Genomic DNA, 230,686 nt, shown 5'->3' with positions numbered 1-230,686 from the left:
TTTGCCGAGGATCGACTCGTAGACCTCGCGGAGCTCGGCGAGGGTGAACTCGTCGGCGAGGAGCCCGTGCGCGATGCGGCTGTAACCGACCTTGTTGCGCAGGCGCCACAGCGCGTACGCGACGATGTCGTTGTGGTCGAATGCGAGGCGTGGGAGCGCGTTGGCGTCAAACCAGGCCACGTTTTCGGGGGCGGCGGCGGCCGCGACCTCTTCATGGCGCAACAGTGCCCAGTACACGATCGACACAACGCGCGTTGTCGATCGGTCGACGGCGCCGAAGGCGTACAGCTGCTCGAGGTAGCTCGGCATGAGGCCGGTCGTTTCGGCAAGCGTGCGCGATGCTGCCTCGTCGAGGCCCTCGGCGATGTCGAGCCAGCCGCCCGGCAGCGCCCATCGTCCCTCGTAGGGCTCACGCAGGCGCCGTACGAGCGGGATCACGACGTCTGCCGATGGCGCGTGCGCCCTGTCGCCGGCCAGGCGGCCCCCCGCCTGCCGGCCCGCTCGGCCCACACGGTCCTCGCGCGAGCCGACGGCGTCGCTGTCGCCCCGTCGAAGCGTGAAGATGACCGTCGACACGGCGACCCGCGTCGCGTCGCCGCCGCGCTCGCGCGAGTCGTGCTCGCGCGGCGATGCGGATGCCGCCGTCGGCTTCGGCGCCGCGCCCGGGGTTCGTGTCATGGTGACCCTAACGTCGTTCGCGGCAGCTTAAAGTCATACCGACCAAAAGGCAAGCGTCGCGGCCGCCATCACGCCGGTACCAGCGATACCGTGGAGCAATGCGCATCGCCACCTGGAACGTGAACTCCGTCCGGGCCCGCACGGGCCGCATCGTCGACTGGCTCGAGCGCGCCGACATCGACGTGCTCGCCATGCAAGAGACGAAGTGCAAGGTCGACCAGTTCCCCGTCGGGGCCTTCGAGGAGGCGGGCTACGAGGTTGAGGTGCACGGCACCAACCAGTGGAACGGCGTCGCCTTCGCCAGCCGCCTCCCCATGAGCGAGCCCCGTGTCGGTTTCGCCAACATGCCCGGATACGCCAACACGCCCCCCGAGTCGGGCGAGCTGCCGCTTGAAGCGCGTGCGCTGGGGGTGACGGTCGAAGACGTGCGCCTGTGGTCGCTGTACGTGCCGAACGGCCGGGAGCTCGGGCATCCCCACTACGCCTACAAGCTCGCGTGGTTGCGCGCACTCCTCGACGACACCGTCGCGTGGCTCGGGGAGCACCCCGACGAACCGCTCGCGCTCATGGGCGACTTCAACATCGCCCCGCTCGACACGGATGTGTGGGACATGGCCGCGTTCGACGGGCTGACGCACGTCTCACCGCCGGAACGCGACGCGTTTCAGGCGTTGCTCGATGGCGGCCTCGTCGATGTCGTCCGCGACCGCGGCGAGGAGGGATTCACGTACTGGGACTACAAGGCCGGCCGCTTTCAGCGCAACCACGGCATGCGCATCGACTTCATCCTCGGCTCGGCGGCGTTCGACGAGCTCGTCGTCGACGCGTCGATCGAGCGCGACGAGCGCGGCGGCGATGCCCCGAGCGACCACGTGCCGGTGGTCGTGGAGCTCGACATCGAGACCTCGATGGACGACGACCGCCCGATGATCTTCTAGCCGCCATCGAGACCGCCGCGACGCCACTCACGACAAATCCCGAAGTTCGACGCGACCGGCCTCGTTATGCTGTTCCGCTATGGCGGCCGATCCCCTGTGGTCGCAGCGGGAGAAGAAGTGACAGGCAACGCGACAACTCGATTCAGCAACGTCGCACTCTTGTCGGTTGCCAGCGAGCTGCCGAGCAGAGTGACGACGTCCGATGACATCGAAGACCATCTCGCGGCAGCCCTCAAACGGCTGAAGCTGCGCAGCGGGCTGCTGCGGCGGGTGGCGGGCGTGCTCGAGCGCCGCAACTGGGCGACGGGCGAGTCGGCCGACGACGCGACCGTCGTCGCGGGCCGGCGCGCACTCGCCCACGCGGGTGTCGATGCGGGCGACGTCGGCCTGCTCATCAACACCTCGGTCACCCGGAAGCACCTCGAGCCGTCCGTCGCGGTGCGACTGCATCACGGTCTCGGCCTGCCGACCTCCGCCATCAACTTCGACATCGCCAACGCCTGCCTCGGCTTCGTCAACGGCATCAGTCTCGCGGCGGGCATGATCGAGTCGGGCCAGATCCGCTATGCCGTGATCGTCAACGGCGAAGACGCCGACGACATCCAGGTCAACACGGTGGCCCGGCTTCAGCGCGAGGGCATCGACCGTGAAGGCTTCATGAGCGAGTTCGCCTCGCTCACCCTCGGCTCCGGCTCGGCCGTCGCCGTGCTGGGGCGGGCCGACGAGCATCCGGCCGGGCATCGTGTGCTCGGCGGCGTCACCCGCGCGGCGACCCAGTTCCACGACCTGTGCGTCGGCAGTGTCGATGGCATGTTCACCGACGCGAAGGCCCTCCTCAAGGGCGGCCTCGACCTCGTCGTTTCGGCGTGGAAGGAGGCGGGCACCGAGTGGGACTGGAAGTCGATGGACCGCTACATCACCCACCAGGTGTCGACGGTGCACACGAACGCGATCGTCAAGGCCGTGAAGCTCGACCGCAGCCGGGTGCCAACGACCTTCCCCCACCTCGGGAACGTGGGGCCGGCGTCGATTCCCATCACCCTCGCGGAAGAGCAGTCGTCGCTGCGCAAGGGCGACCGCGTGCTGCTCATGGGCGTCGGCTCCGGCCTGAACACCGCGATGATGGAGCTTGCTTGGTGAACGAACCCGCTTCGCTGCCGCCGACAGGCCTCCCGGGCCTCGATTCGCGATACAGCCGGATGCTGACGGTTCCGCCAGCGGCGAGCGGCGGTGGCGGGGCGGCCGGGCCGAGTGCTGGCGACGAGACAACGTGGCACTACCTCGACACGGGCGACGCGCTCGCCGAGCTCGGCGCGCCCGTCGTCGGCACCGTCCTCGCGGTGCACGGCAACCCGACCTGGTCGTACCTGTGGCGTTCGCTCGTGAGCGCGTCGGTCGCGGCGGCCGAGGCCGGCCGGCCGGCCTGGCGGGTCGTCGCCGTCGACCAGCTCGAGATGGGGTTCTCCCAGCGCAGCGGCGAGCATCGCACGCTCGCGCGGCGCGTCGCCGACCTCGGCGCGTTCACCGACGCGCTCGGGCTCGGGCGCGGCGACGACGAGGGCGGCGCCGGCGGCCGCGCGCCGGTCGTCACGATCGGCCACGATTGGGGCGGCGTCATCTCGCTCGGTTGGGCGATCGATCATCCGCACCTACTGGCCGGTGTCGCGCTCCTCAACACGGCCGTGCACCAACCGGCGGGCACGCCGATTCCCGCGCCGCTGCGCCTTGCCCGCGCGCGCGGCGTGCTCGAGGCCTCTGCCGTCGCCACGACGGCCTTCCTCGACACGACGCTCACGCTCGCGTCGCCGCCGCTTGCACGGTCGGTCAAGGCCGCCTATCGGGCGCCGTATCGCACGGCGAACCGGCGGCGCGGCATCGGCGGATTCGTGCGCGACATCCCCGTGGACGCGGCCCACCCGAGCGTCCCCGCACTCACCCGAATCGCGGCCGGCGTCGCAGACCTCGCGGTTCCCGGGCTCATGCTCTGGGGGCCGAACGACCCCATCTTCAGTGATCGGTACCTCGACGATCTCACCGACCGACTTCCGCGCGCCGACGTCCACCGGTTCGAGGGGGCGAGCCACCTCATCGCCGAGGAGCGGCCCTACGCGGAGGCCGTGCTCGCGTGGCTCGAGGAACGTGTCGCTTCGCCGCCGGCATCCCTCGTGACGCCGTCCTCCCCGGCACCTCGTGGAGCGGCCGAAGACCACGCCGATGCCTTCAGACCGATCTGGCACGGCATCGAGGCGCGCGCCGACGATGACGACATCGCCGTCATCGACATGGCAGGCCGGTCCGCGGGCGCCCGCGGCGCCGCGCACGAGCACGAACCCCGTCGCGTCACGTGGCGGCAGCTCGCCACGCGCGTGAACGATCTCGCCGCCGGCCTGCACCGGCTCGGCGTACGCCGCGGCGACCGCGTCTCGGTGCTGGTGCAGCCCGGGCCGACCCTCACGGCCGTCCTCTACGCGTGCCTTCGGATCGGCGCGGTCGTCGTCGTGGCCGACGCCGGCCTCGGCGTCAGCGGTCTCACCCGCGCGGTCAGGGGCGCGTGGCCCGACGTGATCATCGGCGGACGACCCGGCCTCGCCGCCGCGCGCGCGCTCGGCTGGCCCGGCATCCGCATCGCCGCCGAGCACCTGCCGCGGTACGCCGCCTCGGCGCTCGGCGTCTCGCACAGCCTGCGCCAGGTGGCCACGCTGGGTGCGGCGGCGGGCGCCGCCGTCCCCGCCCCGCCCGGCCCGGAGCACGACGCCGCGATCCTGTTCACGTCGGGGTCGACGGGCCCGGCCAAGGGCGTCGTCTATACCCACCGTCAGCTCGCCGCACTGCGCGACGGGCTCGCCGCCCACTTCGACGTCACGCCTGCGACCGGTCTCGTGACGGGCTTCGCCCCGTTCGCGCTCCTCGGACCGGCCCTCGGAACGCGTTCGGTCACGCCCGACATGGACGTCTCGTCGCCCCGCACGCTCACGGCGCGCGCGGTCGCAGCGGCACTCCGGGCATCCGGTGCCCGCATCGTGTTCCTCTCTCCGGCGGCCATGCGGAACGTCGTCGAAACGGCCCGCGAGCTGACTCCGGACGACCGGCGCGCGCTCGAGCGAGTGCGCACCTTCCTCTCGACCGGCGCGCCAATCGGGGCGAGCCTGCTCGCGCGGGCCGCCGAGCTCATGCCGAACGCGACGCCGCACACGCCCTACGGGATGACCGAGTGCCTGCTCGTCACCGACGTGACGCTCGATGGCATCCTGTCGGCCGCCGACGCTCCCGACGAGGGCGTGTGCGTCGGCACGCCGATCGGCGAGGCCCGCGTGCTCGTGAGCGCGCTCGACGGCGACGGCCGCGCGACGGGCGCCCCGAGCGACGTCCCCGGAGTGCTCGGCGAGCTCGTCGTCTCGGCGCCGCACCTCAAGTCGCACTACGACCGCCTGTGGATCACCGACCGCGAGGCGGTGCGCGGCACGGGCACCATCGAGCCGACCGAGCCCGCGATGCCTGCGTCGCGGGCCGAGCGCTGGCACCGCACGGGCGACATCGGCCACCTCGACGAGCAGGGCCGCGTGTGGGTCGAGGGGCGCGTGCAGCACGTCATCGTGACGGCCGACGGGCCAGTCGCGCCGGTCGGGCCCGAGCAGGCGGTCGAATCGGCCGAGGGCGTTCGCCGCGCCGCCGTCGTCGGCGTCGGCCCGCAGGGCCTTCGCCAGGCGGTCGCCGTCGTCGAGACCGAGTCTCGAGCGCAGCGCCCGCAGCTCGCCGACGCCGAACTTGCCGCCCGCATCCGGGCGAAGGCGCCGCTCCCACTCGCGGCCGTGTTCGTGGTGCCGAGCCTGCCGACCGACATCCGCCACAACTCCAAGATCGATCGCACACGCCTCGCGGCCTGGGCCGATGCAACGCTCGCCGGCCGGTCGCCGGAGGCGCCATGACCGTGCTCGTCACGGGAGCATCCGGCTACCTCGGACGTGCCGTCGCGGCGGAGTTGCTCGCCGCCGGACACGACGTGCGCACGCTGCAGCGGCGCCCCTCAGGGGCAGCGGGAGCGGTCGACACCCTCGGTTCGGTGACCGACCGGGCCACGGTCGAGCGCGCGGTCGGCGGGGCGGATGCCGTTGTGCACCTCGCGGCCAAGGTCTCGCTCGCGGGCGAGGCGGCCGAGTTCCGCGCCATCAACGTCGACGGCACTCGCACGCTGCTCGATGCCGCCGAGCGAGCCGGGGTGACGCGCTTCGTGCAGGTGTCGTCGCCGTCGGTCGCGCACGCCGGCGCGGCACTCGCGGGGGTCGGCGCCGAGCCCGCGTCGCCTGAGCACGCGCGCGGCGAGTACGCGCGCACAAAGGCGGAGGCCGAGCTGCTGGCGCTCGCCCGTGACGGTGTCAGCGGCATGCGCGTGGTCGCCGTGCGCCCGCACCTCGTGTGGGGTCCCGGCGACACGCAGCTCGTCGAGCGCATCGTCGAGCGGGCGCGCCGCGGCACGTTACCGCTCCTGAACGGGGGCACGGCGCTCATCGACACGACCTACGTCGACAACGCCGCAACCGGGATCGTGGCGGCGCTCCACCGCGCCGACATGGCCCACGGCAACGCGTACGTGCTCACCAATGGCGAGCCGCGACCGGTCGGCGACCTGCTCGGCGGAATTTGCCGCGCCGCGGGCGTTCCGGCCCCCAGGGTCAGCGTTCCCGCGGCCCTCGGGCGCATCGCCGGAGCGGCGGTCGAGTGGGTCTGGACCGTGCGGCCGGGCGTCGATGAGCCGCCGATGACGCGATTCCTGGCTGAGCAGCTCTCGACCGCGCACTGGTTCGACCAACGCTCGACGCGCCGCGACCTCGACTGGGCGCCGACCGTCTCGATCGACGAAGGGCTCCGCCGGCTGGCGAAGCACTACGGCACGGGCTCAGACTGAATGGGTCGCGCAGGGCTCGCGGGCCTCTGAGGCCTCATCTTCATCGCACGCCCACGAGCCGCAGAAGCCGGCCTACGTGCCGCAGAAGGTCGTATACGGCCCGAAGTCGGCCGGCGCGGGCTCGGCGTACCGCGCCAGGCCGGGCCGCACGTCGAACGGCTGCCGCACCGCCGCGAGCAGGCGCTCGAGCGGCCCGAGGTCGGCCTCGTCGCTCGCCGCGGCGAGCGCCTCTTCGACCAGGTGGTTCCGCGGGATGTAGGCCGGGTTCACCGCGTCCATCGCCTCCCGGTCGGGTCCGAGAGCGCGCCAGCGCTCGGCCCACCGCTCGAACGCCTCCGGCTCGGGGAAGAGCGAGCGCGCCGGCGTGCCGCGTCCCGAAGCGGCGTGCGCGCCGAGGCCCCGAAAGAACTGCGTGTAGTCGGCGCGCGCGGCCGTCATGAGGTCGAGCACGCCGGTGATCACCGGCCGCGCGTCGTCGAGCGCGACGTGGGCGAGACCGAGCTTGGCGCGCATCCCCCGCTCGTACGTCTCTGCGTACTGCGGCCCGAAGCGCTCGAGGGCCGCCGTCGCGAGCTCGACGGCGCGGATTTGCCGCGCCTCGGCGTCGGCGCGCCGCTCGCTTTCGGCGCCCTCGTCGTCGGCGGCCTCGTCGCCTCGCTCCCTCGCGTCGGCGCGAGCGTCGGCGTCGGCGGCCGCGGCGATCGCCTCGTCGCGGGTGAGCGGCAGGATCGGCAGCAGCGCCTCGGCGAAGCGCGCCAGGTTCCACTGCACGATCGACGGCTGCTGCCGGTAGGCGTACCGCCCGTTCTGGTCGATCGAGCTGAACCAGAGGCCCGGATCGAAGGCGTCGAGGAAGGCGCACGGCCCGAAGTCGATCGTCTCGCCCGACACGGTCGTGTTGTCGGTGCTCATGACGCCGTGCACGAACCCCACATGCATCCACGCCGCCACGAGCTCGGCCTGCGCGGTGACGACGTGCTCGTAGAACGCGAGGTACGGATGCTCCGCTTCCGCCGCCTCGGGCGCGTGACGCTCGATGGCGTGGTCCGCGAGGCGCCGCAGCACCTCCAGGTTGCCGGAAGCGCTCGCGTACTGGAACGTGCCGACGCGCAGGTGGCTGCTCGCGACGCGCACGAGGAGCGCCCCCGGTTCGAGCCCCTCGCGCCGCACGAGCCGGCCCGTGCCGATGACCGCGAGCGCGCGGGTTCCCGGGATGCCGAGCGCGTGGAACGCCTCGCCCATGATGAACTCGCGAAGCATCGGCCCGACGGCGGCGAGCCCGTCGGCGCCGCGCGAGAACGGCGTTGCGCCCGACCCCTTCAGGTGGATGTCGCGCAAGCGTCCCGCGCGGTCAGTGACTTCGCCGAGGAGGAGCGCGCGACCGTCGCCGAGGCGGGGCGTGTACATGCCCCACTGGTGGCCGGAATAACCCTGCGCGACGGGCGTGACGCCCTCCGGGAGGCGGTTGCCGGTGAGGAACGCGAGCCCCTCTTCACTGCTCAGCGCTTCGGCGTCGACGCCGAGCTCGTCGGCCAGCGTGTCGCTGAAGGCGAGCAGGCGTGGATGCTCGACCTCGGCGGCACGCCACGGCACGGCGAGCTCCGGGACATCGGTCGCGAAGCGGTGCTGCAGCGCGATCGGGGAGTTGCTCACGGGGGCACTCGAGGGTGCTCCCGCGGTGGGGGTGTTGACATCCATGCCGTCACGCTACGCCTCGCGCCTCCGTACTCCCGCAGACGTTTACCCGCCTGCGCCGGCGTCCGTTCTCGGGCACGTCGCGGTGAGCGCGGCATCGATCGTCTCCCACGCGGGTCCGAGCCTGGGGTCGCCGCCGTAGTCGACCGGCGACGCCGTCCACGAGAGCGTCACCTGGCGCATCCCGTCGGGGCTCGACATCGAGAGGATGCGATAGCCGAGGCCCGAGCCGAGGTGGCCGTACGTCATGCCGGGTTCGCCGATCTGCGGGAACTGGCTGACCGCCGGCCCCGCGTCGCCTGGCGTCGCGGAGGGCGTCGGATCCTCGCCGGCGCTGTCGCCGCCCCCAACCTGAGCGCCTTCACCGTCGGGTCCGACAGCATCGAGAGCCGCGTCCCCGGCGTCGGCGTCGTCGTCGTTCGTCGGGCCCGGCGGCGTCGCGAAGACCGGATCACCGGGAGGGCACGGGTCGGCGTGGCCCTGCACGCCGATGCCGTACCCGGCCTGGTTGAGCTCGAGCGCCGTGCGGAGTTCGTCGGCGTGCACGTACGCGCCCTGCATGAGCCCCCGGTAGAACGAGTTCACATCGCCCACGGTCGAGACGATGCCGCCCGCGCCCGACCAGAGCGAGGCCGACTGCGTCGAGACGTCGATGTACACGCCCTCGAGCTCGAAATAGCCGTGGGCGCCGCCCTCCGGCAGCGTCGCGTCGCCCGGCAGCGAGGTCGCCTCGAGACCGCCGCCCTCGGCGATGCGCTCCTGGATCACTCGCTCGATCGGGTCACCCGTGATCTGCTCGATGAGCAGCGAGAGCACGAGGTAGTTCGTGTTGGAGTAGTTGAAGGCGCCGCCCGGCCGGCTCGGCCACGGCTCGGCCGCCACGCGGCCGATGAGCTCGTCGAGGTCGTAATCGCCGCCCAGGGTCGACGGCAGCTCGGCGAAGTCAGTCAGCGGGAACGTGCCGATGTAGTCGGGCACGCCCGCCGTGTGCTGCGCGAGCATGCGAGGCGTCACGATCGTGGTCGGGTCGAGGATCGGGGCGCCATCCGCGTCAAACGCGACATCCGACCCCTCGACGGCACCAGGCGGCACCTCATCGGGAACCGAAGCGTCCGGGTCTGGAGCCGGCGCCGTCCAATCGGGACCGGTGGGCACGGGCGAGGGCTCGAGCGTGAGGTCCGGGCCGGATGCTCCGGTCGCGTCGGGGACCGCGGCGTCGCCCTGACCGCCGGCCCCGTCGTCGACTTCGCCAAGCTCGACGACCTCGCGGCCGAGTGTCAGGTCGGGCAGGTACTCGGCGATCGGCTCGTCGAGGTCGAGTCGCCCCTCGGCGACGAGTTGCAGCAGAATCACGCCAATCATCGACTTCGTGACGCTCGCGATGCGAACCGCGGCGAGCGGGTCCGGCCGCTCGTTGCCCGTCACGCTGATGACGCCGAGGGCGTGACGCCACACCTCGTCGCCGTCGCGCACCTCCACGAGCACGGCCGGCGCGCCGGCAGCGAGCATGGCATCCATTCCCGCCTCGATGGCGGCCGTGTCGAACGTCGCCTCCTCGGTCGGGACGGGCGGCGGGTCCTCCAGCGGCGCCGGCCGGGAACTGCACGCGGCGAGGACGGCGACGAGGCAGCACACCATGAGCGCGCCCGCAAGACGGTGCGCGAGTTCGCCGAGCCGGAATAGGCTCGGGGCTTCGAGAGTTCTGCTCTGGGGGCGCACAGCGCGACCATTGTGCACGAGCCAAGCTGCGACGCGACCGAGACAGGGCGGGTGCTGGCCGGCATCGGCCGCAGCACCCGCCACCGGAGCCAGCAGGAAGGACCGCCGTGACGACGCCCCGCAACGCCACCACCCATCCGATCGCCCCCGCGCTCGCCGAACGCTGGAGCCCGAGGGGCTTCGACCAGCGCCATGAGCTGTCGGCCGACGGGCTGCGCAGCGTCCTCGAGGCGGCCCGCTGGTCGCCATCGTCGGGTAACTCACAGCCATGGGCGTTTGCCGCCGGGCGCCGCGGCAGCGAGACGTACGACGCGATCGCGTCAACGCTCACGGGGTTCAATCGGGTGTGGGCGCCGCGGGCCTCGGCCCTCGTCGCGTTCATCGCCCGCACCGAGCGCGACGGCACGACCTACCGGTGGGCCGAGTACGACCTCGGCCAGTCGGCAGCGCACGCGACCGTGCAGGTCGAGCACCTCGGGCTCGTCGCTCACCAGATGGGCGGCTTCGACGCCGATGCGCTGCAAGCCTCGCTCGAGCTGGGCGACGAGCTGGTGCCGATGGCGGTCATGGCGATCGGCGCCCACGATGCGTCGGACGACGTGCCCGAGGCGATCCGCGAGCGCGACGCCCGCGCCCGGTCGCGGCGCGACCTCGACGACCTGCTCGTACGGCCGCTCGACTGAGCCGCCACCTCGCCGCCTGGCCGGCGACAGCCCACCGCAGCACCACAGGATTCCCAACCATTCCCGATCCGAAAGGACACGCATGACAACGAGCCAGCTCCAATGGGCTGAACCCACCGAGATCCGCAACCCGACCTCGGCACCGATCGCGCCGCTGCTGGCGGCCCGCTGGAGCCCGAAGGGCTTCGACCCGACGCACGTGCTGAGCGACGAGCAGCTGACGAGCATCGTCGAGGCTGCCCGCTGGGCGCCGTCGATGCAGAACTCGCAGCCCTGGCGTTTCATCGTCGGCCGTCGCGGTACCGAGACCTTCGCGAAGATCGAAAACGGGCTCATGGCGTTCAATCAGGGCTGGACCTCGCGCGCCTCCGCCCTCGTCGTGTTCTGCAGGACGCCGGTCTCGGCCGATGGCAAAACGTTGCCGTACGCCGACTACGACCTCGGCCAGGCCGCCGCGCACTTCACGGTTCAGGCCGCCAAGCTTGGCCTGAGCCTGCGCCAGATGGGCGGGGCCAACTTGGCCGCGATCGCCGAGAGCTTCGCCCTGCCCGAGTCGATCGCACCGAAGTCGGTTGCGGCCCTCGGCGTGTACAGCGACGACGCGGGGAGCATCGACGAGAAGACGCGTCAGGCGGATGCCGCCGAGCGCACGCGTCTGCCGCTCGACGAGCTCTTCGCGGTGCCGGCCGAATAACCGACGCCACCCCCGCCCCCGAGGGGCGGGGGTGCGCCGCGGTCTTATTCGACCGCGGCCTCGTGCGGCGTCGCCGACTGCACGACGAGCCCGTCACCGTCGGACGCGACCCTGGCGCGCACGGCGTCGCCGTCGCGGATCGCGCCGGCCAAGAGGCCGCGCGCGAGCCGATCGTCGACCTCCCGCTGCATGAGCCGCCGCAGGGGCCGCGCGCCGTAGATCGGGTCGTAGCCGCGCTCGGCCAGCCAGGCACGGGCGTCGGCATCGACGTCGAGGGTGAGCCGCCGCTCGGCGAGACGCCGCTCGAGGCGGTCGACGTAGAGGCCGACGATCCGCGCGAGCTCATCCTCCGTGAGGGCGGAGAAGACCACGATGTCGTCGAGCCGGTTGACGAATTCCGGCTTGAACGACTGCCGCACGAGCGCCATGACGCGCTCCTCCTTCTCGGCGTCGCCGAGCATCGGATCGACGAGATACTGCGAGCCGAGGTTCGACGTGAGGATCATGATCACGTTGCGGAAGTCGACCGTACGCCCTTGGCCGTCGGTGAGCCGGCCGTCGTCGAGCACCTGCAGCAGCAGGTCGAATACCTCGGGGTGCGCCTTCTCGACCTCGTCGAACAGCACGACCGAGTACGGCCGTCGACGCACCGCCTCCGTGAGCTGGCCGCCCTGCTCGAAGCCGACGTACCCCGGGGGCGCGCCGACGAGCCGCGCGACGGAGTGCTTCTCGCCGTACTCGGACATGTCGATGCGCACGATGGCCTTCTCGTCGTCGAACAGCAGCTCGGCGAGCGCCTTCGCGAGCTCGGTCTTGCCGACACCGGTCGGGCCGAGGAACAGGAAGGATCCCGTCGGCCGGGCCGGGTCACCGATGCCCGCCCGCGAGCGGCGGATCGCGTCGGCGACCGCGCGCACCGCCCGCTCCTGCCCGATCATGCGCGTGCCGAGCTCGCGCTCGAGGTGGAGCAGTTTCTCTTTCTCGCCCTGCAGGAGGCGGCCGACGGGAATGCCGGTCCACGCGGCGACGACGTTCGCGATGTCTTCGTCGGTCACGTGGTCGTTCACGAGCTTCGGCGACTGATCTTCGGACGCTTCCGCCTCGGCGAGCTGCTTCTGGATGCCGGGCAGTTCGCCGTACAGCAGCCTCGAGGCAAGCTCGAGATCGCCCTCCCGCTGGGCGACGTCGGCACGGCCGCGCAGCTCATCGAGCCGCTCCTTGAGCTCACCGATCCGGTTCAGCCCCTTGCGCTCTTCGTCCCAGCGCTCCGTGAGCGCGTCGAGCTCGGTCTGCTTGCCCTCGAGTTCGACGCGAAGCGCTGCGAGCCGCTGCTGCGACGCCTCGTCGCTCTCCTTCTTGAGGGCGAGCTCCTCGAGTCGCAGGCGGTCGACCTGCCGCTGCAGCGTGTCGATCTCGACGGGCGCCGAGTCGATCTCCATGCGCAAGCGGCTGGCCGCTTCATCGATGAGGTCGATCGCCTTGTCCGGCAGCTTTCGGCCCGTGATGTAGCGGTTCGACAGTTGCGCAGCCGCGACGAGCGCGCCGTCGGCGATCGCCACGTGGTGGTGGGCCTCATACCGCTCCTTGAGGCCACGAAGGATCGCGACGGTGTCCTCGACGCTCGGCTCGCCCACGAAGACCTGCTGGAAGCGTCGCTCGAGCGCAGCATCCTTCTCGATGTACTCCCGATACTCGTCGAGCGTCGTCGCGCCGATGAGCCGCAATTCGCCGCGGGCGAGGAGCGGTTTGAGCATGTTCGCAGCGCTCACGCTCGACTCGCCGCCACCGGCTCCCATGAGAATGTGGAGCTCGTCGATGAACGTGATGACGCGCCCCTCGGCCTCATTGACCTCGGCCAGGACGGCCTTGAGCCGCTCTTCGAAGTCACCGCGGTATTTCGCACCGGCGATGAGGGCCGAGATGTCGAGTGCGACGAGCTCTTTGTCTTTCAGCGACTCGGCGACGTCGCCGGCGACGATGCGCCGCGCGAGCCCCTCGACGACGCTGGTCTTGCCGACGCCGGGTTCGCCGATCAGCACGGGGTTGTTCTTGGTACGCCGCGTGAGCACCTGGCTCACCCGGCGGATCTCGGCGTCGCGCCCGATCACGGGATCGAGTTTTCCGGCGCGCGCGAGGTCGGTGTAGTTCACACCGAACTGTTCGAGTGCGCTCTTGGCGTCCTCATTCGGAGCCTGAGCGCCTTGCATGTTTGCCATCTGGCGCCTCCCTTACAGGTTGAAGTCAGTGCACTCAACACACTTGAGTGCAGGTGACTCAAGTCTAAGGCAGTGGACGCTGCGATGACAGCCCTCAGCACCACTCTCGGCGGATACCGAGGCGGCCGGGAGCGCTACGCCGAGAGGCCCAGCATCGACCCGAGCGAGCCGGGCACGACCTCCCGCGGCAGGTGCCCAGCAGCCACGAGCACCGCCAGGCCGTGCACGAGACTCCACAGGGCGGCGGCGAGCTCTTCGACGCGCGCGTCGTCGGCGTCGGGCACGAGCTCGCCGACCGCCTCGCGGAGGAACGCCTCCGTCGCCTCGATGAACGGACCGGTCACGGGGTTCGGCTCTCGCGGATCGCAGATCTCCGGGTCGAAGATGACATCGAACAATCCGGGGCGATCGATGGCGAAGTCGACGTAGGCGAGGCCGACCGCCGCGACGCGTCCGCGCGCACCCGTCGCCCCATCGCGCGCGGCGGTCATGGCGGCGAGCAGGTCGCGCAGGCCACGCGCGGCGACCGACTTCAAGAGGCCCTGACGATCACCGAAGTGGTGATAGGGGGCGTTGTGACTCACACCGGCCCTGCGCGCGACCTCGCGCAGGCTCACCCCGGAGGTACCCCGCTCGGCCAGTACCTCGAGCGCGGCCTGCTCGAGGACGGGCGCGAGGCGGCCGTGATGGTATGGCGCATCCGATCTTGACACAGTCAATATCGTACGCCTATGTTGACAATGTCCAATTCTTGGGCACTGTCAAGATGGCACGCACCGGGCGCTCGAGCATCCGGTCGTCCCTCATCGAAAGGAAGCCATGAGCGAAACACTCGTCATCGACGGCCACCCGAATGCCACGAGCTTCTGCGCCGCCATTGCGCAGTCGTACCTGCGCGGTGATCCGGCGGCCAGGCTGCTGCCGCTGCGCGACCTCGAGTTCGACGTGCACATGCGGCACGGCTACACCAAGCGCATGCCGATCGAGCCCGACCTCGCCGACGCCCGCGAGGCCATCCGGCGGGCCGAGCACCTCGTCGTCGTAACACCCGTGTGGTGGCGGTCGACGCCCGCGCTGCTCAAGGGGTTCCTCGACCGAGCACTGCTGCCGCAGGAGGAGTACCGGTACACCGATCGCGGCCTGCCGGAGGGCCTGCTCAGCGGCCGCAGCGCCCGCGTCTTCATGACCTCCGACACGCCGCTCGCGCTCCAGCGCCTCATGCCCGACACGCGGTTGAACTCGCTCACGAAGGGAACGCTCGCGTTCTGCGGTCTCTCGCCCGTGCGCGCCACCCGGTTCGCCCCGGTCAAGGGCGCCTCGGCCGAGCGGCGGGCGCAGTGGCTCGAGCGGGTCGAGCGCATCGCCCGCGAGGAATCAGCGTCGGTCAGGGGCGGCCAGCGCTCGGGAACCCCTGAGGGGTCGGCAGAGCCGACCCGATCGAGCACGGCGGGCGCGACCGCCAGCTGAGCCCGTCACGTCGGCGCCACCCTCGGCCCTCACCTCACGCCAGCCCCAAACCGAGCCCGAGGGAGGCGTCGAGTGCCCTCAGCACGCCCCGGTCGGTGTTCGGCGGGGCGAGGTATGACGCCGCGCGCACCACGTCCGGGTGGGCGCCGGCCATCGCGACCGAGAATCGAGCCTCGGCGAGCATCTCGAGGTCGTTCCGGAAATCACCGAACGCCATCGTCTGGTCTCTCGTGATACCGAGCTCATCGCGCAGTTGCCGGAGTGCCGCGCCCTTGTTCGTGCCGGCCACCATGATGTCGACCCAGTGGCGACTCGACAGCACGACCTGCGCGCCGCCGAGGCGCTGCATCGCCGGAAGGACGTTGGGCTCGGCATCGTGCAGCTCGAACACGGCCACCTTCACGATCTCGTCGTGCGCGAGGGGGCCATCGTGCGCGAGGAGATCAGGAACGCGCGCGAGCTCGAGGTAGTACGGCATGGCCGCCTCGAGGAACCGGTCGTCGGTGCGCTCGACGTACGCCGACCGCTTTCCGCACAGCACGACGCCGCAGTCCGCGTGCGCCTCCCCCACCTCGCGGGCGAGGCGCACGGCCTCCGCAGCCGTGCCGGGCTCGATCGTGCGGCTCGCAAGTTCGCGTCCGTCACGCACGACGTAGCTGCCGTTCTCCGCCAGGAACACCATGCCATCGCTCACCCGGTCGAAGTGGTCGCGCAGTGCCGCGTACTGCCGGCCGCTCGCCGGGGCGAACGCGATCCCCCGCGCGCGCAGCGCCTCGAGCACCTCCCACAGGCCGTCGGGGAGCTCGCCGTCGCCGTCGAGCAGCGTGCCGTCCATGTCGACGGCCACGAGCCGCACGTCGGTTGTCTGCTCGGGGCTGGGAAGGTGCACTCGGGCGGCGGAATGCTCACTCGTCGCGGTGCCCGCCGGTTCGGATCGCGTCATGGGTCGCCTTTCGTCGGGGACCCCACCCTCCCATGGCAGGGCGACCAGTTCACCGCGACCGACTCCGTGGCCGTGCCTTCGGGGCGCAGGATTGCGCACGCACCTCGATCCGCGTCCGCCGCGCCCCGATTCCGAACCCCGAAGGAACGCGTTCGGCTGGGCGCCGCCGAGTTCCGGTATCTTTCCGTCGATGTCCCGACGACGCCTCCAGCGCCCCCTGCGCAGCCACGCCGGCGACCTCGACGAGCTCGTCGCGCTCGCCTCGTCCGCCAGCGTGACCACGGCCGCCGGTGTCGATCCCGACCGCGTGAGGACGAACGCGGGCACGACGCTCGGCTCGGCGCTAGCCGGGCTTCAGCGGCGGCTGGTCGACGCTCCCCCGCGGCCCGCGGTCGTGCGCGTCTGGTGGGCCGGGCTGAGCGACGACGCGCGCGGCGTGCTCATCGGCCACGCGGCGCTCACGGTGGGGAATCTCGACGGCATCCCCTGGCCCGCGCGCGTCGACGCCAACCACCGCACGCTCGCCGCGCACATCGCCCGTCGCGAGGGGGCGCGTCGGGGCGGTCTCCGTCGGTTGTCGCATCGCCGCGAGACCCGAGCCGAGCTGCTCGCGCAGCGACTCGACGCTCTCTCGAGCGGCCCCGGTCTCGTCTCCCGAGCGGGGCGGCTGCGGTTTTTGCTCGCCTTCGATCCCGAGCGCAACGCCATCGTCGAGTACGTCGGCCACGGGATCGCCGAGACCGACGACCCGTTCGCTTCACCCATCGCCCCAGGGGTCGAGGCCGTCGCCGTGTTCGTCCCCGGCAACGACGCCGACCTGTTGCAGTTCGAGGCGAAGGCTCACACGATGAGCGAACTCGTGCACGCCGGGGCTCCGGGCACGACCGGACTCATCGTTTGGCAGGGCAGCACGTTTCCGCGAGGCCCGCTCGGGCTCGGCTCGGCCGCCGCGGCCAGGCTCGGGCGCAGATTCGGCGCATTCGTCAACGCTGTTCCGCGTGCCCCCGGCGTGCGGTTCGTGGCATTCGGCTTCAGCTTCGGCGGCAGCGTGGTGGGAACTGCGATGCGGCTCGGGATGCGCGTCGACGCGGTCATGCACGTCGCCAGCGCGGGGCTCGGACCGGGTGTGCGGTCGCTGGCCGACTATCCGGCAGCCGGGCGCGTGCCGCACGCGTCACTGCTCGCTCCCGGCGATGTCGACGTGGCGCCGTACCTGGGCATCGACCTGCCGCGCGGCCCGCACGGACTGGGGCACGGTGCCGATCCGACCACGGCGCCCGGGGTGGTCCGACTCGAGACGGGCTTCGAACGGCACGTGCCGCGCGGCGGCGATCGCACGGCGGGGCGGGCCGCCGGCATCCTCCGCGGCCACGTCACGCTGCTCGAGCACTGGGGTACGACGGCGAAGCACGCCATGCGCGTGGTGCTCATCGGCGGCGAGGCCGAGCTCGCGGCGCCGCGCACACGACTCGAGCGCGTGTGCGAGCGGCTCGGGCTGCCGTGGTCGCCGCTCCAGCGCCCCGGTTACGTGCCCAGGTTCACGACGTTTCAGGGCGGCCCCGATGGGCACGGCCCCGCGGAGCGCGACGCCCGGGCGCAGGCGAACGGCTGAGGGGGCGACGATGCACGCACGGTCAACGACATCGCGGGCGGTCGAGCTCGCCTACGGCGCCGATATCGGGTTCGCGCGCGACCTGCCCGCGGCCCGCGCCGCCCTCCTCGACTGGCGGGCGCATCGTGGCGCCGGCCTTCGCGTCCGCACGAGCGGCCCGGCCGCCGTCGGGCGACGGGTCGAGCTCTCGTTGGGGCCTGCACGGCTCGGCCTCGGCGGCGTCGATGTGGTGACCAACCTCACCGACGAGCCCGGCCGAACATCTATGACCTATGAGACGCTGCCGGGTCATGCGGAGCGAGGCACGCAGACGTTCACGCTGAGCGTCCGCGGCGACCGGCTGTTCCTTCTCGTCACCTCGCGCTCCGTCACGGAGAGCCGTCTGCTTCGAGCGGCGGGCGGCCTGAGCCGGCTCGCGCAGCAGTGCATGGCCATGCGCTACGTGGCCGCGCTGCGACGCGCTCTCGAACAACGAGATCACGCACGGCGCCGGTAGCCGCCGTGCGGCCTGCGCACGCTCACGACGCGACCTCGGCGCCGCCGGTCAGCGCGAATTCCTCGACATCGGCACCGGCGATCGTCAGCGTGAGCCCCCCGCCGCTCGCTCGCAGCCGCACCGTGGCTTCCGGCCCGGGCTCGCGGTCGAGTCGGGAGGCGGCCCACGCGATGGCGCGCGCGAGGTGCTCGGCCGGCACGGTCGCGTCGCCCGCGTCGTCGAGCACAACGACACGGAGCCCGCGCTCGCGTGCCCGCCGCACGGCGCCGCGCAGGGGCTCGACGTCGAGCGCGCGAGCGCGGATCCGGTCGCGCAGCACGGCCTCGGTCGCGAGCCACCGGCGCCGCCGCGCGTCGTCGGCCTCCGCGCTCGTCTCGACCCTCGCCTCGGCGTCGGCCGTGGCGGCACCGATCACCTCGCCGTCATCCGCCCCACCGGCCGCGGCATCCACCCCGTCGGCCGCGATCTCGCGCAGCACCGGCAGCGCTGAGGCCTCGAAGCGCCGCAGGATGCGATCACGCTCGTCGCTCGCGGCGGCCAGCCCGGCGCGCCGGACGGCGCCGGCGTCGCGCGCCCGCTCGATCGCCAACGTGCGATTGATCGTTCGCTTGAGCGCGAACGCCGCGACCGTACCCACCAGCACGACCGCGACGTTGCGATCGAACAGTCCCGGCAGGGCAGCGAGCGAGGTGTCACGCAGTGCCATGACCGCCCCGGCGACAACCACCATCGCCACCATTCCGATCCAGGCGAACGCGATGCGCCCGCGCAGCCCGAGCCCAAGCAGCAGCAGGGTGTTCGCCCCGAAATGCCAGGCGAAGTAGCCGGCGTCCTGCGGGATGATCGTGCCCATCAGCGCCGCCACGACCGTCGTCAGCGCCACCACGGCGACGCTGAACGGGAGCGGCAGCGGAGTCGACCCCGGCAGCACCGCGAGCCCGGCCGCGACCGCGTAGAGCGCGAGCGCGGCGATGCACGGCCAGGTCGCCGCGAGCCCGGGCTCGCTCGACGTGGCGAGCACGACGTTGGAGGACACCTGCAGCACGGCGAACACGAGCAGGGGTTCGCGCTGGATGCGGCGCGCCAGCCACCGCCGCAGATTCGCCTCACGCGCGGCCTGGTCGCCTGACGCCGGCGCGGGCGACGGCGCGGGCGCTGAACGTTCGGACTCGCCGCGAGGGGCACCGGCCGCGCTCGCGCGCTCGACATCCGTCGCGGCGGCCGCCTCCTCGCCTGGTGACGGGCCGATCCAGAAGTCGAGGTCCAGCGGCGACACGCGGCGGCGCAAGCGCCACGGGCGCTCGGCGTACTGCTCGGCTCCCGCCTCCGGGGCCACCGCCTGCTCGCGCCGCCACGAGAGCGCGACGCGTGTGCCCTGCCCGATGACCGACACGACCTGTGCGCGCCCGCCGATGGCGCGCATCCGCCCCCGAATGCTCCCGGCGATCCCGAGCCGCTGCGGGTCGACCCTCGAGGTATCGAAACCGACTCCGTCGTCGAGCACGGTGACGACCAGGCCGTCGGGCGAGGCGGCGACATGAACGGCCCTGGTCGTCGACGCGTCGCCGCGATCCGCGTGCCGGAACGAGTTCCGAAGCGCTTCGAGCATGGCCGACGTCAGCGCCTCGGCGACGTCGCCGGGTATCTCTCGGCCCGCCCCTTCGGCCCCCGCCTCGTCGCGAGGACCGGCAATGCCGTCGCCGCCGTCGCCGCCGCCGTCGCCGCCGAGTTCATAGCCGAACTGCACTTCGGGGTCGAGGTCGCGCACGAGCCCCTGCGCGGTCCACACGAACTCGGTCGGCGTCAGCCCGCGCTCGTCGTCAGCGCGCTGCCGTTCGAGGGCCGCCAGCGCGCCGACGGCACTGCGCCTCGCCGCGTCCCGCTCCGCTGGTCTCGTGGCCCGTCCGGCGAGCAGCAGCGTCGCGAGCACACGGTCGTGGATGAGGGCATCCATGCGCTCGACCACGTCGCGTCGTGCCCGCCTCGACGCTTCCGCGGCAGCTTCCTCGCGCGCCTCGGCGAGCGCGCCGTCGGCCGAGCGCCCGGCTCGAAGCAGCGAAAGTGCCATGACGAGGAAGATCGAACAGAAGGCGACCGTCTGGGCACCGTTCTGCAGCCCGAGCGCGACGCTGTGCTCGTCGCCGCCGTACCAACGGGCGACCCCGGCGACGACGCCGAAAGCGAGCAGCGAGATGATGCCGATCGCCGGCCGGAACGCGAGACCGGCCGCCGCGACCCCCACGGCGACGACGTTCGAGAACCACGGAGCATCCCACACCTCGAGGGCGGCCACTTGCCCGGGGATGCGCAGGGTGGCGACGGCGAAATACGCGACGGCGACCGCGCCCGCGACCACGCGAATGCGGCGCGGCGCGCCGTCGATGGCCGCCAGCACGCACGCGAGTCCGGTCGCGAGTGAGGTGCCGAGCGCGAGCACGTTCCACCACACGGCGGCCACGTCCCACTGGTGCGTGATCGTCGCCAACAGCATCGCCGGAAAGAGCACACTCGAGGCGCCGATCGCGATCGCCATGACGCGCAGGATGCGGGCGGTGGTCGCGCCCCCGCCCTCCAGTCCGCCGCTGGCGCCCGACGCCTCGACCACGTCGCGGCTAATCGCCCGAGGCGCCCGCCGTGTCGGGCAGCGGCAGGAAGCCGTCTTCGAGGGCACGCTTGTAGAGGTCGACCTTGGTGTGGGCCGGCCGGTGGGCGCGCGCGTACTTCGCGCGGATTCGCCGCACGTAGTCGTCGACGGTGCCGACCGAGATGGCGAGGTTCGATGCGACGGTCTGCGCCTTGACGCCCGATGCGAAGAGCGCGAGCACGCGCTGTTCCTGCTGGCTGAGCCCGGCATCGCGCAGCGACGGGTCGGCGTCGAGCGCGGCGGCCCAGTCCGGCGACACGACGGGGTCGTCGTTGGCGGCGCGGCGAATCGCGTCTTGCAGCACCCCCACCGGCTCCGACTTCCGGATCACCCCGGCGATGTCAGTCCTGGCGGCGGCTCGGACGAGGTAGGGGTTCTCGCCCGAGGTGAAGGCCAGGACGCGCAGCCCGGCCGCGCGCAGGCGCTCGACGTTCGCGACCGGCGACGAGCCGTCGGCAAGACGCAGGTCGAGCACGACGAGATCGAGGTCGTCGAAGACCGAGAGCAGTTCATCGACCGTGCCGGCCGCACCCACGAAATCGGCCTCGGACATGTCGTCGAGGCAGGCTCGCACGGCGACGGCGACGATCTCGTGGTCGTCGACGAGGCCGACCCTGAACGGCGTGCCGTCGGCCCGGCGCGCGCCTCCGCGCCGAGCTTCTGCGGCCTCGACCGGCTCGTGCTCGTGGTGTTCGGTCTGCGACATGACCCGCCCCTTCGCCAAGCGGGCCCGCGCACCGGTGCCACGCCTGAGTGCAGTCTAGTTCGGAGCCCCGACGCTCATTCGCCGAGGAGACGCCCAACGGCCGCGACCGGGATCGGGAGCCAGTCGGGCCGATGACTCGCCTCGTAGATCGCCTCGTACACCGCCTTGTCGAGTTCGTAGGCGGCGAGGATGCGGGCGTCGATTCCCGCACCCGCGTCGCCGCCCCCTCGGCTGGCGTACCCGAGGAGGAACGCCTCACGCGCACGCTGCGCCCAGTCGCCGACGACATCGTGTCCGGCGGCGAGCGAGAGCGCGCCGGCCACGTAGTCGAAGCTGCGAAGCATGCCGGCGACATCGCGGGCCGGCAGGTCGAGGGCATTGCGCTCGGCGAGGGGTCGCAGGGGCTCGCCCTCGAAGTCGAGCAGCACCCAGCCGCGCTCGGGGACCGCGAGCACTTGACCCAGGTGGTAATCGCCGTGGATGCGCTGGAGGTTCGGCCAGGGTGCGTCGGCCGCGCGTTCATAGGCCCGCTCGACCGCGACCCGTTGCTCGCGCAGCGCCGGCACGAGCTCGAGCGCCCGCCGGAGCCTCGCGCGCATCTCGCCGATCGCGCGCTCGACCTCGGCCGGTGTTGCGGCCGCTTCCGGCAGGTGCGTGCGCAGCACCTCGTGCGTCTCGGCGGTCGCCTCGCCGAGCGAGTACGCGGGGGCCGTGAAGTCGTCGCCCGATTCGGCGGCTCGCCTGGCGACCCGCCAGGCATCTTCGACGCCGGCGAAGAACTCCTGCGCGAACGCGAGGTGGCCCCGCGCGCGGCCCCCCGGTTGGGACGGGTCGGGCCATTCGCCGGCGACGTGGCCCAGGGCGGGCGGCACGCGGAGGCTGCCTGCCGCGGCGAGCGCCGACTGCAGTGTCACATCCGGGTTCTCGCCGTTGTGCAGCGTGCGGAAGACCTTGACGATGAGCGGCGCCGCCTCGGCGTCGCTCTCCCGCTCGCGCATCTGGAGCACGATCGATGAGTTCGACTGCTCCCCCTGCAGCGCCCGCGACGCGCGCACTCGGCCTGCCCGCGACCCCGGCATGGGCAGGCCGACCGCGAGCCCGTCGGCCGAACCGCCCGGCCCCCGCGCCGTCTGCTCGCCCTCGATGAGCGCAAGGAGGGCGCGGGCGAACGCCGTGTCGTGCACGCCGTCGATGACGGCCGCGCGCCCCGACCCGGTGTCGTAGGTGCCGAGGTAGCCACGAGCGTCGAATGAGCTGTCGACGTTCCGGATGACGAGCGGAACTTGATAGACGGATCCCGCGCCGACGCCTTCGCCGCCGCCCGTCGCCGAGCCGGCACGCGTCGACGTGTCCCGCAGCATCGCGACGGTGATGAACCGCACATCGGGGTCGCGCTCGGGGTCGCCGAGCGAATAGCTGCCGAGCAGTTCGAACGACGGCGCACGCCGCCCGGCGCCCGTGCTGTCATCCCCGGGGCTTCCCGCGTGCTCCCCCACATACCAGCGCTGCTGCGGCACCCAGTCGCTGACGAGCGACATGAGGTCGGTCATAGCATCCTCCCAAGCCGGCGACCGCCCCGGCCGCCGTGCGCGTCACCCTACCCGCAGTGGTACGCCGCGGTGCCGTTTCGCGCAGCACGACGGCCCGCCGGGGCGTTCAGGCCCGCGCCCGGCCGCGCGGCCGGGAGCTCGCAGCCCGGTCGGCCACGACGCTTCGCGTCACCACGAACTTCCGCGTGCGCGAAAGCTGCTCGGTCGGCCCGACGATGCGGCGCAGGGCCGTGCGGTGGGGCAGATGCGCATTGAAGACCGTCACCAGGCTCCCGCCGGGCTTCAGGATGCGTGCGGCCGCCGCGAAGAGCGGCTCGGCCGCCGTGTCGTCGAGCTCGGTGCCCTCGTGGAATGGGGGATTCAACAGGACGAGGTCGGTCGACGCGGCTTCGATGCTCGAGGCGGCGTCGTCTCGCATGACCGTCACCCGAGCATCCAGCCCCACTCGCTCCAGCGTTGCGCGGGCGGATGCGCATGCCGCCCACGACCGGTCGGTGGCGATCACCCGCATCCGGGGTCGCGCTCGGGCGAGCGCGACCGCCAGCAGGCCGGTCCCGCAGCCGAGGTCGACGCCGATGCCCACGTGGTCGTCGCCGAGTCCCGACATCTGGAGCGCGTGCTCGAGCACGTCGAGGAGGGCGCGCGTGCCGATGTCGAGCGACCCGCCGGCGAACGTCCCGCCGTGCGCGGCGACCTCGAGGCCGAGTTCGTCGATGCGGCTCCACCGCGGAAACGGCTCGATGACGTGGTCGCGCCGCGGCGCCGCGGCGTGCAGCGCGCGCGACTTTTGGCGGCCGAGACTCGCGCGCACCTCGGCGAACCCCATCGCGAGCACCTCGTTGAGCCCGCGTGACATGTGCTTCACGCGCCCGCCCAAGACGACACGCACGCGCTCGTCGGCGTGGCTCGCCGCGAGCGCGGTGAGTGCCTCGAGTTCCGCGTGGTACTTGGGAAGCCGGCCGACGATGAGCGTCGCGCCCTGCACGAGCGCCGGCTCAAGGCCGAACCGCCGCACCGCGACGCGCGGCTGCGTCGTGTCGGCCGCGCGGGCGGCCGCGAGCTCGTCCATACGGCGCTCCGCGTCGACACCGTCGGTGAAGACCCGCACCTCGTGCAGACGGAAGCGATCGGCCGCCGCGAACGAGAGGTGGCCGGTGCGGTCGCCGATCACGACGAGCCGGGTGCGCGGGGGGCGGCCAGGTCCATCGGCGCCGGCCGCGACCAGCTCAGCCTGTCGTGCACGCGCGTCAGCGGCCTCGTCGAGCGCGATGAGATCGACCGGATCCAGGGTGAACGCATCACGCTGCGCGGTCGACCACGCCGCTTCCGGGGGCCGCGACGAGCTCATGACCGGGCTTCGTGTTCCGGGAGCGGATCTGGGCCGAGCCGGTACTCGCGGCCTTTCGCTCTCGCGATGAGGATCTCGACGAACTCCTGCGTCGGCGTCTGCACCCACGGGCGCAACGGCAGCTGCGAGGCCTGTTCGATCTCGTCGGCAGTCTCGAGCAGACGGGCGCGCCCGTGCGCGATCACGCTCCAGGCGGTCTCCTCATCGATGCTGTCGACCTGAAACGCGACGTCGCTCGCGATGATGGTGCCGGCGAGCTTCGTGCCTGGCGCCGTGCGGAAGAGGATGCGGCGCCCCACCAGCCGGTAGTTGACGGGGAAGATCTCGATGAGGCCCGACACGTGGAATGCGAGGCGCCCGAAGCTCTTGCCGCTCAGGCGAGCCAGGCAGTCGGCGTCGGTGAAATCGGTGAAGGATGCGGGCGCGGCCATGCTCAATTCTCTCACCCGCGGGTGCGCTGCCGGGTAACCGCCATGTCACGACTGCGGCTCATCGCTGTGTCGGCCCGCCCCACATGAAGGGGCCGGGGGCGGGCCCCTGGGGCCGGTCCTTCTGAGGTGGCTCGCCCGGCGGTTGCCATCCTTGCAGCGGCTGGGATGTGGTCGAGACGCCGTTCGGGCGGTCAGGCGGCGGTGCCTGCCACGATGAGTGCATGCTCGCGGGAGGGGCACCGCGGTCGGTCGGCGGCGGCGTCATGCCCAGCCCGGCCTGTTGCACGCGGCGCGAGACCGGTGTCTGCGCCTGCCAGCCCGGCTGCGCCCCCGGCCCACCCGCGCCGTAGCCGAAGCCGACTGGCGGCGGCTGCATGGCCCGTTCCGGGAAGGCGGTCGCCGGGCGGGCGGGCGCGGTTCCGGGTGGCAGGTGCGCCGGCCACCCGGGCGCCCCGCCGTCCCCCGGGGCCCGGCCGTACCCGGGTGCCCCACCGTATGCAGGCGCCCCGTGCCCCGGGGGCCCACCGTATCCAGGCGCCCCGCCGTATGCAGGCGCCCCGTGCCCCGGGGCCCCGCCGTATCCGGGCGCCCCGCCGTATGCAGGCGCCCCGTGCCCCGGGGCCCCGCCGTATCCGGGCGCCCCGCCGTATGCAGGCGCCCCGCCGTATGCAGGCGCCCCGAACCCGGCACTCCAGGCCGGTTGGAGCGCCGGCTGGGGCCGGCGCCGCCGCGCAACCAGGGCAATGAGGATCGCGATCGCACCGGCGATGACGATGACGCCGACGACGCCCCATCCGACGCCCGCTCCGGTCTGGAAGAAGCCGGGCGGGTCGACGGTCGGGTACGCGACCGGCGTCGACGAGCCGCGCGGGATGTCGGCGGTGACGAAGCCCCAGTCGATGGGCTCGGCGTCGCCCCGCACCTCGCCCCAGCTCGGGTACGCGTCGGCATCCCCGCGCAGCAACGGGTTCTCATCCGGGTAGGCCGTCGGGTCGACCGCCACCAGATTATGCGGCGAGACGAGCCCGAATCCCTCGAGATCGGTTCGCGTGAGCTCGTCCCACTCGTTCGAGGTGTTGCGGATCACCGACTGGATGAGCTGGTTGCCCGTCGCCTCCGGCCATCTCGACCAGCCGAGGGCCATCGCGCCGCTCACCCAGGCCGTTGCCGGTGAGGTACCGACCGCGAGCCGGTAGTCGTCCCACGAGCCACCGTTCCAGTCGATCGAGCGGATGTCGACGCCGGGAGCCACGACGGTGAGCCGGTCGCTGATGACCTCCATGCCGTCGGACTGGCCGTCGATGTCGACGTTCTCGATCGCGATGACGCCGTTCGCGCCGCTGATCACGTCGAGGTCGTCGCCGTCCTCGTTCTGCACCGCGATGTTGACGACAACACCCGCCTCATGCGCGACGCGAACGGCGTCGACGATCTCGTCGAGGTTCGGCCACCCGATCGACATCGAGAAGATCTGCGCCCCCTGGTCGACGGCATCGCGCGCGGCGTCCGCAAGGCTCGGCCGGCAGTCGTGGTCACCCGCGTAGATGACCGCGTAGTGCAGGACCCTGGCGTCCGGGGCGAGTCCCTTGGCCCCCTGCAGGCCGTCGACGCCGGCGCCGCTGCCCGCGATCACCGATGCCATCGACGTCGCGTGCCCGGCGTCCTCACCGGTCGAGCGCCCATCGAAGCCGTTGTCGCAGATCTCGCTCGTGCGCAGTTCGAGGTTCGCGTCGGCGAGGTCGGGCACCGCGTCGTTGATGGGCGAGTCGAAGAGCGCGACCGTCACGCCCTCGCCGGTGACGCCATCACCGTGCAGGTCGTCGATGCCGAAGTCGTCGAAGTACCACGTGCCTTCGCGCGCCGTTGACCCGTCCGCGCGCGGTACCGCGTGCGCGACCCCGTACGAGGCGGATGCGCCGCTCGCGTCGGTGTCGGTGTCGGCGACGGCGCTCGCGCTCGCCCCGGAGGCACCGGGCGCCGCGATGCCCATGATGACCGCGCAGAGAGCGGCGCTGAGGGCGAGCAACCCGCTCCGCAGTGTCATGATGCACATCCTTCCGAGTTCGAGCATCCACGTCTCGCGTGAACGACGGACTGCGCACGCGCCGGCCTGCCGCGCACGGCAGGCTAGCGACCGGGACCGCCCCACGGGTTCGGGCCCGGACCGCCGGCGGGTGGACGCTGGGGCACGCCCCACTGCGGCGGCGGGGTCGGCTGCGCCGGCGCGCCCCACTGCGCCGGCGCGCCCCACTGCGCCGGCGCGCCCCACTGCGGCGGCGGGGCCTGCGGTGGCGGGGCCGACTGCTGCGGCATCGCGCCCCCGGCTCCCCCGTACGCGACGGGCCGCGACTGCGGTGGTCCGCCGTCAGGCGCGGGTGTCCAGGCGGAGACCTGGCCGGTGTGGGCGGATCGCTGCGGCTGCGGGGCTGCCCCGTAGGCCGGTGCCCGCGGCACCGTGGGAGGCCCGTAGGCGGGCCTCGTCGCGGGAACCGGCGGGCCATATGGAAGCGCCGGGGTGCCGGGCGCAGGGCCCGGCGCGGGCGCCATGCCGGCGGATGCGGGGACGTTCGGCCCGGCAGGCGCGCCCCAGCCGAATCCGCCACCGAGCACGCCGGGGCCGAAACCGCCTGCGCCTGCGCCCGCGAACGGTGGCCCCGCGGCGGCGGTCGGCGGGCCGAAGGGCGCGAGCGGCCCGGCAACGCGCGTGCCGCGCCGGCCGCGTCGCAGCAGCACGAGCGCGGCCGCCGCTGACCCGAGCGCGACGAGGCCGAGCCCGCCGCCGACAATGCCCTTGCCCGGCTCGCTCGTGATCCACATGGTCGGCTGCTTCGTGGGCACGGCCGTGGGAATCGAGGTGCCTGGCCCGACCCCGGCGTCGGTGAACTCCCACTCGGTCGGGGCGGTCTCGCCCATCAGATCGCTCCAGAGGGGCTCGGCGTTGGGGTCATCGCGCAGCAGCGGATTCTCATCGGGATACTGCGTGGGGTCGACGATCGCGAGGTTCTGCGGCGAGACGAGCCCGAAGCCCTCCTGGTCGGTCCGGGCCAGTTCTTCCCAGCCGTTCGAGGTGTTGCGAATGAGCGATTGGATGAGCTGGCTGTTCGTCGCCTCCGGCCACTTCGCCCACGCGAGCGCAAGCACGCCGCTCACCCACGCGGTAGCCGGCGAGGTCCCGACTGACAGCCGGTAGCCCTCCCAGTCGCCGTCCTCACCGCGATCTGGCGAGCGGATGCCGGCGCCGGGCGCGACCACCGCGAGATCAGAGCTGATGACTTCGCGGCCATCGGAGTTGCCCTCGGGGTCGATGTTCTCGACCGTGACGACGCCGTTGATGTCGCTTTCGGGGTCGAGCGCGTCGAGCGATTCGTTGGCGACCGCGATGTCGACGATCGCGCCGCCCTCGTGCGCGATACGCGCGGCCTCGACGAGATCGTCGTGGTCGGGCCAACCGAACGACATCGAGAAGATCTTCGCCCCGTGCTCGATGCCGTCGCGGACGGCGTCGGCGAGCGTTGCGTCACAGCCCGTGCTGCTCGGGCTCATGAGCAGGCCGTAATGCAGCACCGTCGCTCCGGGGGCAACCCCCGGCACCCCCCGCTCCCCGTCCGCGCCCGCGTCGGTGCCGACGATGACCGACGTCATGGCGGTGCCGTGGCTCGCCTCGTCCTCGGTGGAGACGCCGTCGTAGCCGTTCGCGCAGATTCCCGAGGTCATGAGCTCGAGGTTGGCGTCGCGGAGGTCCGGGGCGTCCGGGTTGATGGGCGAGTCGATGACCGCGACCTTGACGCCCTCGCCCGTGACACCCTCCTCGTGCAGCCCGCCGATGCCGAAGTGATCGAAATACCACGTGCCGTCCTGCGCCGGTGTGGTCAGCGGGGGCGGCACCGGCTCGAGCTCATCGGCCGCCATCGCCGGCAGCACGGGACCGGCGACGAGTGCGGTGGCGGCGGCGAGTGCCGCGGATGCGCGCAGCGCTCGCGCGCGCGTGTTCGGCCTGGCCGTGGCGCTGGTTCGGGGGTGCATGGACGTCCTTCGATGCGGTGCGAGAGTTCCAGCGTCGCACCGGGATGCCGGCCGTGCGTCACCCCCGAGACGCGACCCCGTTCATCCGAACGGACGAACCGAGAGCGAATGGACCGATGCGGACGGCGGAAGGTCGACGGCGACGCGCACCGTCGCCGCGACCGAGTCGGGCTCGAGGTAGCGCTCGTGCTCATGCTCGCCGCCCTCGGCGGCGCGCAGCTCGCGCTGCATGTCGGTGCCGACGCGGCCGGGATGAATCGAGGTGACGCGAACGCCGTTCGGCGCCTCCTCCGCGCGGAGGGAGTCGGTGACCGCTCGCAGCGCGAACTTCGACGCGGCGTACACGCTCGAGCGAGGGCCGGCGTTGTGGCCGGCACCGCTGTTGATCGCGACGACGAGCCCACGCCGCGCCCGCAGGGCGGGCAGCAGCCGCGCCGTCAGGTCGGCGACGGCGACGACGTTGAGCTCGAGGATGCGGCGGAACTCGGCGCGGTCGCTCGCCGCGACAGGGGCGATGGGGCCGATGACGCCCGCGGAGTGCACGAGCACGTCGATGCCGTCGGCGCCCGCCCCGTCCGCCAGGCCTGCAACGGCCGCGGCGACGTGCGCTTCGTCGGCGAGGTCGACGGCGAACGGCGCTGCGTCGCCGAGCTCGGTGACGAGCGCGCCGACCGTCTCGGGGTCGCGGCCGCCGACGATGACGCGGTGCGTGCGCGCGAGGTCGATCGCGATGGCCCGCCCGATGCCCCGCGTCGCGCCGGTCACGAGCGCGACCGGCCGTTCGACGGCCGCAGTCGCACGCGAGGTCTCGACTCGGCCCGGCATTCCGTCGCTCATTCGCTGCCCTTCGTCGTGCCACAATCGATGAGGGATGGCCAGGTGGTACGGGGCCACACTAATCGGTCGACGTCCAGCGGGAGGGCGCACGCCCATGTCACGACGTGAGCAGCGCGTGGGCGGCGCGCGAGCATCCACCGCCATGTCGACGGTCGCGGCGATCTGCGCGGCCGTCGCCCTGCTCGCCGGCTGTTCGGCCGCTCCGCTCGCCGACGCGCCCGCCGCAACGCCGGCCGAACTCGTCGAGCAGGTCGCGGCGGCCGGCGGCGACGCCGACCCGGTGGGCCTCGCCGAGGCGGCTGCCGACGTACTCGACGGCATCGCGATCGCGCCGCGCACGGAATGGGACGGCCGCTTCGATCGCGTCGGGTCGTTCGGTGACGGCTGGGGTGATCCCGATGGCAACGGCTGCGACGCTCGCAATGACGCGCTGCAGCAGGCGCTCGCCCACGCGGAGTTGCTCGCCGACGGGTGCCGCGTCGCCTCCGGCGTGTTGGACGACCCCTACACGGGCGAGACGATCGCATTCGAACGGGGCCCGCGAACGAGCGAGCACGTGCAGATCGACCACGTCGTGGCGCTCTACAACGCCTGGCGAACGGGCGCGCAAGACCTGGCGTACGAAGAGCGCGTCGCGTTCGCCAATGACCCGCTCAACCTTCAGCCGACGGCGGGCTGGGCGAACGACGACAAGCAGGCGTCGGATGCGTCGCAGTGGCTCCCGCCCGACGAGGACTACCACTGCACGTACGTTTCCCGGCAGATCGCCGTCAAGGCCACATACGGCCTGTGGGTCACGCAGTCCGAGCACGACGCGATGCACGGCGTGCTCGCGGCCTGCCGCGAGGCCGTTCCCTGAGCCAAGGGGCGACGGGCGGGGCCCGTGAGCCGGCCGACGACTACTCGTCGCGGTCGTCGGCGATCGGCAGCACCGGACGATAGAGCACGACGCCCGTGCGGCGCTCTGCCCGCCGGCCGTGCATGAGCGATACGACGTCGCCCTCGGCCCCGGCGGCGAAGACTCGGCCGCCGCGCCGCGCGAGCCGCTCGTTGGCGAGTTCACTCTCGAGGGCGCGCACTCGCCGCTGCAAGTCGTCATTCTCGCGCTGCAGGGCCAGGATGCGGCTGATGCCCTCGAGGGAGACGCCCTGCTGCGACAGCTCGGCGACCTCGCGGAGCTGGCCCACGTCGCGAAGGGAGTAGCGCCGCACGCGCCCGGCTGTCCGCTTGGGCGACACGAGGCCGATCCGGTCGTACTGCCGCAGCGTCTGCGGGTGGAGGCCCGAGAGCTCGGCGGCCATCGCGATCGCGAAGATCGGCGCGTCTTCGTCCAGCGGCATGCGCTCTGCCATCCGTCACCCTCCCATCGCTCGCGGCCACGTTCCTCGTACCGGGTGCGCAGCATCCAGCCCATGCGCGGCATCCGGCGCCGCCGACCACCAGCGAACCACGCCTGCCACGATCGTTCTACTCCTGCGTCGCGCGGCGCATGAGGTCGTCGCGCGGCGATTCCGCCGGCGACGCCGCGACGAAGGCATCGAGCGCTTCCTCCATGCCCTTCGTGAGGTGCGTGGGAACCGCGATCGTGAGGGTCACGAGCAGGTCGCCCGTCCCGCGCTTGGTGGTGACACCGCGGCCCTTCACGCGCAGCTTCTTGCCGCTTTGCGAACCCGCGGGCACGCGCACCTTCACGGGATCGCCGCCGAAGGTGGGGACCTCGACCGTGGCGCCCTTCGCCGCCTCGGCGAAGGTGACGGGCACGTCGATCGTCAGGTTGTCGCCGTCGCGACCGAAGACGGGGTGCGACCGCACGGACACCTGCAGCAGCAGGTCGCCTGGCGGGCCACCATTCGGGCTGGGCGCACCCTTCCCCTTGAGCCTGATCTTCTGGCCGTCCTCGACGCCGGCGGGGATGCGCACCGTAATCGTGCGCCCCTCGCCCGTCTGCAGCGTGACGGTGTCGCCGCGGATGGCGGTCGCGAACGAGAGCGTCGTCGAGGCCGTCTGGTCGCGTCCCTTCCGCGGGCCGCCCGTGCCGGGCGTCCCGAACCCGGCCGGTCGACCGGCCGTCCCGAAGGACCCGGGGCCGAAGCCGCCGTGACCGCCGCCGAACATCGACCCGAGCAGGTCTTCCAGGTCTTCGTTCGAGTACTGCTGGCTCGCACCGCCGCGGTTGAACATCCCGCCGAAGGCGTCCTCGAACCCGGCACCGCCACCCGACGAGGTGAACCGGGCACCGCCGCCCATCGCCCGCACCTGGTCGTACTCGGCGCGATCCTTCGGGTCCGAGAGCACCGAGTACGCCTCGGAAACGTCTTTGAACTTGCGCTCCGCCTCGGGGTCTCCGGGGTTCTGGTCGGGGTGGTAGTCACGGGCCAGCTTGCGGTAGGCCCGCTTGAGCTCTTGCTCCGAAGCGTCCTTGCTGACGCCGAGCACCGCGTAGAAATCCTTCTCGAACCAGTCTTGGCTCGCCATGTCGTTCCTTTCTCGACACGTGAGGGGCCCGCCTTGGCGGGCCCCTCACGCCGATGCTCCGGATGCTCGAGGTGCGCTCGCGCCCCCGCGCGGTCTCGCAGGGTTCCCGAGCCTGGCCGCTCGTTCACCCGGCGGCCGCGGAGACGCGACCGCCGTGGCTCAGCTCGCGGCGACGAACACCGCGACCTTCGCGACACGGACGATGCGGTCGCCGACGCGATAGCCGCGCTCCACCACATCGGCGATGGTGTCCGCCTCAGCCTCGGGACTCGGCAGTTGGGCGATCGCCTCGTGGACGGTCGGGTCGAACCGCTCGCCCTTGTCGCCGTACGCGACGAGGCCGAGCTTCTCGACCGACGCCCGCAGTTTGCTCGCGATGACGGCGACGGCGCCCTCCTCGGGAAGGTCGCCGTGCTGTTCCGCCCGGTCGAGGTCGTCGAGGACGGGCAGCAGCGCTCGCAGCACCTCGCCCGTCGTCGCCTCACGGGCCGCGATCTTCTCCTGCTCCGTGCGGCGGCGGTAGTTGGCGTACTCGGCCGTCACCCGCTGCAGGTCGGCGAGGGTCGCGTCGGCGCGAGCCGCGTCGGCGGATTGCCCCGTGTCGGGCTCGCCCCGCGACTCGTCGTCGACGGCGCTCGCCGTCCCGGCCTCCTCCACGGCGCGCGCGTCGGCGATGAGCCGTTCCAGCTCGTCGTCGATCACCTGCGAGTCCGCATCTGCCGCGTCTTCCGAGCCAGCCGCCGACTCCGCGGCCGCCGCGGCGTCTGCACCGGTATCCGGAGCCTCGCCCGAAGCATCCGGCGCACCGGACTCGGCGCCCGCTTCACCGGCGGGGGCAGGCTGCGGCTGCTCGGCCGCGGGCCCGCCGCGCACCTGGCCCGTCTCCGGGTCGATCCGCCGCTTGTCGTTCACGATCGGCTCACTGCGCTCGCCACCCGTGTCGTGGTCGCGTCGCTCGTTACGGTTCTCGTCACTCACGGCTATCGCGCGTCCTTGTTGTCGTCCTCGTCATCGACGACCTCGGCGTCGACGATGTCGTCGTCGCCCGCCGCTTCGGTCGTCCCGGCGTCTGACGGCGCATCGCCCGTCGGCGCCTGGGCCGCCTGCTCCTGCTCGTAGATCGCCTGGCCCAGCTTCGACTGGCTCACATTGAGCTTGTCGAGGGCCGACTTCACGGCCTCGTCGTCGTCACCCGCGAGGGCCGTCTTGAGGGCGTCGACGTCGGCCTGCACCTCGTTCTTCACGTCGGCGGGCAGCTTCTCGTCGTTCTCCGAGATGACCTTCTCGACCTGGTACGCCGTCGTCTCGGCGACGTTGCGGGTCTCGGCGGCCTCGCGGCGCTTCTTGTCCTCGGCCGCGTGCTCCTCAGCCTCGCGAACCATGCGCTCGATGTCCTCCTTGGGCAGGGCCGAGCCGCCCTCGAGACGGATGTTCTTCTCGGCACCGGTGCCCTTGTCCTTCGCCGTGACGTTCACGATGCCGTTCGCGTCGATGTCGAAGGTGACCTCGATCTGCGGCACGCCGCGGGGCGCTGGCGCGATGCCCATCAGCTCGAAGGTGCCGAGGTTCTTGTTGTCGCGGGTGAACTCGCGCTCACCCTGGAACACCTGGATCTGCACGGAGGGCTGGTTGTCGTCCGCGGTCGTGAAGACCTCCGAGCGCTTCGTCGGAATGGCGGTGTTGCGCTCGATGAGCTTCGTCATGATGCCGCCCTTGGTCTCGATGCCGAGCGAGAGGGGCGTGACGTCGATGAGCAGCACGTCCTTGCGGTCGCCGCGAAGCACGCCGGCCTGCAGCGCGGCGCCGACGGCGACGACCTCGTCCGGGTTGACGGTCTTGTTGGGCTCCTGACCGCCAGTGAGCCGCTTCACGAGCTCTGAGACGGCCGGCATGCGAGTCGAACCACCGACGAGCACGACGTGCGCGATCTGGGCGACGTTGACGCCGGCCTCGCGGATGACGTCTTCGAACGGCTTACGCGTGCGCTCGAGGAGGTCCTTGGTGAGGTCTTCGAACTTCGCGCGCGAGAGCGACGTGTCAAGGTTGGCCGGCCCGCTCTCGGTGAGCGAGAGGTAGGGCAGCTGGATTGTCGCGTTCATGGAGCTCGAGAGCTCCTTCTTCGCCTGCTCGGCCGCCTCCTTGAGGCGCTGCAGGGCGATCTTGTCGCTCGACACATCGACGCCCGACTGCTTCTTGAACTCCTCGATCAGGAAGTTGACGATGCGCTGGTCCCAGTCATCACCGCCGAGTCGGTTGTCGCCCGCTGTCGAGCGCACCTGAATGGTCGAGAACTCGTCGTCCTTGCCCACCTCGAGGAGTGACACGTCGAACGTGCCGCCACCGAGGTCGAAGACGAGGATCAACTCGTCTTCCTTGCCCTTGTCGAGGCCGTAGGCGAGCGCCGCCGCCGTGGGCTCGTTGATGATGCGGAGCACGTTCAGGCCGGCGATCTCGCCCGCTTCCTTGGTGGCCTGACGCTCGGCGTCGTTGAAGTAGGCGGGGACCGTGATCACAGCGTCGGTGACCTTGTCGCCGAGGTACTCTTCGGCGTCACGCTTGAGCTTGCCGAGAATGCGGGCCGAGATCTCCTGGGGCGTGTAGGTCTTGTCCTCGATCTTCGTGGACCAGTCGGTCCCCATGTGGCGCTTCACCGACGAGATCGTGCGATCGACGTTCGTGACGGCCTGGCGCTTCGCGGTCTCGCCGACGAGCACGTCGCCGTCCTTCGTGAATGCGACGACCGACGGGGTCGTACGGAGACCCTCGGCGTTGGCGATGACCTTGGGCTCCCCGCCCTCGAGCACCGCAACGACCGAGTTCGTGGTTCCGAGGTCGATTCCGACAGCTCGTGACATGTGTGACTCCTTCAGTAGTGGCGTGCGTGGTGACGGTTCGCGGTGAGACGCTCGCCGTGCTGCGCGGCATCAAGACTTGAGCCGCGATGACGCAACTTCATCACATTGCGCCACGCAGACGCAAGTTTGCGCGCTGTGAGTTGAGTGTAAGTGGCTCAACTTCTGTGGACGCCGCTTACGACTGCCGCGTCGGGCCACCCGCATCCGGGCCGGTCGCGCCGGTCTCGTCGGCGCCGAGCCCCTCGGCGCGAGACGCCGAGCTCTCCCCATCGAGGGTGATCTGCGCGACGGCCACCCGCTCGCCCTCGATGACGACCTGCGTCGGATGCGAACGGACCGGGAGGAAGACGAGCAGGCCGACAAGGAGCACGATCCCGATCGCCACGATCGTCACCTTGGGGTCGCCGGTCGCGGCGAGCAGCACCCCGATCAGCGCGGGGGTGAGGAAGCTCGCGGCGCGCCCCGTGAGGCGGTAGAGGCCGAACAGCTCACCCTCGTGCCCGACGGGCGTTGACCGCATGAGGTACGACCTGCTGGCCGACTGCACCGGGCCGACGAACAGGCAGAGGAAGAGACCGAACGTCCAGAACACGACCTGGGCGGTGGGCAAGAAGAAGAGCAGCGACGCGACGGCCACGAGCGAGACGAGCGAGACGATCACGACGACCTTGGGGCTGAACCGGTCGTCGAACCATCCGGCCGCGACGGTGCCGAGCCCCGCGACGAGGTTCGCCGCGACCGCGAAGTAGATGACCTCGCTCGACGAGAACCCGTAGACCTGCGCGGCCATGATCGCGCCGAACCCGAAGACCGCCGCGAGGCCATCGCGGAAGATCGCGCTCGAGAGCAGGAACAGCAGCAGCTTCGGTTCGGTACGCCCGATCCGCGCGATGGTGCGCCACAGCACCGCGTAGGTCTTCCACCACGGGATAGCGGCTCGCGCCGGCTTCTTCGCCGTCTCGGGAACACGGAGGAAGATCGGGATGCTGAACAGCGCCAGCCAGATCGCGGCGACGAGGATGGCGAGGCGGATGTTGAGACCGTCGCCCTCCGCCCCGGTCGGCACGTTCAGCATGCCCGCGGCGCCCTCGACGCCGAAGTCCTGGATGAAGAGCAGGAGCAGGAGGACCAGCAGCACGATGCTCGCGAGGTAGCCAGAGCCCCACCCGATGCCCGAGGTGCGACCGACCGTCTTCTTCGTCGAGACCTGCGCGAGCATGGCGTCGTAGCTCACGCCCGAGAACTCGGAGAAGACGACGCCGACGGCGAGGAGCGCGGCCCCGAACAGGAGGAACGACTGATCGGGGAGGACGAAGTACATCGTGAGCATCGTCGCGATCGTGAGCACGGTGAAGACGAGCAGCCACCGCTTCCGCGTGCCCGAACCGTCGCTCCGCGCCCCGAGCGCGGGCGAGATGATCGCGACGATCACGGCGGCGATCGCATCCAGATTGGCGATGAGCATCGTCGTGTTCGCCTGCCCCGCGAGATACAGCGGGTTCTGCGGGTCGGCCCGTCCGAGCTCGACCAGGTCGGGGTCGATGAAGAGGTCGCTCGCCAAATACGTGGCGAAGACGAAGGTCACGACGATGGCCTGCCATGCCGAATTGCCGATATCCCACATGACCCAGGCCCGCGTGCGGCGGCGGAGCTCCTTCCGGGTCAGCGTCGCGGATCCGTCGACGGTCGTGAGCAGTCCACGGTCGCTGGTGCTGGTGCCGGACGTTCCGGAGGCTGTCGAGCTCATGCGCCGCATACTAGGGACGCGCGGTGACGCGCCGGTGTCGTACGTGCGGCGCCCGCGGGCGGCGCGCGCATCCGCCTTCTCCGCGCCCCAGCAGATACCTGACTGGCGAAACCTGGGGCGTCACTGAAATGTACGCCCGAACATCCCTTTGATCTGGGATTCTATGAGTCCTGCACGCCGTGCATATCGCACATTGCTATGTTCGCCAAGCCCCGAATTTCGGGCGCGCCTGTCGGAGGATCGAGAGGGAGCCAGCGAGTCATGGACACCGAGATCACACGCCCACGCCGTTCCGCCCCGATCAGCCTCCGCGAACTCGCCGACCGCCTCGGCGCTCGGCTCGATTCTCCCGCGACCGAACCCGTTTCACCCGCTCGCGACACGGAGACCGCAGACTCGTCGCCGCGGGTCGCCGTCACGGGGGTCGCAGGCGGCACCGACCGGGTGCTGCCCGGCGACGTCTTCGTCGCCATCCCCGGTGCGCGCACGCACGGCGCGAGCTTCGCCCGCGAGGCCGTCGAGGCCGGCGCCGTCGCGATCATCACCGACGCGGCCGGCGCCGAGCACGCACGCGACGCGGGCGTTCCCGTGCTGGTGGTCGAGCATCCGCGCTCCGCGCTGGCCGACGCATCCGGCATCGTGCACTCAACCCGAGCGATCGACACCGTACTGTTCGCCGTGACGGGCACCAACGGCAAGACCACCACGACCTACATGGTGCGCGACGTCATCAAGGCACTGGGGCTGCGCGCCGGCCTCGCGGGCACCGTCGAGCGCATCGTGGGCAACAAGCACATCGACACGAGCGACTCGGGCCGGCTCACCACCCCCGAGGCGGACGTGCTGCACGGGCTTGCGGCCCGCATGCACGAAGACCACGTCGCCGCCGCGGCCATCGAGGTCTCGTCGCACGGCATCGACGGCGGACGCATCGACGGTCTGCCCTTCGACGTGTCGATCTTCACGAACTTCTCGCAGGACCATCTTGACGAGTACGGCACCATGGAGCGCTATTTCGCGGCCAAGATGGCGCTCTTCACGCCCGAGCACACGCGCCGAGCAGTCATCGTCATCGATGACGAATGGGGGAAGCGCGCTGCGCGCGAGGCACAGGTTCCCGTCACGACCGTGGCGATGGACGCCGAGGCCGGGGCCGACTGGACGGTCGAGGTGAACGACACGACCCTGGCGCACACCGAGTTCCGCATGCGACACCGCAGTGGCGATGTCGTCGACACCACGGTCGGGATGCCCGGGTGGTTCACGGCGCTCGACGCGGCGCTCGCGATCGCGGCCGTGCTCGACTCGCGACTCGGCATCACCGCCGACGATCTGCGGGCGGCACTCGGGGAGCGCGGCGGCGTGCACCCGTCGGTCCCCGGCCGCATCGAGCTCGCCTCCGGCGACGCGCCCGTTCGCGTCTACGTCGACTACGGGCACACAGAAGCGTCGTTCCGAACCGTGCTGCAGTCGCTCCGCGAGTTCACGGACGGCAGGCTCTTCATGGTCTTCGGCGCCGACGGCGACCGCGACCGTACGAAACGCCCCGCCATGGCCCGAGCAGCGAGCGAGGTCACCGATGTCGTCGTGGTGACCGACTACAACCCGCGCACCGAGGATCCGACCGAGATTCGCCGCACCCTGGTCGACACCATCCGGCGGGAGTTCCCCGAGCGCGAGGTCTACGAGGTCGCGGCGCCCGCGGAGGGTATCCGCAAGGCGATTTCGCTCGCGCGCGCCGGTGACATCGTCTTCGTGGGCGGCCACGGGCATCGCCGCGACGTCGAGGTGGGCGGCAAGCTGGTGCCGTTCTCGGCGATGGATGCCGTGCGCGACGCCCTGCGCGCGGAGGGCTGGCTCACTTCGGCGTAGCGCACGGCCGCGCACCAGCATCCTCTGCTGGCACGCGGCCCCGTGCGCGCCGCGCGGCTACTCGCCCTCGGCGCCCTCTGGCACCGAGGCGGTCGCGATGCGGATCTCGCCCGGCGCACCGGGGAGTTCGGCCGATTCGACGACCTCGCCGCTCGTGTAGTCGACCTTGTGCACCTGGTTCGTCGCCGGGTCGGTGACGTAGAGGAAGCCGCGGTCTTCCTGGATGGCGGGGTGCGACGTCTGCCACTCCTCCGGGACCGTCCACGCGTCCGTGACCTGGATCTCGCTCGTCACCTCGGCCGTCGTCGGATCGATCACGCGAAGCGCGCCGTCGGCGCCGAGCACGAGGGCTTCGCCGTTGACGCCGCGGGCCATGCCCTGCCACGTGTAGTCGGCACCGATGTCGACGAGCTGCATCGTCTCGGACTCGGCGTCGACGAGGGCGACCTGCTGGAGGCCGAGGCCCTGGTCGGGGTCGCTCTTGTAGTCGGCCAGCACGACACTCGAGCCCGCGGCGGGGAAGGCGTTGCCGATGCGGCCGAACTCGTCGGGCGAATCCACCTTGTGGAAGTGGTCGCCGTGCAGCATCAGCATGCCGTCTTCGCAGCCGACGACGATCGTTCCGTCTTCGAGGGCGGCCTCGCCGTGGACGTTCGGGCACTGGTCGCTTTCGGCGACGACGTTGCCCTCGGCGTCGAGCAGCTGAGCACCGTTGCGCTCGTCCTCGTTGCCGGTGGTCACGAAGAGTGAGCCGTCCTCGAGGGCGACGGCGACACCGTGATGCGCCTCGGGGGTGGTGTAGGTCGACTCGGGAGCGACCGAGCCTGCTTCGACCGCGTCCGCCCAGCCCGTCACGGGCAGGATCGTGACCTCGCCGGTGCCGTCGTCGAACAGCGCCGTGAGGCCGTCGTGGGAGACGACGTGACCCGGAGCGTCCGCGGGCACGAGCACGTCGCTGAGGACCGGGTCGGTCACGTAGGAGTGCGTGTGGTCACCGTGCGGCTCGGTCCAGGTGCCGGCGTCGAGGGCGGCCCAGCCACCGGTCGTCGACACGAGGATGTGCCGGCCGTCACCCGCCGGGTTCAGGCGGTTGAAGCCGTCGAGTTCCACGTCGCCCACGGTCTCGAGCGAGCCCGCGTCGAGCACCACGATGCCACCGTCGTAGGTGATGGCGATGCGCGGCTGGGGGCCGCCCGTCTCGCTGATCTCGCTGCTGCCCTGATCGTGATCGTCGTGATCGTGGTCGTGGTCGTCATGGTCATCGGCCGCGGGGGCGTCGCCGGTGGCGCACCCGGTGAGGGCGAGCGCGGCGAGCGCCGCGACCGCGACACCACCGCGCGCGCGGCGCGTGAAGGAAGAAAGCGTCGTCATAGGAGTGCCCCTTCGGGGGGCCACCTTTCCAGCTCGTGATCGGTTGAACGGCGGCGCCCCGGATCGGACGCGCCGCCGAGCAACGGTATCGATAGTGAGAATCACTGTCAATTATCTGGGCAGGCGTGGCCCCGCTGCGGAATACTCAGCCCGGCGCGCGCTCCGAGGGGCCCGAATGCCCGGCACCGCCCCTCCTCAAGCGCCGCCGGTCATTTCGATCCCTCCAGACGGCGAGGCGACGGCGACGCGGCGACTAGCGCCCGCCGCGGAACCCTCGCAGCCGCAGCGAGTTCAGCACCACGAACACGGAGCTGAACGCCATCGCGGCACCGGCCAGCATGGGGTTGAGCATGCCGAGCGCGGCGAGCGGGATCGCGGCCACGTTGTAGCCGAACGCCCAGGAGAGATTGCCGATGATCGTGCGGTAGGTCGATTTCGCGAGCCGGATCGCGTCGACGGCCCCGTTCAGGTCGCCGCCGATGAGCGTGATGTCGCTCGCCTCGATCGCCGCATCGGTGCCCTCGCCCATCGCGAGGCCGAGGTCGGCCGCGGCGAGCGCGGGCGCATCGTTCACGCCATCACCGACCATCGCGACCGTTCGCCTTTCGGCGCGCAGCCGATCGACCGTCGCGACCTTGTCCTCCGGCATGACGCCGGAGAACACCGTGTCGATGCCGACCTCATCGGCCACCCGCCGCGCAACCTGCTCGCGGTCACCCGTGAGCAGGATGGGCTCGATGCCCTGCGCCCGGAATCGGCGAATCGCGGATGCGCTCGTCGCCTTGACCGTGTCGGCGACGGTCACGACCGCCGCCGCCCGCCCGTCGAGCCACACCATGACCGGCGTGCCCCCGTCAGCCACGAGCGCTGCCGCAGCATCTCCGAGGCCGACCGCCTCGTCGAGACGGCCCGCGCGCACCCGCACGCCGTCGACCACCGCCGATACCCCGAAGCCCGGCTCGTTGCGGAAGCCCTCGATATCCGGGGCGCCGGCCTCGGCGACTTCTGCCTCGGCGTAGGCCGCGATCGCCTTCGCAATCGGATGCTCGCTCGCCCCCTCGGCCGCACCGAGCAGGCGCAGCACGCCGTCGCGCGACGCGACCCGAGCATCCGTTGCATCGCCGTCCGCGTGACGCGCGATGTCGATCGCACGGAAGCCCTCGACGAGCTCGAAACCGCTGACCGACATCTTGCCGGTCGTGACCGTCCCCGTCTTGTCGAGCACGACGGTGTCGATCTTGCGCGTCGCCTCGAGGGCCTCCGGTCCGTGGATCAGCACGCCGAGCTGGGCGCCGCGCCCCGTGCCCGCGAGGATCGCGGTCGGGGTGGCGAGCCCGAGCGCGCACGGGCAGGCGATGATGAGGACGGCGACGGCCGCCGTGAACGCCATCTCGAGCCCGGGCCCGAAGATCGCCCATGCGGCGAACGTGAGCGCGGCGAGCAGGAGGACGATCGGCACGAACACGCCCGAGATGCGGTCCGCGAGACGCTGCACCCCGGCCTTGCCCGACTGGGCGTCCTCGACCATCCTCGCCATCTGGGCGAGGCGGGTCTCGGCACCGACGCGGGTCGCGCGCACGACGAGTCGCCCAGACGCATTGACGGTCGCCCCGGTCACGGTGTCGCCGGCACTCACATCGACGGGAACGGACTCGCCGGTCAGCATGGAGGTGTCGACCGAGCTGGCGCCCTCGACGACGTCGCCGTCGGTCGCGATGCGTTCGCCGGGCCGCACCAGGAAGCGGTCGCCGACGCGCAGCTCGCCGACGGGGCGCCGCTCGGTCGAGCCGTCGTCGCGCAATACTTCGGCGTCCGGCGCGCCGAGCTCCATAAGGGTGCGAAGGGCCGCCCCCGCCTCGCGCTTCGCTCGACCCTCGATGTATCGGCCGAGCAGCAGGAACATCGTGACGCCGGCGGCGACCTCGAAGTAGATGTTGTTCGCTCCGGTGCCGGGCTCGAGGGTCCACTCGAACCCGTGATGCATGCCGATCATCCCCGCGCCGCCGAAGATGAGCGCGTACAGCGACCAGAGGGTGGCCGCGGTGATGCCGATCGAAACGAGCGTGTCCATCGACGCGGCGAAGTGGCGCGCGTTCTTGAGCGTTGCGCGATGGAACGGCCACGCACCCCAGGTCACGACGGGAAGGGCGAGCACGAGGGACACCCACTGCCAGCCGGGGAACTGGAGCGGCGGGATCATCGCGAGCACGATGATCGGCACCGTGAGCACAGCGCTCGCCGCGAAGCGGCGCAGCAGCTTCTTGACCGCGTCCGGGGTGTCGTCGCCGTGGTCGTGCATGCCGGCGTGATCGTGCGTTCCGGGCTGCTCGTGCATGCCCGCGTGGTCATGCGCTGCCGCGCCGTGCCCGGCGTGCCCGCCGCCGCCGTCGTGCCCATCGCCGCTGCCGTGCCCGGCGATGTCTCCGGTCACCTCGGTCGACTCTGGCGCGGCCGACGCCGACCGAGCCTGCCGGTCGAGTCGCTCACGCGCTCCGTAGCCGATGGCATCGACGTCGGCGATGAGCTTCGCCACGAGACCGCCGGCGTCCCCGGCCGACTCGCTCGCGCGCGCCGGGTCGACCACGCGCACCTTGGCGCGCTCGACGGCGAAGTTCACGCTCGCCTCGACGCCGTCGGTCCTGTTCAGCTTCTTCTCGATGCGGTTGGCGCAGCTCGCGCACGTCATGCCCTCGAGGTCGAGCGTGATGACATCGCCGGCGGCGAGACCCGCCTCGCCGTGCCCGCTCCCGCCCGTCTTCACGGTCATGATCGCCCCTCCGAGCCGGCGAGCTCGTAGCCCGCTTCGTCGACCGCTGCACGGACCGTCTCGGGATCGAGCGCTCGCTCGCTCGTGACCGTGGCGGTGCCGCGCTCGGCGCTGACGTCGACGTGCTCGACGCCGTCGATCCCTTGAAGCTCCCCGGCCACGGCGCGCTCGCAGTGCGCGCAGCTCATACCGGCGATCACGTACTCGGTCGTCATGCTCACGGTGTCCTCCTTGCGTCGCATCCGTCTCGTTCCCTCGCCCCAACCATACCCCTGCGGGGTATATTCCGGATGCGACGATCGTCCGCCTGCGACGCTCCGGTCACGTTCCGGCCCCACGTGCACGGTCGACCGCGACCGCGCCCTAGCTCTTGACGAGTCGCTCGATCGCCACGGCCGCCTCGCGGACCTTCTCGTTCACCTCCGTGGCGTCGCCCGACGTCGCGGCGGCCTCGGCGGCGCCGACGACACAGTGGCTCAAGTGATCTTCGAGCAGCAGCATGGCCACTCGGTCGAGCGCCGACTTCACGGCGCTGACCTGCGTCAGCACGTCGATGCAATACGTGTCTTCGTCGATCAGGCGCTGGATGCCCCGCACCTGCCCCTCGATGCGTCGAAGGCGGTTCTGCAGGGCCTGCGCGTCGCCGGCGTAGCCGTGGTGCCCGGTCGCCTCGTGAGCCGAGCAGTGCTCCCCGCCGGCGGCGAGAGTATCGACATCGGACGGGGGCGTGATCGCGGCGTCAACCATGCCTTCATGGTACCCCGGGAGGGTACCCGCGCCCAGGGACTCCGGACGGTCGCGGGCGCACGGATTCCGCCCGTGCCGACTGCGGGCGTACCCTGGCGGCATGGACGGCTTCGCGGCGGTCGACTTCGAGTTCGCGCGGCAGGTGCTGCAACGCGGCATCGCGGCCCTGTTCCTCATCGCCTTCGTCTCGACGCTGAACCAGTTCCGGCCACTGCTCGGCGAGCGCGGCCTCATGCCCGCCCCAGAGCTGCTCGAGTGGGCGCGCGGCTCGAAGTCGCGTGGGCGGCTGCTCAAACCGACGATCTTCCGCTGGATCAGGTACACCGACCGCCGGCTCGCGGCGCTCTGCTGGTGCGGCATCGCCGTCGCGGCCCTGCTGTTCGTCGGCGTGCCGCAGCTCGGCCCGCCGTGGCTGCCCATGGTGTGCTTCCTCGCGCTTTGGTTCGGCTACATGTCGGTCACGAGCGTCGGGCAGACCTTCTACGGCTTCGGGTGGGAGATGCTCTTGCTCGAGGCCGGCTTCCTCGCCGCCTTCCTCGGGTCGAACTCGCAGCCGCCGCCGACCATCGTGATCGTGCTGTTCTGGTGGCTCGTGTTCCGCCTCGAGTTCGGCGCCGGGCTCATCAAGCTGCGCGGCGGGCGCGAGTGGCGCGACCTCACCGCGATGACCTATCACCACGAGACGCAGCCCATGCCCGGCCCGCTCAGCCGCCAGGCGCACTTGCTCCCCCGGCGGTTTCACCAGCTCGAAGTCCTCGGCAATCACTTCGCGCAGCTCATCGTTCCGCCGCTGCTCTTCGCACCCATCCTGTCGCTCTGGGTGCCGGGACCGGAGCCGGTCGTCGTCGGCGCGGTCGCGGCCGTCATCGTGATCGCGACCCAGTTGTGGCTCGTCGCGACCGGAAACTTCGCGTGGCTGAACTGGGCGACGATCGTGCTCGCGTTCTCAGCGGTCGGCGTTCCCGGTGAAGACACCGGCGCGCCGCGTGCGGCAACCGAGGCGCCGTGGCTCATCGACGGCCTGTCACTCCCCTGGCTCGTCATCACGACGACCGTCGGGGCGGTCTACGTCGCGCTCAGCTGGCCCGCGCTGCGCAATCTCTTCGCGCGCCGACAGCTCATGAACGCCGGCTTCAACCGGTTGCAGCTCGCAAACGCCTACGGCGCCTTCGGCACGGTCACGAAAACCCGCGACGAGATCGTGGTCGAGGGCACGCTCGACGACGATCCCGACACCGCGACGTGGCACGAGTACGCGTTCAAGGGCAAGCCCGGCGACGTACGGCGCGTGCCGCGCCAGTTCGCGCCCTACCACCTGCGCCTCGACTGGCTCATGTGGTTCCTGGCGCTCGGCACGCCGCTCGAAGAGTGGTTCGTGCCGTTCCTCCAGCGGCTGCTAGAGGGCGATCGCGCAACGCTCCGGCTGCTGCGCCGCGATCCGTTCGGCGGCCAGCGCCCGGCCTACGTGCGCGCGCTCAGCTATCGCTACCGATTCGCGACCCGGCAGGAGCACCGCGAGCGCGGCGTCATCTGGGTGCGCGACCGCCGTCGAGTGCTGGTGCCGCCGAGCCGGCTCGGCGCCGAGTAATCACGGCCGGCACGATCTCGGCAGCCGCGTCCCGCCCCGGCCTCACACCCACACGGGCTCGAGGAACCCGAGCTCGACGAGGTCGCGCACCTGCGGCGCGAGCTGCTCGCCGAGCCCGACCGCGTCGACGCCAAGCAGTTCTGCCAGGGCGGCGACGATCTGCCCGCCCGCGAGGTCGCCATCGCACACCGAGACGAAGCCCGCCAGCTCCGTCGAGCACGGATAGGTACGCCGGTAGCCCCCGCCCTGCCGCAGCAGAATGGCCGACGGATGCTCGTCCCCGGGCCGCGAGTGTCGTTCCTCGCTGATGTCTCCCGCGACGACGAGGGTCTCGTCCCACAGTGCCGCGTCATCGGCGAGACCCCGCAGCCACGTGACCCGGTCGAGCGTGCGGCGCACCCTCTCCCCCAGCGGCTGCTCGAGCTGGTGCGTGAGCCCTTCGAAACGGCGCAGCGGGGCGGCGCCGGCGGCATCCGCGTCATCCGCGCGCCGACGCAACACGAGCATCCCCATGCCGACCTCGTCGACGCTGCGGCCCGCGAAATCGGCGAGGTAGGCCACGAACGCCTCGCGCCACGAGACCAATTCGGCGTTCTCGGCCGCGTCGCGCAGCCACATGTCGGCGTACTCGATCGGTGTGGCGCGCTCGCGCTGAACGACCCAGAGGTCGACGTCGGCCGCCGGCCAGCGCTCAAGACGCGTGTGCCAGGTTTCGTCACCCTCGTGCACCTCCCAGTTGCCGAGCATGACGGCGACGCCGCCGGGCGCGAGCACGTCGCCGATGCCGCGCACGAGCCCCTCGATGATCGCGTCACCGGGCCTCCCGCCGTCGCGGTACGTGTACTGGTCACTCGCGCCTTCGCCGGCCGTCCGCGGGGTGATGACGAATGGCGGGTTCGACACCACGAGGTCGAACCGCTCGCCGGCGACGGGCGCGAGGAGGTTGCCGAGGCGCAGGCTCACGCGCTCGTCGAGCCGCGCCGGGTCGATGCCGAGCGCGGGCGCGGCGAGCAGCAGGTTGACGCGGGCGAACGCGAGGGCGCGCGCCGAGATGTCGGTCGCGACGACGAATTTCGCGTGCGCGAGCAGATGGAGCGCCTGCACACCCATGCCGACGCCGAGGTCGAGGGCCCGGTCAATTTCGTCGCGGGGCGTCAGTTGCGCGAGGTTCGTGGTCGCCGGCCCGATGCCGACGACGTGGTCGCGGCGGAGCGGCTGCCGGACGCCCGCGCCCGACTGCGCGCCGAGCTGCACGCCACCGAGGTCCGAGCAGATCCAGGTGTCGAGGCCGCCGTCGGTCGCGTAGGGGCGCACGTCGACGAGGGCGACGAGGTGCGTCGCCGCGTCCTCATCCCCGCCCGCAGCAACGTCGGCCTCGGCGGCGAATCGCGCGGCGACGAGGTCGCCGGCCGCCGGTACGAGGCTGCGCTCGACGGGCTCGGCGAGCAGGAACAGCCGCACCAGGGCCGCGAGCGCCGGCTCACTCGCCGCTCCCTCCGCCGCGCGCAACGAGGCCGGCACGAGCAGATCGCGATGGAGTGCCGCCGACGCGTCCGCGCCGAGGAAGCGCTCGACGCCGTCGACCGTGTACTCGGCCGCGGCCAGTGCGTCGCGGATGCGCGCGAGGCGATCGAGGTCGCTCGAGTCGGGCGCATCGGCCGGGTCATCGAAGGCGGGGGCGGATGCTGGCGCTGCGTTGTTCGCGGAGATCACGCCTGACATTCTCCCGGTCGGCTCGAGGCGGGGCGAACCGCCGCGGCCGACGACCGGATCGGCGATTTGGACCGTCAGTGCGCCTGCGCCCCGAGGTTCACCTTCGCCCACTCGCCGAGCTGGCCGAGGATCGGCAGCAGCCCCTCGCCGGACGTCGTCAGCGCGTACGACACCGTGACGGGAGGCCCTGGATCGACGGTGCGTTCGACGAGACCCGCCTGGGCGAGTTCGGTGAGGCGGTCGGACAGCACGGTATCGCTGATCCCGGAGACCGCGCGGCGGAGGGCGACGAACGTGGCCGGGCCGCCACCGAGCGAGGACACGATCATGGCGTTCCAGCGCTTTCCGAGCACGCTGAAGGCCAGCGTGACGGCTGCGTCACACACGTGGATCGTCGGCTCGGCGTCAGCCATGCCTCCATCGTACCTCTGCTACATTTATGTAAGTTACTACGTAAATCTTAGCGACTATGAAAACGAAAGGCATCCCATGTCCCTGTTCCGCCTGGACGCCAGCATCCTTCCCGCCACGTCCGCCAGCCGCTCGCTCGCCGATCTCGTCGAAGCCGAATGGACGGCATCCCACCCGAACTCGACCGTGACCAGGCGCGACCTCGCGGCCGACCCGGTGCCCGCCACGGCGTGGTCGGACGCCGTCACCGGCGGAACCGTCGCGCCCGAGGAGCGCACAGAACGACAGCGTGAGGCGCGCGCACTGGCGTCGACCCTGGCCGACGAGCTGCTCGCCGCCGACGCGCTGCTGTTCGCCGTGCCGCTGTACAACTACGGCGTCTCGCAGCACTTCAAGACCTGGTTCGACGTGGCCTACACGGATCCGCGGATCGACCCGACCGGCACGGCCCTGAGGGGAAAGCCCGCCACACTCGTGACCGTGCTCGGCGGCAACTACGACCCCGGCACGCCCAAGGAGGGATGGGACCACTCCACGCCATGGCTGCGGCGCGTCCTCGAGGACGTCTGGGGACTCGACCTACGCGTCGTGCAGCGTCCGTTCACGCTGGTCGGGGTCAATCCCGCGATGGATGCGTTCGCCGATGCTGCGAAGGAACTCAAGGAGAATGCCGAGGCCGACGCCCGCACGTACGGTCAGGAGCTGGCGGCTGCCCGCGGCGCAGGGGTTGCCTGAGTCGATCGGTCGGGGATGAGTCGACGGGCTCAGGCGGCGACGGGCTCGCGCTCGTCGCGCGCCCCCTCCGGCACCGGCGCCCGCAGAGCCGCCAGCTCCCGCAGCATGCGGACGCGATCGGCCGGGTCGTAGATGGTGCCCGCCAGCATGATCTCGTCCGCGCCGGTCTCGGCCGCGAGCGCTTCGAGCCCCGACAGCACGACCTCGGCCGTGCCCGCGTACTGGATGCCGGGCGACGCCTCGAACACCTCGCGGTCGACCACGCGCTCGCGATACACGGCCGCGTCCTCGGGCGACATCACCTTCGTGACCCGGCCGAGGCGGATCTGGTGCATCATCACCTTCGCGGGCAGCGACAGCCGCTGGGCGGCCTCGCGCGACTCGGCGGTCACGGCCGACGCCGACATCATGAGGTACGGCTCCGCGAGCAGCGGGGAGGGCTCGAAGTGCTTCCGATAGTGATCGGCGGCGGCACGCGGGTCGCTCGCCATGCCGAAGTGATTCGCGAACGCGTACGGCAGGCCGAGCTTCCCGGCGAGCTCCGCGCCGTACCGACTCGACCCGAGCATCCACACACGCGGATGCGTTTCGGACTCGGGCGCCACTCGCAGGCGCTTCAGGGTGTCGGGGTCGTGGAACTCACGCACGTCACCGAAGAATCCGAGCAGCTCGATCACGTCGCTCGGGAAGTCGTCGACCGCCTGACGCGACTGGTCGCGCCGAAGCGCCGCGGCAGTGAACGGATCGGTGCCCGGAGCCCGGCCCACGCCGAGGTCGACCCGGTCGGGGTAGAGGCCGTCGAGCAGCGCGAACTGCTCGGCGACGACGTACGGCACGTGATTCGGCAGCATGACGCCACCTGATCCGATGCGGATGCTCGTGGTCGCCGCCCCGATCGCCCCCAGCAACACGGGTGGTGACGTCGACGCGATGCTCTCGCCGTTGTGGTGCTCCGCGACCCAGAACCGGCGGTAGCCGAGACCGTCTGCCACTCGGGCAAGCTCGAGCGTGGCGGCAAGGGCCGAATGCACGTCATCGTTCGCGTTCAGGATCGCAAGGTCGAGGACAGAGAAGGGCACCGGCGTCATGACCGAGCGAACGCCCCGCACGGCCGCACTATTCCGGCTGACTCGACGACGCGTGCCGTCATCCGATTCGCGCACTGCAGTGTCACCTCTCGAACGATCGCTCGGGAGGGGGTACCGGATTAGCATGGTTACTGCCGCGCCCCCGCGGAGATCGACGCGCACAGGTGCTGCTGCCTGGCGCCCCCGGTCGCATGTTTCGCGGCGGCCGACAGGAGACGACCCCCAGAACTCGCCCGCGTGGAGGCCCGCCGAATGAACCGCATCTTCAAGGTGACCGGTGCGCTAATCGTGGCCGTGCTCGCACTGTCGGGCTGCGCCACCGCGCCGACGGCGGAAGCGTCCTCGGGCGGGTACGCGCCGTACATGCCGCCGGGCGAAGCCGGATCGCTCGCCCTGCGCGACGACTTCGAGTCGTCACCGCAGGAAACGCACGATTTCTGGTCGGATCCCGACCTCTTCGCCGACGCCGAGGGCATCCAATACACGAGTCCCGACAACGGCATCTCGGGCGGAACGGGCGACCCCGCGACGGGCGCGTACGTCGCGCCGACCGTGCCCTCGCCCGTTGCCGAAAGCCCGAACGGGTACGGCGATGTGCCGACCGGCACCCTCTTCGACCGGAACGGGCTCGCGGGCTCGACCCTCGGCCGGCTGTATATCCAGCTCGACGGCGAGCGAATGGGCGTGTGCTCGGCCTCGGTCGTTTCGAGCAAGAGCCGCAGCATCGTCGTCACGGCCGCGCACTGCCTCGTCGACTTCGACAACAACAACGCGATCGCGCAGAGCGTGCTATTCGTTCCCGCCGACCGCAACAACGCGCAGGAGCAGCCGTACGGCCAGTGGGCCGCGGTGCAGTACTACATCCCGCAGTACTTCATCGACAACGCGCAGGTCAGCCCGAGCGGCTCGGTCACCGGCTCGGGGTGGACGATGGACCACGCGTTCCTGGTGATGGAGGAAAAGGGCGGCCAGCGCGTGCAGGACGTCACCGGCGGCATGGGCATCGCCTTCGGCGTGCCGGTGCAGAACATCGTGCAGGTCGGCTACCCGACCGCCGAGCCGTACGACGGCACCGACGAGTACTTCTGCGCGTCGACCAGCTGGGAGCAGGGCTGGGCCGCCGGATACGAGCACGCGTGCGACATGACGCCCGGGTCGTCTGGTGGCGCGTGGATGGCTTACTACGACAATCAGATCGGAGCCGGGTACGTCGCCGCCGTCAACTCGACGGGGAACGCGACGCATTCGGAGGGATCGATCCTCGGTCAGGGCGCCTTCGACCTCTACCAGCAGGCGGATGCGGACGCGGCATGATCCACGAATCCGCACGCGGACCCGGTGCGGGCTCCCGCGCCCCACGAGCATCCCGGGAAGGGACCACGACGATGAACCGTGCCCGCCGTCTGCGCACGGTCCTCTCGACAGCGGTTGCCGCGCTCGCCGTGACGGGTCTCGCGGCCTGCGCCAGTGCAACCCCGTACGCGGTGGCCAACCACGACGAGAAGGTGTCGTTCCACGCCGACGCCGTACAGGGGCTGCTCACGCAAGACGCGTTCGTGACCTTGAGCGAGTCGGAGAACTTCTCGGCCGTCGGGTACATGCACATCAACGTCTCGACGGGCGACGAACTGCACATGCAGCAGGAGACCTCGGTCGTCGGCCAGTCGTTCTGGTCGCAAGAGTCGACCGATCGTGACGGCGAGACCATCGACCGCGTGCACATCGCCGGCAGCGACCTCACCTACTACCTCTTCGGCGACGCGTACCTGCCCGTCTCGGGCACCCCGTGGGTGGCATTTCCGGAGGGTGACATCGCCAAGGGCGACCCTGTCGGCGTGTGCAACTATCCCGCGGTGACGTTCCTGTGCGCGATCGCGATCTCCTGGGAGTCATCGTCGGAGGAGCACGGCGCCAACCTGCCCAAGATGGTCGAGGCCAACGAGGACGGCTCGATCCACCTGGCGACCGCGATCACGCTGCAGTCGATCGTCGATTCGGGCCTGGTGACCATGACCGACGACCTGAGCTCGTCGACGAGCGAGGAGACGTTCCAGGCGTTCCTGCCGCTGCACGTCTGGTTCGACCCGGACGGGCTCGTCACGAAGGCCGAAATCAACGGCACGTTCGGCGACGACCCGGCCTACGAGATCCAATACGGCTTCGAGATGAAGGGCGAGCCGAACCCCGACGACCGGCCGCAGGACCCATCGACGCTCGACCAGAGCTTCATCTCGTCGATCACGAGTGCATCCGAGATCCAGGCCTTCTGGGATGAGATCCGCGCGATTCGCGGGGGCGGGTAGGGCCGGTATGGATGCACGCAGCGTTCACGTTCGCACGTCGGCAGGAAGCACGGAGAGCACGCCATGAGTTCAGGTTTCGGCAGCACGGGCGGCGGCTTCGGCACGCCAGGTGGACCAGGTGGTCCAGGTTCGCCAGGCCAGCCGGCGCGACCCGGCGGGCAGGGCGCGCCCGGCGGCAGCTTCGGCGCCCCCGGCGGCCAGGGCGCGCCTGGCTTCGGCCGCCCCGGAGGCCCGGGCAGCGGACCGGGCCCTCAGGGCAGCGGCTTCGGCCGTCCTGGTGGCGCAGGCGCCCCCGGGGGGCCGGGCGGCAGCTTCGGCGGCCCCGGCGGACCGGGCGCCCCCGGCTTCGGCGCCCCCGGCGGACCGGGCGGCGGCTTCGGCGGCCAGGGCGGCAGCTTCGGCGGACCCAGTGCCCCCGGCTTCGGTCGCCCCGGCGGGACCGGGGCCCCTGGCCCCGGCTTCGGCGGCCCGGCCGGCGGCGGCCCGCGCCCCGGCGGCCCGATGGGCGGCCCCGCCCCGATGGGCGCACCGGGTGGGCCGGGCGGACAGGGCCGCCCAGCCCGCAGGCCGGGCAACGCGCTCAAGGTCGGCCTCTTCGCGGGGTTGCCGCTGGCGCTCGTGGTCGGCGGCCTCGTCGGATGGCTGATCGGCATCGCGGGAGCCCCTGGCGACCTCAATCCGGGCGCCGTGCAGAGTGAGGTGACCGAGGTGCTGCGAAACGACTTCGGCCTCAGCGAACTCGAAGAGGTCTCGTGCCCGGACAAGATCGAGAACACCCAGGGCCAGTCGTTCCAGTGCACCTTCGACTACGGCGGTCAGTCGCAGTCGGTCACCGTCACGATCAGCTCGGGCGACGGCCAGCTCGTGGTGGGCGCGCCTGCCGCCTAGCAGGCCCGGCTACGTGGCGCAGGCCCGGCTAAGCGGCGCATCGGCGCCGGAGGACCCACAGGCGCGGGCCCTCGCGCGGCGGCGGCCCTTCTCACGACCCTGCGAGGGGTAAAGCCGACAAGCGGGCCCCCACAGTTGCCTGCCTGGCACCCTCGTCCCTCGAGACGGCACGCCTGCGCCCCTGCACGTCGCTCAGATCGTCGGGCCGGGTGCCAAATCAAGTGCGGCTCATCGCCACCCCGGGAAAATCTGACGGTGCGTCGCGCGTTCCGTGCACTCAGACTGCCACGGTGTCGACGGTGTCACCGCCACCGGGACCCGCCACCGGCAGCCGCCACGTTCAGGCACCGCGGACGCGCGTTTCGCTGCCCGGGGTCACGCGACGATGGGCTCGCCACCGATCTCGCCCCGACGGATGAACGCCTTCAGCGCGTCGTAGCGAGCGGTCTCGGCCGCACCGTGCGGCCGGGCGAGACCGAGGACCGTGACGGGCAAATCGTCGCTAATCCCGAGCGTGCGCACCTCCGCCCCCGCGTACGTCTGCGCCGTGGCGGGCCGCTGGAACTCGACGGCGTAGCCGAGGCCGTACGCGACGAGACAGCGCACGGTCTCGAAGTTGCTCGACGTATGCGCCACGCGCGGCTCGAAGCCGAGGCGGTCGAAAAGCCCGCGCGTGTTCTGCCTCGTCGGGGGCACATCCAGCAGGATCAGCGGATCGTCCTGGAGTTCGTGGAGCGACACGGATTGGCGGTCGGCGAGCGGGTGCGTCGATGACACGATGACATGCGGCCGAAGCTGCAGCACCGGGTCGAAGGCGAGCGAGCTCGGCACGTCGACGCTGTAGAGGAACGCGACGTCCACGCGCGCCTGCATGAGCTGGTCATAGAGCACGTCGGCCGTGGCGGCGGCGATCTCGACCTCGACCTCGGGATGGATGCGCTGAAAGCGACCCACGATCGCCGGAACCACGAATGGCGTCAGCGTCGTGAAGCATCCGACCACGAAGCGGCCCGAGACGGAGCTGATCTCGCGTGACGCTTCGGTCGCCAGCGCGTCCACGCTGCCGAGCACGTCGCGCGCTCGCTGCAGCAGCCGGCTCCCGGCGCGGGTCAGCGTGACGCCGCGGCCCTTCCTGCGCACGAGCAGTTGCACGCGCAGGTGCCGCTCGAGGTCGTCGATCGCCAGGGTCAGGGCCGAGGGCGTGACGCGGCACCGCACGGATGCTGCGGTGAGCGAGCCCTCGCTCGCGACCGCTTCGAAGTACTCGAGCTGGCGAAGTGTGAACGGCGCGTTTCCCATTGTGAGTTCAGCTTAGGTGGGATGTTGACAACTCGCGCTTTACTGGGGAGCCGGGAGTGGCCAGACTGGTCATGTCACACCTGGAGACAGGCCATTCAAGGAGGAAACGTGCCAAAGAACCTCGAAGAGGCGATCGCCAACGCCGGCGACGCTCAGAAGCTGCTTCGCGACTCGCCCACTCCGCCCGCGGTTGTTCCGCGCGTGGTGCCCGAGTTCACGAACTGGCGCGACGAGCAGCGCGCATGGCGCACCAGCGCCGTGCTGTACGACCAGTCGCACCACATGGCCGACCTCAACATCAAGGGCCCCGACGCCCTGAAGCTCATCAGCGACACGGGCATCAACAGCGTCGAGAAGTTCCCCGTCGACATGGCCAAGCAGTACGTGGCCGTGAACCACGACGGCTACGTCATCGGCGACAACATCCTCTTCCACCTGGAGGAGGACGAGTACCAGGCCGTCGGCATCCCGCCGTCGATCAACTGGCTCCACTTCCACGCCGAGACCGGCGGCTACGACGTCGAGGTCTGGCGCGACGACAACTCGCTCTACCGCAAGGGCGACCCGCGCGTCTACCGCTACCAGGTGCAGGGCCCCGGCGCCCTCGACATCATCGAGGACGCGACCGGCCAGCCCGCGCCGAAGCTCAAGTTCTTCCACATGACGCGCTTCACCATCGGTGGCAAAGAGGTTCGCGCCCTTCGCCACGGCATGGCGGGCGAGCCCGGCTTCGAGCTGTGGGGTCCGTGGGAAGACAACGAGGCCGTGCACGGAGCGCTGCTCGAGTCGGGCGCCAAGTTCGGCATGAAGCAGGTCGGTGGCCGCGCTTACCACACCAACGCGCTCGAGTCGGGCTGGCTCCCCCGCCCGCTGCCCGCGATCTACACCGGCGAGAAGCTCACGGCGTACCGCGAGTGGCTCGACGACAAGGCCTACGAGACGAACGCTCCCCTCGGTGGCAGCTTCGAGTCGGAGAACATCGAGGACTACTACGTCACGCCGTTCGACCTCGACTACGGCCGCATCATCAAGTTCGACCACGACTTCATCGGGCGTGAGGCGCTCGAGAAGATGGGCGAGGACGGCACGTCGACGAAGCACCGCAAGGTCACCCTCGTGTGGAACCAGGAGGACGCGGGCAACGCCGTCGCCTCGTCGCTCTTCACCGAGGCCGGTCAGGGCGCGAAGTTCTTCAACCTGCCCATGTCGCTCTACGACACGTTCCACGTGGACCGCGTCGAGCTCGACGGGAAGCTCGTCGGCCGCTCGACCTGGACCGGCTACTCGGCCAACGAGCGCACCATCCTTTCGCTCGCGGTCGTCGACGCCGACCTCAAGGACGGCGACGTCGTCGAGGTCGTCTGGGGCGAGTCGAAGCCCACGAAGAAGGCTCAGGTCGAGGCCCACAAGCAGGTCAAGATCCGCGCAACGGTGCAGCCCGCGCCGCTGACGGAAGAGGCCCGCACCTCATACCGCGCCGACTAGGTTCGGTCACTCCCACGCACAGCGGGGGGCATCGCTCACGCGATGCCCCCCGCTGTGCTGTTGGGCGAGGCCGTTGGGCGACGTGACGGTGGGCGACGTGACGATGGGCGAGGCCGTTGGGCGGCGTAACGGTGGTCCGCGTGGACTCGTCGATCACCCGGCGGGTGCGCGCCGCCGCCCCTCAGGGTGCGAAATTCGCTGCCCGCTGCCCGACGAGGCTGCCGGCCCCGGTTCCTGCACCCCGAAGGACCGCTTCGAGGGGCAACCGGTCGACCGGCACGTGCTGGCGCTGGTTCGTCCGCGCCGGGGGATGCGACGCGGGGAGCCGCTCGGGCCGTTCTGCAAGGAGCGACGGCACGAGGTCGACGAGCTGAAGAGCCAGCAGCACCTGGGTCGGGCGGTCGCCGACACTGCGTCCGAGGAGCTCGCCCGCCTGGCCGACGCGGTAGGCGATCGTGTTGGGGGCGAGGTGCAGTGCCTTTGCGACGGCGATCCGGCTGTTGCCGCCGGACAGGTAAAGCCGTACCGTCTCGCGGATCTCGGCGATCCGGGTCTCGGCGCCCGCGAGCGCTCTGAGCTCGCGCCGCACGAACCTCCAAGCGGCGTCCGGATCGGCGAGCAGCATCGTGAGATGAGCGACATCGTCGGCGATCACGACGTCGTATGGCGTCGGCCAATGCCTCAGCGTCGCCGTCTGCTCGGCCGCGTGGTAACTCTCCCGGAAGCCGTCGACGCCGCGACCGGCGCTCCCGACTGCGAGGCGAACTCCGGGCGGACGCTCGAGGTGCTCGAGCGATCCGGCATCCGGCCACGGCGCCGCCGCGTCGAAGTTCCACCAGAAGTGGGTCAGCCCTTGGCTCTCGTGCACGAACACGCCGACCGCGTCGAGGAGGCCCGCGGCCCTCGCCCCAAAGTCTGCGAGTTCGCGTTCGATGTACTCGCTGTGTCCGGTCTCGTCCAGCCATGCGACACCGCACAGGTGCAGGCCGCCCCAGAGGACGGGCAGCGTCGCGTCGCACGCCTCTGGCGGTTCGTGGCCGGCGATGACGCGCTCGACGATCTCGCGCTGCTCCCCCGAGCGACGCCGCCGCCACGCACGCTGCTCCTCCTCGTAGGACGCGGCAACGAGGCGCACGAACACGTTCGCGAAGTCGAAGGCGGCCTCGTTGATCGCGGCGAGGACGTCGATGAGCTCCTCGGGGGACACTTCGGCGCGCACGCTCTCCGTCAGCGTCTCCTTCGCGACCGAGTGCACCGTCCACACGCGGTTCATGAGCACCTCGAGCGCGATGCCGTGCCGCACGTCCGCGCGCACGATGCTGCGGAGTTCGTCCGGCAACCCGTCCGACAGGTACGACGAGCCTCCGCCGCGCATCGACATGAGCAGCATGAGAAAAGCCCGCTCCGTTGCCCGCTTCGAGCGCCCCGTCTGCGATGTCGGGAAGCCGCGGCGACGCTCCCGCTCGTCAACCGCCGCGTTGATCTCTGCGCTCGTCTCGACGACCCACGCGACCGGTTGCATGCCCAGCACCTCGATCGCTTCCACGAGCAGCCTCGGACTGCTCGCACTCACCGCCATCAGCTCTTGGAGCGACCACGGCTCTCCCGTTGGTCGAAGCTTGTCAAGCCACTTCATCCGCAGCGCATCCCATCTCGCGGGCACCTCGTCGTGCCGCGATGACGCAAGTCTACCGAGCGTCCGCGCAGCCGCGACGAGTCGCGCAGGACCCTGTCGTCGGCACCAGCGCGTCCAGCAACTCATGGCGTCGGCGCCGTGACGCCCCAGGGGCGAAGAGTGATGGGCTCACCTTCGCCGGCCAATCGGCGGCTTGGAAGACGAGGGAGAACACCCACGATGACGCTAACTCGCACCATCCCGGTTCTGGACCCTCGCACCGGCGAGACCGAGTTCACGATCACGGCCGCGAGCGCGGACGAGGTGCGAGCAACGTGCGCTTCCCTGCGTCAAGAGCAGCACGCGTGGCAGGCACGCGGCATCGAGGGCCGGATCGACGTCATGCGCCGCTGGCGTGAGGAAGTCCTCCGCAGGGCGGAGGCGCTCGGCGAGCGAGACGCCGCAGATACCGGCGGCGTCTCGACGTCGTGGTCGCAGGGATTCATCACGCTCGCCAACATCGACGGCTGGATCGACGATGCGGCTGCGGTGCTGGAGCGGGCGAGCGTGCAGCGGCCATCGGTCACGATGCCTCACGTGGAGGTGCGCTCGCAGCTCGTGCCGTACCCGCTCGTCGGAGTCATCTCGCCGTGGAATGCACCCATGATGCTCGGCCTGCTCGACGCGATCCCGGCGCTGTTCGCCGGCAGTGCGGTCATCTGGAAGCCGTCGGAGGTGACACCGCGGTTTCTCGAGCCGCTCTTCGAATCGGTGCGTGCGGTGCCGGAGCTCGCGAGCGTGTTTCGGTTCGTGCTCGGAGACGGCGAAACAGGAGCCGCCGTGACCGGCAGCGTCGACATGGTCTGCTTCACCGGCAGCGTGCCCACGGGACGCAAGGTTGCTGTCGCCTGCGCGGAGCGGCTGATCCCCGCCTATCTCGAGCTCGGGGGCAAGGACCCGGCGATCGTGACCTCGACGGCCGACCTCGAGCGGGCGACGACCTCCGTGCTGCGGGGAGCCGTGTACGCGACGGGTCAGGTCTGCTACTCGGTCGAACGCGTCTATGTCCACCGCTCGATCCACGACGCGTTCGTCGACCTGCTGCGCGAGAAGGCCGAGCGCGTCGAGTTCAACGCCCGCGACCCGAAGCAGGGCCACCTCGGCCCGTTCATCTTCGCTCCGCAGGCGGAGATCGTGCGCTCGCACCTCGACGATGCGGTCGCGAAGGGGGCGAAGATCGTGACCGGTGGCGAGATCGAACGGATCGACGGAGGCCAGTACCTCCGCCCCACGATCCTCACCGACGTCGATCACGATATGCGGATCATGCGTGACGAGACCTTCGGACCGACGATCCCCGTCATGGCGTTCGACACGGTCGACGAGGCCGTTCGCCTGGCGAACGATACGACCTTCGGCCTCACGGCCTCGGTCCTCGCCGGCGATGAGACGGAGGCACTGTCGATCGCGGAACGCATCAACGCCGGCTCGGTGTTCATCCAGGACACGTTCCTGACCTTCGGCAAATCGCGCACGATCGGGACGAACTCCTTCGGGCACTCGGGCGTCGGCGGTTCGCGTACGGGCCCCGAGTCGATGCTCCGTTTCGTCCGCCGCAAGGCCCTGATGACCAACCACGGCGACGTCGCCGACATCCAGAACGACCGATACGGAGTACGACAATGACGCAGACCTGGCGGCTACCCGCGGATGACCGACTCGAGATCATGGAGCTCTACGCCCGCTATGCCTGGGGCATCGACCTCGCCGACGAAGATCTCGCCCTCTCGACCTTCACGGAGTCGGCCTGGTTCGATCACCTGTGGCAGGGTCGCGTGCAGGGTCACGAGGCCATCCGAGAGAACCTGCAGTCGCTCTGGAACGACCGGCAGCACTGGTGGTACGGCCGCCAGCACCTGATGGATCACTTCATCATGGAGCCGCACGACGTCACCGGTGACGTCGACGTGCGGTGCTTCTTTCAGATCCTGCAGTTCAACACCGACTACCGCACGAACTTCGTGTTCGGCATCGGCACGCGACGCGACCACGTCACGAAACGCGAGGGGCGTTGGAAGTTCGAGTCGCTGACCGTCAACGCATGGACGGGGGTCGACCAGGTTCCGTGGCAGGGCGAGCTGCACCTGACCTCGCGTCCCAACTACACGATGCCGCCGGCAAGCGACGTTCACAAGCAGTAGCCGAAATACGGGCGACCCCCGACCAATCACGACGAGGTGACTCACATGACCGACCAGGCGACGCAGACCACACGACGGGAATCCGAGAATCACGGCCCCTACCGCCAGCCCGACTTCCACCCGCTCCCAAGCTTCTACGGCAAGAAGCTGCCGACCGTACGGCTCGAGGCCGAGGTCTACGACTGCGAGCTCGAAGGGGTCGTACCGCCCCAGCTCAACGGCACGTATTACCGGCTCGGCCCCGACACGCTTTACCCGATCCTCGGCGACGACGACAACATCATCAACGGCGACGGCTACGTCATGAAATTCCGCATTGAGGATGGTCACGTCGACTTCGCGTCGAAGTACGTGCAGACGAGCAGGTACCTCGAGCAGCGCAAGGCGCGCAGGCGCTTGTACAACGAGTACCGCAATCCGTTCACCGACGAGCCGGACGCCCCGAAGATCCCTGATCGAGACAACACCGCGAACACGTATGCGATGTGGGTCAACAATCGGCTCTTCGCCCTTCGTGAAGACTCGCACCCGCACGAGCTCGACCCGGAAACGCTCGAAACGCTCGACGTGTTCGACTTCGACGGCAAGCTCAAAAGCACGGCGCTCTCGGCGCACACGAAGGTCGACCCCGTGACCGGCGAGTGGTGGTGCTTCGGACTCTTCGCCGAGCGTCGTTTCGAGGGCGAAGTGGCACTCGTCGTCGCCGACAGCGACCTGAACCTCGTTCGTGAGGAGCTCTTCGAGGCCCCCTACCCGGGCCTGATGCACGACTTCGCCGTCACGCGGGAGCATGTCATCTTCGATATCCAGCCGCTCACGGTCGATCTCGATCGGGCGAAGGCCGGCGGCGACTTCTACGCCTACGACCCCGAGCTGCCCTCGATGTGGGGCATCATGCCGCGGTCGGGCACCGTCGCGGACATCCGCTGGTTCCGCGCACCGAACGTCGTCGTCGGGCACATCATGAACGCCTTCACCGACGGCGATCGAGTCATCGTCGACGCGCCGGTCTCACCCGGCAACGCCTTCCCGTTCTTCACCGACGTGAACGGCCAGCCGACCGACGTCGACGAGAGCTTCGCCAAGATCACCCGTCTCACCTTCGATCTGTCGAGTGACGTCGACGAGCCGATCGTCGAGCGGATCGAGGACGCCGTGGGCGAGATGCCGCGCATCGACGATCGATTCGGGATGGGCGCCTATCGCTACGGCTACTACAAGAGCGCCGAGGGCATCTCGCGCATCGATTGGCAGACGCGCGAGCTGACGACCTTCCCGATGACGCCGCCGTCGCTCGCCCATGAGCCGGTTTTCGTGCCGCGCTCGGCGGACGCGCCCGAGGGCGACGGGTTCGTGCTCGTCGTCGTGAGCCACCTGCACACCAACCGCGGCGAACTCATGATCCTCGATGCCAACGATCTCGCAGCCGGCCCGATCGCCCGCGCCAAGATCCCGTACTCGCCCCCGTTCACCTTCCACGGGAGTTTCGCGCACAACGTGGACCACGCCGCACGGTGACGTCGCGAAGGGGCGGGGTATCGGGCCGAGCCCGCATCCCGCCCCTTCGTTTCGACGAGGAGAGCCCTCGGACAGCGCGCGGCGGCCCGGGCGGCGGCGCAGTGGTTCAGCGGAACCGCTGCGGCCAGATGCCCTGCTTCCCCGGAGACAGGATGCCGCCCGGGTCGATCGCGTCCTTCAGCTCGCCGAGGAACCGGCGCATCGCGTGATCGTTGAAGTCGTAGGTGTCCTGCATCATGTCCATGTACCTGACGTTTCCGCGGTACGGCGTGTAGCCGGCATCGGCGAGCGCCGGGTACGCCCGTCGTGCAAGCCGGTATGCGGCTTCGACGCGCGCCGGGTCGGCGCGGTCGAACATCACGACGGCGAGGTACATGAGCGACCGCTTCATGACATAGATGCTCGCCCAGAGATCGAACCCCTCGCCCTCCACGATCGGACGCAGGATGCCGGCGATCGTCGTCGCGTCGGCGCCGGTTGCGGGTGCGATGGGCGACACCTCGAGGTGTCCGCCATCTTCGCCCCACCACGTCGTCGTATCGAGCATCTCCAGGCTCGGAGTGCCGGTCATGATCCGTTCGCGATGGTTCTCGAGCGTGTCACCCCCGGCTTCGTCGCCCGGCACGAATTTCACGCTGACGCGCGCATCCGGGATCGCCCCGACCACGACCTGCTCGACGCGGGCGAACTTCGCCTCCACCACCGCACGGGGGCCGTACATGGCCGCCGTGCAGTTCCACCATCCCGACCCGACCTCGCGCATCATGTCGCGGTAGATGTCCTCGGGAATCGGCCCCGGCCCGTCGTACCAGTCCCGACGAGGTTTGCGCATCGACGCCGCGCCCAGGGCCGAGGTGATGTTCGCGATGTTGTCGATGGACCCCTCGGTCGTCAGCACCCGCATCGCGTCGACGAGCGGCTCCAGATCGTCGTGCCGTGCGACCCTGATCGTCACGGGCGCGTACACCTCCGGCCGCGGCAGCAGCGGCCGGCCCATCGCAGTGACGACGCCGAAGTTCGATTGCATGAACAGCGGCGCGACGTTCGGGCCGAAACCGCGCGGGTGGGCGTGGGCCGAGGTGCTGCGCGTCGACGCCCACATACCGGTGCGGAGCAACTCCCCGTCGGGCAGCACGACCTCCATCCCGTACACGTGCGCGGCGTGGTCACCGTACGGCGTATAGCCGAACCCGTGGTCGATCGTGTTCCCGACCACGCTTCCCCACCCAAGACTCGGCGACGACGGCCACCATGCCCCGCCCCGTTCGCGGCATGCCTCGGCCAGGTCGAAGAACCGCACGCCCGGCTCGACGACCGCGTAGCCGAGCTCATCATTGAGCTCACGGATGCGGTTCAACCGCCGAAGACTGAGCGTGACCGACCCTCCGACGACGGGTGCGCCCCCTCCATAGCCGTTGTTCCGTCCCTGGCTGGTGGTCCACAGCGGAACGCCGTGCGCGTTCGCCGACCGCACGACGGTCTGCACGCCCTCGACCGTCGAGGGCAGCACGACCGCCGATGGCACGTGGTCGCGGTCGTACGGGTCGTACGGGTCGCCGAACTCGGCGGCGTCGTCGCCCGTGAGGACGGCGTCCGCTCCGAGTGCGCGCCTCAGCTCCGCGAGCATGGCGCCGAAGGCCTCCGGTGAGACGCCGTCCGGCAGTGACAGCGGGTCCTGATCCGATCGTGACGACACGGGTCAGATGCCGAACACGTCTTGCGCGATCGTCTGATAGAACGCACGCAGTTCGTCGGCGGAGTACGGCAAGGCGTCCATCTCGCCGACCTCTTCCGGAACGTACTGATACGGGTAGTCCATGGCGTACATGACGCGATCGGCCCCGACGACCCGTCGGGCGAACGAGATCGCCGGCTCCCACGGCATGCCACTCGTCGTCAGCCAGATGTTGGTCCGGAAGTACTCGCTCACGGGCTGCCGGAGCGCCTTCGTCGCCTCGTAGCGCCCGGCCGCGACCTGCTTGCCGTGCATGTGATCGATACGGTGCAGGAAGTACGGCAGGCCTTCACCGAGGTGGCCGACCACGAGGCGCAGGTTCGGGATGCGATCGAAGAGCCCGCTCGTGATCATGCGCAGCAGATGCAGGCCCGTCTCTGCGGCGAATCCCCACACGGCGCCGTCGAGGCCGGCCTCGTAGTAGGGGCCGATCGCATTGTCCGGCAGCGTCTGCGGGTGCAGGTACACGGGCACGTCGAGTTCCGCCGCCGTGCGCAGGATCGGCTCGTACTTGGGGTTGTCGAGGTAGGTGCCCTTGATGTGCGAGTTCGCGATCAAACCTCGAAGGCCGAGCTCCGTGACCCCCCGCTGGAGTTCAGCGACGGCCGAGTCGACCCGCTCGAAGCCGACGGCGGCAAGGCCCGTGTAGCGGGCCGGATGGTCCGAGACTGCGGCTGCGATGCGATCGTTGGCGAGCGTCGCGAGTTCCTCCGCGAACCCCGGATCGAGCACCTGCGTTCCCGGCGCCGTCAGCGCGATGATCTGGTGGTCGATCCCCGCCGCGTCCATATCGGCGATTCGCCGTTCACCGAGGTCGGCGAGGCGCTGCACGACGCGCTGAGGCTGCGGGTGCTCCGAGGTCAGGAAATAGCCCATGAGCGAACGGAAGCCGATCTCGACGTCCTCTTCGCGGAACATCCGCAGGTATTCGTCGATCATCTCCTGAGGGGCGTAGGCCTCCTCCGTCGCGATCCGGCGGTACGGCCGGTCTTCCCAGCCCGGTGCGCCGCCGTGGTCGAGTGCGCTCATGCCTGTTCCTCCTTGTTGTGCGCCATTTCCGTGATGGCCCGCCAGTGATCGATGCCGGGCAACTGCGCCGCGGCGTCGTCGAACGCGACGATCGCGTGCTCCTCAGTGCAGTGCTCGATCGAGTAATGACCGTGCGTGCGCCCGAGCCCCGACTGTTTGACGCCCCCGAAGGGGGTGAGGGGCACGGAGGCGCCGAGGCGATGGGCGTTGATGAACGTGCTGCCCGCCTCGATTCGTCGCGCAACCCGCTCAGCGTGCTCGAGGTCGTCCGACCACACGCTCGAGGCCAGCCCGAACTCGGTGCCATTGGCCTCCGCGATCGCGTCTGCGTCGTCGTCGAACGGGAGGATGGGCATGATCGGTGCAAACTGCTCTTCCAGCACGAGCTCGTGATCGCGGGGGATGCCCGTCACGATCGTCGGCCTGATGTACTGGCCTGCGTCGAGGTCGACCGTCTCGGACAGCACGCCGAGTTCCTCGACGTTCGCGCCGGCCGCTCGTGCGCTCGCGAGCAGCCGTTTGGCGTTCCGGTACCCGTCGGCCGTCGCGAGCGGACCGATGTGCGCGCCTGCATCGACCGGGTCGCCCACGACGAGGTAGGAGAGCGCAGAACGCATGGCGGCGACGACCTCGTCGTACCGGCTTCGGTGCACGTAGAGGCGTTTGATGTTGAAACAGATCTGGCCCGTCATCGCGAACGAGCCCGCAACGAGCTCCGTGATGAGCGCCGGCGTGACCGACGCGGACTCGAGCACGATCGCCGGATCGTTGCCGCCCAGTTCCAGTGCCACCTTTTTGACCGTGCCGGCTGCCGCGCGCGCGACGCTCCGGCCGACCTCGGTCGACCCCGTGAACATGATCGCCCGAATGCGCGGATGCTCGGCGAGACGCTGGCCGACGACCCCTCCACGCCCGGGCACCACGTTGAGCACGCCGGGCGGCAGTCGGTCGGCGAGGATGCGGAGCATCGCGGTCAGCGCGAGCGGCGCCTCGACCGGCGGCTTCACGACCACCGTGCAACCGGTCGCCAGCGACGGTGCGACACCGTTGAACGTCAGGAACGCGGGAGTGTTCCACGGCCCGATCACGGCGACGGGACCGACGGGAACTCGCCGGACGATGACGCGCACGGCGCCGCCGGTGCCGGGTTTGCCGGTCTGGTCTTCATTGGCGTCGGCCTCCTCGACGAGTGCGACGAACGTGCGCAGGAGCGCGAGCGATCCGGAGATGTCGGCGAATGCCTCGTGCCGCACCTTGCCCACCTCGAGGCTGATGGTTGCGGCCAGTTCCCCAAGCTCGCGTTCGACCGCATGGCACGCGTCGAGAAGCAGCCGTCCTCGTTCGGCCGGCGTTCGGTCACGCCACCCCGGGAAGGCCGCTTCCGCCGCCTCCACGGCGGCGTCGACGTGCTCTCCCTCGGCGAGTTGGACCGTACCGATGATTGCGCCGGTCGCGGGGTTGCGGACGTGCCGGAACGATCCGACCTCCGTCGTCTCTCCGTTGATGTACGGTTTCGCCTCGCGCCATTTGGGGCGCACCATCGCGCTCATCGATTCGTTCACGACACCAAGCATGCAGGCGAACAGGGACCACGTCACTGGGGGCCGCGTCGAGACTCCGGTGCCGTGGCGGTCGTCGACGCCAGTGACCTCGTCCGCTGCACGCTTCAAGATGCTGATCATCACCCGGGGAGCCGCAGAGCACGCCCCGCTTTCGGAAGGGATGCCGCGTGGACGTGAAAGCTGCCATCGCGACCGGGCAAAGCCAGGGCGTGGAGATCGCGACGATCGACCTCGAGGAGCCGCGCGAGGACGAAGTGCTCGTCCGTATCGTCGCAACCGGGGTGTGCCACACCGATCTCTCGGCCGCCGACGGCCGCCTGCCCGTTCCGACCCCGGTCGTGCTCGGCCACGAGGGCGCAGGGGTGGTCGTCGAGGTTGGCAACGCCGTCGAGACCGTCTCGCCCGGCGACCATGTCGTGCTGTCGCCGGGGTACTGCGGCGCATGCCGGCAGTGCCTGCGTGGCCGCACGACCTACTGCGAGCGAGGCGGCACCCTCGTGTTCGGCGGCACGCGGCTCGACGGCTCGACGAAGGCGACGCTCGCCGGCGCACCCGTCCGGGCAGGGTTCTTCGGTCAGTCGTCATTCGCCGAGTACGCCCTCGTCTCGGCGACGAGCGTGCTGCGGGTCGACCCTGCGCTCAATCTCGCCCATCTGGCGGCGCTGCCGTGCGGGGCGAGCACCGGCGCCGGCGCGGTGCTCAACACGCTGCGACCGTCCCCGGACGCGACGCTTGCGGTGATCGGCGTGGGAACCGTCGGCATGGCGGCGATCATGGCTGCGCGGATGACCGGCGTGCGCACGGTGATCGCCGTCGACCGGCACGTCGAGCGACTCGAACTCGCCACGTCACTCGGCGCCACGCACGCGGTGGAGTCGCGGACCGGGGTCGACCTGACGGGCGCGCTCCTGGACCTGGCCCCTCGCGGGATCACGCACGCGTTCGACACAACGGGCGTGCCCGCCCTCATCTCGGCCGCTGCGAACGCACTCGATACGGGCGGCGTCTGCGGGTTCGTCGCCGGCACCGGGGCGACGCTGGCGCTCGAACTCGGGCCGATGCTCGCGAAGGGCGCCAGGTTGCAGGGAATCATGGGCGGCGACGCAACGGCGACGCTGTTCCTCGAAACCCTCGTCTCGGCCTATGAGCGCGGCGTGCTGCCCGTCGACCGGCTGGTGACCGAGTATCCGCTCCACCGCATCGACCGCGCCTTTGCAGACATGCGGTCGGGCGCGACGATCAAGCCGGTCGTCGTCATGGACGCGCGCTGACGCCTGCCGGTCGTGGTGGCCAGATCCCCTGCTTCCCGGACGCGAGCACGCCGTTCGGGTCGAGCGCACCCTTCACCCGCTCGACGAGCCGTCGGTAGGCGTGGTCGTTCCAGTCGTACTGCTCGGCGATCGAGTCCATGCCACGCACGTGACCCCGGTAGAGCGGAAAGCCCTCGTCGCCGAGCCGCCGGATCAAGCGGTCGTAGAGGTCGTACGCGGCCTGCACCTGTGCCGTATTCGCGCGGTCGAAGATGATGACGCCGAGGTAGATGAACGACCGCGGATAGAACGTGATGCTGGGCCAGAAGTCGAACCCGGCGGCCTCCATCTCTTCGCGCAGGATCGCGCCGCACCGCACAACCTCGGCACCGCTGTACCGGCCGACCGCCGCGACCTCGAGATGCCCGCCGTCGGGGCCCCACCACTCGATCGCTTTGAGGAGCGACTGGCTCGGTCGTCCCGCCTGCACCCGGTCGGGGTGCAGCGGCAACGTGTGCTCGTTGACGTCGTCACCCGACACGGGGGTCGCCGAGAACTCCCCGCCCGGCAGCGCGTTCGTCAAGTGGCGCTCGATTCGCCCGAGCTGCGACCGCACGATCTCATCGGGGCCGAAGAGCGCGGCGCGCATGTTCCACCAGCCCGACCCGAACTCGCGCATCGTTCGCATGTACGCCTCGTCGGTGATCGGCCCGTCGAACCAGTGGGCGCGGGGCCCGCGCATCGCCGCAGTGCCGAGCACGCCGCCGATGACGGGGATGTTCCGGATGGTGCCCTCGTACTGCAGCGCACGCGTCGCGTCGACGAGCCCGCCGAGACCGTCCTTCTCGAACACTTTGTAGCGCAGCGGGGCGTAGGTTTCGGGCTTCGGGATGAGCCGGACCCCGACCTTGGTCACGATGCCGAGGTTCGACTGCCGGAACAGGCCGGCGATGTCGGGCCCGAAACCGCGGGGGTGCACGTGGGCCGCCCGGCTTCGCGACGACGCCCACATGCCCGTCCGCACGAGCTCACCGTCCGGCAGCACGACCTCCATGCCGTGCAGCGTGGTGGCGTGATCGCCGAACTCGGTATACCCGACCCCGTGGTCGACGCTGTTGCCGATCACGCTGCCCCAACCGAGGTCGGGCGTCGACGCCCACCACTCGCCGCCGCGTCGGTCGAGCTCGTCGAGCAGGTCGTAGAACGAGACACCGGGCTCGACCACCGCATAGCCGAGCTCTTCGTCGATCTCCAGGATGCGATCGAGACGTCGCAGGTTGACGACGATCGAGCCGCGGACGCGCGGCGCCCCTCCCCCGTAGCCGTTGTTCTTTCCCTGGCTGTTGACCCACAGGGGCACCCCGGAACGGTTCGCGACACGGACGATCGCCTGCACCTCATCGACGTCGGCGGGTTGCACGACCGCCGATGGCCAATGCGCGTCCCAGTCGGGCACGTCGTACGGGTCGCGGAACTCCGTTGCGAGCGCATCGTCGCGATGCACGTTCGCCTCGCCGACAATGCCCGCGAGGTCGCTCAGCACCACGTCGAGCATCGCACCGTCGGCGCCGGCCCATGGTCCCGTGGCTCGTCCACGGTCTTCCACGTCGTTGGTCATTCGCTTCCCTTCTGCGTCGTCGTCGCGTTCGTCGGCCCGCCGCCGAGCTGCAGCACGCTCGACATCGGCACGCTCAGCTCAAGCGTCTCGCCGAGGTACTTCTCCGGCACCTGCATCCGGGAAGCGTCCCGGATGCTGGCGATCATCCGCGTCCCTGGCGCGATTTCGACGCCGAGCCGGTACGCGTCGCCGAGATAGCTCGACGTCACGACGGTTCCGCGCATCCGCAGGCGGTCCTCTCCATGAGTGGCGTCGGCCAGCTCGACCTCGTCGCCGCGGAAGGCGATGCTCCGACCCGGCACGAACTCGTTCATCCCCGCGGGAATCGACACGGTGCCGCCCGTGGCAATCGCGAGCCGGCCCTCACCCGGTGAGACGTCGCCGATGTCGTGGATGTTGTCGAACCCGACGAATCCGGCGACCCACGTCGTCGCGGGCCGCGCGAAGATCTCGTGCGGCGCGCCCGCCTGCTGCACCCGACCCCGGTCCATGACGACCACATTGTCCGAGATCGCGAGTGCTTCCTCCTGATCGTGGGTGACGTACACACTGCTGTACCCGTACTCGTCGTGCAGGCGCCGGATCTCTTCCCGCATCGACAGCCGCAGCTTCGCGTCCAGATTCGACAGCGGTTCGTCGAAGAGCAGGAGACCGGATGCCGACACGAGACCCCGGGCGAGCGCGACGCGCTGCTGCTGCCCGCCGGAGAGCTCATGCGGGTACCGGTCGCCGTACCCGTCGAGCCCGACCGCGGCCAGGCCGTCGAGCGCTCGGCGCCGCGCCTCGGACGGCCGAACGTGTCGCAGTCGAAGCGGGTACGTGACGTTCCCGAGCACCGTGCGATTCGGCCAGAGCGCATAGCTCTGGAACACCATGCCGAGCTTGCGCTTGTTCGGCGGCGCGAATGTCCCTGCGCGCACATCGACGAACGTCTCGTCGCCGTATCGGATGGTGCCCTCGTCGGGCACCTCGAGTCCGGCGAGACACCGCAGCGTCGTCGTCTTGCCGCATCCCGAGGGCCCGAGCAGGGTCGTGAACTTCCCTTCGCCGAGCGACAGGGTCAGGTCGTCGACCGCGAGCGCGTCGCGCGTGTACCGTTTCGACAGGCCTTCGATCTCAAGGGATTTCATCGGTGCTGCTCCTGGTGTCCGCTGCGGGTCACGCGGTGTAGATCGTCTCGAACCACTCCACGAGACCCGGCCGCTGCTCATCGATCACGGCAGCCGGCACGATCTCGGTGAGATTCGCCTCTTGGAGCGACGTCCACGGCATCTCGGCGACGTAGTCCGCGCTCGCCGACTCGTTGAGCGGGGTGAACCCCCGGGACGCCGCCGCCTCCTGGGCGCCGAACGTGTTGAGGAACTCGAGGTAGAGCTTGCCCGCATTCGGGTTCGGGGCCTGGTCCATCAGCAGGTGCTTGTGCGTCACGACGTAGTTGCCGTCGTCCATGAGCCGGAACTCGACCGGTGCCCCCTGGTCGGCCGCGGTGATGATGGCCGAGACCGGCGCCGCGAACATGTACGGGAACTCCCCCTGCATGAGCCCGGCAACGGCATCGCCATACGTGCCCTTCACGACCGCGTTGCCAGCGATCGCCTCGACGTCGTCCTCAGCCAGCGATTCGTTCAGCATGAGGTAGACGGGTGCATCCTGTGACGGTCCCGGCAGCGTCGGGTCGCCGGTGCCGACGAGGCCCGCGTACTCCGGATCCGCGAAATCCGCCCAGGCCGTCGGAGTCACGCCGGACTGCTCGGCGCGGGGCAGGAAGACGCCGAGGCCGAAGAATCCCACGAACGGGGAGGTCGCATAGCCGTCCGGATCCACGAGCTCGTCAGCGCTGCCCTCGAGCGACTCCGGCACCGCGATGCTCTGCACCTCGTAGGGCTCGGCGAACTCGGTGTACAGGTGCCCGTTCGGGTTGTGCAAGACGTCGGTCGTGTGCTGACCCGACTCGCGTTCGGTCTGCAGCTGCGCGATCAGCGGTGCGCCGATCAACGAGGTCACGGTGATCGAGATCTCCGGGAACGTCGCCTCGAACGCGTCGAAGACCGGCTGCATGTCATCCGGGAGGCCCGAGATGACGTTGAGCTCGGTCTCGCCGTTCTCGACGGCCGCCGCGTACAACTCGTTCATATGGGCGGCGGCCTCGGGCGAGATCTGGGCGCTTTCGGCGTCGATGACACCGTTGCCGTCGCCGCCCGTCGCGGGAGCGTCTGCCGACGCGCATCCCGTCATGACGAGCAGGAACGCCGTCGCCGCGGCGACGCCGCCGACAACTGGTCTGCGAAGGATTGACCTGTTCATTCGTTCTCCTAGGTGTTCGTCGCGACGTTGCGATCGGGGGTTGACTCGGCTGCGCGGACAGTGGCGGGCACAGGGGGATCCTGGCGAGCACGCAGGGTGGCAAGGGTCTCGGTCTGGGTGGCGGCGGGGCCGCGGCCGCTCGTGCCCGCGGGCGGGACCGGGCGCGATGGCCCGCGCTTGTCACCGCCTGACCGCAGCATCCGTTTGATCACGTCGATGACGGCGGCGATCACGAGGATCTCGACCGTGAAGATCACGAACTTCGCGGCCGCGACGGTGAAGTTGCCGGCTTGATAGTCGTCGTAGACCGAGATCGCGAGCATGGGCTGGTTGCGCTGTCCCAGCAGCATCGGGATGGCCAACGAGCCCGACATGACGACGAAGCAGAGCAGCCAGCCGTTGAGCGCACTCGGCAGGAGGAGCCGGAAGACGACGGCGAACAGCGTCCGTGGGCGGGAGGCGCCGGAGACGCGCGCGGCATCTTCGAGCTCGCTCGGGATTTGCGCCACGGCGCCGGAGATCGATCGGCTCGCGAGCGGCACGGCGGCGATGAAGAGGGCGATCATGAGGAGCAGGCCCGAGCCGTACAGGCCGCTCACCGGGCTGAGCAGCACGATCGTGATGATGCCGAGTGCGAGCAGCAGGCCGGGGACGATCATGGGCAGCAGCGGGCTCACGTCGAGGAATGCCGTGAGCGCGCCCCGACGGAGGCGCGCTGCCCACAGGATGATGGCGGCGGCGACGATCGCGACGGCGGCCGCGCAACCGGCGAGAAGTGCCGTGACGAGAAAGGTGCGCACGGTACCCCGGTCGGTCGCCAGCCGCACGAGGGTGTCGACGGTGAATCCCGTCGTCGCACCGAAATACGGTGACATCGCGACGAGCACGAGTTGCAGCAACGGCAGGCCGAGCGCCACGACCGCGTAGAGCACGGTGGCCACGGCGACCGGCAGCCGCCACGGGCCGAGCGACCACACGCTGTGGCGCGCTCCCTTGCCCGAGACCGTCGTGAACGAGCGGCGGCCCCGCACGCGGCGCTCGAGCCACACCAGCACGAGCAGGATGCCGAGCAGGATGATCGACACGGCGCTTGCGTGGCCGTACGCGGGACGAGCCGCGTCGTTCAGGTAGCGAAACACCTCGGTCGGCAGCACGTAGATGTCGGCCGGCACTCCCAGGACGACGGGCACGTCGAACGCCTCGAGTGACACGACCGTCGACACGATCAGCACCGCGGCGATCGTCGGCGCCAACAGCGGCAGCTGCGTGCCGAAGAAGGTTCTCACGGCGCTCGCACCCGAGACCCGCGATGCCTCTTCAAGCGCACGATCCAGCGTCGAGAACGGGCCGACGAGGATCAAGTACATGAACGCGGTGTTGCGCAGGGTCGACACGAGGAGCAGGCCGGCCCACGATTCGACGTCGAAGGGCCCGGTTCCCCACTGGTAGCCGTCTTCGAACCCCGTGGTGATGCCGCGAAGCCAGACATTGATCAACCCGACCGACTCGTTCCCGAGCATCGACCAGGCCAGAGCGTAGAACAGCGGCGGCACGGCCACCATGACGGCCATCGTTCCCGTGACGAGCCACTTCAGACGGGCGTTGGTGCGGGTGACCATCGTCGCGAAGAAGATGGCGAGGGCGATGCCGGCGCCGACGCTGACGACCGTCACGATGACGGTGTTCCACAGCGTCGACCAGGTGCGCGGCGAGTTCATGACGTCGACGAACGGTTCGGTCGACCACGTTCCGTCCGAGAAGGGGCTTGTGCGGAACGCGCCGATCAGGACGGCGATGACGGGTGCCGCGAACAGCAGCAGGATCGCGATCGCGATCGCGATCTGGATGTTGCGCTCCGGCTGCAGCGACCATTGCCTGCGTGCCGCACGGGTGAACGCCGTCACGGGCGGGCTCCCTGACCGCGTGTGGTGGTGGCCTTCATCGGCGCGCCTTCGATCGGATTCCCCCGTCGTCGCGTGTCACGACGCCGGGGTTCGCTCGGCGACGAACGCGTCGACGAGGGGCATGAGTCGGTCGTGCGGCGTGCCAACGGCGTACACCGTCGAGAGATGGTTGTGCGAGGGCAGAGCGACGAGCGGCGGGAACGTGCCGCGCCGCGCGTACCACGACGCCACGAGGGCCGCAGCGCTGTGCTGAAACTGCTCGTCATCCCATTCGGCGACCGCGAGGAGCAATGGCACGTCCGTTTCGACGACAGTGTCGAGTGATCCTCTCGTTTCCCACGCGGAGCGGTCGTCGCCCCAGTACGCGCGATGCATCGGCAGGTCCTTCGCGGCTCCGACGTCGTACATGCACGAGACGAGCACGGCCCCGGCGACGCGAGGCGCCCTCCCCTCGGCCTGCAGGCGGAGGTTGTCGGCCACGTGCATGGCCCCCGCCGATTGTCCGAGGAGCACGATGCGCTCGGGGTCGGCGCCGATCCTCGACGCGTTGGCGCGGGCCCATTCGACGGCAGCGCCGACGTCGGCTCCCCCGTCCGGCCAGCTCGCCTCGGGTGCGAGCCGGTAGTTCATCGCGACGCCGATCATTCCGTGTTTCGCCGCCCACGCGCCGATGTTCGGGCCGAAGGGGCTGCCGTCACCGCTCTTGTCGCCCGCGACGAAGCCCCCGCCGTGCACGAAGAGCAGCACGGGGCTCCCCGTCGGGTCACCCGTTCGGATGCCACCGGAGACGCCCGTGGCGGCGCCCGCGCCGTCCGCGCTCCGATAGACGTCGAGACGGTGGCGTGGGTGCGGGCCGTAGGCGACATCCCGAGTCACCTCGACGCCGGTGAGGTACTGGGCGTCGAGACCCGACGCGCACAGCTGCTTCGTCCCCTCGATCAGCTCCGGCGCGAGGGCAGTGCCGAGCGCCTCGATCGCGGCCCGCCACGACCCTGCGTCGTGCTCCCGCCCAGATCGCGAACCGCGACGGTGTGATTCCTGTGTCGCCTGTCCATCCATGCGCCTCTCCCGTCACCGTTGACCCGTGCAACCACGGTATGGAGAGGAGGGGAAGCGGCGACATGCCCTCGGCGACAGCCGTTCAGCCCGTTCTTGCCGCCAGAGCCAACCGTGCGGCAGCACGGTCGCGTCAGTGCGTCAGTACCCGGGGGCGGCCGGAACTCCCAGCCACTGCTCGTACGTCGTGACCCCGGCGTCGTGCATGGCTGTCGCGACCTCCACGCCCACGTAGCGGTAGTGCCAGGGTTCCCACTCGAAGCCGGTGACGGACGTCATGCCCTCGGGATACCGCTCGATGAAGCCGAACGTGTGGGCGTTCGCCGCAACCCACTGTCCGCCGAGCGTGGACGCCCAGCACTGCTCGAGCACGCAGCCCTCGTCCGATGAGAGGTCGACGGCGAGGCCGGTTTGGTGCTCGCTGTAGCCGGGGCGCGCCGACGTCAGGTCGGCGCCGGATTGACCGAGCGTCGACACGAAGTCCTCGTGGAGCGACTGCTGCGTCGCGTAGCTCCGGTATCCGCTCGTGGCGTCGAGGGTGATGCCGGATGCTCTGGCCGCCTCGAACATGTCGCGCATCGCGTTGGCCGCGGGCTCGCGGAGCGAGTGCCCGTTCGCGCTCGGCACGCCGAGGGTCGCCAGGTCGACGAGGTCGCCCGGCACGTGGTCGACGGGGCTCAGCGGGTTCTGCTTGTTCACGAGCACGTACTCGCTCGCCGGGTCGGTCGTCGACCCCGGCACGGACGACGTGCCCCGGGCATCCAGCATCGAACAGCCGAGCCAGCTGTTCTCACCGGCACCGATGTTGATTCCGGCGACGCACACCTGCACGGGCGCCTGGCGCGTGCTCGGCAGGAACGCGGCGTCGATGCCCTTGCCGGCGACACCGTAGGGGCGCAGCTCGGGCGCCGGCGCGTCGGCGGCGAACGAGTGCGTCAACTCACGGTCCTGGAACACGGCAAGGATGATGGGAGCGCCCAGATCGGACCGGTCGAACGCGTGACCGGAGAGCGTGAACAGGCCGTCGGTTCGCAGCCCGAGCGAGATGCGGCCCTCCGGGTCGTCGCCAGAGTCGTCGCCGGGCGTCGCGAACGCTGCAGCCGGGGCGAGCAGGCCGAGCGTGACGGCGGCGGCGATCACCGACAGCAGCACCGTCCGCGCCCAGCGAGCGCGGTGGCGCAGCGCGGCGTCGAGCCATGTGCGCGGGAACGTGTGCATGCAGATCCTTCACCTCGGAACCCCGCGTCCGCCACGGGGCACCTGCCCGAGCTTACCGAGTCGACGCGGGAGGGGTGAGGAGGATTGTCCGTCGCCCCGCCCGGGGCCCGATACCGTTGGCCGGATGAGCGCGCGCACGTGGACCCCCGACAGCGACGACCTCGTCGTGCAGGGCGACAATCTCCCGGTGCTCCGGGCGCTCCCGAGCGACGCGTTCCAGCTCATCTACCTCGATCCGCCCTTCAACACCGGTCGAACCCAGGTGCGTGCGACGGTCACGAACGCCGCCTCCGCGACGAGTTCGCGCGTCGGTTTCAGGGGCCTCACCTACGCAACCGTCAGAGAGCGCGTGCTGAGCTACAACGACACGTTCGACGACTACTGGTCGTTCCTCGAGCCCCGCCTCGCCGAGGCATGGCGGGTGCTGCACCCCACCGGCACGCTCTACCTGCACCTCGACTACCGGGAAGTGCACTACGCCAAGGTCTTGCTCGACGCCCTGTTCGGTCGCCACTGCTTCCTTAACGAGCTCATCTGGGCCTACGACTACGGCGGGCGAACGAAGAAGAAGTGGCCGCCGAAGCACGACAACATCCTCGTGTACGTGAAAGATCCTTCGTCGTACCTCTTCGATGCCGAGGCCGTCGACCGCGAGCCGTACATGGCTCCCGGGCTCGTCACACCCGAAAAGGTCGCCCGCGGCAAGCTGCCGACCGATGTGTGGTGGCACACGATCGTCTCGCCGACGGGCAAGGAGAAGACGGGCTATGCGACCCAGAAGCCCGAGGGAGTGCTCCGTCGCATCGTGCAGGCGAGCAGCGCCGAGGGCGACTGGGTGCTCGACGCGTTCGCCGGTTCGGGGACGACGGGCGCCGCCGCGGCCCGGCTAGGACGGCGTTTCATGCTCATCGATGAGAACCCCGAGGCGGTCGGGATCATGCGTGGGCGACTGGGAATGGATGCCGCCCTCGCCGACTGGCATCCGGGCGCGGCGTACCGGCGGGACGAGCCGTACCGGCAGGGCGCGGCGTACCGGCAGGGCGCCTAGGGCGTGTCTCCTAACCGCGTGTGATCGCGCGCCCGGGGGGGGCATGGCAGGGTGGTGCCATGACCTCGTCGGTGACTGTCACGCCTCGTACCCATTGGGTCAACGGGTGGTTCTTGCGGCTGTTCGCTCGCCCTGTTGTTCGCTTGGACGGTATCGACCATGAGGCGAGGTGGAGTCGACCGTTCCAAGTTGAGGTCACTGTGGGCTCACACGAAGTTGGCGTCGGTGCGCGCTATCGCGGCACAGCCAGTGTTCTAGGAGTTGCAGGGTCGCGCATCGAGGTCCCTGAGGGGCGGCACATTGAGGTCGAGGCGAGGAATGGTTTCTTCAACCATCAGCCCTTCGTGGTGCACGCACCGGAATCGACGCCTGATCCAGCCGCTGGAGCCATTGGATGATGGCGCGGAGGACGGCTCCGGCGCTCGAGGTCAGGCCGAGCTTGTCGTAGCGGGTGGCCAGGCCGCGCCATTGCTTCACGTCGCTGTCGCCGCGTTCGATGACATTTCGACCGCGGTAGGCACTTCGTCGGCTCATCCGCCCACCATCACACTCCGAACCCCCACGAACCTAGGAGACACGCCCTAGCCGACCAGCGTCGACCGGCGGGCGGGCGCCCGCCGCTACGCATCGTGGTGGATGGCCGTGTTCGCTCCAAGCCGCTGCGTCGCCTTCTTCGAGTTGTCGCCCTTGATGCGCTTGCGATCCGTGCCGCGAATGTGCTTGAGCTTGCGGTCGTAGGTTCGCGGGTTGCGCACCTCGCTCGCCGTCTCGTGCTCGTAGACGTGCCGCTTGTCGGTGTTGCGGTAACGCCGGTAGGTCCACGTGTAGAAGCCGATGCCCGCGAGCGGCCCGAGCGCCAGAATCGCGAGGATGCCGCCGCCCTCGCTGTCGCTGTTCGATGCCTCGAGGAGGCCGCTTCCGCCCAGCGCCGCATGCGCGTCGATGAGAAGTTCGATCACCACAGGAACCCTCCGATCGCGGCGCCGATGACGACCGCGACGCTCGCCGCCGTGATGACGCCGCCGATGAGGGTCGAGATGCCGATGAGCCTGCCCTGCCGCACGGGAACGCTGCCCATCGTCTCGCCGGTTCGCCCGTTGACCGCCACGTAGTGCAGCAGGCCGGGGCCGTCCTTGCGCTCCTGGTAGTAGCTGTACAGCCACACGGGCACGTAGAGCGCGAGCCAGCGCGTGCCATGCACCGCGATCGACTCCCGCTCCCACCGCACGCCGCGGTTGTACTGGCGCGTCGACTCGTTCGCGCGGGCGCGGGCGATCGACAGGGTCTGCTCGTCGGCGGCGCGCATGAGCTGTCGCACATCCATGTCGCGCCGTTCCGAGGTGTAGCCCCGCAGGTAGTTCGCGTTGTAGGTGACCGCGTGCTTGACGTCGAATGGAAGGATCGCGTTGATGATGTTGTTCGTGTTGCGCGAGGTGTCCTGGTCGGCGCGCTGCTGCGACGACTCGAGCTGAATGTCGTCGACGAGGATGTCGAACGCCCGTCCCAGCTGATACAGGTCGGCGTCGTACACCGTCTTGCTTGACTGGTTGTTCCCGGACCCCGTCGACACGGTCCGGGTGCGGATCAGCACCTCGCCCTGGCCCTCGAGCTCGACCGACGCGTTCGCGTCGACCGTGAGGTAGGGGAGGTAGACGCCGACGACCTCGCTCGCGGCGAACTCCTTCACGAACGTGGGATGCGCGAAGAACTTGCGGGCCTTGACGAACTCCTCGATGCGCTTGATCGCCTCGTCTCGGGTGATCGAGAACGGCAGCACACCGTCCGGTACGGCGCCGTTCGGCAATTGCTGGTTGATCGACAGCGTGTTGCGGCACCAGTGGCATCGCGACTGCAGGGCCTCGGCGGTGTTGACCACGACCTCGGCGCCGCAGGCTCCGCACTTGAGCGTCACGACGGCTTCGCTCGACTCGGGCGTGTTGGAGGCGCCCGATCCGAGCAGCGTGCCGCGCAGCTGGTCGATCGGCGAATCGAAGCCGAACTTCGCCTCGAGCGAGGTCTCGTTCCACTCGTTGCGGCAGAACGTGCACATGAGCATGCTGCTGTCGATGCGGTGCACGACGTCCGTCGAACCGCACTTCGGGCATCGCTCGAGCCCGTCGCTTCGGCCCGACGAGGTGTCGACGACCCGGCGCTTCGGCCCCCCGGTCAAGACCGATTCGAGGTCGGGATGCGGACCGTTGGCGTCCCCCGGCGTCGGCGCGGCCCCGGCCTGCTGGTCCGGCGCCTGCTGGACCGGCGCCTGCTGCGCTGGGGCGGCTGGTCCTGCGGTCGAGCCGTGCGGGTTTACGAGCCCGCCGGGCGCCGCGGGCGGCGCGTAGTCGGGCGGAAGTCCCTGGCTCGTGACGCCGTCGATCATGCCCTGCGCGGTCTGCGGGGCGCTCTCGTACGGGTGCGGCAGCCTGCCGGGTGCCGGCTGGGCCGGCGGCGCTGCCTGGTCGGGGTGGGCAGGCGGCGCCGCCTGCTGCCCCGGCGCGACCGGGTGACCGGCCCAGCCGACGCCTCCCGGAGCATCCGGGCCAACTGGCCGCTGCCCGCCGACGGGGTTGTGGCCTCCCGGCGGGCTGGGTGGGTGTTGGCCGGTCATGTGACGCCTGTCCTTCGGAATTGCGGTGACTAGTCGAGCCCGAGCGCGCGACGCTTGGCGGCGTCGTAGTCGTCCTGCGAGATCAGCCCCTGATCGAGCATCTGCTTGAACTTCGCGAGCTGACTCACGCTGTCGTCGACGGTCGCGGGTGCGCCCGAGGTCTGCTGGGGCTGGCCCTGCTGGGGCTGGCCCTGCGGAGCCGACGCCTGTTGCTGCGGCTGCTGCCCCTGCTGGAACGGATTCTGATAGGGGGCCGGCTGGTTCGGGTTCTGCTGGAAGTTCATGGCGCCGCCCGCGGCGTTCATGCCCATGCCCATCATGGCGATGCCCTGCCCACCCGAGTTCTGCCCTGCCGACTCGAAGCCGCGCGCGACGGATTGCTGCAGGAACGACGCCCCGCGATTTCCCGAGAGCGCATCCGCCTTCTTCACGTCGGACAGCAGCTTGCGCGTGTCTTCGTCGTACTCGATCGCCTGGATGGCGACCTGCGAGATCACGAGCCCGCGCCCGCTCGCCCACTGATACGCCTGCTCGACGGCATGCGAGAGCGACTGCGCGAAGCCGAGCGAGTCGCCCTGGATGCGGGCCATGCGGTTGCCCTTGCTCGGGTCATTCGTGTAAATCGAGAAGGCGGGCGCGAGCGACGAGACGACCTCGTTGAACAGCTGGGTCGCCGCGTCGTTGTCGAAGTCGCCGAAGTCGAACACGCGGGCGTCGGTGCCGAGATAGGCGTACGGAACGAACTGCTTGGCGAAGAGGACCGGGTCGATGATGCGCAGGCTGTACGTGCCTCGAGTGATCGCACCGACCTGGGCGCCGAGATAGGCGTCGTCCCAGTAGATCTCCGATTGCGTGCCGAAGCGGTTGTTCGGGATCTCTTTGAGGTTGACGTAGAAGGCGAGCTGCTGGGTTGCGGGCTGGCCGCCGAACTTGAAGCGCTCCCACGACGACATCACCGTCGGCGAGATGAAACCGCCGCCCGTGAAGACCGACTGCGACTGCTGGTGGTTCGACGCGTACTCGTACCCTCCGGGCTCGGCGATGAGACCCGTGAGCTCGCCGTCCTGGAAGGTCAGCAGCGCATAGCCCTCCGGCACGACGATCTTGCTGCCGTTCGTGATGACGTGCTCGGAGCCCTTCGTATTCGCACCGCGCCCGGCATCCGTGCCCTTCGCGACGGCCGGGAACAGGGCGGCCGTTGGGGCGAGCCCCGTCGGCGGGACGAGGAAGTCGACCCACTGGTCGGCGAACATGCCGCCGATCGCGCCTTGAAATGCCTTGATGAAGCCCATGCTGCTCCTTGATTGTGATCGGCGCGTCGGTGCCGAGCGCCGTCAGGTCGAACATCCGTAGCTTGATGGCGCGCCGGTCGACGCATCCTGGCGCCGCGGGGGTACGGCTTCAAGCACTGTATCGAGGTCAGGCGAGGCCACGCCATGAAATCGTCCGCCAGGACGACGGCATGACAACCGACGGAGGCATCGGCGTCGCCGTGAGCCCGGGGGATTCCACACCGTCGTTCAGGCAGACTGTCATTGAGACGGTTCCGACCACGATGACGAGGAGGAACGCATGCGCCCGGACCGGGAGTACGGCCACGTTCGCCCGCCGCACGCCGAAGAACTGCAGGAGTACGCGCGCCGCCGCGGCGTCGACCTCGGGCGCGAGGAGGCCGCCGAGCTCGTTCCGGTGCTCGCCGGCATGATGCGGGAGTTCGACACCCTTGACGAGCTGCCCGAGCCGGCCGCCCCGCCGGTGTCGTTCCCGCGGCGGGACCCCGGACGCGCGCCGACCGCGGAGGAAGACCCGTACAACGCGTTCATTCGCCTGTGCCGGGTCGAGGGCGCCGAGGACGGGCCGCTCGCGGGTCTCACGGCGGCCGTGAAGGATTCGATCGCGGTCGCCGGGGTACCGATGACCAACGCGTCGCGCATGCAGCCGACGCTCGTGCCGACGGAGGACGCCGTCGCCGTCGAGCGCATTCTTGCCGCCGGCGCCACGATCGTCGGCAAGACCAACCTCGAAGACATGGCGATGGGCGGCGGCGAGGGTAGCGTCTACGGCCCCGCCCTCAATCCGAAGAACCCCGCGTACTCGACCGGCGGCTCCTCGACCGGATCGGCGGCCGCCGTCGCGTCGGGCGCGGTCGACTTCGCGCTCGGCGCCGACGAAGCGGGCAGCATCCGCATCCCGTCGTCGTGGTCGGGCATCGTCGGCATGAAGGCCACGCACGGCCTCGTTCCCTCGTACGGGCTCACGTATTTCGACCACACCCTCGACCACATCGGCCCGATGACGCGCGACGTGGCGACCAACGCCCGCGTGCTGCAGGCCCTGGTGGGCCCCGACTGGCGCGACCCGCAGTGGCGGCGCTCCGTCCCGGTCGTCGACGACTACGAGGCGGGCATCGGACGCGGGGTCGAGGGCCTGCGCTTCGCCGTGGTCGACGAGGCCGTCGAGTGGAGCTCCGACGATGTCCGCGAGTGCTTCGAGCGCGCCTGCGACGCGCTTCGCGACGCCGGCGCCACGATCGAGCACGTGTCGGTGCCCCTGTGGCAATCGGCGTGGCCGATCGAGAACGGGCTGCTGACCTTCAGCATGCGGGCCATGATCGACTCTGCGGGCGCCGGCTACTTTCATCGCGGCCGAATCGACCCGCAGGCGCTCTCGACCTACTCGGCTCAATACCGCACGTCGCCGCGCCTCGTCCCGGTGCTGACGCAGCTCAACCTCCTCGCCGCCGAGCACCTGCGCGATCACTACCACGGCGCGCACTACGCGAAGGCGCAGAACTTGCGAATCGAGCTCACGCGCCAGCTCGACGAGGCGACGGCCGACGGTCGGGTGCTGCTGACGCCGACGACGACGACGGTCGCGACGGAGCTGTCGACCGAGCGGCACTCGTTCGTCGAGGTCATCTCGCGCATCGGCGGCACGTCGGTGCTCAACACCTGCCCGACCGACCTTTCGGGGCATCCCTCCCTCAGCGTGCCCTCCGGCACGGGCGCGAACGACCTCCCGGTCGGCCTCCAGCTCATCGGCGGCGACTCCTCCGAGGCGACGCTCTACGCGGCGGGAGCCGTCATCGAGGCCGCCGGGACCGACTCCACGATCGACGAGACCCGCGCCTGAGACGACGAAACGCCCCGCGCGTGCGGGGCGTTTCGTGACTGTCTCAACCAGTGCGCGCCCGGAGGGATTCGAACCCCCAACCTTCTGATCCGTAGTCAGATGCTCTATCCGTTGAGCTACGGGCGCACGGCTGTATCACCTTCCGGCGAACGACCGACGGCTAGCTTACACACACGTGCCGCGGGCGGCCAAATCTGCGCGATCCGTCACCCGCGACGCGGCCCGAAGCGTTGCGTCACAGCTCTCCTGAGCGATACTCAGCCCGCTACGGTGGGAACGTGACGACCGTGCCCCCTCCCCCGCCCAGTGACGCTTGGGACGGGCACGAGCGAGGCACGCGAGCCTTCCGCGACGTGCGCCTGGCGCTGCTGTTCGCGGGCATCGTCACCTTCGCGCAGCTGTATGCTCCGCAGGCCGTGCTGCCGCAGATCTCGGCCGAGTTCGAGGTCGAGGCGTCGCATGCGTCGCTCATGGTCTCGCTCGGCACGCTCGGCGTCGCCCTCTCGGCGATTCCGTGGTCGCTCGTCGCCGACCGCTTCGGGCGGGTTCGCGTCATGATCTGGTCGGTCACGAGCGCAACACTGCTGGGTTTCATCACCGCGGCCATGCCCTACTTCGAAGTGGCGCTCGCACTGCGCCTACTCGAGGGCATCGCCCTCGGCGGCGTACCGGCGGTCGCGCTGGCCTACCTGAACGAAGAGATCGCGACGCGTGTCGCACCGCTCGTGGCCGGCACCTACGTGGCAGGCAACACGATCGGCGGACTGTCGGGGCGCCTCATCTCAGCCCCGCTCGGCGACGTGCTGGGCTGGCGCATCGGCCTGCTCGGCGTTTCGATCCTCGCCGTCGCCGCGACCATCGCCTTCATCGCCGTCGTGCCGCAACCGAGGGGCTTCACCCCGCCGCGGCGGGGTGAGATCGCGTTCGCCCGGCAGGTCACGACCACGCTCGGGCACGTCGCCTCGCATCTGCGCACGCCGTCGCTCATCGGCGTCTACGCGCAGCCGATGCTGCTCATGGGCGGATTCGTCGCCATGTACAACTTCCTCGGCTTCCGACTGCTCGCCGACCCGTACCGACTCCCGACGTGGCTGGTCGGGCTGGCGTTCCTCGCCTACCTCGCGGGCTCCGCGACGTCACCCATCGCCGGCTCGCTCGCCGCGCGCTTCCCGCGCAAGTACGTGCTCCTCGGCTGCACCCTCGTCATGCTCGCCGGCACCGCGCTCACGCTCGCGGCGCCCGTCTGGCTCATCCTTGCCGGCCTCATCGTCATGACCGGCGGGTTCTTCGCCGCGCACTCGGTCGCATCCGGCATCGCGGGCAGCATCCCGCACCGGGGGCGCGCCCAGTCGAGCGCCATCTACAACTTCAACTACTACCTCGGCTCGAGCGTGTTCGGGTTCCTCGGTGGCGTGCTCTACGTCGCGTTCGGCTGGATCGGAACGGTCGCGATGGTCGCGGCGCTCATCGTGCTCGCGCTGCTCTTCGCGCTCGTGCTCATCCCCGCGGCGACACCGGCCGCGCCGCCCGCGGCGGCTCGCCCTATCGCATCGCCGTCCGGCGTCTCAGCCACGAAGGGGCCGGCGGCCGCTCCATAGTCGTCGTACGCCGGTGACACCCCGCAGCCGTGGGGCCGTACGCCGCCGTCTGCGCCGAGACGCGAAAACGCCCCAGAGCATCCGGATGCCGGTGGCATCGTCGGGTGCGCAGGGGCGTCTTCACGTGGTGCGGACGCGGCCGGTTCTCGCGACTACTGCACGTCGATCGAGTCCTCCGCGACGAGCTCGCGGAACTTGGCGCCGTGCCAGATCAGCGGCTCGTTCTCGCCGACGCCCATGCGGGTGACCTCGAGCAGCGCCATCCAGTGGTCGCCGGCCTCGGACACCGAGTGGATCTTCGTCTCCAGCCACAGGGCGGCACCCTCGATGAAGACGGCACCACTGTGGTCGACGTCGACCGCGACGTCGGCGAAGCGCGCGGCGCGGTCCTTGCCCGCGAGCTTGCGGGTGAGGTCGCCCTGGCCCTTGCCAAAGATCGACACGCCGATCGAAGCGGCGTCCTTGATCTCGTCCCAGGTCTCCGATGACTTCTGCACCGCCACGGCCACGAGGCAGGGCTCGAGCGACACGCCGACCATGAACGACGACGCCACAAGGGCGTGCTTGTCACCGTCCTTGTCGATGGCGAGCACCGATACACCCGACGGGAACTGGGCGAACGTCTTGCGGACGAGCATCGTGTCGTCCTGGAATTCGACCACCTTGGGCTGGCTCATACGGTTCTTCCTTTCGAGGGCTCATCTCCGGGCCCACTGTCTGACCGGCTTCAGCCTCGACCACGTCGCGGTCGTCGAGGCGGGAACGCGGCGCCTGGTTGGGGCCCGCCGGTGGCACTTTATCGGCAATGTGCGAACCAGCACACGGCCGACTGACACGTGCGGGTGACGGATGGGATCGTTCGCAACCGCCGCGGCGCACGAGTGTGGGCCGGCACATGGCGCGCCTCACTCGCCCACCCGGTGCCGCGGAGCCGGTGCGCGGCGCCCCGGCGCCTACTCGGGGCGCTGCAGCGAGTCGGGCGCCGGGAACGGCAGCGAGATGCGGGCGGGGTTGGCGCCGACGGCCGACGCCGCCCCGAACTCGTCGGCCACCACGACGAGTTCGTCGTCACGGAGCTCGCCGATGCGCACGGGCCGCTCATTTCCGCAGGGCTGCCGGAGCATGTATCGGTCGGCGAGGTAGCCGAGACCGCGCTCGTCGAGTGATCGCTCGGCGTCGAACCAGTCGACCGGCCCCTCGATATCGATGCGCCCGAGCGCATCCACGGTGCCAAAGCCGTCGCCGACCGGAACGATCCATCCGAGTCGCTCACCGTCGGGCCTGCGGTGCTCGATCCAGTGCTCGGGAATCATGTGCCGAGGGTACTGCGAAGGGACGACGCCCGGAGTCGGTCGACCCCCGAAGCATGCACGTTTCTCCCGAGACCCCCGTCGACGCGCACGGACGCGGGGATGCCGAACCGCGCGCGGACCCCCGGGCTGTAGAGCACCGAATCGGGCGGGCGCTCGGTGACGCCCGGCAGCCCGGCCGCGGCGACCAGCTCATCTTCGAGGCGCAAGAGCCTGGCAGGGTGCAGCCGCCAGGGCGCGTGGTCGGTTGGCAGGCGGAGCGTTCGCCCGAGCCATCGCTGGTGCAGGGCCCATCGCGCCGTCAGAAACGTCGACAGCGGGTCATTGGCCAGTGTCGACGGGTCGACGCGCGCGTCGATCCTCGTGCCAGCCCCGTGCCGCCCGCGGCGCGAGCGGTAGCGGATCGTGCCTGCCTCGACCCGCTGGCCGGTCGCGGCCCACACGTACCGCATCCCGGGCAGGCAACGCGCGGCGAGCACGGCCGGCAGGCTCGGGGCATCCAGCGACCGGAACACGACGGCGCGCCGTCCCTCCACATCCACGCTGTAGAGCCGCACGTTGATCTCGACGAAGGTGCCGAAGGGCCCGAACCCGATACCGGGCCACACTCGAGCATCCCGCAGGCGAAAGGCAATGAGCCCGACCCACGTCGACCCGTCGAAGACGTCCGGCTCGGTGCCGGCCGGAAGCAGGGCCGCGGTCGCCCGCGGCTCGATGCGCCAGTGGAGGAACAGCGCGTCGTACCAGCCTTGAGTCGCGATCGTGGGGCCGACGAGGCCCGGGCCGTGCGCGTTGATCGGCTCGGGATGCATGGGCAGAGGGTAGCTCGCAGGTTTCGCGGCGGAACAGGTGCGACCTGGGCGGCCCCTGCGTGCGGGATGCGGGGGCGGGGTGACCGGGACGCTCCGGAGTCGCCACCGCGTCAGACGCGTCGAAGGGCGCCACCGACCACTCGGATCGGTGACGCCCTTCATGCGCCTCGGTTAGGCCGCGCGTCGGCGGCGGATCACGAGCGCGATCGCACCGGCCGCGAGCAGGCCGATCGCCGTCAGGACGATCGCGGCGAAGCTGTCGCCACCCGTGCTCGCGAGACCTTCACGCTCGTCGAACGCGTTCGTGAGCGTGATCGTGACCTTCGCCCCGGGCTCGCCGGTCACCACCACGACGGCTCGCTCACCGTCGGCGGCCAGTGTTACGGCCTCGTCGTTGGTCGACCATTCGACGCCGCTCCACTCGATGGTGTCGGCAGTGTCGACTCGGCCCTCGACGAACTCGATCTCGGTGCCGAGCGGCAACCCGTCGATGACGAGGGGCTCACCGGCGGTCACTTCGACGTCCCGTTCCTGCGTCTCGCCGAACAGGTCGGTCCACGTGACCGTCACGGGGAACGTCGTGCCGTCCTCGACGTGCGCGGCACCGTCACCGGTGAGCGCCTTGTCGAGCAGGATCGTGCCGAGCTTCGCCGTTGCCGTGTTCGTGACGCGAACCTCGGCGACCGTGGCTGCGCCGATCGTCAGCACGGCGCTGCCGTCGTCGTGGACCGCCAATGCGTCATCGCCGGCCCATTCCGCTGGCTCCCACACGAACCGGTCGCTGTCGGCCGGCGCGACCTCGGTCAGCGTGACCTCGGTTCCGTATGGCAGCGTCCCGTCGAACTCGACGAACGTGCCATCAACGGGCAGCACCAGTTCGGTCGACTGCTCGACCCCGGCCTGGTCGATCCAGGACGCGACGACGGTGAACGTCTCGGGCACGTCCGGAGCGTCGAGCGCGACCCCGACGACCTCCTTCGATAGCCCGAAGGTGCCCGGAGCCCATGTCGCCTCATTGATGACCGTCACGAATGTCATCTCATCGTGCTGATCCGAGACGATGACCGTCGCGCTCCCGTCGCCCGTGTCGGTGACGCCCTCGCCGGAGATCGTGATCGAACCCCACACGACGGTGTCGAATGCCGGGCGCTCACCCTCGGTGATCGTGACGACCGTGCCGGCAGGCAGGTCTTCTCCGAGCTCCGTCGGCGTGACGGAGTTGATCGTGAGGTCGCGCGACTGCGTCACGCCGTCGGCGTCGACCCAGGTGGCCGTTACAGGGAACTCGGTGTCGTCGGCGACCTCTCCGGCCGCCGCACCCGCGACGCCCTTGATGAGACTGATGCCGGCGGTCGAGGTCGCCGCGTGATTGCCGAGGGTGACGGTGGCGTCCGCAGCACGGCCGATCGTGACGACAGCGCTCTCGCCGTCCTGCGTCACGCCCGTGCCGGACCAGACCGGCGCAGCCCAGGCGATGCTCGAGCCGTCGACGAGCGGCGTCTCGGTGAGCGTCACCTCGGTGCCGACCAGCAGCGATTCGCCGAACGGCACGGGCGTGCCGTCGGTCGGGACCGTCAGGACCTTCTCCTGGGCCGTTCCCTCAGCGTCGGTCCAGGTCGCCGTCACGGTGACGTCGGCGGGAACGGCCGGGTTCCCGGCCTGCTCGCCCTCGACCTGCTTCACGAGCGTGAAGGTGCCAACCGAACGCTCCACCGTGTTGGTCACGGTGAAGATGCCGGGCTCGGACGCGTGGTCGGCCAGCACCTCGATGCGCTCGGGGGACACGACGGCCGGTGACCACGTGAAGAGGTCATCGTCCGCGGGCAGCGTCTCGGTCACCGTCACGATCGCTCCGATCGGTAGGTCGGTGAGCGTGTACGGCTCCCCCGCCTTCACCGTGAACGCGCGGTCGGGCTGGGCCGGGAAGCTCGCGCCGAGGGGTGAAACGTCGATGCGTGCCGTCATCGCGAACTCCGTGTCGGGGCCGACGAGGGCGGCGGCACCCCCCTGGATGACCTTCTCGACCTGAACGGAGCCGAGCAGCGCCGAGTTCTCGAGCGAGACGGCGACATTCGACTTGGGGTCGAGGGCGACGATCGCGGTCGTGCCGTCGGCGCTCGGCGTCACACCCGGGCTCGCGGCGAATGCCGGCGCTCCCCAGGTCACGCCCGGAACGCTCGGGAGGTTCGGCTCGGACAGCTCAACCGTCCAGCCGGTGCCACGCGAGTTCAGGCCGCTCACGGCGTCACCGTTCAGGGGCACCTGCAGGTCGTACTCGAGTTGCACGGAGCCGTTCGGGTCGATCTCCTTGACGTGCACGGTGAACGTCGCATCGTCGGGCACGAAGCCGGCGCCCGCCGTGTCAGCGAGGCCCTTCTCGATCGCGAACGAGCCGCGGGCGACCCCCTGACCGGTACCGCTACCGCGGTTGCTCTGGGTCACCGAGTGCTCGTATGTCTTGCCCTCGACCGTGGCGCTGTTGCCGTACGCCGTCCCGGGCGCATCCATACCGCCGCTCGTCGTGCAGGTCGTGTACGAGATGACGTACTGGTACTCCTTGCTGAAGCCCGCCTGCTCGCCACCGCCGGGCACCGGCAGCGTCGGTCGCGGAATGCTGATGGTGATCGTCTCGCCGTCGAGCGACGCGGTCACGCCGTCGGAGAGGTCGACGGTCGCAAGGCCGCCGTTCTGGATCTGGTCGCGGGCCTGCACTCGCAGCCCGAGCCGGTCGACGACATCGCCGCTGTCGCCAGCCTCGCAGACCTGGTGCGCGCCCGAGAGGGTGTCGGTCACCGTAAGGTCACCGGCGAGCTCGTCGAGGCGCTCGCCGGGAACCGTGATGTTCCAGTTCATCGTCGTCTGCGGCAGGTGCTCGACACCGTCGAGCGTCACGGCGGCCGTGTTGATGCCGCCGGTCTTCTGGTCGGTGCGTCCCGGCGCCTTGGGCGTGCTCGTCGCGATCTCGCCGTCGACGTTCACGGAGTTGCCGAACTCGGTGCCGCCCTCGGGGAGGCCGTCGATGGTCCCGCACGTGCGGTACTGGATGAGGTACTGGTAGTTGGACGGCTTGAACGCGAACGACGGGTCGACCACGTCGACGCGCGCGGCGAAGGCGTCCGTCGACGCCGACGTCTCCGTGATGCTGAGCTTGCCGGTGATCTCGGTCTGCTTGGCGTTGCTGGGGCCGTAACGCTCGTGGACGCGGATGCCGTCGATGGTGTCGGCGCATACCGCGTGGGCGCCCGTGAGCGCCTCGCTGAGGTCGAAGCCGTTCTTGCCGGCGAGGTGATCACCCGCGACCGTCACCGTCCACCGGATCACACCGTTGCGGTCGGCGCCGCCGAGCACGCTGCCCGACTTCGCCACATCGGCCGAGATGTTCCAGTCCTGCGTGACGCCGATGACGCCCGAGGTCTCGGGGAAGATGTCAACCGTCGCCTCGTTGGTGTACTCGGTGCCCTTCGGATCGATCTGCTCGTCTGGGGTGCAGGTCGTATAGGTAATGCGGTACGTCACGTTGGGATCGAAGCCGCCCTCGGGCGCCGTGAGCGCGAGGCCGAAGTCGTACTTCGGGTCGGGCAGTCCCGACGTGGTGAGCGTGGAGATCTGGGTGACGTCGACAACCGCGTCGCCGCGCACGGTCTCGACGCGGAGGCTCACGGGGTCGCACAGGCGGTGGTTGTCGCTGAGGTCATCGAAGACGTTGACGACCCCGTGCCCGGCGAGTGCCGCGCCGGGGAGATTGATGGTCCACGTCATCGACCACTTGTTCCCGTTGAGCACGCCCGACTTGTTCCACTCGTGCGGAACGACGACGCCGTCGTCGATCCCGCCGCCGCCAGGCAGCTCGACGGGCGTCTCCGTGCCGTTGAGGTCGAAGATCACCGACGTCGCGTCCGTTGCCTCCTCGGCGACGACCTCGAACTCGAACGTGCCCCCGACCTCCAGCGGGTAGGTCGCGACGTGCTCGGTGAGCGTGCAGTTCGCGATGCCGGCCCCCGGATCGGTGAGGCAGGTCGCCCACGTGACGACGTCGCCGTCAAGGGTGGGGCCGTCGAGGTTGAACGGCACGGCCTGTTCGAAGCCGAGTTCTGGCGGCAGACCGATCGTGAAGACGTCGCCCGGCTGCGGATCTGCGGCGGTCGCGTCCCACGCACCGGAGACGGTCAGCGTGTCACCGACGGTGGCTTGACCGCCATCGGACGTCGCGAGCGTCACGTCACTGATGACGATGCCGGGGTTGGGCGCCGCCTCGGCGGCGCTGGGGAAGGCGGTCACACCGGTGACCGCGACGCCCAGGGCCCCGACGATCGCCAGCAGGCCTTTCACGAGGCGGCCGTGATGAGACGGTGGTCTCACCGCTTGTGTGCGTGCTCTCGACACAGTTCTCCCTTGGCGGACGCACCGTGGACGCACCACGTGTTCATCCTGATAGTCGGTCCGGCAGCGTCGGGTCGACGAAGCCAGAAGGTGGGGGTGGCGCTCCGCGTCCGGGCACACGAGCAGCGGGCACACGAGCTCACGCCGCCGCGGAGGGCGCGCGAGAACCGGCGCGGAGCATCCCTGCAGGCAGGTGCTCTCCGGCGCGATGCGGGTGTGCGGACGGGAACCGCCAGGTCGGGCCGTCTCGGCGCAACCGGGAGTGACTATGCCAGCTCGGCACGCACCGCGGCGGGCGCCGAGACATGATTCACCCCTCAGCTCACCCACCGATGGCGACTGCGGAACAGCGGAGCGAGCCCAGCTGTAGGGCCGGACTCGCACCGTGACGGCATACGATCGCGAACCTGAATCTGCGTCATTTCTGCTTCACGCCCGGACGATTGCCGACCGAGTAGCATGACGGGACCTCACCCCCCTCACCCCCACGCTTCCCACACCTCACCCGGGGAGCTTTGCCTTCACCCTCCGCCACCGCGCCGGTGTCTTCGCCCCGTGAGGCCGAATCGACACCCGCTCGTCTGCAGGAAAGAGGTTGCATGTCATCGACGGATGCTCAGAACGCCGACGACCCCGAGGCACGGACCGTCATCGATTCACCGTCAGCCCGCCACGTATCCGGCATCGGCAGCGGCCGGGCGGTCGCCCAAGGCGACCGCGCGACGTGGGCCCGCGGCCATCGGGCATGCGTCGACGATCTCGTTCGACGCCGAGATTGGAGGGGACTGCGCTCGTATGTCGCGGAGAACTGGATCGCGATCTGGTTCTCGTATCCGCTCGGTGAACTCCCCCACGTCTTGGAGGACGTGCCCCACCGGGCGCTGCTGGATTCGACGGGTGGTGCGGCGCTGCTCGTGCTCGCGCTTCAGCGAGAAGCAGCCGGCATGACCGCAATGCGCAAGCTCCCTCCTCTGGTCCGAGCGGCTGCCAACGCCGTCGGAAACCGGTCCGTGGGCAGCGTCAGAACGTCGTTCCGGCGATTTCGCCCGCTCCTCGCGGTGTTGGGGAAGCTGCAGCGCGAGAACTCGCGCGTTCAGGCCTCGAACTACCCCATACTGCTCCTCCAGGCGGGACTGTCGGCGGTCTACGCCGGCGAGTTCCGCACGGCGGATCTCTGGCTCGCGCAGGCGGGACAGTTCGCGTCGCCCGATCAGGCGCCGTTCCACCGCCGAGACGTGGCCGCGACCCGAGCACTGCTGAATGCCGCCTTCGGCAGACCCGCCGTCGCCGAAGCGCAGCTTGGTCTCGCGCGCCAGGAGCCACGGACCGATAGCTGGGTCGAGCAGGGCGTCGACGCTGTCATCGAAGTCACCTCCGTCGCGCTCCAAATGCAACGCCATGATTGGACACCGCCGGAGGATCTGCTCGCGCTGCCGTGGTGGAACCTCCAGCCGCACTGGCCCGCAGCCGTGTGGGTGGTGTCGGTGGGCCTGCTCGCTCGCGGAGAGAACGAGCGCCTCGATCGGCTGCTGTCGCAGCTCGAGCTGTCGGGCCTCGAATCCCCGGAGCAGTCCGGCCTCTTCGACAGCATCTTCCCCACCGTCCGGACACTTCTGTCCGCCGCCGAGGGTCGTACTGCGTCGCCCGAGATCCGTGATCGGCTCGCATCGCACGATGATCCGCTCGCCAGGCTCGCCCAATCGGCCGACGCGGTCGTCAGGAACCGGCGTGACGAAGCGCTCGCGCTGGCGAGTCCCTCCGAGCGAGCGATCGATGACACGTTGACGCTCGGCGTCAAAGAGAGCATCCAGGCATCAGCGCTTGTCGAGGCCAAGCGCATGGGTGAGGCGATCGACCTGTTGGACGAAACGCTCGCGCGCCGAGAGGCAGCGCGTGCGCTTGCTCCCCTCTTCGTGCCCCGCAACGTCGCCGAGACCATCGCCGCCGAACCGCGGCTCGCTCACCACGCCGACCGCGTGATCGCCATCGGCGCGCGGGAACCGGTCGTCGATCTCACCGCGCGCGAGCGCGAGCTGTTCCGCCTGCTGCTCGGCGACAAGAACCTGCGCCAGATCGCCGCCGAGCTGGGGCGCACCGAAAACACGCTGAAAACGCATCGGCGCCACCTGTACCGCAAGCTGGGAGTGAGTAGCCGCGACGAGCTGCGGTCACGCGCGCTGCGAGGATCTGAGCTCTGGAGTGGCGACGGCGAGTGATGCGCGCGGCACTCGGTGCGTCACCCGGCCCGTCCCTCACCCGAGCGCGCCGCGTCCGCATGCCGCCGGTAGGTCGCAACGGTGGTCCAGACGAGACGCTCGGAGTCGCTGTCGAGGAGATCGGCGATGTGGGCGCCCACGGCGATCACAGGCCGTACAGGCGGACACTTAGCTCAACCCTGTCGGAAACACCGGCGGATCGACCGGACCGCGCCTCCACATCGAGGTTCGAAGACTAGCAATCGGTGAGGCGACCGACTCGATGGCTTGGCGGACCTGACGCGGAGTCGGGTTTTGACCGCACTGTCGGTAGCCGGTGCGAGCATCCGCGTATGCCGCCACTGCCACGCTCACCCGCACCCTCGACGATGAGAGCGCCGTCGAGCCGGTCGATGGACAACCAGTCGTCATTCTGGTGCAAACGCTTCCCCTGTGCCATTGAAGGCAGACAATCCTCATTGCACCGCCGAAAGCTTGACCGTTGATGGACGGGCGAAGCCACGCCGCTCGGCTCGACGACTAGTTCTGGCGCGTCAGAGCCGCGCGCGGCGGAATGAACGAGGAGCAGGAGTCGTTGGATCTGAAGTTCGACGGCGCGCGATGGAGCCTCGAGCTGGCGTGGTGATCGGCACCGACGATGCGCGGAGCTACCGGTAGCGTCATAAGCATGGCGCACGAAGAGGACGGCGAACGCGCAGACGACCCCGATGGTGCGGACGACAGTGGCGAGCCAGAGCAACCGAGTTCTGACGACTGGTACGCCGCCCAAGGCCTGACTGCGAACCTCTGGGCGTCACTGAACCAGCCCACCTTGGACGCGATCAGCGCGTTCTACAAGGACTCCATGGCACCGTTAGACGAGAGCCTCTTCACCGACTACTGGCAAAACATCGCACCGTCGTTCATGGGCGACTTCATGAAGCAAGTCTGGTCGACCCTTCCCGCATTCAAGACGACTCCGACTTGGCTTGCGGACGCGATTCCCTCTGTTGCGTTCCCTGGAGTTGCTCAAGAGGCGATGGCCGCCCAGGTGGGTCTCTTCCAGTCTCAGGCTGAGAACGTGCTGTGGAACTTTGATACTGCAGCGGCATTTGGTACCTCAACGAGCGCACTGACAGAAACCGCGCGAGCCATTGCCGGCACGCTGAGCAGCTTGTGGCAGGTAACGCCACCTCCTCTGAGCTTCCACCGAGGCTTGCTTCCACCGACGCTCTCGGCAGAGCGAGCAGAGCTCAACCCGAGCGAAGTCATGTCCCTCGTCGTCGAGGAAGGTCTGCCGATCTGGAGCGCACCGCGCGCGCCAATCGTGCTCGCACTCGTGCAGGCACGAGACAGCAAGGCCCGTCGTGAGGTGATCGGCCGTCGCGCTCCAGACATTCTTTCTGATTGTCACGATCTACTTGCGGGTCTCCCGAAGTCGAAGTGGACACCTCTCGCAGGATTCGCTGTCCGAGCCATCGAAGCAGCGCAGCATGGGCATTACGAGTCGGGCCAGGCGCTTCTCGCTTCTGTGCTGGAGAGCGTCATGGTGAAGGTCATTGGCAACAATCGGGGGAAGACAGTCAACAAGGCGCGCTACGCGGCGCAGCGCCATCGCTACTTCGACGACCTAGGCGTGCAGACCGTCTACATCTGGTTACCGGTGTGGCATGCCTACGACTACTTCGACTACACCGCCGAAAAGCCTGCTGCTCCGAGAGTCTTCCTGCGCCATGCGTCAGCTCACGCGGTGCGCGCGAGCCAATACACGAAGAGGAACGCGGCCTGGGCAGCTCTCATCGTGAGCAACTTCCTGGCGGCGCTCACGCTGGAACAGGTGCAAGCTGCCGAGATCATCGAGGCCGCCCAAGGGAAGTCGGAATAGAGCCCATCGATACGACCATTCGGTGACGGGTCAGAGTGCGCAGGAACTTCCTGCTACGAAATCGACTGCCCCTATCGCTGTGGATCACGCATCCCGCGCCCACTTCGACCCTGTCGCACAGACACGGCCTTCACGGGGCCGGTCGCGGCAGTCATGGACGCCACACGCCGCGAGAAGGCGGGAAACACGAAAAAACTCCCGACAAGCTTTCGCTTGCCGGGAGTTCTATCTTGACTCACTGGGCGGAGACGGAGGGATTTGAACCCTCGGTCCCCACAAAGGGGACTCCACCTTAGCAGGGTGGTGCACTCGGCCGGACTATGCGACGTCTCCAAGCGCGACCCATCCTAACCACAAAACCCGTCGCCCTCGAATCGGTGCACGCGCACGGCGAACGCCACGCAAAACGGCGCTAGTTGACGTTCGAGCAGGTCTCTTGCGCGGCCGTCTGTCCCTGCAGGGTCGGAACGGGTGTTGGGATGGGCGTCGAGCCGCCCGTCGCGGCCGAGTCGTCGTTTCCGTCGACCGCCGAGTCGTCGGCAACCCCAGGGTCTTCGACGCCGTCAGTGCCATCGGCGCCATCGACACCGTCTGCCCCGTCTGCTCCGCCGGTCTCGTCCGGCCCGACCTCGTTGGGTGTCTCGACCGCGATCGGCTGATCGTTGAGAATCAGCTCCCACATGTGCGACGCATCGGGCTCGAGCGGCTCAACCTTGCCCGCCTGCCACGACTCGGCAACCGGCAGCTGCGCGAAGACGATTTCTGCGGGATCGATCTTGCCCAGTGCGCTGGCGAATCCGATGAGCGTGTCGATGTCGAGCGACGACGAGAGCGTCATGTTATTGGTCACCGCCGTGGCGAGACCGTACAGTTTGCCGGGGTTCGTCAGCGTGTTGGCGCTCTGCACTTCGCGGATCAGCGCCGAGAGGAACACCTGCTGGCTGCTGATGCGGGCGAGATCCGAGCCGTCGCCCACCCCGTGGCGCGACCGCAGGAATTTCAGCGCGTTCTCACCCTGCAGCGAGTGCATGCCGGGCTCGAGGTAGAGGCCGACGTAGTCGTCGGAGATCTCATTGGCGACGCACACCTCGACGCCGCCGACGGCGTTCGACATCTCGATGACGCCGCGGAACTGCACCATTGCCGCGTACTGCACGTCAACGCCCGACATGGCCTCCGCGGCGGCGACGACGCACGCCATGCCACCTTCACTCAGGATGCTGTTGAACGCGACGTCGTACTTCTCCTCGATCCAATCACCGTTGTCGTTCGTGCACCCAGGCGTATCGACGACGGTGTCGCGAGGAATACTGATGGCTGTCACGGACGACTGGTCCTCCGACATATGAATCAGGATGTTCACGTCGTTCAGCACACCGGATGCCTCTTCCGTGCCTTCGCCGAACTCCTCACCCTGCCCGATGCGCGAGTCACTGCCGATCAGGAGGACGTTCGCGCCGCCCTCGATCTGCGCGAGCGCGGGCGGGGGCGTCTCATCGATGGTCGGCCGATCACCGAGCGCCGACCAGAGCCGGACGAACGCGACGCTTCCGACGACGACCATGGCGAGCACGAGCACCGACGCGACGATGCCGACACCCTTCCCGATCGTCCGGGCGGGCGAGGTGACGGGCAGCTTGCCGTGCCGCGCGATCGATCGATTGCCGTAACGCAGGCTCGGTCGGTCGCGGTCGCGGTCGCTCTCGCGCGCCGAAACCGCGCCGGCCGCGGCCTGCGCATGGCGGCGCTCGGCGCGCGAGGAGAAATGCGCGCCGCCCTCGGCATCACCGCGTCGTTGAGGACCGCGATGCCCGGGGCTCTGCCCGTCGAAGCTCACGTGCGTCGATCCTCCTTCTGGATGCGCGGATGCCAGGCGTGCTGGGGGGCTGACTGGATGCGCGGAGGGCGTGGGATTCGAACCCACGAGGCATTGCTACCCACTGGTTTTCAAGACCAGCTCCATCGGCCGCTCGGACAGCCCTCCGAAAACCGAACGCAACGATTTCATATCGTTCCTGTGTGCTCGGTGATGAATATCGTAACTGACGGATTCGCCCGGGAGCGCACGCACGACGGACGTGCATCCGATCACGGGCGCGTCACTCGAGTGCGGCGAGCGCCCGCCCGAGACCGTCATTGTGGAAACTGCCGGCCAGCGTGGTGCCGGCGTCGATGACGTCTTGCGGCGAGCCGCCCATGACGATCGCCGTGCCGAACTCCCCAGCCCAACGCAGCATCTCGATGTCGTTGCGGCCGTCGCCGGCCACGACGACGCGGTCGCGCGGGATCTCGTGGGCGGCCCGCACGCGCTCGAGCGCCGTGCCCTTGTTGACGCCGTTGGGGGCGATGTCGAGCCAGTTGGTCCAGCCGACCGAATAGCTCACATGATGCAGGCCGATCGCCTCGACCGCCGACGCGAACTCCTCCGTCGTCTGGTCGGGGGCGACGACCACGAGTCGCTGCACCGGCTGTTCGAGCAACTCCTCGAATGACACCTCGCGGCCAGAGGCCTCGAACGAGCCGTCGGGAAATCGCCCGTTGTAGCGAAAGACGCCCTCGGCGCTCTCGACGGCGTACATGGCCCCGCGCAGACCATCGCGCAAGCGCAGCAGCACGTCATGGGGATCGAAGGTCTCGACCCACCGGCGCGAGTAGCCGTCGTCGGCCGCGGGGTCGCGTTCGAGCACGGTCGCCCCATTGGCGCTGACGACGAATCGCGAGTCGAGCCCGAGCCGCCGGTGGATCGGCAGGGTGTCGGCCGCCGAGCGCCCGGTGGCGAGCATGATCTCGTGCCCCTCGCCGCGCAACCGCTCGACCTGTTCGTGCGTGGCGTGGGGAATCGTGCCGTCGTGATCGAGGATCGTGCCATCGATGTCGAGGGCGATGAGCAGGCGATCGGCCAGACTCATGCCGTGACCTCGGCGACCTCGAGTCCCCCGAGGTAGGGGCGCAGCGACGCTGGGATGACGACCGACCCGTCGGCGCGCTGGTGCGTCTCGAGAATGGCCACGAGCCAGCGGGTCGTCGCGAGCGTGCCGTTCAGGGTGGCGACGGGCGCGGTCTTGCCCGACTCGCCGCGGAACCGTGTCTGCAGGCGGCGTGCCTGGAAGGTCGTGCAGTTCGACGTGCTCGTGAGCTCGCGATAGGCGCCCTGCGTCGGCACCCACGCCTCGATGTCGAACTTCCGTGCCGCGCTCGAGCCGAGATCGCCGGCCGCCGTGTCGATGACCCGGTAGTGGAGCCCGAGTTCCTGGAGCATCTCCTCCTGCCAGCCCAGCAGCCGCTCGTGTTCGGCCTCGGCTTCAGCCGGGTCGCAGTACGAGAACATCTCCAGCTTGTTGAACTGGTGCACGCGGATGATGCCGCGCGTGTCTTTGCCGTATGAACCGGCCTCCGACCGGTAACAGGTCGACCATCCCGCGTACCGGACGGGACCGTCCGCCACGTCGATGATCTCGTCGGCGTGGTAGCCGGCGAGCGCCACCTCGCTCGTTCCGGTGAGGTAGAGGTCTTGGCCGGGCACGAAGTACACCTCGTCGGCGTGCTCGCCGAGGAATCCAGTGCCGGCCATAATCTCGGGCTTCACGAGCGTCGGTGTCGTGAGCATCGTGAAGCCGTTGGCGAGCGCCTTGTCGAGCGCCATCGTCATGAGGGCGAGCTCGAGGCGGGCGCCGATGCCGCGCAGGTAGTAGAACCGAGCGCCCGACACCTTCGTGCCCCGCTTCACGTCGATCGCCCGCAGCCCCTCGCCGATCTCGAGGTGGTCGCGCACGTCGAAGTCGAACGCCGGCTTCTCGCCGACGACCTTGAGCGTGGCGAAGTTCTCCTCCCCGCCTTCGGGAATGCCCTCGATGATGAGGTTCTGAATGCGCCCAAGGGCTTCCGCGGATGCGTGGTCGGCGTCTTTCGCAGCTTGCTCAGCAGTCTTGACGCGGCCAGCCAGCTCCTTCACCTCGGCCAGGATCGCGGGCTTGTCCTCCTTCGACGCGGCGGCGACACGCTTCGACGCGGCGTTCTGCTCGGCACGAAGCGACTCGTAGTCGCTGATCGCGGCGCGGCGCCGCGCGTCGGCCTCGATCGCGGCCTCGACGAGCGCGGGATCGTTGCCGCGTGCGGCCTGCGATCGCCGCACCTGGTCGGGATTGTCTCGGAGCACTTGGGGGTCGATCACACGTGAATGGTAACGGCCCGTCGCAACGGGGCTGCTGCGTGCTCCCCTGGAGGGACGGACGGCAGCAGGGCCGCAGCAGGGGCCGCCCGTCGTGCGGCGCGCTCGCATGCGCGTCAACGTACTCTTGAGGGGTGCCGAATGACCCGCAGCCCACTGGCAACGCCCCCCGAGCAGCGATCATCGCGCATCCGGGCAAAGTCGATATGGACGCCCTCCACTCGGCGGTGCGAGCCGCGGAACGTCGCTACGGGTGGCACGAGTCAGCCTGGTACGAGACGACGCCGGAACGACTGGGTGATGCCCTGGCCCGAGAGGCACTCGGCTTCCACCCCGCCGGCGGTGACGGCCCGCACGACGACGACGACACGGACGGCGAACCGCCCCGCGCCGAGAATGCTGCCGCCGAGAGCGAGGCCGCCGTCGACGACGTCACGCACCCGCCAAAGCCCGACCTGGTGATCGCGGCGGGGGGTGACGGCACGGTTCGCGCGGTCGCTGCGACGCTGCAGAACACCGGCATACCGCTCGGGATCGTGCCGGCGGGCACGGGCAACCTCCTCGCGCGGAACCTCGGCATCGATGTGAACAACGTCGCGGCCGCAGTCGAGACCGCGTTCGCCGGCAATGACGCGCGTATCGACACGGGCCTGGCGACCGCTGAGCGCCCCGACGGCACGCGCGAGGACTTCGTCTTCACGGTGCTCGGCGGGGTCGGTATCGACGCCGGCATGATCGCCAACACGCCCTCCGGTCTGAAGAGGAAGGTTGGCTGGCTCGCCTACCTGACCGGCATCGTGCGCTCGATCAGGGCGGGCGCGCATTTCACGGCACGCGTGCGCGTCGGTGTCGACCATTCGCACCCGGTCCGTGCGCAGAGCATCATGGTCGGCAACTGCGGGCTCATGCCCGGTGGCATGATGCTGCTGCCCGACGCGTCGACCGATGACGGGCTGCTCGACATGTGCGTCCTGCGTCCGAGGGGGTTGCTCGGCTGGGTCAAGGTCTGGGCTCGCATTTCGTGGCAGACACTCGTCGCTCGCAGCCATCAGCAGAGCGGCCGAACGGTCTTCGGCCGCTCCCGGGACATCCGCGCCCTGCGGTACGAGCAGGGCGCCGAGGTCGTCTTCCGGCTCACGTCGGGCCCGCAAGAGTTCGAGATCGATGGCGAGGCCGTCGGCGAGATCGTCGCGGCGCGCCTGCAGGTCCAGCCACTCGCCCTCACGGTCCGCACGCCGACGGGCAAGGCGAGTCGCCAGCGGCTGCTCCTCGACGAGGTCGTCGCGCGGTCTGACCTGCAACGGCGACGGATGCGGAGGCGGATGGCCCGGGCCAGATCCCGCCTGAGCACGGCTGCGCGGGCGACGAACGAGGCAGTCACCGAGGGCGCCGACGCGGTCGGTACCGCCGTCGCGGAGGGCGCGTCGACGGTCGGCACCGCGGTCGCCGAGGGCGCGTCGACGGTCGGCACCGCGGTCGCCGAGGGCGCGTCGACGGTCGGCACCGCGGTCGCCGAGGGCGCGTCGACGGTCGGCACCGCGGTCGCCGAGGGCGCGTCGACGGTCAGTACCGCCGCGGGCGACGCCGCCGAGGCCGCTCGCGACGCCATCACGGAACCGGCAGAGTCGGCGGGGCTTGCCGCCGTCGGCGATCCCCGGAAGGAACCCGCTCAGAAGTAGCCGTTGTCGTTGACGGGCGGATAGATGTTGTCAGGGATCGCCTGGATGACGTCCCAGTGCTCGACGATTTTGCCGCGCTCGTCGACGCGGAAGACGTCCATGATCGCCCGGCCCGTCTCGCCCGGGACGCGGCGCGAGTGGACGTGCAGGCACACGATGTCGTGTTCTGCGATGACGCGCTTCACCTCATTGCGGCCGTCGGGAAAATTGTCGCGCAGGAACGTGACGAAGCGCCGAAAGCCCTCCGGACCATCCGTCACCCACGGATTGTGCTGCATGTAGGTCTCGCCGAGGTACGAGACGGCCCCCTCGACGTCGCGCGCGTTGTAGCGCTCGTAGAAGGCGAGCACGATCTCCTTCGATTTCTCAGTTGTGATGGTCATGCGTGTTCCTTTCGTCATTGCGATGACACGGCTCGTGCCGGTGCGGTGGTCAGGAGCGCCGGCCCCGGCTGCTCGATTCGCTCCACGCTGAGCAACTGCACGATGTTGAGCAGTTCAACCTGCATGAGGTTCGGCCTGCATGAAGGCCGGGGCGCGCGCAACGCCGCGCGGCGCGCTCACGGAGCACCGCGCGGCGTCGCGGACGCCTAGGCGGCGCTGCGCTCCGCGGCGCCGGTCGGGCCCGCCAACGCGTCTTCGACGGCGATCGGCCCGGTGGCGGGGGCAGTGGCCGTCGCCGTGGCGGCGACCGGTACGACGGCGAACTTCTCGGTCACGACGAACACCTCGCGGTACTTCCCGATCGCGAGCTGCGACTGCGAGATGATCGCGCTCGACGCGTTGAAGAGGATCGTCGTGACGGGAAACAGCACCCACTGCACCACCATGAACAGCGTGCGGATGGGGGCGACGCGCTCGGGGCGTGCCGGCAACAGGGTCATCGACACCCAGATCGAGATGATCAGCAGCAACATTGCAAACTGCTGCACCGTGCCGACGATGAAGGGAAGCCCCACGACGAAGGCGGGCAGGTTCCTATCGAACCCGTTGACCACGAGTGGCACCCACGGGCCGCACATGATGATGAGGGCGACACAACTGAGCGTGACGTGGCTCTCGAGCAGCTGCACAAGCTTGAAGAGGCCTTCACCGAGGCGAACTCGACGTCGCCGGCTCAACACGCGCACGGCCACGAACGGCACATCCGACGCCCCGTACGCCCACCGCCGCAACTGGCTGAGCTGGGCTTTCATGGTGCGCCAGAACGTCTCGGCGAGCACGACGTCCTGGTAGATCGGCACGGGAACGCTCACGACCCGGTAGTCACCATCGAAGTGGAACCAGCTGCGCCAGTATTGGTGCCCGTCCTCGACGATCGTTCGGGTGCTCCAGAAGTCCATCTCGACCAGGGCATCCATCGGCTGCGCGTGCGAGGCGAAGTTGCGAAGGGCGCGCGGGCGAAGCGACGAGACGATGTTCCAGATCGAGTTTCCGCTGGCGATGACGCGGCTCGGTGCGGGGGCGTCCCAGATGTTGTTGGTGAAGATCGAGATGGGCTGGAACGACAGGCGCTTGCGGTCGGAGCGCAGCACATACTCGTAGGTGACCAGGTCGAAATAGGCGGGATGCGGACGGTTGTCGCAGTCGAGTGAAGTCACGATAACGCGGTCGTAGCCGATGCCCTGCAGGTCAAGCCAGTCGCGCAGCCGCCGTGCCGCGTACGTGATGTTGGCGCCCTTGCCCGGCACCTCGCCGGGCTGGTCCGCCGGATGCTGCACGAGCTGAAACGACGCGAAGCGGTGACCGTACATACGCTCGAGGCGCTCGGCCGTGCGCTGCATCTCGACGCCGCCGCGCGCCTCGTAGGCGAAGACCACGATGAGCCGGTCGTTGTCGAACGTCGTGTCGATGAGCGACTGCATGGTCGGCGCGATCAGGTCGAACGACTCGTTGTATGCGGGCACGATGACCGCGTTGTAGAGGCCGCCGACGTTGGGGTAAGCATCGGGCGCCCCGGATATAAGGCGAAGGTTGTCGAGGTGCTCGCCGATGCGGTGGGCCTCGACCGACTCCCCGGTCGCCAGCCCGCCGCCACGCTGCGCGCGCTCGAGCTCGGCGAGACGCTGGTGCCACGGCACGCGCATGGTGGCGCGCATGTTGGCCGAGCCCCGGATTGCGTGCACCCCCAGGCGAACACCCTTCACGAACATGTAGCCGACGACGACCAGCACGAAGACACCGGCCCATACGGGGGCAACGACGGAAAGCGTGCCCAACACGACAAAGCCCCCGAGACTGAGGGCCGCGGGGACGATCTCGAAGAAACGGTAAGGGCGAGTACGCGCTCCGAGAGGAATCTCGTTGTCCATATGTCACCGGCTTCCGAATCATCGTTACCGGCGCACCTGCTGCCGCCGGCCGGTCGTCACGGGTCGCGGGAGCGACGCGCGCCAACCCCCTTGCGCCGCGGGGCGTAGCCTCGCGGCGCTCCTGCGTGGCCACTCCAGATGGCGTACTGGTCAGCCTTGTCGGATGCTACGCATCCCTTCCGACACGAGCCTTGGAGGTCGATGAATGTTCGTGAATCTCATCCTTCGGGTTGACGACGTGGATTATTCGCGATCCACGAGGCCGCGGAACCAGGCGTCGGCCTCGGCGTAGTGCGCGTCGGTGTAGGCGCTCGAGACATCGACGGGGGCACCGTCGGCGCGTGGATAGGAGCCGAGGAAGATCACGTGCGGGCTGAACCGGCGAAGGCCGCGGAGGGCGTCGGCGACGCGCGCGTCGTCGACGTGTCCGTCGAGGTCCATGACGAAGCGGTAGGAGCCCGGCCGCTCCGGGATGGGGCGCGACGCGATCATCGAGAGGTTGACGCCGCGCGTCGCGAACTGCTCGAGCATGTCCATCAGTGCACCCGGCCGTTCGTCCGGCAGCTCGACGATGAGGCTCGTCTTGTCGGCCCCCGTGCGCGGTGGCACGGTGCGCCGCATGCCGACCAGCGCGAAGCGCGTGCGCGCCGTCGAGTTGTCTTCGAGCCCGTCGGCGATCACCTCGACGTCGACGTAGTCGCGGATCGTCGGCGGCGTGATCGCGGCGTCGGCCGGTGCGCGTTCGTCACCGTCATCGGGGAACAGCGCAGCGGCGCTCGCGATGTTGGAGGCAGCGGGCAGGTGCGTGTGGCCGGGCACGTTGGCGCCCAGCCAGCGGCGGCACTGGCCATAGGCGACGGGGTGCGCGGCGATCGTGCGCACGTCGACCAGCATCGTGCCCGGGCGCACGGCGAGCGAGAAGCGGATCGGGACGACGAACTCCCCCTCGATGCGGAGCCCCGGGATGGCGGCAAGCGCATCCTGTGATGCCGTCACGCCGCCCTCGATGCTGTTCTCGATGGCGATCATGGCCGCTCGGCTGCGGCCGGCCGTCACGTCGGCAAGTGCTTCGCCGACGTTGTTGACCGGCTTCCAGTGGTGCCCGCGCGCCTGCGGGGCGACGCGGAGCGCCGCCTCGGTGAAGGTGCCGGCGGGACCGAGGTAGGAAATGGTCTCGGCGGCTGGATCGCCGCTGCGTTCGTCGTGCGTCGCGGGCATTGGCTTAGTTTAGGGCGCAGATGGAAGACTGAGCGCATGCACGAGCGCGCCGGAACCGTTGCCACGCCCGAAGACCTCATCGACGTCGACGCCCTCCTGCGGGCCTATACGGAACTGGCGCCCGACCCGAGCGATCCGGCGCAGGCCGTCGCCTTCGGCACGTCGGGACACCGGGGATCAAGCCTCAAGACCTCGTTCAACGAGGCGCACATCCTCGCCATCACACAGGCCATCTGTGAGTATCGCGCCGAGCAGGGCATCACCGGCCCGCTGTTCATCGGTCGCGACACGCACGCGCTCAGTGCGCCGGCTGAGCAGACGGCGCTCTCGGTGCTCGTCGCCAACGGCGTGCGCGTGCGTGCCGATCTCGACGACGCGTGGGTGCCGACGCCGGCGCTGTCGCATGCGATCATCGGCTACAACGCCGCCGGCCACGACGACGTCGCCGACGGGATCGTGATCACGCCGAGCCACAACCCGCCGCAGGATGGCGGCTTCAAGTACAACCCGCCGCACGGCGGGCCGGCCGACACCGACGCGACGAGCTGGATCGCGGACCGCGCCAATGCGCTCATCGCTTCCGGGCTCGACGGCGTCCGCCGTGTCGACGCGGCCGCCGGTGCCGTCGAGCGGCACGACTTCATGGGCGACTACGTGCGCGACCTGCGGAACATCATCGACGTGGATGCGATCAGGCGGGCGGGCGTGCGCATTGGGGCCGATCCGCTCGGCGGCTCGGCGGTCCGTTACTGGCAGGCGATCGCCAACGAGTACGGGTTCGACCTCACCGTCGTGAACCCCGAGGTCGACGCGCGCTGGCCCTTCATGACCCTCGACTGGGACGGCAAGATCCGGATGGATCCGTCGTCACCCTCGGCGATGGCCTCGGTGCTCGCGCGCAAGGACGAGTACGACGTGCTGACGGGCAATGACGCCGACGCCGATCGGCACGGCATCGTCACGCCCGACGGCGGCCTCATGAATCCCAATCACTATCTCGCCGTCGCGATCGACTACCTCGCCTCGAACCGCCCCGGCTGGTCGGCCGATGCGGGCCTCGGGAAGACGCTGGTGTCGAGCTCGATGATCGACCGCGTCGTCGAGTCGCTCGGGCGGAACCTGGTCGAGGTGCCCGTCGGCTTCAAGTGGTTCGTTCCGGGGCTTTCCGACGGCACGATGCTGTTCGGCGGCGAGGAATCGGCCGGAGCGTCGTTCCTGCGCCTCGACGGCACCGCGTGGACAACGGACAAGGACGGCATCCTGCTCGCCCTGCTGGCGGCCGAGATCATCGCCGTCACGGGCAAGACGCCGTCGCAGCGCTACCGCGAACTCACGGAGCAGTTCGGCGAGCCCGCGTACCAGCGCATCGACGCGCCCGCCACGCCCGAGCAGAAGGCCGTGCTCAAGAAGCTCGACGGCGAGGCGATCGCGGCCACCGAGCTCGCGGGCGAACCGATCGTCGCCAAGCTCTCGCACGCGCCCGGCAACGGCGCCGCGATCGGGGGCGTCAAAGTCGCCACCGAGTCGGCGTGGTTCGCCGCGCGACCGAGCGGCACGGAAGACGTCTACAAGATCTACGCGGAGTCGTTCAAGGGGCCGGGTCACCTGGCCGAGGTCCAGGCCGAAGCGAAGTCGATCGTCGACGCCGCCCTCGCGGGCGCTTAGCCCCGTCGGGCACGCGAGGGCTCCCCTCGTGACGCCTCTTTCGTCGGTTCCTCGGCAAGCAGGATCCCCGCTGCCTCGGGGAGCGCGATCGTCGACGCCTACAGCGCCACGTCGGGCAGCGCGATCGTCGGCTGAGGGCTCGAGCTCGGGTTGCCGACGAGGCCGATACCGAGCTGGAACTCGAGCCCGATGATGTCGCCGGCCGCGTTGAAGCAGCTCACGCCCGTCTCGAGCGTGATCGAACACGCGAACTCGCCCGCGTGGATCGGCTGGCCCATGGGGAGGGTTTCCTGCCCGTACGGGATGTCCTGTTCCAGGCAGGGGTAGGTGTACCCGTTCGAGTCGAGACCGATGACGGCGCCGGACTGCCCCGTCGTCGTGCAGACCTCTGGCGGGATCGGGAACGCGGGGTCCGAGTGCTGGCAGGCGACGCCGAACTCGGGCGTGATGATGCACCGCAGGTTGCCCGACTCGCTCTGGAACGCGACCGGCTCGAAGCTGGGGTCGGCGACGGGCGGCGGCGGCGCGGCCTCCGTGGGATCGCCCGAGGGCGATTCGGCATCGTCGGTGGCGGCCGCCGATTCGGTCGGCGCGGCCTGGTCGTCGCCGTCGCGGGCGCCGAGCGCGTTGCCGATGATGACGGCCGAGACGACGAGCAGCACGGCGCCGAAAGCCGCGATGGCGATCGTGAGCAGCCGGCGTCTCTTTGTCGGGTCCAGGCCCGCCACGGCACCTCGGACGCCGCCTCCGTCACCGCTGCCGCTCCCGTCGCGGCCACGGTTGCCCGGTCCGCGAGGGCCCGCGGGCCCGCCCCCGGCCCCGCGCGCGTCGACGGGTGCCCCGCCGCGCGCGTCGTGGCCGCGGGGCGCGTGACCGCCCGACGGCGGCTGGCGGTACGTCGGCGCCGACGTCGGCGCCCCCTGTGCCCGTGGCCCCGCGGCGGCCCCGGCGACACCCGCGGCGGCGGCGGCGGATGCTCGTGCTGCTGCGCCGAACGGAGGCGCCTGTTCGGACGTCTCGGTGCCGTCGAGGCCCTGCTCGTACCATGGCCGCTGGCGCTCCACCGTGCCGGGGTCGCTCGCGTCGTACGCCTCGGCGGGCGGCCTTCCCGAAGGCCCGGAGTGGGTGTCCTGAGGGCCGCGGCCCGCGGGTGTGCGCGTGACGGCGATCGTCGGCTCGTCGTCGACATGGGTGTCTTCGCCGAACCAGTCGGCGAAAATCTCGCGCGGGTCTTCGCGACCGGCGGCCTCCCGTGCCTGCGACGGCCCGGGCTGCGGCGCATCGGCCGGCGAGGTCGGCCGGTCCGGCTGGTGCGGGGTCGCGGAGTCACCGCGCTGTTGCGCGTCCGCCGGCGGCTGGAAGGGCGACGGTGCCGCGCCGCGCGATGCGTCGCCCCCCCGCTGCTCGGGTAACGGCGCGACCGCGGGCCCCTGCCCCGTCCTCGGCGCCTGCCAGGCCTCGTCGCCGGCCGGTCGCTGGGACGCCGGCTGACTCCCGCGCTCCACGTCGGCCTCGCCAGTCGGCGCGGGCGTCCGGCCGTCGTCGAGCCGGGGCACGTGCACGATGCCGGTGCGCTCGAAGTCGCGCGCCACGATCGGCTGGTCGGACGTCTCGGTCCCGGGCTCACCGCCCGAAAGCACCTCTTCGAAGTCGCGCCCTTCTGCGCCGGCGCCGTCCTGCTCTGGCTGCGCGGGCCACTGGGGCGGCTGAGGCCGCGCGGGAGCCGCCTCCGCCCGCGGCGAGCGCGGCACGGGCGCGGCAGGCGCATCCCGCTCCGGGCTGGCGTCCTCCGGCTGGTCGAGCTCTTCGAACCAATGCGGCACTTGCGCCTCATCTGCCTGCGGGGCTGCGACGGGCTCGGGTTGCTTCGCCTCGTACATGATCGGTGCGGGCCGGGTCAGATCGAGCTCGGGGTCGAACGCGGGCAACGACGGGTCATACGCGGGCTTCGGCTCCGGCGCGGGATCATCGATTCCCTCGCGCTCGTCGTCGATCTCGTCGCGGTACCGCGGCGGCTCGGTGTCGGACGCCCCTGGAACCGCCGGGCGCGGCGCCTCCGGTTGCGGCGCCGCGGGGAGAGGGGCGCTCTCGTAGCCGAGATCGGGCTGGAAACGACGGCGCGAGCGCCGCGTGGGGAACACGACGTCATCGTCGTCCGCGACCTGCGACGTCTGCCCGCTCGGTCCCTTGCGCCGGTAGCTCGAGAAAAAGTCGTCGACATCGTCGAGGCCCGCGTCATCGCCCTGGAGCGCCCAGCCGGGCCCGGGGCGACGCGGCACGGCGTTCGAGACGTCGGCCGGCGGCTCGGCCATGGGCGCGCTCGCACCGACGAGCTTTGTGCTGCATTCGGGGCAGAACTTCTGGGTGTCGCCGACCTCATGACCGCACGTCGGGCAATAACGCATCTCTTCCTCCCCGGGCTGCTGGCCAGCGACCGATCCTCGGCCGCATCACCCCAGTATTCACGATGTCACCAGAGTGACGGCCGTTGCGTTCCGTTTCCGCGGCAAAATCCGCTCCGTGCGTGGGGCTGCGCCGGTTCGTCGCGTCAGCCCGCGTAGTCGGGCGCCTCCGGCTTACCCAGAAACTCCTCGTAGGTGACGATGCCCTGCTCGTGCATGGCCGTCGCGACCTCCGCGCCCACGTAGCGGAAGTGCCACGGCTCGTACTCGTAGCCCGTGATGTGCGTGACGCCGTCCGGATAGCGGAGGATGAAACCATACTGCCAGGCGTTCGCCGAGAGCCACTGCCCCGCCTCGGTGGCCCCGAAGCAGGCCTCGAGCACGCACCCGGCGTCGGGCGCCGAGATGTCGGCGGCGAGGCCCGTCTGGTGCTCGGAGTACCCGGGGCGCGCGCTCGTCGCATCGGCGCCCTCCTGGCCGAGATCGGCGACGTAGCCCTCGTACAACTGAGTCTGCGATTCGGCCGAGCGGTAGCCGCTGGTCATGTCGAGCGCGTACCCCGCCGCCGACGCTGCGGTGAACATCGTCTGCACGGCGCTCGCTGCTTCGGAGCGCAGCGAGTGACCGTTCATGCTCGGGATACCCAGGGTCGTGACCGGCACGAGATCGGCCGGCTCGTACTCGATCGGCTCGAGCGGCGTGAGCTTGTTCACGAGCACGGTGATGCTCGAGGCAGCGGTGATGTCGCCCGCGACGGACGGGGTGCCGCCGGCGGTCGACGTGGGAGTGGGCGTCGACGTCGGAGTGGGCGTCGCCACGACCGTCTCGGTGGGCCCCGCCGTCTCGGTCGGCGCGGGGGGCGTCGACGTGGGCGCCGCGACCGGGGTTGTGGCGGTCGGCTCCACCATTTGCACGACGTCGCGTGGCTGCGCCAGCGCCGCGACGACGCCTGTCAAGACGGCGACGACCGTCACGGTGGCGACGACGAGCATTGCCGCGCGCCCGCGCCGCGTTCGGCGCGAGTGCTTCTCTGCCGCGACCCGGCCGCGACGTTCGCCGACGAGGATCTCGTCGGCGGCGACACCACCGTGCGCGCCGTCGCCGACCGCTCCGTCGCCGGGTGCCCCGCCGCCGACAGCCCCGTCGCCGGGAACCCCGTCGCCGGGAACCCCCGTGTCTTCGCTCGCAGCCATGAGGTCAAGCGTTGCACACCCCGCTCCGGATCCCCGGGTGCCGAGCCGGATGAAGTGAGCGACCTTCATCTCCCGGCCGGGATCGGATGCTCAGGACCGCGCCGTACTCTCGGCGCATGTCTGAACAGATCACGCACGACGCCGAGCATCAGCGTTACGTCATCGCCGACGGCGACGAGCGGCTCGGCATGCTCTCCTACTCGACACGAGAGGATGCGGTGTCGCTCGATTCGACCGTCGTGCTTCCCCAATACCAGGGACGCGGGATCGCGGGTCGGCTCGTGAAGCACGTCCTCGATGACCTGCGCGACACGACCACCAAGCGGGTCGAGCCCAACTGCAGCTACGTGGTCGACTACCTGCAGCGCCACCCCGAGTACGCCGACCTCACCACCCGGACGTAGCCGATCACCCGCGGCCGCCCGCGCCACGCGGTCAGTGCGGTCAGCGCACCGCTCGATGCCGTCGGCGCGGCCTGGGCGTCGCTACGGGACGCGATTCGTCCACGCCGACGACGCGAACTTGGTCTGCGCAAGCTCGCGTGCCCGCTCGAGCTCGGCGTCCGTGACGCCGGCGACCGTTCCCCCGTGCTGCGCGATGAAGGTCCTCTCGAGGCGATCGATGATCTTCTCGCGCGGCAGACCCGTCTGCGACTTCAACGGGCTGACGCGCTTCTTGGCCGACGCCGTGCCTTTGTCGCTGAGCTTCTCGCGGCCGATGCGCAGCACCCGAACCATGGCATCGGCATCAATGTCATAGCTGAGCGTCGCGTGGTGCAGGACTGCCCCCGAACCGAGGCGCTTCTGCGCGGCGCCGCCAATCTTGCCCTGTGGTGAGGCGATGTCGTTGAGGGGTTGGTAGACCGCGTCGATGCCGAGCTCCTGGAGGCCGTCGAGCACCCAGGAGTCGAGGTAGGCGTACGACTCCGCGAAGCTCATGCCCTGCACGAGCTCGACGGGCACGTACAGCGAGTAGGTGACGATCGTGCCCGCCTCCATGAACATGGCCCCGCCGCCCGTGATGCGTCGAATCACCTGCACGCCGCGGGCCTCTGCCTCGTCGACGTCGACCTCGTTGCGCACCGACTGAAACGAGCCGATGATGGCGGCCGACTGTTCCCAGTCCCGCCAGAACCGCAGGGTCGGCGCGCGGCGGCCTGCGCCGACCTCCTCCGCGAGCACCTGGTCGAGGGCGACGTGCACGCGGGGCTCGAGCGCGCCCGTGCGCACGATCTGCCAGTCGTACTCGCGCCAGTCGCGGGCCCGCGTGATCGCGCGGCGCACGACGATCGCGACCGCCTCCGGTGAGAATCCGAGCAGCTGCGCCCCCTCGGGAAGAGCGCGCTCGACAGCAGCGGCGATCTGCTCGCCCGGCGCGTCGACCGGGAGGCCGTTCAGCGCCCCGTTGATGTCATCGAGCGCTTCGTCGGGCTCCAGGAAGAAATCGCCGGCGACCCGGGCCTCGGCGATGCGGCCGTCTCGGGCTTCGAGGTCGACGACCACGAGCTTGCCGCCCGGCACCTTGTATTCGGCGTGCATGGTTTCGGCGTGCATGGTCTCGGCGTGCATGGTCTCGGTCTTGTCGCTCACTCGTGTTCCCTTCGTCGTCCGCCGGACCGGGCGCTTCGGATGCTAGTGCGCTTCCGCGCGCGTCGGTTGCGGCGGAGCGGCGAAGCGCAGGCGGATCCACGCGGCGACGTCGGCCATAACCACATCCCGGTTCGTCTCGTGCATGACTTCGTGCCTGGCGCCCTCATACACGCGCAGGGTCACGTCGCTCAGCGCCGAGCGGCGCCGGTAGCTCCGCGCGAGGGCGCTCGGCCCCCGGGTGCCGTACCCGACGGTGTCGAGCTCTCCCGCCAGGATGAGCACGGGAACGTCGTCGACCCGACCAACGAGCGCGACGGGCGGCAGCGTCATGAGCTGAAGCGCGCCGAGCGGCGACCAGACCGGCTGCATCCGGATGTCGAAGGTGAACGGGTCGGCGGTGAACGCGGCGCGCGATTCAGGATCGCGGCTCAGCCACTGCGTGCCCTCGAGGTCGTCCGTCCGCCATGGCTTGTCGAGGTCGCCCGGGTTGAGCAACCCAGGAACGGCGAGCGAGGTGCCCGACAGCATGAGGCCCTGCACGTGGTCGCTGCGAACGGCGAACAGCCGCTGCGCCAGCAGGGCGCCCCAGCTGTGTCCGAACAGTACGAGCGGCACGCCCGGGTTCACCTCGCGCTCGCGTTGGACGACCTCGCCCAGGCACGCGATCGCCGCCCGGTTCTGCCCGGGCCCGAGCACGCCGAGCCCCGCGCCGTCGTGACCCGTGCGGCCGTGGCCGAGGTTGTCGAACGCGACGACGGAGCATCCCGCGGAGACGAGTCTCCGCGCGAGCCCCGAGTAGCGCATCCCGTGATCGCCAGCACCGTGCGCGATGACGACGTGCGCGCGGGGGGCCGGATGCCGCCAGCGGTACAGGTGCACCCGTTCGTCGCGGGGGCGTCGCCAGCGCAGCGCGATCTGCACGGTCGCGACCTCGTGCTGGGGCACTTCGCCGGACTCGGCGGCATCGCCGTTGACGACTGCGTGCATGTCTACGCCTCGAGAGTGATGTCGACCTTCACGAACAGCTCCGAGGTGCTCGACCCGGCGTAGACGCCCCGGAGCGGGGGCACGTCGTTGTAGTCGCGGCCGCGGCCGACGTGCACGTGCCGGCTACCGATCGCGATGTCGTTGGTGACGTCCCAGCCGTGCCACGCACCGTCCCAGTACTCGATCCACGCGTGCGACTCGCCGGTGACCGTCTCGCCGATGCCTGCGCTCGGGCGGGGATGGAGGTAACCCGAGACGTAGCGCGCGGGGATGCCGACGCGCCGCAGCGCGCCGAGCGCGATGTGCGTGATGTCCTGGCACACGCCGCGACGGTGTGCCCAGGCCTCGCGCGCGGTCGTGCGCACGCCGGTCACGCCGGTCTCGTAGTCGACCGCATCCCACACCGCTGACGCGATGCCTCGCGCCGCGTCGGCGGGCGACGAGCTGCGGGCCTTGGCCTCGAACGCGAGGTCGATGACTTCGTCTGGCGGCATCGTGAGCTCGGTCTGGGTCGAGAGCTCGACGAGACCGACCGAACGCGACCGCGCCTCCGCGACCTCATCGAACGACAATCCCTCGTCGGCCGTCGCCTGCTGCGGGGCGATCTCGACCAGGCTCGACGCGGTGATCGAAAGCTCCTCGTGCGGCGAGAGCACCTCGAATGCGGTGACGCGCGTGCCCCAGTAGTCGACGTAACTGTGCGTCGAGGTGCTCGGCGAGACCTCGAGGTGAGAGAGCAGCACGAACTGCTCGTCCGACGACGACGGCAGCATGCGCGCCTCGTTGTACGAGGTGTCGGCGGTGCCGTCATACCGGTAGCCCGTGAGATGGTGAATGCGGATGCGGCTCATACGTTGTCTCCCACCCAGCTCGGGGCCGTGATCGACGGGAAGTAGCGGTGCCTGATGGCCTCGCTCGCGTCGCTCATGGCGACCTGCACCTGGTCCATGTATCGGGGCAGGTCGCTGATCGTTTCGCTCACGGGTCGGTATTCGAGCTCGCTGCGCACTTGCCCGAGCAACCGCTGGGCCTGGTCTTCGAAGCCGACGCGCCCGCGCTGCTCGTGCCGGGGCTGCAGGTCGTACAGGCTTGTGAGCGCCGTCGAGACCGAATACAGCACCGAGCGGGGGAAAAGCCGGTCGAGCAGCAGAAACTCGGCGGCGTGGGTGGCTGAGGGGATGCCGCGGTACGTCTGGATGTACGCCTCGTAGGCGCCGCAGGAGCGCAGGATCGAGGTCCAGGATGCTCCGCTCGCCTCGGTGAGCGATCGCGTGGCGAGCAGGCGCGCCGTCATGTCAGCCCGCTCGATGGCCCGGCCGAGCAGCAGGAACTGGTACGCGTCGTCGCGGCTCGACGCCGACTCGACGATGCCGACCGCGAGCGCCGAGCGCTCGCGCACCCACTGGAACAGCTCGTGCACCTTCTCGCGGCGCACGCCGAACGGCATCCGGCCGTAGGTGGCGTTGAGGCACTCCCACAGTTCGGTCGGCACGATCTCGCGCGCCTGCCGCGCGTTCTCGCGGGCGGCCTTGATCGAGTAGGCGATCGAGGCGGGCTGAGAGCGATCGACGGCCATGATGGCCAGCACGTCGCCGCCGCTGAGCGGCCTTCCCGTGTCGACGTTCCCGACGCCCATGACGCCCAGGATGCTGGCACAGGCCGTCGGCTCGTCGATCCACGGGTCTTCGAGCAGGAGTTGCAGGTGCACATCGAGCAGGCGCGCAGTGCCGTCGGTGCGCTCGATGTAGCGGCCGATCCAGAAGAGCGACTCGGCGATGCGGCTCAGCATGGCGCTTCTCCCTCCGCGGCGCTGGGGGCGCCCTCCCTTGACAGCGGGGCTCCGTGGCGAGGACTGTCGCGCCGGGGGCTGTCCTGCCGCGACTGCTGCTGGCTCTGACCCTGGCTCTGCCGCAACCGCAGCTCCTGCTCCTGCTGCTCGCGCCGCGGCCGCGGTCCGTCGCCCTCGGCCGCTTCGCGTCGGCGCGGCGCCGGATCCGGGGCGGTCTGGGCGGCGGGGGCATCCGCGCCGCGGGGCCCGTGAGCCGCCGGCGGTGCGCCCGCGGCTGGCGCGGCCATTCCCTGCGAACCCGGGCCGCCCGGCTCGCCGACCACGGCTCCGGGCGTCATCGCGGTATCGGGCACGACGCGGATCATGCCGGTCGCGGGGTGCGGGGTGTCGCTCAGGTCGGTCTGATCGTCGAGCAGTTGCTCGACCCCGTGCTGCGGGGTGGGCGTCATGCTCGCCTCGGTGCTCACGACCCACGTGTCTTTCGAGCCCCCGCCCTGCGACGAGTTGACGACGAGCTGCCCCTCCGGCAGCGCCACCCTCGTGAGCCCACCGGGCAGCACCCACACGTCGCTGCCGTCGTTGACGGCGAAGGGGCGCAGGTCGGCGTGGCGGGGCCGCATGCCCTCGTCGACGAGCGTCGGGATGGTCGAGAGCTGCACGACGGGCTGCGCGATCCAGCCGCGGGGATCGGCGAGCAGCCGTTTGCGCATCTGGTCGCGCTCCTGCACCGTCGCTCGCGGGCCAATCATGAGGCCCTTGCCGCCCGAACCGTCGACGGGCTTGACGACGAGTTCGTCGAGCCGATCGAGCACCTCCTCGAGCGCCTCAGGCTCTTCGAGACGCCACGTGTCGACGTTGGGGATGATCGGCTCCTCGGCCAGGTAGTAGCGAATCAGGTCGGGGAGGTAGGTGTAGACGAGCTTGTCATCGGCGACACCGTTGCCGACGGCATTCGCGATTGTCACGTTCCCCTGGCGGGCGGCCGTCATGAGGCCCGGGGCACCGAGCATGGAGTCCTGCCGGAACTGCATGGGGTCGAGATAGTCGTCGTCGACCCGGCGGTAGATGACGTCGACCCGGCGCGCCCCCGCGGTCGTGCGCATGTAGACGCGGCCTCCCGAGCAGAAGAGATCGCGGCCCTCGACCAGCTCGATGCCCATCATGCGGGCGAGCAGCGTGTGCTCGAAGTAGGCGGAGTTGTAGACACCGGGGGTGAGCACCACGACGGTCGGGTCGTCGATGCCCTCTGGCGCCGCGGCTCGCAGGGCCCCGAGCAGCCGGTAGGCGTAGTCGCCAATCGGCAGCACGCGCATGCGGGTGAACAGCTCGGGGAGCGTCTGCGCCATGGCCCGGCGGTTCGAGATGACGTAGCTGACGCCCGATGGCACGCGCACGTTGTCTTCCAGCACGCGCATGACGCCGTCCTCGTCGCGCACCAGGTCGATGCCGCTCACCTGAATGCGCACACCGTTTGAGGCGCGGATGCCCATCGCGACCCGATGGAATTGCGACGAGGTGGCGATGAGGTTGGCGGGAATGAGCCCGTCGTGGATGGCCCGTTGCGAGCCGTAGATGTCGTCGAGGAACTGCTCGAGGGCCCGCACGCGCTGCTTGAGGCCGATCTCGAGCTCCTGCCACTCGCTGCGCTCGATGACCCGCGGCACGACGTCGAGCGGGAACGGCCGCTCTTCGCCCGCGAAGTCGAACGTGACGCCCTGCGCCAGGTACGAATCGGCCAGGGCATCCGATCGGTGTCGGATCTGATCCTGCGTCATGTCGGCGAGCACCTCGTGCAGGTCGCCGTACGCGCGCCGGGGAACGAGCTCGCCGGCCTCATCCTCGCCCGCGAACATTTCGTCGAACGGCGGCACGATCGCCGTGGCGTTCTGACGAGCGAGGGCCTCGCTGTAGCCGTCGAAGAGGTCACCCATGGCGGCGAGCCTAATGTGTCGGTGTTACCGGGAGCTTGCGTGGTGGGCGCGCACGCGTGGCAGAACGAGTGCAGCTGGTGCCGCCACTGGGCGGTCCTGCGGCATGTCGCGAGGAACGATGCACTCAGACGGTCAGCCCCGGGCACGGAGGCCGGGTCTGAGGGACGGAGGGCGGGGCTGAGGGACGGGGGCGGGGCTCGGGCTCGGGCTCGGGCTCGGGCTCGGGGGCCGGAGGATGCGGCGCTAGGGCGCGAGCGACGGCGCGGGAAGCCCGAACTGGTCGCGCAGGGCGCGACGCGCCGCGATCCAGCCGGGCATGCCGTGTACGCCCGGGCCGGGCGGGGCGCTCGCCGAGCACAGGTAGATCCCGTCGGGCGACAGCTCATACGGGTCGATTGCGGGCCTCGGCCGCAGCAGGAAGCCGAGCATGCCGGTCGCGCCACCGGCGATGTCGCCGCCCACGAGATTGGCGTTGTGCTCGTGCATGCGGGAGGCCGGCGTGCCGGTCGCCGAGGCGACGACGTCGCGGAACCCGGGCGCGAACCGCTCGATCTGCGCCGTGACGAGCGAGACCGGGTCGACGGGGCATCCCGCCGGCACGTGGGCGTACGCCCAGCCGGGTCGGAGGCCATCGCGCTCGCGCCCCGGATCGGCCACTGCTGCATCCGAGAACAGCACGACCGGTCGCTCGGGGAGTCGCCCCCGCTGCACCTTCGACTCGGCCGTCACCATGTCGGCCCGCGTCCCCGCGACGTGCACGGTCGCCGCGGCGCCGACGCGCTCGTCGCGCCACGGCACTGGGCCGCGAAGCACGAAGTCGACCTTGGCGGCGGCGTGGCCGTGCCGGAATCTCGCGAGCCCCCGACGCACACGACTCGGGAGTCGCTCGCGCCAGATGGAGAGCGCGGCGCCCGGCGGGAGGTCGGCCAGCACGACCCGCGCGGCCGGCAGATCGGCGGCAGATCGGATGCGCCTGCCCGTCACGACCCGGCCGCCGTGGCGCTCGAGATCGTCGACCATGGCGTTGATGATCGACTGCGAGCCGCCCGTCGGGATCGGCCACCCGACGTGGTGCGCGAGCGTCGCGAGCAGCAGGCTCGTGCCCGCCGCCGTGAAGCCGGGCAGTGGCGAGATCGAGTGCGAGGCGACGCCCGTGATGAGCGCGCGTGACCGTTCGGTCTCGAAGCGCGCGTTCCAGGCCGGCGTGGCCGTCTCGAGCACGCGCAGGCCCGCATGCACAGCTGCCGGGATGCCGTCGGCCCGCGCGAGCGTCCGCGCCAGCTGCGTCCGATCGCCGAGGGCCAGCTGCACGAACGTATCGGCGTGCCGCACGAGCGCGCCGAACAGGTCGTGCCAGGCGGGGCCGTCCTCGCCGAGCCCGTCAGCGGTCTTCTCGAGCGAGCGGTACGCGAGCGCGGCGGGGCCGTCGTCGAACGGCTGCGCGTACGCGAGGTCGGGCGCGACCATGCCGACGCCGCGCGCGACCAGGTCGAACTCGCGGAAGAACGGGCTGGCGAGCGCCATCGGCTGCACGGCCGAGCAGACGTCATGCTCGATGCCCTCGTGCGTCGTCGAGGGGAGCGTGCGTGCGCCCCCGCCGATCGTCTCCTCAGCCTCGATCACCTCGACCGACAGGCCGGCGCGCGCGAGGGTCACCGCGGCCGCCAAGCCATTGGGGCCGGAACCGACGACGACGGCATCGATCACGAGCGCGACCCGCGGTTCCCGCCCCCCGAAGTCACGGGCCTTTCGGCGCCGCTGCCGGCACGCTCGGGCCCGCCTTCATCGGGGTCTCCTTCGGCGGGGTCCTCGTCGGCGAACTCGTCGCCGTCGAACTCGTCACGCGCGCGACGCTCGTCGAGCTCGTCGGCGGCGGGATCGTCGTCGAGGTCGTCCGGGTCCGGATGCTCGACGTTCTCGAGTTCGGGGGGCTGATCGGCGTCACCGGGCGCGGCATCGCGGGTCGCGGGAGCGCCCGCCGCCCGGGCGCGGCCCTCCTGCCAGGCCCGTTTGAGGCGTTCGCCGAACCCGCGCCACGTCGAGTCGCGCACGAAGACGGCGTCGACGGCGATCATCGCAAGCGAGAACCACGGCAGGCCCATGAGCACGGCGATGCCGACGTGGAAGCCGCAAATGCCGACGAGCGCGATGATGCGGGTCGGCCGCCGGAGAAGCATGAACGGGAACGACAGCTGCAGGAGGATCGATCCCCACGCGAGCGCCGCGAGCACGGGCGGCCACGCCACGACGAGCTCGTTCAGCTCGGGCCACGGCCCGAATCGCTGGGTCTGAAGGGGCGCATAGATCGCGGTGCCGTTCTGCCAGGTGGTGCCGGCCGCCTTGTACAGCGCACCCGAGACGTAGATGAAGCTGACCTGCGCCGTCAACGTCACGAGCGCCAGGTTGTGCACCGGATTCGTGAGCCAGGCCGGCACGAGGGCGTCGCCGTTCCACAGTTCGCGCAGGAAGTTGGGCGAGCGCCGCTCGCCACGCTGTCGACGTCGACGCCTTGCGTCCAGCGACCACCGGCTGGCGCAGTCGGTGAAGAGCAGCGTGAGCAGGGTGATGCGATACATGTTGTCGCCCTGGTCGCCGACGAGATCGTTCATCTCGATGAACGACACCCAGCCGACGAAGTAGACCGGCAGCACGAAGCGCTTCCGCCACCCCACGAGCACGAGGACCGCAAGCACAGCCAGCAGGACGTAGCAGATCGTGAACAGCACGTCGTTGAGGGCGATGCGGTTGAAGAGGCTGAAGATCCAGATGTTGGGGAACTCGCTGCGCGGGGCCGCGGCCTCGCCGTTCCACGCCGATCCGCTGCCGAAGGTGTACAGGCGCGTCGTGAAGTTGGCCGCGAGCAGGCCGAGGCCGGTCGCGCCCACGAGGATGCGCGTGACGGCGAACCCGTAGCGCGCGTGCTTCGCGTCGACGAGCCAGCGCTCGACGAAGGTGAAAACCGTCATCAGGGCGTCGCGCACGACCTCGTATGCGCCGCGGGCAAAGACACCGATCGCGATGCCGATGGCGCGCACGATCGTGCCGAGACCGATGCCGCTGGATGCGCCGCTCGCGCGCGGATGCGAGGAGCGTGCGCGGCCGTCGCGGCTCGGGCGCTGCTTCGTGCGATTCTCCGTGCTCATGCCCTGGTCTCGATCAGCTCGGCCTGGCCCGACAACTCCATGCCGCGCAGGAAGACGTTCGTGAAGTTCTCGCGTGACTGCCCCTCGTGCTCGAGCAGTCCCCGCCAGCCGGTGGGCACGGATTGCACGGGGGGTCGCTGGACGTCGGGGTCGTCGCGGTCGGCGTACGGCACGACGTTCTGGCGACTGACGACGAACTGCACGAACGCGACCTCCTCGCCCCACACCGCGTGGGCGACCTGCGTGGCGTAGGCCGTCACCGTCTGCTCGGCCTCGAAATACGCCGTCGCGAGCGCGGGATCGCCGGTCACGGCGAGGGCGGCCGACAAACGGTCGTTCCAGTCGTCGCCGTTGTAGTAGCCGAGCGCGGCGATCTCCTTCTGCTCGTTCGAGAGCCGATTGAACGCGTTGAACAGGTTCGAGGTGACCTCGTTCGCGTGGATCGCCGCGCGGGGCGGAGTCAGGTTGTGGCTCAGCATGGCGAGCTCGGCAGCCGTCGCGTCGACGAACTCCGTCTCGCGCGCATCTTCATCCTCGCCGAGCGTTGCGCGGATCTGCAGCCGGTAGTCGCCGTTGATCGGGTCGGGCGCGAAGACGCTCCAGCTCTGTCCGAACATCGGGATCATGTACTGCTGCAGCAAATCACCGGGGACGGCCTGGCGAATGCCCGAGTAGGGGCCGATCCAGAGGAACGACGCAAACACGTGCCACGCGGCGAAGGCGCTGAGAAGCACGACGACGATGCGCCGACCCCTCGTCATTCGCACGGGTCTCTTCTTCGACATCGGCTCCCGCCTCGGTGTTACTCAAAGGGAACTGGGCCTGCGGCCCACAGCGGCCGGTTTGCTTCGCGCCTGAGCGCGAAGCAAACCGGCCGCCGGTGGTGGTTGACGCGTGACTACACGTCGGTCGACTTCCGTGCCGTCCAGCGCAGCACACCAGCGCCCACGAGGGCGAGGAGCACGCCGCCTGCGGCGAACCACATCAGCAGACCGTTGTCGTCACCCGTCGGCACGAGGCCTCCGTGGGTCGACGCGTTCGCGTTGCTCGAGGCCGAAGCCTTCGAGCTCGTCGAGCCGCTCGTCGACGCACTCGCGTTCGCCGACGAGGTCGACGTGGATGCGCTGGTCGCCGTGGCCGAGTCGTCAGCCGTTGCCGAGTCGTCGGCCGTGGCCGAGTCATCAGCCGTGGCCGAGTCGTCAGCAGTGGCGTCCGGGTCAGCGGCAGCGTCCGGGTCAGCAGCAGCGTCCGGGTCGGTCGCCGCGTCAGCAGTGGCCGAGGCCTCCTGCGACGCGTCGGTCGACGAGTCCGCCGTTGCCGCGGCCTGCGCAGCAGCAGCCGTCGACGCGTTGGCGTCAGGCGTCGCAGCCGCATCGGCCGCCGACGACGCGTTCGCGTTCGTCGAGTCCGTCGCGTCAGCCTGCGCCGCCGCCTGCGCGGCAACCTGCGCCGCAGCGTTCACGTCGGTGGTCGAGTCAGCCGAAGCCGTCGTCGAGGCATCCGCCGTAGCAGCAACCTCAGCAGCGGCCTGAGCCGACGCGTCCGCCGCGGCCGAAGCCGTGGTCGTCGCATCCGCCTGAGCCGCGGCCTGCGCCGCAACCTGCGCCGCAGCGTTCGACTGGTCGTCCGCCGTCGCCGACGCCGCAGCCGAAGAAGCAGCATTCGCGTTCACGTCAGCCGTGGCATCCGGGTCAGCAGCAGCATCCGGGTCGGTCGCCGCGTCAGCAGTGGCCGAAGCCTCCTGCGACGCGTCGGTCGACGAGTCCGCCGTTGCCGCGGCCTGCGCAGCAGCAGCAGCCGACGCGTCAGCGTCAGGCGTCGCAGCCGCATCGGCCGCCGACGACGCGTTCGCGTTCGTCGAGTCCGTCGCGTCAGCCTGCGCCGCCGCCTGCGCGGCAACCTGCGCCGCAGCGTTCACGTCGGTGGTCGAGTCAGCCGAAGCCGTCGTCGAGGCATCCGCCGTGGCAGCAACCTCAGCAGCGGCCTGTGCCGACGCGTCCGCCGCGGCCGAAGCCGTGGTCGTCGCATCCGCCTGAGCCGCGGCCTGCGCAGCAACCTGCGCCGCAGCGTTCGACTGGTCATCCGCCGTCGCCGACGCCGCAGCCGAAGAAGCAGCATTCGCGTTCACGTCCGCCGTGGCATCCGGGTCAGCGGCAGCGTCCGGGTCGGTCGCCGCGTTCGCGGTGGCGGTGGCCTCCGACGATGCGTCGTTGGAGGAGTCGGCGGTCGACGCGGCCTCCGCAGCCGCGGCCGACGCCGCGTCAGCGTTCACGTCGGCCTCGGCCGTAGCCGCCGCCGTCGCGTCCGCGTTCGTCGAGTCCGTCGCGTCAGCCTGCGCGGACGCCTGGGCAGCCACAGCGGCCGATGCGTTCGCGTCGGCCGTCACGTCAGCCGACGCGGTCGTCGAGGCGTCCTCGTCCGCCGCTGCGGACGCTGCCGCCTCGGCGTTCGCGTCAGCCGCAGCCGAAGCCGTCGTCGTCGCGTCAGCCTGCGCGGCAGCCTCTGCGGCGGCCTGCGCCGCTGCGTTCGACTCGTCGTCGGCGTTCGCCGACGCCGCAGCCGAAGCCGAGGCGTTCGTGTTCGCGTCGGCGTCCTCGGGAGCGAGACGCACGGTCGCCGAGGCGAGCGAGACCTCGAGCAGCGGCGTCGCGGCGGCGGGCAGCAGCGTCAGCTGCAGCGCCCGCTGCGTGAACGAGCCGGCGTCCTGAGCGGACTCCTCGACGAAGTCGCCCGGCTGCTCCTGCACGTTGACCGTGAGCGAGAGCAGGTTGTTGGTGACGAGCTCGAAGATCGGCTCGAGCACGGGCTCGAGTGCGTCGACGGCCGGGGCGAGCAGGTCGTTGAGCGCGTCCTCGCTGACCAGGACGTTCTGAACCGGCTGCACGAGCGCCGGAAGCAGCTCTCCGACGACGAAATTCGTGACGGGAGTGAGCAGGGAGCCAACGGGCAGCCCAGCGATCGATGTACCGCTGAGGTCGGTCGTCGGTGTAGCGGCCCCTTCGAGCCCCGCAAAACCAGCGAGAGTACCGGAAACGTCGATGTCAATGACTCCGAGCCCGCCGACGACCAGATTCACGGTGCCATCGATCGCGATGTTCAGGGTCGCGTTCTCGAGGGCTTCGCTGACAGCGGTCGCGACGAGGGCGGGCACCTGGTCGAGCACGTCGACGAGGGCGCCCTGCAGCAGCGGCTGCATGATCTCGGAATCGAGCACCTCGTAGTTCACCGGCAGCCCGTTCAACGTGCCGTCGTACGCACTGCCGTTCGCGGTCGCGACGAGCTGGGCGAGGTCGACCTCGACGGTGCCCGTGCTGAGGTTGACCGAAAGGATGCCTGCCTCGTCGAGCAGCTCTTGGTTGAGCACCGAGTCGAGCGCCGCCTCGAGATCGAGGTCGAGCGTCGCAGTCACGCCAAGCCCCTCAACGGAACCAATCGGCCCGAGGATGGGAAGGGTAAGAACCCCGTTGATGATCGACGAGAGATCGTCGAGCAAAGGGGTGACCGTCTGATCGACGACGCCCTCTTCACCAACGAGTCCATTGGCCGTGCCTGACACGCCGCCGAGCGCCTCGAGTAGCTCGTCCGACAGTCCGGCGACCGTCGGGCTCGAAAGCACGAGGCTGCCGCCTGCGATCTGGTAGTCACCGGCGGGGTTGCCGTTCTCGTCGTACGTCGCGAGCGCGGAGATGGCGCCGAGCTCGAGACGCGCGTCATCGAGGAGCGCGTCGAGGCCGGCAGCACCGAGAATCGGGCCGAGATCGACGTAGGCGTTCTCGGACGGGTCGTCGGAGCCGACGGCGATGGTGCCGTCGTCGTTGATGAGACCCGATGAGGCGAGCGGCACCTCGTCGGGGCCGGTCGACGCGTACTGGCTGAGCGCACCGACGCCCAGGACGCCGTTCGGGCCGAACAGCTCGACGCCGTCGGCGAGGTCGATGTCGAGGGCGTTCAGGACTTCGAGCGACAGCGGGTTGTTGACCGCGCCGGGAGCACTGGGGTTCGCGCTGTACGCACCCTCGAGGTCCGCGATGGTGTTGAGATTGATGGCACCGGCATCGCCGGTGATCAGACGGCCCTCGGCCTCTGAGTCATCGGTCGGGAGCGCGTGTGCGGTGTTGAGGGAACCTGAGAATAGGACCCCGCTTGCTGCGACGGCGACCGCTCCCCCGACGAAGAGTGCCGTGGTGCGCTTCCACCTCCTCCCGATCACGCTGGGAGTGCTTAAACGAGAGTTCACCAGATGTACCTCTTCCTCATTGAAATGCGTTCAGCGTGAGACGGCACGGCGTCGTAGCCCGGCGTCCATCGCGATCGTCGTGATTGTGGTGGAGCGCTGGGGTCTCGCAACGGCAGTTCCTCTTCTCGCAGTCGGGTCCGGTCTTCGCCCGGGGAGTGGCGCCGGTACCCACGGCCAGGTTAGGAGGTATGTTCAGCGACTTTCCATCGTTCGGTCACGAAGTTTGGACCAAGCACACATCGGCGGGTGTTGTCCAGCCCCAACAATTGGCAGCATTTCTGCAGGTGAGCCACCCATTGCTCTGCCGGACGCGGCTTTGTAACGATTTCATCACACCGCGGGTCGCGCATCCTGTCCGATCGGACGGTTTCGTCGTCCGACCCAGGGACCTGGCCGAACCCGCTGTCGCGCGCGACGACAGGGCTGTCGCGCTTCGGCGAAGCACGCGCACGGCGAAGGTGACGAATGCTCGGGTGCCCGGTCCAAGCATCCGCCCGCGTTACGTGTGGTAGAGACCGCGGCGCTACGGGCGGCGTGCGTCGAGCACCGCCCCGAACTCCCGCAGCAGCAGGTCGATCTCGTCGGCGCCGACGACGAAGGGCGGCGCGAACCGGATCGTCCTCGCCTGCGTGTCCTTCGCCAGCACGCCGCGGGCCAGAAGCCCGAGGCAAATGTCTTTCGCGGAGCCGTAGGCCGGGTCGATGTCGACGCCCGCCCAGAGGCCCATGCCGCGCACCTCGCTCACGCCCGACCCGACGCGGCGGGCGAGCCCGGCGTGCAGGCGCTCGCCGAGCGTGCGGCTTCGCTCCTGAGGCTCGCCGGTCGCCAACTCCTGGCACACCGCAAGCGCGATCGCGGCGGCCATCGGATTGCCCCCAAAGGTCGAGCCGTGCGTTCCGGGTGCGAGCACGCCCATGACGTCGCTGTCACCGATGACCGCGGACACGGGAACGATGCCCGCGCCGAGCGACTTGCCAACCGTGATGAGGTCGGCCTCGATTCCTTCCGCCTGGTGCCGGAACGTCGCTCCGGTGCGGCCGAGGCCCGTCTGCACCTCGTCGCAGACGAGCAGCACGTTGCGCTCGCGCGTCAACTCGCGCACCTTCTGCAGGTAGCCGTCCGGCGGCACGATGATGCCGGCCTCCCCCTGTATGGGCTCGAGCATGACGGCGACCGTGTCGTCGTCGATCGCCGCCCGCAGCTGATCGACGTCGCCGAAGTCGACGAGTTCGAAGCCCGGCGTGTACGGGCCGTAGTTCTCGCGCGCGAGCGGGTCGTCGCTCATCGAGATCATCGTCGTCGTGCGACCGTGGAAGTTCTTGCGCATGGCCACGACCTTCGCGCGGCCCTCCGCGACACCCTTGACCGTGTATCCCCATTTGCGGGCGATCTTGACGGCGGTCTCGTTCGCCTCGGCGCCCGTGTTCATGGGCAGCACGAGCTCCTTGCCCGCCAGCGACGCGAGCGCCTCGAGGAAGGGACCGAGCGGCGTCGCATGCAGCGCGCGGCTCGTGATCGTGACGCGCTCGAGCTGCGCCTTCGCCGCCGCCAGGAACCGCTCGTTGGCGTGACCGAAGTTCGCCGCGGAGTAGGCCGCCATGCAGTCGAGGTAGCGGTTGCCGTCAACGTCCCACACCCACGCGCCCTCGCCGCGGTCGATGACGAGCGGGAGCGGCGCGTAGTTCTTCGGCGAGTGGGCGAGCTCGCGGTCGATCACGGCCCGCTGGGCCGCGGACGGCTCGTACGCGGGCGATGGCGAAGCTGGCGTACTCGGAAGCGTCGTCGACACGGAGACCTCTCAATCGACCGGCTCTGTCCGGTCATCGCGTCAGTCTAGTGAGCACGAGGGGTGACCGACTCGAGTGGGCACTGCACAGCAGCGCCGCAGTCGCCGCGCCATCGCCGCAGTATCAGGCCTCGCTCGGCGTCGTCTGCCTCGCGGTCCCGGATGCTCCGCTCGGCCCGGTCATCACTGACCGGCCGCCGAGATGGCCGACTCCATGTCTGCCAGGGCCTGCTCCACGGGCACGGAGCCCGTTATCGCGGCAGTGGCGTTGTCGTGGATGGCTTTGGAGATGGCAGCGCAGAAGGGCGAGATCGGTCGTGGCTGCGCGTTCTCGAGCGCCTCCTTGAGCGCCGAGAGATACGGGTGCTGCTCGATGAGCTCCGGGTCGTCGTAGACCGACGCGAGCACGGGCGGGAAGGATTGCTCGGCGAACGACGCCTGGTTCTCCTCGCTCTGGACGAACTGGATGAACTCGAACCCGGCGGCGACCGCGTCGGCGAGGGCCTGCAGACCGGCGGCCGCTTCCGGCGAGTTGACCGTCGGCGTCTCGCCGTTGTCACCGATGACGCTTCCGCCCCACGCGTTGATCGCCTTCGCCCGGCGACGAGCCACGACGGACGAACGCGCGGCCTCTCAGCGCACGCGTTCGCCCGAGACCGCGTCGAAGAAGTGCACGTGGGCGGTGTCGACCGCGACCCGGATCGTGTCGCCGGTCGTCGGCGGCTCCTGCGAGCGCACGCGCACGATGATCGGCGGCTCGCCGGGGAGCTTCGCGCGGGCGTAAACGTAGGAGTCGCTGCCGAGTTCCTCGGTCATGTCAACGGTCGCCTCGATCGGCCCGTCCGAGTCGAGCGCGACGTGTTCCGGCCGCACGCCGATCGTCACCCCGCCACCGCGCTGCAGCCCCTCGGAGGGGACCGGGATGCGAAGGTCGCCGAGGTGCGCTGCGCCGTCGGCATCGAGGGTGCCGTCGAACAGGTTCATGGCCGGCGAGCCCACGAAGCCCGCGACGAAGACGTTCGCGGGCTCGCGGTAGAGCTCGCGCGGCGCCGCGACCTGCTGCAACACCCCGTCCTTCAGCACCGCGACGCGGTCGCCCATCGTGAGCGCCTCGACCTGATCGTGGGTCACGTACAACGTCGTCGTGCCGAGCCGGTGCTGCAGCCTCGCGATCTCGCCACGAGTCTGAACGCGCAATTTCGCGTCGAGGTTCGACAGCGGCTCGTCCATGCAGAACACCCTGGGCTGCCGCACGATCGCGCGCCCCATCGCCACGCGCTGCCGCTGTCCGCCCGAGAGGGCCTTCGGCCTGCGATCGAGGTACGGCACGAGGTCGAGCATCTCCGCCGCCTCCCTGACGCGCTCACGGATCTCGGCGCTCGGCCGCTTGGCGAGCTTCAGCGCGAACCCCATGTTCTCGGCGACCGACATGTGCGGGTAGAGCGCATAGTTCTGGAACACCATGGCGATGTCGCGGTCCTTGGGGTCGACCTCCGTGACGTCCTCACCGTCGATGAGGATCGAGCCGCTCGTGACCTGCTCGAGCCCCGCGAGCACTCGCAAGCTCGTCGACTTCCCGCACCCGGACGGCCCGACGAGCACGAGGAACTCGCCGTCGTGGATCTCGAGGTCGAGGCCGCTGACGGCCGGCCTGGTCGCCCCCGGATACTGCAGCGTCACCCGATCGAACGTCACCGATGCCATGACTCTCGCTCCTCCCCGGCGGTACGCACCGGACGATCCGTTGGAAGGTAGTGGCGCAAGCCTAGAGGAGGAATCGCGACCGGCCCCGGTGCTCCCGCATCGTCAGGCCGCGAACACCTTCCCGGGGTTGAGAATGCCCTTCGGGTCGAACACCTGCTTGATGCGCCGCTGCAACTCGTACTGCTCGGCCCCGAGCTCTGCGCCAAGGAAGCGCCGCTTGAGCGTGCCGATGCCGTGCTCCCCCGACAGCGTGCCGCCGAGTTCGAGCGCCGCCGTGAAGAGTTCCTCCGCCGCCTGCCACACGTACTCGGGCACCTCGGACGACGACCCATCGAACAGGAACGAGGGATGCAGGTTGCCGTCGCCCGCATGCGACGGGGCCGGAATGTCGACACCGTACTTCGCCGAGATCTCGGCGATGCGGGCGTACATGTCTGGCATGCGATCGCGCGGCACGGCCACGTCTTCCACGAGCATCGCCCTGCCCGTCGCCTCGAGCGCGATGAACCCCGAGCGACGCACGTCGACGAGCGAAGCCGCGGTTTCGGGATCGGTCGTCAGCTCGGCGCGGCCACCGACCCTGGTGACCTCCGCCAGGATGCGCTCGGCCTCATCGAGCGCGCCTGGGCCGTCGGTCTGGATCAGCAGGTACGCCGCGCCGGCGGAGATCAGGTCGATTCCGTGGTAATCGCCCACGGTCTGCAGCATGTACGTGTCGAGGAGCTCCATGATGGCCGGGCGCAGGCCCGCCGCCGTCACCGCCGCCGACGCGGCCGCGGCATCCGGAATCGAATCGAAGTAGGCGCCGATCGTGGGAACCGTGCCCGTCACCGCCGGCCGCACCTTGAGCGTGGCCTCGACGATGACGCCGAGCGTGCCCTCCGAGCCGATCATGAGCGCGCACAGGTCGTAGCCCGTCACGCCCTTGACCGTGCGGTGACCGACCTCGAGCAGCGATCCGTCGGCGAGCACGACCTTCAGGGCGAGCACCGATTCGCGAGTGACGCCGTACTTGGCGCAGAGCAGGCCGCCGGCGTTCATCGCGATGTTGCCGCCGACCGTGGAGAACTCCTTCGACGCCGGGTCCGGCGGCCACCAGAGTCCGTGCGCCGCGAGCTGGCGGTTGAGGTCACCGTTAAAGAGACCGGGCTCGACGACGGCGAGCTGGTTCGGAATCGAGATCTCGAGGATGCGCGTCATGCGTTCCGTCGACAGCACGAGTTCGCCGTCCCCGGCGATCGCACCGCCGGCGAGCCCTGACCCGGCGCCGCGCGTGACGAGCGGCGTGCCCGTCTCGTTGGCGGTCCGGCACACGGCCTGCACGTCGCCAACCGACTCCGCGAATACGACCGCGAGGGGGCGCCCGGGGGCCACGGCCCCCGATCGGTCTCGCCGAAGCGGTTCGAGGGCCTCGGGGTCGGTGACGACCCGGCCGGGCAGCTTGCGCTCGAGGCGCGCGACGACGTCAGCACTCATACCTCGAGGCTAACGGGGACCCGGCTGCACGGTCGGGCACGCCGAGCCGGTCAGGCACGCCGAGCCGGTCGGGCACGCCGAGCCGGTCAGGCACGCCGAGCCGGTCAGGCGAGGTCGCCGAAGGGCTTGTCCGGGTCGAGGAGCTTCTCGTGCGCGAAGAGCGATGTGACGCGGGGATCGGGCCGGCCGTTGCGGTGCGCCGTGATCGAGATCGACTGCTCCCGGAGGAACGGCAGCGCCTCCACCCGGCCCGCGAACGTGACGGGGTCGCTCCACACGGCCACATCGGGGTCGCCACCGAGCGCGAGCGCGACCTCGCGCCTGGAGCCGCCGATGAGACGGATGCGCAGCGAATCGAGCTGCTTCATGCGGAGCCGCTCGAGGAACGCGGCATCGCTCTCGACGCGGACGGGGAACTGGAGGTCGTCGAGCACGGCGACCACGGCATCCGGCAAGCGCTGCGCTGTCGAGACGTCCGGCACGGCCCGGACGATGCGCGCGACCACGAGCGCCCGCACGAGCTCGTCGAACGGGGCGCCTTCGGCGAGCCTGACCGTGACCGCGGCCGGCAGGTAGCGGAAGAGGTTGCGTTCGAACGTGAGGGATGTAACGTCGCTCACCTCGCCGAACTCCTCGTTCCAGGCGATCTGGGTGCTCAGTGCGGTGCGGCGCACGCGGTCGAAGGCCTCGTAGTCGAGCGCGGGCTGGGCCGCCTCGATGAGGCGGACCGCCTTCGGGTCCATGCCGCGCAAGTGCAGTGTCGGCGATGGCTGTCCCGGGTCGATGCGCCATTCACCGAGCGGCATGATCGCGTTGGGGCCGCCCGACTTCTGCAGCGTGCCGACGGCGCTGCGGCGCCACCCGCCGAGCGGCTGCCGCTGCACGGTCGCCCCGAGGGTGTCGCGGTTGACGTAGAGATTGCCCGCCTGGACCTCCTGCAGCCATCGCCCGATCTCTGCGCGGTCGTGCGACTGGAGCCCCGCCGCGAGCCCGTACTGCGTCGCGTTCTGCATGGCAATAGCCTCGCCGAACGTGCGCGCGTGCATGACGCCGAGCACGGGGCCGAAGAACTCGGTCACGTGCGCGTAGCTGCCGGGCTGCACGCCGAGCCGAATGCCGGGCGTCCACAGCCTGCCCGTGTCGTCGAGCTGACGCGGCTCGACGAGCCACCGTTCGCCCTCGCCGAGATGGGTGAGCGCGAAGCGCAACTGCGCGTCGGCGGGATGCACGAGGGGACCCGCGACCGCGCCCGCATCGGAGGGGTAGCCGACGGGGATCGACGTGACGGCGTCGGCGAGCTGCTGCAGGAAGCGGCGGGAGCGGGTGACCGATCCCACGAGGATCACGTTGCCGGCGTGCCCGGTGCGCTGCCCGGTCGAAGCGAACGCGCTTCGCGCAACGTCGACGGCGGCCTGATCAAGGTCGGCGGCCGGTGTCACGATGATGGAGTTCTTTCCCGACGTGCCCGCGATGAGCGGCAGATCGGGCCGCCAGCCGAGCATCGTGCGGGCCGACTCGAGCGTGCCCGTGAGCAGCACGCGACCGACGCGGTCGTCGGTGACGAGCGTTCGCGCGAGCTGCTCCTCCGCGAGCCGGGCCTCGTCGATGACCGCGAGCTGCACGAGATCACGGGGCAGCTCGGCCGCCCAGAGCACCCCCGCGAGCACGCCTGCCGTGCGCCGGGTCTTGGGTGACGCCTTGAGGATGACGGCCGATCCCGCCGCAAGCGCCGTGAGCGCGCCGCCGGCCGATCCGGTGACGGGCGGCGACGACGGCGGCAGCACCACCGTGACGCCGACGGGGTGGAACGCGGCGCCCTGCATGCGGTCGAGCTGCCGTGCCAGGTAGGCAGCATGATTGGCGACGTCGACGGTGCGGCTCACGTCGGCATCCGCGTCGACGAGCGGTACCCCGAACTCGCTGACGGCGACCTCGACCAGCCGGGCCCGGTTCGCCTCGACCGCCTTCGCGGCACGCTCGAGGTGGGCGGCGCGCTCCCAGCCGGGTCGGGTATTCCACCCCGGCGCCGCCTCGACGGCACGCTGCAGGAGCGCCTCGACCTGCTCCGGCCCCGTGATGCGGGCCTCGGCCGCCTCGGCCTCGCCCAGCTGGCCCCGAACGACGCGTCGCTGGATGCGCGCGGCCCACTCGCGATTGACGGGAATCGATGGATCGGTGTCCGGCGCGTTGCGGAAGGTATTCCGCAGGTAGCGACCGCGACGAAGGCCGAGCACGATCTCTGTGAGGCGGGCGCTCGGGCCCGTGTCGGCCGGGTTCGCGGTCGACAGGGGCCCGAACTGCTCGGTGGCGCTCGGTGCCGCGCGCTTCTGGCGCTCGTTGGCACCCGGCGGAACGACGACATCGGCCTCGAGCTCGAGCTCGAGCTCGAGCTCGGGAATCACGGACTCGGTCACGGGGGGCCGGTTCGGCGGCGCGGACGGGGCCGGCTCGTCGGCGCCGATGTCGTCGCCAACCGTGTCGTCACCAACCGTGTCATCGCCAACCGTGTCGTCGCCGGCGGTGCCATCATTGGCGATGTCGTCGCCGGCGGTGCCGTCATCGGCGATGTCGTCGGTACCGCCCCGCGATTCGATGCGGGCGCGCATGGCGGCCCGGGCATCCTGCGGCGCCACGGCCGCCCGCCCCGCGGGGATCGCCTGCGTTTCGGCGTTGTCGACCCCAAGCTCATCGCCGAGCACTCCCTCGGGGAAGAGCTCGAGCCCGATGCTCGCGGTGACCGTCGCGGCGTCGTCGGCGTGCACGCGCTCCTGCTGCCGGTTGGCACCGCCCGGCAGCTGGAACATGCGACTGACGGCGTCGAGCAGGCGCTCGTCTTCGGGATGCAGAGCGTCGCGCCCCGCGAGGGTCGCCTCGCTGAGCTCCTGCCGGGCTACCGCGTCGGCCTCTTGGTCGACGCGACGCAGCAGGTAGGGCACCGCTGCACGCATCGACTCGTCCGGCACGATCGGCAGCCGCTGGATGACCTCGGCGCCCGCGGCCCGGAGGCGAGCGACCGCCTCGTCTCCCCGACCGACGGGCACGACGACGCGCACGGGAGGCATGCCCCTGGCCTCCGCGAGCGCGATCGCCATCGCCACATCTCGCAGTACGTCGCCGTCGAGCTCGACGCGCACGGCTTCGGCGTTGTCCGCGTGGAGTGCCTGCTCGAGCAGGCGGATCACACTCGCGTCGACGTCGCGCGCTTCCGCGAAGGTGGCGAGCCGCCAGCCGTTCATGACGGCGTCCACGCGCTCGAGCTGGATGTCGCCCGCGCGCGTGATTGCGACGGTGACCGGCGCTCCCCCGTCTTCGCGGCGAATGTGCGCGAGCCCGGCGACACGACGCAGCAAGCTCGTCGTCTCGGGAAACTGCGCGGGCAGGGCGATGCCCGCGTGCAAGTCGCGCAGCGCCGGCTCGTCGAGCAGGCGGGTGAACACCCGAACCGTGAGCTCGAGGTCGCGCGATGAGGTCGCGCGAAGCATGAGCCGCGTCGGCCCGACCTTCGTCGACGGCGATCCGAGCGCCGCTGCGCACAGCGGCGCGAGGGCCGTCGCGATGCGCTCCACCTCGCCATCGAGGTTCCAGAGGTTCGGGTTCGGCTCGAGATCGCTCATGGTGAACTCGACCTCGGGAAAGGCCGGGTCGTCGACGAGTTCGCCGAGGCGACGCAGTCGCTCGGCCGCACGCGCGCGGCCCACGATGGGATCGCCGAGCGGCGTCGCGCGGGGCGTCGCACCGGCCTCGTGCGCGTGCGCCGCCGACCCTCCGCGCTCCTCGGACGAGTCGGAGACCACCTCGGCGCCGAAGAACGCGCGCGCCGTGCGTCGCAGCGCCGGCACGGCGAGCCACGGCACCCCTGGCCCCGCGAACACGCCGACCCGGAACGCCCGGCGCGCCTGCACCGAGATGGTGGTCGGGATGCGGTCCGCGAGATCGCCGAGGCCGTTCCCGGCGACGATGCGATCATCGGGGCGGATGACGTTGTCGAGCAGGTCGCGAAGGAACTCGCGCCCGCCCTCCCCCTCGACCGCCCGCCGCAGCTCCGACGTGGGATCGAGCCGGTCGCGGCCTCGCTCGGTCCGGGCCTTCAGCTGGGCTTCCGCGACCGTCGCGGCGCGCGACTCGGCCTCGGCGCGCCAGCCGCGCAGCATCGCCAGCGCAGCCCCCGACGCGTCCGAGGGGGTGGCGTTCGGTCTTGGCGGCCGCCGTCGGTGCGGGCCAGGGCCACCGGAACTCGGCGCACCCGGGGCTCCGGCGGCCGCTGGCGGCGTCTGTTGCAGGCGCGTTCGCGGAGCACCCGGCTCGAGGCGGTCGGAACGGTTTCTCATGAACGGGTCGCGCGACAGTCGGACGGTGTCGTCGAACGTGGGCACGGCGTCGGTCAGGGTGACGCGGACTGCCCCGCGTCGCGGTGCCGGCTCATCCGGAGCGTCGCCGGCGCTGTCGCGTTCCGGCTGGCTCGCGACCACCGCCGACGCCGCCTCGACACGGCCTTTCGCGTCGCGGGCGAGAGCGATGGTGTCGTCGTCGCCCGCTGCGGCGCCGCCCGCCGCCGACGTGACGGCATCGCCCCGAGCATCCCCACCGCTCGACTCCACGCCCGCGTCGCGCACCTCGCCGGACTCGTCGGCGCCGGCGCGGACCGCGTCGCGCCGGCGGCGGAGCACGTCGCGCACGAGGTCGGCCCGCTCCACCCGGCGGGTGTCGATCACCTCGAAGTCACGCCGTGAGAATCCGCCCGTCGTCCCCCCGGCATCGGCGGGCACGTCGCGACGTGCCGGCTCCCGTCCCGGGTCGGCGGCGTCGCGGGCGTCGCCGTCATTCTCGCGCGCAGGACACATGCGTCAGAGCGTATCGACGCGATCCTGGAGTCGTCGCATCGCGCGCCGCTACCGAACGAGGCGGTGACGCGGTTCTTCGAGCACCCGGAACGCGTTCGACGTCCGTTTGGCTGAGATGGGCACCTCGTCGGCGTCCTGCAGGTGCGGGCCGCGGTTACGGATCGTCGCGCCCGCGAGTGCCATCGCCCGGTGCAGGATGGCACGCGCGTCGAGCTCCCGCCTCGGCACGCCCTCGCGCACGAGGGCGGCGATCGCGACCGCGAGCACCGCGTCGCCCGCGCCGAGCGTGTCGACGACGGGGCCATCGAAGTACGCGATGGGCGCCGACACGTCGAGGCCCGCCCTGTTGACCCAGCGGCTGCCATTGCGCCCCTCGGTCGCCAAAACGTGCCCAGCACCGAGGTCGAGCAGATCGCTCGTGACCTCGTCGACGGGCGACCGGAAGATCAGCTCGGCGTCGCCTGACCCGAGGTGCACGAGCAGTGCGCTCGACGCATGCCGCTCGAAGTGCCGGCGAAACCGCCCCTGGTCGATGAAGAGACCCTCGCGCGGGTTCGGGTCGAGCACGAGACGGTTCTGCGGCTGGCGCACTGCCGCGAGCAGCTTGCGCTGCTGCTTCTTATCGTCGAACGCGAAGCCCGCGACCGCGACGTAGGGGGCGTCACCGATCGCGGCGAGCTGGGCGTCGTCGAAGTCGACGCGCCGAAGCCGTGTCGACTCGTCGTATCGGGAGTGCGTGCGCCCCTGGACGTGCACGCTGCGCACGTGACCTGTCGGGTGGCTGCCGACCGTCGGCAGGAATTGGATGCCGTGCTCGTCAAGGTGCGCCCGCACGCGGCGCCCAGCGGCATCGTCTCCGACCGACGCGATGAGCATGCACTCGACGCCGAGCAACGCGAGGTCGGTGGCGACGGCGAGGCCCGAACCCCCCAGGTGCTCGGTGCTCGCACCCCGTCGATCGTCGCCTTCGAAGACCTCGTCGATGTAGACGTCACCGATCACCGCGACAGGGGCCGTCACGTTCGGAATCGCCTGCGGCGAGCTCAGGGGAGGCACGCGGGGAATTGTGTCAAACGGATGCGAAGCCCGCACACGGGCGTGTCGGGCCGCGCGTCCGTGACCAGTAGGCGCTGGAGCAACGCGGATGCGCGCGACGAGACGGTCTCGCGGACACCGGCCGCACGCACGCGAATGCCCGCCTACCTCCTGCGGTGATCGGCGGGTTCGAGCCGTGGGGCGCGCCGCGGCTCGCGGCGGCGGTCCGAGAGGGCGATCAGGCGCACGACCCGCTGCCGGTGGCCTCGCCACGGCTCGAGCAAATCTCGCATGCCCACGTCATCGGTGCGCTCGCCCCTGAGCGCGTAGCCGACCCAGTGCGCAACGTGGAAGTCGCCGAAGCTGGGGGCGTCGGGGTCGCCATGGGATCGCTGTGTCGTCTCGGCGGCCGTCCACACGCCGACACCGGGCACACTGCGCAGCCTGGCGGTGATCTCGTCGCTGCCGCGGCCGAGGCGGAGCGTGCGCTCCAGACCGTCGGCGACGGCGGCAGCCCGAAGCAGCGCGGTCGAGCGGGCATGGTCGACACCGGCCCGGTGCCAGTCCCACGACGGAATGCCGAGCCACTGCCGAGGCGTCAGCGGCAGCAACAGCCCCCGCGGCACGAGGTTCGTCGGCCCCGGCGCGCGGTCGGCATAGCGCCGGTGCAGCCACGCCCACGCCCCGTGCGCCTCGGTACCGGTCACCCGCTGCTCGATGATGGCCTGCGCGATGGCGGGAAACACCGCGTTCGTGCGGCACAGCCGCAGCCCGGGGTGCCGCCGCCGAACCTCCGCCAGCCACGGCACGCGGCGCAGGTCGAGGCCGCTCCAGTCATCGCCGCGGCCCAGCAGCTCCGGGGCGAGTTCGATCGCCCGGTCCGAACCGCGGCCGAACGCCACGATGCGAGCGCCCTCGGTGACGGGCCGGATGCACAGGGTCGCGTCGCCCTGGTCGTTGCGCACCGCGAGCCAGCGGTCGCCGGTCACACGATCGACGGTCAAGGTCGGATCGCTGTGACCCCGCTCGAGGGGCGAGAGGGTGCGCGCGACGTCGATCGGCGCGCGCGGGCGGTAGACCGTCTCGGCCCGTGGGGACGGCTCCGCCTGCGGCGCGTTCGACGTCGCGCGGGCGAGCTCGCCGGCGATGCGGCGCGAATGGCGACTGCCCCGCGAGCGCGGCACGGGGCTCGGCTGCGGAGGCATCCGGCGACCCTACTCGTTGCCGGCGCGCGCACGGCGCTCGGGCGCGTCGCCCGGATCGGCGATGAGCCCCGCGTCTCCACCCGCTCCCGCTGTTCCACCCGCTCCCGCGGCTCCGCCATCCATGAATCGCTCCCACACGCTCGGCGCGTCGCTCCGGCGCGACGGCAGTCGGACGTGTTCGGCCCACTCGCGCACCCACGCCGGCACCCGGTCGGGCAGCCGGCTCATCTCGGGGAGCACCTCGACGAGTTCGGCGGCGCCGATGGGACCGTCGGGCCCGACGAACCTGGCGCGCACGTACGACGTCGATCGCAGCTGGCCGTCGACCGTGAAGCGCTGCTCCATGTACACGCCGTAGTCGTCGTAGCCGAGATAGCGGGTCTCAACGAGGAAACGCTCACCGAGATGCAGCGAGGCACGATACGTGATGGTCTGGGCGACGACGACGGCGTTCCACGTGCGCGCTCGCGTGCGCTCGAAGATGCCCGTGCGAACGAGATAGTCGATGCGGCCGAGGTCTTGCAGCGTGAGGTACGTGCCGTTGTTCATGTGGCCGTTGAGGTCGAGGTCGCCGGGGCCGACGCGCATCGGGATGCGCGAGACGTCTGCGGCTGCGCGGCGGGAACGCAGGAAGGCGCGAAGGAGCACGATGACGAGGCGCAGCGAGATTCTCACCCGGTCAGGGTAGGCCCGACCGCCGACATCGGAGCGGCTCCGCGGCGGATGTTCGCCGGGTCAGCCAACGCGACCGGCAGCATCCGGCCACAGCGCTGTGCGAATCACGCAGCGGCGCGGCTCCTAGTACGCCGACTCGGCGACACCGAGGTACGGGCCGAACGCGACCGCCAGGCCGAGCAGCACGGCGTAGGCGAGCGAGCCGAGGCTGGTGAGCAGCAACGCGAGCACCAGCTCCTTCGCCCGCACCGCAGTCGCCGTGATGAGCACCGCCGGCCCGATGAGCATGAGCGAGAAGAAGCTGTACAGCGCGTTGGGATAGAGCAGCATGAACAGCACCGTCACGACGTACGGCGCGAGCGCGAGCACACCGAACACCCACCGGCTCGCGACATGACCGATGAGCACGGCGAGGGTGCGTTTGCCCGCGGCGCGGTCCTGCTGGATGTCGCGCAGGTTGTTCACCATGAGCACGGCGCAGGCGAAGCTGCCGGCGGCCGCGGCGAGCAACCAGCCGTCGTTGGTCACCTGCAGCACCTGCACGTACATGGTGCCCGCGGTCGCCACGAGCCCGAAGAAGACGAAGACGAACACCTCGCCGAGGCCGTAGTAGCCGTACGGCCGCTTGCCGCCCGTGTAGAACCAGGCGGCGAGAATCGCGGCCGCGCCGATGGCGATGAGCCACCACTGCTCGGTGCGCCAGGCGAGGAAGAGGCCACCGAGCGCCGCGATGCCGAAGCAGGCGAAGGCGACGTTGCGCACGGTCGTGGGGGTGGCGCGACCCGAGGCGGTGAGGCGCGCGGGGCCGACTCGATGGTCGTCGGTGCCCCGGATGCCGTCGGAGTAGTCGTTCGCGTAGTTCACGCCGATCTGCAGGAAGACGGCGACGACGAGGCAGACGAGCGCGCGCACCCAGTGGTATTCGCCCTCCGCGCTGACGGTCTGCGCGCCGGCGGTGCCGAGGATGACCGGCGAGATGGCGAGCGGAAGCGTGCGCAGGCGCGCACCGCCGATCCAGGCGCCGAGCCCCGCGCCCGTGCCCCGCGCCCGCTTGCCGGGGCGCTGCGTCGGGTTGCCGCGCTCGATGCGCGTGCCGCGCCCGCGGGTCGACGCGCCACCCCCGCGGGTCGTACTCGCGCCGGGCGAGGAACGCCGCGGCGTCGCCCCGCGCTTCGCTGGGGCGCCATCGTTCGACGCGCCCCGACCCGACTTGCCGCTCTTGCTTCGCTGCGATTTCGCCACGCGGGGATTCTACGGGGGTGCGGGGCAACACCTCGCACGTCGCGTCAGGGACGTACGCCGAAGGGTCGCCGACGAACGCCCGCGGAGGGGCCTCGCCCTCCTCCCATCACGCACCCTCGGCGAGGGCTCGCCGTGCAAGGTCGGTGACCTCTCGCCGATCGGGCTTGCCGCTCACGAGGCGCGGCATCGTCGCGAGGCGAATGCGGTGTGCCGGTCTGGCCGCCCTGCCCGCGGCCTCGGCGGCGGCCCTGACCACCTTCCACCCGGGATCGGCCGCGAGAGCTTCCGGGGCATCGACGCACACGCCCGTGCGACCGGATGGCGCCTCCGGGTGCGTGAGCGCCGCCGGGCCGGCGAGGACGACCGCCGGCACCTCGCCCCACTCGGCCGACGGCACGCCCACGACGACGCTCTCCTCGTAGCCGGCGACCTCACGCACGAGGCGCTCGACGCGATCGAGCGACACCTTCTCGCCCCCGGAGATGATGACGTTGTCGAGCCGCCCTGCGATGGAGATGCGCTGCTCCCCGCTGCCGTCGCCGGCACGTACAGGGCCGGCACGTACATCGCCGACACCTGCGTCGCCCGCACCTGCGCCGTCCGTACGCTCGCCCTCCGCGCGCTCGCCCTCCGCACATGCAACCTTCGCACGCACCTCGACCGTGCCACCGTCGCCCGTTCGGTACCAGCGGCGACCGCCGTCGCACACGAAGGCCTGCGCCGTTCGCTCGGGATCGCCGAGGTACCCGGCCGCGAGCACCTCCCCCGACAGCTGCACCTCGCCGTCGACGACGCGCGCCTCCACCCCGTCGAGGGGCACCCCGTCGTAGACGCACCCGCCCGAGGTCTCGCTCGCGCCATAGGTCGTCACGAGCCGCCACCCCAGGCGCGCCGCCCGCTCCCGCAGGGCCAACGGCGTCGACTGCCCGCCGACGAGCACCGCGTCGAGACTGGCGACGGCCGCGCGGACACGCGCGGCCTCGTCACCGCCCGCTCCGCCCGCTCCGCCCGCGACGCCGACGCCCTCAGCCGCGTCGAGCAGGCGCCCGAGCTGAGCGGGCACGATCGACGTGCGGCGCAGGCCCTCGTGCATGCGGTCGACGTCGGCCGCGAAGCGCAGGGCGTCGAAGGGCCCGGGTGTCGAGACGACCGGCTCGGTTTCGGCCATGATCGACCGCGCGAGCACCTGCGCGCCGGCCACGTACTCGGCCGGCAGGCACAGCATCCACTGCGCATGTCCGAAGCACCTGGCCCCGTCGCCGCCGCTATCGCCGGCCTGCGGCGCCCCACTCAGCCGCGCCGCGGTCGCCGCTGCCGAGGCGCGCAACGACGTCGCCGTCAGCACGACCCGCTTGGGCGTCGCGGTCGACCCGCTCGTTTCAATGACCAGGCAGGCATCGCCGGGCCACTCGCCACCGAGCGAGAGCGCAGCCGGTGCGGGGCGTGAGCCCCCGGCCGATGCCGCCCCGGACCTCGGAAGCACGGGCGCACCCCCTGCGAGGGCATCCGCGATCGCGTCGCGCACCTCGAGGGGGCGCGACGCGTCGACGACGCGAAGAGGCCGTGCCGACATCGCCGTCTCACACGTGCCAGGGGAACGGCGCCCAGTCGGGCTCGCGTTTCTCCAGGAAGGCGTCGCGCCCCTCGACGGCCTCATCGGTGCCGTAGGCGAGCCGCGTGGCCTCACCCGCAAAGAGCTGCTGCCCGACGAGCCCGTCGTCCGGCAGGTTCATGGCGTACTTCAGCATGCGGATCGCGGTCGGCGACTTGGTGAGCACCGTGCGTGCCATCGCGAGCGCTTCGCGCTCGAGCTCTGCGTGCGGCACGACGCGATTGACCGTTCCCATCTCGGCGGCGCGCTCGGCCGAGTATTCCTCGGCGAGGAAGAACACCTCGCGCGCGAACTTCTGCCCCACCTGCTTCGCGAAGTACGCCGAGCCATAGCCAGCATCGAACGAGCCCACGTCGGCGTCAGTCTGCTTGAACCGGGCGTGCTCTCGCGACGCGATCGAGAGGTCGCACACGACGTGCAGCGAGTGCCCGCCGCCGGCCGCCCACCCGTTCACGACCGCGATGACGACCTTCGGCATGAAGCGGATGAGTCGCTGCACCTCGAGGATGTGCAGACGCCCCGCGCGCCCCTGATCGACCGTCTCGGCCGTCTCGCCCGACGCATACTGGTACCCGCTCCGGCCGCGGATGCGCTGGTCGCCGCCCGAGCAGAACGCGCGGCCGCCGTCTTTCGGGCTCGGACCGTTGCCCGTCACCAGCACTGCGCCGATGCGGGAGTTCAGGCGGGCGTCTTCGAGCACTCGGTAGAGCTCATCGACCGTGCCCGGACGAAAGGCGTTGCGCACCTCGGGCCGGTCGAACGCGATGCGTGCCACTCGCCCCTCGAGGTCGTGGTGGTAGGTGACGTCGCGCAGGTCGTCGAAGCCCGCGACCCCGCGCCACTGCGACGCATCGAAGAGCTCGGAGACGTTCGTAGCATCCATACCGACGACGGTAGTGGAACCCTCGGACCCCGGGTGGACGCGTCCGACCGACCGACCCGCTACCAGAGCGGGGGCGCGACCGGGAGGGTGCCGCCGTTCACGATGAACTGGATGATCGTGTTGCCGACCAGCCATGCCGGCAGCGCGCCGAACATGAGACCGAAGATGAGGGCGAACACGGCGGTCACGCGGCGATCGTTCTTCCAGATGGCCCAGAGCGACGCCGTGATCGTGACGAAGCCGGTGATGCCCGCAAGCAGCAGCCACACCTCGATCTCGACCTTTGCACCGATTCCGAGCAGGTTCGAGATGTAGAGGAACGCGACGAAGTCGGCGATGGCCGTCAGGAGCGCCCCGAACATCGCCCAGCCGCCGACGCCCCACGCGCCCGGGTTGAACAGGACCGCGTACCAGGCTTCCGGCAGCACGGTGCCATGCCGGTACTGGGGTCGCCGCATCTGGCCGTCGGGGGTTCCGTCGGCCTCGAGAAAGCGCTTGATGGCTGGATCGGAAGAGTCGTGGATCGTCATATGCGTGGGGCGGATGTGACGGAAGGTCGCGAAACGCCTGCCACAGCCTAGCGCGGCCTGGGCCGGCCACGAGACGTGGGGCCGCGCCGCGCGCGACAATGAGGCCGTGCCGATTCCAGCTCGCCCAGAACATGCGACCGCGCCGCTCGACGTGCCGCACCATGGCTCGCCGCGGCCCGACTCGACGTCGCCCGGTGTGCCGCCGCTCGACGAGCTACTGACGCGGGCGCACGTCGTCGCCCTCCCCCTGGCCGCGCGCTTCCGCGGCGTCACCGTGCGCGAGGCCATGCTCTTCGACGGACCGGTCGCCTGGAGCGAATGGTCGCCATTCAGCGAGTACGACGACGCCGAGGCGACCACGTGGCTCGCAGCGGCTCTCGAGTTCGGTTTCGACCCGTCACTGGCACGACTGGCCGACGGAGCCGTTGCGGTCAACGCAACCGTGCCCGCCGTTCCTGCCGCCGATGTCGCCGGCGTGCTTGCGCGCTACGACGGCTGCCGAACGGCCAAGGTCAAGGTTGCCGAGCGCGGGCAGTCCCTCGCCGACGATCTGGCCCGCGTCGCCGAGGTGCGCCGGATCATGGGGCCGGATGCCCGCCTGCGCGTCGACTCGAACGCGGGCTGGGGCGTTCCCGAGGCCGTCGATGCCCTCACCGCGCTCGCCGAATTCGAGCTCGAGTACGCGGAGCAGCCTGTCCCCGGCATCGGGGCGCTCGCCGAGGTGCGGCGAGTGCTGCGCGCACGCGGGGTTCCGGTGCGCGTCGCCGCCGACGAGGCCGTCCGCAAGGCCACCGACCCGCTCGCGGTTGCCCGCGCCGGCGCAGCCGACGTCATCATCGTGAAGGCGCAACCGCTCGGTGGCGTGCGACGCGCGGCCGCCGTCGCCCGCGCGGCCGGGCTGCCCGCGACCGTGTCGAGCGCGCTCGACACGTCGGTCGGCATTGCCATGGGGGCGCAGCTCGCCGCCGCGGTCGCGGGATTCTCGGAGGAGTTCGGTGCGCCGGCGGGCGGCTTCGACGCTGGGCTCGGCACGGCATCACTGTTCACCGACGACGTGACGGCGCCGCCGCTTCGTCCGCGCGGGGGCCGCATCCCGCTCGCCCCCGTCTCCCCCGACCGCGACGCCCTCGCGCGCCTGGCCGCGCCGCCCGAGCGCGACGGGTGGTGGCGCGAGCGCCTGCGGCGGTGCCACGCGCTGCTTTCCGCGACCGCCTGACGGCTCGGGCGTGCCTGTCGTCGCTCCACCGCAGCGGGAGCCGAGCATGCGACCCCCGCTCGGAAGCCGAAGCCTCAGTCCGCTGCGATCAACCCGTCGACGGCGGTCTGCGCGAGCAGCGTCGCCCCCTCGAGGAGCGCCCGGTCGGCGGCAGGCGTGATCGCCGCGTCGGCGAACCCGGCCTGGTGGTTCACGACCGGCAGCGAATCGATGGACAGGTACGGGTGGATCGCGCGAACGCGCTGGGAGATGTTGCCCATGTCGGTGGAGGCGGTGTTCATCCCACCGGCTCCTCGCTCGTGGAGATCCATGTCGCGCCCGAGTTCCGCGGCGTTCGCGGCGAACGCCCGCGCGAGCGGTTCGTCGTTTCGGAACACGTCGTACCGGGGGCTCGTCTCGGTGAGGTTCCATGAGCAACCGGTAGCGATCGCCCCGGCCTCGAAGCAGCGCGAGACCCGCTCCAGGGTCGCCTGCAGTTCCTCCATCGACGAGGCACGCACGTACCACGAGCCGCGTGCGCTGTCCGGGATCGCATTCGGCGCCGTTCCGGCCTCGCGCACGATGCCGTGCACCCGCACGGTCGACGGCAGCTGCTGTCGAAGCAGGCCGATCGCGACCTGCGCGACGAGCATGGCGTCGGAGGCGTTCACACCGAGGTGCGGGTAGGCGGCGGCGTGTGCCGAGAACCCCTCATAGCCGACGTCGAAGTGGGCCACGGCGAAGGGCCGCGCGTACACGCTGTCGGCGGGGCCGGGGTGCACCATCATGGCGAACTCAAGATCGTCGAACACGCCGGCCTCGAGCATGGGGATCTTGCCGCCGCCGCCCTCCTCGGCCGGCGTGCCGACAACGATCACGGTCAGATCGAGCTCGTCGGCGAGCGACGCGAGCGCGATGCCCGCGCCGACGCCGGCCGCGGCGATGATGTTGTGACCGCACGCGTGACCGAGCCCTTCGAGGGCATCGTATTCGGCGACGAACGCGACCTTCCTCGCTCCCGTTCCCCGGCTGGCGACGAACGCCGTCTCAAGCCCTCCCGCGCCGACCTCGACCGCGAAGCCGGATGCGCGCAGCCGATCGGCGAGGTATGTCACGGATCCGTGCTCCTGCCAACGGATCTCGGGGTTCGCGTGCAGGTGCCGGCTGATGCCGATGAGCTCGTCGCGGGATTCGGCGACGACGCCGGCGACGCGCCGCTTGAGCCCGGCGCGGGCGTCACTCATCGCCGGGGACTCCGTACGAGGGCGCTTCGCGGGGGTCATGCGCGCGGGCCCGATACGCCTCCTTCTGCGGCAGCCACAGCTCGAGGAGCCGGGCGAGCTCGCCGATCGGCGCGTCGTGGTCGTCGACGCGCAGGTCGGTGACCCGCCATGGTTCGTTCTCGACGACGGCGAGCCCCGCCGAGCGCACGGGACCTGCCTCACCGCCGGCCGCGAGCGCGGCGAGCGCGCCGTCGAGCAGGCGGGCTTCGAACGTCGTGGCGTTGCTGCGCAGGTACCCCTCGAGCAACTCGTCGATCGTGCGCTCCGACGCGAGGAGGTTGCCGGCCGCGACCGCACCCTGACCGATGCGCTCGGTGTGCACGCCGAGGGACTTCTCCCCGGAGAACACCGCCGCACGCCCCTGGGCGTCGACGGCCGTCAATTGACGGTACTCGGGGTATGGGTCGGAGGCGGCCGACGCGGAAACGGCCGCCTCCGAGCTCTCGCCGCGCGCAAGCCGGTCGAGCACGAAGCCCCCGAGCGCGGGATTGGTCACGTTCTGCGATGACGCCGCGCCGACGCCGGCGCGAAGGTTGAGGCAGCGCGAGGCGACGGCGGGACTCGACGAGCTGATGATCATGCCGAACGCACCGGTCTGCGCGTCGCGCGCCACGAGCGAGAACGTCATGAGGCATCCGCCCCCGAGCCATCGGGGATGACGGCGGTCGCGTCGATCTCGACCAGCCATTCGGGACGGGCGAGCGAGTCGACGACGATGCCCGTCGACACGGGGTACACGCCCTTCAGCCACTTCCCCATCGTGCGGTAGACCGTCTCGCGGTAGCGGATGTCCGTGAGATAGACGACGACCTTCACGATGTGCTCGAGCTTGGAGCCCGACTCATCGAGCAGCGTGGCGATGTTCTCCATGGCCCGCTCGGTCTGCGCCTCGACGTCGCCGATGCCGACCGAGGCACGGGTTTCGAGGTCCTGCCCGATCTGGCCGCGAAGGTAGACGACACCGTTCGCGACGACGGCCTGACACAGGTCATTGTCGAGGTTCTGCTCCGGGTACGTGTCCTTCGTGTTGAAGGGCCGGATGCGCGTGTGGACGGTCATGCGTGCGTTCCTGTCGTCTGAGCGGTCACGGGAGCGGGCGCGGCGCTGCCTGGCACCGCGTCCGCGTCGACGGCACTGGGTCTCGCCGCTCCCGCACGGAGCGACGCGTACGGCTGCGAGTCGGGCGCGGGCTCGTTGACGAGATAGCCGCGCTGAATGGAGATCTGGTCGGCGATGTACTTCGCATCGTGCCACACCCCCCAGATGAAGCTCGAGCCGCGACGCGACTGCCAGGGCAGGCCGAGGAAATAGACGCCGGGCTCGGTCGAGACGCCGCGCTGGTGGCGGGGCCTGCCGTGCTCATCGAGCGCGTCGACCTGCAGCCAGCCGTAGTCGGCGCGGAAGCCCGTCGCCCACACGATCGACGAAACGCCTGCCTCGGCGAGGTCGAGCTCTGCGAGCGGATTGGTCATACTGGCAGGGGCCGGCAGCAGGCGCCGAGCCTCCGGTTCCTCGGGCAGATCGATGCCGTTGCGCTCGACGTAGGCGTCGGCCGCGTCGAGCAGTGCGAAGAGATTCGCGTCACCCTCTTCGACGTTCTTCGCGAGGTCGGCGCCGAAGCGCACCTTGCCGTTCTCGTATGCGTTGGCGCGCCCCACCAGCGTGATCCCGCCGGCCGCCAGCTCGCGGAAGTCGACGGTGCGGCCGCCGTGTGCGCCGCTGACGGCGATCGTGACGTGCTCGGCGCCCGCAGGGGGCGCGTTCAGCTCCCACAGGCCGAGCACGCCGAGCCACCAGCAGAAGTCGCGGCCGCGGTAGCTGCGCGGGGGACGGTCGTGCGGACCGACGGCGAGGTACACCTGACGCCCGGACCGCTGCAGTTCGTCGGCGATCTGCACGCCGGACGAGCCGGCGCCGACGACGAGCACGTTGCCCTCGGGCAGCTGGCTCGGGTTGCGGTAGGCACTCGAGTGCAGCTGGGTCACGCCGGCCGCCTCCGGAATGATGGGCGGAATGCTCGGCAGCTGGAACGGCCCCGTCGCTGCGACGACGTAGCGGGCGTCATAGGCGCCGGCGTTGGTCTCGACGTGGAAGCCGTTCGCTCCCTCGCGCTTGCGCACCGAGTTGACCTCGACGCCCGTTCGGATGGGTGCGCCGATTCGGTCGGCGTATGCGGCGAGGTAGTCCGCGACCTGTTCCTTCGACGCGAAGGCGTCGGGCGCGACGCCGGGGATCTCCATGCCGGGGAACCTGTCGTGCCAGGCGGGTCCGTTCGCGACGAGCGAGTCCCATCGTTCCGAGCGCCAGCGCTCGGCGACGCGCTCGCGTTCGAGCACGACGTGACGGATCCCGCGCTCGGTCAGGTGCTCGCTCATCGCGATCCCCGCCTGTCCGCCCCCGACGATGAGCACCTCGATGGCTTCGCTCGTCATCTGTTCCTCCTTCGGTGCCGTGGTGATTGGCTGACCTCTATGGTTGAGGCACGGATTGCATCTGTACAGTTCACAAACTTGAAACACTGAATCATCTCAGTTGATTCTCGTCGGGATCGGGAGGGGATCATGGCGCAGGGGCTTCGCAGTGACATCTCGCTGACTCAGATCCGGTATTTCGTGCGGGCTGCCGAGCTCGGCAGCATGAGCCGCGCCGCAGCGTCGCTCTTCGTAGCGCAATCCGCGGTCTCGACGTCGATCGCCAACCTCGAGCGTGCACTCGGGGTCACGCTCTTCATCAGGCAGCGCGCGCGCGGCCTCGAGCTCACGTCCGTCGGAGAGCAGTTCCTCACGCGCAGCCGGCTGGTGCTCCGCGCCGTCGACACCGCCGTGCAGGAGGTCGACGCCAGTTCGCTCGCGGGCGAGTTCACGGCGGGGTGCTTCCCGACGCTGATCCCGTTCTGGATGCCCTCGGTCTGCGATGCCATCGCCATGGAGCATCCGGGCCTGCACACGCACGTCGAAGAGGTGCATGACGACGACGTGCTCGAGACCCTCCGTTCGGGCCGTCTCGAGGTCGCGCTCGCCTACAAGTTCCACCCGATGCCCGAGTACATCACCGCGACGCCGATCGCGACGGTCGAGTCGTATGCGATCGTCGGCGAATCGCACCCGCTCGCCGACCGCGATGTGACGAGCATCGCCGAGCTCGCCGAGCTCTCGCCGTACGTCATGCTCGACCTGAAGGGCAGCGCGCCGTACTTCGCATCCGCGATCAACGCGGTCGAACGACCGCCCGAGATCCTGCATCGCTTCGGCAACTACGAGGCCGTGCGCGCGATGGTCGCCCGTGGCAACTCGTTCTCACTCCTCAACCAGATACCGGCGCACGACCTCACGTACGACGGCCGGGTCGTCAAGCACATCAAGGTGACCGACGGCCCACCGGCACTCGAGATCGACTGCCTGTACCGCGCCGATCAACCACTCTCACGAAAAGCACAGACCTTCATCGACGCGTGCCGCGATGTCGCCGACCAGTTCGACCCGATGTCGGATGACGCACCCGCCGAGGCATAGTTCGAGCAGATGCCGATCCGGATAGGGCATCACTTGAGATGATCGAGAGTATCGACACTCGAGAATTCCCGGCTTCCTCCATCCGGCCTAACATCGCAGTACACGATCACCTTGCTGCGAGCGCGAAATACCGGGTAGGGACAGGTGAGCGTCGCGTGCGGTGACGATCCCTCTTTTTGCAATCGATTCCCCGCTGAGTACGCGGAGACCATCGCTTCAACGATCATGCGCGCGACCGCACCCGCGCCACCCGTGTCGCCGACTGGCAATGAAGCCCGAGGAGAACCCATGTCGAACGAGCCACCGGTCACGACGCAATCATTCGTGAAATTCGAGACCGAGCACATCATGCCGATTCCCGAGTCCGAACGGCGTGGTACGAGCTGGGGGCTGTTTGCGATCTGGTTCGGCCTCAACATGATGCCGCTCACCGTCGTGACCGGCGCGGTGGCCAGCGGCGCCTACGGATTGCCGATCGGCTGGAGCATCTTCGCGATCCTGCTCGGCAATGTGATCGGCGGCTTCGGTGCGGCGCTGCATGCTTCGCAGGGCCCGCACCTCGGTATCCCACAAATGCTGCAGGCACGCGGTCAGTTCGGTTACCAGGGCGGCAGCCTCTTCGCGCTCATCGCCCTGGTGATGTTCGTCGGGCTGTTCGTCAGCATCCTCATCGTGGCGAAGGAAGCCCTCGTCATCGTCATCCCGGAGCTCGACGGGACCTGGGTCATCATCGGATTCGCCGCAATCGGCATCCTGATCTGCATCGTCGGATACGACCTGCTGCAGAAGATGATGATCTACCTGTCGATGCTGATCGGCGTCACCATCATCGTCTCGATGGTGATGATGTGGATGCAGCCCGAGGTCACCTCGCAGCACGCCGAAGCCGCCTTCAGCTCTGAGGGCTTCTTCGCGATGGTCGCGATCGGCGTCGTCTGGCAGCTCGCCTACGCCCCCTATGTCTCCGACTACACGCGCTACCTGCCGAGCAAGACGGGCCCCAAGCGGGCGTTCTGGATGACCTACACAGGTCTCGTGGCAAGCTCGGTGTTCGTCATGATGCTCGGCGTGCTGCTCGGCGCGGCCAACGCCGGCAACCCGCTGATGGCGCTCTCGGATCACCTCGGCGGCATCGGCGTGGTCATTCTCGTCATCTTCGCCGTCACCTCGGTGCTCATCAACGGCGTGGAGCTGTACTCGGCGGTCATGAACGGCCTCACCGTGCTGCAGACGAGCTTCAAACGCCTCGTCATCACGACGCGCACGCGCGTGCTGACGACGATCGGGCTCGGTGCCGTCGCGACCGTCATCGCGCTGCTCGGACAGGGTGACTTCATGACGACCTTCGAGAGCTTCCTGATGCTGCTGCTCTATGTGCTGATCCCGTGGTCGGCGATCAACCTGGCCGACTACTTCATCGTCGTCAAGGGGCACTACAAGGTCGGCGACCTGTTCAGGCGCGACGGCGGACGGTACGGCCGCTGGAACTGGGTCGGCCTCACGAGCTACGCGGTCGGGCTCGCGGCACAGGTGCCGTTCATGATCACACCGTTCTTCACGAGCCCGTTGGCCGAGGCGTTGCAGAACGTCGACATCGCGTGGCTCGTCGGCTTCGCGGTCACCGCCGCGGTGTACCTCGTGCTCTCGCGCGTCACGGCGACGGGCAAGCGTCTGAAGGCCGCGGCCGATGACGAGAGCGCCGCGATGTTGCCGTCGCGCTGATGGCGCCGTCGCGCTGACGAACGCGCACAGAGCAGGGCCGGTTCTCGCATCCCGCGAGAACCGGCCCCTGCTGGTTTCGCGAGCACGGCCTTCGATGCTGCGCTGCGCCCGCTTCGCGCCGGGCGCATGTCGCCGCAGCGCGTCTCCGTCCTGCGCCACTCCGCGCACGCAAGAGGTCCCCGGCGCCGAGGGGCGCCGGGGACCTGATCGCGGGATGCGCTCCGGGGCGGGTCAGCGCTCGGCAACCGCCCCGTAGCGGGGCAGACGGTCACCGTGGGCGCAGCAGTGGTCACCGCCGCGCGTCGTCCAGTCGGGCACGTCCAGGGCCGGGTTACGGTCGAAGAAGCCGTATGGCTTCAACTGGAACCGGTACGCATCCACCGGCATGATCGGGAAGTCCTCCGGGCGAGGCAGGTGCGTCGGCCCGAACGAGTGCCACAGCACGATGTCGCCACCATCGACCGGTTCCTCGTCGGCGACGTACGTGGGCAGGCCGGCGCCGCCGGCGTGCTGGTTGGGGTACTTGCCCGCGGGCCAGCGCTCATCCTCGTGGTACCTGGTGACCCAGGTGTGGTGCGTCGCGAAGTTGGCGCGGGCGTGCACGCTCGACTCCGGGTCGGCGAGCAGCGTCGGCCATCCCTCGCCGAGCAGCTCGTACTCGGTGGGCTTGCCAATGGCATTGCGGCGACGGTTCGAGCCGATGTGCCAGGTGCGGCGAACGGTGCGGTCCTCGTCGAAGCCGCCCTCGGTCTCGACGCGCTCGCGCACGAACGTGAAGGCGTTGCCGTACGGGTTCCGCTCCCCCATTGGGATGCGGCGCACCTCGGACTTCTCGACGTAGTTGTCCGGGCCGTCGATCTCGACGTCCAGGCGGGCGCAGAAGATGTGCTGGTGCACCGGCGCGAAGAGGCCCGGGGCGATCTCGAGCCGGTGCGGCTCGCTCGCACCGGGTTCCCCGGATCCGTTGAACACGAGGCCCGTCGCCTTCGCCTCGACCTCGATCGTGCCGTCGAGGTACAGGTGCCAGTAGAAGCCGTAGTCGTAGTTGCCGATCGTCGCGATGTAGGAGATCACGAGGCGACGCTGGCGGCGCACGTCGGTGGCGTAGCCGATCTCGGTGTGCTTGTGGAGGATCGAGTAGTCCTCCTCGTGCATGCACACGGCCTGCGGCACCCTGAGGGGGTTGCCGTGGTCGTCGTGGCTCATTCCGTCGAAGTAGTGGATGACGCCGAGACAGTCGCAGCCGAGGGCCAGCGAGTTCGCGCTCTTCCCGAGGTAGTACTCACCGGCGTCGAAGTAGCTGATCCAGTACCGGTTCCGCGAGGTGTCGCCGTAGGGCACGATCATCTCTGGCACGGAGCCGCGGTAGAGGATGGGACGCCGCTCGTCGCCGTCGAGATAGCTCAGCTGATGCAGCACGAGCCCCTCCCGCGCATTAAATGCGACCCGGAACCGCCACCCCTCCCATTCCACGAGCGACCCGTCGACGGAGAAGCTCGGGCCTTCCGGCTGAGTGATCTCGATCGGCTTCAGGCTTTCGCGCGCAGGCCCGACGGACTCGTCGTCGTAGCGCCCCGAGGTGGCGGCCGTCACCACGTCGCCCTCGTCGTACACGCTCACGACCTTGCCCTCGGTGAGGTCGATCGTCACGAGCAGCCCCTCGACGGGGTGCGCCCACGCGACATCGTCCGGGTGATCGCGCAGGAAGGTGAGCGAGCGGATCAAGCGGCGACCGATCTCATCCTCGTACCCGAAGTAGCCGGGGGCGAGCGGCGAGCAGAACGCATCCTCAATCCTGTCCGAGAGGCCGCGACGGCGCATGGCGGCCTGCCACTCCTCGCTCGCCTTGGCGATCGCCATCGCGCGGTCGTACTCCTCGACGAGGTACGCCGGCTGGCCGTACGGGAATTCGCCGGACGGGATCAGCTCGCTCGACAGCAACCGGTCGGCGTCGGCTTCGCCCTCGTCCAGCTCGACGACGTGCTCCGTCGAGACGCCCGTATCGGCCTCGAGCACGACGAACTCGATGCGCCTCCGCAGCGCATCGCCCTCGCGCCATTCCCGAACGAACGCCTTCGGCGGCTCAACGGGCATGACGCTCGGGAACCGGCTGTGCTCGGTGAGCAGGCCCGCCCGCTCGAGCACGGCCCGGCCGCGCTCGATCTCGGTTGCAGTCAACGAGTCGAGCGGATGCCGCGCCTCGTCGAGGTGCGAGACGCGCTGGCCGCTCGTGTGCAGTGGTTCGATGGTGGTCATTGCGCCTACCGTCTTTCTCGGGCCAGCTACGCGTGGCCCGTTCGCGTCATCTGCGGGCCAGCTGCGCGTGGCCCGATCGCGTCATGTGCGTGCCGAATGCAGTGTGCGCGCCCGGCCCCCTTCGCGAGGAAGGGCCCGGGCGCGCACACCGGTGATCAGCCGTGCTGGAACCAGGTGGTCTTGAGCCCGACGTAGTTGTCGATCGCGTGCGCCGAAAGATCCCGGCCGAACCCGGACTCGCGGAAGCCGCCGAACGGTGTCGTGACGCCGAGCGCATCGACCGTGTTGACCGAAACGGTGCCGGCAACGAGTCGCTCGCTCACCCGGTGCGCCCGGGAGAGGTTCGACGTCCACACGGAGGCCGCGAGGCCGTAGCGGGTGTCGTTCGCCTGTCGGACCGCATCGTCCTCGTCGTCGAACACCGTCACGGTCGCGACGGGGCCGAAGAGCTCGTCGGTGACGAGTGGATGCTCAGCGCTGAGACCGACGACGGCGGTCGGCGTGTAGAACGCGCGCGAATCACCGCGCTGCTGTCGCTCGCCGCCGAATGCGATGTCCCCGCTGACTCGTGCCTCGTCGACGGCTCGTTCGACGTCGTCGGCGTGCCCTTCGTTGATGAGCGCCCCTGTGGGTGAGGCCCAGTCGAGCGGGTCGCCCGGCGCGTACCCCTTCGCCGCCTCGCGGAAGGCCGAAAGGAAGTCATCGAGGATCGGGCGCTCGACGTAGACGCGCGAGTTCGCCGAGCAGACCTCTCCCTGGTTGTAGTAGGCGCCGAACGCGGCCTTCTCGGCCGCGAGCGTGATCGACTCGGTGTCGGCGAAGACAAGGTTGGCGCTCTTGCCGCCTGCCTCGAGCGCGAGGCGCTTCATGTTCGTCTCGCCCGAGGCGACGAGCAGTCGCTTGGCGACGCCCGTCGAGCCGGTGAACGTCAGCATGTCGACGTCGCGGTGCCGCGCGAGCCCCTCGCCGACGAGGCGGCCGGAGCCGGTGATGACGTTGAGCACGCCCTCGGGAATCCCTGCCTCGAGCGCCAGGTCAGCGAGGCGCAGGGCCGTCAGCGACGACTCGGATGCCGGCTTGTGCACGAGGCTGTTGCCGACCGCGAGTGCCGGGGCGAGCTTCCAGCTCGCGATCTCCATCGGGTAGTTCCACGGCGTGATCGCCGCGACGACGCCGAGGGGGGCGCGTGTCACCGTCGCCATCGACCCGGGTGGGGTCGATGGGATCTCATCGGCCAGCTTGTCGGCGAGCTCGGCGTACCAGCGGATGGTCGCGGCCGTTCCGGGCACATCGATCGTCATCGACTGCGCGATGGGCTTGCCCATGTCAAGGGTCTCGAGCAGCGCGAGCTCGTCGGCGTTCGCCTCGATGAGGTCGGCCCACCGCTGCATGATGCGGCCTCGGTCTGCCGCGGCGAGCCGGCTCCAGGCCCCTGACTCGAAGCTCGCCCGCGCAGCCCCGACGGCCGAGTCTACGTCGTCGGCGGTGCCCGCGGCGATCTCGGCGATGGATGCCGCCGTCGCGGGATTCACACTCCGGGTCGTCGTGCCATCCGATGCGTCGCGGCGTTGACCACCGACGTGCATCCGGCCATCGGGGCGGGCGGCGGCGGCACGCGCGTGCCAGTCGATCGACTCTGGTGCGTTGGCCGCGTCGGCTGCAATGTCGTGCTCGGCCATCGAATGCTCCTATCGAACGTGGCTGGACTCTCTCGTCCCACTGTGCTGCAGCTGCTTGCATCGACCAAGCACACGCATTCGATGCATTGCATCAACTGAAACGATAACTCGCGAGCGTCGGCGATGAGGTCGTACCACGTGCCGACGATCCTCCGAGCTCCGAACCGGCCGCGAGCGCGCCGCCAAGCCGTTCCCGTGCCGGGGGTACGGCGCTCAGTCGCCCTCCCGGTGGGGGAGCCGCCCTACAGCCCCGAGTACGCGTGCAGACCGTTGAAGAAGACGTTCACGATCGCGAAGTTGAAGATGACCGTCGCGAAGCCCACGATCGACAACCACGCGCTGGGCGTGCCCCGCCAGCCGCGGGTTGCTCGAGCGTGGATGTAACCGGCGTAGACGACCCAGATGATGAACGTCCACACCTCCTTCGTGTCCCAGCCCCAGTAGCGGCCCCACGCCCGCTCGGCCCAGATGGCCCCGGCGATGAGCGTGAAGGTCCACAGGATGAACCCGACCACGTTGATGCGGTAGGCGAGGTCTTCCAGCCGCTCGGCCCTCGGCAGCGCCTGCAGGAAACGCAGTCCCGACGGCTTCCCCGCAAGTGCCCGTGCGACGCGCCGCTGCTGGAGTAGCTGCAGCAACGACAGGCCGAAGCCGAGCGCGAGGCATCCTGTGCCGAGCGAGGCCACGAACACATGGATCACGAGCCACGCCGACTGCAGCGCCGGCACGAGCGGAACCACGTCGACGTAGAAGCTCACGGTCGAAACCCCGAGCCACAGCGTCACGAACCCCGTGATGAACGTGCCGAGGAAGCGGAGATCGGCCCAGAACCGGACCGCGAGGAACACCACCACGATGAGCAGAGTGAACGTCATCGAGAACTCGAACATGTTGGCCCACGGGACGCGTTCTGCCGCAATGCCACGGAGCACCGTCGCCGCCAGGTGCACGAGGAAAGCCGCGATCGTCAGCCACATCGCGACGCGGAGCGATGGCGTTGCCTTCGTGTCGCGCCAGCCGTCGGCTTCGTGCGCCCTCGTGCGGCCGAGCGTCCGCACGCCGCGCCTGGGCGCGTTGCCACCGGACCCGCCCGCCCCGGATGCTCCGCTGACATCGCCGACATGATCGCGCGCTTGCGTCGACCCGTCATCGACGCCATCAGCGGCATCGACGCCATCAGCGCCGCCGGCACCGGCATCGAGTTCGTCCGCATGGCCCGCGGACCCGACCTCGGCGGACCGCCCGCCCGCACCGCCGACACTGGCACCCACGGGCGACCGCCGTCGCGTCGCGCCGACGGCCGATTCCGACCCAGCCCCGGTCCGGGCCGACCGGCGGGCCAGGTCGAGTGCGAAGAAGACGAACGCCGCCGCGTACACGGCCATGGCCGCGTAGAGCAGGGTGTTCGACCAATTCGAGAGTGCGGTCACGGTGCTGAAAGGAATCACTGCCTGGCCTTTGAGAGGGATGGTGCGTGGCCCCAGCCTACGAGCGCGTCGGCGTGAGCGTCGAGGAGGTCGTTCACGGCGCCGGCAAGCTGCGGGTCGTCGCCGCGCGCGAGACCCGCGTACTCGACGAGCAGCGTGCCGTCGCGCCGCGTGACCGCCTTCACCCACATGCGGCGGCGCGGCACGAACAACCCTGTCACCAGCCCGCCGACGCAGAGGGCGGCGAACACGAGCATGGGAACCTGCGTCGGATCGTCGTGGATGTCGAACGACGCGTACCTGGGGATCTCGCCGAGCTCGATCGACCCGAGGCCGCCCGGCAGCTCGGTCGTCTCTCCGGGCTGCAGCTGGAGCGACTCGACTCCCGTCTCCCCGCCGGCGACCTGTGTGAGGTCGTCGGTGTCAAGCGAGTACACGTTCATGGGTACGCCGTCGTCGAGGCCGAGGTCGCCGGTGTAGACGTTCAGTGTGAGCACGGGGTCGCCGAGATCCGGATGCGACGACGTCAGCGCGCCCGAGTCGAGCGTCGCAGCCGTCGGGTAGAAGAACCCGATCATGCCGACCTGCTCGGCGAGCCCGTCAGGCACCTTCACGACGCCGAGACTCGTGAGGTTGCTGTCCTGCGGCAGGAACGGCACCGTGTCGGAGAAAACCGGAGTGCCGTCCGCGTCGCGCACGGTCAGCTGCGGCGCGTAGCCGTTGCCGAGCAGATAGACGTCGGTGCCGTTCGTGCGCAATGGGTCGTTCACGCGCACGGTCTGCTGCGTCGTCGTCCCGTCGGCATCGGCCACCGTCACGTTGGCGGCGAAGTCGTTGACGGCACCGACCGCGTTCGGGTTCGCCGATTCGTACTCGACGTCGAACCGGTCGAGCGTGAGCGAGTACGGCGTGAGCTGGTCGTTCGTGAAGAACCGGCCGGGGTTGAACGACGAATAGGCGACGGGGCTGTTCACGAACGTCTGGCCCTCGACGAGCACGCGCTGCCCGTGCCAGGCGTAGGAGCCGAGCACGCCGACCGTGATGATGACGCCGAGCATCGCGATGTGGAAGACGAGGTTGCCGGTCTCCCTCAGGTACCCGCGCTCTGCCGAGACGCTGATGCCGCGCCGCCCGCCATCGACGAGCACCGTTCGATAGCCGCGCCCCTTGAGCGTCCGCGCCGCCTCGTCGATGATCTCCCCCGCGTGGTCGGCGGCCTCGGCGTCGAGATGGAGCACCGAGTAGGCGTCGAAGCGATCGAGCCGAGCCGGGGTGGTCGGCGGGGGCGTGCGGAGCGCGCGCCAGTGGTGCGAGACCCGAGGGATGATGCAGCCCACGAGCGACACGAACAGCAGGAGGTAGATCGCGGTGAACCACGGCGAAGAGTAGACGGCGAAGAGACCGACCCTGTCGTAGAACTCGGCGAGCTCTGGCGACGTGTCGAACACCTGGGCGACCCCGTTCGGGTCGCTCGTCCGCTGCGGCACGAGCGAGCCCGGCACGGCGGCGACCGCGAGCAGCAGCAACAGCAGCAGGGCGACGCGCATGCTGGTGAGCTGGCGCCAGACCGTGCGGAGCGTGGCCAGTGCGCGGTCGGGCCGCAGCGTGGGGCCGGATGCTCCGGATGCCCCCGCGCCGTCGCGGGAGCCGGTGCGGTCGCGCGGCGGCGCGTCCCGTGTATCGCCGTCGCCGGCGCGCGCTCCGCCGGCGGCGGTGCGGCGCGGGCGGTCGCGGTGCTCGAAGCCGTCGCGACCGGCGTCGATGTGATCAGAGGGGCGAGACATAGCCGGGAAGCAGGAATCCGATCCACGAGATGAACGACTGCCAGATGCCGAGCACCATGAGCAGGCCGATGACCATGAGCAGCACGCCGCCGATGACGTTGATGTGGCGCATGTTGCGGCGCAGCCAGGTGCTCCACCGGGCGGCCGCCCCAAATCCGACTGCCGCGAGCACGAACGGGATGCCGAGGCCGAGGCAGTACGCGAACGCGAGCAGCGCGCCACGCCCTGCGCTCGCCGATTGGAAGCTGAGCGACTGGATCGCGATGAGGGTCGGGCCAACGCATGGCGCCCAGCCGACACCGAAGATCACGCCGAGCAGTGGCGCGCCGATGAGCCCGATGGGCTTCGAGGTGGGCTTCCACTGTCGCTGCAAGAAGGTCACCTGACCGATGAAGACGAGACCCATCAGCAGGACGATGGCCCCCAGCATCCGGAGCACGATGTCCTGATACTGCAGCAGCCACACGCCAAGTTGCCCGAAGGCGGCGCCGGTGAGCACGTAGACGAGCGAGAAGCCGAGCACGAACAGCACCGCCCCGAGCACGACGCGGCCGCGTGAGCCGAGCCGGTAGCCGGGGCGCCCCGCGACGGCGGTCGCCGTCGTGATTGTGGACGCCGCGGATACGTCGGTGGCGGATGCGCTGACGGCGGCATGTGCCGCGCCCGTGGAGGACTCGGCCCGGGCCCGGGCCGACGCGTCCTGAGTGGGCGCACCGTGGGCCGGCGCCGCCGTCGAGGTCGCGCCGACGAGGCCGAGGTACCCCGGCACGACCGGCAACACGCACGGCGACGCGAACGAGATGAGACCGGCCAGCACGGCAAGCGGCAGCGCGATGAGGAGCTGGCCCTGCACGATGATCTCGCCGGGACCGGCCGCGAGGGCGCCGGACAGCTCGGCCGCGGACGCGCCGAGCGGCGGCGCGGCGAGCACCGAACCCACGTGCGCTGCCGCCGACGAGATCACGTGGACGACTCGGCGAGGACGTCGTCGATCATGGGGCCGAGCACGCCCGGGTCGGCGATGCCGAGGATGTAGGCGGCGACCTTGCCATCGCGGTCGAGCACGAGGGTGGACGGGATCGCCTGTGGCGGCACGTTGTCGGCGAAGGCCGCGAGCACGCTGCCCGAGCTGACATCGAGAATCGAGGGGTAGGTGATGCCGAATTGCGCGTTGAAGCTCTCGACGGTCGCCACCTGGTCATAGATGTTCACCCCGACGAACTGGACGCCGTCGTCGGCGTACTGCTGCCAGACCGACTCGAGGTCTTCCGCCTCGACCCGGCAGGGCGGGCACGCCGCGTACCAGAAGTTCACCACGGCGACGTCACCCGCCAGTTCGGCAGACCCGAGGGTCGTTCCCGTCTCGGTCTCGCCCGAGAACTCCACGGCGGCACCGCGCTGATCGGGCTCGAAGACACCCCAGCTGCCGTCACCGGCGAACTGGCCGCCGTCTGGCGGCTGCTCGGTGAAGCCGAGGTCGTCGCCCGAGCACGCCGTCAGCGATGCGACGAGCGCGACCGAGAGCACACCGCCCATGACGGCACGGCGGGAAAGGATCACACTGCTCCTTGGTCGGTCGATGCCGCGAGTTCGCTCACGGCGGGCTCTCGATAGCCGACCTCGCGGAAGCCCGTCGCCGGGTGGTATTCGAGGATCGTGATGCTCGAGAGCGAGCATCGGCGCTGCCGGGGATTGTGGGCGAGCGGTTTTCGCGCGAGCGCCCGGTGCACGGTCCAGATCGGCAGCTGATGCGACACCATAATAACGTCGCCGCCCTCCGCCAGCCTGATCGCGTCGAGCGCCGCTGCACGCATGCGGTCGCGGATGCTCGAATAGGGCTCGCCCCACGACGGCCGGGCAGGATTCCAGACGTGGCGCCAGTTCGAGGGGCGGCGCAGCGCGCTATAACGCCCGCTCATGCGGCGGCCCTCGAAACGATTCATCGGTTCGATGATGCGCTCGTCGAACTGAGGCTCGAGCCCGAATGCCTCGGCGATCGGCGCCGCCGACTCCCGAGTGCGCTGCAGCGGCGAGACCACGAGGCCCGTCGCGGGCACGCCGTGCCCCCTGAGGTCGTCGGCGGCGAGTCGAGCCATGCGATGGCCGCGGTCGGTGAGGCCGAAGCCCGGAAGGCGCCCGTAGAGGATGCCGTCCGGATTGTCGACTTCGCCGTGACGCACGAGATAGAGGCGCTGCGTGACCATGCGCCCAGTGTACGAAGCACGACCGACATCCACGTGCCGCGCCGAGCATTCACGCGCCGCGCGAGGCCCCGGGGTCGGCCGGCCGAGCCACTCGCGGCGGCAACAGTCCGGTGAAGTCCCGCGCTAACCTGGGCCGGTGACACAACGCACCCTCATTTCTCAGCTCCAAGACCGCGCCGACGGCCCCGTCACCGTCCAGGGATGGGTCGACACCGTCCGCGATCAGAAGAAGGTGCAGTTCGTCGTGCTCCACGACGAGACCGGCGGGCTCCAGCTCGTCAACCCGCGCAGCGAGGGCCGAGAGCACATCTCCGACGTGATCTCGACGCTCGCGCAGGGCACCATGCTCACGATCCACGGCGACCTCAAGCACGACGAGCGCGTCAAGCTCGGCGGCCTCGAGGTCAAGGTCGGCGAGATCGTCGTCGAGTCGGAGGCCCTTCCCGAGACGCCGATCGCCGAGGACACGTCCATCGACAAGCGCCTGGACTGGCGCTTCCTCGACCTGCGCACCGCGCGCAACAACCTGCTCTTCCGCGCCCAGACCACCTTCGCGCACGCGCTGCGCACCTACTGGGTCGAGCGCGACTACGTCGAGATCTTCACGCCGAAGCTCATGGGCTCGCCCTCGGAGACCCGCGCCGAGCTGTTCGAGGTGGAGTACTTCGACCGGAAGGCGTACCTGGCGCAGAGCCCCCAGTTCTACAAGCAGATGGCTCAGTCGGCCGGATTCGGGAAGGTCTTCGAGATCGGCCCCGTGTTCCGGGCCGACCCGTCGTTCACGTCGCGCCACGCGACCGAGTTCACTGGCGTCGACGCCGAGATCTCGTGGATCGACAGCCACGAGGACGTCATGACGATGCAGGAGGAGCTGCTCGTCGCCGGTCTGCAGGCCGTCGCCGACAAGCACGGCGACGAGATCCGCGAGCACTTCGGCGTCGAGGTGACGGTGCCAGCGCTGCCGTTCCCGCGCATCCCGCTGCTGGAAGCCCGCGCCATCGTCGGGGCCCGCGGCCACACGATCGAGCGCGGCGACCTCGACCTCGACCCCGAGGGCGAGCGCCAGATCGCGGCGCACGTGAAGGAGCAGTTCGGGCACGAGTTCGTCTTCCTCACCGACTACCCCGCGTCGATCCGACCCTTCTACCACATGCGCCACGACGAGGACGCGTCGCTCACGAAGAGCTACGACCTCATCTGGAACGGCGTCGAGATCACGACTGGCGCGCAGCGCGAGCACCGGGTCGATGTCATCGAGGCGCAAGCCCGCGAGAAGGGCATGGACACCGAGGAGCTCGGCTACTACCTCGACTTCTTCCGCTACGGCACTCCCCCGCACGGCGGCTTCGGCATGGGCCTCGCACGGGTCATGATGCTGATGCTGGGGCTGACGACCCTGCGCGAGGTGACGTTCCTCTTCCGCGGCCCGAACCGCCTCACGCCGTAGCGCTTGCGCTCAGCGCCTGCACTCAGCGCTTGCGCTCAGCGCAGGCGCTGGATACGCCGACCCCACCAGCGGCCGCGGCCTCGCCTGGCAGCGCGGATCGCTCGGGCGAGTATGCCCGCATCGACCCGCCAGGTCGCGTGCTGCCGTCCGTCGATGAGCACGACGGGGATGTACTCGCCGTACTTCTCCGTCAGGGTCGCGTCGGCAAGGATGTCGTGCTCGACGAGCGTGGCACCCTCCTGCTCGACGACGGCTTCGACGATCGGCCGCGCCTCGTCGCAGAGGTGGCACCCCGGCTTGCCGTAGAGCTCGACGAGCACGGGACGTTCGGCGCCTCCCGTCGGTTCGCCGGGACCAGTACTCGAACGGTGTCCGTACGCCGCGCCTTCGGCGTCCGGACCCGTCGAGGCCCGCGGAAAGGCGCCGCTCCCGGTCGGGTCAGCGCGCTTCGCCGCGTCCGAGTCGCTGACGCGCTCCCGACCGTCGGTCTCGGCTCGACGCCCGCGCGTGCTGAAGTCAAGCCGGCCCCGCAGGTCCGCCGCGGTGTCGGGATCCAGCTCGTGGATGCGCGGCTCACCGCCGTGGTCGAGATCGCGTTCGTCACGGGGAGTCCGACCCGAACTCTCGCCGGACGGCGGCCGGGCGTCGGGTTTTTCGGACCCTGCCCCCTCGCCGCCGCGGGTTGCGCCGGTCATGGCAGACGCTCGACACCTTCGGCGAGGTCGCTGCTGCGGTGGAACCGTGCACGCCATCGAAGCAGGAAGATGCCGGCGATCGCCGCAGATACCGACCCGAGCAGCACCCCGAGGTGAGCGACGTCGATGTGCACGATGTCGTCGCCAAACGCCAGGGTGCCGATCAGGAGCGACACGGTAAAGCCGATACCGGCAAGCGGCCCCATGGCCAGGACATCGGAAAGCTGCAAACTCGGGTCGAGCTTGAACGCTGGTAAACGCCGTAAGAGGACAACGACGAGCAAGACGCCGAGCGGCTTGCCGATGAAGAGGCCCAGGAAGACGCCGATGAAGACGGGGTCGGTGATCGAGTCGAGGAACGACCCACCTGCGGAAAGCGGCACGCCGGCCGCGAAGAGGGCGAAGACCGGGAGTGCGAATCCCTGCGATATCGCGTTCCAGTCGTGCTCCATATCTTCCGCCATCGAGATCTTGTCATTGCCGACCGGCTTCGCTGGGACGCTCATCCCGAGCAGCACCCCCGCGATCGTGGCGTGCACGCCAGCCTGGTACATGCAGTACCAGGCGATGATCGCAAGGGGGAAGGTCAGCCACGCCTGGTTGTAGCCGCGGTGCAGCACAATCCAGAAGACGACGATGGCGACGAGGCTGCCGAGCAGCCAGAGCAGGCTGAGCTCGGCCGTGAAGAACACCGCGATGATGATGATCGCGAGCAGATCGTCGATCACGGCGAGCGTCAGCAGGAACGTGCGGAAGGTCGACGGTAACCCTCGACCGAAGACCGCCAGCAACGCGAGCGCGAAGGCGATGTCGGTGGCGACGGGGATCGCCCACCCGTTCACGGCGCTGGCGCCGAATGACACGATGACGGCGACGTACACGAGCGCGGGCACCGCCATGCCGCCGACCGCTGCGGCGATGGGCAAGGTCGCCTTGCGCGGGTCTCGCAGCGATCCCGTCACGAACTCGCGCTTGAGCTCGATGCCGACGACGAAGAAGAAGATCGCGAGCACGCCGTCTGCGGCCCAGTGCTCGATCGACATCCGGACGCCGACCGAGGCGTCCTCGCCGACCGAAACGTTGAAGCCCAGGTACAGGCTCTTGAGCCAATCGTAAAACGGAGCGGCGGGAGAGTTTGCGAGCACGAAAGCCACGACTGCCGCGCTCAGCAACAGCGCTCCGCCGACTTTCCGAGAGTTCAACCGCTCCTTGAGCGTGAACGTGTCGTCGGGACGACGAGAACTCATCCGCTCTTTGAACGCGGTGAACATGCCGCCGGCACTGAGGTTAGCCATGTGGCGCCTTTCGGGGGTCAGGTGAGCGAATGCTGACCAGACTTCCCAGCGCACCAGCGGCAAGCGTACTCCACGGGCGCATCCTTCCCCGAACCACGTACTTCCTCGGATCCGCGTCGGCCGCGCGGCGCTTGTGGCCCCGGCCATCGGCCGGTAGATGTGGTGTCGTGACCGACCACGAGCAGCACGAGGCACAGACCGCGAACGGAACCGACGCGACGGCGTCACGCACCGGAACGCCGCAACAGGAGCACTGGCCCGGCATCATCCCCTATGTCGAGTGGTACACCGGAGCGCGGCGGCTGCTCACACTCGACACCATGCCGCGGGGCGCCGGCACGCCGCCGGTCGTGAGCATCGACGGGCGCCAGTACTTCACCTTCTGGGGACGGTTGACCTTCGAGATCCCGGCGGAACGCGCCGTGCACCTCAGCGTGCACATCGAGGGCGACCGCGTGCTGGGTGCCAGGAGCGCGCTGATCCCTCCTGGCGGCCATGTCCACTACGCGTATGAGTTGCAGACGTTCGGCGCCAACGGGGTGCTCACGTACGTGCCACCGCCGACGGGGTAGCGGCCGTCCCCCGACCGCGGCGCCAGTGAAACGGTAGACACGGAACGGCGAACGCGGAGGCCGCGGGACGCACGAAGCGCCGAGCGCATCCGTCGTGCGGATGCTCCCGGCGCTTTGATCGCGACCGCTACTTCTTGTTGCGGCGCTGGTGGCGGGTCTTCCGAAGCAGCTTGCGGTGCTTCTTCTTCGCCATGCGCTTACGGCGCTTCTTGACAACTGAACCCATGGGTTCTCCTCTGATCGTTCGTGCGCGCGGCTCCGACGGGGAGCCGGAAAATCGCTCGCACTACCTTACACGCAGGGCGACTCAGCCCGGCACGCGTTGCCTGGCCGCCGTGGGCGCCGTGGGCGCCGTACTGACGAGGCGGTGTCTCGACGAGGCGGTGTCTCGACGAAGCAGTGTCTCGACGGGGCTGGCCTCGACGAGGCTGTGTCTCGACTATGCCGTGTGCTGGCCGGCGTCGTCGCCCCGCCCTTGCTGCAGCGCGTCGGCGACGGCTGACTCGGGAACGCGGAAGGAGCGCCCGAAACGCACGGCGGGCAACTCGCCGGAGTGCACGAGGCGATAGACGGTCATCTTGGACACGCGCATGAGTTCAGCGACCTCGGCGACCGTGAGAAACCGCACGTCGGAGAGCTCGTTGTCCATGGTGTCCCCCGTATCGGTGTGTACTCGGTGGCGTGAATCATCGCAACCAGCGCCCCTGCCCGCTGGCGATCCGCTCGTGACGGATGTGATGCGATACGCCTGCTGATAACAATAAGCCCCACGGGGCTGTTGAGACAAGCGGGGCACCCTCGGCACCGGCTCACGAAGGCGCTTACGCGGGAAGGCTGGCGTCGCGCACGCTCGCGAGTAGCATGGCTGCCGTCCGCGGCCGCGGCACGACCTTCGACAGCAGGGCAGGAATGCGTTCATCCGACCGGCGCCGTCGTGCCCCGACGATGCGACACCCAAGCCGCCGATCCGACTCGCCGTTCGGCCGCATCCGCGACTGGATCGACCACATCGCGCAGGGCTCGCCGTCGCGCTTCGCCGTCGTGATCTTCACGGGCATCATCTTCCTCTGGACGTTTCTGCTGTCCCTCCCGATCTCGTCCGCGTCTGGCCAGGTGACGCCCTTTCACGAGGCCCTGTTCACCGCGGTCTCGACGATCTGTGTCTCCGGCCTCGTCGTGGTCGACATGGGGGCGCACTGGTCGATGTTCGGCAACGCGGTCGTCTTCATCGGCATGCAGGTCGGCGCCGTCGGTGTGCTCACGCTCGCGAGCATCATGGGCGCCGTCGTCACACGCAGGCTCGGGCTCCGGCAGCGCCTCATGGTGGCGTCGGACCAGAACCCCATGCGCACGCACGCGGGCGCCGTCTCCGAGTCGCAGGCTGTTCGCCTCGGCGAGATCGGCGCGATGATCGCGACCGTCGCGATCTCGCTGGTCGTCATCGAGGCGATCATCGCGCTCATGATCCTGCCCGTCTTCCTCAGCTCTGGCGTCAGCCCGCTGTTCGCGGTCTGGGAGAGCTTCTACTACGCCACCAGCGCCTTCACGAACACCGGATTCACGCCCAACTCCGCGGGTCTCGAGCCGTTTCAGGACAACGTGTGGCTGCTCGGATGCCTGAGCGTGGCAGTGTTCCTCGGCAGCCTCGGGTTTCCCGTGATCTTCGCGTTCACGCGCTGGTTCAAGACACGCCAACGGGCCTCCGTGCACGTGAAGCTGACGCTCATCACGACGGTCGTGCTGTTCGTGCTCGGCTGGGGCGTGATCACGCTGCTCGAGTACGACAACCCGGAGACGTTCGGCGACCTCGACGCCGGGATGACGTTCGTACAGGGCGGGTTCCTCTCGGCAATGACCCGCTCGGGTGGCCTTTCGACCATCGACATCGGGGCGCTCGAGCCGTCGACGAAACTCGTGATCGACATGCTCATGTTCGTGGGCGGTGGTTCCGCGTCGACCGCGGGCGGGATCAAGGTCACGACGATCGCCGTCCTCTTCCTCGCCGCCGTCGCCGAGGCGCGTGGCGCGACCGACATCCAGGTGTTCCGCCGCCGCATCCCGAACGACGTCCTGCGCCTCGCCGTCAGCGTCTCGCTGTGGGGAGCCACGATCGTAGCCGTCTCGTCGGTGTCGCTCATGCACCTCGCGGGCGCCGATTTCCAAAACGCGCTCTTCGAGTCGATCAGCGCCTTCGCGACGTGCGGTCTCAGCACGGGGCTCTCCGAGCAGCTGCCCGAATCGGGGACCTATGTCCTCTCGGCCACCATGTGGCTCGGGCGCGTGGGTACCGTGACCATGGCGGCCGCGCTCGCGTCGAGCCAGAGGAAGCAGCTGTACAAGATGCCCGAAGAGAGGATCATCGTTGGGTAGTCACCTTTCACTCCACGCCCCCGTGCTGGTGATCGGCCTCGGTCGATTCGGTGCGGCGACGGCCGGGCAGCTGCAGCGCCAGGGCCGTGAGGTACTCGCGGTCGACAGCGACGCCGATCTCGTGCAGAAGTGGGCAGAGCGCGTCACGCACACCGTGCAGATCAACGCGGCCAACGTCGAGGCGCTCAGGCAGATCGGCGCCGAGGAGTTCCAGGTCGCCGTCGTGGCCGTCGGCACGTCGATCGAGGCGAGCGTGCTCGTCACCTCGAACCTCGTCGAGCTCGGCATCCCGCAGATCTGGGCGAAGGCCATGTCGTCCACCCACGGCAAGATCCTCGCCCGCATCGGCGCGCACCACGTCATCTACCCGGAAGCCGAGGCCGGCGAGCGCATCGCCCACCTGCTGAGCGGCACCATGCTCGACTTCATCCAGTTCGACGACGACTTCGTGCTCGCGAAGCTGTACCCGCCCAGGATCATCCGCGGGCTCCCACTCGCGAAGTCGCTCGTGCGCTCCAAGTATCGCGTCACGGTCGTGGGCGTGAAGTCGCCCGGCCAGGACTTCACGTACGCGACGGCCGACACGGTCGTCTCGAACCACGACCTCGTGATCGTCTCAGGCCGCGCGGCCGATGTTGAGCGCTTCGCCTCGATTTCGTAGGGCGCTGATGTCGTGCACGGCGGCTGGTCCGCACGGTGACACCCGCACGGTGCGTGACCTGTCCGGCGAAGACCTGCACGGGGAGAGACTGCACGGGGCGTAACCCGCACGACGAGACACCCGCACGGTGCGTGACCTGTCCGGTCTCGCCCAGTCCGGCTCCCTGTTCCCGGTCATCCGGCGCTTCTCCCGGTCATCCGGCCCGACGACGGAGTCGTTGTGCCGCGTCGCCCGCTGGTCGCCACCGTCCGGTGGCATCCCAGTGGTGCGGCGCCCGCACTTGTGGCATTCCGCTGTGCATGCGGATGCTCCATCCGCTGGTGTCGATGGTCCGGTGATGGTGCCAACAGAGGGTCACGCCGTTGTCGGTGTGCGTCGGCCCGCCTCTGGCGTATTCGTGCACGTGGTGGATTTCGCACCACGCGGCGGGCACGGTGCAGCCCGGGATGACGCAGCCGCCGTCGCGGTGCACGATCGCTCGCCGCTGGTGGGCGTTGAAGATGCGCTCGGACGTGTCGATCCTCATGACTCGTCCATTCGTACCGGTCGTGATGCGATGCACGACACCGACGCACCCGACGTGTCTGGCCACGCTGAGTGAGACGGGCTCGGCCCTGCGATCCACGCTCGCCCAGCCACGGTTCGCGGCGAGATCTTCCGCCCGCACGGTCACCGTCAGCGTGGGCGCGGCGCCGCCGATCGTGGGCTGGTCCGGGTGTCGCGCGGCCACCTCGAGGATGCCGGCGAGCGCGTCGTGCTGTTCCTGCGGCCGCGTGCGATCATCGACCCGCATCAGGTCTGCGTGCTGCGGATCCGGCCCCACAAAACCCCATGCCGCACCGTCGTCGACGCGCGCGCCGGGATTCGTCCGACCGGGGTGATCCGCTCCGTGTGAACGCGGGTCGCCGGCCGATCGTGACTCGCCGGCCGATCGTGAGTCGCCGGTCGATCGTGACTCTCCGGTCGATCGTGACTCGTCGGTCGATGCGCGGTCACCCTCCTCCCTGGCGTCGGCTTCGCTGCGTCGGGCTTCACTGCCTCGCGCTTCGCTGCCTCGCGCTTCGCTGCCTCGCGCTTCGCTGCCTCGCGTTTCGCCGCCTCGCGTTTCGCCGGCCGGCACCTCGGGCGCGGGGTCGGCTGCGTGCGTCGACACGAATCGCGGCCCCTTGCGCTTCGGGTTGAGGTAGGCGTCGAGGAGCGACTGGAGTTGCGCTGCGGTTTCGGGGAGGACGTTGCCGCGCACGTGCACGAGCCCGTCGCGCTCGCGACCGATCGTGAAACTCCGCTTCCGCATCGCTCGCTGCTCACGCGGCTCCGCCCCGTCCTCGTCGAGGTACATCGCGATCAGCTTCGCGTGCCGATGAAGACCATCCGCCGAAACGGCAAGCGGCCACACCGACGCGGGGCACTGACCACGAGCATCGCCAGCCTCGCTGGCTGCACCCTCGCTGGCTGCGCCCTCGCTGCCAATACCCTCACCAGCACCTCCTTCGGTCCCGTCACGCTCGGTGCTCCCGGCGTCGCCGTCTTGCTCGTCGACCTGCCCGCGGGCGTGGGCGGCGAGGATCGCGTCGGCGCGCAGTCGCTCGTCGGTCGTCAACCGCGCATCGGCCTCGAGGATCGGCTGCACGGCCGCCTCGAGCCCGTCGGCGCCGATGGCGCCCTCGGCGAGCGCGTCCCGAAGCGCGGGAAATCTTGCCGGCAGCAACTCGCCTGTCGTCAGCGACACGTCACGCGATATCACCGCGGCCACGCGCTGATATCGCTTCGCCACGGGCCCGGACGTTCTGGTGCAGCGCTGCACGAGCTCGGTTACCGAGGCGCAGCCCGCTCGCGTTGATGCGCGCCCGCCCCGCGTCGGCGACGACGAACGCTGCTCGACCTGCGCGACAGCCTCGACAATCACCGCCTCCGCACGTCGAACCACTTCGGCCGCAATCGACATCACCTCGAAGACCTCCCCATCGGGCGCCGGCCGCAAAGCGTCTCCGTCGAGCGCGGCCGCCACCACCGCACCCACGGCCTCGCTGCACGCGCGAAGCTCGTCGCGAAGCTCGTCCATGCCATTCACCCCCTGACGCAATCCATGTTACTCGAACAGAAGTACGACACGCCGAACGGCGCGAGATTCCTCCGGCGCACGCCATGGCCCCACTGTGACGACCCACCACAGCATGCCACCCCGGCGGAACTGCGCCGCGTCACGACGGCCTCACCCAACAGGTCCCGCATGGAACACTCACCCCTCACCCCTAGTCTGCGACAAGGGATGCGTTCTCGACGAACGCACGTCATCGAATACTTCTACGACATGCGCAAGATCGGCCTTCGATCGACGGGAAGGTGGCCCGCCGGATCTCCGGCACGCACGAACCCCGGAACGCCGCAGCAACACCGGAATGCTGAAACACTGACGATTCGCCGATTCGCCCGCACGCGAGCACAATCATCTGGTGTTCGATGGCCCCGTGATCGCCGAGTGGCTGCCCATCACGTGGGCCGCCCTCGTCATGCTCGTTCTCGCCGCCGGCGTGGCGGGCTGGGTCGACTCTGTCGTCGGCGGCGGCGGCCTGATCCAGCTGCCCTCTCTCGTGATCGGCGTTCCCAGCGAGGTCGCCACCCCGTACATCCTCGGCACGAATAAGATCGCGTCGTTCGCCGGCACCCTGACGGCGAGCATCGTGTACCTCCGCAAGATCCGAGTGCACGCGGTGCTGCTCGGGCCGCTCGTCGCCGGCGCGTTCGCCGGGTCCGCCGGCGGGGCCGCGATCTCGCGCTTCCTGCCCCGCGAGGTGCTTACCCCGGTCGTGCTCGTCGCGGTCATCGCCGTGGCCGTCTACACGCTGCTGCGCCCGCAGATGGGGCTCGCCCACGAGCCGAGTCAGACGACGAGGGCGTCGATCGTCTGGCGTGCCGCCGCGATCGGCCTCGTCGTCGGGTTCTACGACGGCATTCTGGGCCCCGGCACGGGGTCGTTCTTCGTCATCCTCATCGTCGGGATGCTCGGGTACGGGTTCCTGCAGGCCAGCGTCAACGCGAAGATCGCCAACCTCACCACGAACCTCGCCGCCATCATCGTGTACGGCGTGCACGGCGAGCTACTGCTCGTCCTCGGCGTCGCGATGGCGGCGGCCAACATGATCGGCGGGTTCGTGGGCGCTCGCATGGCGACGGAGCGGGGCAATGCGTTCGTGCGGGTCGTCTTCCTGACCGTCCTCGGCATCCTCATCGCGAAGCTGGCGTGGGACACGGCCGTGCAGTTCTGGCCGGCGTAGACGACGGGGCGTTGCGAGGGTGCACCTCGACGCGGCGGGCAATCAGACGTCGGCCCCAGCGTCGGCGGCCGGCGACGCCGCGGCACGTTCCCGGCTGCCGCCTCCGCGCGACCACGCCTCCCAGAGCCGCGCGTAGGCACCGCCGGCGGCGAGGAGCTCGGCGTGAGAGCCCTGCTCGGCGACTCGGCCATCGTCGAGCACGACGACCCGGTCTGCGGCCGCGGCCTGCGACAGCCGGTGCGCGATGACGAGCGCGGCACGCCCCTCGATCGCGGCGGCGGCGGCCCGGTCGAGTACCCCGCCGTCGGCGGTGTCGGTCTCGGCGGTCGCCTCGTCGAGGATCACGAGCGCCGGATCGGCGAGCACGACGCGGGCCAGTGCCAGGTGCTGCGCCTGCGCCGCCGTCAGCGTCTCGCCACCGTGGCCGATCGGCGTGATGAGTCCCGACGGGAGGCTGTCGACCAGCTCCGCCGCACCGACGCGCTCGAGGGCGGCGCGGAGGTCGTCGTCGCTCGCGTCCGGCGCCGCGAGGGAGAGATTGTCGCGCACCGTGCCGGCGAAGAGATGCGACTCCTGCGTCACCGTCACGACGGCCGAGAGCGGCACTCCGCGCTCGACGAGCCCATCGTCCGGCTCGTGCACGCCCGCGAGCACAGCCGCGAGCGTCGATTTCCCGGACCCCGTCGCACCCACGACCGCGACCACCTCCCCGCGCGCGATCTCGAGGTCGACGCCGGACAGCACCGGGGCATCCGGCCGATAGGCGAAGAAGAGCCGTGACGCGCGCACGACCGCAGCGTCCGGGTCGCGGCCGTCACCCGCACCGTTCCCCACACCCGCACCCGCTTCGTTCCCCGAGCCCGACGAGGGGCCCTGCCCACTCGATTCGATGACGCCGACGAGGCGACCAAGTGAGGTGAAGGCCGACTGCAGGTCGTCCATGACGAACATGAGCGCGGCGATCGGGCCGACGGTGCGAAGGAACAGCAGCGCCGCCGCCGTCACGTCGCCGGGGGTCGACGCGCCGATCGCGGCGAGCCACACGCCCACCGACAGCACCGCCGCGAGCCCGACGCCCTCAGTGAGGTAGAGGTTGCCCGACAGGCGATTCTGCACGATCCGCGTGCGCATCGCCCAACGCACGGTCCGCCACGCGGCCGCCCGGATGCGCCCGAGCTGTCGGCGTTCGAGGCGGTGCGCCACCACGGCCGGCAGCTGCGTCAGGGTGCCGAGAATGTGTTGCCCGCGGTGTGAGCGCGCAGCTCGATCGGCCGCGTACACCCCAGGCGCCGTGCGGACGTACCAGGCGACAGTGGCCGCGTAGAACGGGACGGTGAGCGCGAACCCGATCAGCATCCGCGGGTCGATCGCGCCGATTCCACCGACCGCGAGCGCGATCGTGAACGCCGAGACGCACACGCGCGGCAGAACGCCGGGCAGCGTGCCCGAGATCTGGCCGATGTCGTCGGAGGCGCGGGTGACGATGTCGCCGGTGCCGGCCCGTTCGACGGATGCCCGCGGCAGCCGTAGCGCGCTCGTCACGTACGCCTCGCGCAGCTCGGCGATGAGGGTCTCGGCGAGACGAGCGAGCGACGAGGCTCCCGACCAGCGCAGCAGCCCGGCCGCCGCGGCGGCGGCCACGAGCAGCGCCACCTGCCACCAGAACTCGCGGGGCACTCCCGTGCCATCGGCCGCGATGATGGTGTCGACGATCGCTCCCGTCACGAACGGGATCACGAGCGCGGTCACGGCCTCGGCGAGAAACCGCAGCAGCACGCCCGCGAGGCGGAGGCGCCGACCGCGGAGCATCACCCAGAGCGTCGACGCGACGGCACGGGGCGGGGCGATCGGCAGCTGTCGGCGGAGCTCCTCGCCGGTGAGGAGGTCGTCGGCGCGGTCGGCACTCCCGGCCGCGTGCCCGACGGCCGCGTGCCCGACGGCCGCGTCCCGGGCGCCCGCGTTCCCCGTGGCCGCGGGCTCGCCGGCCGCGCGCTCGGTGTACCGGTCAACCATCGGACCCGACCCCCGTTGGCGTACGCGCGCTCCCAGCGGTCAGAACGCGGTCGGCGACGGCGTGGAAGGCGGGCGACGACGTCACGACGAGGGTCGTGCGACCCACGCGCTGGTCGGCGAGGCGCGCCGCGATCCGCTGCTCGGTCACCGCGTCGACCGAGGTCGTCGGCTCGACGAGCACGAGCACGTCCGGTGCCGCGGCGACGGCCCGGGCGAGCGCGATGCGCTGTCGCTGGCCGCCCGACAGTTCCCAACCGTCGTCGCCGACGCCGGTGTCGTAGCGGTCGGGCAGTTCGGCCGGTTCGAGGCTCGCGACGCGCAGCGCCTCTCGGGCGGCGTCTTCCCTTCGCGGTTCGTCACCGGTCGCGCGCACGTTGTCGAGCACGGTGCCGGACAGGATGCCGGGTGCGTGCGGCACGACGAGGATGCGCTCACGCAGCGCCGCGGGCTGCAGGGCACCGACGGGCATGCCGAAGACGCGAACGGCGTCGTCGAACGCCGGCGCTGGGCCGCCAGCCGGTCCGGCAACGCCGTCGCTGCCGGACATCCGCGCCGACGCGCTCGCACGCGCGGCGAGCACCTCGGCGAGGCGCCCGTGGCTCGCGTGCGGCAGGTCGAGCACGACGAACGATCCCTGCTCGATCCGGGCATCCAACCGCGCACCGTCCGCAACGGGGAACCCGCGGAACTCGAGCGCGGCGATGCCGGTCGACGGCGCGGGCACTTCGCGGTCGCCGAGGCTCGCCGGGTTGGGTGCCGTGCCGATGAGGTCGAGCACGCGTCGGGTGCTCGCTTGCGCGATCGCCCAGTACGAGGCGAGCGAGTTCACGAGCAGGTTGAGCGGCTGCACCATCGCGACGGCGACACCGGCGACGGTCGCGAGCCCGCCCGCACCGATCTCGGCGTTGAACGCGAGCACGGCCGCCGCGATGACGACCGCGACGGCGAACAGTTGCGAAACGCCAGTGCCGACACCGTCGAACCAGGCCTTCGCGCTGCGCGCCGCGACCGTCGAGTCGAGCGCTCGCCTGCTCACGTCGCGGTAGCGCCCCGCCGCGACGTCGTGCGCGTGGAGGCCGCGAAGCACGCGGTAACCGGCGACGAGGTCGGCGGCGGATGCCGCGGCGTCGGCGAGCTTGGCACGCTCGGCCTGACTGCGTTTGCGGAGGGGTTGCGTGAGGGCGTGCATGACGAGGATCGCAACGGGAAGACCCACGATCGCGCCGATGCCGAGCCACGGGTGCACGGTAAACAGCGCCCCGACCGCGACGAGGAGGCCTATGGCCTGTCCCGGCGGGTAGATCGTGACGTAGAGCACGAGGCAGGCCCGGTGCGCGTCGCCGGTCGCGACCGAGAGCAGCCCGCCGCTCGCCCGGGGCGGGCCCGCAATGCCGCGTTCATCAAGGACGCGCTCGAGCACGCGCTGCGCGACCTCGAACTGCGAGCGCTGCACCGCGAGCCAGCCGAGGCGTCCGCCGAAGCGGTAACCGAAGTTGATCACGAGGTACAGGCCGAGCACCGCCGCGCACCACCACGCGAGGAGCGGCAGGAGGTCGCTCACGGGGATGCCCTCGGCGAGGGGCTGCACGACGGTGTCGACCACGCTGCCGACCACGACCGGCACGAGCATCATCGCGACGTTGTAACTGACGAGGAGCAGCGACCCCGCGAGCACGAGACGCCACTCACGGCGGATGATCTCGCGGCTCATGCGCGCCGGCGACCAGGTGGGGTCGAGACGCAACCGCCGCCCGGCCGGCGGGTCGGCCGGGGCCTCGAACAAGCCCCAGCGGCGCGCAGTGATCACGTCAGTCCCCGTCGTCGGCGAGGTGCTCGTCGATGACCTGGCCCGCGTCGTGCCGGTGCGGCCGGGGCCCGCGTTGGGCGGGGTCGGACGGACATCGATGAGACCTCGTTTCGCTCGCACCGGTCCGTCCGCCAGCGTAGCGCGACCTCTGCGGACGAGTGCGTACGACCCCTTGGAGGGACGAGACGGACGGGCACGCCCATCTCCGGCCGTGCTTGACCTCCCGGGCCCTCCAGACGGACGGCCCGCCTCGGCAGACCGGGGACGGCGGCGTAGACAGCCCCCGCGGCATCCCGTATCGTCTTGCCTGTTGAAACACCGTCTCACTCACTGAGACTGCAAGCACGAGCCGGCCACTGCAGGCACGAGCAAGCGACGACGACGTCACGAAGGGGACCGAACGCATGATCAGCACGGGCACCAGCGCCACCGCGCATCCGGCCGCGATACGAATCGAGGCGGCGCGATGAGGCTCGGCACGATCCAACAGGCCGACGGCTCGCGGGCCGTCATCGTCGGCGTGTCCGAGACGGAGGCCGCCGTCGTCGAGGGCTTCGCCGATCTCGGCGACCTCATCGAGCACCCCGACGGCCTCGCGCTCGCCTCGAAGGCGAAGGCGCAGAGCGGGCGCATCTCCCTCGACGGCGTGCACTGGCTCCCGCCGCTCCGCCGCCCCGGCAAGATCCTCGGCGTCGCGCTCAACAACAGTGCCAACCCCGACCGCATCATGCAGGGGCCCTCGACGCCGGCCATGTTCGTGAAGCCGTCGTCATCGCTCGTCGGCCACGGGCAGCCCATCCGGGTGAAGGAGCGCTACGGCCGCGTGCACCCCGAGCCCGAGCTCACGGTCGTCATCGGCACCGGCGGCGCCGAACTCACGATCGACGAGGCGCCTGGCCACGTCTTCGGCTACACGATCATGAACGACCTCACGTCGCCCACCATGCGCGGTGACGACACCTTCCATTACCGGGCCATCCACCCCGATCCCGACGACCCCAACGGCATCCGCTACGTCGACAGCTGGGTGAGCTACCCCGCCCGCTACAAGGGCGCCGACACGTTCGGCCCCCTGGGGCCATGGGTCGTGACGACCGATGAGGTGCCAGATCCCCACGCGCTGCGCATCCAGTGCCGCCACGACGGGCGCGTCGTGACCGACGACAACACCGGCAACCTGCGCTTCAGCGTGGCCGAGGTCGTGTCGTTCACGTCGCAGTACCTCACGCTCGAGCCGGGTGACGTCATCGCCATGGGCACGGCGCTTCGCGCATCGGCGAAGGGCGGCGCCGTGCAGAACGTCGACCTCGTGCGCCTCGGCGGCACGGTCGAGGTCGAGATCGAGGGCATCGGCGTGCTCTCGAACCCCGTCGAGCACCACTGACCGCTGAAGGAGGCACGCAATATGACCGACTACGCGCGCGGCTACGACCTCGCCCACCTCGGCTACCACGCCATGTACACCCCGACGCCGGATGCGACGCTCGCCTACTTCGTCGACCTGCTCGGTATGGACATCGTCGCGCAGGACGGCGACTCGACCTACCTGCGCGCCTTCGGCGACTACCAGCTGTGGTCGCTCAAACTCACGGCGTCGAACCAGGGCGGCCTCGAGTACATGTCGTGGCGCACCGAGAGCGATGCTGCCCTCGAGCGACGCGTCGCCTGGCTCGAGGCCAACGGGCACGCGGGCCGCTGGCTCGACCCCGAGTACGGCATCGGGCGCTCGTACGAGTTCCTCGACCCCGACGGGCACACGTTCCGCCTCTACTTCGACACCGAGCGGTACGTGGCACCGGAGGGCAAGCGGCCGGCAATTCCCACGAACGTGCAGGCCTACGCCGGCCGCGGTGCGAACGTGCGGCGGCTCGACCACGTCAACCTGCTCGCGAGGGACGTGCGGCGCAACCGTGAGTTCTGGGAGGACGGCTTCGGTCTCCGCACCTACGAGGTCATCCGCCAGGCCGACGGCGTCGCCGAGGCGGGCGCCTGGATGAGCAGCTCGATCCAGGGCCACGAGCTCATTTACACGCAGGAGAATACGAGCGGCAGCGGCCGCCTGCACCATTTCGCCTACCTTGTCGACAGCCGCGAAGACGTGCTGCTCGCCGCGAGCATGTTCGCCGACGCGGGCATCTACATCGAGGCGGGTCCGTCGGCGCACACGGCGATCCAGGGCTTCTACCTGTACACGCGTGAACCGGGGGGCAACCGCATCGAGGTCGCGCACGGCGGCTATCTCGAGTTCGCGCCCGACCACGAGACGTACATCTGGTCCGCCGACGAGTGGAAGACGAAGCCGGGCTGGGGCGCGCGCATCCCTCCCGAGTTCCACATCTACGGCACGCCTGACGTCGCCGAGTAGGAACGCCGCCGGATGCTCGGGGTCGCGCCCGAGCATCCGGCGGCCGCGCTCGTGAAAGGACCGGACACATGGCCATCGATGACGCCTCGCCCTCCGCTGACGCGGTCCCCTCCGCCGACACCTCGAGCGAGCCGCGCGGTCGGTACACGATCGACGCGGTCGACAACGCCGCCCGCATCCTGCTCATGCTCGCGGAGCGCCCGTGGCTGCGGACGAGCGATGTCGCGAACGAGCTCGGCGTCGCCCGGTCGACGGCGCACCGCATGGTCTCGACGCTGCTCGAGCGAGGGCTGCTGCGCTACAACCCGGGCGACAAGTCGTACGGCGCCGGCTACCGGCTCGTCGAGCTCGGCATGTCGGTCATCGGGGTCGGCGACCTCAAGAGCGAGGCGATCCCCTTCCTCGCGCAGGTCGCGGCGATGACCGGCGAGACCGCCCACCTCATCGTCCTCGAGGGCGACGAGATCGTGTTCGTGTCGGTGGCCGAGGGCGGGCACGTCATCCGTGCCGCGTCGAGGGTCGGCGCGCGGGTGCCCGCGCACGCAACGGCCGCCGGCAAGTGCTTGCTCGCGCAGCTGTCGCCCGCGGAGTTCGACCAGCTGTATCCTTCGGCCACGCTCGCGCCGGCCACCGACGCGACGATCCGATCGCGAGTCGCGCTCGTCGAGACCCTCGATACCGTTCGCGCACAAGGGTTCGCGGTGAACGACGGCGAGAGTGAATCCGAGCTTGCCGCGGTCAGCGCGCCGATCATCGATACGCGCGGCACGGCACACGGCGCCATCAGCATCTCCGGCCCGAAGGAGCGCGTGCGCGCGGCCCGCGAGCGCTACGTGGATGCGGTGGTGTCGGCCACCCGCGGCCTCGAACGGAAGATCTTCGGTCGCGCTTCGTGACGGCGCCGACTCGCCTGCTCCGGGGAATGGCGGCGACGGCGCTGGTGCGATCGCGCTCCGTCTACCGGCTAGCGCGGCGCGCCCGGCGGCCACCCGCGACCGGGGCCCTCGGCGCAGCGAACTCGTCACCGGCCCCGCTCGCCTCGCTCGTATCCGCCTGGTCGTCGCGGAAGACGCCCTCGCCGAGGGCCTCGGCCATGAGCGAGTCCTCCGACGCGTCGGCGTTGTCCTGCACCGACACGAGCTCGCCGTCGCGCATGACGCCGATGCGGTGGCTGAGCTCCAGCAGCTCCGTCAGGTCGGACGAGATGAACACGATCGACGTGCCGCGCGCGGCCAGCTCGTGCAGCATCTCGGTGATGTCGTGGCGCGCGCCCACGTCGATGCCCCGTGTTGGGTGATTCAGCACGAGCACATCGCATCCGGCGCCCATCCACCGTGCCACCGCCACCTTCTGCTGGTTGCCGACCGACAGGTGGCCGACCTCGCCGCCGACCCCGGTCGACGTGATCCGGAGGCGATGCACCTGGGCCACCGCCTCGCGCAGGGCCTGGAATTCGTCGAGCGTCGTTGCGTTCTCGCGCTCCGTCACCAGGTTCTCGGCGATCGAGTGCTCGGTTCGCAGGCCGAGCTCGTCATCGCGATCCGACAGATAGCCGATGCGCAGTTTCAGCGCGTCGGCCGGCTCGCGCAGCAGCACGTCGGTCCCGTCCTTGCGGTAGCGCTGCCAGCTCGCCGGCGCCGCCCCCACGAGCGCAGCCGCGAGCTCGCTCATCCCCGCGCGCCGTAGGCCGGTGAGCCCGAAGACCTCGCCGCGGCGAAGCGCGAACGACACCCCTCGCACGGCGCCGTCCGGCGTCGAGAGCCCCTCCACGTCGAGCCGGGTGCGCGCGGCGACGCCGCCCTCGCCCGCGACGGCGTGCTCTGCTCCATCGCCGCCGAGCGGCGCGGGTCGCTCACCGAACGTCAGTTCGCGCTGCGTGATCTCGTAGGCGATGTCGGTGTGGGGCAACGCGTGCGGCGAGAACTCGCGCGTCACGAGCCCGTCGCGCAGCACCACGACCCTGTCGACGAGCGACGCGATCTCGTCGATGCGGTGCGTGATGTAGATCACGGCGCGACCCGCCCGCGCGAGTCGGCGCGTGACCTCGTGCAGCTGTGAGATCTCGAAGTCGTTGAAGGTTGACGCGACCTCGTCCATGAGCACGAGTTGAGACTCCTCGGCCATCACCCGCATCACCTCGACGAGTGCTTGCTCGGCTCGCACGAGCTCGCCCATGCGCCGCTCGGGGTCGAAGTCGAGCCCGACGCTCGCCATGAGTTCCCGCGCGAGCTCATTCTGCTCGTCGACCGGGAGGTCGGCGTTGTACGACGACCGGAAGATGTTGTGCGCGATGGTCTGCCTGGCGTCGACCTCGAACTGCTGCTGAATCGACCCGACTCCCGCCAGCAGCGCTTCGCTCGGCGACCCGGGCCGAAACGGCTCGTCGTCGAGCACGAGCTGACCGCCGTCTGGCGTCGTCCAGCCGCCGAGGATGCTCACGAGCGTCGACTTGCCCGCGCCGTTCTCGCCGACGAGGCCGACGATCTCTCCGCGGCTGACCTGCATCTGCACGCCTTTCAGCGCGATCGTCTCGCCGAAGTGCTTCGTCAGGTCGGTGACGGTGAGCAGGGCTTCCATCGTGGTGGCCTCCGGAGTCGATGCGTGCGCGAGAAGGGGTTCGTCGCGAGCAGGGTTCGTGGCAATCTCGAGCGGTTTCGAGCGGGGATGCGCTCATCCCGACGGCCCGCTTTCATCTTATGTCGGCGGAGAGGTCGGGCTTTGGACGACAGCGAGGGTACGCGACGCGCCGGCACGGGATGCTCAAAAGGCGCGAGCGCGGGGGCGCGGGGACCGTCGGGCCGTCGGAGGCGTTTCGGCACCCGGCCGCAGGCGGGGCGCGCGCCGCAGGCGGGGCGCGCGCCTCAGGCGCGGTGCCGCAGCAGGTCTCGCAGCAGCAGGCGGTCGACGCGCTCGCCCTCGGGTGCCAGCCAATCGCCGACCTCCCGGAGCGTGTCATTCAGGGTCGCGAGGCGGACGCGCTGCCAGGTGCGGCTGGTGTCGACGTTCAGATCGCCCTCGCTTTCAGGCAGCACCGTGATCCACCCCTTGACCCTCGCGGTCTCGCCGAAGAGCCGGTGGAACCGCTCGACGACGTGCGGGAACTCGGCGGCGGCCGAAGCCACGTCTTCGCCGTCGCGGGTGACCATGCCGTTTGCGCCGACGCCGTAGGTTCCCGGCGCCCAAAGCTGCGCGTCGATGAGGGCGATGCTGCGCCCCGCGATAACGGCGTGCGCGACCGTGCCGAGCCCTGCCGCCCTGAGACCGTGCACGATCCGCACTCCCGGCATGCGCTGCAGCTGTCCCAGCGCCTCGCCGACCACCTGCTGCGCGAGCTTCGCGCGCATGGGGTTCACGCTGATCGGAGTGTCCTCGCCGCCCATCGCGGTCTGGCCGGGCCGGCCCCACACTCTCGAGCGGTCGTCGAGCGGGGGCGCCGACTCCGCGGCGAGGGAGACGAGCAGCCGGTCACGCAGCACGGCGCGGGTGCGGGGCGCGAACGTGTGCCACAGTGCGAAGGCGGTGGCCGCATAGGCGCCGAACACCGCCACCTGAACGATGCTGCGCAGGAACACGGCATCCGTGAACAGCTCGGGCGAGACCGCCAGCGAGAACAGTGCGATGACCAGCGCGAACGCCGACATACCGATCGACACCGCGAGCGTCACGACGTAGGCGACGCGCGCGAACACGCGGGCGCGTACGAGCACGCGGCACAGCATCCACCCTGCGCCGAGAAGAGCGAAGACCGCGATCGCGGGCCACAGCGACAGGGCGTCGCCCCCGAACGGATCGGGCAATCGCCACTCGGCGATCGATCCCGGGAGCGTGAGCAGGAGTGTCCCGGCCACGAGCACGAGCGCGTGCGCGAGCAGCACGGCGAGCTCGCGCGCACGCAGCGGGGGCAGCGCGGCGACCGCCGGCGGCCACTGCAGGGGCGCGTCACTCCATGCGGTGCGGTACCACGCCATGCGCCGCACGTCGGTTCGTGGTTTCGGGATGCGGTCCGGTGGCGGCGTCTCGGCCCGCGGAACGAAGGTGCCCGGCGGGCGGCGCGCCCCCGCCGGGCCGGTCGATTCGCGCCGCGCCGCGCCGCGGCCTCCGGGCCCCGCCTGGGCGCCACGTCGCTGCATGCGCAACCGCCTGGCGCCGCCCCTGGTGCGCCGTTCGAGCCAGACGTCGTGCTCGGCTCGAAGCTCCGGGTCAGTGAGCACCTCGACCGCGAGCCGAACGCGCACGAACGCCTCCGATGAGCCACCGAGATCCGGGTGCGCCTCTCGCTGTTTCAGGCGTGCGGCGCGGCGGATCTCGTCGTCATCGGCGCCGCGTGCGACGCCGAGGACGGCGTAGGCGTCCTCCGTGAACTCGTGCCCCCGTGCCATCGCGCTCATCGCCGATCAGGAGTTCTCGGCCGCGAGTTCGTTGGAGCGCTGAATGTTGGCGCGCACGGCCCGCTCGATGAGGTCTCCGAGGCCGCCCTGCTGCAAGACGGCGATCGCACGCTCGGTCGTGCCGCCGGGGCTGGTGACGCGATGACGCAGCTCGGACGGCTCGGTCTCGGGCGCCGCCGCGAGCATGGCACCGGCGCCGCGCACGGTTCCGACGGCGAGGGTTCGCGCCCGCTCGGCGTCGAGTCCGAGCACCTCGGCGGTGCGCATGAGCTCTTCGACGACAAGGTAGACATAGGCGGGCCCGGAGCCCGAGATGCCCGTCACGATGTCGAGCTGCGCCTCATAGACCTCCACGACGTCACCGACCGCCTCGAAGAGCGCGCGGGCATCGGCGATTGCGCGATCGTCCGCCGTGGTGCCGCGGGCGATGCCGGTGACTCCGAGGCCGAGCGTTGCCGGTGTGTTCGGCATGGCGCGTACGACGCGCGTGCCGGGCGCGAGGCGCCGCTCGATCGATTCGATCGTGACGCCCGCGGCCACCGAGACGACCACGGCATCCGGGGAGATCGCGTCGCGCACCTCGTCGAGCAGGTCGGCGATCATGCCCGGCTTCACGCCGAGGACGACGACGCCGGCGCCGAGCGCCGCGTCGACGTTCGCCGTCGGGGTGTTCTCGAGCGCGTGCGCGATGACCCGCTCGCTCCGGTGGGTCGCCGCCCGTGCCTCGGTGCGGTTCGTGACGCGGATCGGCTCGGTCGGCCCGTAGCCGGGTCGCGTGAGCCCTGCGAGCACGGCGCCCGACATATTGCCGACGCCGAGCATCGCGATCGTCGGCAGCGACGTGGATGCGTGGGGCTGGGCGGGGCGGTCGGCTGCTGAATCGGAGGCGGTCACGCAGCGATTCTAGGCGCGGACCCCTCGCGGCCTGCCGCGCCTGGCCGCAACCGCCGAGCAGCGCGGTGCTCAGGCGACGAGCATGTTCTGGTCATTACTGTGGCGTGATCTTGGAAGGCGCCGCCTGTGGGGAACATGCAACGTTTTCCCACGATCATTGTTCGATTCGACCGAGCTTGCGTGGGCTCGACGGGTACCCTGGGACCACCACTGCGAAAGGGACACCGTGACCACTGAGACCGTCGAGAAGATCCGCGCCGCACTCCTTGAGAGCCCCTACATCGGCGAGGTGCTCGAGGTGTCCGCCGGTTCCGACGACGAGGGCCAGACCTTCGCAGGCGTGCGCGTCACGGTCGCCAACGTGCCGTCGATCGACGCGCTGGGGCCGGTCGTCGCCGACTTCCGGGGCTCGGTTCGCGGGGTGATCGGCGAGCATGCGTGCGTGTACGTCGAGATCGCCGTCGACCACGAGAACGTCGAGACCGTCTCGACCGAGAAGATCGTCATCCGCGGGGCCAACTGACCGCGCACGGATGCGCCCGGCGCGTCGTCCTTCATTTCGCGTCATCCCAGAGACGCCGCAGGTCCCGGTCACGACGGGCCGGTTGACGCCGGGCCGGTTGACGCGGGGATCAGCGGCAGCACGACGTGTGATGGGAAGGCAGTGCAGTGGTGGATGTGCTGCGTTGCCCTGGCCCCCGATCCGGGCTCGACGAGTGCGTTGTTCCCGGCGCCGCCCTGGTTGACGTCCCAGTTCGGGTACGACGAACTCGCGATATCGATGCGGATGCGGTGCCCCGCCGCGAAGCACCAGCTCGTGGCCCACAGATCGATGCGCAGCTCGGTGACCTCGCCGGGCGTGACGGGCTTCGCCTCGTCCTGCCCATCGCGGAACTTCGCCCGCACGACGCCGTCGACGACACCGATGGCGCGCCCGTCGGGATACACGTCGACAAGACGGGCGACGAAGTCGGCGTCGTCGGCGCTCGTGGCGGCGTGCAGCACGACCTCGACCGGACCCGTCACCTCGGTGTCGGCAGCAAGGGGCTCGCCGGTGAAGCGCAGCACGTCGTCGCGGCCATCGAGCGGTCGCTGATCGCGAGGGCCCGCGGTCCACTGGTTGCCGCCGTCGAGACCGCCGGCCATGATGCCCGACTGGCCGCCGATCATCGGCACCGGGTCGGCAGGATCGTGCACGTACGACGTCGAGGCGTCCGCGGCGGCGGCATCCACGTCTGGAACCGCTGGTCCGAGCCCGCCGCCCGGCTGCAGGTACCACGGCGTGAAGGTCGTTCGGGCGAGCGGCCATTCGTGCTCGTCGCGCCAGCCGTCGTTCATGACGTAGAGGCGAATGGGCGGGCCGGCGATCTGGGCGCCGGCCGCGGTCGCCGCCGCAAAGTCGGTCACGATCCCCTCGAGGCCGAGGCCGGCCGCCGACGCGGGCGGTCCGAATGACAGGTCTCCGACCGTACCGCTCTGATCGGTGTGCTGCCAGGGGCCGACGATGAGGCGCTGCCCATCGCGGGCGCGCTCGGTCGCGGCGCGCTCGCGAAGGGTCGCGAAATTGCTGATCGTGCCGCCAAGGAAGAGATCGAACCAGCCGCCGACGTGCAGGCCGGGCACGGCGACCTCGGCGCGGCGGTCGCGGTAGCTCACGCTCGGCCAGTAGTCGCCCGTCGTGTCGTTCGTCGTCCACGTGCGCCACGTCGGCAGCACTTCGCTGAGCACCGGCGCATCCGCCAGGCGCGTTCTCGTGACCGAGCCGTACGGGTCGGCGGCGTGCGCGCCGAACGCCGCGAACAGCGGCCCGACCTGCTCTCCGTGCTGTGCGCGGTACGTAATGCTCTGCAGGGCTTTCATCGTGTACCAGCCCGTCAGCTGGCCCAGTTGGAATGCGCCGCCGCGGTAGGCGAGGCGGGTCTGATAGTCGTCGGGCGTGACGACGGGGATGATCCCGGCCAGGGCATCCGGCCGGTGCACCGCCGCGGCGAGCTGCACCATGCCCGAATACGACGCGCCGTACATCACGACCGTGCCGTTCGAGAACGGCAGGGTGCCGCACCAGTCGATCGCGTCGAGGGTGTCGGTCGCCTCGGTCTCGAACGGCACGAACTTGCCGTCCGAGTCAGCCGTGCCGCGGCAGTCCTGGACGACGACCGCGAAGCCGGCCCCGAGCAGCGGGGCGATCGGCAGACCGCGGGTGAGCGGTTCGCCGTAGGGATTGCGCACGAGCACGATCGGCTGCGTGCGCCGGCCGGCGAGGCGATGCACGACCGACCGCAGCACGACGCCGTCGCGGGCCGCCATCGGCACGCCCTGGTCGACGATGCGGCGCGTCACGCCGGGCACGGTCCCGCTGCCGGCGGCGTCGCCGAGGGTGGCCTGCTCCTGTTGGGTCACGCCGACGCTCCCGACGACGCGAGCTTCTTCTCGGCAACACGCGCGTCGTAAGCGATGCGGGCCTTCGGGGCGACCTCCTCTGCGAACAGGCGCAGGCTCGCCTCGGCCTGGTCGTACGGCATGCCGCCGAACGCGGGCGCGACGACGAGCTCGTACCGCCCGAGGATGCTCTGGATCCAGTCGAGCTTCTCGAGGATCTGCTCGGGCGTGCCGCCGATCGCCGCGTCGGCGTAGTCGCGGCCGGCCTGCTCGACACCGCGCTCGCGGAAGAACTTGGCCTTCTCGTCGTAGCGCTCGTAGCCCTTCTGGGTTGCGAAGTGGGTGCCCGTGAACTCGTAGTGGTCGACGTTCTGCTGCCAGAACGCGCCGACGTGCTTGTACATGCGCTCCTTCGCGACCTCGGGATCGGGGTGGCAGTACATGTTCACGTTGAGGCACACCGGGGCCGGCTCGTCGTCCCACGTCGCGCGCCACTTGTCGTTGAAGAGGTTGAACGTGTCGACGAGCTTGTCGACGGGACGCACGAGGAATGACATCACGCTGATGCGGTTCTTGACCGCCGCGACCATCGACTCCTCCGAGCCGGCGACCGTGTACATGCGGCCGGCGAAGCTCGCGTACGGGCCGGGCTTGATCTGCACCCGCGGCTGCACGTAGTGGGGGCCTGCGCCCTCCATGTGGCCGGTCTCGAGGCCTTGGATGATCATCGGCAGCATCTCGTCGAAGCGCTCGCGCGATTCGCCGACGGGAATTCGCATGCCTTCGAACTCTGAGCGGGCGAGGCCGCGACCCATACCGAAGATCACGCGTCCCTCAGTGAGGTTGTCGAGCAGCATGAGCTTCTCGGCGACGCGCAGCGGGTCGTTCCACGGCAGGATCACCCCGCCCGTGCCGAGCTTGATGCGGACGGTCTTGGCACCGACGTATGCGAGCCACTGCAGGTTGTCGGGGCAGAACGAGTAGTCGGTGAAGTGGTGCTCGACCGCCCAGACGCTGTCGAAGCCGAGCTCCTCCGAGAGCACGGCGAGCCCAGTTTCGTTCTTGACGATGTCGTGCTCCGACACACTCGTGTCGGCACGGCCGAAACCAAAGTTCACTCCGATGTGCATTGGTGATCCTCCTCGCGTTGAGCAACTGCACGGGGCAGCGGATCCGGCCCCAGCACTGTGCGGATACCGCACTGTGTGGTTAACGCTAGAAATTCAGCGCCCGATCTCGGGTCTCAGCCTGAGACGCGCCGCCTCCCACGCGCCGCGTGCGGCAACACCCGGGAACAGGCTCAGATTGAGACGTACGCCACGACCCCGGGTGGGCGAGCCTGAGACGGTCTCGCCGGTGAGCATCAACGCCGGCGGGCCGCGACACCATCGTGTGGGATGAGGAGAGCTCGGCATGGCAGGAATCAGCGATTGGAACGGACGGGTCGCCGTCGTGACGGGCGGAGCGAGCGGCATCGGTCGTGGCATCGCGGAGGCCCTCGTGCGTCACGGCGCGACCGTCATCATCGCCGATCTGGACGAGGACGCCCTCGTGTCCGCCGCGGCCGAGATCGGCGCGTTCCCGGTGCGCACCGACGTGACCGATCCGTCGAGCGTGCAAGCCCTCGCCGACGACGTGGTGGCGTCGCGGGGACGGGTCGACCTCCTCGTCAACAACGCGGGAGTCGGCCCCGAATCGCCGATCTCGTCGATCGCCCTGGCCGACTGGAAGTGGGTGCTCGACGTCAATCTGTGGGGCGTCATCCACGGCATCCACGCATTCCTCCCCCATCTGCGGGCGAACCCCGACGGTGCATGGCTCGTCAATACCTCGTCGATGTCGATGTTCCTGTCGCCACCCGGATTCGCCCCCTACGTCGCGAGCAAGGCGGCCGTCGACGCGCTCAGCCACGTCCTTCGCGCCGAGTTCGAGACGGACGGCGTGGGAATCGGTGTCACCGTGCTGCACCCCGGCACCGTGTCGACGAACATCAAGCACAGCCTGCGCAGCCGGCCGCCCGAGCTTGACGGCGGCAGCGGCCTGACCGAGGTCGACCTGGCGGAGCGCCTGCCGACGGCGCGCTGGGTCACGCCCGCCGAGGTCGGCGAGCTGGTCGTGCGCAGCATCGAGCGCGGCGACGCGTATGCCTTCACCCACCCCGAGCTGCGCCCCCGGCTCGAGGCCGGCTTCGCGAGCGTGACATCGGCCCTGGCTCGGGAGACGACCAACCTCACCGGCGCGACCGAGACGGCATCCTGATCAGCACCTCGCGGCGAACACGGTGCAGGTTCCCTGCGCCGCAGCTCGCGCCAGCGCCGACCGTCAGCGCCGACTCGACGGGATGGAGATCTCGAACTGCTTGAGCTTGCGGTACAGGGTCGCGCGCGAGATGCCGAGCGATCTCGCCGCGTCGTCCCTGTTCCAAGCGGCGTCGCGAAGGCCCTCGAGGATCGTCTCTCGCTCGAGCCGCTCGAGCTTCGTCGTCGCCCCTGCCCGGGCATCGACGAGCACGCTCGGCGGGATGTCCTCGAGGCGGATCTCATTCGTCGAGGCACGCATCGCGGCCGTCAGGAGGACGCGCCGGAGTTGCGAGACGTTTCCCGGCCATCGCTGGCGCGACAGCGCCGCGAGCGCGTCGGGCGAGCAACGGGTCGGCAGTTCGTCGAACCCGGCTCCCCCGACCTCTGCGAGGATCCGCGCCACGATCATCCGGAACTCGTCCCGGCGCTCACGCAGCGGTGTCCGTGCGGTCACGACCGCGAAGTGGTCGTCCATCGGCGAGCGGCCGGCCCCGACCGTGGTCCCGGCCACGGTCGCCACGAACCACGCCGACGACCTCGCGGCGATGTGCACGATCTCGGCAGCGAGTGCGGGGGCGAGCTGGTCGAGATGCGCGATGACCACCGCGGGCGATGTCCCGGCGGCGTTGCGGAGCCGCATGAGCCACGCGTCGGGATCACGCTCCGCCAAGCGGGCGTCGAAGGTTACGCCGTCGCCGGCACAAGCCTCGACCGCCAGGGTGCGCCTCCCGCTTCCCGCCTCGCCGACGATGCACGCGTCGGCGCCGGCGCGTCGCGCTCGCCGCAGCATCTCGAGCGGGTCCGAGTTCGGGGTTCCGCGGCGTCGAGCGGGCGAGGCCGGTTGAAGGAGATGGGCGATGGCGCCGACGCTCCCGTCGGACAGGGTCACGCGCGAGACGCGTAGCTGCAGCCGCCCCTCTCCCCCGTCGGCGCTCGTTATCTCGAACTCCGGTTCGTCCGTCTCCTGCGCGCTGTCGAGCGCGCGCTGCGCGATGGATTCGAGGCCAACTCCGTGGGCCGTCAGCTGGCGAGCCGCCCTGTTGGCGATCAGCAGGTCGTCACCGACCGCGATGGCCGCGCGCGAGGGACGCACCGAGAGACGCGAATAGCGCGCGAGCAGTTCCCGTCCCGCGCCTGCGGCGAGCTCGCGCAAGCGATCCTCGATATCGGCAGCGGCATTACAGGTGAATGGCAGCATGACGCTCGACGCCTGCGGGACTCGGCACAGCAACATGAGGCTGCCGCAGTGCCGCCCCTGCGCGTCGCGGATCGGCGCTCCGACCGAGACGAGCATCTGCTCGCATTCTCGAAAGTGCTCCGGGCCAACGACCACGAAGGGCTCAAACCGCTCGGTCGCGATCGAGGACCCGTTCGTGCCGACCTTCGACTCCGAAAAGAGCGCACCCGGCTGGGCTCCGCGATTGGCGGCGATGGCGCACTGCTCGGTGTCGCCGACCACCGGGCTCAGCAGGGCGCACTCCCGGTCGAGGAGCATCATCCATGCGCGCGAGTCTTCGAGCTGCGCCCCGAGTCGCCGCATGACCGGCTCAGCCGCGGCTCGGAGCCGCTTCGAGCGTCCCCCCACATCGAGAAGCGGAAGCTCGCTCGCGTTCGGGTCGACACCGCTCTCGAGTGATCGCCGCCATGACTGCGAGATCTCCGTACGCAGGCCGGGATCACGCGCGCCTGCGGCATTCGCGAAGAACGCCTCGCGCGCACGGCGAAGGCGGCCCAGTCCGGCACCGTCGACGCGGAGGGCTGCGCGCGAGCGTCCGAGTGCAGAGCTCGTCTCCATGGTGCTCCTTCATCGTCGCCGCGCGACGTTGCGCGGCGTGCGGGAAGGATCAGTCTAACGAGCCAGCCCGGGGCGGCGCATGCCGGTCGCATTTTGAGACACGGGGATGGAAGAGCTCTCCGCGCGGAAGAACGACCGCGTCAGCTCGGCGCATTCGTCGGCCAGTACGCCCGCGACGACCGTCGCGGTCGCCGGGAGTCGCCCATCGCGTACGAGGTCGTAGACGGAGCCCACCGCGCCGGCCTTGTCGTCCCAGGCGCCGTACACGACGGTCGAGACTCGGGCCGCGAGCAGTGCGCCCGCGCACATGGCGCAGGGTTCCAGCGTGACCACGAGCGTGCACCCCTGGAGGCGCCAGCCGTCCTCGCGGGCGACGGCGGCGGACCGGAGGGCGTTCACCTCGGCGTGGCCGGTCGGATCGCCGGCGGCCTCGCGCGTGTTGCGGCCGCGCGCGATGACGATTCCTCGCGGGTCGACGACGACGGCACCGATCGGCACGTCACCCGTCGCGAGCGCCGCACGCGCCTCGACGAGCGCCATCCGCATGAGCGCCTCGTGCTCGGGGGTCGCGCGCACCGGTCCTCCCTCGTCGGCGTGGCGCGGTCAGGTGTCACGGCCCGCCGTTCGCCGAATTCTCGCATGCGCACCGGTGACGCGTGCCTCATGGTGCACCAGCTGCACGTCGGGCGCTTCGCCCTTCGGGCGGCGACCCGGCAACCTGAAGGCCCCCACTACGCTGAGCCCATGCGTGTGCACGTTGCCGACCATCCCCTCGTCACCCACAAGCTGTCGGTGCTGCGTGATCGCGCCACCCAGGCGCCTGCGTTCCGCGAACTCGTCGCCGAGCTCGTGGCGCTCCTGAGCTACGAGGCCACGCGCGACATGCGGGTGACCGAGGTCGAGGTCGAAACGCCCGTCGCGACCACGACTGGCGTGAAAATCAGCGAGCCGCTTCCGCTCGCCGTGCCCATCATTCGCGCCGGGCTCGGGATGCTCGACGGCTTCGTGAAGATCGTGCCCGCGTGCGAGGTGGGCTTCGTCGGCATCGTGCGCGACGAGACCACCCTGCAACCGCAGACCTATGCCAAACGCCTGCCGGAAGACCTCTCGAACCGGCAGTGCTTCGTGCTCGATCCCATGCTCGCGACGGGCGGCTCGCTCAGCGCAACCGTGCAGTTCCTCTTCGATGCGGGTGCGAGCGACGTGACGGCCATCTGCCTCGTCGCCGCTCCCGAGGGGGTGCAGCGCATGAACCGGGACTTCGGGGACAAGAACGTCACGATCGTGCTCGGCGCGCTCGACGAGTCCCTCAATGACGACGGCTACATCGTCCCCGGCCTCGGCGACGCAGGAGACCGGCTCTACGGGACCGCCGAGTAGCCGCCCGGCGGCCGCGATCCAGCGCGGCCACGGACCACGCGGGCCGGACGCCCGGTCCGGTATTCCGGCCTTCCGTCACGCGGCGTCATCGTTTGACAGGCACTTTCATGCGCGGTCATACTTGCCCGCATGACGAACACGACGCGACCCATGCCCGCCCGCGCGGCGAAGGGGAACGCCGGCATGATGCTGCCCGGCTTCGCGTGCTGTCGAATGTGTCGCTGAGGCACCGCACTCCCGTGCGTTCACGCTCGCGACACCGTCACCTGCGCTCATCGTCGCGCACCGCGGCCTCGTTGCCGCGCTTCCCGCTCCATGGCCGTGCCACGGCCGGGGCCCCTCGTCGCCGGGCCGACTCAACACCGGCGACCAGCAGCATCTTCAAGGACTCCGATCAATGCCGACCGCTCCCATCACGACCGACCCACGCGCCGCCGCCCCCGCGAGCGCGCGCATCACGGACATCGCCGCACGCCCGGGCCACCGCCGGCTCGCGCCGCTCGATCGCCCAGGCGGCCCGCAACACGCGGCCATCGCGATCCAACCGAACCGCACAGCTCGCTCGACCACCTCGCAACGACCCGTGAACGCACCGCCGAGCGCCCAGGGTCCACAGCGTCCGCACCCGACCACGGGGACGCGACCGCTCCCACCCGTGCATCCGAATCCCAGCATCCCGGGTGCCGGCGCGGGCGCCGCACCGACGCCGGCGGGCCCGCAGCGCCAGCCCGCGGGTCCGGGCGCAGCTTCCCCCGTCCCAGGCGAGAACGCCCCGGGGCAGAACACCTCTGCGCGTGAGGCGCGCGGCTTCGTGCTGTACGTGGGGCTCGACGAGGCGAAGGCGAAGCTCGACAACACCACGCTGACCAAGCTCGTCGAGGCGCTGAAGCGCGTCACGGGCGAGGTCGCTCCGCACGCGGAGACATACGCGGCCGTGGCTCTCGCCCCCAAGGGCACCGGGGGACGAGACATCGACGTCGTGCGGCTCGCCCTGGGCGAGCCGCAAGCGCTGGCCGAGTACTACGGCACGTCGCCCGAGCAGGAGCAGCCGACCGGCGTGACGATCGACACGACGCGCCGCCGCGTCCTCCTCGGCGGCGAGAACGTGGGCCTCACGTACAAGGAGTTCGAGCTGCTGCAGGCGCTCGTGCTGCGCGAGGGCCGCACGGTCGATCGTGCCGAGATCATCGATACGCTCTGGCGGGATGCTCCGGACGAGCGGCCGAACGACCGGACCATCGACGTGCACGTGCGCCGTCTGCGCTCGAAGCTCGGACCGTACGCCGACATCGTTCGCACGGTGCGCGGCACCGGCTACCGGTTCGACCGCCACGCCGATGTCGAGGTGCTGTACTCGATGGCGCACTCGCCCGACCGGTTCTAGCCGGCCTGAGAGCCCGCGCCAGGTCGCGTTGACCCTGGCAGCGGCGACGGCGATTATGATGCATCTTCATGGGATCATCCGACGCGGCCGTCGACGCCTGGGAGGCGCTGTTTCGCGCCCAGGTTTCGATCATGCGCGACCTGCGCGACGACTTCTCCGCAACGGGCATGTCGATCAACGAGTACGACGTCCTGTTCAACATCGTGCGTGAACCGGACCACCGGGTTCGCCTCCGTGACCTGAACCGCAGCGTGCTCATCACGCAGTCGTCGGTGTCTCGCCTCATCGACCGACTGGCGGAGCGCGGGCTCGTCGAGAAGTCGAACGACCCCGACGACGCCCGTGGCACGATCGCCGGCGTCACGCGCCGGGGCCGTGCGGAGTTCGCGAGGGTCGCGAAGGTGCACATGCGGAACATTCGCGCGCGTGTCGGGGATGTCCTCGATACGGACGAACTCGCGCAGCTGCAGGCGATCTGCACCAAGCTGCTCGTGGCGTCGCCCGCCTGCGAGATGCAGGAGGGCGATCCGACCGACGAACCGGCGCCCTCGCTCGTCGCGCGGGTCGACGAGCGCGATCTCGCGCCCGAGCAGGACGACCCCGCGTAAGCGAGCGCCGATCGAGCTCTGGCCCTTGAGCCCGGACGCCGGCAGCGGGCGTCGCCTGCGGACGCCGCCTGCTACGGGCGGGACGCCGCCTCAGCGCGCACGATCGACGTCGCGGCTCCGCGCAGTGTTGCGTACGCCGCTGCGGCGATGGCACACGCCGGTGTGTGGAAGTCGATGCCGAACTCGCACAGTGCGTCGACCACCGCGCCCGCGACGAGCTCATCCCCGGCCATCGGCCGCAGCACTCCATCGCGCCCGCCGCTCGCGCTCCCCGACGACTCCTCGCTCGGCCACTCGCCGCCGACGGCGATGATGGCGATCGATGCCCGTTCCGCGAGCGCCAACTGGGCCTCGTAGGCGGCTCGCGCCGCGTCGACCGCGGTGCCGAGGTCGGCGCGCAGCACGATCCCGGCCGTTCCCTCGCCCGAACGCGCGGCGGCTCGTTCCCCCGCCAACGCGACGATGGCATCCGCGCGGATGCTCGGGACAGCAGCCGCGACGATCGTCACATGGGCCGCGGTCGCCTCGAGCCCGCGCACGCCCCACTCGAGCACCACCTGAAACGCCGCCGACATGCCGGCGACACTACCTCGCACTGGGCGCCCCGGGTTTTCGGGGCTCGTGGCGTCGAGGCATCGTCCGTAGCGTGGTGCGCATCCCCCGACGATGGAGCCACGATGCACCCCCGCGCAACTCTCACGTCTTCGGACTGCGACGCCCGACGCCATGTCACCGCGTCGGTTGCCTTCGCGGTCGCCGTGCTGCTGCTCACCCTCGCAGCCGCACCCCCCGATACGGCGCCCCGCCTCTCGGCTCCCGGCCACGCGGTCTCCCAGGCGGTCGCGCCGGTCCACTCATCCGTCGGCGCCCATCCCGCTCCGGCGCGGGGGCCGGCCGACGGCCCGGGTCGCGACGACATCGGGCTCGTCCGCGTCAGCGAGCAGTTGCGCGACGCCGCGTCGCAGCTCATGCTCGCGTGCGAAACGCTCGTCGAGCGGTTCGCCCACTGACTCGGGGCCCCACCTCGCCCACGGAGCGGGACCGGCTACCCCGCCGCGACTCCGAAGAGCAGGCCGAGCACGTAGGTCACCGCCGCTGCGCCGTACCCGATGAGCAGTTGGCGAAGCGCGCGCTTCCACGGTGACGCCCCGGAGAGCACGCCGACGACGGCGCCCGTCACAAGCAGGGCGACCCCGACAACGGTGGCCGAGACGGCAATGGCCGGGAGGCCGCTCATGCCGAAGATCACGGGCAGCACGGGGATGATCGCGCCGACGGCGAAGTAGCAGAAGCTCGTGAGCGCGGCGCTCCACGCGGTACCGAGCTCTTCGTGCTCGTCGGCGGCGCTGAGTTGCACGGGCCCCGACTCGGGCGAGGCCCCCTGCATGCGGATCATGCGCTCAGCGCGCTGGATCGCATCGGCCTCGCTCATGCCACGTGCGCGGTACACGAGGGCGAGCTCGTTGGCGTCGACATCGAGGCGAGGAATGAGCGAGGGGGTCTCGGGGTTCGGGTTCGAGGCGTGCAGCAGCTCGCGCTGCGAGCGAACCGACACGTACTCGCCCGCCCCCATCGAGAGCGCGCCCGCGAGCAGCCCCGAGATGCCGGTGGCGAGCACGATCCAGTTGCTGACCCCGGTGGCGCTGATGCCGAGCACGAGGGCGAGGTTCGAGACGAGGCCGTCGTTGGCGCCGAAGACGGCGGCGCGGAACGAGCCCGACATGCGCGAGCGGCTGCGCATTGCGAGGCCGCGCACGACTTCTTCGTGGATGCGCTCGTCGGCCGCCATCGTCGGCGTCGCGTCGCCCTCGGTCGCGTAGGGCGAGCGCGCCTCGGTCTGCTGCATCAGCGCGAGCACGAACACCGAGCCGAACCGGCGGGCAAGCGCGCCGATGAGCCGCGTGCTGAGGTCGGCCTTCGCGCGGCCGTGCCCGTGCTCGCCGAGCAGTGCGCGCCAGTGCGCCTCGTGGCGCCCCTCCGCCTCGGCGAGTTCGAGCAGGATGTCGCGCTCCTCGCCGTCGCGACGGCTCGCGATGTCGCGGTACACGGCTGCTTCGGCGCGCTCGTTGGCGAGGTAGCGGCGCCACCGGCGGAGATCGGCCTGCGTGGGCTGCCGACTGAGATCGCCGTCTCCTGGGGACGCGGTCGGAGGTGTCACCCGCCAAGCCTAACGGCGTAGTCCGCCGTCGCGGAGGTCGGCGCTACGCTCAACCTCACCAGCCCGCGCCCCTTTCCCGGGAGGCACCTTGACGTTCGCCACGCTCGCCCTCATCTGCGCCGTCGCGCTCATCGGCCCGCTGCTGGCGGCTCCGCGAGGCCTTCCGGTGCTGGTCGTTGTCGGCGAGCTCGCGGTCGGCGTCATCCTGGGCACGACCGGATTCGGCATCCTCGACCCACACGACACCACGTTCGAACTTTTCGCCGACATCGGGTTCGCCCTCGTGATGTTCGTGGCCGGGTCGAGCGTGCCCCTCGTCGACTCGACGCTGCGACGCGGCGTGGGCATCGGCGCCCTGCGCGCGGGAATCGTCGGTGCCGTCGCCCTGCCGCTCGGCTTCGGCCTCGACGCCCTCTTCGGCACGGGCCACGGGCCCCTCTACGCCGTGCTCATCGCCTCATCGTCGGCCGCGTTCATCGTGCCCGCGTTGAAGGGCGGTTCGACCGACGACGGCGAGCGGTTCTCCGAGACCGGCGAGCCCGAGCACGATCCGCGGCTCCCCCCGGAGCCCGGCACGATCGGCAAGACCGTCGCCCAGCTGCTGCCGCAGGTCGCGATCGCCGACGCCGTCTGCATCCTGTTGCTGCCGCTCGCGATCGACCCGCCGCGGGCCGGAACGGCGGCGATGGGTGCGCTGCTCGTGATCGCGGCCGCCGCCGCGGTCTTCGGGGTGCTGTGGTGGACCGAGCGCACCGGCGCGCGCAAGCGCGTGAAGCGGGTGAGCGAAGACCGCGGTCTCGCGATCGAGCTTCGGGCGTCGCTCGCCATCCTGTTCGCACTCGCCGCGATCGCGACCTGGTCTCAGGTGTCGATCATGCTCGCCGGATTCGCGTTCGGCCTCGCCGTCGCGGCGGTCGGGCCGCCGCGACGGCTCACGAAGCAACTGTTCGCACTCACCGAGGGCTTCTTCGCCCCCATCTTCTACGTGTGGCTCGGGGCGTCGCTCGGTCTGCGGTCGTTGTTCGAGCATCCCGAGAGCATCCTGCTCGGCTTCGCGCTGGGCGTCGCGGCCGTCGTCGCCCACGCCGCCGGCGTTGTCACGAGGCAGCGACCGTCGGCGGCGATCCTCACGTCGGCGCAGCTCGGAGTGCCCATCGCGGCGGCGACGACCGGGCTGTCGCTCGGCGTCTTCGATCCCGGCGAGGATGCTTCGCTGCTGTTGAGCGCCATCGTAACGATCGCGGTGTGCACGCTCGCGGCGGTTCGCGTCAACCGCGCCCAACGGCGCGATGCCGAGGACGCCGGATCGGGCTAACCGCCGGCCGCGCCCGCATCGGTGACGCTCACGTCGACGCGCGAGAAGTTCATCCACGAGCGCGATGCCGTCGGCCCGCGCTGGCCGAGATACCTCGACTGGTGCGCTGCCGAGCCGTACGGCTCCTCCGCGGCGCTCGAGAGTTGGAAGAAGCAGAGCTGCCCGATCTTCATGCCGGGCCAGAGCTTGATGGGCAACGTTGCGACGTTCGAGAGCTCGAGTGTGACGTGCCCCGTGAACCCGGGGTCGACGAAACCCGCCGTCGAGTGGGTGAGCAGCCCGAGCCGGCCGAGCGAGCTCTTCCCCTCGAGGCGAGCCGCGAAGGCCGTACCGAGTGAGACCTGCTCGAAGGTCGAGGCCAGCACGAACTCGCCGGGGTGCAGCACGAAGGGCTCGTCGGCACCCGCTTCGACGAGGCGCGTGAGCTCTGGCTGCTCTTCGCTGGGGTCGATGTACGGGTAGCGGTGGTTGTCGAACAACCGGAAGTAGCGGTCGAGCCGCACGTCGACCGACGAGGGCTGCACCATGGCGGGGTCGTACGGGTCGAGGCCGATGTCGCCGGCGTCGATGCCGGCCTTGATGTCGCGGTCGCTGAGCAGCACGCGTTCAGCGTACTTGGGTCGGAGCGCCGACGAATGCGCCGGCGGCCACCGCGGGCGGGGCACGGTCGAGGGTGCTCGATGCACCGAGAACACCGGGCGGGCGTCGTGTATGCTCGTGCGGCGACGTCACCGGCCGATCGGCCCGAGCGGCGTTCCGCGGATGTAGTTCAATGGTAGAACCTCAGCTTCCCAAGCTGATGGCGCGGGTTCGATTCCCGTCATCCGCTCCACGCGCATCCGCGCCGCTGCCTGGTTCTTGGGCAGCGGCGTTCACGGCCAGGCGGCGAGCGGGCCCGTCCCCCGCCCTGCCAAGCGGCGCGCCTTCGCGACGTCCTCATGCACCCGCCACGCATCCGCCACCGGTCCGAGGTGGGCAAGCTTGTCCGGGTTCACCACTATCCGGATCACCTGCACGGTTCCGTCCGCGATCTCGAGCACGATCGTGTTGAGTACGCGTCCGGCCGAGTCGGTCATGAGTGCGCCAGGGGCGCCGTTGATCTCGCGCCGCTGCATGCCCATGCCGACGGCCGCCGAGGGGGCCGAGAGCGAGGCGAGCAACCGGGCGATCTTGTCAGCACCGATGATCCGTCGCGGCAGCGAAGGAGCCTTGCCTCCGCTGTCGGAGGTCAACGTCGCGTCGGCTGCCAGCAGTTCGGTGAGCGAGGCCAGGTCGCCCTCGCGAAAAGCGCCGAAGAAACGGTCGGCAAGCTCTGCGCCCGCTGCCCGGTTGGCATTGAACCGGGCCCGCCCTTCCCCCATGTGGCGGCGTGCGCGGGCGGCGACCTGCCGGCACGCCGGCTCGGAGCGTCCCATGATGCCGGCAATCTCGGCGTATTCGTGGCCGAACACGTCACGGAGGACGAACACGGCGCGCTCGAGTGGGCTCAGACGCTCGAGGAGCACGAGCGCAGCCATCGTCATCGAGTCGGCGAGCTCGGCGGCGTGTGCCGGGTCGTCGTATGGATCGGCTATGAGCGGCTCGGGTAGCCAGTCGCCGACGTAGTGCTCGCGCCGTTTCCGCGCCGACCGCAGCACGTCGATGCAGAGGCGCGAAACGACGGTCGTCAGAAACGCGCGCGGTGAACGCGGTGCGGGGTCGGCATCCTGAAACCGCGGCCAGGCCTCTTGTACGGCGTCTTCCGCGTCGCTCACGCTGCCGAGCATGCGGTAGGCGATCGAGAACAGCATCGGACGCAACTGCTCGAACGTCGATACTCGATCGTGGAGTTCCACGCGACTCACCTCCGTCGGGTCACCGCGATCGACGATACGAGATACGCGGCCGACGACGTAACGTGCATTGCGGCCAGCAGCACACCGGGGAGCGCGTCATACGACTTCAGAAGCGGTCCGAGAGCGGATGCGACGCCGACAGCCGTGAAAGCGATGGTGGTGATCAGGGCGCCCCGTCGCGTCCAGCGGGCGATGAGTGCGGTGACGGCAACCCCGAGCACCACGGGCAGCGCCGATTTCCACACGACGTCGTACGGGGGCACGACGTGGCGTGGGTTTTCGTCACTCTGGTGCAGGACGAACTCGCCGCCGGCAAGCACGCCGACGCCGTACAGTGCGCAATTCGCAGCGGTTGCAAGCGCCACGAGCAGGGCGGTGGTCGCGATCGGGCGGCTCCGGGCGATGGATGCTTCGACGGGCGTCGTGGCGGACGTCGGGGCGGGCGTCGTGGTCGGCATGGGGTGTCCTTTCCTCGGTTGCCCTTTATGACGATGCAGCGCACGCCGCTGTGACATCGACTCGATGCCGAGCCGGCAGACGACGCCATGAAGGCCGGGATGCCGCGGCGCGGGGTGCGCGATGTACGCACGCGGAGTGATCTTGCGTGCGTCGCAAGTCGTCGCAGCATGGCCCGTGTGACGGCCGCGATGACCCGGATCCTAGACTTGGCGGACGCCACCGCGCGCCACTGCGCGCCACTCCTCGACGGAACCGGCCGCAACTTCGCGCTGGAACCGCCCACGCCGACCGGGAGCCACTGTGACCGAACGCCACGACCGCAACGACATAACGGGCGACGGCGACGGCAGAAGCGACGATGCGAGTACCTCAGAGCGGGGCGGCTTCGGCTCGAGCGACTACTCGGCTCCCAAGCTCTACGAGTCGTCCGATTTCCTCTCGAAGTACACGTCGCCGACGTTGCCCGCGGATACGGGCAGCTCCGACGCCGAGGCGACGGAGACCGACACGTCTGCGAGCGGCGAGTACACGGTCTCCTTCGATTCGTCCGGCGATGCGGCCTCGTTGGCGGCCTCAGACACCCCGTCGAGCGATAACGCGGGCGACGCCGAACGAGCGACCCCGGGGCACGCGGACGACGATCGTCAGGACAGCCGCGACGGCGACCCCGATGGCGACCCCGACGACGAGACCGCGAGGCGTCAGCTGCTCGAGCAGTTCGACTCGGTCGCTCGGCGGCTCGAAGCTCAGGGGGCCGCTGCCGCCGGCAGTACCGCCACGACGTTGCGGATTGTCGCGCACCGAGCGGCCAATGCCGACGCGCCCGAGCTGCCGGCCGGCGCTTGGACGCCCGACGACGGTTCATCGCCGACCGTCGCCAGCGCCACCAGCAAGGGCCCGCACAACACGCGCGAGTCGAACAACGGCACACCGAAGAAGAGCTCGAACCTCACCATCTTTTTGGCCGTCGGGCTGCTCGTCGTCGCCCTGTTCAACGCCCCCGGATTCGTGTGGCCGGCGGGCATCGTCCTCGGCATCGCCGCGATCATCCAGATCGCGAATCCGACCGGCTCGAAATCGCGCGGCATCGTGGCCCTCGTGATCATCGCGATCACGCTCGTCGTGCAGATCGTCGTTTCGACGGGAGCGCTGAGCGGCGGGCTGGGCGGCGGGGCTGGGAGCGGCAGCGAGGCGACCCTCGACGTCGACGCCAACCCCACCGTCGAGGGGTCGGGCAACGCCGTTCTCGATGTCGTTCTCCCCGACGGAGACGGCGTGCCCGCGGTCATCGAGGTGACGAGCACGGGTGAAACCGTGCGGATCTCCGAGATCGATGCCGAGCGTGAAGACAGCTGGCGGGTGTACACGAGCTACCGGCAGGAGACCGGTCTCGCGCCCATCAATACGTCGGCGGATGTGCCGACCGTCGCCCTCGAGATCGAGTCGAGCGGCGACTGGGTTCTCACGCTCCGCTCGGTCACGTCGCTTCGTTCGTTCGACGAGACGATCACCGGCAGCAAGAACGATCTCGTCTACTACACGGGCGACGGCGGCGACGCGGTGTTCACGCTCACGCCCGACGACAGCGTCAGCATCGACACCTACGCCGCCGACGACGACTGGTGGTTCAGCAACGGCGGCATCACCTCCTTCACGCGGCCGTTCGAATCGGGCCCCGTGCTCATCCAGATCGAGGCCTACGACGAATGGGCGATCTCGGTGGAACCCGCCGATGACCTCGCGGCCGGTGGAGCGGGAGCCACCGACGCGCCCGCGGACAGCGCGGATGCCGCCGGCGGGTCGCCCGACGAGATCGCCGACGCCGTTCCCACCGAGTAGGCCCCGCACGCGACGGCTCGGCACGCCTACGTACGGCGGGGCACCGGCGGCTCTCTAGGCTGGTGCCCAATGATCGCCACGAAGGGTGGGCAAATGCGTCTCGCGATTCTCTGCATGCACACGTCGCCGTGGGCACGACTCGGGTCGGCCGACGCGGGTGGCATGAACGTCGTGCTGCGCAACCTCACGAGCGAGTTCGCGGCGCGCGGCCACGACGTCCACGTGTATGTACGGCGCATGGACCCGCTCGCACCCACCGTCACCACCGTGGTACCCGGGCTCTCGCTGCACCAGATCGACGCGGGGCCGGCCGAGGTGCTGCCGAAAAGCTCGATCGACGAGTGGATCGGCGAGTACACGGAAGCGCTGCGAGGTGAGCCCGCGCCTGACCTCGTGCACTCGCACCACTGGATGAGCGCCATGGCGGGGCTCGAGCTCGCGCGCGAGTGGGGCGTGCCCCATGTCGTGAGCTACCACTCGGTCGCCGCACGCAAGGGGGAGCAGCTCGGCGAGGGCGAGCCTCCGGAGTCGCCGGGGCGTGTGCCGGGCGAGGCGCGCGCGGCCCGCGAGGCCAACGCGATCGTGACCGTCAGCATCGCTGAGGCGCACACGGTCGAGCGAATCGGCGCCGACCCGGCAAAGATCCGCGTGATCCGGCCGGGCGTCGATCTCGAAATGTTCCGGCCCGACGAGCGGTCGAAGTGCGCGGAGCAGTCGCCCTACGTGCTGTTCGCAGCCAGGCTGCAGCCGCTCAAGGCGGCCGACCTGGCCGTCGAGGCGATCGCGGGGTTCTCGGCCGATGCGGCATCGCCGTCGCCCCACCTGCGCATCGTCGGCGACGCCGCGAAAGACTTCACCGAGTACGACGAATCGCTCAACGAGCTCATCGATCGTCACGGTATCGCCGACCGCGTCGAGCGCGTCGGCGGGCTCGAGCGCGATGACTTCGTACCGCTCATGCAGTGCGCGAGCCTCGTGCTCGTTCCGAGCTACAGCGAGACCTTCGGGCTCGTCGCGCTCGAGGCCGCCGCGTGCGGCGTTCCGACGGTCTCGGCTCCCTCCGGCGGACTGCACGAGGCGACCGTCTGCGGCGTGAGTGGCGTCATCGTGCCGGGACGCGTGCCGAGCCGCTGGCGCGAGGTCGTCTCGAGTCTTCTGGCCGATCACGAGGCCCGCACCGCGCTCGGCCGGTCGGCACGGGCGTGGGCCGAGACGCAGAGCTGGGGGCGCGCTGCGGAGGCGCACCTCGATTTCTACGCCGGGCTCGTGGCGGGGCGGTCGCCGGCCGATCTCATCGCCGAGGCCAAGGGCGCCGATGGGCCGGATGCTCCTCGGCTGGCGATCGAGCGCGAGACGCGCGAGCGCGACCACGCGGCCATCTTCGGCGACGCCCGGCGCGTGCTCCTCGTGCACGCGCATCCCGACGACGAGACCCTCACGACGGGGCCGCTCGCCGCCTGGCTCGCCTCGCGCGGCGTCGCTGTGGATCTCCTGACCGCATCCCGCGGCGAACAGGGCCAAGTGCGCGCCGAGGCGAGCGACGCGCTCGAGTCGCACGAGCCCGGGGCGCACGCCGACGCCGTGGCGGCCGCCCGCGAACGTGAGCTCGACGCAGCCTGCGACGCGCTCGGGATCTCGACGCGCACCTGGCTGGGCGAGGGCTCGGCGCGCGCGGACGGGCTCGAGCCGCGCCGATACGCGGACTCGGGCATGATCTGGGTGAGCGACGGCGTCGCCGGCCCGGTGCCGGATCCCGCCCCCGACTCGATCGCGAAGGCGTCGATCGGCGAGCTTTCGGGCGATATCGAGGCCCACCTCACCGCGACGCGCCCGGACGTGGTGGTCGTCTATGACCGCGACGGCGGCTACGGCCATCCCGACCATGTTCGTCTGCACACGGCCACTCGCGTCGCCGCCGACCGCGCCGGCATCGCCGCGGTCGAGATCGTGACGACGGGACTCGCGGCGACACCGACCCCTCCGGACCGCGTCTCGCCGGCCCCGTACGGCGCGCACCGCTGGCTGCACCTGCCCGAGTTCGAGGATCAGGTGCGCCGCGCGCTCGCCGCCTACGGCACACAACTCACCATCGCCGGTCCCGACGTCGTGCACGTCGGCGGACAGTTCGACCCGCTCACGACGAGCATCTGCCTGCAGCGCGTGTCGTAGCCGCCGGCGCGCCGTCGACGAGTCGCGAGCCGGTCCCGCCGAGGCGGGCGCCGGCACCCCGTCTATCCCCAGCCAGTCAGCAGGGCCGGGGGAACGCGGATCTGCAGGAGCACGATGAGCCCGTTGACGACGACACCGAACACGATCACGGAGACGATGCAGAACACCCAACTGCGTTTTCCCGAGAATCGCAGCACGCAGAACAGCCACACGAGTGAGGCATAGAAGAACGGCACGACGAGGCTGACAGCCGGCAGCGCGACGAACCACGCGATCCAGACGAGCACGCGGCGGCGCACGGCGGACCGCTCGCCGGCGTCGTCGCTGTCCGCGACATCGGCGATGGATGCGCCGAGGTCGGTCACCTCGTCATCGACGGCCGACCTGCCCGTCAGCACCTTCCGAAGATCGACGCCGAGCGCGTATGCCGACGACAGCGCGCCGGCTACCGCGACGAAGGCGGGGAACCAGTAGGTCGGGCGCTCGATCGAACCCAGCGAGATGATCGCCGCTCCGACGAACACGAGGAACACGACCGCCGTCGCGGCGACTCTCGCAATGCTGAGACTCATCGGATCACGCCCCCTCTCGGTCTCGCGTCGTGGCGGCCTTCGACGGCAGGAACCGGCCCGCTGCCCGCCGCACGAGCCGCTGGAAGCCACCGGTCGACCCGGCGAACCCCGCAGCGAGCGTCGCTATCACCAGCACGCCGAGCACGATCGTCGCCGGTTGCGCGAGCCACGACCACTCGTAGCGGCTGACCGAGATCCAGAGGTAGTTCTCGGCGCCCTGGCCGAGCACGAAGCCGATGATGAGCGGCGGCCGCGGCCACTTGATGACCTGCATGCCCCACGAGAGGAGCGCGATGATGACGACCAGGACGATGTCGCCCCAGTGGACCCCCGACTGATACGCGGCGAGCAGCATGATGACGATGAGGAACGGCGCATAGCTGTAGGGCTTGAGCCTGGTGAGCTTGCTCAGCGGGCCGGCGAGTGCCGCGCTGCCGATGGCGCCGAGGGCATTGGCGAGGGCGAGCGTCCACACGAACATGAAGATGAGATAGAGGTTTTCGGGCCGCAGCATGGTCGGACCCGTCGCGACGCCCATCGTCGCGAGCCCGCCGAGCAGGATCGCGGCGGTCGCGCTGCCGGGGATGCCGAACATGAAGGTGGGCACGAGCACGCCGCCGTCCTTCGCATTGTTCGCGGCCTCCGGCGCGATGACGCCACGGATGTCGCCCTTGCCGAAGTTGTCGCGATCCGTGCGCACGAGGCGCTTCGTCGCCCCGTAGGCGAGCCAGTCGATGACGCTGCCGCCGATGCCCGGAACGATGCCGAGCAGCGTGCCGAGGAGACTGTTGCCGACGACGAGCCGTTTGTGACGAACCACGACCTCGCGAGCGCCCCGCAGCACACCGCCCCTCGAGTAGGGCATGTGCTCGGCGACCGCCGTTCCGCGAACGAGCAGCGACAGCACCGACGGCAGCGCGAAGAAGCCGATCGCGAGCACCGCGAGATCGATGCCGTCGAACAGGTAAACGATCTCGCCGACGAAGCGGTAGTCGCCAGTCATGCCCGCACTGCCGATCGTCGCGAGCAGCATGCCGAGGAACGCCGAGATGAGCGACGGGGCGATTGGCCCCCTCGTGATGACCACGATGAGGGACATGCCCAGCAGCGCCATCATGAACAGCTGCGGCGAGCCGATCCCGACGATGAGGGGGCGCGCGAGCGGGATGAGCAGAAAGAGCGCGACCGCTCCGATGATGCCGCCGATCATGTTGGCGGTGAACGCCGCCCCGAGAGCCACATTGCCGAGCCCCTTGCGTGCCATCGGGTAACCGTCGACGACGGTGGCCTGCGACGCAGCCGTGCCGGGCACACCCATGAGCACGGAGGGGAACGTGTCGCCGATCGTCGTGGCCGCGTTGAGCCCTATGAGCATGCCGATCCCGCTCGCCGGCGGCATCCCCACGATGAGCGGCAAAAGGACGGCCATGCCGGTAATGCCACCGAGCCCGGGGATGAGCCCCAGGATGAGCCCGAGCACCACGCCGACCACGAGCCAGATGAGGTGCTCGGGGCTCAAGATCATCTGCAGCGCTTCGAGCGCCGATTCGAGCATGTGGCCCTACTCTCCCGGGATACGCATGCGCGCGCACGCGCGAACGTGCGATTCGGTCATCGCGACGAGACCTCGTCGATGTAGTCGCTGATCCACTGCACCTGCTCGGGCGTGAGGTTGCGTGCCGCAACGAGCGACGCCTCCGCCTCCTCTCCGAGCTGCACAGGAGGCTCCTCGCCGAGCAGCTGCCCGGCCTCCTCGAGGAAACCCTCGTCGACGACCACCTGAGCCATCGCGGCGTGCAGGGCGTCCTTCGCCTCCTGCGGCGCGTCGCCGTGGACCCAGTAGTTGCGCAGCAGATTGGTCTGCGCCGTGGTCACGGCGCGGTAGATGTCCCACCCCATCCCGGCGGCAGTTTCACCGGTGACCATCTCGTAGGCCTCAGGCATGGTCGGCAGATCCGGGAACGCCGGGTCGCGCTGCACCTCGTCGCCGACGACGTACCCCTGCGTCATGAGGGGCGTCACATCACCGTCTTCTTCGAGCGGGAGCACGTTGTTGAGGTAGTGCGACGAGGTGACGTTGCCCATGCTCAGCTCACCGCGCAGCACCGCCGCGGTGACCGACCCGCCACCGTCATAGCCCATGAGCGGCGTGAAGCCGGCGATACCGAGCTGCTCGAGGGCGAAGACGCGCACGGCCTCCGACGCGTTGAGCTCCATGCCACCGTAAAAGAACGGGCCGGGCCCCGTGACGAGGTCGTCGAGGGAGGTCACACCGGCCTCGACGCTGCCGAAGATCGACATGCCACCTCCGAACGCGGCGACCGTCTCGAAGCCTTCGGGATCGAACTCCACGCCCTCGGTGTCGATCAGGCTCGAGACGAGGATGCCGCCTGAACCCATCGCGAGGGTGAGGCCGTCGTCGTGGCTGGCGCGTTCGAACCGGTTGAGGCCCTCCTTCTGGCCGCCACCCGGCACGTTCTCGACGACGACCTCTGGGTTGCCCTCGAGATACTGCGACAGGTAGCCCGCCAGCATGCGGCTGAAGGTGTCGGATGCGCCTCCGGCATCGAAGGGAACGATCATCGTGATGCGTTCGCCCTCGTAGTAGGCACCGCCGCCGTCTCCGCCACCTCCCTGCTGATTGGTGACCCCGCAGCCGGTGATCGCCAGCAGTGTCGTGGCGGCCACGGCGGTGGCCAGGAGTCCTCTGCGTTTCGGTGACATCGTCGTCGCCCCTCGTGAAGTGAAACGTCGGTTATTCGCAGTTCCGGCGCGAACGTCGTCGTTCACGCCATGCAACATCGGCAGTATTGCATACAATCTATGGGTGGTGCTATACATTAATTGAGGGGGCATCAATGACGACACACCCGATTCGGCCGCTGGCGCATGGCGACACAGCACGTAACGCCACACCGGCCGCCGCCGGCCACGCCCGCGGTGTTCGCGACCCGCTGAGCCTCGCCGGGCAGCGTGCCGCGCTCCTCGCCGGTCCCGCCGCGGGCACCCGCAACGGCGAGCCGAGCAGGGTTCCAGATACGACCAGCCGGGGGCTGGGTGACGCCACGTTGCCGAGCACCGAAACGCGACTGCGGGCCGCCCTCGCCGACGAGTTCGCGCCCCGGCGCCTTGACGTGCGCCAGATCACCGCGGCTGACTCAGACTCCCTCCTCGACTGGCTCGTGGGACACGAGGCCGTGCACCCGATCGCCGACGACGCCGAACTCCTCCGTCGCCTGAACCCTGCCGACCGGCTCGTCTACGGCCTGTTCCATCCAGCACTGCCGGACGAGCCCGTCGCGTTCACGTCGATCGCCCTCACGGCCCGCCCGTCTGCGTCGATCGGCGAGCTGCTCGCGACCGACCGCGTGCCGATCGACCCAGCCGAGGCCACGATCGCGGTCTTCTACTCGATCTCGACCTGCCACGCGGGACTCCGGGGACTCGGCCTCGGGCGCACGATGCTCGCCGGGGCCCTTGGGCGAGTCTCCGCGACGCTGCCCTCCATCCGTCACACCGTGACGCTCTCCCCGGCCCCCGCGCTGCGGGCCTGGCTGGCCCATGCCGCCGCGGAGCAGGGAGACGCCTCGCCTCCCGCCCTGACGCAGGACGCGCTCGCCGCCGGGAAGCGCCCGCCCCCCGCGCTCCTGAACGACGTCGTCGAACGATTCGTCGCCGACGCGGTCCGCCACGGTGACGCCCCTTGCGACCCCGTTGCTCGTTTCCACCTCCGCAATGGCGCTCGCCTGGATCGCGTGCTCCCGGGCGCCGATTCCTCGGCGGTGGCCTTCGAACGGTCATTCGGCGTCATGGTGAGCTACCGCTACGACGGGCAGGCCGCGCGATGAGCGCGGGGATGAACGAGAACCTCTTCATCGCGCTCATGGCATCGGGCGACGACGCGGGTCGCGTCGCCATCGAGCTGCCCGACGGCCGGCGAGTACGGTACGACGAGCTCGACGAGCTCGCGGCGGGCTACGCCGCGGCGCTCGAGGCGGTGGGCACGCAGCCCGGCGACCGCGTCGTCGCCGTGCTCGCCAAGAGCGTCCACGCCATCGCGGCGTACCTGGCGACCCTGCGGGCCGGGGCCGTGTTCGTGCCGATCAACCCCTCGTACACGACCACAGAGCTCGCGTACTTCATCAGCGACGCGCAGCCGGCCGTGGTGCTCTGTGCGCCGGCACGCGCCGACGAACTCGCCGCAGCCTGCGAACGCGCGGACGCGACGATGCTCACGGCCGACGCCGACGGGGCCGGCACGCTCGCCGAGGCGGCCGCGCGAGCGACCGCGCGCCCAGTGGTGCCGCGAGGGCGAGACGACCTCGCCGCGATCCTCTACACCTCCGGCACGACGGGGCGGTCGAAGGGGGCCATGCTGACGCACGGCAACCTCGCCGCCAACGCCGAAACGCTGCGGGCCCAATGGCGATTCTCGTGCGACGACACGCTCGTGCACGCCCTGCCCGTCTTCCACACCCACGGATTGTTCGTCGGCATCAACGTCTCGTTCCTCGCCCGCGCGACCGTGCTGCTGCTGCCGCGCTTCGAGGTCGCGTCGCTCGCCGACGCACTGCGGCGGGCCACGGTACTCATGGGCGTGCCAACGTACTATTCGCGACTGCTCGAGGTGCCGGACCTGCGCGAACGCGCGTCGAGCATCCGGCTGTTCGTCTCAGGCTCGGCACCGCTGCTCGCCGAGACGCACCGCGCCTGGGCGGCGCGCACCGGACACGCGATCCTCGAGCGCTACGGCATGACGGAAACGACGATGCTCACGTCGAATCCGATCGATGGCGAGCGCCGCCCCGGCACGGTCGGCCGTCCCCTGCCCGGCGTCGAACTGCGACTCGCCGAACCGAATGCGCAGGGCATCGGCAGCATCCAGGTGCGCGGGCCCAACGTCTTCGTCGGCTACTGGGGCCTGCCCGAGCGAAGCGCCGCCGAATTCACCGACGACGGATTCTTCATCACGGGCGACCTCGGTCGCATCGACGCCGATGGCTACGTCGAGATCGTCGGCCGTGAGAAGGACCTCGTGATCACGGGCGGGTACAACGTGTATCCGAAAGAGGTCGAGCTCGTGCTCGACGCCGTCGACGGCGTCGGCGAAAGCGCCGTGTTCGGCGTGCCCGACGCCGATCTCGGCGAGCGCGTGATCGCCGCGATCGTTCCGGCCTCCCCCACCGCGCCGACCGCGGACGACCTCGACGCTCATCTGGCGGAACACCTCGCCCGCTATAAGCGCCCGCATGATTACGTCGTGCTGCCGGCGCTGCCGCGAAACGTCATGGGCAAGGTGCAGAAGAACGAACTCCGGACCCGCTACTCGAGCGACGACGGAACGATGACGGAGCCCGGCCCCGCGGCTTCGACAAGAAAGGAGTACACACGATGACGAGCTCGGACCCGACGATGACGTCGGCAGCGTCTGTGAACGATCGCGACGGCGGTGAGCACGACGACCTGCTCGAGGTGCACGACCCGACGGGGTTCCCGCCCGTCGTCACGGCGAAGACGCCGGCCACTCGGCTCGACGACCTCGCCGACCGCACCGTGTATCTCATCGACAGCCGCTTCGACGACTCGATCGAGCTCCTGAAGCAGATCGAAGCGTGGTTCGCCGAGCACATGCCGAGCGTGACGACCCGCATCGAGCAACTCGCCTCGACGTATGCGAAGGACGACCCGGCGCTGTGGGAGCGCGTGAGGGCGGACGGCGACGCGGCGATTCTCGGCGTCGGCCACTGCAGCACCTGTGCGCCTGCAGTCGCGACGCACGCGATCACCCTCGAAACGAAGTACGGCATCCCGACGGTCGCCGTGCACACCGACACATTCAAGCGCGTCGTCACGTCGGTCGCCCGCATGGGCGGCCTACCCGAGCTCCCCCAGGTCTTCGTGCCGCAGCCCGTCATGGGCAAGAGCCCCCAGGAGCTGCGCGACTATGTCGACGGGGCCGACCCGACCACGGACACGCCCGTCATGCGCGCGATCACCGAGGCGCTCACGCGGGCGCCGGCACCCGCGAAAGCTCCCGCTCCCGACGTGTCGGAAAAGCGCTTCGTCGCTCCCGCGAGCGCCGATCGCCTCTACGAGCAGTTCGCCGAGAAGCACTGGACCGACCAGCTTCCGATCGTGCTGCCGACCAAGCGGCGGGTGCGCGAGATGCTCGCCGCGACGAGTCACGACCCCGACGAGGTGGTCGGTCGGCTGCAGCCAACCGCGAACCGCGGTGCGTGGAGTTTCACGGTCGAGAAGGTCGCCGTGAACGCCGTCATGGCCGGCGCGAAGCCCGCCTATCTCCCGGCGATCCTCGCGCTCGCGTCGAGCGGGCAGACCGCGCGCGGCAGCACCTCAAGCTCGGGAGCCGCGATGACGGTCGTGAACGGGCCGTTCCGCGACGAGGTCCGTATGAACAGCGGCGTCGGCGCCCTCGGACCTTACAATCACGCGAACGCCACGATCGGCCGCGCCTACAGCCTGCTGTCGCAGAACCTGCAGGGAGGGTCGGTCCCGGGCGAGACGTTCATGGGCTCGCTCGGCAACAACTACACCTACAACGGGCTGACCTTCGCCGAGAACGAAGAACGCAGTCCGTGGGAACCGCTGCATGTGCAGCACGGGTTCGCGACCGATGAGAGCGCGGCGACGATCTTCTTCGGCAATCGCTCGACCACGTTCGGCCTCGGCCTGCGCAAGGAGCACTGGCGCGAGCACGTCGGCGACATGCTGCGCGGCACCGACGCCGTGACGGCGCCCGTGCTGCTGCTCGACCCGATCGTGGCGCGCCAGTTCATCGACCGGGGTGGATTCGTGAACAAGGCTGACCTCATTCAGTGGGTTCACGAGACGGCGACGATGCGCGCAGACCGGTACTGGGATCTGCAGGTGATCCAGAACTACGTGTACCCGCGCGCGACGTTCGGCGAAGAGCCGTTCGCGAGCCGACTCGCCACCCCGCCCGGTGAGGACCTGCGGATGTTCGCACCCGAGACCATCAATGTCGTGGTGGTGGGCGGCGAGACCAACGGCTACTGGCAGATCATGGGCGCCCGCCGCAGCGCGACGGTCTCGATCGACGAGTGGCGATGAGCGGGGAGGGCGGCGCGAGCGGCGCCGGTGGACCGGACGAGGTCTTCGATGTGATCGTGGTCGGGGCGGGGGTGGCGGGGCTGACGGCCGCGGCCGCCACCGCGCGCGGTGGAGCGCGCACCCTGCTCCTCGACCGGCTTGGGGTCGGCGGCCAGGTCAGCACGGTCGAGAACGTTGCCAATGCGCCCGGCTTCGACGAGCCGATCGCTGGCTATGACCTCGGCGTGGAGCTGCTCGAGGTGGCCGAGAGTGCCGGGGCAGAGGTCGCGCTCGACGAGGTCGAGGCGATCGAAGCGGCGGGGCCCGCCGCGATCGACGAGGCGGTCGTGAACGGCGGCGGGTTTGTCGTCCGCGCGGCCGCTCGCTCGCTCGGGGCACGCGCCATCGTCATCGCGACGGGCTCGACGCGCCGCGCCCTCGGACTCGTGGGCGAGGCTGAGCTCGAGGGGCGCGGGATCTCGCACTGCGCATCCTGCGACGGCCCGTTCTTCCGGGAGAGGCGTGTGGTCGTCGTCGGAGGCGGCGACTCGGCCTACGACGAGGCCCTCGTGCTCGCCGAGCATGCGGCTGACGTCCTCGTCGTGCACACCGGTCCGGAGCCGACGGCGAGGGCGACGGCCGTCGAGAACCTCCGCGCGCGACCGAATGCGCGCGAGCTCCCGAACGCCACCGTGACGGCGGTGCGCGGGACCGAACGGGTGGAGTCGGTGACGATTTCGCGCCACGACACGGGCCAGGAGGTCGACCAGGCCGCGGACGGCCTGTTCGTCTACATCGGGTTGCAGCCGAATTCGCGGCCCATCGCCGGGCTGGTCGACCTCGACCGCGACGGCCGCGTCGTCGTGGATGCCGGTCTCCAGACCTCCAGACAGGGGGCCTTTGCGGCGGGTGACGTGCGAAGCGGCACGGCGGCGATGCTCGCCGAGTCTGCAACCGACGGTGAGTCGGCGGCCGCCTCGGCGCTCGAGTTCCTTCGCGCACCCCGGTGACGAATCAGGCGGTCTCGCGACCGTCGGCTGCCGCGAGACGGTCGGCCGCCCGGGCGACCAGCCCGACCGGCATAGGCTCTCACGATATGAAGCAGAGCCGGGCGGGCGAGATCCGCGACCACATCGAGCAGGCCATCGTGACCGGCGCGTTCAGGCCCGGTGAGCGCCTCGACGAGGTGAAGCTCGCAGCCCAGTTCGAGGTGTCGCGCACGCCGATTCGCGAGGCGCTGCGCCAGCTCATCGCGACGGAACTCGTCGAGGCGCAGCCGCACCGCGGGACCTTCGTCAAGGACTTCTCGGTGCGCGACATGCTCAACATGTTCGAGGTCATGTCGGAGCTCGAGGGCATGTGCGCGCGCCTCGCCGCGCGACGACGGTCGGACGCGCAGCTTCGCGAGATCGAAGCCGCCTGCGAGACGTGCGCCGCCAACAGCGAATCGGGTGACGCCGATGCGTACTACTACGCCAACGAGCAGTTTCACCTTGCGATCTATGAGGCCAGCGGCAACGCGTTCCTTGCGCGGACGGCCCAGAGCCTGCTGCTGCGGCTCAGGCCGTTCCGCCGGCTGCAGCTGCGCGTTCCGGGGCGCATGCGCAGCTCGACGACCGAGCACGGGGCCATCGTCGAAGCGATCCGCGCGGGCGATTCGGCGTCCGCCGAGCAGCTCATCGAGGAGCACGTGTCGGTGCAGGGCGACCGCTTCGGCGATTTCGTCGCGGCGCTCGGGGACTCGGTGGGACGACCGTGACGCTCGTCTCCATGACCCTCTCAGGCGAGCGCCGCGTGTTCCTCACTCGTCGCGATCCGCGCCGAGCGCTGTTGGCGCGGCCGGGGACGGAGTAGCATCCCGTCACCCGCATGGTTCGGGGAGGTGAGCGGATGCACGTGACGACGGAGCGCGGTCGAACGATCGTGAGCGGCTACTTGCGCCCTGGCGCGCCCCGCGCGACCACGCACGCGATGGACGCCGTGGTCGTGCACCGGTCTCACTACGAGGCCGAGATGGGCTCGTGGGGCCTCGGACCCGTGCGCATGTCGGCGATCGACGACCCAGATTCGGCGATCGTCTCGCGACATCTCGGCTTCCTCAAGGAGCCCGCCTCAACCATGCTCGTCGGCGTGCTGACGCGGGGCACCGGGCACCTGCAGACGGCGACCCAGTCGCTGGCGCTCCGGCCGGGCTCGCTTTCGCTCTACCCGAGCGGCGTGCCGTTCGAACTGCGTTTCGACTCCGCGTACCGCTACATCGTCGCCGAGGTCCCGCGCGATGCGATCGGTGCGTCCGGCGATGACGACCAACTGTGCGGCGCGAGCCCCGAAATCTCCACAATGCCCGCCGCACACATCGCGACCGAATTGCTCGGCTCACTCCCCGCCCGCGCGGGCGGGCTGCGGCACGGCTCGCGTGCGCGGCTCGGCGACCTCATCGTGAACCTGTTGCGCGAGTCGATCGACGGCCTCGCTGGTATCGATCACCACGCCGCTTCTCCCTCGAACGACGATGGCATGCTCGCCCGGCTGCTCCGCTGGATCGACGAGCACCTCGCCGAGCCAGACCTGTCGCCGGGGCGCATCGCAGCCGAGCACTTCATCTCTGTCCGCTACCTCCACCGTCTGTTCGAGGCGAACGATTCCACGGTCGCCCAGACGATCCGGCGCCGCCGTATCGACCGCATCAAGGCGGATCTGTGTTCCCCGGCCACCGGCGCTGCACCGGTCGCGGCGATCGGTGCGCGCTGGGGTATCGCCGACGCAACGCAGCTCAGCCGACAGTTCCGCGCAGTCGAGGGCACGACGCCGGCTCGGTGGCGTCGCGAGCAGCGCTGGGCCGGTGACGAGACGAGCTAGCCGAGCGCCAAGATTCCTCGAACGCGGTCGAGGGTGTCGTCGCCAACCGTCGCCTCGAGGGCGACGCGGCCGCCCTCCATCACGAGCACGCGGTCGCAGTGCCTGGTGATCAGTTCGGGGTTCTGGTCGATGACGAGAACACCGAGCCCCGAGTCGGCGACGCGACGCAGCAGACGGAACGTCTCGACCACCATGCTCGGTTGCAGCCCGTGCGTGAGCTCGTCGATTGCGAGGAGGCTCGTCGCCGACAGGACGGTACGGGCCACCCCGAGCTGCTGCTTCTGGCCGCCGGAGAGGCTGCCCGCCGCCTGCCGCGCCCGCTCGCCGAGCATGGGAAAGACCTCGGTCGGCTCGAACGGCATCGCCCCGCGACGCTTCGCGAGCGCGAGGTTCTCCGCCACGGTCAGCGACGGGAACACGCCGCGGTCTTCCGGCAGGAACGACGCGCCTGCCCGCGACGCCGCGACCGGCTTGCGAGCCGGGATCCGCGTGCCACCGATCTCGACCGAGCCTCCCGGCCGGTCGACGAGGCCGAAGATCGCGCCGAGCAGACTCGATTTGCCCATGCCGTTGCGGCCGAGCACGCCGACGACCTCGCCCGAGTTGACCTCGAGATCGACGCCGCCGACCACGTCGACTCCTCGATACGCAGCGCGCACGCCGGTTGCGCGCAAGATGGCCCCGCTCCTCATGCGTCACCCCCGAGATACGCGCGCCGCACGGCGTCGTGCTCGGCCACCTCGTCCATGGTGCCGATCGCGATGACGCGCCCCTCCGCGAGCACGACCACCCTGTCGGCCACCTCGCGCACGAGCCCCATGTCATGCTCGACGATGATCATGGCGCAGCCGCTCTCGGCGCTCGTATGACGCAGACGCCCCGCGAGCGAGGTGGCGTCGTCGTGCGAGAGACCGGCGGCCGGCTCGTCGAGCAGCACGAGCTCCGGTGGACCCGCGAGCACCATGTCGAGCTCGAGGTTGCGACGCTCGGCCATCGAGAGCTCGCCGGCCGCGATGTCATCCTCGTGCCCCGGATGCTTCGAGTCGGGCCCGGACTCCCCCGCCATCGTCGCGGCGAGGCGGCGGTTGTCGGCGACGCTCAGCTCGGCGAACACGCTCGGCACCTGGAACATCCGCCCGAGGCCGCGCCTCGCGCGCTGCGCCGGCCGCAGCGTCGTGATCTCGTGCCCGTTCATGACGATCTCGCCGCGCTCGGGACGGATGCTCCCCGCGATCGCCGCGAGGAGGGTCGACTTCCCGGCCCCGTTCGGCCCGATGAGGGCGACGATCTCACCGCGGTGCACGGTGAGCGAAACATCGGTGAGGATGCGCGCGCGGCCGAGCCGCTGGGTGATATTCCGGACTTCGAGGAGCACCTCTGGCGTACCGGGCGCGCCGCGTTCGCCGCGCTCGCCGATCGCCGCGCCCGCGTCGCCCGTGGCGCCGTCCCGCGGGCGCACCGCACGCATCCTCGGTAGGCGAGGCATGTCACTGCCGCCGCGCAGCATCCGGCGAACGATGCCGGCCACGCCATCGGGCGCGACCGACACGACCACGATGAACAGGATCGCAAGCCCGAAGACGTAGAGGCTGCGCAGGTCGCCGCCGAAGACCTGCTCGATGACGGTCAGCACGAGGGCGCCGAGGAAGGGACCCGCGAGGCCGCGCTTGCCGCCGACCGCGAGCCATGCGAGCACGCTCGTCGAAAGCGCGATGCCGAGCGAGGCCGGTGTGACGATGCCCGAAACCTGGGCGAACAGCGTGCCAGCCACCGCCGAGACGGCCGCGGCGACCGTGAAGGCGAGCACCTGCACGCGCGTCGGGCCGATACCGAGGCTCTCGGCCCGCTGCGCGTTCGCCAGCACCGCGATCTGGCCCGCGCCCGTCCGCCCGCGCAGCACCAGGCGGTTCGTGAGCAGCACGACGACGACCACGACGCCGACGACGAGGTAGTAGCCACCCACAACCGGCAGGCGCTCGACGGTCGATCCGTTCGACCCGCCCGTCGTCTCGGGCATCGACGTCGCGGCTCGGGTCAGCAGCTGGCTCACCGCGAGCGTGAAGAGGATGAAGAGGGGAACGGCCTTCTCACCGCGCACCTGCAGCGACAGCGCCGCGACGAGCGCACCGATCCCTGCCGCCAGCAGCACGCCGGCCACCGCCCCGAGCACGATGCTCACGCCGAAGCGCTCGGCGATCGCGACGCCGTACGCGCCGAGGCCGAAGAACGCCGCCTGGCCGACGCTGATGAGACCCACGCGTCCCCACGACAGGTCGAGGCCGTAGGTGAACAGGCCGTAGACGAGGCCGAGGGTGACGATGCTGAGGGCGACCGGGTTGACGCCGAACGGCAGCACCAGCAGCGCGACGACCGCGGCGGCGGCCCCCGCGACACCCAGCCGGCCGAGGCGGGCGTCGCGGCGGGCCCGGCCGCCGGGCGAGGCCGCCTCGCCCGGCGCAGTGCCGGGCGAGGCGGCCTCGGACGTGCCGGCTAGCACGGCGCCCCCGTGTCGGGAATGATGCCGTGGTCCTCAACGATCTCGTACACGCCGCCGGGCTGGATCATCGCCGTGAAGATGTTCGCCTGCAGGATGTTCCGGTCGCCGTCGAAGTGCGTGCCGTCGCCGAGCGGCGAGTCATAGCTGAACGAGCCGATCGCCTCGTTGATCCCCTCGCGGTCGGTTACGCCGGCGTCATTCGCGGCCGCCGCGATGAATCGCATCGCGAAGTACGCATTCGCGGCCACCTCGGGGATCGGGGCGTCGCTGCCGGTGCGCTCGCGGTAGGCCTCGACGAAGGCCTGGCTCTCGGGGTCGTCGAACGCGTCGGTCCACCGGACCGCCTTTTCGCGGCCCTCCACGAGCGTCGTGAGCGCTGGGTAGTAGTCGGCGTCGGTGGGGGCGCCCTCGAAGCCGATCTCGGGGGTGAGCAGCCCGAACGCGGCGGCCTGCTGCGTGAACGCGATGGCATCGGCGCCGACGACCATCGACAGGATGACATCGGGCTCGCCGGCTGCCAGTCGTCCGATCGTCGACTCGAAGTCGGTCGTGCCCATTGGGCTGTACTCCTCGGCGACGATCTCGCCGCCAGCGTCTGCGACGATCTCACGCGCCGCGGCCGAGTAGTCGCGTGGGAACACGTAATCGGAGCCGACGAGCGCCACCCGAGTGCCGTACTTCTCGAGCAGCTCGGGCACGAGCGGCTCGAGCATCTGGCGGATCGATTCGCCGAAGCTCCACGCGTAGTCGCTGCACACGGAAGGGTCGCCGAGGATCGCCGTCGCGAACGGGAGTCCCTCCGCGTCCGCGACGCTCGCGGCTGCCTGGGCGGTATCGCCGGTGATCGTGCCGACCATGAGCGAGATGTCGGGGTCGCTCGCGAGCCGGTTTGCGATCTGGGTCGTCGTGGCGGGGTCGCCGCGGTCGTCTTCGACCTCGTACTCAATTGGCTGACCGTTGACACCGCCCTCATCGTTGATCGTCTCGATGGCGATCTCAACGCCGGCCTGGAGCGCAAGGCCGGCCGATGAGGTGACGCCCGTCGCGGGAACGACGACGCCGACCTTGAGTGCGCCCGAGTCACCGCCCTCTGCGGCGGGCCCGATGCTCGATCCGCAGGCGGCGAGCGAAGCGGTCATCACGCACGCGGCGACGATGCCGATGGCGCGGACGAGGGTGCGTGGGCGGTGAACAGGCGAGTGAACCATGATCGTGCCTTTCCGATGAGGGGGAGGGAGCGGACGCTGATGACGATGAGGACGGCGGCGAAAAAGATCGTGTCGGCAACCGTGTCGGGGAAGAATCGCCGCAGCACGATCTGCACGACGACGACGAGGAGAGCGGCAATGGCGGCGCCCCGGAACGACCCCGGCTGCGCCAGCAGCAGCGCCACGAAGGCCGGCAGCAGCAGGTTGAAGCCGAGCGACGGGTACACCCCGAGGATCGGCGCGTAGAGGGCACCCGCGAGCACGGCCAGCATGCCGGCGATGACGAACACGAGCGTGCGGGTCGCCGCGGGCGGGACGCCCAGGAGCGAGGCCATGGGCGAATTGTCTGAAACGGCGCGGATGCGCAACCCGATTCGCGTTCCGTAGATCGCGGCCAGCACGCCGACGCAGATCAGCACCGCGACGACACCCACCACAAGCCGGTACGCGGGGTAGGTGATTCCGAAGACCTCGATGCTGCCCTCGACCGGTGCGGCGATCGAACTCGGGGTCGCTCCCCAGATCACCTCGCACGTCTGGCGAATGAGCATGCCAACGCCCCAGGTGATCAGGAGCGTTGCGAGGGGGCTGTGCAGCACCCGCGCAAGCAGGCCGCGCTCGATCGCGACGAGCAGCGGAATCGACACGACGATCGCCACGAGCACGCTCACACCGAACGGCAAACCGGCCGTCGCATACACGACGAAGGCGCCGATCGCCGCGAAGTCGCCGACGGCGAGGTTCACCACCCGGCTCGCGCCGAACACGAGGGAGAGCGAGAGAGCGAGGAGTCCGTACAGCCCGAGCTGCGTGAGGACGGAGAACAGGAATTCGATCATGGCTGCGCGGGCTCGGCATGCACCGCGAAGGCGGGCGGAACGATGCCCGCCCACGGCACCGCCTGCTCGATCGACGCAGCGAGTGCGAGCAGTGTCGCCTCACCCCACGGGCCGCCGACGAGCTGCACCCCGATGGGCAGGCCGTCGCTCGCCGTGTGCAGGGGCAGCGAGATCGCGGGCAAGCCCGCGAGGTTCACCCAGCTCGTGAACGCGACCATCTGGGCTTCGCGCAGACGCATCTCGTGCGGCTGCGCGTTGGCCTCCGCGACGAGCTCCCCTGCCGGGGCAGGAGGACGCGCCATCGTGGGGCTGAGGACGATATCGATGTCGCGGCCGAACTGGGAAACGATGTGCCAGCTCTCGTCCTGGATGCGCATCGCGCTCGCGACATAGTCGGCTGCCGATGCCTCGAGCGCGCGGGCGCGACGCACCTTGAGGTACGGCTCGATCGCCTCGGGGTCGTCGAACGGGATCGTGGCGACCGCCGCATCCATGATGTGGGTGATGTACCCGGTCACGGCCTCCGCGCTGTAGGTGCGAAGCGCGAAGGGCACCACCTCGTGTCCGAGGTCGGCGAGCAGTTTTGCGGCGCTGGTCGCGGCCGCGATGCACGCTTCGTCGACCGGGAGGCCGCCAGGCGCCTCAGTAACGAGGCCGATGCGCAGCTTCGGAACGGCACCGTTCGCGCCCGATGCTGCCGCCTCGGCGAAGGTCCCTCCCGGCGCGGGAGCGTTGTACATGGCACGCGGCTCGAAGACGCTCATGACGTCGAGGATCGTGGCGGTGTCGGCGATCGTTCGCGTCTCGACGCCCTCGGTCGCGGCGTGCTCCCAGCCCGCGTGTCGTGTCGAGACGCGACCGCGTGAAGGTTTGAGCCCGACAAGGCCGCACGCCGAGGCCGGGCCGCGCACCGACCCGCCGCCGTCTGACGCGTGCGCGAACGGGGCCAGCCCGGCAGCGACCGCGGCCGCGGCACCCCCGCTCGATCCGCCCGGCGAGCGCGAGAGGTCCCACGGGTTGCGGGCAGTGCCGAAGCGGCTCGTCTCCGTGACGCACATGGTGCCCGCTTCGGGCGCATGCGAGCGACCGAGGAGTGTTGCGCCCGCGGCCCGCAGCAGTCCAACGCCCGGCTCGTTCTCGACTTGCACGCGCTCGCGCACGCCGAGCGACCCCATGAACAGCGGCTGGCCGGCCGCCGCATGCAGGTCCTTCACCGGGAACGGCACGCCGTGCAGGGGGCCGAGCTCGTCGCCGTCCATGACCGCCTGCTCCGCCCGACGCGCCTCGGCGAGCGAGGCCTCCGCGTCGATCCAGACGATCGCGCCGAGGTCGTCGTCGAACCGATCGATGCGGTCGAGATACAACTGCGTGACCTCGACGGGGCTCACGTCGCGACGCCGGACGGCGGCGGAGATGTCGAGAGCAGGACTGAACGGTGTGAGCAATGCGGTGACCTCTCTGTCCCGGGCCGAACGAATGGGCCCGGCGCTTTCGGACGAGGCTAGGGGCGGTGCGGCGTCCCGGGTTGCCCGAGCGTGCCATGTGGATCGGCGATGCGTGCACAGCGCTCCGAGCAGCTGGCGCCCTTCGGCCGATCCGGGCGAACACCCTGCGCGCGTATGGTGGTCGCCATGACGCGCGACCTGCACCTGACCGGCGATGACGCCGCAGACCGTCTGCTCTCCGATGACGACTTCGCCCTGCTCACCGGCATGCTGCTCGACCAGCAGGTGGCGATGGAGGTCGCGTTCGCTGGACCGGCGAAGCTCCGCGACCGGCTCGGCTCGTTCGACGCCGCGACCGTCGCATCGATGGACCCCGAAGCGTTCCTCGCCTCCTTCGCCGAGAAGCCTGCCGTGCACCGGTTCCCCGGGTCGATGGCGAAGCGCGTGCAGCAGCTCGCGAGCGCCGTCGTCGACGATTGGGGCGGCGATGCGGGCAACCTTTGGCGCGAGGGCGACCCGGACGGGCCCGAGGTGCTGCGCCGCCTGAAGGCGCTCCCCGGCTTCGGCGAGCAGAAGGCGCGCATCTTCCTCGCGCTGCTCGGCAAGCAGGGCGGTTTCACGGGCGACGGCTGGGAGGCGGCCGCCGCTCCCTACGGGGAAGCCGGCTCGAAGCGGTCGGTCGCCGACATCGTCGACGCCGAATCGCTCGTCGAGGTCCGCGCCGCCAAGAAGGCTGCCAAGGCCGCGGCGAAGGCGACGAAGGCCTAAGGCGCACCGGCGGCGTCCGAGACTCTGCCGTGTTGCCGTCTCGCCGCGTCGTGAACGAAAAACGGGCCGCGGCCCGGTGGCATCCCACCGGGCCGCGGCCCGAATGACGCAGTGTCTGCGCCGGGCGCGGACTACGCGTCGAGGTTCGCCTGCAGGTCGAGCGTGATCTTCACGTTGTCGCCAAGCGTGAGGCCGCCGGCCTCGGTCGGGGCGTTCCATGAGACGCCGAAGTCGTGGCGGTTGATCGTGGTCTCGGCCTCGAGGCCGAGCTTCTTGGTGCCGTAGCCGTCAACGGTGATGCCGCCGAAGTCGACCGCGAAGTCGATCGGCTTCGTGACGCCGCGGAGCGTGAGGTCGCCGACGACCGTGATGTCGTCGCCGTTCACGGTCACGCCGGTCGACGTGAAGGTGAAGGTGGGGTGCTCGTCGGCGAGGAAGAAGTCGCTCGCGCGGAGGTGCTGGTCGCGCTGCTCCTGATTGGTGTTCACCGAGGCGACCTCGACGGTGGCCTCGACGCGCGAGTCTTCCAGCGACTCGCCGGTCGTGATGGTGCCCGAGAAGCGGTCGAACGTTCCCTTCACCTTCGAGATGCCGAGGTGGCGCGCCTGAAAGCCGACCTCCGAGTGGGTGGGGTCGATGGTCCAGGTGCCGGCGGTCCAGCCGTCGATCTCAGCGGCGTTGGTCATAGGGATGCTCCTTCGTGGTGTGCGGTGCTGTGCAGAGGACTCCACGGCGAGGGGGCGCGCGGCTGCACACTGCGGTACGCCACAAATGCTAAAGGCTACAAGTATTCATGTCCAGTCTTTTTCATAGAGTTTGCCGAGTGGTCGTCGGGCGGTCACGTCAGACGGGTGCGAGCTCGAGTCGCGTGCCGTGCCATCGGCGCCGGAGCCATCGGTCGTGTGACGCGACGACGACCGCCCCCGGATAGGACGCGAGCGCCGATTCCAGCTCGGTTGCGAGCGCGAGCGACAGGTGGTTGGTGGGTTCATCGAGCAGCAGCAGCTCGGGCGGATCGGCGAGCACGATCGCCAGGGCGACGCGGCGCCGCTGCCCGACCGAGAGCTCGCCGACCTGCCGTTCCGCCTCACCCGTCGAGAGCAGCCCGAACGTGTCGAGCGGCACGGACTCGGCGCGCTCGGCGCCGACCACGTCGCGATAGACCCGGGATGCGCTGCGCTCGGGATGCACGAAGGTCACGTCCTGCTCGAGCAGGCCGGCCCGCGTGCCGCCGACCGCCCGCCAGTGACCCGCGGTGGGCGCGAGCCGGCCCGCCAGGACATGCAGCAGGGTCGACTTGCCCGCCCCATTCGCGCCCGTCACGAGCACGGCGTCGCCGGGACCGAGCGTCAGGGTCACCGGCCGAAGACGGCCGCGCACCTCGACGCCGTCGACCTCGATAATCGGCCCGCCGTCGAGCGGGCGCTCGTGCCGCGGCGGTGAGAATCGCAGCGGCTCGGGTGGCGCTCCGACGGCCGACCTGGCAAGTTCGTCGGCCTGTCGCTCGGCCGACCGCACGCGCTGCGAGATCACGCGCGCATTGCGGTCGGCGAAGAACTTGCGCGCCATGCGCAACTCGGCCCGGCTCGCGCTCGTGCGCCCGAAGCCGTGCGCACGCTCGGCAAGCGCCTCGAGCCGTGCGAGCTCGGCCTGCTCGTCCCGGTAGCGCACGCGCCAGCGCTCCCGGCGGCGTTCGCGCTCGACGAGGTAGTCACTGAACGTGCCGCCGAAGACGGTCGCACCGCGACCCGACGCCACGTCGAGGCCATCCGCGGCCGATCCCCCGGCATCCGGCCCATCGCCCACCGCGGAGTCTGCCGCAGCGGCGCCGGTCGCCGCGGTGGCGGCACTGCCGGCATCCTCGCGCCGCTCCGCCCCGTCGCCCTCGTGCGGTATCGGGTCGAGGTCGAGCAACGAGGTCGCGGCTTCGTCGAGGAACGCCCGGTCGTGGCTCGCGAAGAGCACGGGCCCGGGCCAGTCGGACAGCGTCGTGCGCAGGAACGCCACCGCCCCGTCATCGAGGTGGTTCGTGGGCTCGTCGAGGAGCAGCGCGGTCGGACGACGAATCAGCAGCCACGCGAGCGACAACCTGGATCGCTGCCCGCCGGAGAGCGCGCCGACAGGCCGTGAGCGGTCCAACGAGCCGAGTCCGAGCGCGGCGAGCGTCGCGTCGGCTCGGGCGGGCGCCGCCCAGACGTCGGCGCGCGCGGCCTCGTCGAGCGCGGCCTCGTAGACCCGGGCCGCCTCGTCGCCGCCGTCGGCCAGCTGCATCGCCGCCTCCTCGAGGGCGGCCTCGATCGCCCGCGCGCTCGAGAGCGCGTCGGCGAGCACGTCGTCGATGGTCGCGCCGGCGTCGAACGGCGGCTCCTGCCACAGCAGTCCGGTTCGATCGGGACGCGAGATGACCCCCGCGTCCGGCGCTTCGACGCCGGCGAGCAGCCGCAGCAGTGTCGACTTGCCGCTGCCGTTCTCGCCGATGAGCCCGACGCGGGCGCCCGGCGGCACCGTGAGCGAGACGTCGCTCAGGATGCGCCTGCCACGGTAGGCGTGCGAGAGACCCTCCGCGCGGAGGGCGCGTGCATGCATGGATGAAGATGAAGTCGTGTGAGCGGACACGGGGTCTTTCGGGATCGAAGCGAAACCCGCGGGGCACAGCCTCGCGCACGGGTCGGACTCGATCAGGACTTCACGGGCGAGACGTTAGCACAGGGCTGCCCCGGGGCCCAGGGCGAATTCCCGCCTGGGGAGCTGTCACACTCGTTCGCCCCGTTCCGACACCTTGGGTGAGTGCGCGCGATGGGCGCGCGACCACACGAAGGGAAGACCATGTCACGCATCAACATCGCATCGACGAACCGCGAGGGGTACCGCGCGGTCGCGGCGCTCGACGGCTATGTCCGCGGCGCGCTCGACCTCGAGCTCTACGAGCTCGTCAAGCTGCGCGCGTCGATCGTGAACGGCTGCGGGTTCTGCGTCGACATGCACGCGACCGACGCCCGCGAGAACGGCATCCCCGAGCGCAAGCTCGCCGCCGTCGCCGCCTGGCAGCACGCGGGTGCGCTGTTCGACGACCGCGAGCGCGCCGTGTTCGCCCTCACCGACGCCGTCACGGCACTCGGCCCGGACACGGTGACCGACGAGATCTGGAATGCCGCGGCCACGCACTTCGACGAGCGGCAGCTCGGCGACCTTGTGCTCGCCATCGCGACGATCAACGCCTGGAACCGCATCGCGATCTCGACGAGGCTCGAGCCGCCGGTGGACGACGAGCAGCCCCGGGCCTGAGCCGGCTGGGCGGTGCCGTGACCTACGCTGCGAACGTGACGACGCCGAGTGCCGCTGCGACCGCGTGGGATCGCGATCGCGGGCGGCTGCTCGGTATCGCATACCGAATGCTCGGCGACTTCGGTCTTGCCGAAGACGTCGTCTCCGAGGTCGCCCTCGAGGCGTGGCAGGCCGAGCGGAGCGGCACGGTCGACTCGTGGCCGGCCTGGCTCACGACGACGTGCGTGCGCCGCTCGATCGATCGACTGCGACACGTCGCCGCACGACGCGAGGACTACCCGGGGCCGTGGCTGCCCGAGCCCGTCGCGACCGACCGATTGCCCGATGAGGTCGCGGCGAACCGGGAGCTGCTCTCGATCACGCTGCTGCACCTCGCCGAGCAGCTCACCCCCGAGGCGCGCGCCGCGATCGTGCTGCATCGCGCCTTCGGCATGACGGCGCCCGAGATCGCGCCGGTCATCGACCGCACGCCGGTCGCGGTGCGGCAGCTGATCTCGCGCGGCGAGCGGCGGCTCGGGATCGATCGCGACGGCGCGGCACCGCAGGGCGGCAACCCGGCCGTCATCGAGCGACTCATGCGGGCGATCGAGTCGGGTGAGGTCGGCGAGGTCGTGGCGCTCCTGTCAGACGACGCGGTGCTGTGGGCGGACGGCGGCGGCAGGATGCGCAGCGCGATGAACCCCGTCTTCGGCGCACACCGCATCGCGCGGTTCTTCGCCGGCGTCATCGGCAAGCGGCGCCGGGCCGACCCGGCGATGACGGTGGAGGTGGCGCCCGTCGAGGTGAACGGCGAGGCGGCGATCTCACTGCGCCTCGCCGACGAACGAGACGTCATCTCGCTCGAGCTCGACTCGGCGGGGCGCATCCGCGGCCTGCGGCGCATCTCGAACCCGGACAAGCTCGCGCGGGCGCTCTGAGCATCCCGGGGAGCGTCCGCGGCGACGTTGGCGGGCCTGCTGTCGCCGCGGACCCCGCTGCCTACCGGGCCGCTCCCCCGGCGCTCGAGCTCACGCTCGAACCGGCCGGCCGGAACAGCGCGACCAGGCCCACGACGACGGCGAAGCCGACGCCGGCGATCGGGAACACCACCCATGACTGCCCCCACGCGCTGCCGAGGAAGCTCCACGCCAAGTACACGAGCACCACGGCCGGCCAGTACACCGCCGCGACGCGGCCGATCAGCGAGGCGCGCGCCTCGTCTTCCCCGTTGACGGGCGTGCGGGGGCGCCCCGACTGCACGACGGTGTCGAGCGCGCTGCGGCGCATGCCGGAGACGACCAGGATGCCGATGCCCAGACCGACGACGATGAGCAGGCCGACTGAGCCGAGCGTGCTCGCCCCGTCGACCTGAAGGGCGGTGAGCGTGGTGGGGATCGCGACGCTCAGGATGATGATGCCGACGCCCGCGACGATCGCCGCCGTGAACCCGCCCTCGCTGCGCTCGCGCAGCGCGCTGACGTCTTCGGCGACGCGCGGCTCCACGCGGGCCTCGCCCTGCTGCAGCGTGCCGATCGACCGCTGCGTCGCTCGCCCGCCCACGATGAACATGCCGACCGCGATGGCGACGGCGAGCAGCAGCGGCACCGCGCCCGCCGCCGCATACTCGGTCTGGCCGATGAGCACGGTGCAGCCGAGCCCGATCAGGATGAGCCAGACGCCGCCCGCGATGAGCATCGACGCGCTCCGCGATCGGCGCAGCATACCGTCGACCTCGCCCGACGAAAGGATGGGCACCTTCGGCCCGAGCGCGGCGTCGTCGACCTCTCGGCGGATGCCGAGGGCGTCGGCCAGCTCGTCGAGGTTGCCGAACTCGGTGATCACGCGGCCCGTTGCCTCGTGCTCACTCACGCCGGCCTCGCGCAGCTCGCGATACTTGTCCTCGCTCATCTGCTGCAGTTCGGCGTGCGCGCGCTCGATCTCGGGCGACGAGGGCAGATCGGCGAAGAGCCCGCCGATGTAGGTGCGGATGGTGTCGTTCATGGTCAGCTCCCGTCTGACGCGAGGAATCGGGCGACGACATCAGTCGCGTGCCGCCATTCCTCGCGCTTGTCATGGTGCCGCGCGGCACCCTCGTCAGTGATGCGGTAGTACGTGCGCGGGCGCCCGTTGGTCTCGACGCCGGGGAACGACTCGAGATCGCCTCGAGCCTCGAGCCGCCTGATCGCGGCGTAGAGCGTGGTCTCTTTCACGACGTAGTCGCCCCGCGAGCGCTCGTCGATGCGCTTGGCGATGGCGTAGCCGTACGACTCGCCCTCGAGCAGCACACTCAGGATCACGAGGTCGAGTGAACCTCGGATGAGATCGCTCCCGATCATCGTGACCCCCGTCTACTGCATGTGATGCAGTAATTACTCTATGTCATGCAGTAGCCGTCGTCAAACATGCGGGGGCGGATGCTTCATGACCGGCGCGCCAGGCATCGCGTTCACCGAGGAGCACCCAGGGCACGGCACACTTCGCACATGGCGTCGAACAGCTGGCAGCACCCGTTTCGGCGATCACTCCGCCACGGCAAGCGGGCGACGCGGGTGTCGGTGCGTGTCGACATCGCCACGCGCCCCTTCGGCTGGATCGACCGCTGGGGCCTCGTCATCGCCCAGGTGTTCGGCTGGGCGGCCCTCGGGCCGAGCCTCATCCCCCGTCGCTGGTGGATGACGGCGGTCGCCATTGGGCTGTCGCAGATCTCGGGCTACATGACGGGCCGGTCGTTGCACCTCGCCGTGCGCGCGGCGTGGTTCGTGCTCCGACGGCTCATCGCCGGTCGCGGGGCGGGACCATCGACGCGGCCGAGTGCGGTTCGGCTCGGTGGCGACGGCGCCCGGCTGAGCGCGAGCGAGCGTGCCCGGGCACGCCGCACGACCCGGGCTCGCACGCGACCCTGGGCCGTCCGCGGGCGCGCGACGTCGCCGTTGGCCGGGGCGGTGCTCCTGCACATCGGCCGGATGCTCGAGCGCGACGACGTGCGAGCTGCGTCGGCCGCCGTGGTCGGCGGCCTGGCCGGAGCCGGCACGGTCGCCTCGCTGCGCACCAGCGTGACGCGCCAGAGCGAGATTGCGCGGCTCGTGCGCGCCCGGATGCCCGCGAGGCGCGAGCAGCTCGCGGGCATGGCCGCCGGTACCGGCATCGCGGCGGGCGCGCTCGGTCTCGAATGGCTGCGGCTCATCGCGGCGCGCGGCGTGCGCTCACGGCTCCGCAGCGTTGCGCCGGGCGCCGTCGCCCTCGTCGCGGGGGTAGCCCTGCCCGCCGCGGTCCTCACCGTTGCGGGCGACCGGGCGGTCCGGCGCATCTGGAGCCGCATGGTCGCGACCGCGACGGCCAACAACGACCTCGACATCCCCGGGGTGACCCGCCCGACCACGCCGCTCCGGTCGGGGAGCCCCGCATCGCCCGTGGCGTGGAGCGCACTCGGACGACACGGTCGGGCATTCGCGGGGTCAGGCGCGTCGGCCACCGACATCGCTTCCGCGACGGGGCGCGACGCCATCGAGCCGATTCGCGCGTTCACGAGCGTGGCATCCTGGCGAAGTATCGCGGGCGCAGCGCGGGCCGCCACGAGCGAGCTGCGCCGCACGGGCGCCTACGACCGCGACGTGCTCGTCATCGCGACGACGACGGGGACGGGATGGCTGTCCGACTGGTCCGTCGGGGCCGTCGAGCACCTCACCGGCGGCAACTGCGCGACGGTCGCCGTGCAGTACACCCTGCTTCCGAGCGGCCTGGCCGTGCTCGGCCACCCTCGCGGCCCGATCATCGCGGCGCGGGCCCTGCTCGACGCGGTCGAGCGCGACCTCTCGCCCCGGCCGCCGCAGCAGCGTCCCCGGGTGTTCGTGACCGGTGAGTCACTCGGCGCCTTCGGAGTGCTCGGCGCCGAGTCGTCGATCGACGAGCTGCTCGCGCGGATCGACGGCGGCGTGCTCGCCGGAGCCCCACGCGTCTCGCGCCACTGGGACGCGCTCGTGGCCTCACGCGACGAGGGCTCGCCGGAGGTGACGCCGGTGATCGACGGCGGCAGGCGCATCCGCTTCGCCACCAGGCCCGCCGAGCTCGACGCCGACGCGGCCGGGACTCCGCTCGGGACGTGGCAGGCGCCACGTCTGGCCATGCTGCAGCATGCGAGCGATCCCATCGTCTGGTGGTCGCCGCGCCTGCTCACGCGCCGCCCGGCGTGGATGCGCGAGCGGGCGGGGCGTGACGTGACGACGCGCATGCAGTGGATGTCGGCCGTGACGTTCTGGCAGGTCACGACCGACATGCCCGCAGCAGTCGACACTCCCGGCGGCGTCGCGCACCGCTACTTCGAGGAGTACGTGCCGGCCTGGGACGCCGTGCTCGGCACCGGCCTCGACGACGCGACCCTCGCGCGGGTCACCGAGAGCATCCGCGCATCGCTGCCGCAGCGGTAGCCGGCACGCGCCGACGAGCTCACCCCGCGACGGCCCCCGCCTTGCGCGCCTCGGCGACCTGACGCATGAAGCGCATGACGTCATCGTCGACGAAGATGTCGCGCGGATGCAGCGGGCGGGTCAGGAACATGCCCTCGAGGGATCGGATGCGCGAGAGGGCGACGTAGGTCTGCCCGGGCGAGAAGGCCCGGGAGCCGAGGTCGACGATCGCCCGGTCGTAGGTCTTGCCCTGCGACTTGTGGATCGTGACCGCCCACGCGAGTCGCAGCGGGAACTGGGTGAACTCGCCGACGACTTCGCGCTTGAGCTCCTTCGTGGTGGGCGAGTACGAGTACTTCAGCTTCTCCCACACGATTGGCTCGACCTCGTGCTCTTCGCCATCGATCTCGATGTACACGGTGCGCTCGATGCGCGTGACCTCGCCGATCGATCCGTTGACCCAGCGCGAGTCGGGGTCGTTGCGCAGCAGCATGACCTGGGCGCCGACCTTGAGGTCGAGCTGCTCGTCGGCAGGGTACTGCCCGCCGGGGAAATCGCCCGAGATCTCGGCCTTCGCCGTCATCGAATTGCCGGGCAGCCGGTCGAGGCTCTGGGCGTTGATGCGGTTGACGGCGTCGTTCCGCGTCGCGAGCGTCACAATGCCGTCGGTCGGCGCCTCGCGGGCGCCCACCCCGTTGAGTCGCGCGGCCATGTCGGCCGTCACCTGCCCGTAGCGCACGGCCGTGAGGATGCTGCGGAACTCGTCCTCGTGCTGGCGGTGGATCTCGCGCAGGGTGTGGATGCGCAGCTCGGTCTCGAGCCAGACACGCGCGTCGAAGAACCACAGCGAGCGGTAGTGATCGCGGAAGTAGGCGCGCTCGTCCGGGTCACGGGGCGGCACGGGCGACAGCTGGAACGGGTCGCCGAACAGCACGAGCTGCACGCCGCCGAACGGCTCCGACGTGCGGGCCCGCGCCTGCCGCAGCGACCGGTCGATCGCGTCCATCAGATCGGCCGACACCATCGAGACCTCGTCGATCACGAGCGTGTCGATCGTATTGAGGAGCTTCCGCACGTCACCGGATTGCTCGATCGGCGAGGAACCGATGACCCCGATGGGGAGTTTGAACAGCGAGTGGATCGTCTGGCCGCCGACGTTGAGCGCCGCGACGCCCGTGGGGGCCGCGATGACGAGCTGCTTCGACGTGTGCCATGCGAGGTGGTTGAGCAGCGTCGACTTGCCCGTCCCGGCGCGCCCGGTCACGAAGAGGTGATCGCGCGAGTGCTCGATCGCGTCGAACACGGCCTGCTGCTCGGGGGTCAGGGTCACGGTCACGGTTTCGCCTCCTCCCGGTCGGTCTGCGGGCGGGCGCTCCCGTCGGCATCCAGCTCCGCGAGCGCCCGCAGCTTCGCGTTGTACGCCTCGAGCTCGGCGTCGCCGTCGCGCGCCACGCGCCGGTCGCGCCGCCGCTGCTCCCGCTTGTCGTCGCGCATCCACCACACCGTCACGAGCAGGGCGAGAATCACGGTCGGAAGCTCGCCGATGCCCCACGCAATCGCCCCGCCGAGCTGCTGGTCGCCGATGGCGTCGAGCCCCCACGTGCGGCCTGTCGCCCCGAACCAGTCGGCCACGAGCAGGCCCGTTCCCGACATCACGCTGATGCCGAAGAACGCGTGGAAGGTCATGACGAGCACGAGCACGATGAGCCGCATGGGGTAGGGGGCGCGGTGCAGGCCCGGCTCGTCGCCGATGAGCGACGCCACGAAGAGGTACCCGACGACGAGGAAGTCGGCGATCATCCACATGTGTCCGACGTGGTCGGTGACCGCCCACCGGAAGAGGGGGGTGTAGTAGAAGATCAGCAGCGACCCGCCGAACATGACGGCGGCCACGATGGGGTGCGAGAAGAACTTCGCCCAGCGCGAGTGCACGAACGCGAGCACCCACTCGCGCGTGCCCATCGACCCGTCGCGGCGCGGCTCGACGGCGCGCAGGAGCAGCGTGATGGGCGAGGCCACCACGAGAAAGATCGGGATGATCATCGAGAGCACCATGTGCTCGGTCATGTGGAAGCTGAACAAGAATTGCCCGTACACGAACAGCGGACCGTTGACGAGGTAGAGCAGCACGGCGACCGCGATCATGAACGAGACGGTTCGCAGCACGGGCCACGCGTCGCCGCGGCGGCGCAGCCGCCACACTCCCGCCGCGTAGAAGAACGCGCCGAGCAGCGCCAGCAGGGTCCAGATCGGCTCGAGCGACCACTCGGTCAGCAGGCGCCAGGGCTCGAACTCGGGCGGCAGGGGAACGCCCGCGAGGATTTCGGCGGGCGTCGGTGCTCCCAGCTCGCCGGCGGGTGTGTCGGGCACGACGGATGGCGTACGCCCCAGTGCCGCGGCAAGCCCTGCAGCGACGCCCATGAGCGCGAGCTCGAGCGCGATCAACCACGCCAGGGGCGCGCGACCGACGCCCCGGCGCATGCGGCCGATGAGCCAGCGGCGCTGTGCCGCGCCGAAGGCCCCGAGGCCGGTCAGCGCGGCCGCCTTGAGCAGCACGATGAGCCCGTAGGGGGTGGCGAGGCCCGCGAGCGACCCGACGTTTACGATCGACGCGACGATGCCGGACGCCGCGACGACGACGAACGACAGCAGCGCGAGCGTCGAGTAGCGCTCGAGCAGGGCGAGCCGGCGCACGCCGCCGAGCTTCGGCGCGAGGATCGCGATCACGACGAGCCCGCCGAGCCACACGGCAGCCCCCGTGAGGTGCAGGGTCATTCCCCCGACGGCCAACTCGTGGTTGGCAGCGCCCGCCACGTGCCCTTGCGCCGCCAGCGGCCAGAGGGCGAGCAGTGAGATGGCCGTCATGATCGCGACGCCCCACGGGCCGCGGACGGCGAAGACCGCGAGCGACAGCGCGAGCACCATCGCCAGCTGCATGACCGTGAGCGTGCCGATCTCGAGCTGCGTGAAGAAGAAGACGAGCTGGTCGCCGAACGCGGCGTCGAACGACAGCGGGATGTTGGAGATCTGCAGGAACGTGAACAGCGCCGCGCCGAGGCCCGTGGCCAGCCACGCGGAGGCGCCGCCCTGCGCGATCGTCATGGTGCGCTCGAACTCGGGCTCGTCGCGGCTCACACCCCACATCGCCATCGCGAGCGCGCCGATCGTGACGGCCGCCGACACGTTGAAGAGCAGCTTGAGGACCGGCAGGCCCCACATCACGACGGGGCCCGGATCCGAGACCGCAAGCGGCGTCGCGCCGCCCCCGAGGCCGAGCCCGACGACGAGCGCGATGAGCGCCGCCGTGATGAACGCGGCGGGCGCGAGCGCGACGCGGCGCACGTCGGCCTCGCTCCAGCGGGCGACGCGCGCCGGCGAGGTGCGGGATGCCCGCTGGGCGCGGCCGGGTTTCGTCGCCTTCACGGCGTCGGAGCGGGAGTCGGACATGTCGGCACAAGCCTACGCGGGAGCCGCGCCCGGCACCGGTTGGGAGGCCGGTCCCGTGGAAAACTCTGGCGAGGCCGATGCGCCCAGATTCGCGAGCATCCGTGTGCTCTGTCATGGCACCCTCGCCGAGCGGCCCGCGCGCTGCTAGCGTCGCCCGCAAGCGCAGCGACGCGCACCACTCAATCGAGGAGGGCCCATGAGCGACACGTCACCACCATCAGCACCGTCACCGTCGGGCCGGAGTGCTTCGACCCTGCCACGCGAGTCCTGGACCGGCCAGGTCGGGTTCATCCTCGCCGCGATCGGCTCGGCGGTCGGCCTCGGCAACATCTGGCGGTTCCCCGGTGTCGCGTACGAGAACGGCGGCGGGGCGTTCCTGATCCCCTACCTCGTCGCCCTGCTCACCGCGGGCATCCCCATCCTCTTCCTCGACTACGCGATCGGCCACCGGTTTCGCGGGTCCGCGCCCGCCGCGTTCCGCCGCCTCGGCGGACGGTTCGGGCGGTGGGCCGAGAGCATCGGCTGGTTCCAGGTCGCGATCTGCTTCGTCATCGCGACCTACTACACCGCCATCATCGCGTGGGCGCTCAGCTACTTCGTCTTCTCGATCGACCTGCGGTGGGGCGACGACCCGGTCGGGTTCCTCACGGGCGAGTACCTCCAGGTCGGCGAGCCCGGCCTCAGCTTCGAGTTCGTGCCCGGCGTGCTCATCCCGCTCGTGATCGTCTGGCTCGTGGCGATCGCCGTGCTGGCGGGCGGCGTCGCGAAGGGGATCGAGCGCGTGAACGTCATCGCGATCCCCCTGCTCGTCGTCGGCTTCCTCGCCCTCGTTATTCGCGCGCTGTTCCTCGACGGCGCGAGCACGGGGCTCGATGCACTCTTCACGCCGCACTGGGAGGCGCTGGCCGACCCCGGCGTCTGGGTGGCTGCCTACAGCCAGATCTTCTTCTCGCTGTCGATCGCGTTCGGCATCATGCTCACCTACTCGTCCTACCGGAGGCGGCGCTCCAACCTCACGGGCCCTGGCCTCGTCATCGCGTTCGCGAACTCGTCGTTCGAAGTGCTCGCCGGCATCGGCGTGTTCGCCACCCTCGGGTTCTTCGCATTCCAGCAGGGGATCGGATTCGATCAGCTCGAGAACTTGACGGGGGTGGGGCTGTCGTTCATGACCTTCCCCGCGATCGTGTCGCAGATGCCGGGCGGGCCCGTGTTCGGGATGCTGTTCTTCGGCGCCCTCGCCATCGCCGGCTTCACCTCGCTGATCTCGATCCTGCAGGTGGTCTCGGCGGCGGTGCAGGAGAAGGCGAGCATCTCGCCGCGCGCCGCAGCCCTCTGGGTCGGCGGCGTGTGCGCCGTGATCTCGGTGCTGCTCTTCTCGACGGCGACCGGGCTGCTGGCGCTCGACGTCATCGACAGCTGGACCAACAACGTCGGTGTCGTGCTCTCGGCAATCGTCGTCTCGATCGTGGTGCTGTGGGTATACCGGCGCGGCCGCGAGCTCACGTACCACCTCAACGCGCTCTCGACCTTCAAAGTTGGGCGCACCTGGTTCGTCTTCGTCGCCGTCGTCGCGCCCGTCGTGCTCTCGTACATGCTCGTCGCGCGGGTCATCGAGCTGATCGTTGAGGGATACGCCGACATGCCCGGCTGGTACTTGGGCGTGTTCGGGTGGGGCACCTTCCTGTTCCTCGTGGTCGCCGCCTTGATCGGGACACTCATCAAATGGCGCCGGAGCCCGGACGACTTCACCCCGTGGCCGCCGCTGACGGCCGAGCTCGCAGGACGAACGGAGACCCGCTCATGACCGCAATCGCCATCGCCATGCTCGTTGTCGCGCTCATCATCCTGTGGGGCGGCCTCGTCGCGAGCATCGTGTACCTGCAGCGTCGCCCGGAGATCGCCTCCTACCCCGCCGGCGGGGACGACGATGCGCGCGTGGCCGACGCACCGTCGCCCCGCGATACCTGACGCGCGAGAGCAAACGCCGAGGGCGGGCACTCCGGGTTGGAGTGTCCGCCCTCGGCGTCTCACCGCGTCGGCCGCGCTGTCCGGCTGCTTCGACCGTGCGCGCGCGACGCGGCCGTCGGTTACTTGACGGCGGCCTTCAGCTTCGAGCCGGCCGACAGCTTGACGCCCTTTGAGGCCGGGATCTGGATCGTCTCGCCGGTCTGCGGGTTGCGGCCCGTGCGCGCCGCCCGCTCGGTCTGCTCGACCGAGAGCCAGCCGGGAATCGAGACCTTGGTGCCGGCGGCGGCGTTCTTCGCGAACTCGGCGAAGAGGCTGTCGATGACGGCGCTCACGGTTGCCTGGCTCTGGTTGGTGTCGGCGGCGATCGCGGCGACCAGTTCGGTCTTGTTCACAGTCTTGTCTGCCATGGGTCCTCCTCGGACGTCATTCCGCACGGGGCGGCTCGGTGGGCAATTCGTGGTGCGACCGATGCCGGAACGTCGGCGCGCGGTCGTCAACATACCCCTCTGTGCCGCCAAGATGCGCGACATTCCGCGGAACACGCCGCATTCGCAGCCGATTTGCCGCTGATTTCTCCGCGCAGATGAGGCCGGTGCCACCCCGTGTCGCAATCGGCGCACCGTCCGCGCGATTCCGGGGATGTCGCCGGCGATCACTCGTCGAGGGACCCGTGGCCGCCGCGACGTCGGCGATCGCCCGTCGCGGACCTTCCTTGTCCGCAATAGGCGCGAGACTCGTCGCACCCTACGAGAGGACACATGATGAACGACCATTCCCCACTGCGGGGTCTCTGCACGATCAGTCTCTGGGCCGACGACGTTGCCGCGGCGGCCACCTGGTACACCGAATTCCTCGGCGTCGAGCCGTATTTCGTGCGACCGGAACCGCCACTGCCGGCGGCCTATGTCGAGTTCCGGATCGGCGACTCGGCCGACGAGCTCGGAATCATCTCCAGCGACTACCGGCCGGGGCCGGCGCCTCGGGCGCCTGGCGGTGTCGTCGCGTACTGGCACGTCGACGACGTCGCGGCCACGCTCGACGACGCGATCGCACGCGGCGCAACCCCACACCAGCCCCTCACCCCGCGCGAGGCCGGGTTCGTCACGGCCTCGTTCGTCGATCCGTTCGGCAATGTCGTCGGCATCATGCACAACCCGCATTACCGTGAGCAACTCGCTCGGTAAACGCGGAACGCGGGCCCCGCAATCGGGGCCCGCGTTCGGTGCGAGCGGTACGTGACCGGTCGGCCGCTGCTACCAGCTCGACTTCGTGATGCCGGGCAGCTCGCCGCGGTGCGCCATGTCGCGGAAGCGCACGCGCGAGATACCGAAGCTGCTGAGGTAGCCACGGGGGCGACCGTCGATGCTGTCGCGGCCGCGCACGCGCACGGGCGAGGCATCGCGGGGCAGCTTCTGCAGGCCGACTCGGGCCTCTTCACGGCTCTCTTCGGTGCCGTTGGGGTCGACCAGCTGCTTCTTGAGCTGGGCACGGCGTTCGGCGTAGCGCTCGACAATGACCTTGCGCTGTTCGTTCTTGGCGATCTTGCTCTTCTTGGCCATCGGCTAACGCTCCTCTCGGAATTCGACGTGCTTGCGGACTACCGGGTCGTACTTCTTCAGCACGAGGCGGTCCGGCGTGTTTCGGCGGTTCTTCTTCGTGACGTACGTGAAACCCGTGCCCGCGGTGGAGCGGAGCTTGATGATCGGACGGACATCCTGACCCTTTTTCGCCATTAGAGCTTGACCCCCTTCGCGAGCAGGTCCGTGATGACCGCGTCAATGCCGCGGGCGTCGATGACCTTGATGCCCTTGGCGCTCAGCGTCAGGGTGACCTTGCGCTTGAGCGACGGCACGTAGTACGTCTTCTTCTGGATGTTCGGGTCGAACCGGCGCTTCGTGCGGCGGTGCGAGTGCGAAACGTTGTGACCGAAGCCGGGAACGGCGCCGGTCACCTGGCACACTGCGGCCATGGCTTCCTCCATCGATACCGCGGCCAGGTCGTTTCGACCGGGCCGCCCAAGATCTCTTGTCTGCACACGACCGCATCGGGCGGTCGTGCGCGGCGTAAGCGGAGGGGAGCCCCGACAGACACCAAGGATCTACTCTAGGCGCCGCGGCGGCGTTCGGCAAGGGTGGGTCGCGCATCGCTACGCTTGAACGCATGAGATGCACGTCATCGGGTCCGTTTCGCGGGCTCGCCACCGGCATCGCGATCGCTGGCGCTCTGGCCTTGGCCGGATGCTCCGGTGGCGGAGGCGGTGCCGTTGCGCCCGCGAGCGCCACACCCGACACGGGCATCGCCGCGATTGACGCCGTGCAGTCGGCCATCGGCGGCACGTGGAGCGGCATCGTCGAACTGCCCCACACGGCGTGCGTCGTCGGGGACGAGCCCAAGCCGGGGGACGGCATGCAGAGCGTGAGGTCGACCTCGTCGCCCGCCGCGCGTTCCGAGGATGACGCGCTGCGGGCCGCGGAACTCGCCGCGGAGGCCCTCAGCGGGATCGGGGCGACGACGGGCGACGTGTCGCAGGCGGACGACATCGCCACGGTGTCGGCCGTCGACGAATACGCGTCGTCGATGACCGTGACCGTCACGACCGAACAGGCCTACATCGAGTACCGGAGCACGTGCAGCGGCGGCAACGAGACGACGTAGGGGGCCGGGCGGGCGTGCAGATATCCGCGCACGCGCCGTTCATCTACCCGAGCGTCGCGCCCGGCAGTCGGGGCAGGTGCCGAAGATGTCGATGATGTGCCGCGGCTCGCTGTACCCGTGCTCGGCCGCCACCGACGCCGCCCACTGCTCGACCGGCTCGCCCTCGATCTCTTCAGCCCTGCCGCACTCGCGGCAGATGAGGTGGTGGTGGTGCGATTCCATGTCGCAGGCGCGGTACACGGCCTCACCGTCGGTCGACATGAGGGTGTCGGCCTGCTCCTCGTCGGCGAGTGACGCGAGGGCGCGGTAGACCGTGGCGAGACCGATCTTGGTGCCGCGCTCGGCGAGCTGCTGGTGCAGCGCCTGCGCGCTCACGAACGCATCAGCATCGATCAGCGCGTCGCGAACCGCCTCGCGCTGCCACGTGTTGCGACGCGCGGGCTTCACGGCCACCCGGCCGTGACTCTGCTGGCCCGCCGGGTCGGCAGCGCCCTCTCGCGCATCGCCGTCACCACTGAGCGACCGATCGATCATCGCGCTGTCACCTCCACGGGCGGCGCCGGGATCGCGCTCACCCTGCCACGTGCACCTCCAGATGATGCCACGCTGCGACTGCGAATCGTACGAATGGCGAGTGAGATCAGGAACACGAGCGTTGCAGCGATCGCGATGGCACCACCGGCCGCGAAGCCGAGGTATCGCGAGATGACCAGGCCGCCGACGGCCGCGACGGCGCCGAGCAGGCAGGCGATCACGAGCATGCGCCCGACCCGCTTGGTGAGCAGCCGGGCGGACGCGGCGGGTGCCGCGATCATGGCGATCGCGAGGATCGAACCGATGGCCGGCATGACGGCGACGACGGTGAGCGTGATGAGCCCGAGCGCCACGACGTCGGCCGACGACTCGCGGTGGCCGCTCGCGACGAAACCGCGGCGGTCGAAGGTCGAGAACAGCAGCTCCTTGCCGTACGCGACGTAGGCGAGGACCGTCACACCTAGCACGACGGCGATGATGACCACGTT

187 protein-coding genes, 4 tRNA genes and 1 pseudogene (2 of these 192 running past the window's edge) are annotated in these 230,686 nt (G+C 70.2%); 64 read left to right on the top strand and 128 right to left on the bottom strand.

Features of this window, described 5'->3' with window-relative positions; genetic code table 11:
- Positions 1–678, bottom strand: the 5' portion of a protein-coding gene (locus F8O04_RS01725) for an NUDIX hydrolase (RefSeq protein WP_158027586.1). Its footprint begins 159 nt before the window's first position; only the first 678 of its 837 coding nucleotides appear in the window; its start codon is at positions 676–678; its stop codon lies off the left edge, out of view.
- A gap of 98 nt (positions 679–776) precedes the next feature.
- Here F8O04_RS01725 and F8O04_RS01720 point away from each other — a divergent pair, with 98 nt between their 5' ends.
- The 4 genes from F8O04_RS01720 to F8O04_RS01705 all read left to right on the top strand — a co-directional run bounded on the left by F8O04_RS01720 (position 777) and on the right by F8O04_RS01705 (position 6,519).
- Positions 777–1,616, top strand: a complete 840-nt coding sequence (locus F8O04_RS01720) for an exodeoxyribonuclease III (RefSeq protein WP_158027584.1) — start codon at positions 777–779, stop codon at positions 1,614–1,616.
- A gap of 66 nt (positions 1,617–1,682) precedes the next feature.
- A complete protein-coding gene (locus F8O04_RS01715) occupies positions 1,683–2,756 on the top strand; it encodes a 3-oxoacyl-ACP synthase III (RefSeq protein ID WP_158027583.1) in 1,074 nt (357 codons plus the stop codon).
- Between the two features lie 59 nt (positions 2,757–2,815).
- Positions 2,816–5,542 (top strand): alpha/beta fold hydrolase, encoded by a 2,727-nt coding sequence (locus tag F8O04_RS01710; RefSeq protein WP_158029046.1) that lies wholly within the window; start codon positions 2,816–2,818, stop codon positions 5,540–5,542.
- Positions 5,539–6,519 (top strand): NAD-dependent epimerase/dehydratase family protein, encoded by a 981-nt coding sequence (locus tag F8O04_RS01705; RefSeq protein WP_158027582.1) that lies wholly within the window; start codon positions 5,539–5,541, stop codon positions 6,517–6,519. Before F8O04_RS01710 ends, F8O04_RS01705 begins: the two co-directional genes overlap by 4 nt.
- A gap of 72 nt (positions 6,520–6,591) precedes the next feature.
- On the opposite strand, the gene F8O04_RS01700 is transcribed toward F8O04_RS01705, so the two are convergent.
- Positions 6,592–8,217 carry a protein adenylyltransferase SelO gene (locus F8O04_RS01700; RefSeq protein ID WP_158027581.1) on the bottom strand — a complete coding sequence of 542 codons (1,626 nt, stop codon included), beginning with the start codon at positions 8,215–8,217 and terminating at the stop codon, positions 6,592–6,594.
- 42 nt (positions 8,218–8,259) lie between these two features.
- The gene (locus F8O04_RS01695; protein ID WP_158027580.1) at positions 8,260–9,933 is read right to left on the bottom strand and encodes a serine hydrolase domain-containing protein; all 1,674 of its coding nucleotides are present in this window, start codon (positions 9,931–9,933) and stop codon (positions 8,260–8,262) included.
- Between the two features lie 107 nt (positions 9,934–10,040).
- Here F8O04_RS01695 and F8O04_RS01690 point away from each other — a divergent pair, with 107 nt between their 5' ends.
- Positions 10,041–10,616: a nitroreductase family protein gene (locus F8O04_RS01690; protein ID WP_158027579.1), complete on the top strand. Its 576-nt coding sequence runs from the start codon at positions 10,041–10,043 to the stop codon at positions 10,614–10,616.
- Between the two features lie 82 nt (positions 10,617–10,698).
- Complete coding sequence (locus F8O04_RS01685) at positions 10,699–11,310, top strand: nitroreductase family protein (protein WP_158027578.1); 612 nt, start codon at positions 10,699–10,701, stop codon at positions 11,308–11,310.
- 44 nt (positions 11,311–11,354) lie between these two features.
- Here F8O04_RS01685 and F8O04_RS01680 read toward each other — a convergent pair whose 3' ends face one another.
- Together F8O04_RS01680 and F8O04_RS01675 are read right to left on the bottom strand one after the other, a co-directional pair.
- A complete protein-coding gene (locus F8O04_RS01680; RefSeq protein WP_158027577.1) occupies positions 11,355–13,526 on the bottom strand; it encodes an ATP-dependent Clp protease ATP-binding subunit in 2,172 nt (723 codons plus the stop codon).
- A 134-nt stretch (positions 13,527–13,660) separates the two neighbouring features.
- Complete coding sequence (locus F8O04_RS01675; RefSeq protein WP_158027576.1) at positions 13,661–14,239, bottom strand: TetR/AcrR family transcriptional regulator; 579 nt, start codon at positions 14,237–14,239, stop codon at positions 13,661–13,663.
- Positions 14,240–14,345: 106 nt separating this feature from the next.
- Here F8O04_RS01675 and F8O04_RS01670 point away from each other — a divergent pair, with 106 nt between their 5' ends.
- Entirely contained in the window at positions 14,346–14,993 is a 648-nt protein-coding gene (locus tag F8O04_RS01670) for an NAD(P)H-dependent oxidoreductase (RefSeq protein ID WP_158027575.1), read from the top strand.
- 34 nt (positions 14,994–15,027) lie between these two features.
- On the opposite strand, the gene F8O04_RS01665 is transcribed toward F8O04_RS01670, so the two are convergent.
- Positions 15,028–15,936, bottom strand: coding sequence for a Cof-type HAD-IIB family hydrolase (locus F8O04_RS01665; RefSeq protein ID WP_158027574.1), 909 nt, complete (start codon positions 15,934–15,936; stop codon positions 15,028–15,030).
- 190 nt (positions 15,937–16,126) lie between these two features.
- Here F8O04_RS01665 and F8O04_RS14720 point away from each other — a divergent pair, with 190 nt between their 5' ends.
- The gene (locus F8O04_RS14720; RefSeq protein WP_188726336.1) at positions 16,127–17,548 is read left to right on the top strand and encodes a hypothetical protein; all 1,422 of its coding nucleotides are present in this window, start codon (positions 16,127–16,129) and stop codon (positions 17,546–17,548) included.
- Between the two features lie 10 nt (positions 17,549–17,558).
- Positions 17,559–18,044, top strand: coding sequence for a DUF1990 family protein (locus tag F8O04_RS14715; RefSeq protein ID WP_188726337.1), 486 nt, complete (start codon positions 17,559–17,561; stop codon positions 18,042–18,044).
- A 22-nt stretch (positions 18,045–18,066) separates the two neighbouring features.
- Here the strand turns inward: F8O04_RS14715 and F8O04_RS01655 are convergent, their stop codons facing one another.
- The 8 genes from F8O04_RS01655 to F8O04_RS01620 all read right to left on the bottom strand — a co-directional run bounded on the left by F8O04_RS01655 (position 18,067) and on the right by F8O04_RS01620 (position 29,583).
- Complete coding sequence (locus tag F8O04_RS01655) at positions 18,067–20,649, bottom strand: sensor histidine kinase (RefSeq protein ID WP_158027572.1); 2,583 nt, start codon at positions 20,647–20,649, stop codon at positions 18,067–18,069.
- 7 nt (positions 20,650–20,656) lie between these two features.
- Positions 20,657–21,394, bottom strand: a complete 738-nt coding sequence (locus F8O04_RS01650) for a response regulator transcription factor (RefSeq protein ID WP_158027571.1) — start codon at positions 21,392–21,394, stop codon at positions 20,657–20,659.
- Positions 21,395–21,468: 74 nt separating this feature from the next.
- Positions 21,469–22,944 (bottom strand): maltokinase N-terminal cap-like domain-containing protein, encoded by a 1,476-nt coding sequence (locus tag F8O04_RS01645; protein WP_158027570.1) that lies wholly within the window; start codon positions 22,942–22,944, stop codon positions 21,469–21,471.
- 106 nt (positions 22,945–23,050) lie between these two features.
- On the bottom strand, positions 23,051–24,292 hold the full coding sequence (locus F8O04_RS01640; protein ID WP_158027569.1) for a class I SAM-dependent methyltransferase: 1,242 nt from the start codon (positions 24,290–24,292) through the stop codon (positions 23,051–23,053).
- Entirely contained in the window at positions 24,289–24,723 is a 435-nt protein-coding gene (locus F8O04_RS01635; RefSeq protein WP_158027568.1) for a pyridoxamine 5'-phosphate oxidase family protein, read from the bottom strand. Before F8O04_RS01635 ends, F8O04_RS01640 begins: the two co-directional genes overlap by 4 nt.
- Before the next feature lie 58 nt (positions 24,724–24,781).
- Positions 24,782–26,767, bottom strand: a complete 1,986-nt coding sequence (locus tag F8O04_RS01630) for a S8 family peptidase (RefSeq protein ID WP_188726338.1) — start codon at positions 26,765–26,767, stop codon at positions 24,782–24,784.
- A gap of 83 nt (positions 26,768–26,850) precedes the next feature.
- The gene (locus F8O04_RS01625) at positions 26,851–28,746 is read right to left on the bottom strand and encodes a S8 family peptidase (protein WP_158027566.1); all 1,896 of its coding nucleotides are present in this window, start codon (positions 28,744–28,746) and stop codon (positions 26,851–26,853) included.
- Between the two features lie 81 nt (positions 28,747–28,827).
- A complete protein-coding gene (locus F8O04_RS01620) occupies positions 28,828–29,583 on the bottom strand; it encodes an SDR family oxidoreductase (protein WP_225734809.1) in 756 nt (251 codons plus the stop codon).
- 94 nt (positions 29,584–29,677) lie between these two features.
- Between F8O04_RS01620 and F8O04_RS01615 the strand changes: the two genes are divergently transcribed.
- Complete coding sequence (locus F8O04_RS01615; RefSeq protein ID WP_225734808.1) at positions 29,678–30,442, top strand: HNH endonuclease family protein; 765 nt, start codon at positions 29,678–29,680, stop codon at positions 30,440–30,442.
- A gap of 40 nt (positions 30,443–30,482) precedes the next feature.
- Here the strand turns inward: F8O04_RS01615 and F8O04_RS01610 are convergent, their stop codons facing one another.
- The 5 genes from F8O04_RS01610 to F8O04_RS01590 all read right to left on the bottom strand — a co-directional run bounded on the left by F8O04_RS01610 (position 30,483) and on the right by F8O04_RS01590 (position 36,660).
- A complete protein-coding gene (locus F8O04_RS01610; protein ID WP_158027565.1) occupies positions 30,483–30,935 on the bottom strand; it encodes a heat shock protein transcriptional repressor HspR in 453 nt (150 codons plus the stop codon).
- A gap of 115 nt (positions 30,936–31,050) precedes the next feature.
- Positions 31,051–32,058 (bottom strand): DnaJ C-terminal domain-containing protein, encoded by a 1,008-nt coding sequence (locus tag F8O04_RS01605; RefSeq protein WP_158027564.1) that lies wholly within the window; start codon positions 32,056–32,058, stop codon positions 31,051–31,053.
- 159 nt (positions 32,059–32,217) lie between these two features.
- Positions 32,218–33,036, bottom strand: a complete 819-nt coding sequence (locus F8O04_RS01600) for a nucleotide exchange factor GrpE (protein WP_225734807.1) — start codon at positions 33,034–33,036, stop codon at positions 32,218–32,220.
- Between the two features lie 2 nt (positions 33,037–33,038).
- Positions 33,039–34,913 carry a molecular chaperone DnaK gene (gene dnaK / locus F8O04_RS01595; RefSeq protein ID WP_158027563.1) on the bottom strand — a complete coding sequence of 625 codons (1,875 nt, stop codon included), beginning with the start codon at positions 34,911–34,913 and terminating at the stop codon, positions 33,039–33,041.
- A 175-nt stretch (positions 34,914–35,088) separates the two neighbouring features.
- On the bottom strand, positions 35,089–36,660 hold the full coding sequence (locus F8O04_RS01590) for an MFS transporter (RefSeq protein WP_158027562.1): 1,572 nt from the start codon (positions 36,658–36,660) through the stop codon (positions 35,089–35,091).
- A gap of 261 nt (positions 36,661–36,921) precedes the next feature.
- Here F8O04_RS01590 and F8O04_RS01585 point away from each other — a divergent pair, with 261 nt between their 5' ends.
- Positions 36,922–38,532: a Mur ligase family protein gene (locus F8O04_RS01585; protein WP_188726339.1), complete on the top strand. Its 1,611-nt coding sequence runs from the start codon at positions 36,922–36,924 to the stop codon at positions 38,530–38,532.
- Positions 38,533–38,589: 57 nt separating this feature from the next.
- Here F8O04_RS01585 and F8O04_RS01580 read toward each other — a convergent pair whose 3' ends face one another.
- The 4 genes from F8O04_RS01580 to F8O04_RS01565 form a co-directional block, all read right to left on the bottom strand.
- The gene (locus F8O04_RS01580) at positions 38,590–39,903 is read right to left on the bottom strand and encodes a hypothetical protein (protein ID WP_158027560.1); all 1,314 of its coding nucleotides are present in this window, start codon (positions 39,901–39,903) and stop codon (positions 38,590–38,592) included.
- A 253-nt stretch (positions 39,904–40,156) separates the two neighbouring features.
- Positions 40,157–42,670: a heavy metal translocating P-type ATPase gene (locus F8O04_RS01575; RefSeq protein WP_158027559.1), complete on the bottom strand. Its 2,514-nt coding sequence runs from the start codon at positions 42,668–42,670 to the stop codon at positions 40,157–40,159.
- Positions 42,667–42,885, bottom strand: a complete 219-nt coding sequence (locus tag F8O04_RS01570) for a heavy-metal-associated domain-containing protein (protein WP_158029042.1) — start codon at positions 42,883–42,885, stop codon at positions 42,667–42,669. Before F8O04_RS01570 ends, F8O04_RS01575 begins: the two co-directional genes overlap by 4 nt.
- Positions 42,886–43,033: 148 nt before the next feature.
- Complete coding sequence (locus F8O04_RS01565) at positions 43,034–43,417, bottom strand: metal-sensitive transcriptional regulator (RefSeq protein ID WP_158027558.1); 384 nt, start codon at positions 43,415–43,417, stop codon at positions 43,034–43,036.
- A 100-nt stretch (positions 43,418–43,517) separates the two neighbouring features.
- Here F8O04_RS01565 and F8O04_RS01560 point away from each other — a divergent pair, with 100 nt between their 5' ends.
- On the top strand, positions 43,518–45,005 hold the full coding sequence (locus F8O04_RS01560) for a lipase maturation factor family protein (RefSeq protein WP_158027557.1): 1,488 nt from the start codon (positions 43,518–43,520) through the stop codon (positions 45,003–45,005).
- A 42-nt stretch (positions 45,006–45,047) separates the two neighbouring features.
- On the opposite strand, the gene F8O04_RS01555 is transcribed toward F8O04_RS01560, so the two are convergent.
- On the bottom strand, positions 45,048–46,718 hold the full coding sequence (locus F8O04_RS01555; RefSeq protein ID WP_225734806.1) for a DUF7059 domain-containing protein: 1,671 nt from the start codon (positions 46,716–46,718) through the stop codon (positions 45,048–45,050).
- A gap of 74 nt (positions 46,719–46,792) precedes the next feature.
- Entirely contained in the window at positions 46,793–47,131 is a 339-nt protein-coding gene (locus F8O04_RS01550; protein ID WP_158027555.1) for a winged helix-turn-helix transcriptional regulator, read from the bottom strand.
- Positions 47,132–47,207: 76 nt separating this feature from the next.
- Between F8O04_RS01550 and F8O04_RS01545 the strand changes: the two genes are divergently transcribed.
- On the top strand, positions 47,208–47,864 hold the full coding sequence (locus tag F8O04_RS01545; RefSeq protein ID WP_158027554.1) for an FMN-dependent NADH-azoreductase: 657 nt from the start codon (positions 47,208–47,210) through the stop codon (positions 47,862–47,864).
- A 29-nt stretch (positions 47,865–47,893) separates the two neighbouring features.
- On the opposite strand, the gene F8O04_RS01540 is transcribed toward F8O04_RS01545, so the two are convergent.
- Positions 47,894–48,973, bottom strand: coding sequence for an LLM class flavin-dependent oxidoreductase (locus F8O04_RS01540; RefSeq protein WP_225734805.1), 1,080 nt, complete (start codon positions 48,971–48,973; stop codon positions 47,894–47,896).
- 231 nt (positions 48,974–49,204) lie between these two features.
- On the opposite strand from F8O04_RS01540, the gene F8O04_RS01535 reads away from it, so the two are divergent.
- From F8O04_RS01535 to F8O04_RS14710, 3 genes are all read left to right on the top strand, one after another.
- Complete coding sequence (locus tag F8O04_RS01535) at positions 49,205–50,266, top strand: trypsin-like serine peptidase (protein WP_158027553.1); 1,062 nt, start codon at positions 49,205–49,207, stop codon at positions 50,264–50,266.
- Positions 50,267–50,337: 71 nt separating this feature from the next.
- Positions 50,338–51,255, top strand: coding sequence for a hypothetical protein (locus F8O04_RS01530; RefSeq protein ID WP_158027552.1), 918 nt, complete (start codon positions 50,338–50,340; stop codon positions 51,253–51,255).
- A 63-nt stretch (positions 51,256–51,318) separates the two neighbouring features.
- Positions 51,319–52,143, top strand: coding sequence for a DUF4333 domain-containing protein (locus tag F8O04_RS14710; RefSeq protein ID WP_188726340.1), 825 nt, complete (start codon positions 51,319–51,321; stop codon positions 52,141–52,143).
- Positions 52,144–52,518: 375 nt separating this feature from the next.
- Here the strand turns inward: F8O04_RS14710 and F8O04_RS01515 are convergent, their stop codons facing one another.
- Positions 52,519–53,442 carry a LysR family transcriptional regulator gene (locus F8O04_RS01515; RefSeq protein WP_158027549.1) on the bottom strand — a complete coding sequence of 308 codons (924 nt, stop codon included), beginning with the start codon at positions 53,440–53,442 and terminating at the stop codon, positions 52,519–52,521.
- Positions 53,443–53,550: 108 nt separating this feature from the next.
- Here F8O04_RS01515 and ligM point away from each other — a divergent pair, with 108 nt between their 5' ends.
- The gene (gene ligM, locus F8O04_RS01510) at positions 53,551–54,927 is read left to right on the top strand and encodes a vanillate/3-O-methylgallate O-demethylase (RefSeq protein WP_225734804.1); all 1,377 of its coding nucleotides are present in this window, start codon (positions 53,551–53,553) and stop codon (positions 54,925–54,927) included.
- A 181-nt stretch (positions 54,928–55,108) separates the two neighbouring features.
- On the opposite strand, the gene F8O04_RS01505 is transcribed toward ligM, so the two are convergent.
- Positions 55,109–56,563, bottom strand: a complete 1,455-nt coding sequence (locus F8O04_RS01505; protein ID WP_158027547.1) for a PucR family transcriptional regulator — start codon at positions 56,561–56,563, stop codon at positions 55,109–55,111.
- 219 nt (positions 56,564–56,782) lie between these two features.
- Between F8O04_RS01505 and F8O04_RS01500 the strand changes: the two genes are divergently transcribed.
- The 3 genes from F8O04_RS01500 to F8O04_RS01490 are packed head-to-tail and all read left to right on the top strand — an operon-like array spanning position 56,783 to position 60,261.
- Complete coding sequence (locus F8O04_RS01500; RefSeq protein WP_188726341.1) at positions 56,783–58,228, top strand: aldehyde dehydrogenase family protein; 1,446 nt, start codon at positions 56,783–56,785, stop codon at positions 58,226–58,228.
- A complete protein-coding gene (locus F8O04_RS01495) occupies positions 58,225–58,743 on the top strand; it encodes a nuclear transport factor 2 family protein (RefSeq protein WP_158027545.1) in 519 nt (172 codons plus the stop codon). The genes F8O04_RS01500 and F8O04_RS01495 overlap by 4 nt, the downstream gene beginning before the upstream one ends.
- 45 nt (positions 58,744–58,788) lie before the next feature.
- Positions 58,789–60,261, top strand: coding sequence for a carotenoid oxygenase family protein (locus F8O04_RS01490; RefSeq protein WP_158027544.1), 1,473 nt, complete (start codon positions 58,789–58,791; stop codon positions 60,259–60,261).
- Between the two features lie 106 nt (positions 60,262–60,367).
- Here F8O04_RS01490 and F8O04_RS01485 read toward each other — a convergent pair whose 3' ends face one another.
- The 3 genes from F8O04_RS01485 to F8O04_RS01475 are packed head-to-tail and all read right to left on the bottom strand — an operon-like array spanning position 60,368 to position 64,695.
- A complete protein-coding gene (locus tag F8O04_RS01485; protein ID WP_158027543.1) occupies positions 60,368–61,957 on the bottom strand; it encodes an FAD-binding oxidoreductase in 1,590 nt (529 codons plus the stop codon).
- A gap of 3 nt (positions 61,958–61,960) precedes the next feature.
- Positions 61,961–63,025, bottom strand: a complete 1,065-nt coding sequence (locus F8O04_RS01480; RefSeq protein WP_158027542.1) for an amidohydrolase family protein — start codon at positions 63,023–63,025, stop codon at positions 61,961–61,963.
- Positions 63,022–64,695 (bottom strand): aldehyde dehydrogenase family protein, encoded by a 1,674-nt coding sequence (locus F8O04_RS01475; protein ID WP_188726342.1) that lies wholly within the window; start codon positions 64,693–64,695, stop codon positions 63,022–63,024. The genes F8O04_RS01480 and F8O04_RS01475 overlap by 4 nt, the downstream gene beginning before the upstream one ends.
- Positions 64,696–64,754: 59 nt before the next feature.
- Between F8O04_RS01475 and F8O04_RS01470 the strand changes: the two genes are divergently transcribed.
- Entirely contained in the window at positions 64,755–65,858 is a 1,104-nt protein-coding gene (locus F8O04_RS01470) for an NAD(P)-dependent alcohol dehydrogenase (protein WP_158027540.1), read from the top strand.
- On the opposite strand, the gene F8O04_RS01465 is transcribed toward F8O04_RS01470, so the two are convergent.
- The 6 genes from F8O04_RS01465 to F8O04_RS01440 form a co-directional block, all read right to left on the bottom strand.
- Positions 65,842–67,455 (bottom strand): FAD-binding oxidoreductase, encoded by a 1,614-nt coding sequence (locus F8O04_RS01465; protein WP_158027539.1) that lies wholly within the window; start codon positions 67,453–67,455, stop codon positions 65,842–65,844. The two genes, F8O04_RS01470 and F8O04_RS01465, sit on opposite strands and share 17 nt — an antisense overlap.
- Positions 67,452–68,585 carry an ABC transporter ATP-binding protein gene (locus F8O04_RS01460; RefSeq protein WP_188726343.1) on the bottom strand — a complete coding sequence of 378 codons (1,134 nt, stop codon included), beginning with the start codon at positions 68,583–68,585 and terminating at the stop codon, positions 67,452–67,454. The genes F8O04_RS01465 and F8O04_RS01460 overlap by 4 nt, the downstream gene beginning before the upstream one ends.
- Positions 68,586–68,613: 28 nt before the next feature.
- Entirely contained in the window at positions 68,614–69,759 is a 1,146-nt protein-coding gene (locus F8O04_RS01455; RefSeq protein ID WP_158027537.1) for a substrate-binding domain-containing protein, read from the bottom strand.
- Positions 69,760–69,767: 8 nt separating this feature from the next.
- On the bottom strand, positions 69,768–71,663 hold the full coding sequence (locus F8O04_RS01450) for an ABC transporter permease (RefSeq protein ID WP_158027536.1): 1,896 nt from the start codon (positions 71,661–71,663) through the stop codon (positions 69,768–69,770).
- Between the two features lie 75 nt (positions 71,664–71,738).
- Positions 71,739–72,722 carry an alpha/beta hydrolase gene (locus F8O04_RS01445; protein ID WP_158027535.1) on the bottom strand — a complete coding sequence of 328 codons (984 nt, stop codon included), beginning with the start codon at positions 72,720–72,722 and terminating at the stop codon, positions 71,739–71,741.
- Positions 72,723–72,860: 138 nt separating this feature from the next.
- Positions 72,861–73,937, bottom strand: coding sequence for a M15 family metallopeptidase (locus F8O04_RS01440; protein ID WP_158027534.1), 1,077 nt, complete (start codon positions 73,935–73,937; stop codon positions 72,861–72,863).
- A 124-nt stretch (positions 73,938–74,061) separates the two neighbouring features.
- Here F8O04_RS01440 and F8O04_RS01435 point away from each other — a divergent pair, with 124 nt between their 5' ends.
- Positions 74,062–74,985 carry a DNA-methyltransferase gene (locus F8O04_RS01435; RefSeq protein WP_158027533.1) on the top strand — a complete coding sequence of 308 codons (924 nt, stop codon included), beginning with the start codon at positions 74,062–74,064 and terminating at the stop codon, positions 74,983–74,985.
- A 327-nt stretch (positions 74,986–75,312) separates the two neighbouring features.
- Here F8O04_RS01435 and F8O04_RS15260 read toward each other — a convergent pair whose 3' ends face one another.
- The 4 genes from F8O04_RS15260 to F8O04_RS01415 form a co-directional block, all read right to left on the bottom strand.
- Positions 75,313–75,519 (bottom strand): hypothetical protein, encoded by a 207-nt coding sequence (locus F8O04_RS15260; protein WP_373285868.1) that lies wholly within the window; start codon positions 75,517–75,519, stop codon positions 75,313–75,315.
- 86 nt (positions 75,520–75,605) lie between these two features.
- Complete coding sequence (locus F8O04_RS01425; RefSeq protein WP_158027532.1) at positions 75,606–75,944, bottom strand: growth/differentiation factor; 339 nt, start codon at positions 75,942–75,944, stop codon at positions 75,606–75,608.
- Positions 75,941–77,590, bottom strand: coding sequence for a TFIIB-type zinc ribbon-containing protein (locus F8O04_RS01420; RefSeq protein WP_225734803.1), 1,650 nt, complete (start codon positions 77,588–77,590; stop codon positions 75,941–75,943). Before F8O04_RS01420 ends, F8O04_RS01425 begins: the two co-directional genes overlap by 4 nt.
- A 29-nt stretch (positions 77,591–77,619) precedes the next feature.
- Positions 77,620–78,882: an SPFH domain-containing protein gene (locus F8O04_RS01415; protein ID WP_158027531.1), complete on the bottom strand. Its 1,263-nt coding sequence runs from the start codon at positions 78,880–78,882 to the stop codon at positions 77,620–77,622.
- Positions 78,883–79,162: 280 nt separating this feature from the next.
- Between F8O04_RS01415 and F8O04_RS01410 the strand changes: the two genes are divergently transcribed.
- A complete protein-coding gene (locus F8O04_RS01410; protein ID WP_158027530.1) occupies positions 79,163–80,722 on the top strand; it encodes an amidase family protein in 1,560 nt (519 codons plus the stop codon).
- Between the two features lie 53 nt (positions 80,723–80,775).
- Here the strand turns inward: F8O04_RS01410 and F8O04_RS01405 are convergent.
- Positions 80,776–80,848: transfer RNA gene (locus F8O04_RS01405), tRNA-Arg, on the bottom strand.
- 152 nt (positions 80,849–81,000) lie between these two features.
- Here F8O04_RS01405 and F8O04_RS01400 point away from each other — a divergent pair.
- A complete protein-coding gene (locus F8O04_RS01400; protein WP_225734802.1) occupies positions 81,001–82,320 on the top strand; it encodes an MFS transporter in 1,320 nt (439 codons plus the stop codon).
- Positions 82,321–82,472: 152 nt separating this feature from the next.
- On the opposite strand, the gene F8O04_RS01395 is transcribed toward F8O04_RS01400, so the two are convergent.
- From F8O04_RS01395 to F8O04_RS01380, 4 genes are all read right to left on the bottom strand, one after another.
- Entirely contained in the window at positions 82,473–82,997 is a 525-nt protein-coding gene (locus tag F8O04_RS01395) for a flavin reductase family protein (RefSeq protein ID WP_158027529.1), read from the bottom strand.
- A 276-nt stretch (positions 82,998–83,273) separates the two neighbouring features.
- Positions 83,274–83,633: a hypothetical protein gene (locus tag F8O04_RS01390; RefSeq protein WP_158027528.1), complete on the bottom strand. Its 360-nt coding sequence runs from the start codon at positions 83,631–83,633 to the stop codon at positions 83,274–83,276.
- Positions 83,630–84,442, bottom strand: coding sequence for a YqjF family protein (locus tag F8O04_RS01385; protein WP_158027527.1), 813 nt, complete (start codon positions 84,440–84,442; stop codon positions 83,630–83,632). Before F8O04_RS01385 ends, F8O04_RS01390 begins: the two co-directional genes overlap by 4 nt.
- 171 nt (positions 84,443–84,613) lie before the next feature.
- Positions 84,614–88,771, bottom strand: a complete 4,158-nt coding sequence (locus F8O04_RS01380; protein WP_158027526.1) for a DUF5979 domain-containing protein — start codon at positions 88,769–88,771, stop codon at positions 84,614–84,616.
- Positions 88,772–89,421: 650 nt separating this feature from the next.
- On the opposite strand from F8O04_RS01380, the gene F8O04_RS01375 reads away from it, so the two are divergent.
- Together F8O04_RS01375 and F8O04_RS01370 are read left to right on the top strand one after the other, a co-directional pair.
- Positions 89,422–91,038, top strand: a complete 1,617-nt coding sequence (locus tag F8O04_RS01375; protein WP_158027525.1) for a helix-turn-helix transcriptional regulator — start codon at positions 89,422–89,424, stop codon at positions 91,036–91,038.
- Positions 91,039–91,705: 667 nt separating this feature from the next.
- Positions 91,706–92,902 carry a hypothetical protein gene (locus F8O04_RS01370; RefSeq protein WP_158027524.1) on the top strand — a complete coding sequence of 399 codons (1,197 nt, stop codon included), beginning with the start codon at positions 91,706–91,708 and terminating at the stop codon, positions 92,900–92,902.
- Between the two features lie 243 nt (positions 92,903–93,145).
- Here F8O04_RS01370 and F8O04_RS01365 read toward each other — a convergent pair.
- The 5 genes from F8O04_RS01365 to serS form a co-directional block, all read right to left on the bottom strand.
- A tRNA-Ser gene (locus F8O04_RS01365) sits at positions 93,146–93,235 on the bottom strand.
- 79 nt (positions 93,236–93,314) lie between these two features.
- Positions 93,315–94,739, bottom strand: a complete 1,425-nt coding sequence (locus F8O04_RS01360) for an LCP family protein (RefSeq protein ID WP_158027523.1) — start codon at positions 94,737–94,739, stop codon at positions 93,315–93,317.
- Between the two features lie 62 nt (positions 94,740–94,801).
- Positions 94,802–94,886 (bottom strand) — tRNA-Ser (locus F8O04_RS01355).
- 115 nt (positions 94,887–95,001) lie between these two features.
- Positions 95,002–95,811: an HAD family hydrolase gene (locus tag F8O04_RS01350; RefSeq protein ID WP_225734801.1), complete on the bottom strand. Its 810-nt coding sequence runs from the start codon at positions 95,809–95,811 to the stop codon at positions 95,002–95,004.
- The gene (gene serS, locus F8O04_RS01345) at positions 95,808–97,073 is read right to left on the bottom strand and encodes a serine--tRNA ligase (protein WP_158027522.1); all 1,266 of its coding nucleotides are present in this window, start codon (positions 97,071–97,073) and stop codon (positions 95,808–95,810) included. The genes F8O04_RS01350 and serS overlap by 4 nt, the downstream gene beginning before the upstream one ends.
- 131 nt (positions 97,074–97,204) lie before the next feature.
- Between serS and F8O04_RS01340 the strand changes: the two genes are divergently transcribed.
- Positions 97,205–98,749: a diacylglycerol/lipid kinase family protein gene (locus F8O04_RS01340; RefSeq protein WP_158027521.1), complete on the top strand. Its 1,545-nt coding sequence runs from the start codon at positions 97,205–97,207 to the stop codon at positions 98,747–98,749.
- Here F8O04_RS01340 and F8O04_RS01335 read toward each other — a convergent pair.
- From F8O04_RS01335 to pheA, 3 genes are all read right to left on the bottom strand, one after another.
- Positions 98,740–99,132, bottom strand: coding sequence for a nuclear transport factor 2 family protein (locus F8O04_RS01335; RefSeq protein WP_158027520.1), 393 nt, complete (start codon positions 99,130–99,132; stop codon positions 98,740–98,742). The genes F8O04_RS01340 and F8O04_RS01335 overlap by 10 nt on opposite strands.
- Before the next feature lie 206 nt (positions 99,133–99,338).
- Positions 99,339–100,970, bottom strand: a complete 1,632-nt coding sequence (locus F8O04_RS01330; RefSeq protein ID WP_158027519.1) for a glycosyltransferase — start codon at positions 100,968–100,970, stop codon at positions 99,339–99,341.
- A gap of 333 nt (positions 100,971–101,303) precedes the next feature.
- Positions 101,304–102,278 (bottom strand): prephenate dehydratase, encoded by a 975-nt coding sequence (gene pheA, locus F8O04_RS01325; RefSeq protein ID WP_158027518.1) that lies wholly within the window; start codon positions 102,276–102,278, stop codon positions 101,304–101,306.
- Between the two features lie 36 nt (positions 102,279–102,314).
- Between pheA and pgm the strand changes: the two genes are divergently transcribed.
- Positions 102,315–103,943: a phosphoglucomutase (alpha-D-glucose-1,6-bisphosphate-dependent) gene (gene pgm / locus F8O04_RS01320; protein WP_158027517.1), complete on the top strand. Its 1,629-nt coding sequence runs from the start codon at positions 102,315–102,317 to the stop codon at positions 103,941–103,943.
- A gap of 98 nt (positions 103,944–104,041) precedes the next feature.
- Here pgm and F8O04_RS01315 read toward each other — a convergent pair whose 3' ends face one another.
- The 3 genes and pseudogenes from F8O04_RS01315 to F8O04_RS15335 all read right to left on the bottom strand — a co-directional run bounded on the left by F8O04_RS01315 (position 104,042) and on the right by F8O04_RS15335 (position 106,977).
- On the bottom strand, positions 104,042–106,255 hold the full coding sequence (locus F8O04_RS01315) for a hypothetical protein (protein WP_225735001.1): 2,214 nt from the start codon (positions 106,253–106,255) through the stop codon (positions 104,042–104,044).
- A 24-nt stretch (positions 106,256–106,279) separates the two neighbouring features.
- A pseudogene (locus F8O04_RS15255) lies at positions 106,280–106,348 on the bottom strand (zinc-ribbon domain-containing protein); the annotation flags it as partial.
- A gap of 143 nt (positions 106,349–106,491) precedes the next feature.
- Positions 106,492–106,977 (bottom strand): M15 family metallopeptidase, encoded by a 486-nt coding sequence (locus F8O04_RS15335; protein WP_450091382.1) that lies wholly within the window; start codon positions 106,975–106,977, stop codon positions 106,492–106,494.
- Positions 106,978–107,654: 677 nt separating this feature from the next.
- Between F8O04_RS15335 and F8O04_RS01305 the strand changes: the two genes are divergently transcribed.
- Positions 107,655–107,942, top strand: coding sequence for a GNAT family N-acetyltransferase (locus F8O04_RS01305; RefSeq protein WP_188726346.1), 288 nt, complete (start codon positions 107,655–107,657; stop codon positions 107,940–107,942).
- A gap of 81 nt (positions 107,943–108,023) precedes the next feature.
- Here F8O04_RS01305 and F8O04_RS01300 read toward each other — a convergent pair whose 3' ends face one another.
- The 21 genes from F8O04_RS01300 to F8O04_RS01195 form a co-directional block, all read right to left on the bottom strand.
- Positions 108,024–109,076 carry a lipoate--protein ligase family protein gene (locus F8O04_RS01300; protein ID WP_158029037.1) on the bottom strand — a complete coding sequence of 351 codons (1,053 nt, stop codon included), beginning with the start codon at positions 109,074–109,076 and terminating at the stop codon, positions 108,024–108,026.
- Between the two features lie 93 nt (positions 109,077–109,169).
- Entirely contained in the window at positions 109,170–110,114 is a 945-nt protein-coding gene (locus F8O04_RS01295) for an alpha/beta fold hydrolase (protein WP_158027513.1), read from the bottom strand.
- 2 nt (positions 110,115–110,116) lie between these two features.
- Positions 110,117–110,965, bottom strand: coding sequence for a transglutaminase family protein (locus F8O04_RS01290; protein ID WP_158027512.1), 849 nt, complete (start codon positions 110,963–110,965; stop codon positions 110,117–110,119).
- Positions 110,962–111,903, bottom strand: a complete 942-nt coding sequence (locus F8O04_RS01285; protein ID WP_158027511.1) for an alpha-E domain-containing protein — start codon at positions 111,901–111,903, stop codon at positions 110,962–110,964. Before F8O04_RS01285 ends, F8O04_RS01290 begins: the two co-directional genes overlap by 4 nt.
- Positions 111,897–113,834, bottom strand: a complete 1,938-nt coding sequence (locus F8O04_RS01280) for a circularly permuted type 2 ATP-grasp protein (protein WP_158027510.1) — start codon at positions 113,832–113,834, stop codon at positions 111,897–111,899. The genes F8O04_RS01285 and F8O04_RS01280 overlap by 7 nt, the downstream gene beginning before the upstream one ends.
- A 243-nt stretch (positions 113,835–114,077) precedes the next feature.
- Positions 114,078–115,541: a phytoene desaturase family protein gene (locus tag F8O04_RS01270; protein WP_158027508.1), complete on the bottom strand. Its 1,464-nt coding sequence runs from the start codon at positions 115,539–115,541 to the stop codon at positions 114,078–114,080.
- Positions 115,538–116,977, bottom strand: coding sequence for an HTTM domain-containing protein (locus F8O04_RS01265; RefSeq protein ID WP_225734800.1), 1,440 nt, complete (start codon positions 116,975–116,977; stop codon positions 115,538–115,540). The genes F8O04_RS01270 and F8O04_RS01265 overlap by 4 nt, the downstream gene beginning before the upstream one ends.
- A complete protein-coding gene (locus tag F8O04_RS01260; protein ID WP_225734799.1) occupies positions 116,974–117,762 on the bottom strand; it encodes a DUF5819 family protein in 789 nt (262 codons plus the stop codon). Before F8O04_RS01260 ends, F8O04_RS01265 begins: the two co-directional genes overlap by 4 nt.
- 113 nt (positions 117,763–117,875) lie before the next feature.
- Positions 117,876–121,187: a choice-of-anchor G family protein gene (locus tag F8O04_RS01255; RefSeq protein ID WP_158027507.1), complete on the bottom strand. Its 3,312-nt coding sequence runs from the start codon at positions 121,185–121,187 to the stop codon at positions 117,876–117,878.
- A 550-nt stretch (positions 121,188–121,737) separates the two neighbouring features.
- On the bottom strand, positions 121,738–123,003 hold the full coding sequence (gene rocD / locus F8O04_RS01250; protein ID WP_225734798.1) for an ornithine--oxo-acid transaminase: 1,266 nt from the start codon (positions 123,001–123,003) through the stop codon (positions 121,738–121,740).
- 180 nt (positions 123,004–123,183) lie between these two features.
- On the bottom strand, positions 123,184–123,612 hold the full coding sequence (locus F8O04_RS01245) for a type 2 periplasmic-binding domain-containing protein (RefSeq protein ID WP_158027506.1): 429 nt from the start codon (positions 123,610–123,612) through the stop codon (positions 123,184–123,186).
- Between the two features lie 21 nt (positions 123,613–123,633).
- Positions 123,634–124,704, bottom strand: a complete 1,071-nt coding sequence (locus tag F8O04_RS01240) for an ABC transporter ATP-binding protein (protein WP_158027505.1) — start codon at positions 124,702–124,704, stop codon at positions 123,634–123,636.
- 102 nt (positions 124,705–124,806) lie between these two features.
- Entirely contained in the window at positions 124,807–126,180 is a 1,374-nt protein-coding gene (locus F8O04_RS01235) for an FAD-binding oxidoreductase (protein WP_158027504.1), read from the bottom strand.
- A gap of 104 nt (positions 126,181–126,284) precedes the next feature.
- Positions 126,285–131,021 (bottom strand): proline dehydrogenase family protein, encoded by a 4,737-nt coding sequence (locus tag F8O04_RS01230; protein ID WP_158027503.1) that lies wholly within the window; start codon positions 131,019–131,021, stop codon positions 126,285–126,287.
- Positions 131,022–131,069: 48 nt separating this feature from the next.
- Complete coding sequence (locus F8O04_RS01225; RefSeq protein ID WP_188726347.1) at positions 131,070–132,077, bottom strand: carbohydrate kinase family protein; 1,008 nt, start codon at positions 132,075–132,077, stop codon at positions 131,070–131,072.
- A 143-nt stretch (positions 132,078–132,220) separates the two neighbouring features.
- A complete protein-coding gene (locus F8O04_RS01220; protein ID WP_225734797.1) occupies positions 132,221–133,261 on the bottom strand; it encodes a DNA-3-methyladenine glycosylase family protein in 1,041 nt (346 codons plus the stop codon).
- A 9-nt stretch (positions 133,262–133,270) separates the two neighbouring features.
- Complete coding sequence (locus F8O04_RS01215; RefSeq protein ID WP_158027501.1) at positions 133,271–133,936, bottom strand: thioesterase family protein; 666 nt, start codon at positions 133,934–133,936, stop codon at positions 133,271–133,273.
- 123 nt (positions 133,937–134,059) lie between these two features.
- Complete coding sequence (locus tag F8O04_RS01210; protein ID WP_158029032.1) at positions 134,060–135,022, bottom strand: 1,4-dihydroxy-2-naphthoate polyprenyltransferase; 963 nt, start codon at positions 135,020–135,022, stop codon at positions 134,060–134,062.
- A 262-nt stretch (positions 135,023–135,284) separates the two neighbouring features.
- Positions 135,285–136,751, bottom strand: a complete 1,467-nt coding sequence (locus F8O04_RS01205) for an AMP-binding protein (RefSeq protein ID WP_188726348.1) — start codon at positions 136,749–136,751, stop codon at positions 135,285–135,287.
- Positions 136,752–136,758: 7 nt separating this feature from the next.
- Complete coding sequence (locus F8O04_RS01200; RefSeq protein ID WP_158027499.1) at positions 136,759–137,673, bottom strand: 1,4-dihydroxy-2-naphthoyl-CoA synthase; 915 nt, start codon at positions 137,671–137,673, stop codon at positions 136,759–136,761.
- A 59-nt stretch (positions 137,674–137,732) separates the two neighbouring features.
- The gene (locus tag F8O04_RS01195; protein ID WP_158027498.1) at positions 137,733–138,203 is read right to left on the bottom strand and encodes a hypothetical protein; all 471 of its coding nucleotides are present in this window, start codon (positions 138,201–138,203) and stop codon (positions 137,733–137,735) included.
- A 151-nt stretch (positions 138,204–138,354) separates the two neighbouring features.
- On the opposite strand from F8O04_RS01195, the gene F8O04_RS01190 reads away from it, so the two are divergent.
- On the top strand, positions 138,355–139,419 hold the full coding sequence (locus tag F8O04_RS01190) for an o-succinylbenzoate synthase (protein ID WP_188726465.1): 1,065 nt from the start codon (positions 138,355–138,357) through the stop codon (positions 139,417–139,419).
- Positions 139,420–139,493: 74 nt separating this feature from the next.
- Here F8O04_RS01190 and F8O04_RS01185 read toward each other — a convergent pair whose 3' ends face one another.
- The 4 genes from F8O04_RS01185 to F8O04_RS01170 are packed head-to-tail and all read right to left on the bottom strand — an operon-like array spanning position 139,494 to position 143,113.
- A complete protein-coding gene (locus F8O04_RS01185) occupies positions 139,494–140,642 on the bottom strand; it encodes a M20 family metallopeptidase (RefSeq protein WP_188726349.1) in 1,149 nt (382 codons plus the stop codon).
- Positions 140,635–141,309 (bottom strand): DUF1028 domain-containing protein, encoded by a 675-nt coding sequence (locus F8O04_RS01180; RefSeq protein WP_158027496.1) that lies wholly within the window; start codon positions 141,307–141,309, stop codon positions 140,635–140,637. Before F8O04_RS01180 ends, F8O04_RS01185 begins: the two co-directional genes overlap by 8 nt.
- Positions 141,306–141,740 carry a RidA family protein gene (locus F8O04_RS01175; protein ID WP_158027495.1) on the bottom strand — a complete coding sequence of 145 codons (435 nt, stop codon included), beginning with the start codon at positions 141,738–141,740 and terminating at the stop codon, positions 141,306–141,308. Before F8O04_RS01175 ends, F8O04_RS01180 begins: the two co-directional genes overlap by 4 nt.
- A complete protein-coding gene (locus F8O04_RS01170; RefSeq protein WP_158027494.1) occupies positions 141,737–143,113 on the bottom strand; it encodes a flavin-containing monooxygenase in 1,377 nt (458 codons plus the stop codon). Before F8O04_RS01170 ends, F8O04_RS01175 begins: the two co-directional genes overlap by 4 nt.
- 129 nt (positions 143,114–143,242) lie before the next feature.
- On the opposite strand from F8O04_RS01170, the gene F8O04_RS01165 reads away from it, so the two are divergent.
- Entirely contained in the window at positions 143,243–144,193 is a 951-nt protein-coding gene (locus F8O04_RS01165; RefSeq protein WP_158027493.1) for a LysR family transcriptional regulator, read from the top strand.
- 288 nt (positions 144,194–144,481) lie between these two features.
- On the top strand, positions 144,482–145,915 hold the full coding sequence (locus F8O04_RS01160) for a purine-cytosine permease family protein (protein WP_158027492.1): 1,434 nt from the start codon (positions 144,482–144,484) through the stop codon (positions 145,913–145,915).
- 231 nt (positions 145,916–146,146) lie between these two features.
- Here the strand turns inward: F8O04_RS01160 and F8O04_RS01155 are convergent, their stop codons facing one another.
- The 7 genes from F8O04_RS01155 to F8O04_RS01125 form a co-directional block, all read right to left on the bottom strand.
- The gene (locus tag F8O04_RS01155) at positions 146,147–148,171 is read right to left on the bottom strand and encodes a primary-amine oxidase (RefSeq protein ID WP_158027491.1); all 2,025 of its coding nucleotides are present in this window, start codon (positions 148,169–148,171) and stop codon (positions 146,147–146,149) included.
- Between the two features lie 155 nt (positions 148,172–148,326).
- Positions 148,327–149,850 carry an aldehyde dehydrogenase family protein gene (locus tag F8O04_RS01150; RefSeq protein WP_158027490.1) on the bottom strand — a complete coding sequence of 508 codons (1,524 nt, stop codon included), beginning with the start codon at positions 149,848–149,850 and terminating at the stop codon, positions 148,327–148,329.
- Between the two features lie 242 nt (positions 149,851–150,092).
- Entirely contained in the window at positions 150,093–151,235 is a 1,143-nt protein-coding gene (gene ccsB, locus F8O04_RS01145; RefSeq protein WP_188726466.1) for a c-type cytochrome biogenesis protein CcsB, read from the bottom strand.
- 59 nt (positions 151,236–151,294) lie between these two features.
- Positions 151,295–153,061 (bottom strand): cytochrome c biogenesis protein ResB, encoded by a 1,767-nt coding sequence (gene resB / locus F8O04_RS01140; protein WP_158027489.1) that lies wholly within the window; start codon positions 153,059–153,061, stop codon positions 151,295–151,297.
- The gene (locus F8O04_RS01135) at positions 153,045–154,025 is read right to left on the bottom strand and encodes a cytochrome c biogenesis CcdA family protein (protein WP_225734794.1); all 981 of its coding nucleotides are present in this window, start codon (positions 154,023–154,025) and stop codon (positions 153,045–153,047) included. The genes resB and F8O04_RS01135 overlap by 17 nt, the downstream gene beginning before the upstream one ends.
- Positions 154,022–154,621: a TlpA family protein disulfide reductase gene (locus F8O04_RS01130; RefSeq protein WP_225734793.1), complete on the bottom strand. Its 600-nt coding sequence runs from the start codon at positions 154,619–154,621 to the stop codon at positions 154,022–154,024. Before F8O04_RS01130 ends, F8O04_RS01135 begins: the two co-directional genes overlap by 4 nt.
- A complete protein-coding gene (locus tag F8O04_RS01125; protein WP_158027488.1) occupies positions 154,618–155,265 on the bottom strand; it encodes a histidine phosphatase family protein in 648 nt (215 codons plus the stop codon). The genes F8O04_RS01130 and F8O04_RS01125 overlap by 4 nt, the downstream gene beginning before the upstream one ends.
- Positions 155,266–155,401: 136 nt before the next feature.
- On the opposite strand from F8O04_RS01125, the gene aspS reads away from it, so the two are divergent.
- A complete protein-coding gene (aspS, locus tag F8O04_RS01120; protein ID WP_158027487.1) occupies positions 155,402–156,712 on the top strand; it encodes an aspartate--tRNA(Asn) ligase in 1,311 nt (436 codons plus the stop codon).
- 35 nt (positions 156,713–156,747) lie between these two features.
- Here the strand turns inward: aspS and F8O04_RS15205 are convergent, their stop codons facing one another.
- On the bottom strand, positions 156,748–157,407 hold the full coding sequence (locus F8O04_RS15205) for a glutaredoxin family protein (RefSeq protein WP_158027486.1): 660 nt from the start codon (positions 157,405–157,407) through the stop codon (positions 156,748–156,750).
- On the bottom strand, positions 157,404–158,702 hold the full coding sequence (gene nhaA / locus F8O04_RS01110) for a Na+/H+ antiporter NhaA (protein WP_225734792.1): 1,299 nt from the start codon (positions 158,700–158,702) through the stop codon (positions 157,404–157,406). Before nhaA ends, F8O04_RS15205 begins: the two co-directional genes overlap by 4 nt.
- 167 nt (positions 158,703–158,869) lie before the next feature.
- Between nhaA and F8O04_RS01105 the strand changes: the two genes are divergently transcribed.
- Complete coding sequence (locus tag F8O04_RS01105; RefSeq protein WP_158027485.1) at positions 158,870–159,274, top strand: hypothetical protein; 405 nt, start codon at positions 158,870–158,872, stop codon at positions 159,272–159,274.
- 127 nt (positions 159,275–159,401) lie between these two features.
- Here the strand turns inward: F8O04_RS01105 and F8O04_RS01100 are convergent, their stop codons facing one another.
- Together F8O04_RS01100 and F8O04_RS01095 are read right to left on the bottom strand one after the other, a co-directional pair.
- Positions 159,402–159,500, bottom strand: a complete 99-nt coding sequence (locus F8O04_RS01100) for a 30S ribosomal protein bS22 (RefSeq protein ID WP_082775156.1) — start codon at positions 159,498–159,500, stop codon at positions 159,402–159,404.
- Between the two features lie 213 nt (positions 159,501–159,713).
- Positions 159,714–159,923, bottom strand: a complete 210-nt coding sequence (locus F8O04_RS01095; RefSeq protein ID WP_158027484.1) for a helix-turn-helix domain-containing protein — start codon at positions 159,921–159,923, stop codon at positions 159,714–159,716.
- Between the two features lie 296 nt (positions 159,924–160,219).
- Between F8O04_RS01095 and F8O04_RS01090 the strand changes: the two genes are divergently transcribed.
- Together F8O04_RS01090 and F8O04_RS01085 are read left to right on the top strand one after the other, a co-directional pair.
- A complete protein-coding gene (locus F8O04_RS01090) occupies positions 160,220–161,644 on the top strand; it encodes a TrkH family potassium uptake protein (protein ID WP_158027483.1) in 1,425 nt (474 codons plus the stop codon).
- Positions 161,637–162,305 (top strand): potassium channel family protein, encoded by a 669-nt coding sequence (locus F8O04_RS01085; protein ID WP_158027482.1) that lies wholly within the window; start codon positions 161,637–161,639, stop codon positions 162,303–162,305. The genes F8O04_RS01090 and F8O04_RS01085 overlap by 8 nt, the downstream gene beginning before the upstream one ends.
- A 193-nt stretch (positions 162,306–162,498) precedes the next feature.
- Here the strand turns inward: F8O04_RS01085 and F8O04_RS01080 are convergent, their stop codons facing one another.
- Positions 162,499–164,367: an HNH endonuclease signature motif containing protein gene (locus F8O04_RS01080; RefSeq protein WP_158027481.1), complete on the bottom strand. Its 1,869-nt coding sequence runs from the start codon at positions 164,365–164,367 to the stop codon at positions 162,499–162,501.
- Between the two features lie 391 nt (positions 164,368–164,758).
- On the opposite strand from F8O04_RS01080, the gene F8O04_RS01075 reads away from it, so the two are divergent.
- Positions 164,759–165,580 (top strand): sulfite exporter TauE/SafE family protein, encoded by an 822-nt coding sequence (locus F8O04_RS01075; RefSeq protein ID WP_158027480.1) that lies wholly within the window; start codon positions 164,759–164,761, stop codon positions 165,578–165,580.
- 42 nt (positions 165,581–165,622) lie between these two features.
- Here F8O04_RS01075 and F8O04_RS01070 read toward each other — a convergent pair whose 3' ends face one another.
- A complete protein-coding gene (locus F8O04_RS01070) occupies positions 165,623–167,593 on the bottom strand; it encodes an ABC transporter ATP-binding protein (RefSeq protein ID WP_158027479.1) in 1,971 nt (656 codons plus the stop codon).
- Entirely contained in the window at positions 167,586–169,520 is a 1,935-nt protein-coding gene (locus tag F8O04_RS01065) for an ABC transporter transmembrane domain-containing protein (protein WP_158027478.1), read from the bottom strand. Before F8O04_RS01065 ends, F8O04_RS01070 begins: the two co-directional genes overlap by 8 nt.
- 346 nt (positions 169,521–169,866) lie before the next feature.
- Between F8O04_RS01065 and F8O04_RS01060 the strand changes: the two genes are divergently transcribed.
- From F8O04_RS01060 to F8O04_RS01050, 3 genes are all read left to right on the top strand, one after another.
- Entirely contained in the window at positions 169,867–170,784 is a 918-nt protein-coding gene (locus F8O04_RS01060; RefSeq protein WP_225734791.1) for a fumarylacetoacetate hydrolase family protein, read from the top strand.
- 21 nt (positions 170,785–170,805) lie between these two features.
- Entirely contained in the window at positions 170,806–171,765 is a 960-nt protein-coding gene (locus F8O04_RS01055; protein WP_158027477.1) for a VOC family protein, read from the top strand.
- Between the two features lie 68 nt (positions 171,766–171,833).
- The gene (locus F8O04_RS01050; protein ID WP_158027476.1) at positions 171,834–172,661 is read left to right on the top strand and encodes an IclR family transcriptional regulator; all 828 of its coding nucleotides are present in this window, start codon (positions 171,834–171,836) and stop codon (positions 172,659–172,661) included.
- 61 nt (positions 172,662–172,722) lie between these two features.
- On the opposite strand, the gene F8O04_RS01045 is transcribed toward F8O04_RS01050, so the two are convergent.
- The 3 genes from F8O04_RS01045 to proC form a co-directional block, all read right to left on the bottom strand.
- Positions 172,723–174,342 (bottom strand): ATP-binding cassette domain-containing protein, encoded by a 1,620-nt coding sequence (locus F8O04_RS01045; protein ID WP_158027475.1) that lies wholly within the window; start codon positions 174,340–174,342, stop codon positions 172,723–172,725.
- Between the two features lie 284 nt (positions 174,343–174,626).
- The gene (locus F8O04_RS01040; protein ID WP_188726350.1) at positions 174,627–176,144 is read right to left on the bottom strand and encodes a J domain-containing protein; all 1,518 of its coding nucleotides are present in this window, start codon (positions 176,142–176,144) and stop codon (positions 174,627–174,629) included.
- Between the two features lie 15 nt (positions 176,145–176,159).
- Positions 176,160–177,047 (bottom strand): pyrroline-5-carboxylate reductase, encoded by an 888-nt coding sequence (proC, locus tag F8O04_RS01035; RefSeq protein ID WP_308420195.1) that lies wholly within the window; start codon positions 177,045–177,047, stop codon positions 176,160–176,162.
- A 226-nt stretch (positions 177,048–177,273) separates the two neighbouring features.
- Between proC and F8O04_RS01030 the strand changes: the two genes are divergently transcribed.
- Entirely contained in the window at positions 177,274–177,570 is a 297-nt protein-coding gene (locus F8O04_RS01030) for a hypothetical protein (protein ID WP_158027473.1), read from the top strand.
- A 68-nt stretch (positions 177,571–177,638) separates the two neighbouring features.
- Here the strand turns inward: F8O04_RS01030 and F8O04_RS01025 are convergent, their stop codons facing one another.
- Entirely contained in the window at positions 177,639–179,447 is a 1,809-nt protein-coding gene (locus tag F8O04_RS01025) for a CocE/NonD family hydrolase (protein WP_158027472.1), read from the bottom strand.
- Entirely contained in the window at positions 179,444–180,556 is a 1,113-nt protein-coding gene (locus F8O04_RS01020) for an LLM class flavin-dependent oxidoreductase (protein WP_158027471.1), read from the bottom strand. The genes F8O04_RS01025 and F8O04_RS01020 overlap by 4 nt, the downstream gene beginning before the upstream one ends.
- A 283-nt stretch (positions 180,557–180,839) precedes the next feature.
- Here F8O04_RS01020 and F8O04_RS01015 point away from each other — a divergent pair, with 283 nt between their 5' ends.
- Positions 180,840–181,685 carry an SDR family oxidoreductase gene (locus F8O04_RS01015; protein WP_158027470.1) on the top strand — a complete coding sequence of 282 codons (846 nt, stop codon included), beginning with the start codon at positions 180,840–180,842 and terminating at the stop codon, positions 181,683–181,685.
- 63 nt (positions 181,686–181,748) lie between these two features.
- Here the strand turns inward: F8O04_RS01015 and F8O04_RS01010 are convergent, their stop codons facing one another.
- Both F8O04_RS01010 and F8O04_RS01005 read right to left on the bottom strand, forming a co-directional pair.
- Positions 181,749–183,521, bottom strand: a complete 1,773-nt coding sequence (locus F8O04_RS01010; protein WP_158027469.1) for a helix-turn-helix domain-containing protein — start codon at positions 183,519–183,521, stop codon at positions 181,749–181,751.
- Positions 183,522–183,575: 54 nt separating this feature from the next.
- Complete coding sequence (locus tag F8O04_RS01005) at positions 183,576–184,097, bottom strand: nucleoside deaminase (RefSeq protein ID WP_263971330.1); 522 nt, start codon at positions 184,095–184,097, stop codon at positions 183,576–183,578.
- Positions 184,098–184,265: 168 nt separating this feature from the next.
- On the opposite strand from F8O04_RS01005, the gene upp reads away from it, so the two are divergent.
- From upp to F8O04_RS00990, 3 genes are all read left to right on the top strand, one after another.
- A complete protein-coding gene (gene upp / locus F8O04_RS01000) occupies positions 184,266–184,901 on the top strand; it encodes a uracil phosphoribosyltransferase (RefSeq protein WP_158027468.1) in 636 nt (211 codons plus the stop codon).
- A gap of 655 nt (positions 184,902–185,556) precedes the next feature.
- Positions 185,557–186,285: a winged helix-turn-helix domain-containing protein gene (locus tag F8O04_RS00995; protein WP_225734790.1), complete on the top strand. Its 729-nt coding sequence runs from the start codon at positions 185,557–185,559 to the stop codon at positions 186,283–186,285.
- A 68-nt stretch (positions 186,286–186,353) separates the two neighbouring features.
- On the top strand, positions 186,354–186,893 hold the full coding sequence (locus tag F8O04_RS00990) for a MarR family winged helix-turn-helix transcriptional regulator (protein WP_158027466.1): 540 nt from the start codon (positions 186,354–186,356) through the stop codon (positions 186,891–186,893).
- A 71-nt stretch (positions 186,894–186,964) separates the two neighbouring features.
- On the opposite strand, the gene F8O04_RS00985 is transcribed toward F8O04_RS00990, so the two are convergent.
- Positions 186,965–187,468 (bottom strand): hypothetical protein, encoded by a 504-nt coding sequence (locus tag F8O04_RS00985; protein ID WP_158027465.1) that lies wholly within the window; start codon positions 187,466–187,468, stop codon positions 186,965–186,967.
- Between the two features lie 102 nt (positions 187,469–187,570).
- Here F8O04_RS00985 and F8O04_RS00980 point away from each other — a divergent pair, with 102 nt between their 5' ends.
- The gene (locus F8O04_RS00980) at positions 187,571–187,903 is read left to right on the top strand and encodes a hypothetical protein (RefSeq protein WP_158027464.1); all 333 of its coding nucleotides are present in this window, start codon (positions 187,571–187,573) and stop codon (positions 187,901–187,903) included.
- A 35-nt stretch (positions 187,904–187,938) separates the two neighbouring features.
- Here the strand turns inward: F8O04_RS00980 and F8O04_RS00975 are convergent, their stop codons facing one another.
- Complete coding sequence (locus F8O04_RS00975) at positions 187,939–189,051, bottom strand: VIT1/CCC1 transporter family protein (protein WP_158027463.1); 1,113 nt, start codon at positions 189,049–189,051, stop codon at positions 187,939–187,941.
- Positions 189,052–189,139: 88 nt separating this feature from the next.
- Here F8O04_RS00975 and F8O04_RS00970 point away from each other — a divergent pair, with 88 nt between their 5' ends.
- On the top strand, positions 189,140–190,366 hold the full coding sequence (locus F8O04_RS00970; protein ID WP_158027462.1) for a cation:proton antiporter: 1,227 nt from the start codon (positions 189,140–189,142) through the stop codon (positions 190,364–190,366).
- On the opposite strand, the gene dcd is transcribed toward F8O04_RS00970, so the two are convergent.
- Positions 190,363–190,968 (bottom strand): dCTP deaminase, encoded by a 606-nt coding sequence (dcd, locus tag F8O04_RS00965; RefSeq protein ID WP_158027461.1) that lies wholly within the window; start codon positions 190,966–190,968, stop codon positions 190,363–190,365. The two genes, F8O04_RS00970 and dcd, sit on opposite strands and share 4 nt — an antisense overlap.
- A 156-nt stretch (positions 190,969–191,124) precedes the next feature.
- Between dcd and F8O04_RS00960 the strand changes: the two genes are divergently transcribed.
- Positions 191,125–191,198: transfer RNA gene (locus F8O04_RS00960), tRNA-Gly, on the top strand.
- A gap of 40 nt (positions 191,199–191,238) precedes the next feature.
- On the opposite strand, the gene F8O04_RS00955 is transcribed toward F8O04_RS00960, so the two are convergent.
- Entirely contained in the window at positions 191,239–192,201 is a 963-nt protein-coding gene (locus F8O04_RS00955) for an RNA polymerase sigma-70 factor (RefSeq protein WP_225734789.1), read from the bottom strand.
- Positions 192,202–192,206: 5 nt separating this feature from the next.
- Positions 192,207–192,659: a DUF6069 family protein gene (locus tag F8O04_RS00950; protein ID WP_158027460.1), complete on the bottom strand. Its 453-nt coding sequence runs from the start codon at positions 192,657–192,659 to the stop codon at positions 192,207–192,209.
- A 301-nt stretch (positions 192,660–192,960) separates the two neighbouring features.
- Here F8O04_RS00950 and F8O04_RS00945 point away from each other — a divergent pair, with 301 nt between their 5' ends.
- Both F8O04_RS00945 and F8O04_RS00940 read left to right on the top strand, forming a co-directional pair.
- The gene (locus F8O04_RS00945; RefSeq protein WP_158027459.1) at positions 192,961–194,499 is read left to right on the top strand and encodes a hypothetical protein; all 1,539 of its coding nucleotides are present in this window, start codon (positions 192,961–192,963) and stop codon (positions 194,497–194,499) included.
- Between the two features lie 69 nt (positions 194,500–194,568).
- Positions 194,569–196,668: a glycosyltransferase gene (locus F8O04_RS00940; protein WP_158027458.1), complete on the top strand. Its 2,100-nt coding sequence runs from the start codon at positions 194,569–194,571 to the stop codon at positions 196,666–196,668.
- A 62-nt stretch (positions 196,669–196,730) separates the two neighbouring features.
- On the opposite strand, the gene F8O04_RS00935 is transcribed toward F8O04_RS00940, so the two are convergent.
- The 3 genes from F8O04_RS00935 to F8O04_RS00925 are packed head-to-tail and all read right to left on the bottom strand — an operon-like array spanning position 196,731 to position 199,964.
- The gene (locus F8O04_RS00935; RefSeq protein ID WP_158027457.1) at positions 196,731–197,240 is read right to left on the bottom strand and encodes a hypothetical protein; all 510 of its coding nucleotides are present in this window, start codon (positions 197,238–197,240) and stop codon (positions 196,731–196,733) included.
- A gap of 4 nt (positions 197,241–197,244) precedes the next feature.
- Positions 197,245–198,795, bottom strand: coding sequence for a tripartite tricarboxylate transporter permease (locus F8O04_RS00930; RefSeq protein WP_158027456.1), 1,551 nt, complete (start codon positions 198,793–198,795; stop codon positions 197,245–197,247).
- Between the two features lie 56 nt (positions 198,796–198,851).
- On the bottom strand, positions 198,852–199,964 hold the full coding sequence (locus F8O04_RS00925; RefSeq protein ID WP_158027455.1) for a Bug family tripartite tricarboxylate transporter substrate binding protein: 1,113 nt from the start codon (positions 199,962–199,964) through the stop codon (positions 198,852–198,854).
- A gap of 134 nt (positions 199,965–200,098) precedes the next feature.
- Between F8O04_RS00925 and F8O04_RS00920 the strand changes: the two genes are divergently transcribed.
- The 6 genes from F8O04_RS00920 to F8O04_RS00895 all read left to right on the top strand — a co-directional run bounded on the left by F8O04_RS00920 (position 200,099) and on the right by F8O04_RS00895 (position 207,170).
- The gene (locus F8O04_RS00920; RefSeq protein WP_158027454.1) at positions 200,099–201,088 is read left to right on the top strand and encodes a malonyl-CoA decarboxylase domain-containing protein; all 990 of its coding nucleotides are present in this window, start codon (positions 200,099–200,101) and stop codon (positions 201,086–201,088) included.
- Positions 201,089–201,096: 8 nt separating this feature from the next.
- Positions 201,097–202,635 (top strand): AMP-binding protein, encoded by a 1,539-nt coding sequence (locus F8O04_RS00915; RefSeq protein WP_225734787.1) that lies wholly within the window; start codon positions 201,097–201,099, stop codon positions 202,633–202,635.
- The gene (locus F8O04_RS00910; protein ID WP_158027452.1) at positions 202,632–204,332 is read left to right on the top strand and encodes a UGSC family (seleno)protein; all 1,701 of its coding nucleotides are present in this window, start codon (positions 202,632–202,634) and stop codon (positions 204,330–204,332) included. Before F8O04_RS00915 ends, F8O04_RS00910 begins: the two co-directional genes overlap by 4 nt.
- A complete protein-coding gene (locus tag F8O04_RS00905; protein ID WP_158027451.1) occupies positions 204,329–205,321 on the top strand; it encodes an NAD(P)/FAD-dependent oxidoreductase in 993 nt (330 codons plus the stop codon). Before F8O04_RS00910 ends, F8O04_RS00905 begins: the two co-directional genes overlap by 4 nt.
- Before the next feature lie 86 nt (positions 205,322–205,407).
- Positions 205,408–206,070: a GntR family transcriptional regulator gene (locus F8O04_RS00900; protein ID WP_158027450.1), complete on the top strand. Its 663-nt coding sequence runs from the start codon at positions 205,408–205,410 to the stop codon at positions 206,068–206,070.
- Positions 206,071–206,180: 110 nt separating this feature from the next.
- Positions 206,181–207,170 carry a helix-turn-helix domain-containing protein gene (locus tag F8O04_RS00895; protein WP_158027449.1) on the top strand — a complete coding sequence of 330 codons (990 nt, stop codon included), beginning with the start codon at positions 206,181–206,183 and terminating at the stop codon, positions 207,168–207,170.
- Here F8O04_RS00895 and F8O04_RS00890 read toward each other — a convergent pair.
- From F8O04_RS00890 to F8O04_RS00870, 5 genes are read right to left on the bottom strand one after another with little or no spacing between them, the layout of a single operon-like run.
- Positions 207,167–207,802 carry an ABC transporter ATP-binding protein gene (locus tag F8O04_RS00890; RefSeq protein ID WP_188726351.1) on the bottom strand — a complete coding sequence of 212 codons (636 nt, stop codon included), beginning with the start codon at positions 207,800–207,802 and terminating at the stop codon, positions 207,167–207,169. The genes F8O04_RS00895 and F8O04_RS00890 overlap by 4 nt on opposite strands.
- Positions 207,803–207,858: 56 nt before the next feature.
- Positions 207,859–209,667 (bottom strand): branched-chain amino acid ABC transporter ATP-binding protein/permease, encoded by a 1,809-nt coding sequence (locus F8O04_RS00885; protein WP_158027447.1) that lies wholly within the window; start codon positions 209,665–209,667, stop codon positions 207,859–207,861.
- Positions 209,661–210,875: an ABC transporter substrate-binding protein gene (locus F8O04_RS00880; RefSeq protein ID WP_158027446.1), complete on the bottom strand. Its 1,215-nt coding sequence runs from the start codon at positions 210,873–210,875 to the stop codon at positions 209,661–209,663. The genes F8O04_RS00885 and F8O04_RS00880 overlap by 7 nt, the downstream gene beginning before the upstream one ends.
- A complete protein-coding gene (locus tag F8O04_RS00875; protein ID WP_158027445.1) occupies positions 210,806–211,714 on the bottom strand; it encodes a branched-chain amino acid ABC transporter permease in 909 nt (302 codons plus the stop codon). Before F8O04_RS00875 ends, F8O04_RS00880 begins: the two co-directional genes overlap by 70 nt.
- Positions 211,711–213,159, bottom strand: a complete 1,449-nt coding sequence (locus F8O04_RS00870) for an amidase (protein ID WP_158027444.1) — start codon at positions 213,157–213,159, stop codon at positions 211,711–211,713. Before F8O04_RS00870 ends, F8O04_RS00875 begins: the two co-directional genes overlap by 4 nt.
- Positions 213,160–213,345: 186 nt before the next feature.
- On the opposite strand from F8O04_RS00870, the gene F8O04_RS00865 reads away from it, so the two are divergent.
- Positions 213,346–213,927: an HhH-GPD-type base excision DNA repair protein gene (locus F8O04_RS00865; protein ID WP_158027443.1), complete on the top strand. Its 582-nt coding sequence runs from the start codon at positions 213,346–213,348 to the stop codon at positions 213,925–213,927.
- 131 nt (positions 213,928–214,058) lie between these two features.
- Here F8O04_RS00865 and F8O04_RS00860 read toward each other — a convergent pair whose 3' ends face one another.
- Complete coding sequence (locus F8O04_RS00860; protein ID WP_158027442.1) at positions 214,059–214,613, bottom strand: YceI family protein; 555 nt, start codon at positions 214,611–214,613, stop codon at positions 214,059–214,061.
- Between the two features lie 157 nt (positions 214,614–214,770).
- Positions 214,771–216,513: an ABC-F family ATP-binding cassette domain-containing protein gene (locus F8O04_RS00855; protein ID WP_158027441.1), complete on the bottom strand. Its 1,743-nt coding sequence runs from the start codon at positions 216,511–216,513 to the stop codon at positions 214,771–214,773.
- 240 nt (positions 216,514–216,753) lie between these two features.
- On the opposite strand from F8O04_RS00855, the gene F8O04_RS00850 reads away from it, so the two are divergent.
- Positions 216,754–217,212 (top strand): carboxymuconolactone decarboxylase family protein, encoded by a 459-nt coding sequence (locus tag F8O04_RS00850; protein WP_158027440.1) that lies wholly within the window; start codon positions 216,754–216,756, stop codon positions 217,210–217,212.
- A gap of 35 nt (positions 217,213–217,247) precedes the next feature.
- Entirely contained in the window at positions 217,248–218,129 is an 882-nt protein-coding gene (locus F8O04_RS00845; protein ID WP_158027439.1) for a sigma-70 family RNA polymerase sigma factor, read from the top strand.
- A gap of 61 nt (positions 218,130–218,190) precedes the next feature.
- On the opposite strand, the gene F8O04_RS00840 is transcribed toward F8O04_RS00845, so the two are convergent.
- Both F8O04_RS00840 and F8O04_RS00835 read right to left on the bottom strand, forming a co-directional pair.
- A complete protein-coding gene (locus tag F8O04_RS00840; protein WP_158027438.1) occupies positions 218,191–219,192 on the bottom strand; it encodes a permease prefix domain 1-containing protein in 1,002 nt (333 codons plus the stop codon).
- Positions 219,193–219,194: 2 nt separating this feature from the next.
- On the bottom strand, positions 219,195–219,527 hold the full coding sequence (locus tag F8O04_RS00835; protein ID WP_158027437.1) for a PadR family transcriptional regulator: 333 nt from the start codon (positions 219,525–219,527) through the stop codon (positions 219,195–219,197).
- A gap of 147 nt (positions 219,528–219,674) precedes the next feature.
- Here F8O04_RS00835 and F8O04_RS00830 point away from each other — a divergent pair, with 147 nt between their 5' ends.
- Complete coding sequence (locus tag F8O04_RS00830; protein WP_188726352.1) at positions 219,675–221,615, top strand: alpha/beta-hydrolase family protein; 1,941 nt, start codon at positions 219,675–219,677, stop codon at positions 221,613–221,615.
- Between the two features lie 19 nt (positions 221,616–221,634).
- Here the strand turns inward: F8O04_RS00830 and F8O04_RS00825 are convergent, their stop codons facing one another.
- Positions 221,635–222,930: an ATP-dependent DNA helicase gene (locus F8O04_RS00825; protein WP_158027435.1), complete on the bottom strand. Its 1,296-nt coding sequence runs from the start codon at positions 222,928–222,930 to the stop codon at positions 221,635–221,637.
- Positions 222,927–225,041: a cytochrome c oxidase assembly protein gene (locus F8O04_RS00820; protein WP_158027434.1), complete on the bottom strand. Its 2,115-nt coding sequence runs from the start codon at positions 225,039–225,041 to the stop codon at positions 222,927–222,929. The genes F8O04_RS00825 and F8O04_RS00820 overlap by 4 nt, the downstream gene beginning before the upstream one ends.
- A 196-nt stretch (positions 225,042–225,237) precedes the next feature.
- Between F8O04_RS00820 and F8O04_RS00815 the strand changes: the two genes are divergently transcribed.
- Both F8O04_RS00815 and F8O04_RS00810 read left to right on the top strand, forming a co-directional pair.
- Positions 225,238–226,845 carry a sodium-dependent transporter gene (locus F8O04_RS00815; RefSeq protein ID WP_158027433.1) on the top strand — a complete coding sequence of 536 codons (1,608 nt, stop codon included), beginning with the start codon at positions 225,238–225,240 and terminating at the stop codon, positions 226,843–226,845.
- Positions 226,842–227,009 carry a methionine/alanine import family NSS transporter small subunit gene (locus F8O04_RS00810; RefSeq protein WP_158027432.1) on the top strand — a complete coding sequence of 56 codons (168 nt, stop codon included), beginning with the start codon at positions 226,842–226,844 and terminating at the stop codon, positions 227,007–227,009. Before F8O04_RS00815 ends, F8O04_RS00810 begins: the two co-directional genes overlap by 4 nt.
- 119 nt (positions 227,010–227,128) lie before the next feature.
- Here F8O04_RS00810 and F8O04_RS00805 read toward each other — a convergent pair whose 3' ends face one another.
- Positions 227,129–227,416: an HU family DNA-binding protein gene (locus tag F8O04_RS00805; RefSeq protein ID WP_158027431.1), complete on the bottom strand. Its 288-nt coding sequence runs from the start codon at positions 227,414–227,416 to the stop codon at positions 227,129–227,131.
- A gap of 354 nt (positions 227,417–227,770) precedes the next feature.
- On the opposite strand from F8O04_RS00805, the gene F8O04_RS00800 reads away from it, so the two are divergent.
- Positions 227,771–228,193: a VOC family protein gene (locus tag F8O04_RS00800; RefSeq protein WP_158027430.1), complete on the top strand. Its 423-nt coding sequence runs from the start codon at positions 227,771–227,773 to the stop codon at positions 228,191–228,193.
- Between the two features lie 69 nt (positions 228,194–228,262).
- Here the strand turns inward: F8O04_RS00800 and rpsN are convergent, their stop codons facing one another.
- From rpsN to rpmB, 3 genes are read right to left on the bottom strand one after another with little or no spacing between them, the layout of a single operon-like run.
- Positions 228,263–228,568, bottom strand: coding sequence for a 30S ribosomal protein S14 (rpsN, locus tag F8O04_RS00795; RefSeq protein WP_158027429.1), 306 nt, complete (start codon positions 228,566–228,568; stop codon positions 228,263–228,265).
- A 3-nt stretch (positions 228,569–228,571) separates the two neighbouring features.
- Entirely contained in the window at positions 228,572–228,742 is a 171-nt protein-coding gene (rpmG, locus tag F8O04_RS00790; RefSeq protein ID WP_158027428.1) for a 50S ribosomal protein L33, read from the bottom strand.
- Positions 228,742–228,978 (bottom strand): 50S ribosomal protein L28, encoded by a 237-nt coding sequence (gene rpmB / locus F8O04_RS00785; protein ID WP_158027427.1) that lies wholly within the window; start codon positions 228,976–228,978, stop codon positions 228,742–228,744. The genes rpmG and rpmB overlap by 1 nt, the downstream gene beginning before the upstream one ends.
- Positions 228,979–229,169: 191 nt before the next feature.
- On the opposite strand from rpmB, the gene F8O04_RS00780 reads away from it, so the two are divergent.
- On the top strand, positions 229,170–229,664 hold the full coding sequence (locus F8O04_RS00780) for a hypothetical protein (RefSeq protein ID WP_158027426.1): 495 nt from the start codon (positions 229,170–229,172) through the stop codon (positions 229,662–229,664).
- Positions 229,665–229,703: 39 nt separating this feature from the next.
- On the opposite strand, the gene F8O04_RS00775 is transcribed toward F8O04_RS00780, so the two are convergent.
- Together F8O04_RS00775 and F8O04_RS00770 are read right to left on the bottom strand one after the other, a co-directional pair.
- Positions 229,704–230,198 carry a Fur family transcriptional regulator gene (locus F8O04_RS00775; RefSeq protein WP_158027425.1) on the bottom strand — a complete coding sequence of 165 codons (495 nt, stop codon included), beginning with the start codon at positions 230,196–230,198 and terminating at the stop codon, positions 229,704–229,706.
- Positions 230,195–230,686, bottom strand: the 3' portion of a protein-coding gene (locus tag F8O04_RS00770; protein WP_225734964.1) for a metal ABC transporter permease. The gene runs 372 nt beyond the window's last position; the window shows 492 of its 864 coding nt (coding positions 373–864); its start codon lies off the right edge, out of view; the stop codon is at positions 230,195–230,197. The genes F8O04_RS00775 and F8O04_RS00770 overlap by 4 nt, the downstream gene beginning before the upstream one ends.

The organism is Pseudoclavibacter endophyticus (genome assembly GCF_008831085.1).
GTDB classification, from domain to species: Bacteria; Actinomycetota; Actinomycetes; order Actinomycetales; family Microbacteriaceae; genus Pseudoclavibacter; species Pseudoclavibacter endophyticus.
Note: the sequence above shows the minus strand (reverse complement) of the source record. Positions and strands in the feature narration are given on the sequence as shown.

Bases quoted from the DNA above. Each gene is read 5' to 3' on its own strand.
- F8O04_RS01720 (WP_158027584.1), top strand. From the start codon at position 777: ATGCGCATCGCCACCTGGAACGTGAACTCCGTCCGGGCCCGCACGGGC.
- F8O04_RS01715 (WP_158027583.1), top strand. From the start codon at position 1,683: ATGCTGTTCCGCTATGGCGGCCGATCCCCTGTGGTCGCAGCGGGAGAA.
- F8O04_RS01710 (WP_158029046.1), top strand. From the start codon at position 2,816: ATGCTGACGGTTCCGCCAGCGGCGAGCGGCGGTGGCGGGGCGGCCGGG.
- F8O04_RS01705 (WP_158027582.1), top strand. From the start codon at position 5,539: ATGACCGTGCTCGTCACGGGAGCATCCGGCTACCTCGGACGTGCCGTC.
- F8O04_RS01700 (WP_158027581.1), bottom strand. From the start codon at position 8,217: ATGGATGTCAACACCCCCACCGCGGGAGCACCCTCGAGTGCCCCCGTG.
- F8O04_RS01685 (WP_158027578.1), top strand. From the start codon at position 10,699: ATGACAACGAGCCAGCTCCAATGGGCTGAACCCACCGAGATCCGCAAC.
- F8O04_RS01680 (WP_158027577.1), bottom strand. From the start codon at position 13,526: ATGGCAAACATGCAAGGCGCTCAGGCTCCGAATGAGGACGCCAAGAGC.
- F8O04_RS01670 (WP_158027575.1), top strand. From the start codon at position 14,346: ATGAGCGAAACACTCGTCATCGACGGCCACCCGAATGCCACGAGCTTC.
- F8O04_RS01665 (WP_158027574.1), bottom strand. From the start codon at position 15,936: ATGACGCGATCCGAACCGGCGGGCACCGCGACGAGTGAGCATTCCGCC.
- F8O04_RS14720 (WP_188726336.1), top strand. From the start codon at position 16,127: ATGTCCCGACGACGCCTCCAGCGCCCCCTGCGCAGCCACGCCGGCGAC.
- F8O04_RS14715 (WP_188726337.1), top strand. From the start codon at position 17,559: ATGCACGCACGGTCAACGACATCGCGGGCGGTCGAGCTCGCCTACGGC.
- F8O04_RS01650 (WP_158027571.1), bottom strand. From the start codon at position 21,394: ATGTCGCAGACCGAACACCACGAGCACGAGCCGGTCGAGGCCGCAGAA.
- F8O04_RS01645 (WP_158027570.1), bottom strand. From the start codon at position 22,944: ATGACCGACCTCATGTCGCTCGTCAGCGACTGGGTGCCGCAGCAGCGC.
- F8O04_RS01640 (WP_158027569.1), bottom strand. From the start codon at position 24,292: ATGAGCTCGTCGCGGCCCCCGGAAGCGGCGTGGTCGACCGCGCAGCGT.
- F8O04_RS01635 (WP_158027568.1), bottom strand. From the start codon at position 24,723: ATGGCCGCGCCCGCATCCTTCACCGATTTCACCGACGCCGACTGCCTG.
- F8O04_RS01630 (WP_188726338.1), bottom strand. From the start codon at position 26,767: ATGACACTGCGGAGCGGGTTGCTCGCCCTCAGCGCCGCTCTCTGCGCG.
- F8O04_RS01625 (WP_158027566.1), bottom strand. From the start codon at position 28,746: ATGCACCCCCGAACCAGCGCCACGGCCAGGCCGAACACGCGCGCGCGA.
- F8O04_RS01620 (WP_225734809.1), bottom strand. From the start codon at position 29,583: ATGAGCGACGGAATGCCGGGCCGAGTCGAGACCTCGCGTGCGACTGCG.
- F8O04_RS01615 (WP_225734808.1), top strand. From the start codon at position 29,678: ATGTCACGACGTGAGCAGCGCGTGGGCGGCGCGCGAGCATCCACCGCC.
- F8O04_RS01610 (WP_158027565.1), bottom strand. From the start codon at position 30,935: ATGGCAGAGCGCATGCCGCTGGACGAAGACGCGCCGATCTTCGCGATC.
- F8O04_RS01605 (WP_158027564.1), bottom strand. From the start codon at position 32,058: ATGGCGAGCCAAGACTGGTTCGAGAAGGATTTCTACGCGGTGCTCGGC.
- dnaK (WP_158027563.1), bottom strand. From the start codon at position 34,913: ATGTCACGAGCTGTCGGAATCGACCTCGGAACCACGAACTCGGTCGTT.
- F8O04_RS01590 (WP_158027562.1), bottom strand. From the start codon at position 36,660: ATGAGCTCGACAGCCTCCGGAACGTCCGGCACCAGCACCAGCGACCGT.
- F8O04_RS01585 (WP_188726339.1), top strand. From the start codon at position 36,922: ATGGACACCGAGATCACACGCCCACGCCGTTCCGCCCCGATCAGCCTC.
- F8O04_RS01580 (WP_158027560.1), bottom strand. From the start codon at position 39,903: ATGACGACGCTTTCTTCCTTCACGCGCCGCGCGCGCGGTGGTGTCGCG.
- F8O04_RS01575 (WP_158027559.1), bottom strand. From the start codon at position 42,670: ATGACCGTGAAGACGGGCGGGAGCGGGCACGGCGAGGCGGGTCTCGCC.
- F8O04_RS01570 (WP_158029042.1), bottom strand. From the start codon at position 42,885: ATGACGACCGAGTACGTGATCGCCGGTATGAGCTGCGCGCACTGCGAG.
- F8O04_RS01565 (WP_158027558.1), bottom strand. From the start codon at position 43,417: ATGGTTGACGCCGCGATCACGCCCCCGTCCGATGTCGATACTCTCGCC.
- F8O04_RS01560 (WP_158027557.1), top strand. From the start codon at position 43,518: ATGGACGGCTTCGCGGCGGTCGACTTCGAGTTCGCGCGGCAGGTGCTG.
- F8O04_RS01550 (WP_158027555.1), bottom strand. From the start codon at position 47,131: ATGGCTGACGCCGAGCCGACGATCCACGTGTGTGACGCAGCCGTCACG.
- F8O04_RS01545 (WP_158027554.1), top strand. From the start codon at position 47,208: ATGTCCCTGTTCCGCCTGGACGCCAGCATCCTTCCCGCCACGTCCGCC.
- F8O04_RS01535 (WP_158027553.1), top strand. From the start codon at position 49,205: ATGAACCGCATCTTCAAGGTGACCGGTGCGCTAATCGTGGCCGTGCTC.
- F8O04_RS01530 (WP_158027552.1), top strand. From the start codon at position 50,338: ATGAACCGTGCCCGCCGTCTGCGCACGGTCCTCTCGACAGCGGTTGCC.
- F8O04_RS14710 (WP_188726340.1), top strand. From the start codon at position 51,319: ATGAGTTCAGGTTTCGGCAGCACGGGCGGCGGCTTCGGCACGCCAGGT.
- F8O04_RS01515 (WP_158027549.1), bottom strand. From the start codon at position 53,442: ATGGGAAACGCGCCGTTCACACTTCGCCAGCTCGAGTACTTCGAAGCG.
- F8O04_RS01505 (WP_158027547.1), bottom strand. From the start codon at position 56,563: ATGAAGTGGCTTGACAAGCTTCGACCAACGGGAGAGCCGTGGTCGCTC.
- F8O04_RS01500 (WP_188726341.1), top strand. From the start codon at position 56,783: ATGACGCTAACTCGCACCATCCCGGTTCTGGACCCTCGCACCGGCGAG.
- F8O04_RS01495 (WP_158027545.1), top strand. From the start codon at position 58,225: ATGACGCAGACCTGGCGGCTACCCGCGGATGACCGACTCGAGATCATG.
- F8O04_RS01490 (WP_158027544.1), top strand. From the start codon at position 58,789: ATGACCGACCAGGCGACGCAGACCACACGACGGGAATCCGAGAATCAC.
- F8O04_RS01480 (WP_158027542.1), bottom strand. From the start codon at position 63,025: ATGAGCGCACTCGACCACGGCGGCGCACCGGGCTGGGAAGACCGGCCG.
- F8O04_RS01465 (WP_158027539.1), bottom strand. From the start codon at position 67,455: ATGACCAACGACGTGGAAGACCGTGGACGAGCCACGGGACCATGGGCC.
- F8O04_RS01460 (WP_188726343.1), bottom strand. From the start codon at position 68,585: ATGAAATCCCTTGAGATCGAAGGCCTGTCGAAACGGTACACGCGCGAC.
- F8O04_RS01455 (WP_158027537.1), bottom strand. From the start codon at position 69,759: ATGAACAGGTCAATCCTTCGCAGACCAGTTGTCGGCGGCGTCGCCGCG.
- F8O04_RS01445 (WP_158027535.1), bottom strand. From the start codon at position 72,722: ATGGATGGACAGGCGACACAGGAATCACACCGTCGCGGTTCGCGATCT.
- F8O04_RS01440 (WP_158027534.1), bottom strand. From the start codon at position 73,937: ATGCACACGTTCCCGCGCACATGGCTCGACGCCGCGCTGCGCCACCGC.
- F8O04_RS01435 (WP_158027533.1), top strand. From the start codon at position 74,062: ATGAGCGCGCGCACGTGGACCCCCGACAGCGACGACCTCGTCGTGCAG.
- F8O04_RS15260 (WP_373285868.1), bottom strand. From the start codon at position 75,519: ATGAGCCGACGAAGTGCCTACCGCGGTCGAAATGTCATCGAACGCGGC.
- F8O04_RS01420 (WP_225734803.1), bottom strand. From the start codon at position 77,590: ATGACCGGCCAACACCCACCCAGCCCGCCGGGAGGCCACAACCCCGTC.
- F8O04_RS01415 (WP_158027531.1), bottom strand. From the start codon at position 78,882: ATGGGCTTCATCAAGGCATTTCAAGGCGCGATCGGCGGCATGTTCGCC.
- F8O04_RS01410 (WP_158027530.1), top strand. From the start codon at position 79,163: ATGCGCCCGGACCGGGAGTACGGCCACGTTCGCCCGCCGCACGCCGAA.
- F8O04_RS01395 (WP_158027529.1), bottom strand. From the start codon at position 82,997: ATGAGCCAGCCCAAGGTGGTCGAATTCCAGGACGACACGATGCTCGTC.
- F8O04_RS01390 (WP_158027528.1), bottom strand. From the start codon at position 83,633: ATGATTCCCGAGCACTGGATCGAGCACCGCAGGCCCGACGGTGAGCGA.
- F8O04_RS01385 (WP_158027527.1), bottom strand. From the start codon at position 84,442: ATGCATCCCGAGCCGATCAACGCGCACGGCCCGGGCCTCGTCGGCCCC.
- F8O04_RS01375 (WP_158027525.1), top strand. From the start codon at position 89,422: ATGTCATCGACGGATGCTCAGAACGCCGACGACCCCGAGGCACGGACC.
- F8O04_RS01370 (WP_158027524.1), top strand. From the start codon at position 91,706: ATGGCGCACGAAGAGGACGGCGAACGCGCAGACGACCCCGATGGTGCG.
- F8O04_RS01350 (WP_225734801.1), bottom strand. From the start codon at position 95,811: ATGAGTCTGGCCGATCGCCTGCTCATCGCCCTCGACATCGATGGCACG.
- F8O04_RS01335 (WP_158027520.1), bottom strand. From the start codon at position 99,132: ATGACCATCACAACTGAGAAATCGAAGGAGATCGTGCTCGCCTTCTAC.
- pheA (WP_158027518.1), bottom strand. From the start codon at position 102,278: ATGCCCGCGACGCACGACGAACGCAGCGGCGATCCAGCCGCCGAGACC.
- pgm (WP_158027517.1), top strand. From the start codon at position 102,315: ATGCACGAGCGCGCCGGAACCGTTGCCACGCCCGAAGACCTCATCGAC.
- F8O04_RS01315 (WP_225735001.1), bottom strand. From the start codon at position 106,255: ATGGCCGAGCCGCCGGCCGACGTCTCGAACGCCGTGCCGCGTCGCCCC.
- F8O04_RS15335 (WP_450091382.1), bottom strand. From the start codon at position 106,977: ATGAACGGTCACTCGCTGCGCTCCGAAGCAGCGAGCGCCGTGCAGACG.
- F8O04_RS01305 (WP_188726346.1), top strand. From the start codon at position 107,655: ATGTCTGAACAGATCACGCACGACGCCGAGCATCAGCGTTACGTCATC.
- F8O04_RS01300 (WP_158029037.1), bottom strand. From the start codon at position 109,076: ATGCACGCCGAATACAAGGTGCCGGGCGGCAAGCTCGTGGTCGTCGAC.
- F8O04_RS01295 (WP_158027513.1), bottom strand. From the start codon at position 110,114: ATGCACGCAGTCGTCAACGGCGATGCCGCCGAGTCCGGCGAAGTGCCC.
- F8O04_RS01290 (WP_158027512.1), bottom strand. From the start codon at position 110,965: ATGAGCCGCATCCGCATTCACCATCTCACGGGCTACCGGTATGACGGC.
- F8O04_RS01285 (WP_158027511.1), bottom strand. From the start codon at position 111,903: ATGCTGAGCCGCATCGCCGAGTCGCTCTTCTGGATCGGCCGCTACATC.
- F8O04_RS01280 (WP_158027510.1), bottom strand. From the start codon at position 113,834: ATGGGTGACCTCTTCGACGGCTACAGCGAGGCCCTCGCTCGTCAGAAC.
- F8O04_RS01265 (WP_225734800.1), bottom strand. From the start codon at position 116,977: ATGAGCACGGAGAATCGCACGAAGCAGCGCCCGAGCCGCGACGGCCGC.
- F8O04_RS01260 (WP_225734799.1), bottom strand. From the start codon at position 117,762: ATGTCGAAGAAGAGACCCGTGCGAATGACGAGGGGTCGGCGCATCGTC.
- F8O04_RS01240 (WP_158027505.1), bottom strand. From the start codon at position 124,704: ATGGCATCGGTGACGTTCGATCGGGTGACGCTGCAGTATCCGGGGGCG.
- F8O04_RS01235 (WP_158027504.1), bottom strand. From the start codon at position 126,180: ATGAGTGCTGACGTCGTCGCGCGCCTCGAGCGCAAGCTGCCCGGCCGG.
- F8O04_RS01230 (WP_158027503.1), bottom strand. From the start codon at position 131,021: ATGTGTCCTGCGCGCGAGAATGACGGCGACGCCCGCGACGCCGCCGAC.
- F8O04_RS01220 (WP_225734797.1), bottom strand. From the start codon at position 133,261: ATGCCTCCGCAGCCGAGCCCCGTGCCGCGCTCGCGGGGCAGTCGCCAT.
- F8O04_RS01205 (WP_188726348.1), bottom strand. From the start codon at position 136,751: ATGTCGGCACGGCCTCTTCGCGTCGTCGACGCGTCGCGCCCCCTCGAG.
- F8O04_RS01200 (WP_158027499.1), bottom strand. From the start codon at position 137,673: ATGGATGCTACGAACGTCTCCGAGCTCTTCGATGCGTCGCAGTGGCGC.
- F8O04_RS01195 (WP_158027498.1), bottom strand. From the start codon at position 138,203: ATGACGATCCACGACTCTTCCGATCCAGCCATCAAGCGCTTTCTCGAG.
- F8O04_RS01185 (WP_188726349.1), bottom strand. From the start codon at position 140,642: ATGAGTGACGCCCGCGCCGGGCTCAAGCGGCGCGTCGCCGGCGTCGTC.
- F8O04_RS01180 (WP_158027496.1), bottom strand. From the start codon at position 141,309: ATGACGTTCTCGCTCGTGGCGCGCGACGCGCAGACCGGTGCGTTCGGC.
- F8O04_RS01175 (WP_158027495.1), bottom strand. From the start codon at position 141,740: ATGACCGTCCACACGCGCATCCGGCCCTTCAACACGAAGGACACGTAC.
- F8O04_RS01170 (WP_158027494.1), bottom strand. From the start codon at position 143,113: ATGACGAGCGAAGCCATCGAGGTGCTCATCGTCGGGGGCGGACAGGCG.
- F8O04_RS01165 (WP_158027493.1), top strand. From the start codon at position 143,243: ATGGCGCAGGGGCTTCGCAGTGACATCTCGCTGACTCAGATCCGGTAT.
- F8O04_RS01160 (WP_158027492.1), top strand. From the start codon at position 144,482: ATGTCGAACGAGCCACCGGTCACGACGCAATCATTCGTGAAATTCGAG.
- F8O04_RS01155 (WP_158027491.1), bottom strand. From the start codon at position 148,171: ATGACCACCATCGAACCACTGCACACGAGCGGCCAGCGCGTCTCGCAC.
- F8O04_RS01150 (WP_158027490.1), bottom strand. From the start codon at position 149,850: ATGGCCGAGCACGACATTGCAGCCGACGCGGCCAACGCACCAGAGTCG.
- ccsB (WP_188726466.1), bottom strand. From the start codon at position 151,235: ATGGCCGTGTACGCGGCGGCGTTCGTCTTCTTCGCACTCGACCTGGCC.
- resB (WP_158027489.1), bottom strand. From the start codon at position 153,061: ATGTCTCGCCCCTCTGATCACATCGACGCCGGTCGCGACGGCTTCGAG.
- F8O04_RS01125 (WP_158027488.1), bottom strand. From the start codon at position 155,265: ATGGTCACGCAGCGCCTCTATCTCGTGCGTCACGGCGAAGTCGACAAT.
- F8O04_RS15205 (WP_158027486.1), bottom strand. From the start codon at position 157,407: ATGACCGGCGCAACCCGCGGCGGCGAGGGGGCAGGGTCCGAAAAACCC.
- nhaA (WP_225734792.1), bottom strand. From the start codon at position 158,702: ATGGCTAACCTCAGTGCCGGCGGCATGTTCACCGCGTTCAAAGAGCGG.
- F8O04_RS01100 (WP_082775156.1), bottom strand. From the start codon at position 159,500: ATGGGTTCAGTTGTCAAGAAGCGCCGTAAGCGCATGGCGAAGAAGAAG.
- F8O04_RS01095 (WP_158027484.1), bottom strand. From the start codon at position 159,923: ATGGACAACGAGCTCTCCGACGTGCGGTTTCTCACGGTCGCCGAGGTC.
- F8O04_RS01090 (WP_158027483.1), top strand. From the start codon at position 160,220: ATGCGACACCCAAGCCGCCGATCCGACTCGCCGTTCGGCCGCATCCGC.
- F8O04_RS01080 (WP_158027481.1), bottom strand. From the start codon at position 164,367: ATGGACGAGCTTCGCGACGAGCTTCGCGCGTGCAGCGAGGCCGTGGGT.
- F8O04_RS01070 (WP_158027479.1), bottom strand. From the start codon at position 167,593: ATGGTTGACCGGTACACCGAGCGCGCGGCCGGCGAGCCCGCGGCCACG.
- F8O04_RS01060 (WP_225734791.1), top strand. From the start codon at position 169,867: ATGAGGCTCGGCACGATCCAACAGGCCGACGGCTCGCGGGCCGTCATC.
- F8O04_RS01055 (WP_158027477.1), top strand. From the start codon at position 170,806: ATGACCGACTACGCGCGCGGCTACGACCTCGCCCACCTCGGCTACCAC.
- F8O04_RS01050 (WP_158027476.1), top strand. From the start codon at position 171,834: ATGGCCATCGATGACGCCTCGCCCTCCGCTGACGCGGTCCCCTCCGCC.
- F8O04_RS01045 (WP_158027475.1), bottom strand. From the start codon at position 174,342: ATGGAAGCCCTGCTCACCGTCACCGACCTGACGAAGCACTTCGGCGAG.
- F8O04_RS01040 (WP_188726350.1), bottom strand. From the start codon at position 176,144: ATGGCACGGGGGCACGAGTTCACGGAGGACGCCTACGCCGTCCTCGGC.
- F8O04_RS01020 (WP_158027471.1), bottom strand. From the start codon at position 180,556: ATGCACATCGGAGTGAACTTTGGTTTCGGCCGTGCCGACACGAGTGTG.
- F8O04_RS01015 (WP_158027470.1), top strand. From the start codon at position 180,840: ATGGCAGGAATCAGCGATTGGAACGGACGGGTCGCCGTCGTGACGGGC.
- F8O04_RS01010 (WP_158027469.1), bottom strand. From the start codon at position 183,521: ATGGAGACGAGCTCTGCACTCGGACGCTCGCGCGCAGCCCTCCGCGTC.
- upp (WP_158027468.1), top strand. From the start codon at position 184,266: ATGCGTGTGCACGTTGCCGACCATCCCCTCGTCACCCACAAGCTGTCG.
- F8O04_RS00990 (WP_158027466.1), top strand. From the start codon at position 186,354: ATGGGATCATCCGACGCGGCCGTCGACGCCTGGGAGGCGCTGTTTCGC.
- F8O04_RS00985 (WP_158027465.1), bottom strand. From the start codon at position 187,468: ATGTCGGCGGCGTTTCAGGTGGTGCTCGAGTGGGGCGTGCGCGGGCTC.
- F8O04_RS00980 (WP_158027464.1), top strand. From the start codon at position 187,571: ATGCACCCCCGCGCAACTCTCACGTCTTCGGACTGCGACGCCCGACGC.
- F8O04_RS00950 (WP_158027460.1), bottom strand. From the start codon at position 192,659: ATGCCGACCACGACGCCCGCCCCGACGTCCGCCACGACGCCCGTCGAA.
- F8O04_RS00940 (WP_158027458.1), top strand. From the start codon at position 194,569: ATGATCGCCACGAAGGGTGGGCAAATGCGTCTCGCGATTCTCTGCATG.
- F8O04_RS00935 (WP_158027457.1), bottom strand. From the start codon at position 197,240: ATGAGTCTCAGCATTGCGAGAGTCGCCGCGACGGCGGTCGTGTTCCTC.
- F8O04_RS00930 (WP_158027456.1), bottom strand. From the start codon at position 198,795: ATGCTCGAATCGGCGCTCGAAGCGCTGCAGATGATCTTGAGCCCCGAG.
- F8O04_RS00925 (WP_158027455.1), bottom strand. From the start codon at position 199,964: ATGTCACCGAAACGCAGAGGACTCCTGGCCACCGCCGTGGCCGCCACG.
- F8O04_RS00920 (WP_158027454.1), top strand. From the start codon at position 200,099: ATGACGACACACCCGATTCGGCCGCTGGCGCATGGCGACACAGCACGT.
- F8O04_RS00915 (WP_225734787.1), top strand. From the start codon at position 201,097: ATGAACGAGAACCTCTTCATCGCGCTCATGGCATCGGGCGACGACGCG.
- F8O04_RS00910 (WP_158027452.1), top strand. From the start codon at position 202,632: ATGACGAGCTCGGACCCGACGATGACGTCGGCAGCGTCTGTGAACGAT.
- F8O04_RS00905 (WP_158027451.1), top strand. From the start codon at position 204,329: ATGAGCGGGGAGGGCGGCGCGAGCGGCGCCGGTGGACCGGACGAGGTC.
- F8O04_RS00900 (WP_158027450.1), top strand. From the start codon at position 205,408: ATGAAGCAGAGCCGGGCGGGCGAGATCCGCGACCACATCGAGCAGGCC.
- F8O04_RS00895 (WP_158027449.1), top strand. From the start codon at position 206,181: ATGGTTCGGGGAGGTGAGCGGATGCACGTGACGACGGAGCGCGGTCGA.
- F8O04_RS00880 (WP_158027446.1), bottom strand. From the start codon at position 210,875: ATGGTTCACTCGCCTGTTCACCGCCCACGCACCCTCGTCCGCGCCATC.
- F8O04_RS00875 (WP_158027445.1), bottom strand. From the start codon at position 211,714: ATGATCGAATTCCTGTTCTCCGTCCTCACGCAGCTCGGGCTGTACGGA.
- F8O04_RS00865 (WP_158027443.1), top strand. From the start codon at position 213,346: ATGACGCGCGACCTGCACCTGACCGGCGATGACGCCGCAGACCGTCTG.
- F8O04_RS00860 (WP_158027442.1), bottom strand. From the start codon at position 214,613: ATGACCAACGCCGCTGAGATCGACGGCTGGACCGCCGGCACCTGGACC.
- F8O04_RS00855 (WP_158027441.1), bottom strand. From the start codon at position 216,513: ATGCATGCACGCGCCCTCCGCGCGGAGGGTCTCTCGCACGCCTACCGT.
- F8O04_RS00850 (WP_158027440.1), top strand. From the start codon at position 216,754: ATGTCACGCATCAACATCGCATCGACGAACCGCGAGGGGTACCGCGCG.
- F8O04_RS00840 (WP_158027438.1), bottom strand. From the start codon at position 219,192: ATGAACGACACCATCCGCACCTACATCGGCGGGCTCTTCGCCGATCTG.
- F8O04_RS00835 (WP_158027437.1), bottom strand. From the start codon at position 219,527: ATGATCGGGAGCGATCTCATCCGAGGTTCACTCGACCTCGTGATCCTG.
- F8O04_RS00830 (WP_188726352.1), top strand. From the start codon at position 219,675: ATGGCGTCGAACAGCTGGCAGCACCCGTTTCGGCGATCACTCCGCCAC.
- F8O04_RS00820 (WP_158027434.1), bottom strand. From the start codon at position 225,041: ATGTCCGACTCCCGCTCCGACGCCGTGAAGGCGACGAAACCCGGCCGC.
- F8O04_RS00815 (WP_158027433.1), top strand. From the start codon at position 225,238: ATGAGCGACACGTCACCACCATCAGCACCGTCACCGTCGGGCCGGAGT.
- F8O04_RS00810 (WP_158027432.1), top strand. From the start codon at position 226,842: ATGACCGCAATCGCCATCGCCATGCTCGTTGTCGCGCTCATCATCCTG.
- F8O04_RS00805 (WP_158027431.1), bottom strand. From the start codon at position 227,416: ATGGCAGACAAGACTGTGAACAAGACCGAACTGGTCGCCGCGATCGCC.
- F8O04_RS00800 (WP_158027430.1), top strand. From the start codon at position 227,771: ATGAACGACCATTCCCCACTGCGGGGTCTCTGCACGATCAGTCTCTGG.
- rpsN (WP_158027429.1), bottom strand. From the start codon at position 228,568: ATGGCCAAGAAGAGCAAGATCGCCAAGAACGAACAGCGCAAGGTCATT.
- rpmG (WP_158027428.1), bottom strand. From the start codon at position 228,742: ATGGCGAAAAAGGGTCAGGATGTCCGTCCGATCATCAAGCTCCGCTCC.
- rpmB (WP_158027427.1), bottom strand. From the start codon at position 228,978: ATGGCCGCAGTGTGCCAGGTGACCGGCGCCGTTCCCGGCTTCGGTCAC.
- F8O04_RS00780 (WP_158027426.1), top strand. From the start codon at position 229,170: ATGAGATGCACGTCATCGGGTCCGTTTCGCGGGCTCGCCACCGGCATC.
- F8O04_RS00775 (WP_158027425.1), bottom strand. From the start codon at position 230,198: ATGATCGATCGGTCGCTCAGTGGTGACGGCGATGCGCGAGAGGGCGCT.